The sequence below is a fragment of the Paenibacillus sp. FSL H8-0317 genome (assembly GCF_045040685.1).
Taxonomy (GTDB): Bacteria; Bacillota; Bacilli; order Paenibacillales; family Paenibacillaceae; genus Paenibacillus.
The window spans coordinates 6,342,643-6,573,328 of sequence record NZ_CP150294.1 but is presented as its reverse complement, the minus strand read 5'-3'; the positions used below and the strand labels follow the sequence as shown (position 1 = coordinate 6,573,328).

At 46.9% G+C, this 230,686-nt stretch carries 181 protein-coding genes, 14 tRNA genes, 7 rRNA genes and 1 other annotated feature (2 of these 203 running past the window's edge); of the genes, 179 read left to right on the top strand and 23 right to left on the bottom strand.

Translation table 11 applies throughout. From position 1 onward, the window contains the following. From MHB43_RS29350 to MHB43_RS29270, 17 genes are all read left to right on the top strand, one after another. Window positions 1-1,570 carry the 3' portion of an S-layer homology domain-containing protein gene (locus MHB43_RS29350; RefSeq protein WP_405130913.1) on the top strand. 2,255 nt of this gene lie to the left of the window's left edge, so the window shows 1,570 of its 3,825 coding nt (coding positions 2,256-3,825); its start codon lies off the left edge, out of view; the stop codon is at window positions 1,568-1,570. A 390-nt stretch (window positions 1,571-1,960) separates the two neighbouring features. Beyond that, window positions 1,961-4,567: a hypothetical protein gene (locus MHB43_RS29345; RefSeq protein WP_405130912.1), complete on the top strand. Its 2,607-nt coding sequence runs from the start codon at window positions 1,961-1,963 to the stop codon at window positions 4,565-4,567. A gap of 177 nt (window positions 4,568-4,744) precedes the next feature. Next, window positions 4,745-5,338 (top strand): hypothetical protein, encoded by a 594-nt coding sequence (locus tag MHB43_RS29340; protein WP_036667757.1) that lies wholly within the window; start codon window positions 4,745-4,747, stop codon window positions 5,336-5,338. A 148-nt stretch (window positions 5,339-5,486) separates the two neighbouring features. Continuing rightward, window positions 5,487-5,759 carry an alpha/beta-type small acid-soluble spore protein gene (locus tag MHB43_RS29335; RefSeq protein WP_017691962.1) on the top strand — a complete coding sequence of 91 codons (273 nt, stop codon included), beginning with the start codon at window positions 5,487-5,489 and terminating at the stop codon, window positions 5,757-5,759. Window positions 5,760-6,015: 256 nt separating this feature from the next. After that, window positions 6,016-7,218, top strand: a complete 1,203-nt coding sequence (gene metK, locus MHB43_RS29330) for a methionine adenosyltransferase (protein WP_036612510.1) — start codon at window positions 6,016-6,018, stop codon at window positions 7,216-7,218. 208 nt (window positions 7,219-7,426) lie between these two features. Beyond that, window positions 7,427-11,224, top strand: coding sequence for a SwmB domain-containing protein (locus tag MHB43_RS29325; RefSeq protein ID WP_405130911.1), 3,798 nt, complete (start codon window positions 7,427-7,429; stop codon window positions 11,222-11,224). Window positions 11,225-11,423: 199 nt separating this feature from the next. Further along, window positions 11,424-13,073: an RHS repeat-associated core domain-containing protein gene (locus tag MHB43_RS29320; RefSeq protein ID WP_339179863.1), complete on the top strand. Its 1,650-nt coding sequence runs from the start codon at window positions 11,424-11,426 to the stop codon at window positions 13,071-13,073. Between the two features lies 1 nt (window position 13,074). Continuing rightward, complete coding sequence (locus MHB43_RS29315) at window positions 13,075-13,425, top strand: hypothetical protein (RefSeq protein WP_339179861.1); 351 nt, start codon at window positions 13,075-13,077, stop codon at window positions 13,423-13,425. Window positions 13,426-13,441: 16 nt separating this feature from the next. Then, window positions 13,442-14,023: a hypothetical protein gene (locus MHB43_RS29310; RefSeq protein ID WP_339179860.1), complete on the top strand. Its 582-nt coding sequence runs from the start codon at window positions 13,442-13,444 to the stop codon at window positions 14,021-14,023. Window positions 14,024-14,518: 495 nt separating this feature from the next. Beyond that, on the top strand, window positions 14,519-17,242 hold the full coding sequence (locus MHB43_RS29305) for a stalk domain-containing protein (protein ID WP_339179857.1): 2,724 nt from the start codon (window positions 14,519-14,521) through the stop codon (window positions 17,240-17,242). A 47-nt stretch (window positions 17,243-17,289) separates the two neighbouring features. Next, window positions 17,290-18,450 carry a sensor histidine kinase gene (locus tag MHB43_RS29300; RefSeq protein ID WP_074092506.1) on the top strand — a complete coding sequence of 387 codons (1,161 nt, stop codon included), beginning with the start codon at window positions 17,290-17,292 and terminating at the stop codon, window positions 18,448-18,450. A 7-nt stretch (window positions 18,451-18,457) separates the two neighbouring features. Next, a complete protein-coding gene (locus tag MHB43_RS29295; protein ID WP_026081439.1) occupies window positions 18,458-19,180 on the top strand; it encodes a response regulator transcription factor in 723 nt (240 codons plus the stop codon). Between the two features lie 357 nt (window positions 19,181-19,537). Further along, window positions 19,538-19,915 (top strand): hypothetical protein, encoded by a 378-nt coding sequence (locus MHB43_RS29290; protein ID WP_405130910.1) that lies wholly within the window; start codon window positions 19,538-19,540, stop codon window positions 19,913-19,915. A gap of 422 nt (window positions 19,916-20,337) precedes the next feature. Then, window positions 20,338-21,651, top strand: coding sequence for a helix-turn-helix domain-containing protein (locus tag MHB43_RS29285; RefSeq protein WP_405130909.1), 1,314 nt, complete (start codon window positions 20,338-20,340; stop codon window positions 21,649-21,651). A gap of 135 nt (window positions 21,652-21,786) precedes the next feature. Further along, complete coding sequence (locus MHB43_RS29280; RefSeq protein WP_405130908.1) at window positions 21,787-21,987, top strand: aspartyl-phosphate phosphatase Spo0E family protein; 201 nt, start codon at window positions 21,787-21,789, stop codon at window positions 21,985-21,987. Window positions 21,988-22,108: 121 nt separating this feature from the next. Then, window positions 22,109-22,438: a hypothetical protein gene (locus MHB43_RS29275; protein ID WP_405130907.1), complete on the top strand. Its 330-nt coding sequence runs from the start codon at window positions 22,109-22,111 to the stop codon at window positions 22,436-22,438. Between the two features lie 171 nt (window positions 22,439-22,609). Further along, window positions 22,610-24,499, top strand: coding sequence for a helicase-related protein (locus MHB43_RS29270; RefSeq protein WP_405130906.1), 1,890 nt, complete (start codon window positions 22,610-22,612; stop codon window positions 24,497-24,499). Window positions 24,500-24,528: 29 nt separating this feature from the next. On the opposite strand, the gene MHB43_RS29265 is transcribed toward MHB43_RS29270, so the two are convergent. Beyond that, window positions 24,529-24,840: a hypothetical protein gene (locus MHB43_RS29265; RefSeq protein ID WP_405130905.1), complete on the bottom strand. Its 312-nt coding sequence runs from the start codon at window positions 24,838-24,840 to the stop codon at window positions 24,529-24,531. Between the two features lie 30 nt (window positions 24,841-24,870). On the opposite strand from MHB43_RS29265, the gene MHB43_RS29260 reads away from it, so the two are divergent. Beyond that, the gene (locus tag MHB43_RS29260) at window positions 24,871-25,458 is read left to right on the top strand and encodes a ComF family protein (protein WP_405130904.1); all 588 of its coding nucleotides are present in this window, start codon (window positions 24,871-24,873) and stop codon (window positions 25,456-25,458) included. Between the two features lie 140 nt (window positions 25,459-25,598). On the opposite strand, the gene MHB43_RS29255 is transcribed toward MHB43_RS29260, so the two are convergent. From MHB43_RS29255 to MHB43_RS29215, 9 genes are read right to left on the bottom strand one after another with little or no spacing between them, the layout of a single operon-like run. Further along, window positions 25,599-28,406 carry an ATP-binding protein gene (locus tag MHB43_RS29255; protein WP_405130903.1) on the bottom strand — a complete coding sequence of 936 codons (2,808 nt, stop codon included), beginning with the start codon at window positions 28,404-28,406 and terminating at the stop codon, window positions 25,599-25,601. Then, complete coding sequence (locus tag MHB43_RS29250) at window positions 28,387-28,830, bottom strand: hypothetical protein (protein WP_405130902.1); 444 nt, start codon at window positions 28,828-28,830, stop codon at window positions 28,387-28,389. Before MHB43_RS29250 ends, MHB43_RS29255 begins: the two co-directional genes overlap by 20 nt. 15 nt (window positions 28,831-28,845) lie before the next feature. Continuing rightward, window positions 28,846-29,589, bottom strand: a complete 744-nt coding sequence (locus tag MHB43_RS29245; RefSeq protein WP_405130901.1) for a hypothetical protein — start codon at window positions 29,587-29,589, stop codon at window positions 28,846-28,848. Between the two features lie 19 nt (window positions 29,590-29,608). Continuing rightward, window positions 29,609-30,010 (bottom strand): hypothetical protein, encoded by a 402-nt coding sequence (locus MHB43_RS29240; RefSeq protein ID WP_339284442.1) that lies wholly within the window; start codon window positions 30,008-30,010, stop codon window positions 29,609-29,611. Continuing rightward, window positions 30,000-30,425, bottom strand: coding sequence for a hypothetical protein (locus MHB43_RS29235; RefSeq protein WP_339284440.1), 426 nt, complete (start codon window positions 30,423-30,425; stop codon window positions 30,000-30,002). The genes MHB43_RS29240 and MHB43_RS29235 overlap by 11 nt, the downstream gene beginning before the upstream one ends. Window positions 30,426-30,461: 36 nt before the next feature. Beyond that, window positions 30,462-30,815: a hypothetical protein gene (locus MHB43_RS29230; RefSeq protein WP_405130900.1), complete on the bottom strand. Its 354-nt coding sequence runs from the start codon at window positions 30,813-30,815 to the stop codon at window positions 30,462-30,464. Next, window positions 30,812-31,810 (bottom strand): ATP-binding protein, encoded by a 999-nt coding sequence (locus MHB43_RS29225; RefSeq protein WP_282320097.1) that lies wholly within the window; start codon window positions 31,808-31,810, stop codon window positions 30,812-30,814. Before MHB43_RS29225 ends, MHB43_RS29230 begins: the two co-directional genes overlap by 4 nt. A gap of 37 nt (window positions 31,811-31,847) precedes the next feature. Next, window positions 31,848-32,348 carry a hypothetical protein gene (locus MHB43_RS29220; RefSeq protein ID WP_405130899.1) on the bottom strand — a complete coding sequence of 167 codons (501 nt, stop codon included), beginning with the start codon at window positions 32,346-32,348 and terminating at the stop codon, window positions 31,848-31,850. Window positions 32,349-32,372: 24 nt separating this feature from the next. Next, the gene (locus MHB43_RS29215) at window positions 32,373-32,717 is read right to left on the bottom strand and encodes a hypothetical protein (RefSeq protein WP_405130898.1); all 345 of its coding nucleotides are present in this window, start codon (window positions 32,715-32,717) and stop codon (window positions 32,373-32,375) included. Between the two features lie 354 nt (window positions 32,718-33,071). On the opposite strand from MHB43_RS29215, the gene MHB43_RS29210 reads away from it, so the two are divergent. From MHB43_RS29210 to MHB43_RS29145, 14 genes are all read left to right on the top strand, one after another. After that, window positions 33,072-33,479: a TIGR03826 family flagellar region protein gene (locus MHB43_RS29210; RefSeq protein WP_076328744.1), complete on the top strand. Its 408-nt coding sequence runs from the start codon at window positions 33,072-33,074 to the stop codon at window positions 33,477-33,479. A gap of 172 nt (window positions 33,480-33,651) precedes the next feature. Further along, on the top strand, window positions 33,652-33,936 hold the full coding sequence (gene flgM, locus MHB43_RS29205; RefSeq protein ID WP_036612484.1) for a flagellar biosynthesis anti-sigma factor FlgM: 285 nt from the start codon (window positions 33,652-33,654) through the stop codon (window positions 33,934-33,936). Window positions 33,937-33,947: 11 nt separating this feature from the next. Next, window positions 33,948-34,451, top strand: a complete 504-nt coding sequence (locus MHB43_RS29200; RefSeq protein WP_405130897.1) for a flagellar protein FlgN — start codon at window positions 33,948-33,950, stop codon at window positions 34,449-34,451. Window positions 34,452-34,470: 19 nt separating this feature from the next. Then, entirely contained in the window at window positions 34,471-36,042 is a 1,572-nt protein-coding gene (flgK, locus tag MHB43_RS29195; RefSeq protein ID WP_405130896.1) for a flagellar hook-associated protein FlgK, read from the top strand. A gap of 25 nt (window positions 36,043-36,067) precedes the next feature. Then, entirely contained in the window at window positions 36,068-36,988 is a 921-nt protein-coding gene (gene flgL, locus MHB43_RS29190; RefSeq protein WP_405130895.1) for a flagellar hook-associated protein FlgL, read from the top strand. A gap of 13 nt (window positions 36,989-37,001) precedes the next feature. Continuing rightward, window positions 37,002-37,571, top strand: a complete 570-nt coding sequence (locus MHB43_RS29185; RefSeq protein ID WP_405130894.1) for a DUF6470 family protein — start codon at window positions 37,002-37,004, stop codon at window positions 37,569-37,571. An 88-nt stretch (window positions 37,572-37,659) separates the two neighbouring features. Continuing rightward, window positions 37,660-38,106, top strand: a complete 447-nt coding sequence (locus tag MHB43_RS29180; RefSeq protein WP_405130893.1) for a flagellar assembly protein FliW — start codon at window positions 37,660-37,662, stop codon at window positions 38,104-38,106. 1 nt (window position 38,107) lies between these two features. Next, window positions 38,108-38,353, top strand: a complete 246-nt coding sequence (gene csrA / locus MHB43_RS29175; protein ID WP_339284430.1) for a carbon storage regulator CsrA — start codon at window positions 38,108-38,110, stop codon at window positions 38,351-38,353. Window positions 38,354-38,497: 144 nt separating this feature from the next. Further along, window positions 38,498-40,213, top strand: coding sequence for a flagellin (locus tag MHB43_RS29170; RefSeq protein WP_405130892.1), 1,716 nt, complete (start codon window positions 38,498-38,500; stop codon window positions 40,211-40,213). 131 nt (window positions 40,214-40,344) lie between these two features. Beyond that, on the top strand, window positions 40,345-41,583 hold the full coding sequence (gene fliB, locus MHB43_RS29165; protein WP_339284425.1) for a flagellin lysine-N-methylase: 1,239 nt from the start codon (window positions 40,345-40,347) through the stop codon (window positions 41,581-41,583). Window positions 41,584-41,712: 129 nt separating this feature from the next. Beyond that, complete coding sequence (locus MHB43_RS29160) at window positions 41,713-42,099, top strand: flagellar protein FlaG (RefSeq protein ID WP_405130891.1); 387 nt, start codon at window positions 41,713-41,715, stop codon at window positions 42,097-42,099. Between the two features lie 20 nt (window positions 42,100-42,119). Further along, a complete protein-coding gene (gene fliD, locus MHB43_RS29155) occupies window positions 42,120-44,006 on the top strand; it encodes a flagellar filament capping protein FliD (protein WP_405130890.1) in 1,887 nt (628 codons plus the stop codon). Between the two features lie 23 nt (window positions 44,007-44,029). Continuing rightward, window positions 44,030-44,431 carry a flagellar export chaperone FliS gene (gene fliS, locus MHB43_RS29150; protein ID WP_405130889.1) on the top strand — a complete coding sequence of 134 codons (402 nt, stop codon included), beginning with the start codon at window positions 44,030-44,032 and terminating at the stop codon, window positions 44,429-44,431. 19 nt (window positions 44,432-44,450) lie between these two features. Continuing rightward, entirely contained in the window at window positions 44,451-44,765 is a 315-nt protein-coding gene (locus tag MHB43_RS29145) for a flagellar protein FliT (RefSeq protein ID WP_405130888.1), read from the top strand. Window positions 44,766-44,937: 172 nt separating this feature from the next. Here MHB43_RS29145 and MHB43_RS29140 read toward each other — a convergent pair whose 3' ends face one another. Further along, window positions 44,938-45,291, bottom strand: coding sequence for a hypothetical protein (locus MHB43_RS29140; RefSeq protein ID WP_127549093.1), 354 nt, complete (start codon window positions 45,289-45,291; stop codon window positions 44,938-44,940). A 346-nt stretch (window positions 45,292-45,637) separates the two neighbouring features. Here MHB43_RS29140 and MHB43_RS29135 point away from each other — a divergent pair, with 346 nt between their 5' ends. The 6 genes from MHB43_RS29135 to MHB43_RS29110 all read left to right on the top strand — a co-directional run bounded on the left by MHB43_RS29135 (window position 45,638) and on the right by MHB43_RS29110 (window position 57,585). Further along, the gene (locus MHB43_RS29135; protein WP_024631599.1) at window positions 45,638-45,835 is read left to right on the top strand and encodes a cold shock domain-containing protein; all 198 of its coding nucleotides are present in this window, start codon (window positions 45,638-45,640) and stop codon (window positions 45,833-45,835) included. Window positions 45,836-46,343: 508 nt separating this feature from the next. Beyond that, window positions 46,344-50,669, top strand: a complete 4,326-nt coding sequence (locus MHB43_RS29130) for an S-layer homology domain-containing protein (RefSeq protein ID WP_405130887.1) — start codon at window positions 46,344-46,346, stop codon at window positions 50,667-50,669. Window positions 50,670-51,137: 468 nt separating this feature from the next. Then, window positions 51,138-51,701: a ribosome hibernation-promoting factor, HPF/YfiA family gene (hpf, locus tag MHB43_RS29125; RefSeq protein ID WP_036667734.1), complete on the top strand. Its 564-nt coding sequence runs from the start codon at window positions 51,138-51,140 to the stop codon at window positions 51,699-51,701. 982 nt (window positions 51,702-52,683) lie between these two features. Then, window positions 52,684-55,188 (top strand): preprotein translocase subunit SecA, encoded by a 2,505-nt coding sequence (gene secA, locus MHB43_RS29120; protein ID WP_036667733.1) that lies wholly within the window; start codon window positions 52,684-52,686, stop codon window positions 55,186-55,188. Between the two features lie 242 nt (window positions 55,189-55,430). Beyond that, window positions 55,431-56,544, top strand: a protein-coding gene (gene prfB / locus MHB43_RS29115; RefSeq protein ID WP_101313559.1) for a peptide chain release factor 2 whose coding sequence is annotated in 2 segments (ribosomal slippage) — window positions 55,431-55,502 and window positions 55,504-56,544 — 1,113 coding nt in all. Because the reading frame shifts where the segments join, the coding sequence is not laid out codon by codon here. A gap of 132 nt (window positions 56,545-56,676) precedes the next feature. Next, complete coding sequence (locus MHB43_RS29110) at window positions 56,677-57,585, top strand: YitT family protein (RefSeq protein ID WP_036612451.1); 909 nt, start codon at window positions 56,677-56,679, stop codon at window positions 57,583-57,585. 134 nt (window positions 57,586-57,719) lie between these two features. Here MHB43_RS29110 and cls read toward each other — a convergent pair whose 3' ends face one another. Beyond that, window positions 57,720-59,168, bottom strand: a complete 1,449-nt coding sequence (gene cls, locus MHB43_RS29105) for a cardiolipin synthase (protein ID WP_405130886.1) — start codon at window positions 59,166-59,168, stop codon at window positions 57,720-57,722. Window positions 59,169-59,498: 330 nt separating this feature from the next. Between cls and argC the strand changes: the two genes are divergently transcribed. The 7 genes from argC to argH all read left to right on the top strand — a co-directional run bounded on the left by argC (window position 59,499) and on the right by argH (window position 68,706). Beyond that, window positions 59,499-60,548: an N-acetyl-gamma-glutamyl-phosphate reductase gene (gene argC, locus MHB43_RS29100; protein ID WP_405130885.1), complete on the top strand. Its 1,050-nt coding sequence runs from the start codon at window positions 59,499-59,501 to the stop codon at window positions 60,546-60,548. Window positions 60,549-60,680: 132 nt separating this feature from the next. Further along, entirely contained in the window at window positions 60,681-61,919 is a 1,239-nt protein-coding gene (argJ, locus tag MHB43_RS29095; RefSeq protein ID WP_221824000.1) for a bifunctional glutamate N-acetyltransferase/amino-acid acetyltransferase ArgJ, read from the top strand. A 336-nt stretch (window positions 61,920-62,255) separates the two neighbouring features. Further along, complete coding sequence (gene argB, locus MHB43_RS29090) at window positions 62,256-63,095, top strand: acetylglutamate kinase (protein ID WP_221824002.1); 840 nt, start codon at window positions 62,256-62,258, stop codon at window positions 63,093-63,095. Window positions 63,096-63,449: 354 nt separating this feature from the next. Beyond that, window positions 63,450-64,703 carry an aspartate aminotransferase family protein gene (locus MHB43_RS29085; RefSeq protein WP_405130884.1) on the top strand — a complete coding sequence of 418 codons (1,254 nt, stop codon included), beginning with the start codon at window positions 63,450-63,452 and terminating at the stop codon, window positions 64,701-64,703. Window positions 64,704-64,900: 197 nt separating this feature from the next. Then, on the top strand, window positions 64,901-65,866 hold the full coding sequence (gene argF / locus MHB43_RS29080) for an ornithine carbamoyltransferase (protein ID WP_405130883.1): 966 nt from the start codon (window positions 64,901-64,903) through the stop codon (window positions 65,864-65,866). 93 nt (window positions 65,867-65,959) lie between these two features. Next, window positions 65,960-67,195, top strand: a complete 1,236-nt coding sequence (locus tag MHB43_RS29075) for an argininosuccinate synthase (protein WP_017692004.1) — start codon at window positions 65,960-65,962, stop codon at window positions 67,193-67,195. Window positions 67,196-67,302: 107 nt separating this feature from the next. Further along, on the top strand, window positions 67,303-68,706 hold the full coding sequence (argH, locus tag MHB43_RS29070; protein WP_405132482.1) for an argininosuccinate lyase: 1,404 nt from the start codon (window positions 67,303-67,305) through the stop codon (window positions 68,704-68,706). A 206-nt stretch (window positions 68,707-68,912) separates the two neighbouring features. Here the strand turns inward: argH and MHB43_RS29065 are convergent, their stop codons facing one another. Further along, entirely contained in the window at window positions 68,913-69,701 is a 789-nt protein-coding gene (locus tag MHB43_RS29065; RefSeq protein WP_405130882.1) for an alpha/beta hydrolase, read from the bottom strand. Between the two features lie 274 nt (window positions 69,702-69,975). Between MHB43_RS29065 and MHB43_RS29060 the strand changes: the two genes are divergently transcribed. The 4 genes from MHB43_RS29060 (at window position 69,976) to MHB43_RS29045 (ending at window position 73,686) form a co-directional block, all read left to right on the top strand. Further along, window positions 69,976-70,599 (top strand): YhbD family protein, encoded by a 624-nt coding sequence (locus tag MHB43_RS29060; RefSeq protein WP_405130881.1) that lies wholly within the window; start codon window positions 69,976-69,978, stop codon window positions 70,597-70,599. A 14-nt stretch (window positions 70,600-70,613) separates the two neighbouring features. Continuing rightward, on the top strand, window positions 70,614-71,342 hold the full coding sequence (locus MHB43_RS29055; protein ID WP_221824008.1) for a polymer-forming cytoskeletal protein: 729 nt from the start codon (window positions 70,614-70,616) through the stop codon (window positions 71,340-71,342). A 34-nt stretch (window positions 71,343-71,376) separates the two neighbouring features. After that, a complete protein-coding gene (locus tag MHB43_RS29050) occupies window positions 71,377-72,060 on the top strand; it encodes a hypothetical protein (protein ID WP_405130880.1) in 684 nt (227 codons plus the stop codon). A gap of 72 nt (window positions 72,061-72,132) precedes the next feature. Continuing rightward, the gene (locus tag MHB43_RS29045) at window positions 72,133-73,686 is read left to right on the top strand and encodes an MDR family MFS transporter (RefSeq protein ID WP_313771500.1); all 1,554 of its coding nucleotides are present in this window, start codon (window positions 72,133-72,135) and stop codon (window positions 73,684-73,686) included. Between the two features lie 212 nt (window positions 73,687-73,898). On the opposite strand, the gene MHB43_RS29040 is transcribed toward MHB43_RS29045, so the two are convergent. Next, the gene (locus MHB43_RS29040) at window positions 73,899-75,332 is read right to left on the bottom strand and encodes a VanW family protein (RefSeq protein ID WP_221824015.1); all 1,434 of its coding nucleotides are present in this window, start codon (window positions 75,330-75,332) and stop codon (window positions 73,899-73,901) included. Between the two features lie 254 nt (window positions 75,333-75,586). Between MHB43_RS29040 and ftsE the strand changes: the two genes are divergently transcribed. The 5 genes from ftsE (at window position 75,587) to MHB43_RS29015 (ending at window position 81,648) form a co-directional block, all read left to right on the top strand. Beyond that, a complete protein-coding gene (gene ftsE, locus MHB43_RS29035) occupies window positions 75,587-76,273 on the top strand; it encodes a cell division ATP-binding protein FtsE (protein ID WP_076209894.1) in 687 nt (228 codons plus the stop codon). After that, window positions 76,263-77,180: a permease-like cell division protein FtsX gene (gene ftsX / locus MHB43_RS29030; protein WP_221824017.1), complete on the top strand. Its 918-nt coding sequence runs from the start codon at window positions 76,263-76,265 to the stop codon at window positions 77,178-77,180. Before ftsE ends, ftsX begins: the two co-directional genes overlap by 11 nt. A gap of 186 nt (window positions 77,181-77,366) precedes the next feature. Continuing rightward, on the top strand, window positions 77,367-78,647 hold the full coding sequence (locus MHB43_RS29025) for a murein hydrolase activator EnvC (protein ID WP_221824019.1): 1,281 nt from the start codon (window positions 77,367-77,369) through the stop codon (window positions 78,645-78,647). 135 nt (window positions 78,648-78,782) lie between these two features. Beyond that, entirely contained in the window at window positions 78,783-80,255 is a 1,473-nt protein-coding gene (locus tag MHB43_RS29020; RefSeq protein WP_074096593.1) for a S41 family peptidase, read from the top strand. Between the two features lie 64 nt (window positions 80,256-80,319). Next, window positions 80,320-81,648 (top strand): PDZ domain-containing protein, encoded by a 1,329-nt coding sequence (locus tag MHB43_RS29015; RefSeq protein ID WP_221824021.1) that lies wholly within the window; start codon window positions 80,320-80,322, stop codon window positions 81,646-81,648. Window positions 81,649-81,738: 90 nt separating this feature from the next. Here the strand turns inward: MHB43_RS29015 and MHB43_RS29010 are convergent, their stop codons facing one another. Further along, window positions 81,739-82,428, bottom strand: coding sequence for a response regulator transcription factor (locus MHB43_RS29010; RefSeq protein ID WP_221824023.1), 690 nt, complete (start codon window positions 82,426-82,428; stop codon window positions 81,739-81,741). Window positions 82,429-82,449: 21 nt separating this feature from the next. After that, window positions 82,450-83,661 carry a sensor histidine kinase gene (locus MHB43_RS29005; RefSeq protein ID WP_221824025.1) on the bottom strand — a complete coding sequence of 404 codons (1,212 nt, stop codon included), beginning with the start codon at window positions 83,659-83,661 and terminating at the stop codon, window positions 82,450-82,452. A gap of 211 nt (window positions 83,662-83,872) precedes the next feature. On the opposite strand from MHB43_RS29005, the gene MHB43_RS29000 reads away from it, so the two are divergent. Genes MHB43_RS29000 through MHB43_RS28990 form a run of 3 tightly spaced genes read left to right on the top strand, consistent with a single transcriptional unit; the run spans window position 83,873 to window position 87,188 of the window. Continuing rightward, window positions 83,873-84,808, top strand: a complete 936-nt coding sequence (locus MHB43_RS29000) for an ABC transporter ATP-binding protein (RefSeq protein ID WP_036667718.1) — start codon at window positions 83,873-83,875, stop codon at window positions 84,806-84,808. A gap of 12 nt (window positions 84,809-84,820) precedes the next feature. Beyond that, a complete protein-coding gene (locus MHB43_RS28995; protein ID WP_221824027.1) occupies window positions 84,821-86,017 on the top strand; it encodes an ABC transporter permease in 1,197 nt (398 codons plus the stop codon). Continuing rightward, complete coding sequence (locus tag MHB43_RS28990) at window positions 86,010-87,188, top strand: ABC transporter permease (RefSeq protein WP_221824028.1); 1,179 nt, start codon at window positions 86,010-86,012, stop codon at window positions 87,186-87,188. Before MHB43_RS28995 ends, MHB43_RS28990 begins: the two co-directional genes overlap by 8 nt. Window positions 87,189-87,293: 105 nt before the next feature. Here MHB43_RS28990 and MHB43_RS28985 read toward each other — a convergent pair whose 3' ends face one another. After that, the gene (locus MHB43_RS28985; RefSeq protein WP_221824030.1) at window positions 87,294-88,118 is read right to left on the bottom strand and encodes a flagellar motor protein MotB; all 825 of its coding nucleotides are present in this window, start codon (window positions 88,116-88,118) and stop codon (window positions 87,294-87,296) included. Continuing rightward, window positions 88,102-88,899, bottom strand: a complete 798-nt coding sequence (locus MHB43_RS28980) for a flagellar motor protein (protein ID WP_339179764.1) — start codon at window positions 88,897-88,899, stop codon at window positions 88,102-88,104. Before MHB43_RS28980 ends, MHB43_RS28985 begins: the two co-directional genes overlap by 17 nt. 169 nt (window positions 88,900-89,068) lie before the next feature. Between MHB43_RS28980 and uvrB the strand changes: the two genes are divergently transcribed. The 15 genes from uvrB (at window position 89,069) to ligA (ending at window position 116,072) form a co-directional block, all read left to right on the top strand. Then, window positions 89,069-91,060, top strand: a complete 1,992-nt coding sequence (gene uvrB, locus MHB43_RS28975; protein ID WP_091013102.1) for an excinuclease ABC subunit UvrB — start codon at window positions 89,069-89,071, stop codon at window positions 91,058-91,060. 810 nt (window positions 91,061-91,870) lie between these two features. Then, the gene (gene uvrA, locus MHB43_RS28970) at window positions 91,871-94,729 is read left to right on the top strand and encodes an excinuclease ABC subunit UvrA (protein ID WP_339179760.1); all 2,859 of its coding nucleotides are present in this window, start codon (window positions 91,871-91,873) and stop codon (window positions 94,727-94,729) included. A 338-nt stretch (window positions 94,730-95,067) separates the two neighbouring features. Continuing rightward, window positions 95,068-95,280: a hypothetical protein gene (locus tag MHB43_RS28965; protein WP_405130879.1), complete on the top strand. Its 213-nt coding sequence runs from the start codon at window positions 95,068-95,070 to the stop codon at window positions 95,278-95,280. 277 nt (window positions 95,281-95,557) lie between these two features. After that, complete coding sequence (locus MHB43_RS28960; RefSeq protein ID WP_339179757.1) at window positions 95,558-96,727, top strand: trypsin-like peptidase domain-containing protein; 1,170 nt, start codon at window positions 95,558-95,560, stop codon at window positions 96,725-96,727. A 43-nt stretch (window positions 96,728-96,770) separates the two neighbouring features. Further along, window positions 96,771-98,666, top strand: a complete 1,896-nt coding sequence (locus MHB43_RS28955) for a stalk domain-containing protein (protein WP_405130878.1) — start codon at window positions 96,771-96,773, stop codon at window positions 98,664-98,666. Between the two features lie 327 nt (window positions 98,667-98,993). Further along, a complete protein-coding gene (locus MHB43_RS28950; RefSeq protein WP_017692029.1) occupies window positions 98,994-101,507 on the top strand; it encodes a U32 family peptidase in 2,514 nt (837 codons plus the stop codon). Between the two features lie 104 nt (window positions 101,508-101,611). Then, complete coding sequence (locus MHB43_RS28945; RefSeq protein WP_339179753.1) at window positions 101,612-105,262, top strand: DEAD/DEAH box helicase; 3,651 nt, start codon at window positions 101,612-101,614, stop codon at window positions 105,260-105,262. A gap of 297 nt (window positions 105,263-105,559) precedes the next feature. Next, entirely contained in the window at window positions 105,560-106,438 is an 879-nt protein-coding gene (gene galU / locus MHB43_RS28940; RefSeq protein WP_076328769.1) for a UTP--glucose-1-phosphate uridylyltransferase GalU, read from the top strand. 181 nt (window positions 106,439-106,619) lie between these two features. Further along, a complete protein-coding gene (gene rfbC, locus MHB43_RS28935) occupies window positions 106,620-107,168 on the top strand; it encodes a dTDP-4-dehydrorhamnose 3,5-epimerase (protein WP_339179751.1) in 549 nt (182 codons plus the stop codon). A gap of 54 nt (window positions 107,169-107,222) precedes the next feature. Next, entirely contained in the window at window positions 107,223-108,248 is a 1,026-nt protein-coding gene (rfbB, locus tag MHB43_RS28930) for a dTDP-glucose 4,6-dehydratase (protein WP_339179749.1), read from the top strand. Then, entirely contained in the window at window positions 108,245-109,126 is an 882-nt protein-coding gene (rfbD, locus tag MHB43_RS28925; protein ID WP_339179746.1) for a dTDP-4-dehydrorhamnose reductase, read from the top strand. Before rfbB ends, rfbD begins: the two co-directional genes overlap by 4 nt. A 134-nt stretch (window positions 109,127-109,260) precedes the next feature. Continuing rightward, window positions 109,261-110,136 (top strand): phosphatidylinositol-specific phospholipase C/glycerophosphodiester phosphodiesterase family protein, encoded by an 876-nt coding sequence (locus tag MHB43_RS28920; protein ID WP_339179743.1) that lies wholly within the window; start codon window positions 109,261-109,263, stop codon window positions 110,134-110,136. Window positions 110,137-110,251: 115 nt separating this feature from the next. Beyond that, window positions 110,252-110,947, top strand: a complete 696-nt coding sequence (locus tag MHB43_RS28915; protein WP_339179740.1) for a heptaprenylglyceryl phosphate synthase — start codon at window positions 110,252-110,254, stop codon at window positions 110,945-110,947. A 531-nt stretch (window positions 110,948-111,478) separates the two neighbouring features. Further along, window positions 111,479-113,833, top strand: coding sequence for a DNA helicase PcrA (gene pcrA, locus MHB43_RS28910; RefSeq protein WP_339179738.1), 2,355 nt, complete (start codon window positions 111,479-111,481; stop codon window positions 113,831-113,833). A 217-nt stretch (window positions 113,834-114,050) separates the two neighbouring features. Further along, a complete protein-coding gene (ligA, locus tag MHB43_RS28905; RefSeq protein ID WP_339179736.1) occupies window positions 114,051-116,072 on the top strand; it encodes an NAD-dependent DNA ligase LigA in 2,022 nt (673 codons plus the stop codon). 115 nt (window positions 116,073-116,187) lie between these two features. Here ligA and MHB43_RS28900 read toward each other — a convergent pair whose 3' ends face one another. Continuing rightward, entirely contained in the window at window positions 116,188-117,567 is a 1,380-nt protein-coding gene (locus tag MHB43_RS28900) for a molybdopterin-dependent oxidoreductase (RefSeq protein ID WP_405130877.1), read from the bottom strand. 599 nt (window positions 117,568-118,166) lie between these two features. On the opposite strand from MHB43_RS28900, the gene MHB43_RS28895 reads away from it, so the two are divergent. From MHB43_RS28895 to pssA, 12 genes are all read left to right on the top strand, one after another. Then, window positions 118,167-119,719, top strand: a 16S ribosomal RNA gene (locus MHB43_RS28895). Window positions 119,720-119,827: 108 nt separating this feature from the next. Then, window positions 119,828-119,903: transfer RNA gene (locus MHB43_RS28890), tRNA-Ala, on the top strand. Between the two features lie 209 nt (window positions 119,904-120,112). Next, window positions 120,113-123,040 (top strand): 23S ribosomal RNA (locus tag MHB43_RS28885). Window positions 123,041-123,115: 75 nt separating this feature from the next. Further along, window positions 123,116-123,232: ribosomal RNA gene (gene rrf, locus MHB43_RS28880) — 5S ribosomal RNA — on the top strand. Together the 16S, 23S and 5S rRNA genes with 1 tRNA gene alongside form the textbook arrangement of a ribosomal RNA operon. Before the next feature lie 179 nt (window positions 123,233-123,411). After that, window positions 123,412-124,587 (top strand): GNAT family N-acetyltransferase, encoded by a 1,176-nt coding sequence (gene eis, locus MHB43_RS28875; protein WP_339179731.1) that lies wholly within the window; start codon window positions 123,412-123,414, stop codon window positions 124,585-124,587. Window positions 124,588-125,048: 461 nt separating this feature from the next. Further along, on the top strand, window positions 125,049-125,510 hold the full coding sequence (locus tag MHB43_RS28870; protein ID WP_036607135.1) for a CtsR family transcriptional regulator: 462 nt from the start codon (window positions 125,049-125,051) through the stop codon (window positions 125,508-125,510). Between the two features lie 31 nt (window positions 125,511-125,541). Continuing rightward, complete coding sequence (locus MHB43_RS28865) at window positions 125,542-126,066, top strand: UvrB/UvrC motif-containing protein (RefSeq protein ID WP_237178603.1); 525 nt, start codon at window positions 125,542-125,544, stop codon at window positions 126,064-126,066. Window positions 126,067-126,094: 28 nt separating this feature from the next. Beyond that, a complete protein-coding gene (locus tag MHB43_RS28860; RefSeq protein WP_405130876.1) occupies window positions 126,095-127,165 on the top strand; it encodes a protein arginine kinase in 1,071 nt (356 codons plus the stop codon). A gap of 184 nt (window positions 127,166-127,349) precedes the next feature. Next, window positions 127,350-129,812, top strand: coding sequence for an ATP-dependent Clp protease ATP-binding subunit (locus MHB43_RS28855; RefSeq protein WP_036607223.1), 2,463 nt, complete (start codon window positions 127,350-127,352; stop codon window positions 129,810-129,812). A 272-nt stretch (window positions 129,813-130,084) separates the two neighbouring features. Beyond that, window positions 130,085-131,452, top strand: a complete 1,368-nt coding sequence (gene radA / locus MHB43_RS28850; RefSeq protein WP_036671578.1) for a DNA repair protein RadA — start codon at window positions 130,085-130,087, stop codon at window positions 131,450-131,452. A 13-nt stretch (window positions 131,453-131,465) separates the two neighbouring features. After that, entirely contained in the window at window positions 131,466-132,542 is a 1,077-nt protein-coding gene (gene disA / locus MHB43_RS28845) for a DNA integrity scanning diadenylate cyclase DisA (RefSeq protein ID WP_047841130.1), read from the top strand. Between the two features lie 45 nt (window positions 132,543-132,587). Continuing rightward, window positions 132,588-133,319 carry a CDP-diacylglycerol--serine O-phosphatidyltransferase gene (gene pssA / locus MHB43_RS28840; RefSeq protein WP_017692048.1) on the top strand — a complete coding sequence of 244 codons (732 nt, stop codon included), beginning with the start codon at window positions 132,588-132,590 and terminating at the stop codon, window positions 133,317-133,319. Window positions 133,320-133,445: 126 nt separating this feature from the next. Here pssA and MHB43_RS28835 read toward each other — a convergent pair whose 3' ends face one another. Beyond that, window positions 133,446-133,841 (bottom strand): hypothetical protein, encoded by a 396-nt coding sequence (locus MHB43_RS28835; RefSeq protein ID WP_017692049.1) that lies wholly within the window; start codon window positions 133,839-133,841, stop codon window positions 133,446-133,448. Between the two features lie 172 nt (window positions 133,842-134,013). Between MHB43_RS28835 and MHB43_RS28830 the strand changes: the two genes are divergently transcribed. The 63 genes from MHB43_RS28830 (at window position 134,014) to MHB43_RS28520 (ending at window position 182,595) form a co-directional block, all read left to right on the top strand. Further along, complete coding sequence (locus MHB43_RS28830; RefSeq protein WP_047841132.1) at window positions 134,014-135,099, top strand: PIN/TRAM domain-containing protein; 1,086 nt, start codon at window positions 134,014-134,016, stop codon at window positions 135,097-135,099. An 82-nt stretch (window positions 135,100-135,181) separates the two neighbouring features. Beyond that, window positions 135,182-135,877 carry a 2-C-methyl-D-erythritol 4-phosphate cytidylyltransferase gene (gene ispD / locus MHB43_RS28825; protein ID WP_405130875.1) on the top strand — a complete coding sequence of 232 codons (696 nt, stop codon included), beginning with the start codon at window positions 135,182-135,184 and terminating at the stop codon, window positions 135,875-135,877. Next, window positions 135,874-136,350, top strand: coding sequence for a 2-C-methyl-D-erythritol 2,4-cyclodiphosphate synthase (gene ispF, locus MHB43_RS28820; RefSeq protein WP_405130874.1), 477 nt, complete (start codon window positions 135,874-135,876; stop codon window positions 136,348-136,350). Before ispD ends, ispF begins: the two co-directional genes overlap by 4 nt. 33 nt (window positions 136,351-136,383) lie before the next feature. Beyond that, window positions 136,384-137,841 carry a glutamate--tRNA ligase gene (gltX, locus tag MHB43_RS28815; protein WP_405130873.1) on the top strand — a complete coding sequence of 486 codons (1,458 nt, stop codon included), beginning with the start codon at window positions 136,384-136,386 and terminating at the stop codon, window positions 137,839-137,841. A gap of 539 nt (window positions 137,842-138,380) precedes the next feature. Continuing rightward, a complete protein-coding gene (gene cysE, locus MHB43_RS28810; protein ID WP_221825254.1) occupies window positions 138,381-139,040 on the top strand; it encodes a serine O-acetyltransferase in 660 nt (219 codons plus the stop codon). Between the two features lie 42 nt (window positions 139,041-139,082). Next, window positions 139,083-140,483 carry a cysteine--tRNA ligase gene (gene cysS, locus MHB43_RS28805; RefSeq protein WP_405130872.1) on the top strand — a complete coding sequence of 467 codons (1,401 nt, stop codon included), beginning with the start codon at window positions 139,083-139,085 and terminating at the stop codon, window positions 140,481-140,483. Then, window positions 140,480-140,959 (top strand): Mini-ribonuclease 3, encoded by a 480-nt coding sequence (locus MHB43_RS28800; protein WP_076334124.1) that lies wholly within the window; start codon window positions 140,480-140,482, stop codon window positions 140,957-140,959. The genes cysS and MHB43_RS28800 overlap by 4 nt, the downstream gene beginning before the upstream one ends. A gap of 43 nt (window positions 140,960-141,002) precedes the next feature. Further along, window positions 141,003-141,749, top strand: a complete 747-nt coding sequence (gene rlmB / locus MHB43_RS28795) for a 23S rRNA (guanosine(2251)-2'-O)-methyltransferase RlmB (RefSeq protein WP_017692057.1) — start codon at window positions 141,003-141,005, stop codon at window positions 141,747-141,749. Window positions 141,750-141,754: 5 nt separating this feature from the next. Beyond that, window positions 141,755-142,276 carry an NYN domain-containing protein gene (locus tag MHB43_RS28790; protein WP_036607162.1) on the top strand — a complete coding sequence of 174 codons (522 nt, stop codon included), beginning with the start codon at window positions 141,755-141,757 and terminating at the stop codon, window positions 142,274-142,276. A gap of 171 nt (window positions 142,277-142,447) precedes the next feature. Further along, the gene (gene sigH / locus MHB43_RS28785) at window positions 142,448-143,092 is read left to right on the top strand and encodes an RNA polymerase sporulation sigma factor SigH (RefSeq protein ID WP_017692059.1); all 645 of its coding nucleotides are present in this window, start codon (window positions 142,448-142,450) and stop codon (window positions 143,090-143,092) included. Between the two features lie 305 nt (window positions 143,093-143,397). Continuing rightward, window positions 143,398-143,547, top strand: coding sequence for a 50S ribosomal protein L33 (gene rpmG, locus MHB43_RS28780; protein WP_072735843.1), 150 nt, complete (start codon window positions 143,398-143,400; stop codon window positions 143,545-143,547). Between the two features lie 17 nt (window positions 143,548-143,564). Then, window positions 143,565-143,756 carry a preprotein translocase subunit SecE gene (gene secE, locus MHB43_RS28775; RefSeq protein ID WP_017692060.1) on the top strand — a complete coding sequence of 64 codons (192 nt, stop codon included), beginning with the start codon at window positions 143,565-143,567 and terminating at the stop codon, window positions 143,754-143,756. A 21-nt stretch (window positions 143,757-143,777) separates the two neighbouring features. Further along, entirely contained in the window at window positions 143,778-144,311 is a 534-nt protein-coding gene (nusG, locus tag MHB43_RS28770) for a transcription termination/antitermination protein NusG (RefSeq protein ID WP_145336484.1), read from the top strand. 68 nt (window positions 144,312-144,379) lie between these two features. Next, window positions 144,380-144,805 (top strand): 50S ribosomal protein L11, encoded by a 426-nt coding sequence (gene rplK, locus MHB43_RS28765; RefSeq protein ID WP_017692062.1) that lies wholly within the window; start codon window positions 144,380-144,382, stop codon window positions 144,803-144,805. 94 nt (window positions 144,806-144,899) lie between these two features. Beyond that, the gene (gene rplA, locus MHB43_RS28760; RefSeq protein WP_017692063.1) at window positions 144,900-145,592 is read left to right on the top strand and encodes a 50S ribosomal protein L1; all 693 of its coding nucleotides are present in this window, start codon (window positions 144,900-144,902) and stop codon (window positions 145,590-145,592) included. 68 nt (window positions 145,593-145,660) lie between these two features. Further along, window positions 145,661-145,808: a sequence feature (ribosomal protein L10 leader region), on the top strand. Between the two features lie 23 nt (window positions 145,809-145,831). After that, the gene (rplJ, locus tag MHB43_RS28755) at window positions 145,832-146,335 is read left to right on the top strand and encodes a 50S ribosomal protein L10 (protein WP_405130871.1); all 504 of its coding nucleotides are present in this window, start codon (window positions 145,832-145,834) and stop codon (window positions 146,333-146,335) included. Between the two features lie 72 nt (window positions 146,336-146,407). Beyond that, a complete protein-coding gene (gene rplL / locus MHB43_RS28750; protein ID WP_017692065.1) occupies window positions 146,408-146,767 on the top strand; it encodes a 50S ribosomal protein L7/L12 in 360 nt (119 codons plus the stop codon). 96 nt (window positions 146,768-146,863) lie between these two features. Then, window positions 146,864-147,466 (top strand): class I SAM-dependent methyltransferase, encoded by a 603-nt coding sequence (locus MHB43_RS28745; RefSeq protein WP_405130870.1) that lies wholly within the window; start codon window positions 146,864-146,866, stop codon window positions 147,464-147,466. A gap of 412 nt (window positions 147,467-147,878) precedes the next feature. Further along, window positions 147,879-151,424, top strand: a complete 3,546-nt coding sequence (gene rpoB / locus MHB43_RS28740) for a DNA-directed RNA polymerase subunit beta (protein WP_091020534.1) — start codon at window positions 147,879-147,881, stop codon at window positions 151,422-151,424. 113 nt (window positions 151,425-151,537) lie between these two features. After that, a complete protein-coding gene (gene rpoC / locus MHB43_RS28735) occupies window positions 151,538-155,152 on the top strand; it encodes a DNA-directed RNA polymerase subunit beta' (RefSeq protein ID WP_221825252.1) in 3,615 nt (1,204 codons plus the stop codon). Between the two features lie 206 nt (window positions 155,153-155,358). After that, entirely contained in the window at window positions 155,359-155,607 is a 249-nt protein-coding gene (locus MHB43_RS28730) for a ribosomal L7Ae/L30e/S12e/Gadd45 family protein (protein ID WP_221825251.1), read from the top strand. A gap of 153 nt (window positions 155,608-155,760) precedes the next feature. Further along, window positions 155,761-156,183: a 30S ribosomal protein S12 gene (gene rpsL / locus MHB43_RS28725; RefSeq protein WP_017692070.1), complete on the top strand. Its 423-nt coding sequence runs from the start codon at window positions 155,761-155,763 to the stop codon at window positions 156,181-156,183. An 87-nt stretch (window positions 156,184-156,270) separates the two neighbouring features. After that, window positions 156,271-156,741 carry a 30S ribosomal protein S7 gene (rpsG, locus tag MHB43_RS28720; protein ID WP_017692071.1) on the top strand — a complete coding sequence of 157 codons (471 nt, stop codon included), beginning with the start codon at window positions 156,271-156,273 and terminating at the stop codon, window positions 156,739-156,741. A 49-nt stretch (window positions 156,742-156,790) separates the two neighbouring features. Next, on the top strand, window positions 156,791-158,869 hold the full coding sequence (fusA, locus tag MHB43_RS28715) for an elongation factor G (protein ID WP_076216857.1): 2,079 nt from the start codon (window positions 156,791-156,793) through the stop codon (window positions 158,867-158,869). A gap of 95 nt (window positions 158,870-158,964) precedes the next feature. Further along, window positions 158,965-160,155, top strand: coding sequence for an elongation factor Tu (gene tuf, locus MHB43_RS28710; RefSeq protein WP_017692073.1), 1,191 nt, complete (start codon window positions 158,965-158,967; stop codon window positions 160,153-160,155). Window positions 160,156-160,591: 436 nt separating this feature from the next. Then, on the top strand, window positions 160,592-160,900 hold the full coding sequence (gene rpsJ, locus MHB43_RS28705) for a 30S ribosomal protein S10 (protein ID WP_017692074.1): 309 nt from the start codon (window positions 160,592-160,594) through the stop codon (window positions 160,898-160,900). Between the two features lie 46 nt (window positions 160,901-160,946). Further along, window positions 160,947-161,570 carry a 50S ribosomal protein L3 gene (rplC, locus tag MHB43_RS28700; RefSeq protein ID WP_017692075.1) on the top strand — a complete coding sequence of 208 codons (624 nt, stop codon included), beginning with the start codon at window positions 160,947-160,949 and terminating at the stop codon, window positions 161,568-161,570. 25 nt (window positions 161,571-161,595) lie between these two features. Further along, window positions 161,596-162,219: a 50S ribosomal protein L4 gene (gene rplD / locus MHB43_RS28695; RefSeq protein WP_017692076.1), complete on the top strand. Its 624-nt coding sequence runs from the start codon at window positions 161,596-161,598 to the stop codon at window positions 162,217-162,219. Continuing rightward, window positions 162,219-162,509, top strand: a complete 291-nt coding sequence (gene rplW, locus MHB43_RS28690) for a 50S ribosomal protein L23 (RefSeq protein ID WP_017692077.1) — start codon at window positions 162,219-162,221, stop codon at window positions 162,507-162,509. Before rplD ends, rplW begins: the two co-directional genes overlap by 1 nt. Window positions 162,510-162,539: 30 nt before the next feature. Beyond that, entirely contained in the window at window positions 162,540-163,370 is an 831-nt protein-coding gene (gene rplB / locus MHB43_RS28685) for a 50S ribosomal protein L2 (protein ID WP_017692078.1), read from the top strand. A 71-nt stretch (window positions 163,371-163,441) separates the two neighbouring features. Beyond that, on the top strand, window positions 163,442-163,720 hold the full coding sequence (gene rpsS / locus MHB43_RS28680; protein ID WP_062836183.1) for a 30S ribosomal protein S19: 279 nt from the start codon (window positions 163,442-163,444) through the stop codon (window positions 163,718-163,720). A gap of 35 nt (window positions 163,721-163,755) precedes the next feature. Next, window positions 163,756-164,088: a 50S ribosomal protein L22 gene (rplV, locus tag MHB43_RS28675; RefSeq protein ID WP_024633583.1), complete on the top strand. Its 333-nt coding sequence runs from the start codon at window positions 163,756-163,758 to the stop codon at window positions 164,086-164,088. Between the two features lie 15 nt (window positions 164,089-164,103). Further along, window positions 164,104-164,769 (top strand): 30S ribosomal protein S3, encoded by a 666-nt coding sequence (rpsC, locus tag MHB43_RS28670; RefSeq protein ID WP_076216858.1) that lies wholly within the window; start codon window positions 164,104-164,106, stop codon window positions 164,767-164,769. Window positions 164,770-164,771: 2 nt separating this feature from the next. Then, window positions 164,772-165,206, top strand: coding sequence for a 50S ribosomal protein L16 (gene rplP, locus MHB43_RS28665; RefSeq protein ID WP_017692082.1), 435 nt, complete (start codon window positions 164,772-164,774; stop codon window positions 165,204-165,206). After that, the gene (gene rpmC / locus MHB43_RS28660; protein ID WP_017692083.1) at window positions 165,196-165,393 is read left to right on the top strand and encodes a 50S ribosomal protein L29; all 198 of its coding nucleotides are present in this window, start codon (window positions 165,196-165,198) and stop codon (window positions 165,391-165,393) included. The genes rplP and rpmC overlap by 11 nt, the downstream gene beginning before the upstream one ends. Before the next feature lie 48 nt (window positions 165,394-165,441). After that, on the top strand, window positions 165,442-165,708 hold the full coding sequence (gene rpsQ, locus MHB43_RS28655; RefSeq protein ID WP_017692084.1) for a 30S ribosomal protein S17: 267 nt from the start codon (window positions 165,442-165,444) through the stop codon (window positions 165,706-165,708). Window positions 165,709-165,742: 34 nt separating this feature from the next. Then, window positions 165,743-166,111, top strand: a complete 369-nt coding sequence (rplN, locus tag MHB43_RS28650; RefSeq protein ID WP_017692085.1) for a 50S ribosomal protein L14 — start codon at window positions 165,743-165,745, stop codon at window positions 166,109-166,111. A gap of 39 nt (window positions 166,112-166,150) precedes the next feature. After that, on the top strand, window positions 166,151-166,504 hold the full coding sequence (gene rplX, locus MHB43_RS28645; protein WP_017692086.1) for a 50S ribosomal protein L24: 354 nt from the start codon (window positions 166,151-166,153) through the stop codon (window positions 166,502-166,504). Between the two features lie 32 nt (window positions 166,505-166,536). Then, window positions 166,537-167,079, top strand: coding sequence for a 50S ribosomal protein L5 (gene rplE, locus MHB43_RS28640; RefSeq protein WP_221825249.1), 543 nt, complete (start codon window positions 166,537-166,539; stop codon window positions 167,077-167,079). A 73-nt stretch (window positions 167,080-167,152) separates the two neighbouring features. After that, the gene (locus MHB43_RS28635; RefSeq protein ID WP_013312154.1) at window positions 167,153-167,338 is read left to right on the top strand and encodes a type Z 30S ribosomal protein S14; all 186 of its coding nucleotides are present in this window, start codon (window positions 167,153-167,155) and stop codon (window positions 167,336-167,338) included. A 32-nt stretch (window positions 167,339-167,370) separates the two neighbouring features. Continuing rightward, window positions 167,371-167,769, top strand: a complete 399-nt coding sequence (gene rpsH / locus MHB43_RS28630; protein ID WP_017692088.1) for a 30S ribosomal protein S8 — start codon at window positions 167,371-167,373, stop codon at window positions 167,767-167,769. A gap of 30 nt (window positions 167,770-167,799) precedes the next feature. Then, window positions 167,800-168,342 (top strand): 50S ribosomal protein L6, encoded by a 543-nt coding sequence (gene rplF / locus MHB43_RS28625; protein WP_017692089.1) that lies wholly within the window; start codon window positions 167,800-167,802, stop codon window positions 168,340-168,342. Window positions 168,343-168,459: 117 nt separating this feature from the next. Next, entirely contained in the window at window positions 168,460-168,828 is a 369-nt protein-coding gene (rplR, locus tag MHB43_RS28620) for a 50S ribosomal protein L18 (protein ID WP_017692090.1), read from the top strand. 27 nt (window positions 168,829-168,855) lie between these two features. Beyond that, window positions 168,856-169,353 carry a 30S ribosomal protein S5 gene (gene rpsE / locus MHB43_RS28615; protein ID WP_017692091.1) on the top strand — a complete coding sequence of 166 codons (498 nt, stop codon included), beginning with the start codon at window positions 168,856-168,858 and terminating at the stop codon, window positions 169,351-169,353. A gap of 13 nt (window positions 169,354-169,366) precedes the next feature. Continuing rightward, window positions 169,367-169,552 (top strand): 50S ribosomal protein L30, encoded by a 186-nt coding sequence (gene rpmD / locus MHB43_RS28610; RefSeq protein ID WP_017692092.1) that lies wholly within the window; start codon window positions 169,367-169,369, stop codon window positions 169,550-169,552. 43 nt (window positions 169,553-169,595) lie between these two features. After that, window positions 169,596-170,036 carry a 50S ribosomal protein L15 gene (rplO, locus tag MHB43_RS28605; RefSeq protein ID WP_017692093.1) on the top strand — a complete coding sequence of 147 codons (441 nt, stop codon included), beginning with the start codon at window positions 169,596-169,598 and terminating at the stop codon, window positions 170,034-170,036. Continuing rightward, the gene (gene secY / locus MHB43_RS28600) at window positions 170,036-171,334 is read left to right on the top strand and encodes a preprotein translocase subunit SecY (RefSeq protein ID WP_076216860.1); all 1,299 of its coding nucleotides are present in this window, start codon (window positions 170,036-170,038) and stop codon (window positions 171,332-171,334) included. Before rplO ends, secY begins: the two co-directional genes overlap by 1 nt. Before the next feature lie 90 nt (window positions 171,335-171,424). After that, window positions 171,425-172,069 (top strand): adenylate kinase, encoded by a 645-nt coding sequence (locus MHB43_RS28595; protein WP_036607188.1) that lies wholly within the window; start codon window positions 171,425-171,427, stop codon window positions 172,067-172,069. A 3-nt stretch (window positions 172,070-172,072) separates the two neighbouring features. Continuing rightward, window positions 172,073-172,825 (top strand): type I methionyl aminopeptidase, encoded by a 753-nt coding sequence (gene map, locus MHB43_RS28590; RefSeq protein ID WP_405130869.1) that lies wholly within the window; start codon window positions 172,073-172,075, stop codon window positions 172,823-172,825. 10 nt (window positions 172,826-172,835) lie between these two features. Beyond that, window positions 172,836-173,144 carry a KOW domain-containing RNA-binding protein gene (locus MHB43_RS28585; RefSeq protein WP_036607194.1) on the top strand — a complete coding sequence of 103 codons (309 nt, stop codon included), beginning with the start codon at window positions 172,836-172,838 and terminating at the stop codon, window positions 173,142-173,144. Window positions 173,145-173,147: 3 nt separating this feature from the next. Beyond that, complete coding sequence (gene infA, locus MHB43_RS28580) at window positions 173,148-173,363, top strand: translation initiation factor IF-1 (protein ID WP_017692098.1); 216 nt, start codon at window positions 173,148-173,150, stop codon at window positions 173,361-173,363. Window positions 173,364-173,515: 152 nt separating this feature from the next. Further along, window positions 173,516-173,629 (top strand): 50S ribosomal protein L36, encoded by a 114-nt coding sequence (rpmJ, locus tag MHB43_RS28575; protein WP_003333770.1) that lies wholly within the window; start codon window positions 173,516-173,518, stop codon window positions 173,627-173,629. A gap of 20 nt (window positions 173,630-173,649) precedes the next feature. Continuing rightward, window positions 173,650-174,018: a 30S ribosomal protein S13 gene (rpsM, locus tag MHB43_RS28570; RefSeq protein ID WP_062329455.1), complete on the top strand. Its 369-nt coding sequence runs from the start codon at window positions 173,650-173,652 to the stop codon at window positions 174,016-174,018. A 19-nt stretch (window positions 174,019-174,037) separates the two neighbouring features. Beyond that, entirely contained in the window at window positions 174,038-174,433 is a 396-nt protein-coding gene (gene rpsK / locus MHB43_RS28565) for a 30S ribosomal protein S11 (protein WP_017692100.1), read from the top strand. 136 nt (window positions 174,434-174,569) lie between these two features. Beyond that, a complete protein-coding gene (locus MHB43_RS28560) occupies window positions 174,570-175,514 on the top strand; it encodes a DNA-directed RNA polymerase subunit alpha (RefSeq protein ID WP_017692101.1) in 945 nt (314 codons plus the stop codon). Between the two features lie 34 nt (window positions 175,515-175,548). Then, the gene (gene rplQ / locus MHB43_RS28555; RefSeq protein WP_017692102.1) at window positions 175,549-175,914 is read left to right on the top strand and encodes a 50S ribosomal protein L17; all 366 of its coding nucleotides are present in this window, start codon (window positions 175,549-175,551) and stop codon (window positions 175,912-175,914) included. Window positions 175,915-176,073: 159 nt separating this feature from the next. After that, window positions 176,074-176,847: a tRNA pseudouridine(38-40) synthase TruA gene (gene truA, locus MHB43_RS28550; RefSeq protein ID WP_076216861.1), complete on the top strand. Its 774-nt coding sequence runs from the start codon at window positions 176,074-176,076 to the stop codon at window positions 176,845-176,847. A gap of 205 nt (window positions 176,848-177,052) precedes the next feature. Next, complete coding sequence (gene rplM / locus MHB43_RS28545) at window positions 177,053-177,490, top strand: 50S ribosomal protein L13 (RefSeq protein WP_024633564.1); 438 nt, start codon at window positions 177,053-177,055, stop codon at window positions 177,488-177,490. Between the two features lie 19 nt (window positions 177,491-177,509). Beyond that, entirely contained in the window at window positions 177,510-177,902 is a 393-nt protein-coding gene (gene rpsI, locus MHB43_RS28540) for a 30S ribosomal protein S9 (protein ID WP_017692105.1), read from the top strand. 803 nt (window positions 177,903-178,705) lie between these two features. Further along, a complete protein-coding gene (locus tag MHB43_RS28535) occupies window positions 178,706-179,398 on the top strand; it encodes a phosphoadenylyl-sulfate reductase (RefSeq protein WP_339179703.1) in 693 nt (230 codons plus the stop codon). Between the two features lie 23 nt (window positions 179,399-179,421). Then, window positions 179,422-180,591 carry a sulfate adenylyltransferase gene (gene sat / locus MHB43_RS28530; protein ID WP_339179701.1) on the top strand — a complete coding sequence of 390 codons (1,170 nt, stop codon included), beginning with the start codon at window positions 179,422-179,424 and terminating at the stop codon, window positions 180,589-180,591. Between the two features lie 68 nt (window positions 180,592-180,659). Further along, window positions 180,660-181,415: an N-acetylmuramoyl-L-alanine amidase CwlD gene (cwlD, locus tag MHB43_RS28525; protein ID WP_339179697.1), complete on the top strand. Its 756-nt coding sequence runs from the start codon at window positions 180,660-180,662 to the stop codon at window positions 181,413-181,415. Between the two features lie 79 nt (window positions 181,416-181,494). Beyond that, complete coding sequence (locus MHB43_RS28520; protein WP_339179695.1) at window positions 181,495-182,595, top strand: Mrp/NBP35 family ATP-binding protein; 1,101 nt, start codon at window positions 181,495-181,497, stop codon at window positions 182,593-182,595. A gap of 86 nt (window positions 182,596-182,681) precedes the next feature. On the opposite strand, the gene gerD is transcribed toward MHB43_RS28520, so the two are convergent. Then, a complete protein-coding gene (gerD, locus tag MHB43_RS28515) occupies window positions 182,682-183,437 on the bottom strand; it encodes a spore germination lipoprotein GerD (RefSeq protein WP_221825239.1) in 756 nt (251 codons plus the stop codon). Between the two features lie 125 nt (window positions 183,438-183,562). Here gerD and MHB43_RS28510 point away from each other — a divergent pair, with 125 nt between their 5' ends. Beyond that, window positions 183,563-184,195, top strand: coding sequence for a KinB-signaling pathway activation protein (locus MHB43_RS28510; RefSeq protein WP_405130868.1), 633 nt, complete (start codon window positions 183,563-183,565; stop codon window positions 184,193-184,195). Window positions 184,196-184,294: 99 nt separating this feature from the next. Here the strand turns inward: MHB43_RS28510 and pdaB are convergent, their stop codons facing one another. Then, window positions 184,295-185,071, bottom strand: coding sequence for a polysaccharide deacetylase family sporulation protein PdaB (gene pdaB / locus MHB43_RS28505; protein WP_076216866.1), 777 nt, complete (start codon window positions 185,069-185,071; stop codon window positions 184,295-184,297). 123 nt (window positions 185,072-185,194) lie between these two features. On the opposite strand from pdaB, the gene MHB43_RS28500 reads away from it, so the two are divergent. The 19 genes from MHB43_RS28500 (at window position 185,195) to MHB43_RS28410 (ending at window position 193,103) form a co-directional block, all read left to right on the top strand. Then, window positions 185,195-185,812 carry a stage II sporulation protein M gene (locus MHB43_RS28500; RefSeq protein WP_221825229.1) on the top strand — a complete coding sequence of 206 codons (618 nt, stop codon included), beginning with the start codon at window positions 185,195-185,197 and terminating at the stop codon, window positions 185,810-185,812. 153 nt (window positions 185,813-185,965) lie between these two features. Continuing rightward, window positions 185,966-186,196, top strand: a complete 231-nt coding sequence (locus MHB43_RS28495; protein ID WP_056697767.1) for a hypothetical protein — start codon at window positions 185,966-185,968, stop codon at window positions 186,194-186,196. 478 nt (window positions 186,197-186,674) lie between these two features. Beyond that, window positions 186,675-188,227 (top strand): 16S ribosomal RNA (locus tag MHB43_RS28490). A gap of 156 nt (window positions 188,228-188,383) precedes the next feature. Further along, window positions 188,384-188,500: ribosomal RNA gene (rrf, locus tag MHB43_RS28485) — 5S ribosomal RNA — on the top strand. Between the two features lie 36 nt (window positions 188,501-188,536). Beyond that, window positions 188,537-188,613 (top strand) — tRNA-Ile (locus tag MHB43_RS28480). Between the two features lie 22 nt (window positions 188,614-188,635). Continuing rightward, window positions 188,636-188,711 (top strand) — tRNA-Ala (locus tag MHB43_RS28475). A 206-nt stretch (window positions 188,712-188,917) separates the two neighbouring features. Next, a 23S ribosomal RNA gene (locus MHB43_RS28470) occupies window positions 188,918-191,845 on the top strand. A 143-nt stretch (window positions 191,846-191,988) separates the two neighbouring features. Beyond that, window positions 191,989-192,105, top strand: a 5S ribosomal RNA gene (gene rrf / locus MHB43_RS28465). A gap of 84 nt (window positions 192,106-192,189) precedes the next feature. Beyond that, a tRNA-Asn gene (locus MHB43_RS28460) sits at window positions 192,190-192,265 on the top strand. Window positions 192,266-192,268: 3 nt separating this feature from the next. Next, a tRNA-Thr gene (locus MHB43_RS28455) sits at window positions 192,269-192,341 on the top strand. Window positions 192,342-192,351: 10 nt separating this feature from the next. Then, window positions 192,352-192,423, top strand: a tRNA-Glu gene (locus MHB43_RS28450). Between the two features lie 7 nt (window positions 192,424-192,430). Further along, window positions 192,431-192,506, top strand: a tRNA-Val gene (locus MHB43_RS28445). A gap of 10 nt (window positions 192,507-192,516) precedes the next feature. Next, window positions 192,517-192,591: transfer RNA gene (locus MHB43_RS28440), tRNA-Gln, on the top strand. Between the two features lie 9 nt (window positions 192,592-192,600). Further along, window positions 192,601-192,676 (top strand) — tRNA-Lys (locus tag MHB43_RS28435). A gap of 6 nt (window positions 192,677-192,682) precedes the next feature. Continuing rightward, a tRNA-Leu gene (locus MHB43_RS28430) sits at window positions 192,683-192,763 on the top strand. 10 nt (window positions 192,764-192,773) lie between these two features. Beyond that, window positions 192,774-192,848, top strand: a tRNA-Gly gene (locus MHB43_RS28425). Window positions 192,849-192,855: 7 nt separating this feature from the next. Continuing rightward, a tRNA-Arg gene (locus tag MHB43_RS28420) sits at window positions 192,856-192,932 on the top strand. Between the two features lie 15 nt (window positions 192,933-192,947). Beyond that, a tRNA-Pro gene (locus tag MHB43_RS28415) sits at window positions 192,948-193,021 on the top strand. Between the two features lie 11 nt (window positions 193,022-193,032). Next, window positions 193,033-193,103, top strand: a tRNA-Gly gene (locus MHB43_RS28410). Window positions 193,104-193,323: 220 nt separating this feature from the next. Here the strand turns inward: MHB43_RS28410 and MHB43_RS28405 are convergent. Continuing rightward, a complete protein-coding gene (locus MHB43_RS28405) occupies window positions 193,324-193,680 on the bottom strand; it encodes a WGxxGxxG family protein (protein ID WP_339179687.1) in 357 nt (118 codons plus the stop codon). Window positions 193,681-194,258: 578 nt separating this feature from the next. On the opposite strand from MHB43_RS28405, the gene ppc reads away from it, so the two are divergent. From ppc to MHB43_RS28345, 12 genes are all read left to right on the top strand, one after another. Continuing rightward, entirely contained in the window at window positions 194,259-197,051 is a 2,793-nt protein-coding gene (gene ppc / locus MHB43_RS28400; RefSeq protein ID WP_405130867.1) for a phosphoenolpyruvate carboxylase, read from the top strand. Window positions 197,052-197,311: 260 nt separating this feature from the next. Beyond that, complete coding sequence (gene sigW / locus MHB43_RS28395) at window positions 197,312-197,878, top strand: RNA polymerase sigma factor SigW (protein ID WP_017692117.1); 567 nt, start codon at window positions 197,312-197,314, stop codon at window positions 197,876-197,878. 136 nt (window positions 197,879-198,014) lie between these two features. After that, entirely contained in the window at window positions 198,015-198,629 is a 615-nt protein-coding gene (locus tag MHB43_RS28390) for a zf-HC2 domain-containing protein (RefSeq protein ID WP_036614042.1), read from the top strand. Window positions 198,630-198,942: 313 nt separating this feature from the next. After that, on the top strand, window positions 198,943-199,779 hold the full coding sequence (gene cdaA / locus MHB43_RS28385) for a diadenylate cyclase CdaA (RefSeq protein WP_047841664.1): 837 nt from the start codon (window positions 198,943-198,945) through the stop codon (window positions 199,777-199,779). Further along, complete coding sequence (locus tag MHB43_RS28380; RefSeq protein WP_339305766.1) at window positions 199,772-201,265, top strand: CdaR family protein; 1,494 nt, start codon at window positions 199,772-199,774, stop codon at window positions 201,263-201,265. The genes cdaA and MHB43_RS28380 overlap by 8 nt, the downstream gene beginning before the upstream one ends. Before the next feature lie 72 nt (window positions 201,266-201,337). Beyond that, a complete protein-coding gene (gene glmM / locus MHB43_RS28375) occupies window positions 201,338-202,678 on the top strand; it encodes a phosphoglucosamine mutase (protein ID WP_405130866.1) in 1,341 nt (446 codons plus the stop codon). Window positions 202,679-203,608: 930 nt separating this feature from the next. Further along, a complete protein-coding gene (gene glmS, locus MHB43_RS28370) occupies window positions 203,609-205,441 on the top strand; it encodes a glutamine--fructose-6-phosphate transaminase (isomerizing) (protein ID WP_036668148.1) in 1,833 nt (610 codons plus the stop codon). 1,208 nt (window positions 205,442-206,649) lie between these two features. Beyond that, the gene (gene ectB, locus MHB43_RS28365) at window positions 206,650-207,933 is read left to right on the top strand and encodes a diaminobutyrate--2-oxoglutarate transaminase (RefSeq protein WP_076217242.1); all 1,284 of its coding nucleotides are present in this window, start codon (window positions 206,650-206,652) and stop codon (window positions 207,931-207,933) included. Window positions 207,934-208,609: 676 nt separating this feature from the next. Further along, entirely contained in the window at window positions 208,610-223,669 is a 15,060-nt protein-coding gene (locus tag MHB43_RS28360) for an amino acid adenylation domain-containing protein (RefSeq protein WP_405130865.1), read from the top strand. Window positions 223,670-223,835: 166 nt separating this feature from the next. Continuing rightward, window positions 223,836-227,144, top strand: a complete 3,309-nt coding sequence (locus MHB43_RS28355; RefSeq protein WP_339179665.1) for an amino acid adenylation domain-containing protein — start codon at window positions 223,836-223,838, stop codon at window positions 227,142-227,144. Beyond that, the gene (locus MHB43_RS28350; RefSeq protein ID WP_339179663.1) at window positions 227,134-228,960 is read left to right on the top strand and encodes an ABC transporter ATP-binding protein; all 1,827 of its coding nucleotides are present in this window, start codon (window positions 227,134-227,136) and stop codon (window positions 228,958-228,960) included. Before MHB43_RS28355 ends, MHB43_RS28350 begins: the two co-directional genes overlap by 11 nt. Next, a protein-coding gene (locus MHB43_RS28345; protein ID WP_339179661.1) for an ABC transporter ATP-binding protein crosses the window boundary here: on the top strand, window positions 228,957-230,686 show its 5' portion. The gene runs 4 nt beyond the window's last position; 1,730 of the gene's 1,734 nt are visible here — the first part of the coding sequence; it begins with the start codon at window positions 228,957-228,959; its stop codon lies off the right edge, out of view. Before MHB43_RS28350 ends, MHB43_RS28345 begins: the two co-directional genes overlap by 4 nt.

The window sequence follows — 230,686 nt, the reverse complement described above, 5'->3', positions numbered from 1 at the left end:
CGTTCAGAGTTTGTATGTTCTTGGCGTGAAAGATACAGCTGGCAACTTGTTGAAACAATTTGTTGATAATAGCAATTTGAATATGATCCCAACAACAGCTGATATCACTGTTGGATTGGCAACTTATGATACAGACTATGCTGGTTATAGTGCAGCTCTGACAGCAAAAAACACAATTCAAGTTAAATTGTCTTCTAGCGTAACTTCTGCTCCTAAAAATGCATTTACTGTAATTAATGCTGAAGGTAATGCAGTTGCTATTAAAGAAGTTGTACTTGATGGAACCTCTGTTGTTAAATTGGTTCTTGAGAATGATATTGGTACTTCTGCAAGTGATGTGAGCGTGAAAGTTGATGTTAACAGACTTGGTACGTTGGCTGGCACTTATGCTACAGTTGCAGAACAAACTACTACTGTACTTGACAAAGTAGCTCCAGTTGTTAAAGCTAATGTGTCTGGTGGATACCAAAACCTTAAAGTTACTGGAGAAAGTATCCAAGTAGACTTCTCTGAGAAGCTTAAACTGGATAATGTTGCAAACGTAGATTTGCTTGCTAAAGATTTTGAAGTTATTCGCTACAATGATGGTGAAAAATTAGTTGCGGGTAATGACTTTACAGTAAGTTTCACTAATGGTAATGAATATGTTACAATTAATCTTCTTGATAAAGATACCAGAACTACTACTACTAAATACACAGTGAACTTCACAGGATCTAAGTATCTTACAGATGATACTGATGTGAAAAATGAAGCTGTTGCTTTCAGTGGTAAAGAAACTAGTGGTACTGTAACAGGTACAGCTGCACCAACTTTGACTACAGTTAATTCATCTTATGCTACTAATGATGATGGTGTTATTAAAGGCCTTGATGTTGCTAAACGTTATGAATATAAACTTTCAAGTGCAACATCTTACACTAGTGTAGCAGCAAATGCGACTCAAATTGATGGTCTAGCTGCTGGTACTTACAATGTAAGAATTGCTGCAATTGCAGCTACTGGAACTACTCCAGCAATCCCAGCTGGTGCTGTAACTACAGTAACAGTTTCTAAAGCTACAAATGCTACTGCAGATACTGCTCTGAAAGCTGCTAAAGATGCAGTTGCTGATTATGTTGCATTGCCTGTGACTACTAGCAATGAAGTTACTCTTGCTAAAGCTTCAGGTGTAATCGCTACTGGTAAAATCGCTGAAGCTGTAAGTGCAGGTGCTCCAACAGCGGATACAAACGCTTTGACAACTCAAGTTAATACTAAAAACACTACTGTTGCTACTGCTGAAGCTACACTTGCTACAGCTGCAATCAATGCTGCTGCAACTGCACTTGTTGCACCTACAATTGATGCTAGTGGCGCTAACCTAGGTACACTTCCTGCAACAGCTGCTGATGGAGTTGCTATCACTTGGACTTCAGATGATACATCTGTAATTACTAATGCTGGTGCTTACGTAGGAGCAGGTAACGCAACATTAACTGCTACACTTACTAAAGCTACAGGTACTACTGCTACAGTAACATTCGATGTAACGACTACTACTGTTATTACTACAATTGTTAAGAACTAAATAACGCTTGAGACAATGCTATTCTGATGAGTAAAATTGTCGAATGAGAAAGAGCCCTGTAGAGATTAATCTCTACAGGGCTCTTTTAATAAATATAATTATATTCAAAATTATCTGTTTTTAGGTACTTTGCACTCCTAGAAAAAGCGATTATTGATTTTAAGTCAAGATGATGTGTAAAACTTCGATTGGAAACTTTCGTTTCGTTATTGAGTTGGAAATGAAGGGGCGGTGCAGTGTGCTAGCTTATACACGAGTACTTCGCTATGAAAAGCGATTCCTCAATCTATTTATTTGATTCGTTTTATTAAAACCAACAACATCGTAACTTTCTTCCTCTTTTAAACGTTTATACTATAAAGCAACAAGCAACTTATGGGAGGTTTGGAAGTGGAACAAAGGAAAGTTTTAGTGAGTCTTTTGGCGAGTGCCTTGGTTTTGAGTTCAACTGCTGGAATTACTGCTGCAGCGAACACTGACAATAATACGAATAAAACAACTACCAATAGTTCAAATACCACATCTAGTAAATCATCAACAGAGAATAAGGTAGTACATACTTTAGGGAACTTGTCTCCTGTTAAGGTAACCGCGCGTAGTTCAGTTAGATTAACTGACGTAAACATTCTCTCACAAGATGACGGTAATATTGTTACATACACATTGACCTATAAGAACAATGATAGCAAGCCTTTGATGATGCTCGATTATTGGAGCAAGGTAAAAACAAAAGGTGGTACGTTGTTCTCGCCTAAACTGATTGCCAAGGATCAAGAAAAGAAAACCGTAGCTGCCGGATCAAGCGTAGATCTAACCTACACGATGAAGGTTGGACGTGAAGTAAAGCTGAGTGATCTGAACTTCCTGATCGTTAAGTGGGATTTCAGTAAGCCTAATTATGAAAGTACCTTAGGGGAATTTAATGTTCCTGCATCATATAGTATTACAACAGCTGTAGGGAAGACGAAAACAGTTCGTCTCAGTGACTCGTCTGTGAAGGTTAAGGTGTCAGGTATTAAGGTGTTTCCTGGGGAAAATAAGAATCAATATGTCAAAGTCGGTGTGAACCTCAATAATATCAGCTACAAATTGCTTGAGAACCCGAATATCAAATGGATCTTGCGCACGCCAAGCGGTACCAATTATCCCTTATCTCCAGATAAGGATAGTGCAAGCATCAGTATTCAGGCGCAGGCAAACAAGACACTTAGCTTAATGGTGTCCTTACCAACATCGGTAAAGCTATTAAAATCAGAATTGTTACTGGTAGAGGAACAGGGTGAAGAGAAGACAGCACTACCTGTTGCGGCTTTACAATTACCGCAGGCAAGCACATCAAACGTAGAAACGACAGCAAATGAACCTAATATAATTTCTGTAGACGGACAACGACTGTCCACTTTACTTGAGTCTGCAAAAATACGTGTAAATGAGAATGAATATGATTTGAATATGCAGTTTGTATTGAAGAATGAGGGCAAAAAGGTAATTAAGGTTCCTACTTACACTTTTGAAGTTCGTACTGCAGATGGTACCATTTATCCTGTTGAAACAAAGGCATTAGAAACGTTGAAGTTAAATCCTGGAGATATAAAAACTATTAAACTTAATACCACAATTCAAGGCAACGGTGATGCAAGTCAGATCAAGTTATATGCGATGAGTCCTTTGGATAAGAGCGAGACTACAGAATCCACGAGTTCTTCTAGCACTTTAGTTTTTTCCTATCCTGTAGGAATCTATGCTATACCAGAGTCTGTATCAAGCGGTGATGGTCTAACTACAGAGACTGTAATTAAGAACAATAAAGGTACATTTGGCGTATCTTTGGGTTCATTACAACGCTTGCCGTGGTTAGACAGTGATATTGTGGCAGCTAAAGTCACGATTCGTAATGCGGGAACCAAAACAGTGCAGCTTCCAGAGCTCGAAGCAATGTTCACGATTGATTCAGCTCAGATCGATGGTGACAAGAAACTGATCTACACCCAAAGTGGAAAGCTTCTTGGGGCAGGCATGACTACTGAAGCGTATCTTCTGACCAAAATCCCTTCGGAACTCCTCATGGGGCGTCTTGAAGTGAGTTTGATCGAGAAAGTTAGTGAAGAAGAAACGAATGAGTGGATTACCTTGAACACATCGGGATTAATTCAACCTGTATCTTATGTTGGCTCAGGTAAGACTTATACATCTGGTGCTCTGGATAAAGAGACTGAAATGAGTGTTCGTAGAACGATACGTTATCCTGGAACATCCTCAGATATAGTATATACCGAATTTGAGATGACCAATAAATCACTACGTCAGAATGGACTTGGAAAATTGGTAGGATACTTCAAGACATCGGAAGGTCAATATTACAAAGCAACTGCTAAACAATCTGAACGCTCACCTGGCCCGGGTCAGAAGTCAATTGTGACGTTCTCGGCGAAACTTCCGAAGTCAGTTACATTCTCAGATTTGCGTCTGCTTGTGGGTGAGGGCGTTGCAGATAGCAAGTTTGTTACTGGTGAAGGTGAAGCTACCGCTTATGTGAATGCAATGGCATTCGAGGTACCACCAACCTCCATAAGTGTTCAAGGGAACTTTAACAACATTGATCTTTATCCGTATTCATTAACTGCTAACAGTGTTCGTGCATATTTGGTGGGCAGCAATTCTGTACAAGTTGACATGAATTACACGCTTAATCGTAGTGAAGAGATCGAAATGGCTGAGTATGAACACAAATGGATTCTTGCATTTACAGCTCAGAATGGAAAAGTTTTTGAGAAAGAACTGACTCCAGGTACGGATTTGAAAGTAGGAAGTAATCAGACTTTAAGTTGGAGCTTAGAAGACAGCTTCTTTGAAAAATTGAGAGGTGGGTCTTACCGCTTAGCGATATATGATCAGTTCCAAGGACAACGTTTGCTCCTTGCAGAGCAAGCTTATGGATACGATGTGTCCAAATTGCCAAAAGAAGAACCTGAAATTCCTGTGATTCCTGAGGGCTGAATAACCAGATAACAACAATTCAAGAATACTTACTGAATATACTTGCTATTATTTCTTGCTATTTAAGACATCCAAACCTCGTCTTCTACAACACGGAGACGAGGTTTTGCTTGTCGCTTCCCTATTTTTTCTCTATAGTTAAAGTTAATAGATTACCAGAGGAGGAAAATGATTCACATGAAACCTTATATGAAAGTATCCCTCGCTGCGCTCGCCATTGGTGTTGGCGTCTGGGTTGGGTCGGTATACAGTAATACAGCCATCGGTGCAGGTACAAGCCAGCCAGGAACAGCAGATGATCCGGTTGTAACAAAGAGTTATGTAGATCAGCAGATCCAACAGGCTTTGGGCGGTAAGATCCCGACTGGAGGAGGAAGTACCAATACGGGAACAGACAGCAATGCAGGAAATGGTAACAATACTGGCTCTACAGGAACCGGGAACTCCGGTAGCACAGGTGGAGATACATCACTTCCTCCACTGGTCTCAGGCGCTTCTGAAGCCGTTGAGATCGTAACCGTAAAGCCGGGTCAACAGCTGATCGGAAAGTCCGGCGCGGAGTTCATTGTACGTAGCGGCAAGGCTGTGATCGTCAGTGAAGGTACGAACGGTGTAGCTGATCTGACGGACGGGATTGATCTGACGAATGGACAGGCAGCGCCGACCAATCACCTGCTCTCTTTTCCAAGGGATGGACGGGGGATCACGGTATTGGAAGGAAACAAATACAGCTTAACTGTAATGGTTCGTGGTGGATATACTCTGAAATAGGATTTGTAGCTGTTAAAGGAATTATTCATTAGTTATACATTTCATTTGCTCAGATTACCCAGTTCTAACAAACATTAATACGGCTAGCCAGCCTTGTTCCTGCTCACTCTATAACTGTTGACAATCAATTAATGGAGGTGCAGGAATCATGGCTAGAAGCAATCGCAAAGTGGTACCCGAAAGTCGTCAAATGCTGGATCAGATGAAGTATGAGATTGCTGCAGAGTTTGGTCTCAATGTAGGTTATGGTGGCAGAGGTTTAGCTGGTGCGGATACAGAATTTGGATCTGAACTGGGTGAAGTAAGTGATCACTCTTATGGGCAATACAAAGGGTGGGGACATCTGACTTCCCGTGAGAATGGATCGGTTGGTGGAGAGATCACCAAAAGGCTAATTCGCCAGGCAGAACAGCACTTATAGGGCATTTTCCTTACCCCATTTCGTTTGACACGTCTTGACAAATACGTTAAGATGGCACTTGAGGTATGCAACCTTTTCCACTAGGGAAAGGTTGATTTTCGTTTGAGGCAATTACCTGAAAAATCCTTATCTTCGGTACTGCGGACCCTGCGTCCTTATTCCATTTTTGGAAAGCTTCGAGGGTACAGTGAACGAATCGCTGTCATGTTTTGTTCGGGCAATCGCCATACTACTAGTTATGGGAGGTTGAAACTTCATGTCTGTTAAAGGCCGGCATCTATTTACATCGGAGTCTGTAACCGAAGGACATCCGGATAAAATCTGCGATCAGATCTCAGACGCCGTATTGGACGCGTTCCTTGCGAACGATCCTAATGCTCGCGTAGCTTGCGAAGTTTCCGTAGCCACAGGCTTAGTGCTTGTCATCGGTGAAATCAGTTCAGCTTCTGAATACGTGGACATTCCGTCCATCGTTCGTAATACAATTAAGGATATAGGCTACACACGTGCCAAGTTCGGTTTTGATTATAACACTTGTGCAGTTCTGACTTCTCTGAATGAGCAGTCCGCTGATATTGCCCAAGGCGTTAACGCAGCGCTTGAGAACCGTGACCCGGAACAAGTCGCTCGTGAAACAGAAAACATTGGTGCAGGTGACCAAGGTTTGATGTTCGGTTTTGCAACGAACGAAACACCTGAACTCATGCCTTTGCCAATCGCTCTGTCCCACCGTATCGCGCGTCGTCTGGCGGAAGTGCGTAAGAACGGTACATTGGAATATCTTCGTCCGGATGGTAAAACGCAAGTAACGATTGAATACGACGGTGACAAACCGGTACGTGTGGATACAATCGTTGTGTCTACTCAGCACGCTGAAGAGACTACGCTGGAGCAGATCCAAAAAGATATCAAAGAACATGTAATCTTGCCTGTCGTTCCAGCTGGATTGCTGGATGAGCAGACTAAATATTTCATCAACCCAACAGGACGCTTCGTTATTGGCGGACCTCAGGGAGATGCAGGCCTTACTGGACGTAAAATCATCGTAGATACCTACGGCGGTTATGCACGCCACGGCGGTGGTGCGTTCTCTGGTAAAGATCCAACAAAAGTAGACCGCTCCGCAGCATATGCGGCTCGTTACGTAGCGAAAAACCTTGTAGCTGCAGGTCTTGCAGACAAAGTTGAAATCCAGCTCGCCTACGCGATTGGTGTAGCCAACCCGGTATCGATCAACGTGGATACATACGGAACTGGCAAAGTCAGCGAAGAGAAATTGGTTGAGCTTGTGCGTAACAACTTTGATCTTCGTCCGGCTGGCATCATTCGTATGCTGGATCTGCGTCGCCCAATCTACAAACAAACCGCTGCTTACGGTCACTTCGGCCGTACAGATCTGGATGTACCTTGGGAACAAGTGGACAAAGTAGACCTTTTGAAAACTCAAGCAGGTCTGTAAGTTAGTTACAATAGTAATGAAGCCCTTGATTCCGATAAGGAATTAAGGGCTTTTTTGTGCTTCCATCGATTTCACTGCTTGTCATGGACAAAGGAAAAATTATGGAATAAATCCCCAAATAACTAAATGAAATCCCTTCTCTAACCGAAATACATAATGAGGTCTGTACATCAGACAAGAGAAGAAATTCAGATAAGGGGGAAGATCAGTGAAATTGAAGAGAATTGCCAAAAAAGGCATGCTCGGACTCTTGATCGTCATGCTAATGGCTCAAGGTTGGCTTACGGGTTGGAGTGGAGTCGAGCAGGGAGCATACGCTGCTGGTGAATTGACTACAAAGGGAATTGTAAATACAGTTCCAGGAGTAAACGACAAAAACGTTGATGGGTCAGCGCCATTGGTTATTGAATTTGCTAGACCGGTTCAAAAGGCAACGGACACGCAAGGTGTGATAGCGATTAAACGTTTCAATGATAATACGATTGTTACTTCAGTAGCCGTAGCAAGTAATAAGGTAACCATTGGAACTACTGGACCAATCACAGCCCCAGCAGTACCACCTACAGGAGATGGCTCAACTACATCACCTGCTATGGGACAATATGTAACGATTACACCAGAAAAGTCGCTCCCAGGGGGGAAGTATTACGTTCAGATTGATGCCGATGCGTTTGTTTACGCAGATAATGGTAGTGAGACGAATCCTACTACGTTTGCGGGACTGAACAAAGAGTGGACGTTTGATACCCAGGGAGTAGGCACTAATTTTATTACGAAAAAGACTCCTCAGAATGCAGCCATTCAAATCAAACCTTCAGAAGTTCTGACGTTAACCTTTAATCAGCCAGTCGTTGCTGGCGCAGGGACGCTTCAGATTTTCCAGGGAAACGTTTCAAGTACACCATATGAAGAAATTCCGATAACGACTACTGGATCGCCAAGGATTACAGGGCTCGAAACTAGGACGATTACAATTGATCCTGTGAAAAACTTCAACAGTAATAATACATATTACATCGTGATGCCTGAGGGTTTTCTGCGAGATCAGCAGGGGAATGATATTAATTCCATCAATGGTATGGATTGGGGATTCAATGTGCAGTCTGATCCTACATCCCTAACGGTGTCCACAGTATCTCCAACAAATGGTACTACCAATGCGCCTTTGACGGGTAATTTAACGATTACATTCAACAAGGAACTCGATCCCATCTTCACGGGCAAAGCCATTCTTAAGAAAGCCAATGGGGCGACTGTTGAATCAACGACGACCTTTAGTTCGAACAACAGACAACTGATCATTACGCCAACAAGCACATTGGAGAATAATTCGAGTTATACTGTCGATATTCCTGCCAATACGTTTCGCGATCAAGCAGGCAATACGTTCGCTGGTCTGAATGGATCTACGGCATGGGCATTCAAAACATTAAGCAGAGATACAACAGTACCTGTAATAAAGAGTGCTAAGATGCATAGTAACAACACGATTCGTCTAACGTACGATAAGTGGCTTAATGATATCAGTCCTCTGAGCAGCAGCTATACCGTTACTGTGAATGGAGAAAATCGGAATGTTAGTTCCACTTATATTTCGGGTGATAGTGTATATGTTGTATTGGATACAGGGGTAGCCGTAGGACAAATTGTGCGTATCACTTATGCGCCGGGGACTACAGGTAATCGTCTTACAGATCAGTCTTCCAATGCTGCGGCTGCTTTTGGCGCAAGAGATGTGGAGAACGGTTTAGATTCTGTCATGTCCAAGCCGCGAGAAGGTAACGTGTATTACAGTACAATGACGTTGTACTACCCTGAGACGGTATATATCACTTCAAGTGATGCAGCAAGACAATTCAGTGTAACTGCGGATCAGTCGGCTGTAGGCATCAATAGCATATCAATCAATGGCAGCTCTGTGGTGACATTGAATCTTAGTCGGTCGATTACGGATGGTGAAGTCGTTCGGGTTGCATACACGCCAGGTTCATGGCCTGTAAAAGATACACGTGGACAGGCTCTTGCTGGATTCAGCGGCTTCTATGTCCGTAATTCAATTGATACCAAACCACCTGAGTTTAAGAGTGCTGAGGTGAGTGGTAACAAGTTATGGATGCGTTACAATGAACCACTGAACACGACGAATAAACCGCTCAACAGCCAATATTCTGTTCTGGTCGATGGTAAGCCAGTCTTCGTTAATGATTCTGAGATCGAAAATGATCTGGTCACGTTAACGCTGGCTTCAGCGGTGAAGGATACACAAAATATATCGTTATCATATGTACCTGGAGCATTGCGATTAACGGATCTGAACAATAACCCAGCAGGATATCTCAATCTGACTCCAGTAACGTACACATATGGAAATGGCAAAATCCTGTCGGCTACGCTTCAGGGAGACACGGTTCAGATTAATTTCCGTGATTCAATCCAGTCCCAGGCTGCACTAACGGCATCTCAGTTCAGTGTAGTGATTGGTAATTCAACCACAACTGTATTGTCTGCTTCAGCTTCTGGCTCTGTGGTGACGTTGAAAGTGGATACTTCAGCAATAACATCGATAGCTACTCAGACGGGAACGGTGAGTTATGTACCTGGGGCAGTGCCGTTACGGGATGCGTCGAATGTCACTGTAGCGGCATTTGGACCACTTACGTTGCAACAGACAAACAATAGTTCTACCAGTAGCCAGACGAACAGCCTTCCAGCCTGGTTAACAGAACTAGATGCATCGAGCTATGGTCAGTCTTTACTTGTGATGAACAATAATACGGCTTCTGCCGAGTCTGCGATGTCACGTAATAATCGCTCTACTCGTCAATTCAATGTGGATGCGACCAAGCTAATCAAGACCTTTGAATACGCATCGGCGGTCGGTAAGACCATGGAGCCTATTGTGTTTGAGGTTCCCGATAGTGAATCTTCTGCGTATGTTGGATTCCCGTTGAATGCACTGACACAGATTGCGGCAAGCTATCGCACAGGTAGCATTGGTGTGAAATATGGTGATCGTCTTTGGACTGTTCCTCTTTCCAATCTGGATTTAACCGCTATGAGTCGAAGTGTAGGAACCACTGGAGCATCAACAGGTGTGCGCGAGCCATCCTTCTACGTGCAACTTGAGACGGTACCCGTGCTTGCGTCAGGTACATTGGATGGAATGCTTATTAACTCGGGCGCACAGAAGCTAGGTAATAATACGGATGTATATCTGTTTGCTTTTAATGGAAACAATAATCAGCGTATGGAACTTGATCTCAAAAGCCAGTTGTCTATGAAATTACCTGCAAATACGCCTACTGCCACATCCGTATATACTTATATCGATCCGGTTACGCTTATGTTATCCAACGTACCTAGTTCGTTTAAAAGTACGGCTGGGGGTATGGTTATAAAAGGCCAGATAAATGGCAATCAGACGGTAGCTCCGGTCACCCGTACTGTAAACTATCAGGATACGGCATCACATTGGGCTAGTGCAGTCATTAAAGAGCTCTCTGCGAAATGGATTATTAGTGCACCTAATGGATCCTTCTATAGACCGAATGAGAACATTTCACGTGCGGAATTTGCTGAATTGGTCGCTAGAGGTCTTGGACTGAATGGAGAACCTACCGCAGCAAGTCGTTTCCAGGATGTTCGTAGCGGTAGTGTGACAAGTGCCTATATCGGTGCTGCCGCTGAAGCGGGAATCATTACAGGAAATACCGATGGTACGTTTAAGCCGGATCGCCCCATTACGCGTGAGCAGATGGCACTTATGATGGTACGTGCTATGAACTACGGTGGGAAAACAGTCTCTCTTCAATCTTCCGCTGCTACCACTCTATCCAAGTTCAAGGACAGCAACAAAATCCAGTCCAAGGATTCTGTTGCCAAAGCGGTGCAGGAGGGAATCATTCAAGGCATGACAGCCAGAACATTTGAACCTCAGGGAAATGCAACTCGTGCACAGGCAGCAGTCATGTTGAAACGGGTTTTGGACAAGTTAGGATATCTATAAATTAATAGGGACACTTCAAGGAAGCGCATTTCTTGAGGTGTTCTTTTTTTTGTTAAAGCATGTAAGCTCTTTCTTACGTCGTCTCAAGTTAAAGGCAAAGTTACTGCAACCCTACATATGGTGTACCCTATCGGACATTTGATGTCCAAAAAGCAGGTGGTGATGCGATTACTACGACGAGATCGGCCGCAGAACATCGATGACTGATGATTATGGAAAGACCACGTACAGTTATCGTGCAGCAGATGGGGTGCTGAACGGAATGACGTTCCCGGATGGGACACGACTTGATTACGCACTCGCAGCATCGGGGACGACGCCTGTGGATCGTATGACATTCAGTTATGCGTCCAATAGCTTGCTGGAGAAATTGTCGTTTGGCAAGGGTCTCAGCACAAGCTACCAGTTCAATGGCTATGACCTGTCGGGAATCACGATCTCTCAAGGGACATCTGCGGTGCAACAGTTCGCCTATGAATATGATGGTAATAAAAACATCACGTCTCGTACACAGAACGGGGAAACCGATCAATACACATACGATGAATTGAGCCGGATTCAGACCGAAACGGGCACACAAAAAGAAACGTATACTTATGACCCGAATGGTAACCGGTACAGTATTGGAAGTGGTAAGATATACGGTCTAAAGGATGCACAGTATACGTATGACAGCCAGAATCGTCTGATTAAAGCAACGGGTGAAGGCAAAACGGTAACCTACAGCTATAATGGAGATGGACTGTTGTATGAACGTACGGAAGGCGACCAAACGATTCGTTATTACTACGATGAAGAAGCCAAACTCATGGCTGAGGCCAGTGTAACTTCTGGAAAAGCAGAATTGACTTATGCTTACATCTATGATTTGTATGGACAACTGTGGGCACGTCAGGACAAGCAAACAGGCAAGCTGGAATACTACCAATTCAACGGTCACGGAGACGTGGTTGGACTCGTGGATGATGCCGGTCAAGTATTGAACCAGTATACGTATGATATCTGGGGTGGGCCATCAACGACCGAACAAACCGTACCGAATATACTTCGTTATGCTGGCGAGTATTGGGATGAAACGATAGGGTTACAGTATTTGCGAGCCCGATGGTACGATCCAGGCATGGGTCGATTCATTGGTGAGGATACGTACGAAGGTGAACTGAACGATCCACTGAGTTTGAATTTGTATTCGTATGTAAACAATAACCCGTTGAAGTACGTGGACCCTAGTGGGCACATGCCAAAAAATCTCTTAAACGGCTTCTTGAAGGACTTCTTGAATGGTAGGAATGATGGAACGAAATATACAGATTTACAATTATCCGATGCTGTGTTGAATGCTAATGGAGATAATCGAATATATTTAGCGTTCCATGAAATTGCCCAAATTCATACAGCAAAAGCAATACATTTAAAAACAGGCTTGAGCACAACTTTGGAATATCATATAGAACAAGAAATTGCATGGTGGCCTAATAAGCATTATTGGGTAGATATAGTAACATCAAACGGTCAAATGTGGGAATTAAAGGCCAGACGAGATGTTCCTTACGGTGATACTGACGGGTACTATGAAGATGCAGAAGAACAACTGACAAAATATCAATCTGTAAATGGAAAGCTTGTTAGGGGAGCGCAGTATCGAACAATAAAAGGAATAATTGTAGAAGGTGATTTATATATGGATATTGAATTTTTCGATAAAGGGAAGATATTCTACGAGTTCTATTTGGATTATGGTAATGGTAAAACTGTGTCAATGACAACTAGACAGGCAGAAAATTATGTGGATGCGAATCACTTGTACCCGCCTGAATTCAACTTTAAAACCAAAAAAAGGAGAAGGTAGTTTGACAACTAAACTAATTAGTTCCTTCCTTCTGATTCTGTTACAAATGGGGTGTAATATGGCTAATGAAAGTAATTTTGTATATGAAGCAACTTACGTAGTAGAAGTATTGGAAGCTTCTATAGAAAATAAGGGCTTTCCAAAATCAGAGATAGTCAGGATTGACAATTTTTTTGATATGGATCTTTTTAGAGAAGAGGAGAACAGAATTCAAGAAAAGTTGATGAGTGTCTATATGGCCTTTCTGGGAAAAACTAATTTTAAGAATATTGACTCTGACGAGAATAATAAGTTGTTTAAACAACTAATCATGGAGTTAAATGAAATCTATGTAGAATTAGAATCAATGTAATGGTGAGGTGGAAATATTGTATCCAACTATTGAGGTGCCTTTTGAATTTACTCCTTTTTCGGTGATGTCGAAAACTGAAGCAGAGGAATACTATGAATGGTTTCTTTCGATCATCCCGCGAAGAATTGAATTATTACAGGAATATGTTGAATTATCTGGTTCACATATACAGCTAGATTTTAGTCAAGATTCTTTGATTTCTCTCTGGGAATGGTTTATTCCTCGAATTGAACAGAAAAAAATGACAATAGAAGAAATGAATGAAGAATTGGAACTAGTACCGGATTGGATGAGACCTGAAGCAGAACAAAATGTATTAAAGTTTAGTAGAGATACAGAAACTCAAATAATAGATATTGGAATTTATTTTAGCAGTGTATTGATACATTCATCCAATAAACTGAAATGGGTGGTAATTAATAAACCACGAAATCATGTTGATGTTAATCAACCCTTACTGGCTGGGACAGGGAAGATACGACTGAATCCAATTCGAGTCGTGGATGTTTGTACGGCAAGGGCTTTAAATGATGTTGGAAATATAAATATGTTAAGTGATCTTTATGTTTGGTGGAGAGAAAAATTATTGGATCATTGAATATGTTATGAGTTGTATAAGTAGAAAATTGATTTAAAATGTAAATAATATGAATTAATGTAATAATTATACCCCCCCATAGATGAACTTACTTAAAAAGCTCATCTATGGGGGTATTTTTTTTTGAAATATACATATCTACTGAACTCTTTGTGATTTTCTTACAATTAGATAAGGGGAAATAAAAGTGTCGTTAAAGTAGAAAGGTAACTTTTATAAACATTACCAAGATATTTATTATGAAAGATTTCGAGAGTTATCATTCATTTATCAAGATTTACATTCAATACCTGGAATTTTGTAAGCTTCAGAACGATTATTTGTGAAAAACTCATTAACCAATATATACCTCAATCTTGGCTATGGGCGTAACTTTTTCCACAAAAAGCAGTCTATTAATAGAAGAGTATACTAGAGATCTCGCTATCGGCTGCCTACTTGGCAGTGTTCGTGATGTCTAAGATTGATATACAAGATGGGAGAGACGTTTCAGACATGCTGGGGAAACATGGGAAACAGCTGGAAGACGTTAAGGGCAGTAAGGTGAAGAAATGGGCGATTGTGACGCTGGCGGGTGTGATCTGGATTGCACCGGTGATGAGCGCAGGCGGGCAGATGTGGTCAGGCACTTCGTGGCAATCGGTGGCTGCAGCAGCATCTACGAATACAAGCAAGTTGAGTGAAGAAATTCTGACTTCGGGTGCGAAGCTCATGAAATACAGATATACGACAACACGTTCCGGTTCCAAGGTCAACGTACTGGCGGATGTAATCCAAGTGGATTTGCAGAACCCGTATGTGAAGCTGGATGTGATGACAGGCAAGGGCGGTAATCTGAACAGCAAACAGAGCACAGGTGCCATGGCCAAGGAAAATGGTGCAGTGGCTGCTGTGAATGGCGATTACTTCAATGTATCCGGGGAGCTCGCGCCCATTGGTGGACAGGTCTCGGATGGCGTACTGGTCTCCACACCTTCCGAACTGTCGGGCATGTATGCCCTCACGGTGACCAAGGATGGCAAACCGATGATCGACGAGTATTCTTTTGACGGAACAGTGAAGGCGCAGGATGGTTCAACCTTTGCTTTGCGTGGGATAAATAAAGAGGATTACACGGTAGAGTCGGGTGCGGTGAAATATAGCCATGCCAACTCGATGTATATTTATACACCGGCATGGACGTCGAGCAAACGACCAAATGATCCTTCCACAACGCCAACAGAGGTTCTCGTGCAGAACGGAGTAGTTACCCAAATCTCGGATAAAAAAGCGTTAAACATGACGGTGCCGCAGGATGGGTACATTTTGCGTGCGCATGGAACAGCGGCGACATGGATCATGAGCCATCTATCTGTTGGGCAAACCTTGGATGCGGATTACAAGCTGAAAGCTAAAACAACTGGGCAATCGGTCGATCCCAGTAACCTGGAGATGATGATTGGCGGTCACACCATTTTGGTAAACGGTGGCAAGGCAGCTTCCTTTTCCCGTGATATCGCATCTTCCGGCATTGGTGGCATTCGTGCAAGAACGGCAGTAGGGTACTCCCAGGATGGTCGGTATGTTTACATCATTGCAGCGGAGAAAAATAGTAACAGCAGCGGTATGTCGCTGACGGAACTGCAATCCTTTATGACCAGTGTGGGTGTCTGGAAAGGCATGAACCTAGATGGAGGAGGCTCCACAACAATGGTAACACGTCCGTTGGGTGAGCAAACCGCTGGTCTGACGTTCAACACAGAGTATGGTACCGAGCAACGTCAGGTTGTAAACACACTAGGTGTGTTCTCTACGGCTCCTGTAGGTAAACTGAAGGGCTTTGCCGTGAGTGGCAGTCAAACGTTGCTGGTGGGGCAAGAGGGCAAGTACACAGCCAAAGGATATGACACTTACTACAACCCAATTGCAACAGGCGATATCAGCATGTCCTGGAAATCCAGCAACAACAGTATCGTGAGTGTTAGCAACGGAACGATCAAAGGCGTGAAGCCAGGTACAGCAACGCTGACGGCAACGAGCAATGGAGCCTCATCTTCCATTAAAGTATCAGTATTGGGTGGAAGTGAATTGGCTTCCCTGACAGCAGGATCAGGTCTGGGTTCGCTCAAAGCGGGCACAACGATGTCCATTCCAGTAACGGCAACAACGAAGAGTGGACAAAGTGTTACGGTTCCGGCAGACTCGCTGACATGGGAATTTATCGGATTCAAAGGTAAAGTTACTGCTGACCAATTAACCGTATCTTCCGTCAATTCCGGTGCACAAGTGGGATATGCGATTGGACGTTATGATGGTTACAGCACAGTCGTGGTACTCTCGGCTTCTGCAAGTGAAACGATCTGGGAGAACTTCGAGAACGTGAATTATCCGATTAACTTCACAACGAACGCAGCGGGTGTAACTGGTACGGCAACCGTTACAGCAGGAACGGGTGAAAAAGCCGGCTCCAATGTACTGCAACTTGGTTATGATATGACTGCTGGAACAGGCAAAATGTACGCTTATGCACAACTGAATGGTTCTACCGGCAGAGAGGTATCTGCAGCGGCTACGTCGATGTCGATGGATGTTATGGGAGATAAAAGCCTGAACTGGCTACGTGCCGAATTCACGGATGCCAATGGCAAAACGGTATATGCCGATCTCGCAAAGGCAATTGACTGGAATGGGTGGAAGAAGCTGAGTGTGGACCTGAACGGACTGAACATCGCCTATCCGGCGAAGCTGAAGCGGGTCTATGTGGTGAACGTGGAGGAAGGTCAGGATGAGCGTGCGAAATCAGGTACGGTTGCTTTTGACAATATCGCATTCACGATGCCTTCCAAGTCCAGTGAAGTAGGATTGCCTACGGGTACAGCTTCGCTTGTGCTTGGACAGAAATCGATGACGGTGAACGGAACGAAAAAAGCGATTGATGCAGCACCAGTCCTGAAAAATGGTACAACGTATGTGCCAATCAAACATGTTTTGGACGCTTTTGGTGGTCAGGCAAGCTGGGATAGCAAAAATCAGCGGATCACGGTATTACGTGGTGGCAAGCTGATTGATCTGGTGGTAGGGCAGAAAGAATTCATTCTGAATGGTAAAAGACAGAGCGCAACTGTTGCACCATACGTAACGGGTGGTAGGACTTTAGTCCCACTTAGACTCGTTTCCGAGCAACTTGGTCTGACTGTAAAATGGGAACAGAAAACGAAGACCGTTACCATCTCATCGTGATATGGTATGATATATACCGGAAACGATAGAAATGGAGTCGAACAAACGTGGATTTACAAGCCGATGCCATAGACCGCGTCATTAAAAACGCCATACAAGTCATGGAAAACAGCAAATATCAAATGTTCGAAATTATGGACGCAACTCGCGATGAGCTGAAAACACTCAACGAAGAGTTAAAGTCGGTACTGAAGGAGACGGCGGAAACGATCGAGAAAGTAGATCAATTGGAGCTGAACTACCGCCGTTCCCGGATCCGGCTGACTGAGGTTAGCCGCGACTTTGTCCGTTATTCCGAACATGATATCAAGCAGGCGTACGAGAAAGCAACACAGCTGCAGCTGGATCTGATGATTTATCGTGAGAAGGAAATGTATCTGAAGGCCCGTCGGGATGATCTGCAGAAGCGTGCCAAAAATGTGGAAGCTTCTGTGGAGCGTGCCGAGACCATCGGTTCGCAGATGGGTGTTGTACTCGAATACCTGTCAGGTGAACTGGGTCAAGTGACCCGGATCATCGAATCTGCCAAAAATCGACAAATGATTGGTTTGAAAATAATTTTGGCCCAGGAAGAAGAGCGGAAACGTATTGCTCGTGAGATTCATGACGGGCCTGCGCAGATGCTCGCGAATCTAGTGCTTAGGACGGAAATTGTAGAAAGAATGCTCATTAAGCAGGATTTTAAGATGGTCCAGGCCGAAATAGTAGATTTGAAAGGCCAGGTTCGTTCCAGTCTTGAAGAAATGAGAAAAGTTATTTTCAATCTGCGTCCTATGGCACTGGATGATCTGGGACTGATTCCAACGCTTCGGAAGTACGTGCAGGATTTTGAGGTAAAAACGAAAATCCGGTCGCTTTTTGAAACAAGAGGTAAGGAACATCGTTTATCTTCAGCCATGGAGGCTGCAATCTACCGCCTCGTGCAGGAAGGTCTGTCGAATGCTGCAAAGCATGCTTATCCCACTTATGTTGTAGTGGAAATTACATACCAGGCTCAGCTCGTCAAAATTGTCGTTCAGGACAATGGGCTTGGGTTCAAACCGGAGCTTCTTGCCAAGAAAAGCAAGGATCATACCCACTTCGGTCTGATTGGGATGAGAGAACGGGTTGAACTGTTAGAAGGAAGAATAGAGATTGAATCCGGAGAAAATCAAGGAACCAAAATAGTGATTCATATCCCGACAAACGTGGATAAGGGAAAGGAGTAGCAGGATGATGGAAAACCGTGATACTGGTAAAGCATCGATTAAAGTTCTTTTGGCTGATGATCATCAGCTGTTCCGTGAGGGACTGAAACGCATTTTAAATATGGAGGACGACATTGAGGTCATCGGCGAATGCGGCGATGGTATTCAAGTGCTCGAATTCTGCAATCAGGATAAACCTGATATCGTATTGATGGATATCAACATGCCAATCGAAAATGGGGTTGAAGCAACGGAGAAATTGCGTGAGCTGTTCCCAGATGTCAAAGTAATTATCTTGTCCATTCATGATGATGAAAGTTATGTATTTGAGACCCTTCGTAAAGGGGCTAACGGATACTTGCTGAAGGATATGGAGGCCGAGTCTCTGATCAATGCGATTCGTTCCGTGCATGAAGGCCATGCGTTCATACATCCGAAAGTAACAGGCAAATTGATCATGCAGCTGCGTCGTATGACGTATCTTAATGAAACAGGGGCAATGAGTGAAGGAGCTTCGAAGGAAGCAGGCGTTAAATTTGTCGCTGGCGACAATAACCCGCTCACACGTCGTGAGGCTGAAGTACTTCGCTTGATGGCAGAAGGTAAGAGCAACAAAATGATTGGTGAATTCCTGTTCATCAGTGAAAAAACAGTAAAAAACCATGTCAGCAGTATTCTGCAGAAGATGGAAGTGGACGACCGTACACAAGCCGTTATCAATTCGATCAAATATGGTTGGGTTACGCTCTAATACCTTATGTTTTTCGTAAAGCAGTATTCTTACGGTAAGTCAGTCCATTGGTTGATTCAACCTAGACGAAGTATAGATTGGTGTTCACTCGCGCCCTTTCCAGAATGTTGGATTGGTCTGCGGGTTAATGGACTTTATCACTGCAAATGAGCAAAGTGTAAGGTTGTGCGGAACATATGTTCAAGCTTAGGCGTGAATGAATGACCTGGCCTGTCTTTCTTCGTCCGGTGTCGATCAGCGTGGAATATGAGTGATAGGAAATGCAAGTGTAACCCTTCAGGAAGTACAGCATATACTTGTTGTATACAGGGATGTTCGCCATGGGTGAGCATGACCTTCCGAGGAGGTGCAGTTGCCATGGTTGCTCATCTGACTATGATTCTGCTCATATACTTCCTGGCGGCAATGGCCGTTCATGCCATGCACCAGCGCCATCTTTCTCGTCCGGAATCTGAAGGCTTCGAGCAGATCCTGCTCATCCCTTCCAATCAGGCAGGACGGATCGAAGGCACTGTAAGAGCACTTTGCCGGGAATTGTTATACCGTGGAAAGAGCTTCAGATTAACAGTTGTCGCTGATCGTACAGAAGCAGAAACGATTACGATTATTGAAAAGCTTATGCAAAGGCAAGGAATGGAGACATCTTATCTGCCTGCTGTCCCTGCTGATATTGAACGGGTAGCACAGACCGATCACACGTTTCGCCTGATTGATTTGCGTGAGTCAGAGCAATAAATCATGATGTGAGCGGGAAATGGGATTAACATTTCGCAGATCTACAGTGAAAAGATTACAGCAGAAGCTGTGGTCTTTTTTTGTAATTGTAGCCAAGTCTGCTTTTAAATTAAAAATGGGTTTTTATGCAATCTATGGTTGTTGCTTGGGAATAAGGAGTTCTTGATCACAGAAATAAGATTTTCGAAGTCAGAACTCTTAATTTAAAAGTATAGACGAAGCAGATTGGAAAAAGTTTCGCAATTTAAAGAAAGATTCTGGTTATTAGAAGAATTAGTATGTGTGAACCAGAGATGATAGATCAACTCATAAAATGCACAGCAACTCTTCCATTATATTGACCTATGGTATATTAAACCATATAATGACTTAAAATGGATGTCGGGCGTGGGAAAAGTGTGTTTCTGGAAGGGGGTATCTTCTTGAGTATAATAGATAAGACGATCCGAACAGAATTTTTACATTACATAGAGGAAAACAAAATCCTTCTTTATCATTTTGCAGAGAAATCAGGCATTAACTCTGGAACGCTAAGTAGAGTGATTAATGGTTCACAGCCTATATCGGTAAAAATCCTGGATATCATGACAGAATACATGGGATTGGAAGAGGGATATTTTTATGAACAGTATGTGAGTGAGTTGTTTGATGACCCTACAATGAACTGGCGACGGTTGCGCCCGTTCATCATACGCTGTGCTGAGCTTGGAAAAAACGATTGTATTGAACGAACTGTAGATCTAATGATGGAGAATCCTGCGTATATCCAACAACTGTTTGATTGTGCCGAATCATTAAACGCTGAAGGGAGCGCGGAAGCTGCACTAATTATATATCGTAAAGTGTGTGAAGGGGAGCGGTACCAGCATGCTGAACGATTGGCGATCTGCCAGTATCGAATATTCAAGCTCTCGATTAATGATGATCAGCAGAATAATCTGGAATGTGCTGTGCAATTTGATCCGTATGTCGTGCGCCTTAATGAGTTGGATCAACTGGATGCGCTGAAAGATCTGATGAATCTATACCTCTCATTGCGTCGTTGGGACAAAGCGGAACAACTGGCAACACGAATGGGCAAACTGGCGAGGGTGCAGTACAAAATCAAACATCAACGGATTAGACGGGGGAAGAGTTATCAGGAGCCTTCCAAACCTTTGTTTGGTTATATTTTATACTCGGATTTGATTAAAGGGTCCATTGCAGAAGAGCAGAATGATTATAATCAGGCACTACACTATGTCTCAATTTACGAGAATCAGGATTGGATTATGGAGAATGATCTTGAGGCGGAGCTAACGAAAAAACAGTTTCGGGAGTGGGCAGTAGCCAATAGATATCTCTATCAGATTCTTGCAGGTAAAATAGATGTTTTGGATGAGTATGTGGAATATTTATCAGTAAGAGAAAACGAGATTTTGCGTGGAATGTTCAAGCTCATTAAAGCAGCCAATACGTATAATATGAATATTGACCATGTGTTGGAGCGTTTTAAAATAAATATATCATCTCATATGTTCACTCAGGAGAACGTAGGCTCTTATACTGACCAGATTATTGATGATCGGTTTGCGATATTTCTAATGGATGTAGGTGATTATTATCTAAACTCCAATCGTGTTCAGATTGGAGTTCAATTTGTCTTGGATAGCTTGTCAATTATTGATCGAATTAACAATGATGCTAACGTGATGAGTCGTTTGTTACGAGCCCAGTTGAAACGTCTTCTGTTATAAAAGAAATGATGTTGTCCATATTGATTTTTTCATCAAGCTAATGGCGATTAATATACATGGTGAAGAGATGGTGGTTAATCTCGTATATTTTTTGTTTATTTCATGGAAATCTATGTTTTCACATAAGAGGTTACAATGTTTTATAGAGGTGAAGATGCTATGAAACATGTTGCGAGTGAACAAGAAATCGAACTAGAACGTGAAAGGGAAAGCTTGTACACATTGACAGCGATTTATGGTTTGCAACATCCAATTGTAATTAAGCAATCCGAAATTTTGGATGAGTTGATTAATCGATATAATCGAATGTTTCTCAGGCATCTCCAAACTAAGTAATACATAACCGGTTCATGGATATTTCAGTCCAACATGATTGAAGTAAACGTACATCGTAGAAAACATATAAGAGCCCGGTTAATAGGTTGCTAAGAAAGTGGTACATGAGGAGAATGATCTAATGAGACAGCATTACAAAAAGAAAATGATGTTTTTGATAACAGTGATCTTGGTATTGAGTCTTACCTCAAGCAAAGTAATTGCAGAAGAAGATAAACACTCGGATACTCAGCGTGAAATTTCAAGTTGGATGGAACCCGGTTTCATCTTAGATAATGATAGAGATACGCTAAATGAGTATAAAGAAGATGAAGAAGTCCCTGATATATATGGTACGAAACCTGAAACGACGTTTACTTTTGAAGTGAACGGTCAGATTTTACAACCTGGCGAGTCGATCTATATTGAGACAGCTCCTGATCAGCAACCTGTTATTCGAGTTGGTAAATAAGATGTTTCTGAATGGCAGAGTTTGTAGAGTAGAGATTCAATTGGTATAGTGATAAGTAGATTAATCATACGAAGATGGAATATGGACATGAAGCACATGCTCCGGCGAACAGCCGGGTTGGCATGTGCTTTTTTTGCGTTCGGATTAAATTACGATGGGGGAGGAGAGTAAATGAAGGTTGCTTTGTATGTGTGCCGTGTAGGGGAATGGTGGAGCATGATGTTATCACTCGACATTCGAGTGGATGTGGCTTGGTGGCTGGAGGGAGGAAGTGGGCGACATGTGCTGTGCTGGCTGCTGTTAGATCCGGCGTTGCCGTTGAGTCAGGCATCCTGGTTGGTTGAACATTTTGAGATGGAGCGGGACATGGATCAGTGGGGCGAGCGCGAATGGCAGAGTTATCTTGCACGGAAGCTGGATGTGTATGAACTGGCCTCGGGGGAAGTTGAGGCCAGAAAAGGTATAGCGGGCAAAGCGGAAAATGTCGCTGCGCATCGCATTCAGGTAGGCGGGATGCCAGAGCCGTATCCCGCCGGGCAGTGGGCTCAGCTGGAGCGGGACGCGGCCCTGCTGGCTGAGCGGATCAGCGGCCGCCAACTGCTGGCGGCCGAGGCGGAGGCGTTGCTGGCGGATACCGCCCAGCCGCCAAGGGAGTGGCGCGCGGCTGCGCAGCTCGCGCGCTTGCACGGGCGGCTGAGTATCACAGCCGCCCTCGAAGGGCCTGCCACGGGCCGTCGGCACGCGTGGCTTGGACGCGCGCGGAGCGCGCCCCGCTGCCATCGTTGTGGCAGCGAAGCCAGGCAGCGCGTGCCCTGCGCTGCCTGCGGCCTGGCGGCGTGCGCCTACTGCGAGGCATGCCTCGCGCTCGGGCGCAGCCGTGCTTGTGCGCTGCTGCTACGCAGTGCAGCGCAAGGGGCCGTGCCACAACGCGGCGAAGCACCGCGTGGCACGGCCTTGGCCCCCACCGGCGGCGGGCTCGCCCGGTGGGGGCTTAGCGCAGCGCAGAGCGCGGCAGCAGCCGCGGCGCTTGCGTTTTTGGCCCGGCCGCCCGCAGGGGATGGGCCGGGGCGGTTCCTGCTGTGGGCCGTGACCGGGGCCGGCAAGACCGAGATGATATTCCCCCTGCTCCAACATACATTGGATCGTGGCGGACGAGCTTTGGTCGCTACGCCGCGCAGGGACGTGGTGCTAGAACTAGCTCCGCGTCTGGCCAAAGCTTTTCCGGACACCTCACTCGCTACCCTTTACGGAGGCAGTGACGAACGCTGGAAAGACGCTCAGCTCACGCTCGCGACCACACATCAACTGATGCGTTTTTACCAGGGATTCGATCTCGTCATCATCGACGAACTAGATGCTTTCCCTTATCACAACGATCCCATGCTCGCTCATGCGGCGGCATCCTCCTGTAAACCGGACGGGAATTTTGTCTATCTATCTGCCACACCACCTGCTCGGCTCCAGAGGGAAGCAGCACGGGGGAAACTCACTCATGCCAAAGTTCCAGTACGTTTCCACCGTCATCCTTTGCCCGTGCCAAGATTGATCAAAATGGTTACCGTTGCTGAATGTATTAAGAAACGAAATCTTCCTTCTGCCTTGAGGACTAACATCCAAATTTCATTGAAGCGTGACGCTCAGGTATTTGTCTTTGTAACACGTATTGCCCAGATTGAGGCGTTTGTGAATCTAATGCGTCGTACCTTTCCCGGAATCCATATCGAAGGAACTTCATCTCAGGACCCTGATCGCGCTAGCAAAGTTATAGCCTTTCGTGAACGTAAAATTCGTTTGCTCGTAACGACAACAATTCTGGAGCGTGGCGTGACCATTCCGCGCAGTGATGTTTTTATATTGGATGCAGACAATGGTCTCTTTGATGAAGCGTCACTGGTCCAGATGGCGGGTAGAGCAGGGCGTTCCATGGATGACCCGGCGGGTAGAGTGGTTTTTGCATCATCTCGTCGGACACGTTCACAGGTGAAGGCCGTTGCCCAGATTCGGAAAATGAACGCTATCGCTCGTCGCAAAGGCTACCTGCATCCACCATCCAAGACATAATTGTCATCTGCCCAGTTCGTATCCACATATCACAATACATTCCCGAGACTGGAGGTATGCCCCCTATGTTCAACTGGCTCAGCAACATAACCGATCACGCGCAACACCTGACCCAGCGTCTTCATCACCTGCTCGCCCCGCCGGGAGCGACTTGTCTGACATGTGGGACTCGAGCGATTCTGTCTTCTACCTATCCAGGCATATGCCCACGTTGTGTGAAGCAGATTCCATGGATACGTTCCATCCGTTGCCTGCTTTGTGGTCGGGGTGTCGGATGCCCGGACTGTGCTCGTCCACACATGCAAAGCCGTTCTTTTATCTCCAACCGCAGCGCCGTACAATACAACCCTCTTATGAAAGAATGGATAGGCATGTACAAATTTCGAGGCCACGAAAGATACGCGCCGCTCTTAACCGCGTTGTTGATTCAAGCCTTTCAAGCGATGAGAGAGGAGCAGAATTCTGCTTTGGCAAAAGAACCCCCAGCCCCCGTGGCTCATTTCGCCACACATGCTCAACAAACGAAGCCACAATGGCGGCCTGACGCGGTCACCTATGTCCCGGTGAGCAGCGAGCGGCTTGCCGAACGTGGCTTCAATCAGGCGGAGCGGCTGGCTGCTGGGCTCGCCACCGCCTGCCGCCTACCTATCGTTGATCTGTTGCAGCGCCAGATCAACACCACCAAACAAAGCTTCAAATCACGTGGCGAGCGAATTGAGTCTATGAAGGAGGCATTTTCGATAAGTCCTGGGGCAATTGATATTTTGAGGGAGCTTTATAGGGGGATAATAGCTTCTAATATTGTAAGAGTACACTCATCCCCACTTTGTTTGGTGTTGATCGATGATATATACACAACGGGTAGCACCCTGAACGCGTGTGGGAGAGTTATCTTAGATATAGGATTGTCTAGGGATATTCCCATTGAGATCTATACACTGACCTTGGCGCGATCCTAGGAATTGAAACATAGGCTGAGAATTGTACTTAATAAATAAAAGGAGCCCATGGCGAAATTCAAAAATTAACCATGGGCTTATCTAATATTAATTACAGCAGACCTTAAAATGAGGTTTGCTGTACAGTAACTGTTTATATTTTAGTATGTTTGTCTTTCAATCCATCCTTCGGGACTTAAATTTTTTACTCCGAAGAATAAATCGAGCAGATCAGGTTGATCACCAAATTGCGTAATCATCATTGCATTGCATAACTGTTTGCGATGATCGGGATTCATAAGCTCTGTGTAGATATTTTTTGACATATTGGATTTATTTAATAGTTGATCAACCAGCAGTAGGCTTTCATAGTGCGCCGGCTTACTTAGTGCGGCTATAAAACTCGTAAGCTCCTGAACGCTGACCGGCAGCAGGAATCGAAAACACTGGTATTTATTATAAACCGCAGAGAATTTATGCATCGGGTGCTCCATGCCTTTTCTTCGGATCAGCCCCTGGGTGTTATGAACCATATAGGCAAGTGGATCAACACTTGCTCCTATTTCTTCTAATAATTGAATAAGCTTAATATAAGGGATTTGCTCAGTGAACAGCTTGGATTTGAAATACCGTTCCAAAAGCTTGCTCCACCAATAGCTATGATTGACAGGCAGCAGCAGTCCAAACTGTTCTTCTGCCATCTCGGCCAAACGTTGCTCTGCAGCAGACTGCAATTCAGGGAACAACAGACAGGTATTTATCAACCTGTAGCAATCCTCTCTAAAACCGTCTTGCTGCAGCAGATAATCCTCCGCACTAAACAAGGCGACACTAGGACGCTGTACATCCTTGCGGTTGGAGGCCAGCGTAGCCGCATCTACGTCGATCTTGACCTTCATTGCCCTATCCACATCACCGTGGAAGATAACCGCTTCTCCTTGCTTCAGACGGATCAGCTCCTCCATTTCATTTTCTTGGAGACCGATGGAATCACCAATGACCTGACGGTCGTCTTTGGCGAACAGGCGATGGGCAATTTTAAGGTTGGTATTCTTGATAACATCCTGCGAGAGCTTGTTTGGAATCTGATCGGCAATCAGCATGCCTTGCCCGTAGGTACGGATTTCCGAGAGCATATTATTAAAGGTTTCTACGGCTTTGCCCTTCATGTCAGCCTGCTCCTGATTGCCAGAGACTTGTACATTTGTGAGTAAACGGTGTGCTTCCTCGATTACCAGCAAATGCTGAAGATCCTCGCTGTGAAGACCTTCTGACACATAGTACTCATAGATTGAAATGAGTAGCAGTCCCATAAGGAACACCTTTTCTTGGTCATCTCCGATATGTTCCAGCTCAATGATGGTCGGTGTCTGCAGCAGCTCTTTCATGGATATTCCACTCCGGCAATTCAGTATGTTCCCTTTGGCACCACTCAACAGACTGCCAATCCTAACCTTCAGCGCGCCGCGAAGGTCACTGGATAATTCCACGGAATAACCAGCCGCTTCAATAGCGAAATCAATGGCTCCGTTTAAATCCTCCAGTGTAGGAAACAGTTGATCCCTATGTAAACCGGATTCATGAATGTTTCGTCCGGAAATGAAGTCCCATCCTGTACGGCGGTAAATATCATAAAAAGCTGTCTCCAAGATATACGGCATTGGCCCGTACATTGGAAATGCGGCGATAAACACCGACTTCAAATGGTCCAAATGTGTTTGGATATGAATATGTTCAGGAAAGGCAAAAGGATTGATCTTCAGGCTGAAAGCCCCCTCGATGCCGAGAATGTATCTTTTCAACATGGGAATAGCCGTGTCCAGATATTTGTACTCCGTCTTTGCAGGCTCCATAACCAGAAAAGGTTTCTTCTGCTCATAGACCTGTATCAGCATACTCTTGATCGTACTTGTTTTACCACTTCCCGTAACCCCTGCCACAAATACATGTCTTGTGAGATCGGCCAAAGGAAGGCTCACAGGGACTCGGGTTTCGTGCTCAAGGATGAGGCGGCCCAGGCTGATCCTATTCTTGGCATTATTTTCACTATCTGAGATATCCGCGCCGAAAGTCACTCTGCGGTTTTGTTTGAAGCCCGGGACGGGTCTCATTGGGAATGCTAGTAGTGCTGATAGGTTGTTAACATTGACATAGTTCAAGAACTCTACAGGGGAAGAAGTCTGTGCTCTTCGCAGCCTGTGTAACGACTGCGAACCGGAACGTCTCGTGAATGCCTCCATCTTGGAGGCAATTAACGAAGCTATCCCTTGTCCGGCATAGACCGTAAACTCAGTCGAGCTGAAGACCGCACCTTGGCTGTTCAAGGTATAGAGGTGATTCTCCAGAATGTCCAGTTGCTGCTTCACATTAATATTCACCAGTTCATAGGAACGGTTATCTCCACCCATTAACGTCTTCTTAATTTGATCAAACAGCTTATTCTGTTCCCCGATATGTACTGTTGCCTTCTGTGTCATATCATTGATCGTCTGCTCAAGCAGGTTGATCTGCCCGGCTATTGAATCGTTGTCTGCTACACCTAGCTTAATCTGAAGCAGAAAGGTCTCACGCGGTAGGGCACGAATCAACTCATCCAGCAGATTTTCCTCGCGTTCTTTCAAAACTAACGGAGAAGTGGAACCTCGAAGCGTCATCTTTTCTTTGGCAAAAGAGGTGTCTGGCGCAAAGTCTTCCTGCACCCAATCACAACGTGGGACCCAATGTTGCAGTATCGCCTGCATTCCATCTTCGTCCATTTGAACAAAATAATGTAGCTGTTCTTCGTGATAATAAATTACAATCGAAGCCGTCCGTCCTTCAGTGCCTGCATAATGCAGGTACTCAAGCATATCTCGGACCGCCGAATATCCTTCGTTCAGTTGAACCTCGACCTCTTCTTTTCCCTGGTACACATAATAACTCTCTCGAGTGTCTTGTACAGCGAATTGTCTAATGCGATAGTAGGGCATGTGCCTCCAGCTCCCCCATATTCCAGAACAGGATGTATTCGTCTTGACCAAGTTGATCTAAGAGGCTAATGCAAAGGTCGGTGAATCCTTCAGGAAGCTGATGGGCCTGATGTTGTAGCAGGTCCTTCAATTCAGCTTTATTAAACAGACCGTTCGAAAGCTTTGCACGGACAGACTCTGCGGACAACTGATTGATAACCGAATCCTCAATGAGTTCCACAGCTATGCCTTCTTCGGAGAGTGCTGCAATTTTATGCTGTACTTTTTCGGCCCAGTCGCCCATGCTCTCAAGGATAGCCACTCTTTCTTCAAAAGAGATTTTCCGACTCACAGACAACGCTGCATATTCCTGGAATTTACCATATTGTTCTTTGAGCTCAATATCTTTGCTTTTAATTACGAGGATGGTCATTTGTTCATTCACTGTTTTAGCTCTCCTTTAGCTCATAAATATTGCCAGTTGCACACTCTGGGATGGCAGTCCGGCAATGAGTTTACCGCCTGCTTCCTGGATCTCCGTAATCACCTGGGCCGCCAGATCCGGATTTTGAAACAGCGCTTTTGCTGTATTCTCATTAATTACAACAAAAGAATGGTCAGATATCTGCTTTCCTGCGGCAATCTGCTGCTGGAGTTCTCCGTTTAATAACTCGGACCTGAGATAGGGGAGCCCTCCATTCTTCACTTCGAAGGAGGCAGATTCACCTTTCATGAGGTCATAATTACGGTCGAGTGTGATCTCTCCGCCCTGAACATTCATCTCGACCTGCCTCAGGTTAGAATTGGACTCCATTATTTGCAGATCAATCCGGTTCCCTGAAGTTGCATTCTCAAGCTGGACAGGAATCTGGGAGCGCGTCTCACCGAATTGCGAGAGTTTTGCCTCCATCAGGCTTTCGCCCATCTGCCCCTTAAGATGCACATTGTTATATGCCTCCTGTATGGTATCTGGATTAGTCTGGGACAGCTCCCGAAATTCACTAAGCTTCCGATACTTCTCACTGTCCAGCAGCACGTTTAGCTTCTCCATCGTTACTGGGCTAGGTGCAAGTTCTACTGAATCGTTCCATTCCGCTGCTTTATAGCTGATTTCCAGTGGTTTTTGTATTGTCTCATGCAAGGCAGCTGATTCAGCGACCTTTTCTGTCAAGAATCCTGCAGTTGTCAGTATTGCTGGTTCCATTTAGTATTCTTACCTCCTCTTAATACGCAACGGTTGGGGCTGTCTTCTTGGGGGCCTCAATTTCAAAAACGACCCGCTGGACATCCGCTAGCTCGCTTATTGCTTCTTTGGTTAGTACACGGCTCGACAATACTTCCTCATGCATTTTTTTGATCCATTCACCCTTGATGTTTTGAAAATAAAACTCTGTTTTTACAGCTATTTTTCGGCTAACCAGCACATAATCAAAGATCAGACGGCCTGAAATAAATGTTAATTCTCCACGCTCCATCTCGTCCAGAATAACTTTGTCACTTCCTTCAGAATATCGGTCTGCCAGTTCATGCAGAAGGATAGGACTCACTCGTTTTCTTCTAAACAGTGCATAGGTGACCGTGACAGCAAGCAGCGCACTGCCAATGGCAATCACTTTAGTAAACACGCTTCCCACCCGCTTCCGGTTCTGTGAGTTCAAATTCAATTTGCTTCAACCGCTTAAGCTCACTCCTGCTGTCAAGCAACATGATATCCAGAGGCCTTGGCGCTGCCTGGTTTTTCTTGACGACCCATTCTCCATCAGGTCGCTTGAAGTAAATTTCCACACCGACCACATAACCAAGCTCATCATCTGTAATTGCGATATACAGCTTTCCGCCGACAAAGACGAGGCCTTCTCTGCGTACCGCGTCCAGAATCAGTTCATCCGTTTCTTTGTCATATAATTGCGCAAGTTCATCAATGGTACAATTCTTTTTTGTGTTGGCGAATACTCCCTCTACTAGTTCCCACACATATTTCTCCAACGGTTCTAACTGATCGATAATACTTTTACGAGATTTCTTCACAGGTTCCTGCATTTTTTCGCCTCCATCTACTCAAAATAATCTACCCATTTATATAACCAGCTTTAGTTCTTTCTCCAAATCCTGCGAGATATCGACCTCCTGGTTCATTCTCTTCGCTTTTGCTAGAATTTCCGGTGGCACCGCAGATTCCGGAACGGTTTTGGTTACGGTTGTCTCATGCCATTTTCCTTCCTCATCCAGTTGATAGCTCTTGGCAATTTCCTGAAAGCCCTCGGCTATCTTCTTGGCAAAGACCTTTACACCAATGACCGCGGCCTTGACTGCCTTCATCACTTTTTTGACCAGCGTATTCAACCATTTTCTGATATCATCCCAAAATGCGGAAATAATCCCTACCGTTGCTGCTACCCCAGCTGCGACTAACAATGCTGTAATTATCATGAATTTTGGCCTCCATGGATAAATTGATTGCCAAGCTGTTGCATCACATATGCCTCGCTTACCGGTGTGGTTTCAATCGTTACATTGTTGTTGGCCTGGATACTTTTCTTAATAGAGCTGAGTGCTTCGATTAAGTGATCATGTCTTACAATAAGTTCAGGAGTGCCAGCACCCTTGAATGCGGCCATAAGAACGGCATTGGAAATGTCACTGCCCGAGATGCCGTCAAATTGTCGGGCAGCTTCTTCAATCCGAATATCATTAGGCATTTGCAACGGAATCAGCTTCCGAAGCAATCTGGCACGTCCCTCGGCACCCGGTAATTCAAACTCGATATGAGCCAATATGCGCCGCATGAAGGCAGGATCGAAATTAGATATGTAATTGGTTGCGAATAGAATGATGCTCTTGTAATCATTAAGCAGGGTAAGCATTACAGAACGTGTTTGATTCACACTCGTATCTGTAGCATTGTTCATATTAGTGACTCTACGGCTAAGAATAGCATCTGCTTCGTCAAAAAAAAGCACACTGCCAGTTTGTTCAGCGGTCTGAAAAGCTTTGGTTAGGTTTTTGGGTGTATCGCCTACATATTTGGACTCTATGTCCGCATAATTGATTATCATTAGTGGCATATTCAAACGGTTGGCAATCGCATGCGCTACCATTGTTTTGCCTGTACCTGGGGGGCCGTAAAGGTTGATACCGATTTTTCCGGCATGTTTGTGCGTTTGGGATAGACCCCAAGTTCCAAAGACCAGATCACCTTGTTCTTTAATTGCCAAGGCATTTTGAATTGAATCCAGTGTTTTTTCGGGCAAAATAACATCGTTAAAGCTATACTTAGGAGTTACAGGAATAAAAGAGAAGGGGGTATTCCCCACTTGTCCGTTTTCTTGAACTGCCTTTGAAACATTTGTTACGGGATTTGCCTCAGAACTTGCGTAGCTCTCCGTATGGACTACTTGATGATCTAACCTTTTACCGATTGCCATATGTACAACTCCTTTTATTTTTGCTGAGGTAGGTTCATTAATCTACCATAAGATGTGTAGTGATGACGCCCTGCGGATAATCCCTTTGTTCGGTCCAGCGGAACAATATGCTACCCTCCAAACCGAACTCAATGAACTCCACTTTGCCCTGCTGATGTAATTGCTCCAGTACGTTCACAAGAGCCTGTCTGCTAGGAACACCCTCTACCTTGTTGAGGAGATCTTCCATTGATGCGATCTCATTCTCATGGAAAACTCGGGTTACGCGGTTTTCTAAAGTTTCCGGACCCAGATATCGTATTAGCCAAATCACCAAGACGCAGGCAACAATGACAATAAGTGTCCAAGCACCGATGACAGTAAACAGATATATGAAAAAAGCAAAAATCGCTACAGGAACCGCTATGATCAGGGCCCATTTCACAATGTAATACAGTGCAACAAACAAGAGCTTAACCAGAGAAATGACCAGACTGACTAGAAACACAATGAGTCCGATTCCTAAAATAATGCCTATGATACCAAGTATGATAGCCATTCCGAATTCCTCCTCTCATCATATTTATGTATGGAGCTTCGCTGCCAACTCGTTAGTTATATCCCGATCCACGCCCATTTGCGCCATTTGCCTTATTTCAGGCGGGACTTGATCCGCTGATACTTCCCGCGTAGTCACTGTTTCGTTCCAGCGGTCATTGTGATCTTTCACATAATGCTTTGATGTCTCTTGAAAGCCATTGCCCATCTTACGTAAAAACAGCTTGGTCCCATAAATCGTTCGTTGAATCCATTCTTGAACTTTTTGGATGGATCGCTTTAGCCACGAAATGGTTTCATTCCAGAAGGTTGCGATCAACGTTCCTCCTACCAATAAGGTGGCTGCGACGATCAAGGAAGTTATAATCATCTGACTCTCTATCTCCTCATCTGGGCAATATGGGTGATCTATATTGCCTATATATAGTAATTCTTACCTAGTAATAATAATGAAACATGGACTATATTGGTAGTCTATATTTTTTAAGTTTAATATGATTATGTCCAATTAGTTGTTTGGATACGAAAAGATGATTTCGGCTAAAGAGTTTATTTCGAGATAAAGTCAATTTTTATATAGTTAAAGGACCTTATTATATTGCGCATACATGCATCCTTTCCACATGATGTATTGGTAAATAGACTATGGATTCATCAGAGAAAATAAGGTAATGTATAATTATTATCTATTCGGAAATGGAAGTTTGAGAGGGGCGTTTTAGCGATGAATCTAGGTAATTGTCCTCGCTGTGGTAAATTATATGCGTTGAATTTTCGAGATGTATGCTCGAATTGTATTAAGGAAATGGAACAGGAATATCAGATCTGTGTAGATTATTTGCGCGAAAATAAAGGCACCAATATCCAGGAACTATCTGATGCAACAGAAGTTTCGATCAAAACCATTACCAAGTTCATCCGTGAGGGACGGATTTCCATCGAAAATGCCCCGAATATGATGTATCCTTGTGAAGTATGCGGAACATTGATTCGTGAAGGTCATATGTGTGACTCTTGTCGTCATCGCTTGACGAAAGACTTAGCTAGTGCAGCTCGTGATGTAGGTCAGAAGGATAACGGCAATATAGGCGGACGAACCTACAATGCTGTCGACAAACTACGCGATTCATAGGAACGAGGTCTTAAATACAGATCTTGCTATAACAAATGTTTTGAAACGTACCGATAAACTTATTAAAGATTATCGGTTTTTTTATTTTCCCAATCATTTCGATAACATAAAGATAAGGTAAGAAAAACGTATATCAATGTAAAATTCTAACGTGGAAGGAAGTGTAGTTCATATGAAAATCAATGAACCGAGTAGAATTGGAGCAATCAATTCATATCAAAGGAACGTTGAATCCAATCAGCAGGCTGATGCCAAGAAGAGCCGCCGTAAGGACGAAGTATCCATTTCTCCGGAGGCGATGAAGATGCTTGAGGAACAAAGTCGTACACAGGATGCAGGACGCTTACAGCGGATACAGGAACTGAAGGAACAGGTTAGTTCAGGAACGTATCAGGTAGATAGCAGCAAGCTTGCTGACAAGCTGCTGCCGTATTTTAAGTCTTTTGATAAGGAATAGGTGATCACGTAATGGCAGCACTGGACAGATTAGTTGCAGTTTTGCAGCAAATGGAACAAAGTCACCGCGATATGTTGGCACTCAGCGAGGTCAAGAGACAGGTAATTGTCAAAAACGATGTGGATGAACTCATTGCCCTCCTCAACAAAGAATCTCGTTTCATGAAACAACAGGAGCCATTGGAGATCGAACGGCAGAGTGCAGTTCACGAACTGTTGCAGGAGCGGGGCATAAAGTCCATGCTGAACCTGAATATCACCGAGATCTCAAAGCTGATTTTTGATCCGGCTGACAAACTGCGATTGCTTGAAGTCCAGAAGAAGCTGGCGGGAACACTGCAGGAGTTAAAGGAAATCAATCAACTGAATCAAAAGCTGATCGAGCAATCGTTGATGTTTATTGATCTTTCAATGGATATCTTTGCTTCTCGGCCAGAACAGGATGCCACATATCAGCATCCTGCTGATAAGAACGGCAATCCAGGGCGAATCGGTCTGTTTGACACGCGTGCCTGATTAATTAGGGGGAAACCAGGTGACATCTACATTTCATTCAATCGAAACGGCTAAACGCAGTTTGTTCACACAGACGACAGCTCTTAGCACAACAGGCCATAACATAGCTAATGCCAACACGGAAGGGTACTCACGCCAAAAGGTAAACATGCAGGCATCCATTCCAATGGAGCCATTTGCATTTCTGCATAGCACAACACCAGGACAGCTCGGTACAGGGGTAGAGTTCGACTCTATTACACGTGTGCGCGAGAAATTTCTGGATGACCAATATCGTAATGAAAACACCAACTTCGGGAGTTGGTCCATTCAACGAGATACACTTGAGAAACTTGAAGCCATTGTGAACGAGCCTTCCAACACCGGATTTCGGACCGTTATGGATAACTTCTACAAATCATGGTCAGATCTGAGTAAAAACCCTGAGGACGTTACAGCACGTCGTATTGTCAAGGAAACAACACTGGCTCTTACGGATGCGATGAATCAGATTAGCCGCCAATTGGGTGCGCTTAGCGAAGATCTGAATAGCAATATTGCTGTGAAAAGTAATGAGATTCAGGGCTACCTTGGTAACATTGCAAACCTCAATAGTGCCATTGTAAAAGTCGAGTCTCTTGGCGACAATGCCAACGATTTACGTGACCAACGTGATCTGATGACAGATAAACTGTCCAAAATCATGAATATTTCCGTTACAGATTCTCCACAAGGTTATCAGATTCAGATGAATGGAGAAGCTCTTGTTACAGGTGGAGCTGTAACGACGGAGGTAACTTCGGACTATCTGAACACGGCTTATACTGCAGGAACACTCACCAATGGTGAGGTTCACGGGATGATTAAGTCCAGAGACACCTTGGTGAGTGATTATCAGAAGCAAATGGATGAACTCGCCAACACGCTAGCTAACGGCGATATACAAATTTCAATTCCAGTGGGTTCTGTTTTGCCTGAGAATAATCCCTGGGGTCTTACAGGTGAAGCACGTACAATAGATGCAACTTTTTCAAATCCAGTGACGATTAAAGGCTTTAATGGTCTGCATCAGCTTGGATATAGTCTGGATGGATCGTCTCCAGGTCTTCCGTTTTTTACAGTGGCAGGCTCTGATCCGTCTAATCCAGTATCTACCGGAATTACCGCTGGTAACATTTCGTTGAATGCAGCAATTGTAGCTGATCCAAACAAAATTGCATCATCCTTACGCACAACAACGGATACTACTTCAGGAACAGAAACGGTTGTCAAAGGGAATAACACGCTTGCGATACTAATTGCTAACCTGAAGGACACACCAATGAAATCCATCGATGGTCTGCGCAATGCAACTGTTGGAGCGCAGTTTAGCGCAATTGTTGGACAACTGGGGGTTCAATCTCAGGAAGCTGCTCGTCAGACATCTAATACTGAGTTTCTTGTCCAGCAAGTAGAGACTCGTCGTCAATCTGTGAGCGGCGTATCTTTGGATGAAGAGATGTCCAATATGATCAAGTTCCAACATGCATACAACGCATCTGCTCGATTTATGACCACTTATGATGAATTGCTTGATAAATTAATTAACTCTACGGGTACAGTAGGCAGATAATAGAAGGGAGTGGCATAACTAGACTATGAGAATAACAAATAACATGCTTAGTTCCCAATTGTTATTGAACTTGAATCGTAATGCACAGCAGATGAATAATACGCAGACTCAAATGGCGACCGGCATGAAAGTTAACAAGCCTTCAGACGATCCGGTAGGTATTACCTACTCTTTGCGTTACCGTGCTGAATTGGCGTCGAATGAACAATATCAGAAGAATGTAGATAGTGCGACATCTTGGCTGGATTTTAACGATACAGTCATGGATCAAGCAGGGAGTATCGTTCAACGTTTGCGTGAGTTGGTTGTTCAGGGTTCGACAGGAACCAACCCTCAGTCTGCCCTTGATAGTATCAAAGAAGAGGTTAGTCAGTTAAAAGAACAGCTCATTGATGTAGCCAATAGCAAGCTAAATGGTAAATATGTATTTAATGGTGAAACATATGACGTTAAGCCTTACGATTTTACCAAGGATGCAAATGGATCTTCCGATACGACGGATGCAGCTTCAGTCCTGACAGATACAGGAAAGATCAATTTTATTGTTGGCGAAAGTGTACAGTTGCCGATCAATGTAACGGGTAACGAGGCATTTGGGAATGACCAAGAAGATGACAACCTTTTTGTTGTTTTGAATAACATTATTCAAGCATTATCCGATGGGGATCAGAAGGAATTATCCAATCAACTCGGTACCATTGATAGTAGAATGGATAAAATGCTGGCCATCCGCTCTGAAATTGGCGCTAAAACGAATCGGATTGATCTGATGATGGGACGTTTAGATGATCTGGGTGTGAACTTGACCGATCTTCAGGCGAAGGTTGAGGATGCCGATTATGCCGAACTTGTCATGAAGTCTAAAATACAGGAAAACATATATAACGCCTCACTATCAGCAGGCTCCAAGATTATATCACCGTCTCTTGTGGACTTTCTGAGATAAAAGGAGGGGTGGTATGAATACTCTTCCTGTTGTTCAGATTAGAACGACACCATCTCTACTAAGCATAGATGCTGATCTTGGGCAGTTCTCACTGCGTCAGCCTAAGGCGGATGTGCAGCTCCACACAAGACCTGCTAAGTTAACAGTTCAAAGTCATGCTCCAGAGCTGAATGTTGATCAATCTAAAGCATTCGCAGCTTACAATGGTGGAAATATGATTGATATGAATGCTCGGATTTATTCGGGTATTCAGCAGATTTTCTTACAAAACATTGCTAATCGTGTTCAACAAGGAGATCAATTAGCAGAGATTCATAAACCAGGTAATACGATTGCTAATATTATTGGTGAGGATTGGCAGGGGACTTCTTTTCCAGAGATGCGAGGACCGGCATCTATCGACAACGTAGATGTTCGTGTCAATGTTCGTGCTCCGGAACTTAATTACACACCAGCCGTTTCAGAGCTGAATGTTAGGGTCAATCGACCTGAAATCGAGTATCAGCGAGGTAAACTCGACATCTATGTGAAGCAGTATGCATCAATACAGTATACGCCACCAGCTATTGATGTCGGAATGTAACAACTATAAAGTAGAGCTGTAGACAGTCTTGAAGCAGACATCTACAGCTCTTTTTGCGTAAAATCTTTGTTTGGGAGGCTTCGTTATTATGAAAATTCAGACAAGTATGTGGGGCGAGATCGAAGTGCAAGATGAGGTTATTTATTCCTTTTCCAAGGGGCTACCTGGATTCGATGATGAGCACAAATTTGCATTAATTCCGTGGGAGGATACTCCCTTTGTATATTTACAATCTCTTCAGGAGCAAGAGCTTTCCTTCCTGCTTGTTAATCCATTCCTCTTCTCTCCTGGATATAGCTTTGAATTACCCGAGGCAGATCGAGATGAGCTTGAGATTCGTGACCAGGTTGAAGTGTATTCTATGGTCACGATTCATACACAGGTAAGCCGATCTACGATGAATCTATTGGCTCCGGTTGTGCTTAACCCTGAGAAGCGGACAGGTAAACAGGTTGTGCTACATCAATCCGGGTATGAGACACGTTGCTTGATTTGGCCTGAAGAACATGCGGAATCAGCAAAAGGAGGTGTGTGAGATGCTGGTATTATCACGTAAAAAGGGTGAGTCCATCATTATTCAGGATCAGATTGAGGTTACTGTACTAGCTGTAGAAGGGGATACGGTGAGGATTGGCATTTCCGCTCCAAAACATATTGATATCTATCGTCAGGAGATATATGCGTCCATTCAGGAAGCTAACCGAGAGTCAGCTACGCCTCTTGCCGCCAATGTTGAAGCATTTATGGAACGCCTGCGTAACTCGGAATTGAAAAAAGATTAAAAATATTCCATTTTGCTATAAACACTTGCACACCTCTCGTCGATATATAATTTAGACGCTGCTTCGGCAGGGCGGCCGACCTTAATGTCGCAGCGTTTACCACAAGGATGTGGAACTAACTTATTTTCAGGGAGGAAATTTCTAATGATTATCAACCACAATATCGCGGCGTTGAACACACACCGCCAACTGAGCACTAACACTGCTAACACGAACAAAAACATCGAAAAATTGTCTTCAGGCCTTCGTATCAACCGTGCTGGTGACGATGCTGCAGGTTTGGCAATTTCCGAAAAAATGCGCGGACAAATCCGTGGTTTGGACCAAGCTACTCGTAACGCTCAAGATGGTATCTCTTTGATTCAAACAGCTGAGGGTGCATTGAACGAAACTCACTCCATCCTGCAACGTATGCGTGAGCTTGCAGTTCAATCTTCCAATGATACAAACACAGAGCAAGATCGTGGCGAACTGCAAAAAGAAATGAACCAGTTGACTTCCGAGATCAACCGTATTGGTAACACAACGGAGTTCAATACAAAGAAATTGTTGAACGGTGACTTGTCTGATAAATTCATGACAAAAGCAGCGGTAACTACTCCAGCTACGACAGTTGATGTTAATAAAGCAATTACCCAAACGATTAAAGTCGGCGAAGAACCAATTGCATGGTCTAAAGATTCTTCCCAAGTGGCATTTGACGTCAAGTTTACGGGTAAAGCTGCGAACGGTTTTGATTGGGGAGCAGTAAATGAAGCTTCAGCAGCAGGCAAGAATGAAATTAAAATTGAAAGAGATGCCGATGGCTTTAAGCTTTCATTTGATGGTATTGATAAAACGGGTACTCCTTTAAATCTCGAAATTGATGCACAAGCATTGGCTTACGATAACGCTACGGACACATACTCATTTAATAATGAGGGTATCTCCTTCTCCTTTAAGGGTGCTGATGCCAAAGATTGGGCTGTAGGTGAATCTGTAACAATGGATTTGAAAAAAGCCAATGGCGGTACTGGTAATTTAACTACAGCTGCTGTTAACACAATTCCTACTTCGCAAGAATTTGCGACAGACAATAGTACGGGTGCTACCAAGGCGGCACTGACTGGATTTAAAGTTGATGCAACTAATGCTCAACTGCTAGCTAATGTTTCCGATGTAAAAGTAACACTTGCTGGTACTGACCTGACTGTTGATCTATTGGATAAAGACGGAAACTCCGTATCTTCTACGAAGTTCTCTGGCGTAGGTGCTACATTCAATTATGATGCGAATGGCATTAAGTTTGATCTGGCGAAAGGGAATGCAACAGCGCTGGAAGGTACATTTAAATTAGAGACAGCAACGGCTAAAGTGGAAGTAGTGGGTCCAGAGATCTCACCTGCTGAGTACGAAGATCGTTCTGCATCATTCCAAATTGGTGCGAACCAAAACCAATCCCTGTCTTTGGGCGTTAACGATATGCGTGCTGCGGCACTGGGTATCACAGGTACAGGTAAAGGCTTCTCTGCAGCCGATAACGTAACAGACGGAACAGACAACAAGAATGCTGAGAAGGCTCTTGATTTGACAAGCAACACGAACGCTGCCAGTGCAATCACAACCGTTGACAAAGCGATTGCTTCTGTATCCAGCGAGCGTTCCAAATTGGGTGCTGTTCAAAACCGCTTGGAGCACACAATCAACAACTTGGGAACTTCTTCTGAGAACTTGACTGCAGCGGAATCCCGTATCCGTGACGTAGACATGGCGAAAGAAATGATGTCCCAAACGAAAAACAACATCTTGGCTCAAGCAGCTCAAGCAATGTTGGCACAAGCAAACCAACAGCCACAAGGCGTTCTGCAATTGCTTCGTTAATTTTAAATTATTCCTGGAGGAATTGGTTATCCAATTCCTTCGGAATTTTTTCAAATTTGCAAGTTGAAATAGATATCTTCTACGTGAGGATATCTATTTTTATTTACAAAAGGTGAATGAGAGGTAGACTCATGACAACAAAAAATCGAACCATTCTAGTTCCCGAGTATATGCAGGAATTTGCCTGTATAGGCTCAGCCTGTGAAGATTCTTGCTGTGTCGGATGGAGAGTTGACATTGATCAACAGACTTATAAGAAGTATGCCAAATCTCGTAATATTGAGTTAAGACCTTTATTTGATAAGAACGTCTCTAGACAACGATCAGAGCCTAATGAACATAGATATGGCAAAATTAAAATGGATGAACAAGGAAGATGTGGATTCCTATCTGAGGAAAACTTGTGTAAGGTTCAGCTCACTTTAGGTGAAGACTTCTTATCCAATGTGTGCAGTACTTATCCTAGAAGTATAAACAGCATCAATGGTGTAATAGAGAAGTCTACGACCTTATCTTGTCCAGAAGCAGCGAGAGTTACGTTGTTGAATCCAGCCGGCATTCAGTTTAATGAGATTGAAGAAAGCGAAGACAACAAAGTCTGGATTACCAAGCAGATTGTTACCGATAATCCGAGTGCCAAAAATAAATTAACAAAGTATTTCTGGGACTTAAGGATTTTTACGATTCAAGTGTTGCAAAGTCGTGATTACACAATATCAGAACGATTGATTGTATTAGGGCTGTTCTACCAGAAGATACAATCTCAGATCGACGATGGGAACATGGAAGAAGTTCTTGATACCATCACAACGTATTCAAGGATGATTGAAGATCCTGCTACTAAAGAGTCATTGGCAAATATTCCTGTAAATCAAACAGTACAGATGAAAATATGTAAGGAGCTTATGGATTTCCGTTTTGGACATGGAATGCATAACTCTCGTTATATGGAATGTGTAGTGGAAGCGCTGAACGGGATTATGTATACTGAGGACTCCGCAGAGGAAGAGATTGCAGAGAGATATATGGCGGCAAGTGAAAATTATTATACTCCCTACATGGAAGAGCATGAATATATCCTCGAAAACTACCTTGTAAACCATGTTTTCAAAAATCTATTCCCATTTGGACGAAGCCGGGTATATGATGATTACGTTATGATGGTCGTTCACTTCTCTATGATTAAGCTACATTTGATTGGTATGGCTGGTTTCCATAAGGGCTTGAATGAGGAACTTGTTATAAAACTTATTCAGTCATTCGCTAAAACGATCGAACACAACTCCACTTATCTCAATAATGTTCTTGAGCTATTAGAAGATAATGGATTCACCTCAATGGCATATATGTCGATTTTGATCAAAAATTAAATATTCCGTTCATAAAAGACCTCGGCATTGTCCGAGGTCTTTTTATACATATTTTTTATAAAGCTCTAATGAGAAACGTGATGATAACCGATATAAAAAGTAAATATGTAGCCGGAGGTAGTGGTAAAGATGAATGTACAGTTCTCATTATCCGCTAATACGTCATCATCTGTCAGTCAACAAGGGGATATATCTTCAGCATCTGAAACGCAACGAGGAGACTTGAATTCAAGCTTAAATAAAGGTTTGAGTTTGAGTCAGTTGGAGAAGCAAGGAGCTCCTCTATCTGCTGGTCAGGAACACTTGATTAGAACGATTGAGAATGCCGTGAAATCCCTGCAAGGCCCACAAACGACATTGGATATTAGTATTCACGAGAAAACACATGAAATTATGGTAAAGGTACTTAATAGAGATACAGGGGAGTTGATCCGCGAGATTCCTCCTGAGAAAACATTGGATTTGGTTGCTAAAATGATGGAACTTGCCGGAATTTTAGTTGACGAGAAGGTATAATATGGATCTGGAGGTGCACAATGGTTACACGCGTTAACGGCTTTTCAGGTATGGATATTGATAGTATGGTCAAGAGCATGATGGCTACCAAGAATCTCAGAATGGACAGATTGAATCAGGATAAACAGGTTCTTCAATGGCAACGTGAGAGCTATCGCGAGGTAAGTAGCAAGTTGTATGATTTTCGTATCAATAAACTAACAGATAAATATGGTGCCCCGTCAGCGCTTAATGCTAATAAGTCGATAGTGTCTGGCAATACAACTGCGGTTAAAGCTGAAGCTAGAGCAAGTGCGACGATGGCTGATATGAAAGTCAGTGTTGAGAAATTGGCAGTAGCAAAGACGCTTGAAACGCCAGGTTTAGGCCAAGGAATTGGTGCTGGTACCTCCTTAGCTACTCTCGATGGCGTTGATCTCTCCAGCTTGAGTGCTACAGAGAGGGCAGAGTATATTGAAAAAAAATTCGATATCACCATTAATGGTGTGCCTTTTAAAGATAAATTCAACGGTACCACTTCGATTGCATCCATGATCTCTGTTATTAACGCTGATGCAGCAGCCGATGTTGTTGCGAGTTATGATGAGGCTACTGGTAAACTGTCATTTGCTTCGAAATCGGGTGGAGCGGATGGAAAAGTAGTTATCGAGACTCCGTCAGGTAGTAACTCAATTATTGCTTTGTTTTCCAAAAAAACAAAAATAGAAACAAATGGTGCAGGAACAGGTGTTACACAAGACAAGACGCTTGCTGACTTGAAAACGTTACTTGATGGCAAGGCTCCCGAACCAGGCGCAGCGGCGAAGACTTATAGTTTCAGTATTAATGGTGAGAAGTTTGAATTCAAAGATACAGCATCCATTCAGAGCATAGTAGATGAAATTACCAATAATGCAAAAGCTGGAGTAACCGCTAGTTTTGATGATAAAGGCAAACTTAGTTTTGAAGCTAAAAATGGAATTGAAGAAATTAAGCTAGGTGGTAAGTCTTATGAATTCTTGGCTTTATTTAAGGGAGCAGAGCCTCTTATAGAAGACTCTAAATCTTTGGAATCACTTAAAGATTCGAGTGGGAATGATATACCGGGCAGTAATGCTGTGGTCAAGGTGAATGGCCAATCTATTAACAATATTAGAACGAATACCTTCACTATTAATGGTGTGCAATTGACAATGCTAGAGGAGACAGAGGCTAATAACCCTGTCATTATCAAAAACCAAACTGATCCAGACAAGGCGCTTGAAACGATCAAAGGTTTCATTGATGATTACAATAAACTTATTGAATCACTGAACTCAACGATTAGAGAAACCAGATATAAGGATTTTAGACCACTCACAGACGAAAATAAAAAAGAAATGAAAGAATCTGAGATTCTGGCTTGGACAGAAAAAGCTCAAAGTGGAATGCTGAAAAATAATGATATCATCAAGTCCGTGCTGTCAGATATGCGAAGTGTAATCACAGGAGCACTTGGGCCTCTCAGTGCGATGGGGATCACTACGGGAACGTATTCAGAGAATGGTAAACTCATTATAAAAGATGAGGCAAAGCTCAGAAGTATGATTAGTACCAATCCACAGGCCGTGATTGATGTATTCCAAGGGCCGGTATCTTCGCCAAACGACGGGTTATTCGATAAATTATCAGATAAGGCTACTACGGCAATTCAACGGATATCTGATCGTTCAGGTACGAACCGTTTTACAACAGATCTCACAAGCACATTCAGTGCGGAAAATCCAATGGGCAGGCAACTGAAAGAGTATAATAGCAGAATTGATACGATGCAGCGCAATATTACAGCTACTGAAAATCGTTATTATAAGCAGTTTGCTGCGATGGAAAAAGCAATGACACAGTTGCAGTCACAGTCGTCCAGTCTTCTATCTCAATTGGGTAATTAATTTTAATATAAAGGGTGAGACTTTTGATCACTTCTCCATATGATAAATATCGTCAATCCTCTGTCCAAACCTCTAATCCGGCGCAGTTAGTCATCATGTTATATGACGGAGCTATTCGTTTTGCCAAGACGGCAATTGCTGCAATGCAACAACAGGATATTGAAAAGGTTAATCTCAATCTGGGGAAAGCTCAAACCATTGTTAGTGAATTAATGAGTACATTGAATCAGGATTATGATATTTCGAAAAATTTATATTCTCTGTATGAGTACACGAATTACTTGCTTGTTGAAGCCAACATTCATCGAGATGAAACGAAGGCCGAAGAAGCTGTAGGTTATCTATCCGAACTCCGTGAGACCTGGATTCAAGCTTCCAAGATTGCGATCAGCCAGGAAGGTCAACCTGTGAATTCCAATGTATAGATCAGAATGTATTAGTCAATTGGAGAGTACGACTAATTACATTTTGGTTAATCTATATGATATGAGTTACGAGCAACTTGAATCCTTCACAGAAGTACGACAAGAGATTGTGGATCAATTGATTGAACACTTTTCTCAAGAACAGGCTAGTGAACATGAGAAAACCATCATTAATAGCCTATTGGAAAAAGATCAGGAGATTCTTGCTCGAATGAACACGCTTCGACTGGAAGCACAGGATTGGTTGCATAAGCGTGGACAGGCGAAAGTGCAAAGAAACGCGTATGAAGCGGGATATACACCAGATAGTTTTTTAATGGATAGAAAAAAATAAGAATTCTACAAAAAAACCTTTATGCACGAACTTTGACTAAGGTAAGCATTCCACGAGTCAAAGGTGTGAAATAAGGTTTTTTTGTATTATTTGTCGTTATTCAGGAGAGGAATATTCAACCAAACAAAAAGAACATTTGCCTCCAAGGAAGGAAATGTTCTTTCATGATTTTCTATTGAACTATTCTTACATGTACTCTCTCGATGTGGTTGCCACTGGCATCTACCACATTAACTTCACCATGGTCTTCCCAAGGCATAATTTGAAAATTATGTTTATATGCTGTGAGCATCCCATTACGACTAACACCAAAATAGTCTTGATTATCCGGAGCAATGTAATAAGTATAATTACGGCCATAAGTCGGATTATACCCTAACTGATAAGATTCTCCGACCTTTAATGTGATGGTGTACTCGATGGCTTTAGTAGCCGCTGATGCAACAGTTGATTCAGCAGCACTCGCTACTCCTGCACTTACTGAGAATAGTAGAACCATTGATGTAGCCAATAAAAGTTTTTTCATAGTGTCATCTCCTTTTTATACTACCTATAGTATATCATAATTAAATTAAATTCAATATTTTTCCTTTTATATTAAAATAAAACTAAAAATAAAACATTTACTATATCCAATTATATTTTTAGGCCGCTAATACTGTTAAATTAGACTAAACAGTAAACTGTTAAACCTGATATATTCAAGATATCCCACCTCTCAACACAATCCCCAATTAATCTACAAAAAATTCCAAGAAAACATTTACTTTTCCAATTGACAATGGATAACTTTGGATGGTATTATCTGAATTGTGGGCAGAGGTTAAGGCCGAAAGCTTCACTTCATTTGATGACGAAGGGAATGTTAGTGCATGCAAGGTAAAGTAAAATGGTTCAACGCAGAAAAAGGTTACGGTTTCATTGAGACTGAAGACGGCGGCGACGTATTCGTACATTTCTCCGCAATTCAATCCGAAGGATTCAAAACTTTGGAAGAAGGTCAATCCGTAGAATTCGACATCGTCGAAGGCGCGCGTGGACCGCAAGCAGCTAACGTAATCAAATTATAATCATCCGGACAATCCGACCTACATATATGGTTAGATGGTTACCAGATTGAATTATCGCTAGCATCAGACTCCGGTACTTTCCGGGGTCTTTTTTTGTTTTATTATAAATTTAATTAAGTCTAGCTTCAATTTTACATAAAGCTATCATTGTTCCTATAAATGAGTGTTCTAAAAAATACGATTTTAGAGCTGTTTGATAATTAAAGCGGTAAAATTTTTAATGATGCATAAGAGCGAAAGTATGTGGATAAACGATGATAAGAGATTGATTATTCAACATAGTAATAGTGTAAAAAACGAGTTTTTCTGGAGGGAGATTCCAATCTTCTTCCTGAACTATCATTGAAGAGTAAATAAATAGTAGAATACTTCGTCCAGTATATGGTATATTGTTACTACCTTACTAGATAATTAGACCCATACATCTAAGTTGTTAGAATTATTACAATCGTCTAACAGAGCATTAACAATTATCTGAGATTAATACATAAGACTTTAGGAGGACAACATGAGCAAAAAGAAAAAACTTCGTGGAGCATTTGTTAGCGCATTGAGCTTAAGTATGGCACTGTCATCAATGGGTGCTGTATCTGCACAGTCTGTAAATGATGTTAAAGGACACTGGGCGGAACAACAAATTGATAGCTGGATTGCAAATGGAAGTCTGAAGGGCTACCAGGATGGTTCGGTTAAACCTAATAGCGCAATTACACGTGCCGAGTTCATCGTATTGGTGAATCGGTTGTTTGAATTTTCTGAAACAGCATCTGCTGATTTTAAAGATTTGTCACCATCCAACTGGGCATATAATGACGTAGCTAAAGCGCTCAAAGCTGGTTATGTTAAAGGGTATTCCGACAATACCTTCCAACCTTCTTCCAATGTTAGCCGTCAGGAAGCAGCGAGTATGATATCTAGTGTTCTTGGTTTGGACCCAAGTAACTCTGAAGGAATCAAACAATTCAAAGATGCAGGTAAAATTCCTGCTTGGAGTCAGGGGAGTATTGCAGCAGTAATTGAGAAGGGGATCATGAAAGGATACCCAGATGGCACGTTCCAGGCTCAAAAGCAGCTGACTCGCGCTGAAGCGATTGTCCTGATTGATTCTGCTCTAAACAACCGGACGGTAGCAAAAGAAACTTTAAGCATTGATACACCAGGAACATATGGAAGCGCACAAGAAACCAAAGTTGTGAACGGTGATGTAATTATTAATGTGGCTGGCGTGACTCTTGAAAACTATGAAATTAAAGGTGATTTACTGCTTGCTTCAGGTATTGGCAGCGGAGACGTAACCATTAAAAATGTAAAAGTCCACGGTACTACCAATGTAGAGGGTGGCGGTGAGAACTCTATTCATTTTGTAGATTCAGTACTCGTCAACGTTCTAGTAAATAAAAAGGATGGTACCGTTCGTTTGGTCGCAGAAGGCACAACAACAGCTCAAAAAGTGATTGTACAATCTTCTGCCAAATTGGAAGAGAATGAACTAAAAGGTGAGGGATTTACTGATATTGAATTGGCAAAAGAACTGCCATCTAATGCGAAAGTTCAATTAAATGGTAAATTTGATGATGTTGATGTATTCAGCGCATCCGTGACTGTACAATTGCAGCGTGGATCAATTCAGGACGTGAAAGTGGATGCTACGGCTGCCAATAACACAATCCAAATTAGTGCTGGTGCGCAAGTTGTGAATCTTGTATTAAACGCAATTTCAAAAATATTAGGTGCATCTAATATTACAACGGTAACACTGAATTCCGGTTCCCAGAATTCCGCATTTGATGTAAGACCAAGCAATGTTCAAGGTGACCAAAAAGGTAGCATTGTTGTTAACACGCCATCAACTACGGTTACTGCTCCAAGCGGAGAATCTTCTTCAGGTGGATCTTCTTCAGGTGGATCTTCGAGTGGAGGATCAAGTGGTGGCTCGACAGGTGGGGGAGCAATAAATCAAGAAAAACCAACGGGCCTGTCCCCTAAAGGAGTCACTGAAGCAGGTAATGATGGAAAAATTACTGGAGTTACTGCGGCGATGGAATATCGCTTGAAAGGAACGACTAACTGGGCATCCGTGAGCGGAACAGAAATCACAGGACTGGTAGCAGGAACGTATGAAGTACGTTATGCAGCGAAAGCAGGGTTTAATGCTGGAGCAGTAACGGAAGTGGTGGTAGTAGCAGATCAGGCAGCGCCAACAGGGCTGAGTTTCACAGCGGTAACGGCAACAGGAAATGACGGTACAATTACAGGCGTTACAGACGCGATGGAATATCGCTTGAAAGACTCTAATAATGCCTGGACAGCAGTGACAGGAACTGAAATCACGGAATTGGTTGCAGGAACCTATGAAGTGCGTTATGCGGCTAAAACAGGTCACAATGCAGGAAGCGTGGAGGAAGTAACAGTGGCAGCTTATGTGGCACCTGATACTACAGTAACTAAGATGCAGGAGAACAGTGATCTGAATACCGGAGCGGTAAGCTTCAACTGGAGTTCTATTAACGGCATAGGTAGTAAAGACAAGCTAGAAAACACGAATGGAAGTAGCTACAATTACTATTCAGATGGTGCGTATATAGCGTTGCAACTGACAGATGCTGAAGGGAATGTACTCCCGTTCAATGATGTATTAAGCGAGATTACATTACAAACGAACGATGGCACTGTGGATACGATTCCGGATAGCAACCGCGAAAAGGCTGACTTCGGGATCGAAGGATTTGAGCAATATAAAACTGTACTGGCTCAACCGATGGGCGGAAATAGTTTGTTCTATGGCTTGAGACAATCCAGTGGTGTGGCTCATACGGTAGGATTTGAAGCAGGAGCAAAACGTACAATCAACTTGACGGTAAAGGCTAAAGAAAGCGCAGTGGTAGGGACGTATACAATTACAATCTTTACGGCTCAACAAGGCACTGAATTTAAGTCCCAGGGAGAAGCCTTGAAGTATACAGTAGAAGTGCAGGCACCGAATCAAGATCAAAAAGCTCCAGAAGGATTGAATTCCACAGCGGTAACTGCAGCAGGAAATGACGGTAAAATTACAGGCGTTACAGACGCGATGGAATACCGCTTAAAAGACTCTAATAATGCTTGGACAGCAGTGACAGGAACTGAAATCACGGAATTGGTTGCAGGAACCTATGAAGTACGTTATGCGGCTAAAACAGGTCACAATGCAGGAAGCGTGGAGGAAGTAACAGTGGCAGCTTATGTGGCACCTGATACTACAGTAACTAAGATGCAGGAGAACAGTGATCTGAATACTGGAGCGGTAAGCTTCAACTGGAGTTCTATTAACGGCATAGGTAGTAAAGACAAGCTAGAAAACACGAATGGAAGTAGCTACAATTACTATTCAGATGGTGCGTATATAGCGTTGCAACTGACAGATGCTGAAGGGAATGTACTCCCGTTCAATGATGTATTAAGCGAGATTACATTACAAACGAACGATGGCACTGTGGATACGATTCCGGATAGCAACCGCGAAAAGGCTGACTTCGGGATCGAAGGATTTGAGCAATATAAAACTGTACTGGCTCAACCGATGGGCGGAAATAGTTTGTTCTATGGCTTGAGACAATCCAGTGGTGTGGCTCATACGGTAGGATTTGAAGCAGGAGCAAAACGTACAATCAACTTGACGGTAAAGGCTAAAGAAAGCGCAGTGGTAGGGACGTATACAATTACAATCTTTACGGCTCAACAAGGCACTGAATTTAAGTCCCAGGGAGAAGCCTTGAAGTATACAGTAGAAGTGCAGGCACCGAATCAAGATCAAAAAGCTCCAGAAGGATTGAATTCCACAGCGGTAACTGCAGCAGGAAATGACGGTAAAATTACAGGCGTTACAGATGCGATGGAATACCGCTTAAAAGACTCTAATAATGCTTGGACAGCAGTGACAGGAACTGAAATCACGGAATTGGTTGCAGGAACCTATGAAGTACGTTATGCGGCTAAAACAGGTCACAATGCAGGAAGCGTGGAGGAAGTAACAGTGGCAGCTTATGTGGCACCTGATACTACAGTAACTAAGATGCAGGAGAACAGTGATCTGAATACTGGAGCGGTAAGCTTCAACTGGAGTTCTATTAACGGCATAGGTAGTAAGGACAAGCTAGAAAACACGAATGGAAGTAGCTACAATTACTATTCAGATGGTGCGTATATAGCGTTGCAACTGACAGATGCTGAAGGGAATGTACTCCCGTTCAATGATGTATTAAGCGAGATTACATTACAAACGAACGATGGCACTGTGGATACGATTCCGGATAGCAACCGCGAAAAGGCTGACTTCGGGATCGAAGGATTTGAGCAATATAAAACTGTACTGGCTCAACCGATGGGCGGAAATAGTTTGTTCTATGGCTTGAGACAATCCAGTGGTGTGGCTCATACGGTAGGATTTGAAGCAGGAGCAAAACGTACAATCAACTTGACGGTAAAGGCTAAAGAAAGCGCAGTGGTAGGGACGTATATAATTACAATCTTTACGGCTCAACAAGGCACTGAATTTAAGTCCCAGGGAGAAGCCTTGAAGTATACAGTAGAAGTGAAGAATCAAGATCAAAAAGCTCCAGAAGGATTGAATTCCACAGCGGTAACGGCAACAGGAAATGACGGTACAATCACAGGAGTAACCGATGAAATGGAATACCGCTTGCAAGGTGCGAGTGACTGGACAAAGGTAACAGCAGAGAGTACGACTATCACAGGTTTGGCGTCAGGAACGTATGAAGTGCGTTATGCGGCTAAAACAGGTCACAATGCAGGAAGCGTGGAGGAAGTAACAGTGGCAGCTTACGTGGCTGAATGAATATAGTTTAATTATAGAAGACGGTTAAAATAGTAACTTCAAACCCATGAAAGAGGAATAGGGAAGATCCTTTTTTATGGGTTTTTGAATTATAAGCTTGATTCTAATGGGAATGAGTAAGTAGGGAAGTTTTCAAGTTCTCAGGTATACCTGCAGTATGTCAGGTCCAAGTTAAAATAAGTAGTGATTATTAATAGTGAAGGAAGATTCGGGAATTTATTTTAAATTTCACATCATAGATTGAACCCGCTCAGAAATGGTTAATTACATCATTCAAGCGCCTGAGAAGACAACCAATGTGATTTCTTGATTATGGCTCAAAATGGCGAAATATCACGAAATATGGCGGTAATTCGATATTGGCAGATGTGGCTTGAACAGATGTCATTATTCGGTCACCGGGAGTTTTTACATGGCGCTTACATTCGTGTTATAATGAAGTGGCAAAGGAAAAAGGAGGAGTGCCCTATGAATTTAAGTATTCGAGGTCAACAAATCGAGGTTACTGATGCTTTGAAGGATTATGTCGACAAAAAGTTGAGTAGACTCGAGAAGTATTTCGATGCACCCCTTAACTCTGACGGTGCTGTTACATTGAGCACGACGAGAGGTTTGCATACGGTAGAGGTGACGATTCCTTTGAAAGGCATTGTGCTCCGCGCCGAGGATGAGAGCGACGATATGTACGCATCCATTGACTCCGTGGTGGACAAGCTGGAACGTCAGATCCGCAAACACAAAACAAAAATTAACCGTAAGTTCCGCCAGGAAGGTAGCCTGAAAACACTCTTCGTTGAAGATCCAACAGGTACTGTAGCTACTGCTGAACTGGATACGGATACGGATGACGATGATTTTGAAGTCGTACGGACGAAACGCTTTATGTTGAAACCAATGGACGTGGAAGAGGCCATCCTCCAAATGAACATGGTTGGTCACAATTTCTTCGTATTCTCCAACATTGACAGTGAAGAAGTTAGCGTGGTTTACAAACGGAACGATGGTAAGTACGGATTGATCGAACAAGGTTAATATTAACGTACAGGATCATCGGAACGGACATGCGTATGAATATCTAATAATAATGAAGACAGGGACTGTAGTTTCCTGGATTGGACTTAACAAGAGCTTCCATCCCTTAGGGGATGGGGCTCTTTTGTGCGTAGAGAAGCTGGGAAATCACCTTTGGAAATAAAATGGTGAAACTATTCCCCATGCTGTTGCGTCTAATAGATAGTAAGAATAATTATAATTGGTACAAGTTTATCACCAGATTCCGATGCTTACGAAAATATTCGTATACCTACATTCGAGAACTGGATATTGAGACTTCCATCCAAATTTACCATCAAAATTCGTTGACAGAGCTGTCTATCCTGCAAAACGAAACATGACAATCGGACGCTTCCGCTAACGACTATGATTTTTTGCACTTAAACTCGGTTTGATATGTCTCAGAAGTTCAAAGAAGTGTGCCGTGGCGTGTTGCGGCGGCTCTTACAAACTGTTACAATTTATGCAAAGAGAATCATTGTCCTGATGAGGAATTGTCAACGAATGATCGCTAATCATAATCAATGACAGGCACAGCACCATGAACATGATTCGCAAGGCTCGGGCTTCGGCTACTTTTTAATAACCGAATCCGTTTGAATACCGAATCAGCTTCATGAGGAACCCTTGGCAAGCCTGGAGTTGATTCATCATATTACTTATTAGCATATGATTTGAATTTGATTTTTACACGGATGACGAAGAGGGCGGAAATGATCTGTAGAAGCGAAGCGTTCGCCTTTATCCCCGGATTTCCCCCTCTGAGAAGAGAGTTTAAAAGAAATCAGGGGATAACAGCGATCGAAAGGACATTCTGGCAACTGAGTTGACGAAGTGTAACCTTCATTAAGCTCAAATCATATTGTTTGTCACCCCCGGGCAAGTGGATGCAACATCCATCCGATGGTGTCGCGTGGCGGCAACAGGGGGTCTATTCTGTTTTGCACGAAAGGGGTATACCATGCTAGGACTTGTCAAAAAGATCTTCGGCGACATGAATGAACGTGATGTTAAACGTCTGATGAAGACGGTCGATGTGATCAATAAACTGGAACCACAATTTCAGGCGTTGTCTGATGAACAACTGAAAGGTAAAACGGACGAATACCGTGCTCGTATTGAAAAGGGAGAAACGACAGATGAACTTCTTCCAGAGGCATTTGCAACCGTACGTGAGGCATCACGTCGTGTACTGGGCAAACGTCACTACGATGTACAGATGCTGGGCGGTATCGCTCTGCATGAAGGCCGTATTTCCGAGATGAAAACGGGTGAAGGTAAAACGCTGGTAGGAACACTTCCAGTATATCTGAACGCGTTAATGTCCAAAGGTGTACACGTGGTCACAGTCAATGACTATTTGGCACAACGGGATAGCCAGGAAATGGGACAAATCTATGAGTTCATGGGCATGACGGTTGGGGTTAACCTCAGCGGTATGGACCATGCGTTGAAACAACATGCATATGCATGTGATATTACGTACGGAACGAACAATGAGTTTGGTTTTGACTATCTGCGTGACAACATGGTGCTTTACAAAGAGCAAATGGTACAACGTCCATTGTTCTTCTGTATCATTGATGAAGTAGACTCCATCTTGGTCGATGAGGCGCGTACGCCACTCATTATCTCTGGACAAGCTCAGAAGTCGACGGATATGTACTATGCAGCAGATCGTTTTGTGAAACGTTTGGTGCCGGAAGAAGACTTTACGGTAGACATTAAGGTGAAATCCGTAGCGTTGACTGAGGCGGGCGTGGCAAAAGCAGAGAAAGCATTTGGTATCGAGAACTTGTATGATCATGCCAATGTAACTCTCAACCATCACATTGTACAGGGCTTGAAAGCTAATGCAATCATGCGTCGTGACGTGGATTATGTGGTCAGTGATGAGGAAGTCATGATCGTCGATGAATTCACAGGTCGTCTGATGTCTGGACGTCGTTACAGTGATGGATTGCACCAAGCGATTGAAGCCAAAGAAGGCATTGAAGTACAAAATGAGAGCATGACGCTTGCTACGATTACCTTCCAGAACTATTTCCGGATGTACCGTAAACTTGCGGGTATGACGGGTACAGCGAAAACCGAGGAAGAAGAGTTCAAAAAAATCTACGGTCTCGAAGTACTGCAAATTCCAACCAACCGTCCGAATAAACGCGATGACATGGCAGATGTCGTGTATAAGAGCATCGATGGCAAGTTCAATGCCGTTGTAGAAGAGATCGTGGCACGCCACAGTAAGAATCAACCGATTCTGGTAGGTACAGTGTCCATTGAGAACTCTGAACGCCTGTCTGACATGCTTAAACGCCGTGGTGTCAAACACCAGGTACTGAACGCCAAGTACCACGCGGAAGAAGCAGAGATCATCTCAGGAGCTGGTCAAGCGGGTGCAGTAACGATTGCAACCAACATGGCAGGACGGGGTACTGATATTATCTTGGGTGATGGTGTAGCTGAAGTAGGCGGCCTTCATATCATCGGTACAGAGCGTCACGAATCACGCCGGATTGATAATCAGCTACGTGGCCGTGCGGGACGTCAAGGTGACCCGGGTTCAACACAATTCTACCTGTCACTGGGTGATGAATTGATGAGACGTTTCGGTGCAGACAATGTATTGAACATGATGGAGCGTCTTGGTTTTGAAGAAGACCAACCGATCGAGAGCCGGATGATTACCCGTGCAGTAGAATCAGCGCAGAAGCGTGTTGAAGGTAACAACTTTGACGTGCGTAAAGTCGTTCTCCAATATGATGATGTAATGAACCAACAACGTGAAATTATATATAAACAGCGCCGCGAGGTACTGGAGTCCGAAAATATCAAACAGATCGTTATGGATATGATCAAGCCTTCCATTGAACGTATCGTTGAAGCACATTGTAGTGACGATATCCCGGAAAACTGGGAGCTTCAGGAAGTTGCTGATTACATGAACAGCAAATTGCTGGACGATGGTTCCATAACTAAAGATGATCTGTGGGGTAAGGAAGCAGAAGAGATCATCGAGTTCCTGTTCACGAAAGTTCAGAACAAGTACAATGCACGTGAAGAGCGAATTGGCGAAGAGATGGTTCGTGAGTTCGAGAAAGTGGTTGTGCTCCGTGCAGTAGACAGCAAGTGGATGGATCATATTGATGCAATGGATCAATTGCGTCAAGGTATCCACCTTCGTGCCTACGGCGGTACAGATCCACTGCGTGAGTACCAGTTCGAAGGCTTCGAGATGTTCCATCAAATGATCGCTTCGATTCAAGAAGAAGTAGCGACTTATGTGATGAGAGCACAGATCGAGAGCAATCAGGAGCGTCAAGCGGTTGTTGAGGAAAGTCAGATCTCGACAAGCGGTGAACCTGCTGAGAAACGTCCAGTGAAGGTTTCTGACCAAATCGGACGTAACGATCCATGCCCGTGCGGTAGTGGCAAGAAGTTCAAACACTGCCACGGTCAAGAGTAGTTAGAGGTTTTTTCTATACACGAATGACATGAATGGCTCCTTGCAGCCGGGTATTCCATAGGATGAAGTGAAGGATGCAAAACCGATTAATGGTGCATAGTTATAATAATATGACCATGATCACGGGGAAGAGATATACTGATACAACAGTAGTCTCAACACCAGGGTAACGCATCGGATACTTGATCTGGAGGAATGCCCTGGATGCGGGGAGCTTATCTTAATGAAAAGAGGAATTGCACATGATCGATCCAAACGTGAAGCATGACCTGCGTGAAATAGGCAAAAAACTAACCAACCTTAGGGGGTCTCTTTGACTTAGATCTGAAGCAAGAGATGATCGGCAACTTCGAAGTGAAGATGTCTGCTCCGGATTTCTGGGATGATAGTGACAAGGCGCAATCCGTAATCGCTGAGCTAAATGCGGTGAAGGGATCTGTGGATCAATACACCAAACTCCAACAGGACTATGATGATGCGGTGATGATGGTAGAACTGGCTGACGAGGAAGGCGACGAAGACCTCGCTGCAGAGATCGGTAGAAGCGTCACAGCGATCGTGAGCAAGGTGGCAGAGTTCGAACTTCAGCTGCTCCTGAACCAGCCGTATGATAAGATGGATGCCATTCTAGAGCTTCATCCGGGGGCAGGTGGTACCGAGTCACAGGACTGGGGACAAATGTTACTCCGGATGTACACACGTTGGTCCGAGAAGCGTGGCTTCAAGGTTGAGGTGCTGGATTATCTGCCAGGAGATGAGGCGGGGATCAAGAGTGTCACGCTATCGATCAAGGGGCACAATGCTTATGGTTATCTGAAAGCCGAGAAGGGTGTACACCGACTGGTGCGGATCTCTCCTTTTGACTCATCGGGCCGTAGACATACGTCCTTCGTATCATGTGATGTGGTTCCTGAGATTGATGATACGATTGAATTGGACATTCGAACAGAGGATCTCAAGATTGATACCTACCGTGCGAGTGGCGCGGGTGGACAGCATATCAATACCACCGACTCAGCCGTGCGGATTACCCACCTTCCGACAGGTGTAGTTGTAACGTGTCAGAATGAACGTTCACAGATCAAGAACCGTGAGCGGGCGATGAAGATGCTTCGTTCGAAATTGTATGAGCGTAAAATTGAAGAGCAAAAACAACAGCTGGATGAAATCCGAGGAGATCAGTCGGATATTTCATGGGGTAGCCAGATTCGCTCCTATGTGTTCCATCCCTATAGTATGGTAAAGGATCACCGTACAAGCGTAGAGACTGGAAATACAGGGGCAGTAATGGACGGCGACCTCGATGCATTCATCGATGGTTATTTGCGTAGCCAGATTAAAGTAGAAACCGATTAATATAAGTTCCTGTATGGACCCATACGTGTAGGCGTATGCTGGTGTATACGGGAGCTTTTTTTTTGAATAATTTTATAGGATAGAAAAAATGAGCGAACAACTGATCAGTCACATAAAGGAGAGCACGAGAACATGCAACAACGATCACAACTTCACAATAATCGCAAAAAGAGGATAACTAGCCTCATTCCACTCAATGGTCCATGGAGAAACGTCGTGGATACGGTATCTATCATTGTAGGTTCGTTTTTAATTGCAGTGGCCTTTAATTTATTTTTATTACCAAATCAGATCGCTTCGGGTGGGGTGTCCGGGTTATCAATTCTGGGCAAGGAATGGCTTAATTGGGAGCCGGCATATACCCAATGGGCAATTAATATCCCACTTTTGATTGCGGGTTTCCTGCTCATTGGCAAGCAGTATGGTGTTCGCTCGGTATTGGGCAGTATTGTCCTGCCACTGTTAGTTTATCTCACGAAGGATTGGGCCATTCCAACAACGAATCCGCTACTTGGTTCACTGTATGGTGGGATTGGTGTTGGTTTAGGGATTGGAATTGTATACCGAGGTAGAGGATCAACAGGTGGCATGAGCATTCTTGCCAGAATCGTACAGAAATACAGTGGATTGAGTTACTCGCTGTGTGTCGTAATTATGGATGCTACGGTTATTATTATGGCTGCTTTTGTATTGTCGTTGGAGCAGTCCCTCTATGCGCTGATTGGGTTGTATGTTACTGGTAAAGTGATCGATGCCGTTGAGATGGGCCTAGGCTTTTCCAAGGTGGCTTATATTATCTCCAACCAGACCGAAGCGATTAGCAAAGTGATTCTGGATGACCTGGATCGCGGATTAACAAAGCTGGAGGCCAAAGGCGGTTACACCGATGATCAACGAACAGTACTGATGGTCGTGGTTGGACAGAATGAGGTACCAAGACTCAAAGCGTTGATCCGGTCTGTGGACCCGGGAGCATTTGTCATTATCAGTAACGCGCACGAAGTGCTCGGCGAAGGTTTTAAGCGGGGAGAACATGTGTGAACGGTGTGAAAAATAGCAAGCGAGCCGTGTAGGGCTCATACGTTTGGATGTTCAAGACAAGAAAAAAACAGGCACAACCTTCTCCAAAATGACGGGAGAGGATGTGCCTGTTTTTTTACTATAAATATTGACCGCTACAAAATCGGAGATAGCAGACGGGAAATGGCTTCTTTGAAGCGGATAATGAGACTACGTTTTTGGTATTCATCGAGCGTCATTTCTCGCGATACATGCAGGTCGTGCTCGAAGGTTTGTACAAGTGCTGTCGCAATCGCTTCATCGTACATAAAAGCATTAACCTCAAAGTTCAACCGGAAACTGCGGTAGTCAATATTGGCGGTTCCCACGGATGCAACCAAACTGTCAATGATAAGTGTTTTGGCATGAATGAAGCCATTATCATATATAAATACTTTGGCGCCCACCTTCAACAACTCACCAATATAAGATAACGTAGCCCAATATACAAAGGCGTGGTCGGGTTTATTTGGAATCATAATGCGAACATCAATGCCGGACAGACACGCGAGACGAATAGCTTCGAATACACTGGCATCCGGGATAAAATAAGGCGTTTGAATCAGAATCGAATGTTTGGCCCCATTAATCATCTTAAGATAACTGTTCTTGATATGTTCAGTCTCTGCATCCGGTCCACTGGAGACGATCTGCATGGCAATCTTTCCTGTACCCTCGATATGAGGGAAATGCGCCGGAACATAAGGTGTGTCGTGTTGCTTGGACGCTTCATTCCAATCTAGGAGAAAACGGGTCTGCAGCGCATGAACGGCATTCCCCTGAATACGCAGATGTGTGTCACGCCAGTAACCGAATTTGGAGTTCAAGCCAAGATACTCATCTCCAACGTTAAACCCGCCTGTGTACCCCAGGTTACCATCAATGATGACAATCTTCCGGTGGTTCCGGTAGTTCATACGCAAGTTGATCAGACTGAATTTGGAGGGGAAAAAGACTTCAACCAAACCGCCTGCTTCGCGCAATTCTTTGAAAAAACGTTTTGATACCCGCCGTGATCCGAGCGCGTCATACAGCAAACGAACTTTGATGCCTTCCCGCGCTTTGCGGATGAGTGCATCTCGAATTCTTTTGCCCAGACGGTCGCCTCTATAAATGTAGTATTGTACGTGCACGTGATCCTGAGCCGCTTCGATGTCATCCAAGAGCCGCTGGAATTTATCTGTTCCATCCGTAATGATCTCGACCGCATTATCTTCCGTCACCAGAGCACCGTTCTGCTTCAGGTTCATATAGATCATGTCCTGGCTAGTCTCGGTTGCTTGGTTGCGGAAAGGGGTGCGGTTATCGTGCAACTGCGTGAGCTGGGCTTCAATACGTTCCTCTAGCCCGAGCTTCTTACGTTCTTTCCACTGGAAAAGCCGGTATCGGGTCAGGTTCTGACCGGTTAAAAGATAAAGTACAAACCCAAACACCGGAATAAAGTTCAAGACGAGCAGCCAAGCCCAGGAAGCGCTGGCATCCTTCCGTTCGAAGAAAACGACTGCTGCGGCAAAAATAATATTCAGGCCAAGGAGTACAATAAGTAAAATGGATTCGATATGCACTATAGTCCCCCACGTCTCATTATGACCATCATGAATCTATTCATATGTCCTTGATTAGCAGGTTAGTTATGAATGAGACCCTGATTGTAATGTTTCCTACTAATACGTATTTTAACAGATGTATACCTATTCGTCCCGGATGTTAAAAAAGATATGTTCGGATTGGATGGAAATCCATGTGAAATTGATGATAGAGTGTTGTATTTATATAACCAGAGTCGTATAATAATACACAAATATGCATATAAGCGACGGAATTGCTGTGTTCAAGTATCCTTCAGGCAAGGACATAGCACAAGTAGCGCATACATCGAGATTGGGGGAGCGAGAGTGAATAACAAATTAAAAGTAGCAATCGTCGGTTCCACCGGCTACGGCGGGGTGGAGCTGATTCGTTTTTTCCAGAACCATCCGCAGGTTGAAATCACATCGGTGATCTCATCATCGAGCAGTGGTGAGTCCATCGCAGATGGATTTCCGCATTTGACGGGCGTGATTCACAGGCCACTCGACGGTGTGGATCCGGCTGAAATTGCGAGTCGTGCGGATCTGGTATTCACAGCGACCCCGTCCGGCGTAAGTGCTAAGCTCGTACCAAGCCTGCTGGCAGCAGGACTTAAGGTGATTGACCTGTCTGGCGATTTCAGACTCAAGGATGGAACGGTGTACGAAGAGTGGTACAAACATCCGGCTCCTCCAGCTACTTTGCTGGAACAAGCGGTATACGGCATGGCTGAGGTGTATGGCGAAGAAGTGAAGGGACAGAATTTTATATCCAACCCAGGTTGTTATCCAACGGCTACACTTCTTGGACTGATCCCTGCTGTAGAGGCAGGCTGGATTGATCCTTCTACTATTATTATTGATGCCAAATCAGGCGTATCCGGAGCGGGACGTGGAACAAGTCTGACAAACCATTATGCAGAGATGAATGAGAATTTCAAAGCCTATAAACTGAATAAACATCAACATATTCCCGAGATCGAACAAGTGCTTGGCAGTATAACGGGAACGCCAGTTACGGTTACCTTCACAACACATCTGGTGCCAATGACACGTGGAATCATGAGTACGATGTATGCAAAACTCGTTGGGGAACACAGTGATCGGGAGATCGTAGATTTATACCGCAAATATTATGAGAACAGACCTTTCGTGCGTGTACGTGAACCGGGCATCTGGCCTTCTACCAAAGAAGTGTACGGATCCAACTATTGTGATATCGGATTTGCGGTGGATCCTCGCACAGGTCGTTTAACGATTATTTCGGTCATCGACAACCTGGTGAAGGGTGCTTCCGGGCAAGCGATTCAAAATATGAACCTGATGATGGGATGGGAGGAGAACCTCGGGCTGAACATGACACCGGTATATCCATAAGGGATTGGAATTCAAGAGGAGTACTGGAACACTCGGTGTAAAAGTGCTTTCTCGGAGTCAACTTAGGAAGAACGGATCAGGTTAAGCAGGCGGATCATCAGCATATGGCTGAACGCATACGGGGGATATGATATGGGAACGAATGTGGAGCAACATACTTTTACCGTGGTTGAGAACGGAACAATTGTAACCCCTGGGGGATTCACTGCTGGTGGACTTCACTGCGGATTGAAAAAGACATCTCGTAATGACATCGGAGCGATCCGATGTGATGTACCGGCTACAGCTGCTGCTGTATACACAACGAACGTGTTTCAGGCGGCGCCACTCAAAGTAACACGCGAAAGCTTGAGCAATGGACGCCTTCAGGCTGTTATCGTCAACAGTGGTAATGCGAATGCATGTACAGGGCAACAAGGGGAAGAAGATGCTTATGCGATGCGTTCGGCAGCTGCGCGTGAGTTGGGTGTGGCAGAAGAAGACGTGGCTGTGGCATCCACAGGTGTCATCGGGGAATTGCTCAAAATGGATGCTGTACATTCAGGCATTACCGGACTTCCGGCGCATATGGGCAAGGAGTCGAATGAGGCGGAACAATTTTCACAAGCGATTCTGACAACGGATTTGGTGAAAAAGGAAGCTTGCGTCTCCGTTCTGGTTAACGGTAAGACGGTTACGATTGCGGGAGCCGCCAAAGGCTCGGGTATGATTCATCCGAATATGGCGACGATGCTCGCTTTCATGACCTCTGACGCGGTCATTGGTGCAGAAGCGTTGCAGCGCTTGCTGCGCCAGGCAACCAATCATACATTTAACATGATTACCGTTGATGGGGATACAAGTACAAACGACATGCTGGTAGCTATGTCCAGTGGTTATGCAGGCAATGAAGAGCTGACCACAGAGCATCCAGATTGGGACGCTTTTGCAGCCGGCTTCACCTATGTTTGCCAAGTGCTAGCCAAAGCCATTGCTCGCGATGGTGAAGGAGCAACCAAACTGGTTGAGGTAGAAGTTACAGGTGCGGTAAGTGATGAATCCGCGCAAGCAATCGCGAAAACTGTCATCGGTTCGAGTCTTGTGAAATCAGCCATGTTTGGCGCAGATGCCAACTGGGGACGGATTATTGCAGCCGTAGGGCGTGCAGGACAGCCGGTGAACCCGGATACGGTAGATATCCGTTTGGGAGATATCTCGGTACTTGCGCAGTCCCGCCCAGTCGTATTCGACGAAGAAGTGGCACTGGCGTATTTGCAGACTGATACAGTTCGCATTGTGGTGGATCTGCACCACGGCGAAGGAACAGCAACAGCCTGGGGCTGCGACCTGACGTATGACTACGTCCGAATTAACGCAGCATACCGCACGTAATAAGTCTTTGGGATAAAGGTTTTGCGAAACAGCTGTCTTCTATTGTGAAGCTGTTTCGTGAGATGATTCAAAAATTATCAATAAAATTTAAACTTGTTGTTTGGTATTGAACATATAGCGATAGTAATGGAGAAGACGGAATTGATTCTGCAGAAGCGGAGCGGTCGCCTTAGTCTCCGGGTATTCCCCTATATAGGGATAATTCAAGAAACCTGGAGACAACAGCGATCGAAAGAACAATCCGAATTCGGAATGGACTCCTACCAGCCTTCGTCACCTTATAAAAGTGTTATATTTTTTTGAATGTAATTTTTACTATGGAAGGAGCTTGCCCTCATGAATTCAACAATGCCAAACAAGAGTACCGCAACGGAAGCGAGCACAGAGAAACAGATGTTTGTCATGAAATGTGGAGGCAGCACGCTGGCAGCATTGCCTGAGTCTTTCTTTGCGGATCTGCGTGATTTGCAGTCTCAGGACACGCAGCCGGTAATCGTGCATGGTGGAGGTCCTGCGATCTCAGATAAACTTGCGAAGCTTGGTATCGAAACCGAATTCGTTAATGGCCTGCGCAAAACGACTGAACCTGTGCTGGACGTAGTGGAGATGGTGCTTGCGGGCAGTATCAACAAACAGATCGTGCGTTTGATTCAACGTGTGGGCGGCCGTGCACTAGGCTTGTCTGGCGTGGACGGGGGTCTGATTCAGGCTAAACCTGTTACAAACCACGCAGAGATCGGTTGGGTAGGCGATGTCACTGGTGTGAACGCAGAGATTATCCAAGGCATCGTGAACATGGGTTACATGCCGGTTATTGCACCAGTTGGCGTAGATGCAACTGGACAACGCTACAACATTAACGCAGATACAGCGGCAGGTGCAGTGGCGTCTCATCTCGGCGTAAGTCGGATGATTGTCGTGACTGACGTTCCTGGCATCATGAAGAACGTAGGCGGCGAGAAAAAAGTACTGCCATCCGTATCTGTACAAGAGATTGAGGACATGATCCAGACCGGAGAAATCTATGGCGGCATGATTCCCAAAGTGCGTGCAGCAATTGCATGTATTCATGGCCAAGTACGTGAGGTCGTCATCGTAGACGGCAGCGAACCTCAAATCCTGAGCCGAGTGCTCAGCGGAGAAATCATCGGAACAAGAATCATCCGTATGCAATAAGGTTCATTTGGGTTCTTATACAAGATAAAAAATATGTGCACGGCTTTTTTATATAAGAAATCTAATATTACACTCACAATAACGTAGGGTGCAGAACCAATCTGAAGAATAAAAATGCATAACGGAGAGGACAGAAATAACCTGAAGAAGCGGAGCGTGCGCCTTTATCACAGGATTTTCCCCATTGAAGGGGAATAAAAAAAATCCAGGGATAACAGCGATCGGAAGGTTGTTCTGTCATCGAAGTGGAGTATGCATACGTTCGGAAGATGGTTCCGCAATCGGAGTGGTCTAGTGTAAATCAGGTTTCTTATATAATTGCTCGTGTACCAACCAATAAGGAGTGATATGGTCATGGCAAAAGGCAACGAACAGCCAGGTTCTGGCACAGCGGTAGCGGGCGCAACAGCAACAGGTGCAGCGGCACAGACGGAAAGCTCGCTTTTCCAAACGTATGCGCGTTATCCAATCAGTCTGGTCAAAGGTAAAGGCAGCTGGTTATGGGACGATCAGGGAAACCGCTATCTCGATTTCATGTGCGGACTCGCTGTAACTAGCCTGGGCCATGCACCGGAGAAAGTTGGAGCCAAGCTGAAAGCTCAGATTGATGAGTTGTGGCATGTGTCCAACCTGTTCCAGATTCCAGGCCAGGAGAAAGCAGCAGCATTGTTGACAGCCAATACGTGCGCTGATGCAGTGTTCTTTTGTAACAGTGGTGCCGAAGCGAACGAAGCGGCTATTAAAGTAGCACGTCGTTATCACCAGAAGGTGAAAGGCACAGATCGGTATGAAGTGATCACCTTTGCCCAGTCCTTCCATGGACGGACACTTGCTACACTGACAGCAACCGGACAGGATAAGGTGAAAGAAGGATTTTTGCCATTGCCAGCCGGATTTGTAACCGTACCTTTGCATGATGTTCCTGCCCTTGAAGCGGCAATTGGACCCAACACAGCAGCTATTATGCTGGAAATGGTCCAGGCCGAGGGTGGTGTATATCCGGTCGAACCGGAATTCGTCAAGCATGTACGGGAACTGTGTGACAAGCACGGATTGCTGCTCATTGTTGATGAAGTACAAACGGGAATGGGACGTACAGGAAAACTGTTCGCGCACGAACATTATGGTATTGAGCCAGACGTGTTCACCGTTGCCAAAGGTATTGGTAGTGGTTTCCCAGTAGGCGCGATGTTGGGTAAAGGTTTCCTGCGGGATGCATTCACACCAGGTAGCCATGCGACGACATTTGGCGGAACACCACTTGCTTCATCCGTTGTGATTGCAACAATCGAAACGATGCTGGAAGATCGTTTGCCAGAGCGTGCAGCGGAGATGGGTGAATACCTGATGAGCTCCTTACGGAATCGTTTGGCAGGCAATTCCTTTGTGAAGGAAGTTCGTGGCTTGGGATTGTTAGTCGGTATTGAATGTGCTGAGCCGGTAGGTGATATTGTGCTTGCAGGGCAAAAACGCGGTATCTTGTTCGTCTCTGCAGGTCCGAATGTGATTCGTTTACTTCCGAACCTGTATGTGAGCAAAGAAGAGATCGACGAGGCGGTATCCCTGGTAGCTACATTGATCGAAGAGCACGTAGCGGCGAAAGCCTAACATAAAAATGAGAACCTTTCTGTCTCGGGGCCATTACCGGCCTCGAAGCAGTATGAGATGATGAATCCCTGTAGCCGCGCGGTGAAATTGCAGAAGGCGGGAATGAATAAACTCGAGAAGCATCTAGACAAAGTGTTAACGGTGCTCTCTTCTGCCCATGCGGGTGCAGGGAACCGGAAATAAGGAGGACATTATACATGACAGCACAACAGACGGAAAAGATTCAGAAGATTGATCTGAGAGGCCGGGATTTTATCGAATTCACGGACTACACAGCAGAGGAGATTCGTTATCTGCTTAATCTCGCGATTGAGATTAAAGGCAAGCAAAAAAGCGGTGTACCTTTTCAACCGTTGAAAGGCAAAACGATCGGACTTATTTTTGAAAAATCATCCACACGTACACGTGTATCCTTTGAAGTGGGCATGTTCCAATTGGGTGGACACGCGCTCTTCCTGAGCAAAAATGATATCCAGCTGGGTCGTGGGGAAACAACACATGATACAGCCAAAGTATTGTCCCGCTACCTGGACGGCATCATGATCCGTACCTTTGGACACCATAATGTAACTGAACTGGCAGAGCATGCCGATGTTCCGGTCATTAACGGCCTGAGCGATGCAGCGCATCCTTGCCAGGTGCTGGCAGACTTCCAAACGGTACTGGAGCACAAAGGCAAGCTGGCAGGTCTGAAAATGGCCTACATCGGAGATGGCAACAACATGGCGCACTCCCTGATGCTGGGTGCAGCGAAGATGGGTATGCATGTTGCTGTAGCAACGCCAGAAGGCTATGAGCCGGATAGCGCGGTTGTGGAGCAGGCACGTATTATCGCACAGGAGAGCGGTTCTGAAGTGACTGTAACGTACAGTGCACAGGAAGCAGCCAAAGATGCAGATATCGTGTATACGGATGTATGGGCGAGCATGGGCTTTGAGGAAGAGCAGAAGATTCGTGAGCAGGCATTTGCGGCATATCAAGTGGACGAGGAACTGATGAAAGGCGCGAAGCCGGACTACATGTTCTTGCATTGTCTGCCAGCACACCGCGGCGAAGAAGTGAGTGCCGGTGTAATTGACGGACCGAACTCCCTGATCTTTGATCAGGCGGAGAATCGCTTGCATGCACAGAAAGCATTAATGGCTGCATTAATGAGCGAATAGCTGCTATTTCATTGAATGGGTTGATTTTAGGCGCAGATTTCGCGATGATAGATAAAAGTTTATAGCAACTGATCTTGGGGAGGACCATCGAACATGGCTAAGGAAAAAATTGTACTCGCGTATTCAGGCGGGTTGGACACATCTGTAATTTTGAAATGGTTGAAAGAAACATATGATGCAGAGATTATCGCTTTCACAGCGGATATTGGACAAAAGGATGAATTGGACGGTTTGGAGGAAAAAGCACTGGCAACAGGCGCTTCCAAAGTATACATCGACGATCTGCGTGATGAGTTTGCAAAAGATTTCATCTATCCGATGTTCCAGGCGGGTGCCCTCTATGAAGGACAATACCTGCTTGGTACAAGTATCGCTCGTCCACTGATTGCTAAACGTATGGTGGATATCGCTCGTGCAGAAGGTGCTACGGCCATCGCTCACGGCGCTACAGGTAAAGGAAATGACCAAGTTCGCTTTGAGCTGAACGCGGCTGCACTGACACCAGACATTAACGTAATTGCACCTTGGCGTCTGGAAGAATTCCGTAACCAATTCCCGGGACGTGCCGAGATGATTGCTTACGCTGAAAAACATGGTATTCCGGTAACCGCTTCTGCGGCTAAACCGTACTCGACAGACCGTAACTTGCTGCATATCAGCTATGAGAGCGGTGTGCTCGAAGATCCTTGGTTCGATCCAAGCGCGGACGAGAACAAAGACATGTTCCTGCTGAGCAGTGCACCTGAAGATGCACCGGATCAAGCGGAATATGTTGAACTGGAATTCGAACAAGGTGACTGTGTTGCACTGAACGGTGAGCGCCTGAGCCCACTGCAAGTGATGGAGCAACTGAACGAGCTGGGTGGCAAACATGGTATTGGCCGTGTAGATATGGTCGAGAACCGTTTTGTTGGTATGAAGAGCCGTGGCGTATACGAGACACCAGGTGGAACAATCTTGTTCACCGCACATCGCAAAATGGAATCCATCACGATGGACCGTGAAGTGATGAACCTGCGTGATAGCCTGATCACACGTTACAGCACACTCGTTTACAACGGCTTCTGGTTCGCACCGGAACGTCTGGCGCTGCAAGCGCTGGTGACTGAAAGCCAGAAGAACGTAACAGGTACGGTTCGTGTGAAACTGTACAAAGGCAACATCATCGGCGCAGGTGTGAAAAGTCCTGTCAGCCTCTACAATCCGGACATCGCAACGATGGAAGCTGATCCAACGCAAGCCTACGATCAAGGTGATGCAACAGGTTTTATCCGCCTGAATGCACTGCGTTTGAAAGTAAACTCCGGCGTGGAGCAAAACAAAAACTAATTTCAACCTGCATCTATAGAGCTATATCAATATAAATGACAAGGCAGGCCGTTCTTGCACATCTGGCAGGAGCGGCTTTGTCCATGAGCGAAAGGGGAGTACTCACCGTGAGCAAGCTGTGGGGAGGACGTTTTACAAAACAAACCAATCATTTGGTTGAGGAATATACGGCATCGATCAATTTTGACAAAGCTTTGGCTGAGGAAGATATTCAGGGCAGTCTGGCCCATGTGACAATGCTGGGCAAATGCGGTATTCTGCCGGCGGAAGATGTAGAGACCATCAAAGAAGGATTGATCACCGTTCTGCACAAAATCCGTGCGGGCGAAGTGGAATTCTCCGTATCGGACGAAGACATCCACATGAATATTGAGAAAAACCTGATCGAGACGATTGGTCCTGTAGGCGGTAAATTACATACAGGCCGTAGCCGGAACGATCAAGTTGCAACAGATATGCACTTATACCTGCGTGAGCGCGTGGTTGGATTTGTAGGCATGCTGCATTCCTTGCAGGAAGCACTGATTGGACAAGCGAAAGATAACCTCGATACCATTGTACCGGGTTATACGCATCTTCAACGGGCACAGCCAATTCTGTTCGCACATCACCTGATGGCATATGTCTCCATGTTCCAACGGGATGCGGAGCGTCTGATGGACAGCTACAAACGTATTAACATCCTGCCACTGGGCGCAGGTGCACTCGCGGGCACAACTTTCCCGATTGACCGTCATTTTGTGGCGGAACAACTGGGCTTCGATGGCGTGTACGAGAACAGTCTGGACGCAGTAAGCGACCGTGACTTCATCGTTGAGTTCCTGGCGGCAGCTTCGCTGATCATGACTCACTTGTCCCGTCTGAGTGAAGAGCTGGTACTATGGAGCAGCACGGAGTTTGGATTCGTTGAACTGGACGATGCGTTCTGCACAGGCAGCAGCATCATGCCACAGAAGAAAAATCCGGACGTTCCTGAACTCGTTCGTGGTAAAACAGGACGTGTGTACGGCAACCTGATCGGCTTGCTGACAGTACTGAAATCTCTTCCACTGGCATACAACAAAGACATGCAGGAAGACAAAGAAGGCATGTTTGATACTGTAGCGACGCTGGAAGGTGCGCTTCAACTGTTTGCTCCAATGATCGCGACGATGACAGTGAACAAGGATCGGATGCGTCAAGCGGTCAACCAGGATTTCTCCAATGCTACGGATATTGCCGACTTCCTCGTAGGCGAAGGCTTGCCTTTCCGTCAGGCGCATGAAGTGATTGGTAGAACGGTGCTGTACTGCATCCAGAACAGCAAGTATTTGCTGGATCTGACGATTGATGAATTCCGTCAGTTCTCACCACTGTTTGATGACCGGATCTATGATGTACTGCAACCGGAAGCGGTTGTGAACGCTCGTAATGTTTACGGCGGGACAGCTTCGGGTCAAGTTGCTGAAGCGATTGGACGCAGTGAGAAGGTACTGGAGATCACCGAGCAATGGATTACGAACCGCGGTTAATACCACCGCTACTATAAGGTACCCTTACAGATACAACAGTACAACAAAGAAGCAGGCCAGAGAACTTTGTTCTCAGCGGCCTGCTTCTTTGTGTTTTACAGCAATGTGCTCTAGATACATTCTACTCAACCGCGAACGGATGTTAGGTTGTTCTACTATCGGAGTACCAGTTTAGTTACTCGCGGTAGCTCCATTGCAATTCTCCACTAATCGCGCTTTTGTAAAGGCAACCATTTCAATACATCCTGAATCTTGGCATCCCAGTAGCCCCACTCATGTTCACCAGGCCCTTCCTCGTACGTCAGTTCGAAGTTCGTCTGTTCACAGGCTTGACGGAAGGTTTGATTATCCTCATACAGGAAATCTTCCGTTCCGCAGCACTGATAGAGCAGGGGCTGTGGCTCTTGGCTGGCTTGACTCTCTTTAAGTAGATGGATCAGATCGTTCTCTGTACCTGCCACCTCGGGTCCGAAAATCCGCTGTAACTCCGTCTGTTGTAATGCTGAGGATGCATTTCTATCCATATGTGCAGACATATCGAGTGCTCCAGACAAACTGGCAGCAGCCGCATATTGATCTGGTTTACGAAGGGCCAGCTTGAAAGCCCCATAGCCACCCATGGATAATCCGGCAACGAAGTTGTCCTCTCGTTGATCTGACAGCGGGAAGAAAGAACGAGCAAGTGCCGGCAGTTCTTCACTGATAAAGCTCCAGTAACGTCCGCCTTCTACCATATCTGTATAGAAGCTGCGGTGTACCTGTGGCATAACAACGGCGATCCCGAGGTTGGCCACATAACGTTCGATGGAAGTCCGCCGCAGCCAGATGGAATCATCATCAGACAGACCGTGCAGCAGGTACAGAGTTGGGTGCAGCCCTTTGCCAGTCACATTCTCCATACCGATCTGATTGTGGGTTTGTTGCGGCAGAATGACATGGATGCTGGTGCTCAGTCCAAGCGTATCCGAGTAAAAATCACATTTAATAAGTGCCATGAGTATAAGAAACCCCTTTCATAAGTTCGTTAACCACGTGTTCTGACATGAGACGATGGGATGGAAGTCGGATGCCTAAGCCTCCAAAGTGTTTATATGTAACAGGTTATACGCATTACTCTCCCATTGCAATAACAAGATCTACAGTAGAAAACAAAGAATTTCACACCAGTGGTTAAAGTGGAAATCTGTAATCTGATCATCGATTTTTCAATGTGGTTTACAACGTAACAATGTTATGTTACACTCGTTTCAATAAAAAGGGGGACCATATATGACGGATGATTTGATCTCCAAGAAAGAATTGTTGGACCTGACAGGAATCTCATACGGCCAGTTATACCGCTGGAAGCGGAAAAATCTCATTCCGGAAGAATGGTTTATTCGGAAGTCTTCCTACACCGGACAAGAAACCTTTTTTCCCAAACAACAGATTTTACTGCGCATTGACAAGATTCTCAATATGAAAGACGGATTATCGCTGGATGAGCTGGCAGACGTGTTCTCACCTACGTTGGGTGAAGTGGAGATGTCTGCAGAGCAACTATTAGAGCGAAACATTGTTTCACAAATATCCCTGGATCTATTGAAAGAAGCAGGTCGAGAGCAATCGCTGTATGCTTTGGAGCAGATTATGATGCTCTACGTCCTTGATAAGCTGTTAATGAGCGGAGATATTACTCGGCAAGAGGGTGCGTTGCTGATCGAAGTGATGTCCGAACATTATTACCGTTTTACAGGCAAACCCAGCGAACTCGTGCTTATTCGTAAGATGGGTGTTCCTTCATTCATGCTGGTAGCAGCAGGAACGGAGTTTTATTTTGACAATGGTGTGAAAGTGGTTCTTAGACAGCCGATGGGAACATTTATGGAAGAATTAAAACTCAAATTGGGATAAGGAGAGGATCATCTATGGAAGAGCGGAATAAGCGGAATGATCTGAATGTGGCGGGCATAAGTCAAACGGCAGGCGGGAATTTTCACCGTGTATCTATTGATGGCATGGCTAAGGTGAACGGCAACCTGGACTGTACCTCTATGGAAGTGAATGGAACATTGAAGATGCACGGCGCTTTGACCTCCGAGAGTGCAACGATTAACGGCATGTGCACGTTGAATGGACCTCTGACCAGTTCTCGTGTTCGGGTGGATGGCATGACGACGATTAACGGAGATCTCTATAGCCCTGAACTTGAAGTGAACGGAAAGTGTACCGTACGTGGAAGAGTGGATGGGGAACGAATTGATATTGGCGGTGTGATCGATATTGAAGGGGATGTCCAATGTGAGTCCCTGAATGTACAGGGCAATATTAAGATCAGCGGCTTACTGAATGCGGGAACAGTGGAGATCAGGCTGCATACATCTTCTTCGGCTAAAGAGATTGGCGGAGAGCGTATCGATATTCGTCGCAAGGAACAACAGAATGGCTTTTGGAAAAGTATTGGTCTGGGCGGGACCCCTTCATTTAAGACATCCTTAATTGAGGGTGATGAGATTGTACTGGAAGATACCGAAGCTGACATTGTTCGGGGGAGTAACATTTTTATCGGTCGCGGCTGTAACATCAGACTGGTTGAGTATTCAGGTGAACTTGAGGTAGATCAGGATGCCAAGGTGGGCAGCAGTCAGCGAATTTAAAGTTTGGATATGGAGAGAAAGGGATGGGATCGACATGAATAACAATCCTGGGCGTTCATTGGACAAAAAAATGGATATCAGCATCGTTGGTGATGGCAGTTCTTCTGGGGGCGTGTACGGCAAGATCAAGGTCGTAGGGGATGCGTCCTTTAACGACAATTCATCTTGTGATCGTTTCAAATGCACGGGTACATCGGTCATATACGGATCACTTGAATCCACAGATATTAAAATTACCGGAACCCTTACTCTCGCAGAGCAAGAGGCCAGCAACGATGTTAAGGATGGAATCCAGGCATCTGGCCTGCATGCCAAAGCTGAGCATATAAAAGTGGTAGGTGAACTTCATCTGTCAGGGGATTGTCAGGCGGAAAATATCAAGCTGAACGGACGGTTGACGATAGCGGGGATGCTCAGCGCTGAACACATCACACTCAAAATCATGGGTCCATCCGAGGTCAAGGAAATGGGTGGTTCCATCATCTCTGTGAAGAGTGGACGGTTGAATGACTTGTTTACGGGGAGTAAATCAATTCTCAAAGCACAGATTATCGAAGGTGATGATATTGAATTAGAGAATACGGAAGCCGAGATTGTCCGTGGCGATAAAATAAAAATCGGTCCTGGCTGCCGGATTGGAACAGTGGAATACCGTTCATCTCTGCAAATTCATCCGCAATCGGAAGTTTTGCTGCAAAGCAATCGGTCCTTGGACTGATTAACGAAAACTTCTTTTCGGATATACTAATGCAGTCATATGAATAGAGCGTGAATGGAGAGATTGAGTACAATGGTTGCACGTAAAAACAGTATTGGATTGGTGCTGGCAGGGTTACTGCTCAGCATACTAATGGCTTCGATGGATAACACCATCGTGGCAACAGCTATGGGGGATATTGTCGGGAAGCTGGGTGGCCTCGACAAGTTCGTCTGGGTTACCTCCGCGTACATGGTGGCTGAGATGGCAGGGATGCCGATCTTCGGTAAGTTATCCGATATGTATGGACGGAAGAAGTTTTTTGTATTTGGTATTATTGTGTTTATGCTTGGCTCAGCGCTGTGCGGAACGGCAACGTCTATTGTGGAATTGACGATGTACAGAGCGATTCAAGGTATTGGTGCGGGGGCCCTGGTGCCGATTGCCTTTACGATCATGTTTGATGTCGTTGCACCAGAATCTCGTGGTAAATTGGGTGGATTGTTTGGAGCCGTCTTTGGCCTGTCCAGCGTATTCGGACCTCTGCTCGGTGCTTACATTACCCAATATGCGACATGGGAATGGGTATTCTATATCAACCTGCCGCTAGGCTTGATTGCATTTGTGTTTATTGCCTTCTTCTACAAGGAGTCTCATCAGCATCAATCCCAACAGATCGACTGGCTGGGTGCCGTAACGCTGATCGGTGCTGTTGTGTGCCTGATCTTTGGTCTGGAACTTGGCGGCAAAACATTTGCCTGGGGTTCGTGGCAGATTCTTGGCTTGTTTGCCGGATTTGTAGCATTAGCGCTGCTCTTCCTTTTTGCAGAAACCAAAGCCAAAGAACCAATCATCTCCTTCAGCATGTTCCGCAACCGGGTCTACTGGTCCAGTAACGTTATTGGTATGTTGAGTGGTGCAGCGTTCATTACAGCATCCGTGTACATTCCGATCTTCATACAGGGGGTACTTGGTGGTAAAGCGACCAACTCCGGTCTTGTGCTGCTACCCATGATGCTTGGGTCCGTTGTAACGGCGTCCTTGGGCGGGGTGCTGATGACCAAAATCAAGTATCGTAATATCATGATCCCTACGTTAGCCTTACTTGTCATTGGACTTGGATTGCTGACCACACTGGATGAGAATTCTTCCCTTTGGACGATACGTATCTACATGGTGATGGTTGGTCTGGGTGTCGGTGCATCGTTCTCTGTACTTAGCAATGCAGCCATGAACGCATTTGAACCGCAAAGGCGCGGAGCAGCAAGCTCCACACTTAACTTTTTGCGGTCCCTCGGCATGACGATGGGCATTACGATCTTTGGTATCGTACAGAGCCAGGTATTTACGCGTAAAATGAACGATGCTCTCGCTGGTTCAGGTGCGGAAGCAGGCGGTGCTTCAGCGGGTGGCGTGCCTCAGGGAGTGGATCTGACCGATCCACATGCGTTGCTCTCACCAGAACTCAGACAGGCGATTCCGCCTCAGGTGCTGGATACCATCACACATGCCCTGTCCTCTTCCATCGTGCAGTTATTTGCCTGGGCTGTAATTCCTGCAGCACTCGCGTTGGTCGCTTCCTTCTTCATGGGAAAAGAGAAGATGGTTATAGGCGAAGAGCAAGGCGAATACACCGGCGGTCACTAAACCGTTATGCAGTAAACTAACTATAAGTTAAGGTAGTACACCTGATCGTAGCTTGGTAAAACTCAATAACATATCTTAAACCATGAAAAGACACACTTCTCGCGTATCCTTAAAAGGGACGGGAAGTGTGTCTTTTTGTTTTCGTAGGATCAGTTTATCCTAGAATGCATGAATTACGGATTGAACTCTTTTGGATGCTTCAGAAAAGGAACCTAAGGCTGTTTCGTATCGCTAATCCCGTCCTCGACCACAGATGGCCCTTGTGGGTCAGGCAGGCTGCTATGACCGGAGCGGGCAATCAGGCGATTCTGAGCTTTGTACGTGTCCCGTGTAATCGTTTTGGATTCGACCACTTTGCCGTCCAGCCTCTTGGTTCTTACTGTCTCCACAATATATCCAGGCTGTCCGTCTTGCAGCACCTGCTGTGCACCATCAGGCAGTACAGTACTCGACACATACTTTACCGGAACACTTAATGTTTCAATGGTGCGAGATTCAAGCGCATAGCTGACATTCTCCGGGAAGGTACCGAAAAATTTCACCATCAATTGGTGGTTCTTCACCTCTGCATGAATGAGTAAGGATTTTCCGGTATTATTCTTGAAGCGAAAATTGATGGCTCCCGAGGCAAAGGTGGCATCCAGTCCTTTCGGCAAATATTTGACCGGCAGGGAATGGTTGCGACGCTCAATAATATCAAGACCCGTCAATAGCGCTGCGTTATACACCGTACTGGATACCTGGCAGATTCCCCCGCCAATTCCGGGGGTTAGTCTTCCATTAACAATGACCGGGGCCTCACGAAACCCAAACTCCTTTTCAGCTTTACGGATGACCTTCTCATAATCGAATGTAGCATCCGGTGGCAAAATCATGCCGTTAATCGCTTCCGCCGCTGCGCTGACATTATGTATCCGGCCTTCACTACTATTGCCCAGACCCGTGGAGAACTGGATGATCTTTCGGTCAATGCCTTCCAGGCGCAGCGAATCAAGGGTTACTTCAGGCTTCAGCGTATACAGTGGTACCTGGATCAGCAGTGGGGCGGGTTTCTCATCCGGGTTGAGTACACTGAAATCCCTGTGCAGCTTCGTCTTTATGAGATTTGTGAGTGTTTCCCAATCAATCCGGCGGACGCCCTTTTCCGGGATATACTGGACTTTGTCACTTGTGGTAATGCGGCGAACAGCGTCTGCAGGTGTACCGAAGGTTTCTTTTTCCCAAGCAGGGCTGAGATGTTCTTGGAGTGTTCTTGAGTTGTAGGTCATATCGAGAGAGAACTCTTTCGGAAAATGATAACGTGCATAAGCGCGTTCCCACAGGGTACCCTCCTCCAGCTGCTGTATCGCGGATTCCAAGCTGTTAACGTTGTAGCTCACCCCCACCTGAGCTGCGCTATACGACTTCGTCTGGGGGTTGGGTTCAGTCACTTCAAAGGTGACAGGCCAGTCCTCCAGCTTTTGGATCTTTTCATCCAATTCATGTAATACGTTCTTGCGATTCTTCTCCTCCACCAGTATGCCGCCAACATGAACGTCTTTGGGCAGGGCAGGTTGATTCACGTACATATACAGCAATCCATAAGACGCGGAGCCGATCAAGAGGATAGAGAATAGAACAATGACCGTCAAATGTATTTTTTTCATAACCGTACGCTCCTTTATACTTCGGTTGTTCCCGACTTTGTAACACTTTCTATATATATGATCCAATGCAGGAAAACTTTCGGGTACTCAATAGGTAACAAATTTGTTACAATAAACTTCATATGAATCCATGCTTCACCATTGAAACAGGAACGAAGTGGATTTTTTCCTGATGAAATTCAGGTCTTTTTAAAGGAAATGCCGGGATTGTGTCGAAATGATAATGGCTAACTATGCGAGCAGGAAGTGATGATGTGATAGAAATGCAGGACGTGTGGAAGACCTACGCCAATGGGACCCACGCATTACAAGGGGTGTCGGTGAAGATCGACCGCAATGAATTTGTCTATATCGTCGGTCCGTCCGGCGCAGGTAAATCAACATTTATGAAATTGATGTACAGAGAAGAAGTTCCGACCAAAGGACAAATATCCATTAACGGATTTAATATTGGTAAGTTGAAGCCAAGAAAGATTCCTTATGTGCGTCGTAACATCGGCGTTGTGTTCCAGGATTTTCGTCTGCTGCCACGGATGACAGCATTTGAGAATGTGGCATTTGCGATGGAAGTTATTGAAGCACCGAAGCGTCATATCAAGAAACGAGTGATGGAAGTGCTTGATCTGGTGGGACTGCGCAGCAAAGCGGGTCGTGAACCTTCACAGCTCTCTGGTGGAGAACAGCAACGTATTGCCATTGCACGGGCTATCGTCAATAACCCATCGGTTATTATCGCGGATGAACCTACAGGTAACCTCGATCCGGAGACGTCGTGGGGCATTATGCAACTGCTGGATGAGATTAATTTCCGGGGGACAACCATTGTTATGGCGACCCACAACAAAGATATCGTGAATACGATGCGTAAACGGGTAATCGCGATTGAACGTGGACAGATTGTACGGGATCAGATGAGAGGGGAATACGGTTATGAATTTTAGTACTCTCTTGCGCCATCTGCGGGAGGGATTCAAAAACGTATTCCGCAACGGCTGGATGTCTGTGGCCTCCATCATGTCCATCATTGTGTCACTGCTGATTCTTGGCGTGTTCATGCTGCTGGTGCTCAATGTGAATTCCATGGCGAACCAGGTTGATAGCCAGGTGGAGATCAGCACGTTCCTCGAACTGAATGTGGACGAGAACCTGCGTAATACACTGGAGCAAGAAATCAGCGCGATGCCTGAAGTAAGTGAGATTCGTTTTGTGTCCAAGGAAGAAGGGCTCAAGGAGTTCCGTGAACGTCTTGGAGAGAGTGCAGATAACGTGCTTAGCGGTTTCGATGTGGATAACAACCCACTGCCGGAGACCATTGAAGTTGAGGTCATTGAGCCGGAAACCGTCGCTTTTGTGGCGCAAAAAATCGAAGCTTTGAACGAAAAACACCCGGAGAAGCCGATCATGAAAGTGAACTACGGCAAGGAAACGGTGGAAGTGTTATTCAAATTTACGAAACTTGTTCGTAACATCGGATTTATTTTTGTCGGGGGACTGGGTCTGATGTCCATGTTCCTGATCTCGAATACGATTCGCGTAACGATTCTGGCTCGTCGCCGGGAGATCGGAATTATGAAGCTGGTCGGAGCAACCAATACCTTTATTCGCTGGCCTTTCTTTATTGAAGGTGCCCTCATTGGATTTATTGGCTCGGTCATTACGGTTGGTGTGCTCTTCGTTGGATACAGCCAGTTGATGAACACGATTGGTCAGGATGTTTTCATGCAGATGCTTAACTTGATTCCGCTCGGCGAAATCTGGTTGCTGTTTGGAACCCTGTTGATCGGACTCGGCGTGCTGGTAGGTATTTTGGGAAGTACACTGTCCATTCGGAAATCACTCAACGTTTAATTTTGTTTTCAACGATCGAATTGCAGAATATGTCGAAAAGAATGGCAAAGCAGGTTCATTAATGGACGCTGTTTGACGATATGTAGGAAGACGGAGTCTTTTAAGATTGAAGAAAGCAAAGAACATGCTGTTCACCACCTGTGCAGGTTGCTTTCTTGTGAAATCATAGGATGGGGGATCATCATTTTGAAAAAAACCGCTTCGCTGCTGGCCTTTACGTTATTGGCCAGTTTGACGCTTCAACCTTCTGACGGATATGCCAAGAGTAGCATCAGCGATATTGACCAACAGATTCAGCAACTGGAGAGCAAGGCGGCTTCTGCCAAGCAGGAGCAAAAAAAAGCGGCTTCCAACAAAAAGGAAGCACAGCATTACAAGAACAAAACCAACGCTTATCTGAAGGTTGTCATGGAACAGATCAATGTCGTTAGTGATGAGCTGGCCAGTGTATCCTTGCAAATCGAGAACACGGAGGAAGATCTCCGTACAACGAAAAAAGATCTGCAAGCGGCAGAAGAACGCATCGTTGCAAGGGAAAAATTGTTGGAGTCACGTGTGCGTCTGATGTACACGGACGGTGCTGTGTCCTATCTGGATGTATTGTTGTCCTCTACTAGCTTCACAGACTTTCTGACCCGTGCGGATTCACTCAAAACGATTGTGGATCAGGATCAGCATCTGCTGGATGAGCACAAAGCGGACAAGCAACTTGTCGTGGACAAAAAGGCAGAATTGGATGTGCAATATGCGGAAGCCAAGAGTCTGTATGCACAGAAGAAACAGCGCAAGTCCCAATTGAATGAAAAAGAAGCGGAAAAGCAAGTGCTTCTCGCTTCATATGATGCTAAAATTGAAGAGTCAGAAGAGTTGACACAAGAGCAGGAAGATGTATTAATGCAGATTGCCAGCAAACGTTCGGCACTTCTTCAAGAGAAAAATAAATTGCGTGAACAACAGGCAGCCGCCGCAGCCAAAGCAAAAGCCGCAGCCGCCGCTCGGGCGAAAGCTGCAGCCAAGACACCAACCAGAGTGAGTTCGGATAGCAGCAGTGAGGTAACGTACTCATCCGGTAATGGTATCTTCTCAAGACCGGTATCTGGAGGTCGCATTTCTTCTCCATTCGGTCCCCGTACCCATCCAATTACGGGTGTAGTGGGTAAGATGCATGCCGGTGTTGATTTCGCTGTTCCTGTGGGAACTTCGGTTCACGCTGCTTCTGGCGGAATCGTGATCATGGCTGAATGGTATAGCGGTTATGGTTATACGGTTATTGTGGACCACGGCGGTGGACTATGGACGTTATATGGTCACTTGCGCGAAGGTGGATTCAAAGTCAGCAAGGGTGACACAGTAAGCAAAGGGGATACCATTGCTGAGTCAGGAAATACAGGGAACTCTACTGGACCTCACTTGCACTTTGAAGTGAGAGATAACGGTACCGCTGTAAATCCGATGAACTATTTGTAATTATTGCTCCATCGTTCGAATGGAAAAAACATATTCCGTACAAGCTAGACATATAATAAGCTGGCATGTTCAGGGAATGGATTCTGGCAACAATGGAATCGGACACGCTTCAAAACTAAAGGCGGTGACAAACGGATGATGAAGAAAAGATCGGCGCTACTGCTTGTCATTGTGGGTCTCCTGGGTGGTAGTTTGCTAACCCTGGTACTAATGACTTACCCGGGAATAGCAAACCAAACCACAGCGGGCGAAGGTTTGCTGGCTAGTGTAACCGGCAATACACAGCAGAAGAACGATTTGAAAAAGATTGAAACTGCGATGGATTTGATCTCCAGCAACTATTATAAAGACGTGGATCAGACCAAATTGATTGACGGTGCGATCAACGGCATGATGGAATCGCTTGGTGATCCGTACTCCAACTATATGGGGCAGGAAACGGCTGCTCAGTTTGAAGAGTCGATCGAAGGTTCATTTACCGGTATTGGCGCAGAGGTATCCTCTCAGGATGGAAACGTTGTTGTTGTTTCCCCAATCAAAGGATCTCCTGCCGAGAAAGCGGGTATTCGTGCAAAAGACATGATTATGTCGGTCAACGGCGAATCCCTGCAAGGTTTGGAACTGAACAAGGCTGTTAACAAAATCAGAGGTCCCAAGGGCAGTGAAGCGAAGGTACAGGTCAAACGTGCCGGATCTTCCGAGCTGATTGAATTTGTCATTGTACGCGATGACATTGATCTGGAGACCGTATATGCTCACATGGAGGATGGCGGAATTGGCGTTATTGCCATTACTCAATTCTCTTTGAATACAGGCGATCGCTTCAAGGAAGAATTGGCGAAGCTTGAGAAGCAGAACATGAAAGGTCTGGTCATCGACGTACGGAATGACCCAGGCGGTGTATTGCAAGTTGTTATTGATATTGCTGAACAGTTTGTTCCTAAAGGCAAGGTTATTGTGCAAGTGGAAGACAAGAACGGCAAAAAGGAACAAAGTAAGTCCAATGGATCAGCCAAAGCTTATCCAGTCACAGTCTTGATGAACAAAGGTAGTGCGAGTGCTTCGGAGATTTTGGCCGGTGCATTACAACAGTCAGCAGGTGCCAAGTTGATTGGTGAAAACTCCTTTGGTAAAGGAACCGTACAGACGAGTTATGACAAGCAGATGGGTGACGGCAGCTTGCTGAAGATCACCATTGCCAAGTGGCTCACTCCGAACGGAGACTGGATTCATGAAAAAGGAATCAAACCGGATATTGCGGTAGACCAGCCGGATTATTTCTCGGTGGCACCGATTAACAAAGAGAAGTTACCACTGAAATATGACAGCAATAGCACGGATGTGAAAAGTGCGCAGACGATGCTGAGAGGACTCGATTTCAAACCGGATCGTGTGGATGGATACTATGACCAGAAGACGGAAGAAGCGGTCAAGGCATTCCAGAAGCAAAAAGGCATTCAGGCTACAGGCCAGATTGACGAGAAAACCGCTGAATCACTGGAAGCGGCTCTGATTGAACGTATTGCCAATCCTCAATATGATGCACAGCTGAAACGCGCGATCGAAAATGTCTCGAAGGATATTTCGTCCGCTGTGTCGAAGCCATAAAGAAGGCTGATTTTCAGCCTTCTTTTTTTCTGAACCGGCTGAAAGAGAGGGGTGACCGACCACAATGGAATGGGTATGGCCGTGGTTAACTACATTAGGGGAAGCTATGTTGCAGTTGTTTATTCAGCCGTTTTATTATATTGCGGTGATCCTGATTGCACTGATCTATCATCGTCAGTTACTACAGGAGCGTAAATTGTTTCATGTCCGTTTGCAAAGCTCGATAACACAGACGATTCGTGCGGTGCTCGGAGGCATACTCATTGGTACCATCGTCTCAATTGTGTCCCTATTCCTCGGTGCACATCTTACACTGGGAAGCCTGATATGCATATGGGCTGCAACATTAATTCTATCCTTGTTCCGTATCCGGTATTTGTGCTTTGCTTATGCGGCTGGGTTACTGGGTGTGCTGCAATTTGGTTTGAATCTGGCTTCAGGCTGGCAACCATCGGGTTGGATGGGCACTATCACGGAAACGCTACGTGCCCTGGATATGCCAGCACTGCTTGTCCTGGCGGCGCTTCTACATATGGGTGAAGCCTTGTTGGTACGCATGCAGGGGGTATCGATGGCATCACCGCTTCTCTTCGAGGGAAAACGCGGGAAACTGGTTGGTGGATATCAACTGCAACAGTTCTGGGCCATTCCTCTACTGATTCTTGTTCCAGTCACAGGAGGTGGCGCAGAGCTGGCATGGAATCCACTGATGAATGCGGGACATAGTTACATGCTGGTTGCATTGCCGATTATGCTCGGATTTGGTGAGATAACGCAGAGTATGCTTCCGGGACAAAAGGTGCAGATCTCATCAAAACGGTTGATGATATATGGGGCAACTTTGCTTGTGTTCAGTTTGCTTGCTGCATGGTGGTCTCCACTCATGGTGGTTGCTGCGCTAATCGCATTTATTGGACATGAATTTCTGGTATGGTACAGCGCGTTTGAAGAGCAAAACCGCAGTCCGGTATTTGTCCATCCGCAGCATGGATTGAAGGTATTGGCTGTTATTCCGGAGAGTCCGGCAGCGGATTTGGGGATTGAAGCAGGTGAGACGTTGTACAAGGTGAATGGTAAGTTGGTTCATTCACCGGAAGAGTTGCATCGCGCTCTGCGGATGAACCCGGCTTTTTGCAAACTTGAGGTTCGAAATCACCAGGGAGAAAGCAAGTTCATGCAACGAGCGATCTATGAAGGCGAGCATCATCAGCTTGGGGTCATTATGGCACCGGACAATCACGAGGTTTGGGCGATTCGGTTACGTCCACTGACGTTGTTCCATATCATCAACCTCAAATTATTTGCCCGTCTGAAAAAACCACAAAGGGACGAAGCTCCCTTGGCGTTACCACCAGCCCCTGTGGCCAGTGATAAAGGGTCCGTGGAGATGTAACTAGCATACGTGATGAAGTATGTTGCATAAATCAAGCAATGAAAAAGGTATTTCCGAACGCCGTCGCAGGCAAGGGAAATACCTTTTTTGTTATTGTTTTAACATAAAGATAGCGATTTGAGTCCGATCACGTAAGCTCAGCTTACCCAGAATATCCGTGACATAGTTTTTGACCGTGCCTTCACTGAGGAACAGTTTGGCGGCAATTTCCTTATTGGACAACCCCTCCGATATGGCCTCGGCAACCGCCAGCTCCATACGTGTCAGTCCATAGGTTTCGATTGGATTTTGTGTCAGGGGAATTGCAGCGGGACGAAGAAGGCCTGCCAATTTGCGGGCAATATCCGGATGAATTAACATATCACCGTTATGTACGGTCTTGATGCCTTGAATGATCCGCTCGGGGGGGACGTTTTTGAGCAAATAACCGCTTGCTCCATTCTGTAATGCCTGAATAATATACTCATCGTCGTCAAAAGTAGTTAGCATGAGCACCTGGATTTCAGGAAAACGTGCCTTGATGCGTTTGGTACCTTCAACTCCGTCACATTCCGGCATCCGAATATCCATTAAAACCACGTCCGCAGGCGTTCCTGCTTCAAGCAATTCCAACGCTTCCTGCCCGTTTGAGGCTGTGCCTGTAACACTAATGCCGGAGCCGAGTCCAAGTAGCACTTTCAGGCTTTCGCGAATGAAATAGTCATCGTCAGCGAGAATCAGCCGAATAAGTGGGAGATGGGCTGAATCATTGTTTTGGTTCACATCATTCCGTTCGGACATGAGAACATTCACTTCCTTTTTTCAGAGTATATCCATCTGGTTCGTTAATGGAATGCGTGTAATCACTGTATACGGAAAAGCCGATTGGATCTCCAAGGTTCCTCCCACCATTTGTGTGCGCAGAAGCATGCCTTCCTGTCCTATGCCATTTCGCTTGGAAGAATGCGGATTGATTTTGCCATCATTACTTACGCTCATACAGATTTCCTGATCCCCGAATACCAGCTCTACTGTGATTGAAGAAGCATTTCCGTGTCGCAGGGCATTGGTCAAGGCTTCTTTGGCATTTTTGTATAAAACAATCTGTATGCTGGGATACAGCACATGGGATGGGCCATGAACTTCATAATTTGTCTTCACGCCGGTATCTCTGCCCACTTCCTCTAGGAGACGATCCAGGGCGTAGGCTTTGGATGCATAGGAATTAGGTTGCAGTTTGTGTAATGTGCTGCGCATATCATCCATACTATCAGCCAATTGATCGCGAATCTGTCTCACCATTTCCGTTCCTTGTTCCATATTCAGGGGGAGGGTCAGCAGGGCGGCTTCCGACATCATTTTGGTGCGAATCAGTCGATGCCCGATATCGTCATGAAGCTGTCTGGAGATACGGGTACGTTCCTCTGCCTGAGCCACTCCTTCAAGTTGCTTTGTAAATAACAGCAGCTGCGCACGCGCTTCTTGTAGCTCGTAATGTTTGCTGCGAAGTTCGTCATAGACTTGTTCCAGTTGTCCGCGGCTGTTCGCCGTTCTTGATCCCTGCCAGGACAGAGCCGCTGTGATGAGCAGAAGCAGGTTGCCAAGAACCATCGCAATTGTCTCTGTGGAGAGTAATGTAGTGGCGGTTGTATTTAGTGAGGTTAACCCTGGCTGCGATGCCTGTGGGTCAGAATAATACCAATGCAAAGCCACATTGTTAGCGACAAGCTGAATTGCAAACATCAACCATCTCCGACTTCCCTCCAGTCTGTATATATACACGTAGAGCACGGATAGAGAGAGAAAAAACATAAATGGTCCATATATTGCAATCAGCCAGCAGCCCCAGAGTATTTCGGCCAGAAGCAACAGCCACTGCTGTGTACTTGAACGGTTGAAATCTTTCCACACGGAGAGTCCAAGCGCGATGATGATATACAGGGTGTAGACGGCTTCATTTTCCAAGGGCAGCATCAACAGGTACAGTACTGCTGGAACGATAATTAATCCGTATTGCAGAAGCCGCATCGGCATATGTAAATGACATCCTTTATATAAAAAGTGGAGTAGAAAATCTCTTGGTAATGCGCCCTTGATTATACCATAAGCAGCATTCGAATCAGGAGATGACTTAAGTCACCTTCGATTCATGACTTTCTGTACCTTCGCTACAGATTACGATCCGTTACAATAAAATTATGAAATCCAGCGGCGAAGGCCGAAACGGAAAAGGGGCGTAAAAGGGATGGGCATACTTGAAGTAGATCATGTAGTAAAACGATACGGCAGCAAGCTGTCCGTGGATCATTTGAACCTTAGTGTTGGCAAAGGCGAGATTTTTGGATTGCTTGGTCCCAATGGAGCAGGAAAAAGTACCACCATCAGCATGATTGCAGGGCTCCTGAATATGGATCAGGGTGAAATCAGATTAGATGGTATATCGGTCAAGGAGCGACCGCTAGAAGTAAAGCGCAAGATTGGACTGGTTCCGCAGGATCTGGCGTTATACGAAACCATGTCTGCTGCGGAGAATGTGACCTTTTTTGCCCGACTGTATGGACTGCGTGGAAAATTGCTTAAGGAAAGAGTGCAGGAGTCCCTTGAATTTGTAGGGTTACAAGATAAAGCAAAGGATGCCCCCTCGACATTCTCTGGCGGTATGAAACGCAGGTTAAACATCGCATGTGCGATTACACATCGCCCGGATCTCATTATTATGGATGAACCGACAGTGGGCATTGATCCGCAATCTCGGAATCATATCCTTGAATCGGTACGCACACTTAACAAGATGGGTTCAACGATCATATATACAAGTCATTACATGGAGGAAGTGGCTGCGATTAGTCACCGGGTTGCAATTATGGATCAGGGGCGAATCATTGCCTGTGGCACTGAAGCAGAACTGAGAGAACGGGTAGCATCGGAGGAAAAAGTAGTGCTCTCCACTTCCGGTATCGGTCCCGACGTCGTGGAAGAACTGAAACTTCACCCCCGTGTGCGGATGGTAGACGTTTCAGAGAATACACTGACCATTACGCTGCCTTCGGCACAGCAGGATCTCCAGGATTTGCTCTTCATTTGCAGCAAACATGAAGTATCCATTCAGTCGCTCAAGGTAGAAGAGCCGGATCTGGAAACGTTGTTCCTCAATCTGACCGGGCGTACGCTTCGGGACTAGGGGGAGCAAGAAATGAATATATGGCATATTTGCATCTTTGAATTGAAACGTATTCTTAAGATTCGATCTGTGGTGTTAAACCTGTTTATTTTGCCGTTGTTACTGATTTTTATATTGGGTACGGCACTTTCCAGTACGATGGGTACGGCGGCGGATGTTATTCCGGATACTGTACGTGTGGGAATCATTCATTTGAGTACTGAATCTGGCGGAGGATCAAGTACGCTTAATCAAGCGCTGGATACATTCGTTAAATCCCCGGAAGTGGCTGAGATGATCAAGGTGCAGAACTTTACGACTGAAGAAGAGGCCGTTCATTCGCTGCGTACCGGCAAGCTGGACTTTGCTGTAATGATTCCTTCGGATTTTGAGCAAAACGTGATGATGGGGAAAGAGGCCAGGTTACAGTGGATACGAGGAAAGGACAACACACTTAATACCTTGGGTGAAACTTTGTTCACACGTTTTACGGATGAATGGAATCGACAGATGGCGATTACCAAAGTGCTGGGTCCGGAAGTGACTGCTGCCATGACCTCTGGCTTGGAGTCTAATGGAGCGAACTCGACTTCCATTACTGTCATTAATCCCGGAAAAACAGGTACGTCCTACAGCGCCTCCCAATACTATGCAGCATCCATGCTGGCGATGTTCATGTTGTACTCGGGTATGACAACAAGTACCAGCCTTTTTGGAGAGCGGGATAACCGAACGCTGATCCGCCTTCAGGCTGCGCCGATAGGTAACGGAGTGATCTTTGCCGGGAAAATTGCCGGCAATAGTCTGCTCGCTTTTTTACAGGCAACGACGATCATCCTTATGACATATTGGTTCTACGGCGTAGATTGGGGAACGTATCCTGGGTATATTGTGCTAACTTGTGTTCTCATCACTTTGGCATCTATGACCCTCGGCATTATTGTATCCCTGGTATGCAAAAGCACGGCATCGGCCGGTGCAACCTTACAAGGCATCATTATTGTCATGACATTCATCAGTGGTGGGTTCAGGCCCATTCCGGTTGATTTGGTGCAACGTCTTAGCGAATTTACGGTTAATCACTGGGCGCTCCAAAGTTTTCTGAGAATGATGCTGGATGCACCTGTAGGAGAGATAGTATATAACATACTGATGCTAGGCGTGGTATGCGCTGTTTTACTGGCTATCTCAGGATTGATCTATAGAAAGGCAGGATATCGATATGAATAGTCTGCACATCGCCTGGTTGATGATCAAACGTACACTTGGCCGCAAAATGGGCTTCATTACGTTTCTGCTTCTGCCTTGCCTGGTGGTTACAGGAGCGGTTGCTCTATTTGGAAGCGAGCAGAGTACACGTACTGTTATTCCCTATGTCAATGAGGATGGAGGGGTGGCAGGGACATGGATGATTCATGAACTTGCTGACAAAGAGGAATATCTGCTCAAGCCGATGACAAACGAAGCAGAAGTGAAGGAAGCCATCGCTCAGCAAAAAGGAAGCTCTGGCATCATCATTCCGGCACATTATACGGAGGATCTGTTACAAGGTAAGGCAACCGAAATCCAACTGGTGGAACTGCGTATAAGCGAAGGTTCTTATACACTGCGAGCAGCAGTTGAAGGTTTGACGAGCGGCCTGCAACAATCTGCTTCAGCTGTTACGGTGGCGGCAGGCCGAGTCTCAAGTGAGATGGACGTACTGGAGAGCACACAGAAGCCATTTGAACAGCTTTTACAGGAGATAGGAAAACATCAAGTCGCCGGTGAAGTTACCGATCTGCAGATCTATCCCAAACCAGGCCTGAACAATGTGACTGGATTTACGATTATGTTTATGATGGGGCTGCTGACCAGTGCAGTGGCTGTGATAATGGAAGATCGCAGGAAACGTACGATGGCCAGAGTATATACGGCACCCGTCCGTGCATATGAGATTGCGCTTGGCAATTTCCTGGGTAGCTTTGTCATTGGCATGATTCAGATTGTGATGGTTCTAGGAGTCAGCAGATGGCTGCTGCATTATGATGCCGGTATTCCTTTTGGCATTCATTTCGTTATCTTGGCCGCATTCATGCTGGTCTCCATGGGGATTGCAAGTACCGTGGCAGGATTAATCCGTAATCCCAAAAATGCGAATATGCTGAATTCACTTGTTATTATGCCAACCTGCATGATAGGTGGTTGTTTCTGGCCGATCTCGTTGATGCCGGATTATATGCAGAAGCTCGCTAACTTTGTTCCACAGAAATGGGCGATTCAGGCGGTGGAGACGATCTCTGCTGGCGGTACATTGTCGGATATTACAATGCCGTTATTGATTTTGTTTGGCATGGCTGCCATTTTGCTGACTGTAGGCTCTGCGATTCTACGCCCTAGCCAGCCAGGAGTAGAGGCATAAATAAGGTTTATACGACATAAAAGAAAGCACGCTCTGCTGAATTGAATTCAGTTAGAGCGTGCTTTCTTTGCATGAGTAATGTTGCATTATGTGAGATATGGATGATTAAGGCTGGAGCTGACGCAGGACCGTTATTTCAACCCGACGGTTCTTTTGTCTTCCGGCGGCTGTGGTGTTGTCACCCGTTGGGCGAGTATCCGCATATCCGGCATACTGGAAGCTGTCCGGGTTAAGCTTCTCTGTATCCAGAAAGAATCGCAATACAGACAGTGCACGTTCTCCTGAAAGCTGCCAGTTATCGGTATAGGCGGAGTTTGCTCCCACAGGAATGTTATCGGTGTGACCCTCAATGCTGACAACGGTATTTAGATCACGGAACAGGCTGGCAAGTTTACTGAGCGTTGGTGCTGCACCATCCTTTAGAGCGGCCTGTCCCTGATCAAACAGGAAGCGGTCACTAAGTGTAATGGATAGGCCCTGTGGCTTGTCCGCAACAAAAATCTGATTTTCCAGTTTATTATCCTCAATATATTGGGTAATCACATTGAACAGATTTTGCAATTCCTGCTCCTGTGACCTGAACTGTTCTTCCCGTTCTGTGAGGGGTTTGTTGTCATCATCTGGTGTTGCAGTTTCTTCACCTTCTGAAGGGTCTTCACCCTGCACCTCGGATGGCGGAGTCTCTGTAATCGTCTGTCCGGGCTTCTCACCGAGTCCCTCACCAAGCTCAAGGATAGAGTCGGACGCATTGAATGTATTTTGTAACGATTGAGTAACGACGTCATATTTACCTGAATCCAGATTGCTCATGGCATACATGATGACAAAAAAGATCAAAAGTAGAGTTATGAGATCGGCATAAGTAATCATCCAGCGATCCCGATGATCGATAGTTTCACGTTTTCCGCGCCGTTTACTGCGCCGACTCATCCAATCCCTCCTTTGTTAGGGGGCGTATATGCTGACGATGTGTAAGGGTGAAGGACTCCAGTCTTTTGCGTACAAGCTGGGGATTCTCACCGTTCTGAATGGCAAGTACACCTTCGAGAAGCATTTCCATGGTCTGCACTTCATCGGCACCTCTGGATTTGATCTTGGAGGCAATGGGCAAAAAGATAAGATTGGCACTGGCGACCCCATACAGGGTTGCGGTAAAGGCAACAGCAATGGCAGGTCCGAGTCCTGTGGGATCGGTCAAACTGCCAAGTACCTGAATAAGTCCCATCACGGTTCCGATGATCCCCATGGTTGGAGCGTACCCACCAGCGGATTCAAATATTTTGGCATAGCCCTCATGTTTTTGTTCAATCGAGTCAATCTCCATCTCCAGGATCTGGCGAACCACATCCTGATCGGTACCATCAACAACCATCTGAATTCCATCTTGCAAAAATGGATGCGGATGATCCATAACCTTGCGTTCCAATGCAAGTACACCTGAGCGGCGTGCGATTGAAGACATCTCCACCAGTTCTTCAACCCATAAGCCTGATTCATTATTGTTACGTCCAAAAGCCATACGCAGAGCAGCTGGAATCGTACGAAGGCGATGCGCCGGAAAACTGGCAACCACAGCAGCAATCGTTCCACCGAATACAATTAAAGCAGCCGTTTTTTGCAGGAGACCGGACAATTGGCCACCTTCCCACAAAAAACCGCTAATGACTGCGGCAATTCCGGCAATAATACCGATAAGTGTCGCAATATCCATAAATTAACCCACTCCTATCTTCATTTCACGTTTGCATCACTAAAACGAACGAGGTATAATTAAACGGGAACAAATATTCCTATTACTATAAGTTTTCCCATATGAAAATTCGGGGAACTTCGACAATATATAGTGACTATTATTTTAGACGATAGGGTGAGATACGGCAATGAGCGATATTATAATGAGCGACAAAACGTTCGAAATCGAGTCAGAGTTTTCTCCCCAAGGTGATCAGCCTGCAGCCATTAAAGAATTGGTGAAGGGTGTTCAGGAGGGGAAGAGGTACCAGACACTGCTGGGTGCAACGGGTACGGGTAAGACGTTTACGATAGCCCAGACGATAGCCCAACTGCAACGTCCGACGCTGATTATTGCACACAACAAAACATTGGCAGCGCAGCTTGCAAGTGAGTTCAAAGATTTTTTTCCTAACAACATGGTTGAGTATTTTGTCAGTTATTACGATTATTTCCAGCCAGAAGCGTATATCCCGTCCTCCGATACGTATATCGAGAAGGATTCAAGTATTAATGAAGAGATCGACAAACTGCGTCACGCAGCGACCAGTTCGTTGTTTGAGCGCAGGGATGTCATCATTGTAGCGAGTGTATCCTGTATTTATGGTTTGGGTTCACCGCACTCGTATTCAAGCATGTTGCTATCACTCCGGGTAGGCATGGAGAAACCGCGCAATCAGATTTTGTCCCGTCTGGTAGAGATTCAGTATCAACGGAATGATATTAACTTTGTACGGGGTACATTCCGTGTCCGTGGGGATGTCGTAGAGATCTTCCCTGCCTCCAAGGGCGAACATGCAATTCGGGTTGAATTGTTTGGTGATGAGATCGAGAAAATTACGGAGATTGATGTGTTAACCGGAGAACTGATTGGCGAACGTGAACATATTGCCATCTTCCCGGCGTCTCACTTCGTAACGCAAGAAGAGACGATGAAGGTTGCGCTGGTGAACATTGAGCGTGAACTGGAGGAGCGTCTTGAAGTGTTGCGTGAACAAGGGAAGTTGCTGGAGGCTCAGCGACTGGAGCAGCGCACACGGTATGATATCGAGATGATGAAGGAAGTTGGCTTCTGTTCGGGGATTGAGAACTATTCCGGTCCGCTGACTTTCCGCGAACGCGGCGATACCCCATACACATTGATGGATTACTTCCCGGATGACATGTTGATTGTGGTTGATGAGTCTCACGTGACTCTGCCACAGATCCGTGCGATGTACAATGGTGACCAGGCGCGGAAGACAGTATTGGTTGAACATGGATTCCGTCTGCCGTCAGCGCTGGATAATCGTCCGCTCAAATTCGAAGAGTTCGAAGGCAAGATGGATCAGATTATCTATGTATCGGCCACACCAGGCCCGTATGAGATTGAGCATACCGATACGATGGTGCAACAGATTATTCGTCCAACCGGACTGCTTGATCCAATCATTGAACTGCGTCCAACAAAGGGACAGATCGATGACTTGATTGGTGAGATTAATGACCGGATTGCCAAAGACGAGCGTGTGTTGATTACAACATTAACGAAGAAGATGTCCGAGGACCTGACGGATTATCTGAAGGAAGTTGGAATCAAGGTTCGTTATCTGCACTCCGAGATCAAGACATTGGAACGGATGGCGATTTTACGTGATTTAAGGTTGGGCGTTTTCCATGTGCTAATCGGAATCAACTTGCTCCGGGAAGGTCTCGATCTGCCCGAAGTTTCCCTCGTCGCTATATTGGATGCCGATAAGGAAGGATTCCTGCGTTCCGAACGCTCACTGATCCAAACGATTGGTCGTGCGGCACGGAACAGCGAGGGTCGCGTTATTCTTTATGGTGACAAAGTAACGGATTCGATGGATAAAGCGATAAAGGAAACAGAACGTCGTCGCGCAATCCAGATCGAGTACAACGAGAAACATGGAATTACACCACAGACGATTCGCAAAAAAGTACGTGATGTGATTGAGGCAACCAAAGTTGCCGAATCCAAGAAAGACTATCTCACAGGCGCAGCCGAGAAGATGTCGAAGAAAGATCGCCAGGCGCTTATTCAGCGCTTAGAGGTAGAGATGAAAGATGCAGCCAAAAACCTGCAGTTTGAGCGTGCTGCCGAGCTTCGCGATGCGTTGCTGGAACTTCGCGCCGAATAAGATACTGCTCATTCATATGCTCCAGTAAAGATGGATCTGTAACAAGAGAACGGCCAATTGGCCGTTCTCTTGTTGAGTAAGGAAATCATTGATATCTACCGATAATTAGAGATGTTGAAATCTTGAAATCAGGTCTATACTGATAGAAATGTTGAAATTGGTTAAAAGGTTTATAGGAAAGCAATTGGGAGTCGTGTTCCCCTGAGAGTCGAGAGCGCCCTGGTGTTGACCTCGGAGCCGAGCCAAAGGCAATGGCGACCTGCCGCGATCAAGGCGAAGCTGAGAGCGTCCCGCTCTTGACCTTGGAGCCGAGCCGAAGGCAATGGCGACCCTGTCGCGACAAAGGCGAAGCCGAGAGCGCCCCGGTGTTGACCTTGGAGCCGAGCCAAAGGCAATGGCGACCATGCCGCGACCAAGGCAAAGCTGAGAGCGTCCTGCTCTTGACCTTGGAGCCGAGCCGAAGGCAATGGCGACCATGCCGCGACCAAGGCGAAGCAAAGAGCGTCCCGCTCTTGACCTTGGAGCCGAGCCGAAGGCAATGGCGACTTGTCGCGAACGTGGCGAAGCCGAGAGCACCACCTCGCAGTAGAGCGGCCGTATAAGGTTCCGGCAATGAGCCGGAACCTTATACGGAGCCGCGGGCACACGACCACCCTTCACATAGCAAGACCCGACCCCTCACCGTTGCACCGCTTGTTTCGGGTGTCCAGAGGGTTGCGCCCTCTGGGGCCCTCCCTTGGAAGGGAGGGTTTGGGAGGGATCGAAAAGCCTTTAAAGGTTTGGATTAACACACTGAGAGGATGAATACTATTGGCGAGCGATAACATTGTCATTAAAGGCGCACGAGCGCATAACCTGAAAAATATCGACATTACCATCCCGCGTGACCGCTTTGTTGTATTGACCGGCCTGAGTGGCTCAGGCAAGTCCTCGCTGGCTTTTGACACGATCTATGCCGAAGGACAGCGGCGTTATGTAGAATCATTGTCTGCTTACGCACGGCAGTTTCTGGGACAGATGGAGAAACCGGATGTGGATTCCATCGAAGGATTATCTCCTGCCATTTCAATAGATCAGAAAACAACAAGCCGTAACCCACGTTCCACAGTAGGAACGGTGACCGAAATCTACGATTATCTGCGTCTGTTATTTGCACGTGTGGGCCATCCACATTGTCCGGACCATGGGGTGGAAATTAGCTCCCAAACCGTAGAACAAATGGTTGACCGCATTATGCAATATCCAGAGCGTACCCGGTTGCAGATTTTGGCACCCATTATCTCGGGGCGTAAGGGCGAGCACAAAAGTGTATTTGCTGATGTATCCAAACAGGGTTTTGTCCGTGTACGGGTGAACGGGGAACTGCGTGACCTGTCAGAAGATATTCAATTGGAGAAAAACAAAAAGCATACGATTGAAGTCGTTGTTGACCGGATCGTTGTTAAAGATGATGTACAGGCGCGTCTGGCCGACTCCATTGAAACGGCACTTACTTTGTCCGGTGGACAACTCCTGGTGGACATTATGGGCGAAGAAGAGCTGCGCTTCAGTTCCAACTTTGCCTGCCCGGTGTGTGGATTCAGTATTGAAGAGCTTGCACCACGGATGTTCTCATTTAACAGTCCCTTCGGGGCTTGCCCGGATTGTGATGGGTTAGGTGTCAAAATGATCGTTGACCCTGATCTGCTGGTACCAGATCGGACTAAGACCATCGAAGATGGAGCTTTTGATGCTTGGACAGGTGGTACATCCACCTATTATCCGCAGTTCCTGAAGTCAGTATGTGAGCACTTCAACATTCCGCAAAATGTACCTGTCGAAGATCTGCCAGCTGAGCAGATGAACAAGTTGTTGCAGGGTACAGGTACGGAGAAAATCCGTTTCCGTTATGAGAATGATTTTGGACAACGTAAGGAAGCACTGGTTACCTTTGAAGGTATCGTGAATAACTTAGAGCGTAGATATCGTGATACAGCATCTGAAGGTATCCGTGAATTTATTGAGGGTTACATGAGTGCGAAGCCTTGTGGTACATGTAAAGGTCAGCGTCTGAAACGCGAGAGTCTTGCGGTTACGATCAATGATCACAACATGGCCTATGTGACTAGTTTGTCCATTGGTGAAGCTGGCCGATTCTTCGATTCATTGGAATTGACGGAGAAGGAGCAGACGATTGCCAAACTGATTTTGAAAGAAATCAACAGCCGTCTCGGCTTCCTGGTGAATGTTGGTCTGGATTATCTTACACTGAGTCGTGCTGCCGGAACATTGTCCGGTGGGGAAGCGCAGCGGATCAGACTGGCCACACAGATTGGTTCCAGCCTGATGGGTGTACTGTATATTCTCGATGAGCCAAGTATCGGTCTGCATCAACGGGATAATGACCGTCTGATCTCAACACTTGCGCATATGCGAGACATTGGTAACACGTTGATCGTGGTTGAACATGATGAGGATACGATGATGGCTGCCGATTATATTATTGATATTGGCCCAGGTGCAGGTATCCACGGTGGTACCATCATGTCACAGGGTACACCGGAGGAGATCATGAACGATGAGAACTCCTTAACCGGTCAATATCTGAGTGGACGCAAGTTCATTCCGATTCGTACAGAACGTAGAAGTGTAGGAGACCGTTGGTTGGAAGTACGTGGAGCCAAAGAAAATAACCTGAAGAATCTGAACGTGAAGATTCCAGTGGGCGTATTTACTGCGGTAACGGGTGTGTCTGGCTCAGGTAAATCCACATTGATTAATGAGATTCTCTACAAAACGCTGGCACGTGATCTGAACCGTGCTCGGGTACGCCCGGGTCAACATAAAGAAATTCGTGGTCTGGAGCATATCGATAAAGTTATCGATATTGACCAGTCGCCAATCGGGCGGACACCACGTTCCAACCCGGCTACGTATACAGGTGTCTTTGATGATATCCGGGATCTGTTTGCTCAGACGAACGAAGCCAAGGTACGTGGATACAAGAAAGGCCGGTTCAGCTTTAATATCAAAGGTGGACGGTGTGAAGCCTGCCGTGGAGACGGCATTATCAAGATTGAGATGCACTTCTTGCCAGACGTTTATGTTCCTTGTGAAGTCTGCAAAGGCAAACGATACAATCGGGAAACGCTTGAAGTGAAATATAAAAACAGAAATATTTCCGATGTACTGGAAATGACGGTTGAAGATGCAACCCAATTCTTCGAGAACATTCCGAAGATCCATCGCAAAATGCAGACACTGATGGATGTGGGTCTGGGTTATATCAATCTGGGGCAACCTGCAACCACATTGTCTGGTGGTGAAGCCCAGCGTGTGAAGCTTGCTTCCGAGCTGTATCGTCGCAGTACGGGGAAAACCATCTACATCCTCGATGAGCCGACTACGGGTTTGCATGTCGATGATATCGACCGTTTGCTGAACGTATTACACCGTCTGGTTGATTCCGGGGAATCGGTGCTAGTGATCGAGCATAACCTGGATGTGATCAAAACGGCAGACTATGTTGTTGATTTGGGTCCAGAAGGCGGTAGCGGTGGAGGAACCATTGTTGCAACTGGAACACCTGAGGATATCGTTAAAGTGGAAGCTTCTTATACCGGCAAGTACTTGAAGCCAGTTCTTGAGCGGGATACCGAGCGGAGTAAGGCGCTGCAATTGGTAGACTAAGGTTCTCTACCCAGTAGTTATATCAATATGAAGTAGCAGTAATGGCCCTTCTTTTCGAAAAGGTAAAGACGTTGGATTACGATCTGATGTGCTCTCCTTCCGAGAAAGAAGGGCTTTTCATTTTGAGTAGGAACAGTGTTTCCTTTGGACTAAGGTTATTTCGTGAAAGTGTTTACATATGCATTATGACGAGCATTACAGGAATATTCGGCCAAATTGGCTTTTTTTCATTTTTATGGATGATAGGGCTTGCATTACAAGCAGGGTACAGATAACATAGAGGAAGATATTAGGGTATGCGTTAGCTGTTCAACTATGGTAAGGAGGTCTGTCTATCCATGCTGTTTGCAGAAGCTGCCACGGCGAGTACATCGAATTTTAATGCATTTGATATTTTTGTCATCTTATTTACGATCCTGATTTTCATCGGAGTCGTTCGGCTTCTTCGGGCACCGAAGAAGAATCTGTTTGCAATCGGATTTGCATTAGTCAGCCTACTGGTATTTCTGATGACAGACTATGCGATGATAACAGGTTGGTTTGCTCAGTAGGAATGCCACTGAAGTGAATGGAATTTAAGCTAAAAGAGTATGGAGGAACACTTTCCACGGGAGACATGGAGGGTGTTTTTTTTCGTTTATATTGAGCGATTGAACAAGATTATACCTTCTCTACTAAAATAGGACTTAAAACAATTGTATATCCAGATTCTGTATGATACATTGAGGGATACCGGAATTGCAGATGAGAGAAAAAGAGAATAGATTCAGCGATGAATCCGATGTCGAGTCGCGCAAGAAGGATGTATAGAGAGGGTCAGGTGAGAATATGAGCGTGTTGGGTAAAAAGGGGATAGCCATACTGATGGCTGCTGTACTCTCGATTAGTGTAGCGGCAACGGCCGGTGCAGCTGAATCCAAAGCGGCGATGCAAGCTAAAGTGGTAGACGGTCAAGTCTATGTGAACACCAAGGATCTGCTCAAGGCAGTTGGTGGAAGTGGACAATATGATGCCAAATCCGGAACGTACACGTACAAGGGAAGTGAAGCCATTCCCAAAGTAATCGAAAAGGTATCTCCTTCGGTTGTAGGCATTATTGGGAAATCTACCGAAGTGCAGGACGGTGCAACATCAGACGACCGTTATAATCTTGCACATGGTACAGGTGTCATTATCCGGTCGAACGGATGGATTGTAACGAATGCTCATGTGGTCGACGGATTAACGAACCCCGTGGTCGTAACGACGGATGGCAATACATACAAAATTACGAAAACATACAGTGATGCACTAAGTGATCTGGCTCTAATCAAAATCAATGCCAAATCACTCAAACCGGCGAGCTTTGCCAAAGCTTCACAAACCACTGTTGGAGAAACGGTGATTGCCTTGGGTACGCCGATTTCCTTTTCTTTGCGCAACTCGGCAACGGTAGGGGTAATTAGCGGCTTGAATCGTGGTGTTGAGGCGACCTACCGGTTGATTCAGACCGACACGGCCATTAACCCAGGAAATAGCGGAGGACCGCTGGTCAACCTGAAGGGTGAAGTGGTTGGTATCAATTCCATGAAATTTTCTGCGGTCGGCGTAGAGAGTTTGGGATTTTCGATTCCAGTGGATACCGTTCAATATATCATTGATCAGTTTTTTAAATATGGCAAAATAAAACGTGCAAGTCTGGGACTACAGCTGGAAGAAAGTTGGTCTGCGATTGTGGGCCTGCCTACAGATGATCCCTTAACGATTACGGGCGTACTGTCTACTGAAGCCAAGAAAGCCAAAATCAAAGAGGGCGATGTCCTTTACAGTGTCGCGGGCATACGTGTCTCTTCAGTAGTGGATATCAATGAGTTGCTCAAAAAGTATCTGCCTGGGCAAAAGGTAAAGCTGTTGATGCAAACGGATGGCGATATCGTCACCCGCACGTTGGTGCTTGCTGATCGCGCAGACATCGTAGACGAGGAAGATGAAGCGTTCCTTGCAGATGAAGAACAATAAAGCCCGGCGATCAGCCCGGATGGAGAGAGGACGAAAGAACGGAATGAAAAAGTCATGGATACGTGTGCTAAGCACAGGTGTATTAACCGGGATGCTGACCATTGGCGCGGCATTGCCTGTATGGGCATCTGATCTGACGACAAGTGAACTACGAGTCAAAGCGGGGAGCACGAGCGCCTACATTAACGGCGATAAGCAGGCCATAGCCAAACCTTACAAGTTCAAGGGTGTTACGATGGTGCCTGTTGGTGTGTTCAAGAAAGCATTTGGCAGTGAAATCCGGCTGGAGAAAAATGATGTTGTCAAAATCAAGGAAGGTCCACACACGGTCACCCTAACGATTGGCAGTTCCATTGCCTGGGTGGATGGTGTAAAACATGAGATGGGTGCCGTTCCCAAGATGGTGAATGGCATACTTATGGTTCCACTTCGTCCGGTTGCTGCCGGTATCGGAGCGACGCTAGCTCCAACCAGCTCCGGAGAAATGGTCATTCGTCTGTTGCAAACCGATGATTCGGTGGATGACGAGGATGGCATTCATCCAGATGAAGGCAAAACCAGAATTGGTAACAGTTTTTACGGTTGGTCCATTAACTACCCGGCAGACCTTATAGTTTTCCAGACCGGTGAGCAGGAGCGCATGATGACTTTCGGCGCTGCGGACAACAGTTATTATCTTGAAGTGTATGTCAGCGATCAGGATGTGGCTCTGGATGCGGATGATTTGTTGCAGCAACTTGTCCAAGAGGCCAAACAATCGGGAGATACCGTGCTGGATCGTGAAGCGGTGTCAAAAGGCAAAACGCCATATGCACGGATTATTGTAAAAGATGCAGACGGCATGTTATGGGAGATGCGTCAGTATCTGAGTGAAGGTCGTCAATATGATGTGTACCTCGCGGATTACGAAGCCCTGAATTATAAAGATCTGGGCAAACGTGCAGCGCTGCTCAATTCATTCCAGCCAACCTATGCGGAATCGGATCGAACGATCAAGGATCTGTCCACCGTAGATAATGGCATGCGCACCGCATGGAACGATGACTATGGTATTGAGTTGAAGATTCCTGCTGGCTGGTCGATCGACAACAATCAGATGATCTATGAAGCCAAGGACGGTGCATATCTGCAATGGCGTGTCACTTCGGCGAAGGCAGGTACAACGGTAAAAGACTGGAGCGGCCAACTGGATAAGTGGATGCGCGAGACATTTACACCAGAGAGTTATGAGCCAATTGGCTCGTATACGATGGACATCTCAGGAGAGACTGCCGAGGTGAATGAGTTCCGTTATAACTTTGGCGGGGGCTGGCAGACCGAGTTCGATGTTCTTTTGCAGAAGAATGGGTATCGATATTATGCAGAGTATACGTTCCCTGAGGAGCAGCTTGCAGATCGGGCATGGTTTGAACGGATTATGAAGAGTGTGGAGATTGATTTTGATACGGTTGCCGATAATTTTGGTCAGCTGGATGAAGATCCGTATTTGACAGATAAAACGAAGACACTTACACGTACGTCCAAACGTTATCATTACAGTGTAGATATTCCCCGTTACTGGACACCTTACAGTGATCGATTCGAATATTCACCTGTGGTATACACCTTTACGGGCGGAGAATTCTCCATTGCGGCGAGCGAAGACAAGTCGATCGAGATGACGGTCAGCCAACTGAGAGAAGCTTATGCCGAAGCCACCAAAACGCGGAAAAACTTCCAGCTGCTACGCAGTGAGGAGCTGACGTTTGCGGGTGTGCCTGCATTTTCCTTTACGTATCATGAACTGGACAAAGGCGTGCCATATGCGGGTCGGCAGATCGTCTTTGAAAAGGACGGAACAACCTATACGATCACAAGTGGTCTGAACGATGCGAACAAGACAGAAGTTCAGGCGGCTGCCTTGGAAAAAGCAGTGAACTCATTTACTTTTATTAAATAATTGTAGTGGAGCCGGAGGGTCAAAAGACCTTTCGGTTTTTTTCGTTGTACTGGAAATGAAAATGGTAAACGGTTTTTTCAGGAAACCGTAGAAGAGTCGGTGCAGAAGTGGTACACTATACTAGTTCAGGAGTTATGACTATTGATCTGATGAATAGGAATGACTGTAAGCTTGGAGTTCAGGCAATACAGAGATAATAGATAGATATAGCAATACCGTGACAATGCAGGTGTACCGGATAAGGTGCAGTCTTAGGCTTGGTATGTTCAGGCGTTTAAGGATATAGGGATGAAATCCGGCGGATAGCCGGTTATGGGGAGGATCTACATGAAAACAGCAACAATACGAAGAGAAGACGTTGAACTTCTGGCACCGGCTGGTGACTGGGATTGTATGCGTTCGGCGGTAGCCAATGGCGCAGATGCAATTTTCTTCGGAGTCGAAAAGTTTAATGCACGGGCACGAGCGAACAATTTCCGTATGGACGAGCTGCCGGAGATTATGGCGTTTTTGCACAGTTATGGCGTAAAAGGTTTTTTGACCTTTAATATATTGATTTTTGAAAATGAATTGACGGATGCCAAAGAACTGATCGATGCATGTGTTGATGCAGGTGTGGACGCTGTAATTGTTCAGGATTTGGGTTTGGTGAAGATGATTCGCGAGATCTCACCGGATTTCCCGATTCACGGTTCAACACAGATGACGATTACGTCCCCGGAAGCGGTTGAGTTTACGAAGCCTTTTGATATGGAACGTGTCGTTCTGGGACGGGAGAACAATCTGAAGCAGATCCAAAAGATCGGTGAGCAGGCGAAGCTTCCAATGGAAGTATTCGTTCATGGCGCGCTGTGTGTATCCTACTCGGGGCAGTGTCTGACTTCCGAAATGTGGGGAGGACGTTCGGCGAACCGTGGGGAGTGCGCGCAAGCTTGTCGTCTTCCGTACGACCTGATGGTGGATGGGGTGCACAAACCGATGGGTGATGTAGCCTATCTGTTGTCTCCGAAGGATCTGGCAGCGATTGACCTGATGCCGGAACTGATCGAAGCAGGAGTAACTTCTTTCAAAATTGAAGGACGTCTCAAAACGCCGGAATACGTAGCAAACGTAGTAAGCAAATATCGTAAAGCGATTGACCGTTATTTTGATGGAGATAACACACCGCCAAGCAAGGAAGAAGTTCGCGAATTGCAGCAAAGCTTCTCCCGTGGCTTCACACATGGTTTCCTGAGCGGTACAAATAACAAAGAACTGGTGGATGGAACATTCCCGAAAAGCCGTGGTGTCTACCTTGGTCGTGTGGATCAAGTGTTGCGCGATGGTGTGGTCCTGAAGCTGGATGCACCCGTGAAACGTGGAGATGGAATTGTATTTGACGCCGGAGACCCGACTCAGAAGGAAGAGGGCGGACGCGTATACGATGTACGTCGTAAAGGCGTAAAACTCGAAGGCGAAGCCGAAGAGGGCTGGATCGTTGATGTCGTGCCAGGCCGCAGTGACGTGGATCTGCGCCGCGTGAAAGTTGGCGACAAAGTGTGGAAAACGAATGACCCGGCGCTGGACAAACGACTGCGTCAAAGCTTTGAGACCGAGAAGCCGTACCGTGTATTCCCGGTGAAGGTGAAGGTCATTGGCAGCCCGGGGCAGCCGCTTAGCACATGGTGGACAGACGTGCAGAAAGGCACGACCGTCCGGATTGATTCCGAGATGGAACTGGACATCGCGCAGAAGCGTCCAATGACACATGAATTGCTCGAAGAGCAGTTCGGTCGTCTGGGAGGCACCGTGTTCCAGTTGGAAGGAATGGACGTCAATCTGCACGGTGATGTCATTATCCCGATGCGCGAGTTGAATAACATTCGCCGTCAGGCGGTAGAACAACTCGCGGGCGAGCGTCCTAAACCACCCGTCTACGTGAAACGGGCGGTAGATGTGTACGGCGATTCGGTTAAACCGGCATCACCAGTCGCTCGCGGTCAAGCAGAACTGACCGCACTCTGCCGTAGCCTGCCACAAGTGGAGGCAGCGATTGAAGCAGGAATCGGTATGATCTATGCCGACTTCGAGTTTATCAAACAGTTCCCGGCAGCCGTGGAAGCTGTGCATGCCGCTGGTCGCAAGATCGCGCTGGCAACACCGCGTATTCATATGCCTGGGGAGAACGGATATCATAACAACATCTTGCGTCTGAAGCCGGATGCGGTATTGGTACGTAATACAGGCGCACTGTACTTTTACCTTCGTCACCGGATGGAAAACCCGGATGCGAAGCACCCGGAACTGATCGGCGACTTCTCATTGAACATCGCTAATCACAAAGCAGTAGAATTGTTCCTGGAAGCAGGCTGTGACTGGATTACGCCATCCTATGACCTGAACATTCAACAAATGGTTGATTTGCTGGGCCACTCCCGTACAAGTCAGACCGAAGTGGTTATCCATCAGCATCTGCCGATGTTCCACACCGAGCACTGTGTATACTGTACGTTCATGAGTGAAGGAACAGACTTTACGAACTGTGGACGTCCTTGTGAGGAACAGCGTGCATCATTGCAAGACCGGATCGGTATGTCTCACCCGGTACGTGTGGATGAAGGCTGTCGTAATACGGTATACAATGCAGTGGAGCAGTCAGGTGCCGAATATCTGACCAACTTTATGGATCTGGGTGTATCTCGCTACCGTGTGGAATTCCTGGAAGAGACACCGGAGCAGGTACGCGAAGTAATCGATCTGTACAACCGTGCACTGCGCGGCGAGATCAGTGGTACACAAGTGTGGAAAACCCTAAAAGCAACGAACCAACTGGGCGTTACACGTGGTCAATTGGTGAAATAACGATTGTATGGTACAACAACAGTTACAAGCATGAAGGAACCCCAATCTCTGCTTCAAGGAGCTCTTGGGGTTTTTTTACATCATGACACAGGAGGCGAAGAAGCGTGGCGCCATTCACAATTATGGATATCAAATTGCTGTGCGGGGTCACGGCATTCAAGCGCGGAGAAGATTATAACCAATCTGGCAGGGTGACTAATCTGGTGGTTAGTGAGGATCAGCTTCATTTTGAAGCACAGGTACGTGGATCGGAGCGTTATCAGGTGACGGTGGATATAGATGGATCAGGTGAGATTGTGGCAGGCTGCAGTTGTCCGGGTGACGGCAGGCATTATGACTATTGCAAACATGTCGCTGCTGTCCTGTTGGCTATTCACGAATGGGGTGAGCAGCAGCAGCGTAATGCCACGATTGCCTCTGGGAAGCCTTCTCAACCGGCTACAGGCCAAGGAGCCAATGCCAGTTCTAACTTAGATTCCAAGTCCAAGGTCGGGACGCTAGTCGAAGAGAGCGTGTGGGAGCGCCCACAGTCTGCTTCACAACGAGAGCAACTGAATGATGCTCCAGAGCGTCCTCCGGTTCATTTTGCCCAGGCAGGTCGTCCAAGCTCAGCTTCGGGGTGGGGTCGCTCGGCAGATAAACCTTCTTACCGTACGGCGGATCAGATTCTGTCCATGTTTGCCAAGGATCGGAGACAGCTGCATGGAAATGACCGTAAATACACCGCCCCTGTCAACCGATCCTCCCTGCGGGAAGAGTTGCAGGTTCAGTTTATATGTAAGCTGATACAGGTTCATAAGGGTGGGGGGAAACTTGCTCTTGAATTGAAAGTGGGTAACAAACGGCTGTATGTGGTGCAGAAAGTGAAGCAATTCCTGAACTGCATCGAAAAGGGCGAGCCCATGTCATTTACCAAGCTGTTCCACTATGATCCATTAATGCATGTGTTCACTCCACAGGATCAGGCGATTCTCTCGATGCTTATTCGAATGAGACAGAGTGAGGAGGCCTACCGCCAATCCATCTCCGGTTATCTTGGAGCTTCGGACGGACGGGATATATTGATTGCTCCTCTGGTATGGAAGCCATTGCTGGAATTGCTGCTACAGGCTGACAGCCGGATGGAGGGCACAGGATTTGCCAATGGACCACTCACGCTGGGGGAAGGGGTACTTCCTTTATTTTACCGGATCGCCCAGGGAGCGAATGAAGGATATCAGCTTGAAATTTCGGGACTGCGTGAGCTGATTCTTCTTCCTGCTTATGATGCCGCTGTGGTGGAAGGACAGTTGCATATGTTGGAGCCGATGCAGATGCGAAGTCTGGAGGACTTGAGTGGGGCGCTCACCTCATATGGGATTAAGGAAAGCATTGATATTTCGACCCAGCAGGTGGATGAGTTCGTACAGCATGTCGTGCCAGAACTGCGTACGCTCGGCCATCTGTCTATTGATTCACAGGTACGTGAACAGATCGCGGAACCGGAACTCTCACCGAAGTTGTACATCGACTTCTATCGTGAGCGTATTACAGCGCGTCTGGAATTCGACTATGAGGTCATGGTTATTAATCCGCTTGCAGAGTACTTGATAGATGAAGAAGAGAAAAAGGTTATTTTGGTGCGTGATCGGTACAAGGAGCGGAATCTGATTGAACGGCTCGATCGATCCTTTCTCGAAAGAGATGGTAGTGTCTGGGCGAGTGAACGGGAAGATGCGATCTATGATGTCATGTATCATCTGTTGCCTGAGCTTGAGAAACAGGTAGACATCTACATGCCGAACGCCGTGAAGGCGATGGTGCAATCCTATCCGACACCACCGAAAGTCCGAGCAGACTTGGGGAGAGGACTGGACTGGCTGGAGATCTCATTCGAGATGGAAGGTGTGGACGAGCAGGAACTTCAGGAACTCATGCGTCGCATTGTGGAAAAGAAACCATATTTCCGTCTCAAGAGCGGTGTCTTTCTGTCGCTTGAAAATGAAGGTGCAGACAGTTTCGCTCATATGGCCGATTCACTGGGACTTGGGGCAGATGACATCAAAAGCAGCCATATCCGGCTGCCAGCTGTTCGGGCATTGCAATTGCCAGGCAGAGATGAAGTTTCCGGTCATGTGAAGTGGGGAGGTTCACTGAAACGTTTCCTTGATGATCTCCGAGATCCCGAGCGGATGGATTTTGCATTGCCGGAAGCTCTCACTCTCATCCTGCGGGATTATCAGAACAGTGGATACCAGTGGCTGCGTACCCTCGCTTATTATCGTTTTGGCGGCATTCTGGCGGATGATATGGGACTTGGCAAAACATTGCAAAGCATCGCGTATATCACAGCGGTACTTCAGGAGAAGCCTGAGTATAATTTGGACCATACGGGCGTTGATAAATACCGGGAGAGTGGCTCATTATGGGACGGTGAGATGTTGGCTACCTCCGACATCGATCCCGAAACGGGGCTCCCATTGGATAAGATGGCTTCAGAGAATACGGATGGCTTATTGTCCACGATGCAGCAGGATGGGCTGACGATCCGAACGAAGGTCATTCATCCTCCGGTACTTGTCGTGGCGCCTGCCTCGCTTACCTATAACTGGGCTAATGAGTTTACGCGGTTCGCCCCGCACCTGAAGGTTTTGATCGCAGCCGGTCAGAAAGAAGAGCGAGCCAGCATGCTTTCAGGTATGGATGAGGCAGATGTGATTGTGACGTCGTATCCTTTGTTACGCCGGGATCTAGACACGTACCTTGGCCGAACATTCCATACGCTCATTCTGGATGAGGCTCAGGCGATCAAAAATGCTTCTTCCCAAACCGCGCAGGCGGTCAAACAGATTCAGGCCCCGCGCCGCTTTGCGCTCACAGGTACACCTGTGGAGAACTCGCTGGATGAATTGTGGTCCATTTTTGAAGCCGTATTCCCTGGGTTGTTTCCCAGTTACAGAAGATTCCGCGACCTTCCTCCGGAACGGATCTCGCGGATGGTGCGTCCGTTTATTCTGCGCCGCCTGAAGAAGGATGTGCTGGAAGAATTGCCTGATCGAATTGAAACGGTACAGCGCTCAGAGCTTACGGTTGAACAGAAGAAACTTTACGCCGCATATCTTTCTCAACTTCAGGATGAAGCATCGAAGGACATGGAGGATAACGGATTCCAGAAGAATCGTATCAAAATTTTGGCTGGCATCACGCGTTTGCGTCAGTTGTGTTGTCATCCGGCCCTCTTTGTTGACGGGTACCAAGGTGATTCCGGGAAAATGGAACAGTTGCTTGAAACGGTCGAGGATTGTTTGGCTTCAGGCAAACGTATTCTTATCTTCTCCCAATTTGCGAGCATGTTGAACCTGATTCGCCAGACGCTCACGGCACAGGGAAGAAATCTGTTCTATCTCGATGGTCAGACCCCTGCACAGAGCCGTGTCGAGATGTGCCGCAGATTTAATGAGGGCGAAGCAGAATTGTTTCTGATTTCTCTTAAGGCTGGAGGGACAGGACTAAACTTAACAGGTGCAGATACCGTTATATTATATGATCTATGGTGGAATCCTGCGGTGGAAGAACAGGCTATTGGCCGTGCTCATCGCATGGGACAGAAACAAGTGGTGCAAGTCATCCGCTTAGTTACCGAAGGTACGATCGAAGAGAAGATTTTGGAGCTCCAGCAGCGGAAGAAGGACTTGATTGCCGAAGTGATCGAACCGGGAGACGGAGGATCGACAACCTTATCCGAACAGGATATCCGCGAATTATTGATGGTATAATAGAGTCCAAGCATCGTAGCACTCAGAATCATTAAATATATGAATCTATACAAGTTGGACTAATCATTTACACGAGAAACGTAGAGGACAGAAAAAAGCTGGAGAAGCGGAGGGTTCGCCTAAAAGCTTTCTGAAAGAAAGCTGCATCGGAAGCATAAGCTATCACCAGATTTTAACCTTTGTAAAAGTGAATTAAAAAATCGGGGGATAACAGCGATCGGAAGGTTGTTCTGTCATCGGAGTGGTAAGTGTAAATATGCTTTAGTTTAACTTGTTTAACAAAAGGAGTGGGTTCGTATGCGTATTCGCAAAGCGATTATTCCAGCCGCAGGACTGGGTACCCGGTTTTTGCCTGCCACCAAGGCGATGCCTAAGGAAATGCTGCCCATCGTGGACAAGCCAACGATCCAGTATATTATTGAAGAAGCCGTAGCTTCAGGCATTGAAGATATCATTATTGTGACAGGTAAAGGGAAGCGGGCCATTGAAGATCACTTCGATTATTCTTTTGAGCTGGAGCAGAATCTGGCGGACAAACAGAAGTGGGACTTGCTTAACGAAGTACGCAAACCCTCCGAGATGGCAGATATCCATTATATCCGTCAAAAGGAACCGAAGGGACTTGGTCACGCCATCTGGTGCGCCCGCAAGTTTATCGGCAACGAACCTTTTGCCGTCCTGTTAGGGGACGATATTGTGGAAGCGGAACATCCCTGCCTGAAGCAGATGATCGATGTCTATGATGAACTGCAATCTCCAATTGTTGGTGTACAGCCTGTTGATTGGAGTGAGGTATCCCGCTATGGGATAGTGGACGGAGAGTTGCTGACCCCTACCGATGATCGTGTTTTTCGCGCTAGGCGCTTAATTGAGAAACCAAAGACCGAAGATTCACCCTCGAACTTGGCTATTATGGGACGTTACATTCTTACACCAGATATCTTCGACATCCTGGGTCAACAATCTGCTGGTGTTGGGGGAGAAATCCAGCTCACGGATGCCTTATCCCGACTGAATGAGCAGCGGCAGATTCTCGCATATCACTTTGATGGATTGCGTCATGATGTTGGCGAGAAGTTGGGCTTTATTGAGACATCGATTCACTACGCATTGCAGCGCCCGGATCTACGGAAAGATCTCTTAAAGTATTTAGAACAGGTCGTGAAGGATCAATAAATGGTTTTCCGCAATCCCTTGAAGTCCAGCCGAAGAATGATATCGCGGCTGGGCTTTAATTTATTTTATGGAAGAGTAAATATGAGGGTTATACAGGCCAATGAACAAACACTTACCCGACACTTTACATATACATAGTCAATATGAAGAAATGATGTCAACAGCAAAACGGAGGGATGTCATGAAGGTACTTCCGCTGTTTATGGATGGCGCTGCCATATTGGAACCCAAGGTTTATGGTGATCACCGTGGATATTTTATGGAGAGTTATAATGAGCAGGTTCTGCATGAACAGGGGATACAGCACGTCTTTATTCAGGACAATCAATCCTTGTCGGCTGAAGCAGGTGTTCTGCGTGGGCTTCATTATCAGCTTAAGCCCAAAGCACAGACTAAATTGGTGAGGGTTATATCTGGGGCTATCTATGATGTGATTGTGGATGTCCGCACCTCATCCCCTACTTTTGGCCAATGGAAAAGTGTCATTCTAAGTGAGTACAACCAGCGGCAACTGCTTGTTCCTCAAGGCTTTGCTCATGGATTTTGTACATTGGTGCCTCATTCCCAAGTAACTTATAAGGTAGACGCCTATTATTCGCCTGAACATGACCGTGGAATTCTATGGAATGATCCGTCGCTCGCCATTGATTGGCCTGTGACGAAACCTATATTATCGGAGAAGGATCAGAAGCATCCTTTACTGAAAGATGCTGAACTGAACTTTGACTAATTAATCAGACTTTTCAGATACTTCTGTATCTGGAGGCAGAGGGAGAGAGACCGCATGAAACTACTGGTTACGGGTGGGGCCGGATTTATCGGCAGCAACTTTGTGTTATATATGCTTCGTGAACATCCGAGTTATGAAATTATCAATGTGGATGCATTAACGTATGCAGGGAACTTGGAGAACTTGCATACGGTAGAGTCCAATCCCCGATATACCTTCATCAAGGCAGATATTGCAGATGTACAGCAGATGGAAGCTGTTTTTTCCCAAGGCATCGATGTGGTTGTGAATTTCGCTGCCGAGTCTCATGTGGATCGAAGTATTCTGTCCCCGGATATCTTTGTGCGTACCAATGTGATGGGTACTCAGGTTCTGCTGGATGCGGCAAAGAAGTATCAAGTCACCAAATTTGTTCAGGTATCGACGGATGAGGTGTATGGATCATTGGGTGCAGCAGGTTTATTTACTGAAGATACACCTCTGATGCCAAACAGTCCTTACTCTGCAAGTAAAGCTGGCGGGGATCTACTCGTAAGAGCTTATCATGAAACCTTTGGACTGCCTGTGAATATTACACGTTGCTCTAATAACTACGGGCCTTTTCAATTCCCTGAGAAACTGATTCCGCTGATTATATCCCGTGCATTAAATGATGAAGCCATTCCAGTATATGGTGACGGCCTCAATATTCGTGACTGGCTTTATGTCGAGGATCACTGTAGCGCGATTGATTTGGTGATTCATAATGGACAATCTGGAGAGGTATATAATATTGGCGGTAATAACGAACGTACTAATATGTATATTGTGCAGACTGTTTTGGAGCAACTGGGCAAACCAGCGAGTTTGATTAAACATGTACAGGACCGCTTGGGACATGACCGACGTTACGGTATAGATCCAACCAAAATACGTACAGAGCTCGGTTGGCAACCTGCACATAACTTTGAGACAGGGATCAGGGAGACAATCCAGTGGTATCTGAAACATCAAGACTGGTGGACGAGAATTCAATCAGGCGCGTATCAGGATTATGTCCAGCTTCAGTACGGTAAGCGGATGGGTGATTCTTCCCAATGAACTATAGAGTTATGGTGACTGGCTCCGCGGGACAGCTGGGTTATGATGTGGTGAAGACCTTCCAAGCAGAGGGTCATCAAGTACTGGCCTGTGATAGAAATCAGATGGATATTACCGATCAACAGCAGTGCACAAGTATGATTACAACGTTCCAGCCTCACATCATTATTCACTGTGCTGCCTACACGGCAGTTGATCAGGCTGAAGTGGATGAGGATGCAGCATACGCTGTGAATGTTTCAGGCACTAGAAATATTGCGGTTGCTGCCGAGAGTGTGAATGCGAAGCTCGTGTATATCAGTACCGATTATGTATTTGATGGGAGCGGGAGTACACCTTACCGAGAGTACGATGTAACCAATCCCCATAGTGTGTATGGCAAGTCCAAGCTTGCGGGGGAACGACTGGTTCAAAGTTTGTGTACGCAATGGTTTATCATTCGAACATCATGGGTGTTTGGCATATATGGCAGTAATTTTGTCAAAACCATGCTGGCACTTATGGAGAAGCGTCCACAACTGCAAGTTGTTCATGACCAACAAGGTTCGCCCACCTATACGGTGGATCTTGCCCGTTTCATTCATACTCTTTCTACGAGTGAAAAATATGGTATCTATCATGCTTCCAATTCAGGAACTTGCACATGGTACGATTTTGCACAGGCAATAAGAGAGGAAGCCGGTAAGCAGAGTGGGTTCGAGCCGACAGCCGAACTAACGCCATGCACAACCGATCAGTTTCCGCGTCCAGCCCCTCGTCCTGCATACTCGGTGATGGATCATCTTGCGATTCGAACGAACGGTCTGGAACCTCTGAGACCTTGGCGTGAGGCACTGATTGCGTTTTTGAAAGAGTGGAGTGTACAGCAAAAGGACTGAGCATGTGGAGGGTCTCTGCTTTATACCCATAGTTTACCCACCATTTAACAGCCGCCTCGGGCGGCTATTTTGTTTTGCACCTCATCAATTCGGGTAGTTAGCTAACAAAAAGGTACTGAGGATGTGAATGTGATATGAAACGCATTGCCGCCGTATTAATACTACTGATCGTTACCGTGGGCACACTCTTTTTCGCCTATGAAAGCGAGAGTGAGGAACAACGGGACGGATTTACCGCTTATAGATTAATCGCCCATGCGATGGGCAGCATTCGTGATCAACCCTATACCAATGCCTATGAAGCGATGATTGCCAATTACGAGAAAGGTACACGTGTATTTGAGATCGACTTTATGTTGACTTCGGATCGCAAAGCCGTAGCCAGACATGAATGGACCGCTAATATGAGTAAAATGCTAGGACAAGAAGAAGAGCTTCCAGAGGATAAACAGGCCGGGGCGTTGACACATGATGAATTCATGGATACGCCAATCTTGGGCATGTATCAACCCATGGATGCCGATGGCATTATAGATGTACTGGCTGAGTACCCGGATATGTATATCGTAACCGACACCAAGGAACAGAAGGATGAGGATATTCAGCAGGTGTTAAGATCCCTCGTGGATGCAGCCAAAGAACATGACCCATCCGTGCTGGATCGGGTGGTTGTACAGATTTATAACGAACCGATGCTCGAAACGGTGAAAGAAGTCTATGCATTCCCTTCCATTATCTATACGTTATATGCCACACAGGATACAGAAGCTCAGGTTGTTGATTTTGTGCAAAAGAATGATATTGATGCCGTGACTATGCCGGAATATAAAGTAAACCAGAATTTCGTCGCCAAGCTGAATAGCGCAGGCTCAGTCACCTACGTGCATACCATCAATGACACTGAACAGGTGGCTAACTATGAGAAATGGGGCGTGTACGGGGTCTACTCGGACGTGCTGACGGAGCAGGAACTGGTTGAGATGAATACACGTTTTGCCTGGAAACCGTAAAAATTCATGTTTTTCTGTTCCCCTTTTTATACGAACATTGACACTCACTGTCTGCTGACTTAGACTTAGTTTACAAGCTTTCTAGGATGCAGAAGAACCTCTGGAGGAATGTTCGTTGATAGACATGATTAAGCAGTGGAGACATGTATTTAAGCTTGACCCGGACCGGGAGATTACGGACGAAGAACTCGATCTGGTCTGCATGTCGGGGACCGATGCAATTATCGTCGGTGGATCTTCCGGAATTACCTATGATAACACGGTAGATCTGATGTCCCGTGTGCGTCGTTATGAGTTGCCATGTGTGCTTGAAGTATCTGACCTAGAGGCTGTTGTTCCCGGCTTTGATGGCTATTTGATCCCAATGGTCCTGAATGCAACGGACAGCAAATGGATGATTGGGCACCACCAGCAAGCCATAGAGCGTTACGGTTATCTTATCCCTTGGGATCTGCTGATTGCCGAGGGTTATATTGTGCTTAATGCAAACTCCACGGTAGCGCGGTTAACTGGTGCAGATACGGAACTGACGACAGGAGCTGCGGTGGCATACGCCCAGGCTGCGGAGCGTCTGCTCAATCTTCCAATTGTATACATGGAGTACAGCGGAACGTTCGGAGATATGGAGCTTGTTGGTGAGACACACAGACAATTGGATCGGGCACACCTTATCTACGGCGGCGGAATTGATGATCCGGAGAAAGCCTCGCAAGCTGCCCAGGTGGCAGATACCGTCGTGGTAGGTAACATTGTGTATAGCGATTTGACTAAGGCACTTGAGACGGTGTTGGCCGTAAAAGGAACCATTTAATCGGTTTAGTTTACCATTCCCCCATTTTCCCCTTATGATCTGTTAAAATAGAACTTTGCCCTTACTAATTAAAGAAGTTATATGAGCGTAATGTCGTTTACACGAGAACAAAGAGGAGAGAAGTGAGCTGGAGAAACGAAATGCTCGTTAAAAGCTTTCTGTAAGAAAGCTAAATCCTAAGCATGCTTCTATTACCTGATTTTGTTCTTTTTTTACTAAGAGATTCGTATACAGAACTATGTTTACACAGAAACGGAGAGTGCAGAAGCAATCTGAAGAAACGAAGTGTTCTCTCTTGTGTTTTTACTACCTTTAAATATAAGCTAAACTAATTTTTACACGAGAACGTAGAGGACAGAAATAAGCTGGAGAAGCGGAGCGTTCGCCTTTATTACCGGATTTTCACCTTTGAAAAAGTAGATCGAAAAATCCGGGAATAACAGCGATCGGAAGATTATTCTGTCATCGGAGTGGCGAGTGTAACCTATTAATTTTGCTTTATAGACCAACCAACGAAAGGAGCATGCATGCATGCAACCTGTAAATATACATGATGCCGTTGCACGACTTAACACCCCTCAACGGCAAGCCGTCGAGGCGACGGATGGCCCGCTGCTAATTATGGCCGGAGCGGGCTCTGGCAAGACGCGAGTGCTGACACACCGGATTGCCTACCTCATTGCAACACGGAAGGCACCCCCGTGGGGCATTTTAGCGATTACATTTACGAACAAAGCCGCCCGTGAGATGCAAGACCGTGTATCCCAACTGGTTGGTGGCTCCCAAGGCCGCGACATTTGGGTATCCACGTTCCACTCCATGTGCGTGCGAATTCTGCGCCGTGATATTGAACGTATTGGCTTTACCTCCAACTTCAGTATTTTGGACTCATCGGACCAATTATCTGTTATTCGCAGCTGTATGAAAGATCAGAATATCGATACCAAGAAATTCGAACCGAAAGCAGTTCAATCGATGATGAGCACGGCCAAGAATGAACTGATTAGTCCGGAGCAATATGAGAAGCAGGCAGGAGATTATTTCGAAGGTATTGTAGCGAAGATATATAAGATGTACCAGAAACGGTTAAGAGCCAACAACTCACTTGATTTCGACGATCTCATTATGCAGACTATTCAACTGTTCAAAGAAGTGCCGGAAGTCCTCGACTTTTATCAAAAGAAATTCCAGTACATTCACGTGGACGAGTACCAGGATACGAACCGTGCACAGTACATGCTGTGCCGCATGCTGGCTGACAGTCACCACCACATCTGCGTTGTAGGGGATAGTGACCAGTCGATTTATCGCTGGCGTGGGGCGGATATCAGCAATATCCTGAACTTTGAGAAAGACTACCCTGAAGCAAGTACGATTTTGCTGGAGCAGAACTATCGTTCAACTTCCAATATCCTGAATGCAGCCAATGAAGTGATCGGCCTGAATACAGGGCGTAAACCGAAGAAACTGTGGACGGACAAAGAGGGTGGTTCGAAGATCAAGGTGTACCGTGCGGATTCCGAGCATGATGAGGGGTATTTTGTTACCTCCGAGATTAGTAAAAATGTGAAGAACGGCAAATCCTATCAAAACCATGCTATTTTGTACCGTACCAACGCCCAGTCCCGGGTTATAGAGGAAATTCTGATCAAGTCTGATATTCCGTATCAGATTGTCGGCGGCATTAAGTTCTATGATCGTAAAGAGATCAAGGACATTCTGGCGTATCTGCGCCTGTTATCTAACCCCGACGATGATATCAGTCTTACCCGGATCATTAATGTACCGAAACGTAGCATCGGTGATACAACGGTAGCGAAGCTGGCGGCTGCGGCAGGAGAGCGTGGAATTTCTATTTTCCGTGTACTTCAGGTCGTAGATGATCTTGGTTTTGCTGGCCGTACGCGTAATGCGCTGGTGGAGTTCTATGACATGATCGCTGCGTTGCATCAGATGGTAGAGTATCTGTCTGTAACTGAACTGACTGAGAAGATTCTTGAGATGAGTCAATACCGTCTTGAAATGCAAAATGAAAACACACTCGAATCCCGTGCACGGCTGGAGAACATTGAAGAGTTCCTGTCGGTAACGATGGAATTCGAGAAAAATAATGAAGACAAAACGCTGGTGTCGTTCCTCACCGATCTTGCATTGATTGCTGACATCGACAGCATGAACGATGATGAAGAGGATCAGAGCGACGCGGTTACCCTGATGACCATGCACAGCGCCAAAGGTCTGGAGTTCCCGGTTGTCTTTATCGTGGGTATGGAGGAAGGAGTCTTCCCGCATAGCCGTGCCTTTATGGACAATGAAGAACTGGAAGAAGAACGCCGACTTGCTTATGTAGGGATCACCCGTGCGGAAGAGCAACTGTTCCTGTCCTGTGCACAGATGCGGACGTTGTTTGGACGTACCGCAGCGAACCCACCTTCCCGCTTCTTGGATGAAATTCCGGATGAGCTGAAGGAAGACACCTCCATGGCTCGTGATCGTTACCGTCGTGGAAGTAGCGGAGGCGGCTCATATGGTGGACGTGGGTTAGGCTCTAGTGGAGGAAGTAACTTCGGTGGTGGCACCAAGCTGTTCGATCACCAAAGCAAGAGTGGTTCATCTGCTACCTCATCCACGCCAACTTCTCGTGTGACCACGAGTACCTCCCGCCCAACATACTCTACGCCATCATCTGCTTCCAAGCCAGTAGCTTCTGATGGTGAAGCAGGATTCAAGGCAGGAGATAAAGTGCAGCATGGCAAATGGGGAACAGGCACCATTGTTGCGGTCAAAGGGACAGGTAATGATACCGAACTGCAGATTGCCTTCCCGGCTCCGGTGGGTGTGAAACGTTTGCTTGCCGGCTTTGCCCCAATTACCAAAGTAGAATGATTTTTGAACGAAACTTCCTTTTGCACGATAACAGAGAGACTAAAATAACTTGAAGAAGCATGGCGTTTGCCTTTATCCCCGGATTTCTACCTTCAAATTGGATAAAAAGAAATCCGGGGATAACAGCGATTGGAAAGTTAATCTGTTATCGGAGTTTACGTGCAATAGGAGTGTTCGTTCTACATATATGATCAAATTAACGGAGGGATGGCCCTGTATGGACCCGATGCACCGGATGGAGCAACTCGTTACCGAGCTGAACCAGCATAATTATCAGTACTACACGATGGATCAGCCACAGATCAGCGATAAGGAGTATGATCTTCTGTACGATGAACTGGTTACGCTGGAACAGGAAAGCGGCATGGTTCTGCCTGATTCTCCAACACAGCGTGTGGGTGGCGAACTGCTAAAGGGGTTTACCCCGCATCGCCACTTATCTTCCTTATGGAGTCTGGACAAAGCACAGAATATTGAGCAGCTTCGTAGCTGGAATACCCGTGTACTGAAACTGATTAATGACTATAACAGTAAAAATCCCGATACGCCTTTACCGGAACCAGGTTATGTAATCGAGTTGAAGTTTGACGGATTGACGTTGAACCTGACATACACCAACGGTGAGTTGGTGCAAGCCTCTACACGAGGGAACGGTACCGTAGGTGAAGGTATTTTGGCACAGGTAAGAACGATCCGATCCGTTCCGCTCAAAATTCCTTACACAAGCGGTACGATTGAAGTACAGGGTGAAGGCATCATGAATCTGTCTGTCTTGGACCGATACAATGAGACAGCGGCAGAGCCACTCAAGAATGCGCGTAATGCAGCAGCAGGAGCGCTCCGCAACCTGAATCCGAAGGCGACGGCTGAGCGTCGGTTGAATGCTTATTTTTATAATGTAGGTTATTCGGATGACATTCAGTTTGCCAATCATCAGCAGATGATGGACTTCCTGCGTGAGAACCGCTTCAAAGTGAATCCGTCGATTACTTATTTCCATGAGTTTGATGATGTGATGGAACAATTGGCTGCGATTCAGGAGAACCGGGGTCAGCTGGACTATCTGATCGATGGAGCTGTTATCAAAATTACGGACATGCGCACCCGCGAGGTGTTGGGTTATACCGATAAATTCCCTCGCTGGGCGGTGGCATATAAATTCGAGGCAGAAGAGACCACTACGGTTCTTAATGCTGTGGTATGGAATGTGGGCCGTACTGGCAAAGTAACTCCGCTGGCACGCGTAGAGCCGGTTGAACTTGCCGGAGTAACGGTACAGAACTGTACTTTGAACAATGTCGGCGATATTGAGCGCAAAAACCTGAAGTTTGCTCTGGGCACACGGGTCTTTATCCGTCGCTCCAACGACGTCATTCCTGAGATTCTGGGTAAAGTGACGGAGGAGAGTGATGGTGAGGAGATCGTCTTCCCTGAGCAGTGTCCTGCATGTGGATTCCCACTGGAGCAACGCGGAGCGCATCTGTTCTGTAACAATAGACTTGCGTGTAAACCACAAACGGTGGCACGTATTTCCCATTTTGCCTCCCGTGATGCCATGGACATTGAGACGTTCAGTGAGAAAACAGCGATTCAGTTGTATGATGAATTGAACGTACGTGAGCCTGCCGACCTGTATACGTTACAGTTTGATGATCTGGTGAAGCTGGAGCGGTTTGGGGAAAAGAAAGCGAACAACCTTATCGCTGCGCTTGAGCTTAGTAAAGATAGAGACTTGGCTTCCTTCTTATACTCACTGGGTATTCCGAACACAGGTAAATCGACAACGCGCATGCTCGCAGATCATTATCGAGATCTGCACGCCATTATGAATGCAACCGTGGAAGAACTGGTTGAACTACCCGACGTCGGTGGTATCGTGGCTGAGAGCATCGTAAACTTTTTTGTAGATCCTTTTACACAGGCTGCGATTGAGAAAATGCTCAACTTGGGCGTGAAAGCTCAGGCACCTGAGGCACCAGCCGTTGCTGTTGTGGAAGATTCCTTCTTCAGTGGTAAAACGGTCGTCTTGACCGGAACGCTGCACCAATTGACGCGCGAAGAGGCGACGCAAAGACTGGAAGCGCTCGGAGCGAAGGTGACTGGCAGTGTGTCGAAAAAGACAGATCTGGTTATTGCCGGAGAGAAGGCAGGTAGTAAACTAACCAAAGCTCATGATCTCGGTATTCCTACGATTGAGGATGAGGACGAACTTGTACGTCTTTTGAACCCACAGGGTTAGAGGATAAATGAACAAAAGAGTTCATATAAAAAAAGCCCCCGAAGACACGAATATGTGATCGGGGGCTTTTGCTATTTTACAACGAATGAACGCTCACCAATTTTATCTTATCTGATCATGATCCACTTAAATTGTTAGGAATGCGCTGAGATGCGCCTGTAAGCCATGCATCCTTGTCATATCCTCGTTCTTCCCAGTAACCGATATGTTCACTGTCGATGAGTTCAATGCGATTTAACCATTTTACTGATTTGTAGGCATACATTTGAGGAATGACGAGCCGTACCGGACCGCCAAGATCAGCCGGGATAGGTTTGCCATCATGCATGACAGCGACCATAATATCCTCCATCTGCGCTTGATCCATCGTAATCGCATCTGTATACACACCATCACCGGAATAAAACTTTACACTATGAGCTTCCGGTTTGACCCCGGCTTGTTTCAAAAGCTGTGCAAGAGAAATGCCTTCCCAGGTATTCTTATATACAGACCAGCCCGTTACACAGTGGAAATCACTAACCTGTACGGTACGCGCCATCTTCACGAATTGTTCCCAATTCCAAATCTGTGCCCGCTCAACTAGTCCATCGATTCGGAAAGACCAGTTAGCATTGGAGAAGGATGGTATAGGCGTAACGGTATATACGCGGAAATGACCTTCAGCTCCGCCTCCAATGGGAGGTGAAGAGGCAGACAGCGGTTGTGGCAGAGGAACCATACGGTTAGGATCGTTCTCCAGCATGCTATCAATACTATTATCGATCTTGAGATTTCGTCCTACCCAGGATATAAAAGTAGGACCAAGAGTCACGGCGAGACCAACCCCCACAGTAGAACGGATGAAAGCTCGTCGTGTATACAACGGTTGAGGTCGCTCCTCTGATTTGAGGGGATCTCTCTCGGAACTGCGATCAAACTGGGAAGAAGATATAGCAGCCAGAGTTTCTTTTTCATCCAATATTGAATCAGATGGATCAGCTGAATTTTGAGTTCGTGTTGAAGTTGTAGGTGTAGTGGTTTTAACCGCACGACGTGCAGGGTCCTTTAACCATTTGGTCCGAGTGATGGAGTGATAGATAATATAAGGTAAGCCCACCCAAGTCAGCAGGTCATGGATCAGAAGTGCAGCATTCGACCATCGAGGTCCAGCCAGCTTGAACTGCCATAACACAATACCCGAGAGTAGCCAGCCTACCAGCAGAGCAAGAACAAAGATGGTGTTCACCCTTTGCCAAGGTCTGTTACGAAGCTGTTTCCAGTGCTTTCCGGCCAAAATCAAGTAATATACTACGGGTGCCAGCATAGCTAGCCCAACGATGATATGTAGCCATTTTAACCAGACACGTCCAATTCCGAGTATCTCTCGCCAAAAGCCGCCTACCAGCATAAGACCTGATATAGCAAGGATCACAACAATCCAGGCATTCCAAGAATGGATGGAAACCAACTTTTTGCCGTAACCTTTGCGTCTGTTCTTTAACCATTGCTTCAAGTGCGATCACCCCATATAGGTTAGTAATGAGTTTATTCAGAACTTTGATATGTAATAGCTAGCTGTGAATGGAGTACGTGATCTGTGTAAAGGTGCAATGTGAGATGGTTATACGATTGTTCATAGGCTACTTATGAAAGTAGTACACTTGACTGCTTAACCTTATCTCTATATCTATATACCTTATTATAGAGTTTTTGGATCACTTTCTCCAAACGAACAGAAGGGCAGGGATCGTTATCCCATCTTGGGTTCAGAGCATGTGCTAATCTGTCGAATACAGGTTGGAGGCAAGACACCGTAGATGAAAATATCATGATATCAAAAGGGTGATTAAAAATGCTTGCTAAATAAATCACTACGTGATATATTATTTCTTGTCGCTTCAAACGAATGATTGTCATAATCATTTGAAAGATGACGAAAACAAAGTGTTGACAGTAAGTTAGTTAACATGATATGATAAGATTCCTGTCCGGTTGACAAACATCAAGATAAACGGACATACAAGTTCCTTGAAAACTGAACAAATGGATAGTAACTTTTGATTCAAAATGAATCGTCAGATTCAAAATGAGCTTATCGCTCTTTTCAATACTTTATTGGAGAGTTTGATCCTGGCTCAGGACGAACGCTGGCGGCATGCCTAATACATGCAAGTCGAGCGGAGTATCAAGGAAGCTTGCTTCCTTGATAGTTAGCGGCGGACGGGTGAGTAACACGTAGGCAACCTGCCCTCAAGTTTGGGACAACTACCGGAAACGGTAGCTAATACCGAATAGTTGTTTTCTTCGCCTGAAGGAAACTGGAAAGACGGAGCAATCTGTCACTTGGGGATGGGCCTGCGGCGCATTAGCTAGTTGGTGGGGTAACGGCTCACCAAGGCGACGATGCGTAGCCGACCTGAGAGGGTGATCGGCCACACTGGGACTGAGACACGGCCCAGACTCCTACGGGAGGCAGCAGTAGGGAATCTTCCGCAATGGGCGAAAGCCTGACGGAGCAATGCCGCGTGAGTGATGAAGGTTTTCGGATCGTAAAGCTCTGTTGCCAGGGAAGAACGCTTGGGAGAGTAACTGCTCTCAAGGTGACGGTACCTGAGAAGAAAGCCCCGGCTAACTACGTGCCAGCAGCCGCGGTAATACGTAGGGGGCAAGCGTTGTCCGGAATTATTGGGCGTAAAGCGCGCGCAGGCGGTCATTTAAGTCTGGTGTTTAATCCCGGGGCTCAACCCCGGATCGCACTGGAAACTGGGTGACTTGAGTGCAGAAGAGGAGAGTGGAATTCCACGTGTAGCGGTGAAATGCGTAGATATGTGGAGGAACACCAGTGGCGAAGGCGACTCTCTGGGCTGTAACTGACGCTGAGGCGCGAAAGCGTGGGGAGCAAACAGGATTAGATACCCTGGTAGTCCACGCCGTAAACGATGAGTGCTAGGTGTTAGGGGTTTCGATACCCTTGGTGCCGAAGTTAACACATTAAGCACTCCGCCTGGGGAGTACGGTCGCAAGACTGAAACTCAAAGGAATTGACGGGGACCCGCACAAGCAGTGGAGTATGTGGTTTAATTCGAAGCAACGCGAAGAACCTTACCAGGTCTTGACATCCCTCTGATCGATGCAGAGATGTATCTTTCCTTCGGGACAGAGGAGACAGGTGGTGCATGGTTGTCGTCAGCTCGTGTCGTGAGATGTTGGGTTAAGTCCCGCAACGAGCGCAACCCTTATATTTAGTTGCCAGCACTTCGGGTGGGCACTCTAGATAGACTGCCGGTGACAAACCGGAGGAAGGTGGGGATGACGTCAAATCATCATGCCCCTTATGACCTGGGCTACACACGTACTACAATGGCCGGTACAACGGGCTGCGAAATCGCGAGATGGAGCCAATCCCAACAAAGCCGGTCTCAGTTCGGATTGCAGGCTGCAACTCGCCTGCATGAAGTCGGAATTGCTAGTAATCGCGGATCAGCATGCCGCGGTGAATACGTTCCCGGGTCTTGTACACACCGCCCGTCACACCACGAGAGTTTATAACACCCGAAGTCGGTGGGGTAACCGCAAGGAGCCAGCCGCCGAAGGTGGGATAGATGATTGGGGTGAAGTCGTAACAAGGTAGCCGTATCGGAAGGTGCGGCTGGATCACCTCCTTTCTATGGAGAATCGTTTCCTGCAACGGAAACATTCAAATACGCAGGTTCATAGAACCTGCAACAGCAACACAGTTACTTATCCATTTGTTCAGTTTTGATGGAATTTGAGGGGCCATAGCTCAGCTGGGAGAGCGCCTGCCTTGCAAGCAGGAGGTCAGCGGTTCGATCCCGCTTGGCTCCACCAAACAATTTCATCTATTTGGCTTGTTCTTTGAAAACTAGATATCGAAACGAAACAAACGCGAATTAGAACATTCCTTTAAGCTGATCTTGTGTAAACAAGTCAAGTGTATAAAGGTAGTTAAATTGCTTTTGTGAGGGTATCGAATGGGAGCGACTTTTGGCTTTGCGCAAGCAAAACAAGGGAAGCGAGCAGTTGAAACCGGAGCACGAGGTTAAGCTACTAAGAGCACACGGAGGATGCCTAGGCGCTAGGAGCCGATGAAGGACGTGGCGAACAACGAAACTGCCTCGGGGAGCTGTAAGCAAGCTTTGATCCGGGGGTGTCCGAATGGGGAAACCCAGCTGGGGTAATTTCCAGTTACTCATAACTGAATACATAGGTTATGCAGAGGCATACCAGGGGAACTGAAACATCTAAGTACCCTGAGGAAGAGAAAACAATAGTGATTCCGTCAGTAGCGGCGAGCGAACGCGGAGAAGCCCAAACCAGAGAGCTTGCTCTTTGGGGTTGTGGGACGTCTCACATGGAGTTACAAAGGAACCGGTTAAGCGAAGAGGTCTGGAAAGGCCCGCCAAAGAAGGTAAAAGCCCTGTAGTTGAAAGTCTGTTCCCTCCGAGACGGATCCCGAGTAGTGCGGGGCACGTGAAACCCCGTATGAATCCGGCAGGACCATCTGCCAAGGCTAAATACTTCCTAGCGACCGATAGTGAAGCAGTACCGTGAGGGAAAGGTGAAAAGCACCCCGGAAGGGGAGTGAAATAGAACCTGAAACCGTGTGCTTACAAAAAGTCAGAGCCCGTTTTAGGGGTGATGGCGTGCCTTTTGTAGAATGAACCGGCGAGTTACGTTCCCGTGCAAGGTTAAGGTGAAGAGCCGGAGCCGCAGCGAAAGCGAGTCTGAATAGGGCGACATAGTACGTGGACGTAGACCCGAAACCGGGTGATCTACCCCTGTCCAGGGTGAAGGTGCGGTAACACGCACTGGAGGCCCGAACCCACGCATGTTGAAAAATGCGGGGATGAGGTGGGGGTAGCGGAGAAATTCCAATCGAACTCGGAGATAGCTGGTTCTCCCCGAAATAGCTTTAGGGCTAGCCTCGGAAAACAGAGTCGTGGAGGTAGAGCACTGATTGGGTGCGGGGCCCGCAAGGGTTACCAAGCTCAGTCAAACTCCGAATGCCATAGACTTACTTCCGGGAGTCAGACAGTGAGTGCTAAGATCCATTGTCAAAAGGGAAACAGCCCAGACCATCAGCTAAGGTCCCCAAGTGTGTGTTAAGTGGGAAAGGATGTGGAGTTGCACAGACAACCAGGATGTTGGCTTAGAAGCAGCCATCATTGAAAGAGTGCGTAATAGCTCACTGGTCGAGTGACTCTGCGCCGAAAATGTAACGGGGCTAAACACACCACCGAAGCTATGGCTTGATGCTTTGCATCAGGGGTAGGGGAGCGTTGTATAAGGGTTGAAGGTGTACCGTAAGGAGCGCTGGACATTATACAAGTGAGAATGCCGGTATGAGTAACGAAAAGATCAGTGAGAATCTGATCCGCCGAAAGCCTAAGGGTTCCTGAGGAAGGCTCGTCCGCTCAGGGTAAGTCGGGACCTAAGGCGAGGCCGAAAGGCGTAGTCGAAGGACAACAGGTCGAAATTCCTGTACCACCGTAAGCCGTTATGAGCAATGGGGGGACGCAGTAGGGTAGTGACGCGGACTGATGGATGTCCGTCTAAGCAGTGAGGCTGATGTGTAGGCAAATCCGCACATTGTAAGGCTGAGCTGTGATGGGGAGCGAAAATTGTAGTAGCGAAGGTCATGATCTCACACTGCCAAGAAAAGCCTCTAGCCAGGTGATGGTGCCCGTACCGCAAACCGACACAGGTAGGCGAGAAGAGTATTCTAAGGCGCGCGGAAGAACTCTCGTTAAGGAACTCGGCAAAATGACCCCGTAACTTCGGGAGAAGGGGTGCCCCGGTAGTGTGAATAGCACGAGGGGGCCGCAGTGAAAAGGCCCAAGCGACTGTTTAGCAAAAACACAGGTCTGTGCGAAGCCGTAAGGCGAAGTATACGGGCTGACGCCTGCCCGGTGCTGGAAGGTTAAGGGGAGTGGTTAGGGAGCAATCCCGAAGCTGTGAACCGAAGCCCCAGTAAACGGCGGCCGTAACTATAACGGTCCTAAGGTAGCGAAATTCCTTGTCAGGTAAATTCTGACCCGCACGAATGGCGTAACGACTTGGGCGCTGTCTCAACGAGAGATCCGGTGAAATTTTAATACCTGTGAAGATGCAGGTTACCCGCGACAAGACGGAAAGACCCCATGGAGCTTTACTGCAGCTTGATATTGAATTTGGGTACGATCTGTACAGGATAGGTGGGAGCCTTTGAAGCATGAGCGCCAGCTTGTGTGGAGGCAACGTTGGGATACCACCCTGATCGTATCTAGGTTCTAACCTGGTACCGTAATCCGGTGCGGGGACAGTGTCAGGTGGGCAGTTTGACTGGGGCGGTCGCCTCCTAAAGAGTAACGGAGGCGCCCAAAGGTTCCCTCAGAATGGTTGGAAATCATTCGAAGAGTGCAAAGGCATAAGGGAGCTTGACTGCGAGACCTACAAGTCGAGCAGGGACGAAAGTCGGGCTTAGTGATCCGGTGGTACCGCATGGAAGGGCCATCGCTCAACGGATAAAAGCTACCCTGGGGATAACAGGCTTATCTCCCCCAAGAGTCCACATCGACGGGGAGGTTTGGCACCTCGATGTCGGCTCATCGCATCCTGGGGCTGAAGTAGGTCCCAAGGGTTGGGCTGTTCGCCCATTAAAGCGGTACGCGAGCTGGGTTCAGAACGTCGTGAGACAGTTCGGTCCCTATCTGTCGTGGGCGTAGGAAATTTGAGAGGAGCTGTCCTTAGTACGAGAGGACCGGGATGGACGTACCGCTGGTGTACCAGTTGTTCCGCCAGGAGCACCGCTGGGTAGCTATGTACGGACGGGATAAACGCTGAAAGCATCTAAGCGTGAAGCCCCCCTCAAGATGAGATTTCCCAGTATGTAAGACCCCTTGAAGACGACGAGGTAGATAGGCTGGGGGTGGAAGTGCAGCAATGCATGGAGCTGACCAGTACTAATCGGTCGAGGGCTTATCCAATAGCAAGTGATAATTCGCATGTTTCGTTTCGAATCTAGTTTTCAGAGAACAACACTCTGAAATGTAAGCTACGCGTTTGGTGGCGATGGCGGAGGGGTTCCACACGTACCCATCCCGAACACGACCGTTAAGCCCTCTAGCGCCGATGGTACTTGGACCGCAGGGTCCTGGGAGAGTAGGACGCCGCCAAGCGAAGAACCACTGCCGATGTTATTCGGTGGTGGTTTTTATTTGTTTATTTAAGGGGATGCGAAAGCATCTCTTATTTGACTTTGTAAGAATCCTCTGACACACTCTAAGGGGTACATATATCACATATCAGGCCATGATTTGGATTGATAATAACTCTAGCGAATGGGGTGTAGGACGACATGGAAATTCAGAAATTGACGGTAGATGATTTTGAACCGGCGATGGCACTCTCCGAATATGCTTTTCAAGTAGTAATGGGTGAAGAACAGAAAGAAAAACGGAGGAGTCAATTTTCGTCACAGGATATATGGGGTGTATATGAGGACGGGCAACTAGGAGCCAAACTTCACATCATTCCTTTTCAAACCTATATTCATGGCAGATCGTTCGAGATGGGCGGTATTGCGGGTGTTGCCACCTGGCCAGAGTATAGACGCAAAGGCTGGGTAGCGGGTCTGCTGAAGCATGCGTTGGAAGAAATGAATCGTAACAAACAAAGTATATCATTCTTGCATCCATTCTCCTTTGGTTTCTATCGGAAGTATGGATGGGAGACGTATGTTGAATTTAAACGTTATAAAGTGCCTGCAGCTCATTTGCCTTCGAAGAAAGCGACACCTGGAACGATTCGGCGTGGGGATCCGGCCCTCAGCATACTAAAGGAAGTATACAGTGCTTATGCTGAGCGTTATAACGGAACTCTGGTTCGGGATGATGCAAGGTGGGAGAATTCAGTTCTTGTTAATGGGACCAGCCAGAAGGCTGTATATTACGATGAAGCTGATGCAGCACAAGGTTATCTTTTATATGAGGTTAAGGAAAATAAATTTACCATTAAAGAGATCATCTATCTGAATGAAGAGGCGAGGCAAGGGCTGTGGACCTTCATTGCTAACCATGATTCCATGATCCAGGAAGTTACGTTGCAGGCGCCTGCCAGTGATACGCTTGCCTTCCAACTGGATAACCCACGGATTCAGCAGGAGATTGTACCTTATTTTATGGCGCGTATCGTTAGTGTAGAGCAGTTTATATCTCAGTATCCATTTGCAAGCCAGGACTCACCGGTGCAGATTGTTCTACAGGTAGAGGATACCTACGCTCCGTGGAATGAAGGGGTATGGCAATTAAACGTGGCAATGAACGGAACAGCGTCCATATGGAAAACTTCGGAGGCAATTAATGATGATCAGACCATTAAGGTGGATATTCAATCCCTTACCGCGGTGCTGATGGGATATCGCAGACCAACGGAAATGGCACGAATCGGAAGAATTCACGGACCGAACACAGCAATCATGGCTTTGGAAGAAGCGATTCCTGAACGGGAAACCTATTTGCTTGATTTCTTCTGATAGCTATTCCCACTGCTCCATTTAACTTGATTAGCTTATATAGAAATACGGCGTGATCGAAAGACAAATGGACTTCTCCAGCAATTTTGGGGAGGTTTTTTTGTGTCCGGGGAATATTTCGTGTAAAATCGTAAAAAATGAATAGTGACCCCACTTGGCAAAACCACAAAATATGCTATAATGGTTATAAAGTCAAAGAAAGTCAAAGTCAACTAAAGGTTTAATACTTAAGTAGCTTTCTTTCTACAATCTGATGCATGATCGCCAATATACGGGATTCATTTCGTTGGAGGATCAAGGGAATATTAAAGGACCTTCGTGCTTCCTTCGCTCTCCTGTTGACACCTTTGGAAGCAAGATTCGCTGTTTCCCTGATTGGTTAAATGGGTAGAGAAGGTGTACTCTGTGGGGGCGTGTGGGTCCTTATTGACTTAACGTTTCAGACAGTGGAGGATGATTGGATGCGTAATATCTCTGATATTATCGAACGATATCTGAAGAGTATTTTGCATGAAAGTCCCGAAGGAATGGTTGAAATTCAGCGTAATGATCTGGCAGATCAATTCTCATGTGTACCTTCCCAGATCAATTATGTCATCAGCACACGTTTTACACTCGAGAAGGGATACCTGGTAGAGAGTAAACGCGGCGGTGGTGGTTATGTTCGCATACAGCGCATTGAATTACCGGCCCAATCAGCTCTGCATAATCATTTGCACCATAGTATTGGTGAAGAGATCGGGCAGACAGCTGCCGAAGGATTGATCTATCAATTGGAAGAAGCACGCTTCTTGAGCAAGCGGGAAGCCGGGTTGATGCGAGCTGCTGTATCTAGAGAGGTTATATTAGTCAAACTTCCTTACCGGGATCAAATTCGTGCCAGAATGTTGAAGGCGATGTTAATATCTTTGCTCGGTAAATGAAAACTATCGGGGTCAAAGGAGGTACATCAATATGCTGTGCCAAGAATGCAATAAACGTCCGGCGACACTTCATTTTACGAAGATCGTAAATGGAGAGAAGACGGAATTCCATATTTGTGAGTCATGTGCCCGTGAAAAAGGGGAAATGATCCCTGGAACAGCAGGTGGGTTTTCCATTCACAACTTATTGTCTGGATTGCTTGATTTTGATCCAGCCAGCAAAAGTGGATCGGCAGGAACACCCCCTGCAAAAGCACTTCAATGTGAAGAGTGTGGTATGACGTATTCACAATTTAGCAAGATAGGCCGGTTCGGCTGCAGTTCATGTTATAAATATTTTGACAGCCGCCTGGATCCTTTGTTCAAGCGGGTTCATGGTAATACGTCCCATGTAGGCAAAGTGCCTGCACGAGCTGGTGGTCGCATCAAGGTGAAACGGCAAATCGCTGATCTGAAGCGTGAGCTCCAGGAGAGCATCGCGCAAGAGGAATTTGAAGAGGCGGCTCAGATCCGTGACCAGATCAGAGGACTTGAAAAAGGAATAGCTCAGGAGTAAAGTTTGTCATGAGTAGGAGGGATGTGTAATGCCTAATCTGCGCTTTACAGAGAAGGCGCTCAGCGACTGGATGCGCAGTGATGCGGCTGATTCCGAAATTGTCATTAGCAGCCGTGTCCGGATTGCACGCAACCTTCAGCATATTCCGTTTCCGATGCTGGCTTCCAATGAGCAATCGGAAGAGGTGCTGAATAAGCTGAGCGAAGTACTTCAATACGATGACGTTCATGCCTTTGGGGATTTTCATACGTTGGATCTGATCGATATTGACGAACTCGACAAACGGGTGCTGGTGGAGAAACATCTCATCAGTCCAAGTCTTGCGAATGAATCCAGGAATGGTGCGGTTATTCTCAGTGAGGATGAGTCTGTCAGTATTATGATTAACGAAGAGGATCATCTTCGTATCCAGTGCCTCTATCCGGGGTTCCAGGTGAAAGAAGCCTGGGAGAAAGCTTCCGCAATAGATGATGCTTTTGAAGCGCACGTGGATTATGCTTTTGATGATCGCAGAGGATACTTAACCAGCTGTCCTACTAATGTAGGTACAGGTGTTAGAGCATCGGTTATGATGCACTTGCCTGCCCTGGTGATGACACAACAGATTGGCCGCATTTTAACCGCAGTTTCCCAAGTGGGTTTAACTGTAAGGGGGATATACGGTGAAGGCAGTGAGGCGATGGGTAACCTGTTCCAGATCTCGAACCAGATTACTTTGGGACAGACCGAACAGGAAGTCATCGAGAACCTGCATGGTGTTGTATTACAGATGATAGGTCATGAGCGTACAGCCAGAGAACGGTTAATTACCGACTCCAGAGTTCGGATTACGGATCGTGTCATGCGCTCTTACGGCATATTGTCTCATGCAGCTATTGTGGATTCCAAGGAAGCTGCACAGCGCTTATCTGATGTACGCCTTGGCGTGGATCTCGGTTTGTTGGATGGACTGTCCATTACGGTAATGAATGAGTTGAATGTGATGACACAGCCGGGATTCTTGCAGAAAACGTTCGGGGAAGATATGCGCACAGATGAGCGTGACATCTACCGTGCTCAGTTGATTCGTGATACGATCAATACAGCGAAGCAGTCCTAGCTTAGCCTAATATTGTATTGAATTATGGTTTCATGCCGCATTGCGGCTTTTATATAATAAGGCATGTACAAATGCCAAATGACTTTATTCGCAGCACGGCTGCAAACAAAAATGATATGAAGAATACGACGGTTATTTCATTACATGACCTCGTTTTATCCAAAACCATGGAGGTGCAGGAGATATGATGTTTGGAAGATTTACGGAACGGGCCCAAAAGGTGCTCGCACTCGCGCAGGAAGAAGCTGTCCGTCTCGGTCATAATAACATCGGTACTGAGCATATTTTGCTCGGCCTCATTCGTGAAGGCGAAGGCATCGCAGCCAAAGCACTGATCGGCCTGGGACTCGGATTAGAAAAAATTCAGGATGAAGTAGAAACGCTGATTGGCCGTGGCCAAGAGCAACCTACCAACATTGCATATACGCCACGTGCGAAAAAAGTAATTGAACTGTCTATGGATGAAGCTCGTAAATTGGGCCACACTTATGTAGGCACAGAGCATATCCTGCTCGGATTGATTCGTGAAGGCGAGGGTGTTGCAGCACGTGTGCTCAATAACCTGGGAATTAGCCTGAACAAAGCACGTCAACAAGTGTTGCAATTGCTTGGCAGCAGTGAAGCTGTATCCAGTCATAATGGAACACCTGCCAATGTAAGCACACCAACGCTGGACAGTCTGGCACGTGACCTCACGGCTTATGCGAGAGAGAACAACCTGGACCCCGTCATTGGGCGTAGTAAAGAAATTGAACGTGTCATCCAAGTGCTCAGCCGTCGTACGAAGAACAACCCGGTATTGATCGGTGAGCCAGGTGTAGGTAAAACAGCGATTGCTGAAGGCCTTGCACAAAAAATCATCGCAAATGAGATTCCGGAAACATTACGCGACAAACGTGTAATGACTCTGGATATGGGTTCTGTAGTTGCTGGAACCAAATATCGTGGTGAGTTTGAAGATCGTCTGAAAAAAATCATGGATGAGATCCGCCAAGCAGGTAACATTGTCCTGTTTATCGACGAATTGCATACCTTGATTGGCGCAGGCGGAGCTGAAGGCGCAATCGATGCTTCTAACATTTTGAAACCGGCTCTGGCCCGTGGAGAATTGCAATGTATCGGTGCGACAACACTGGATGAATATCGTAAATACATCGAGAAGGATGCAGCGCTTGAGCGTCGTTTCCAACCGATTACTGTAGATCAGCCTTCTCCGGAAGAAGCGATTCAAATCTTGCACGGCTTGCGTGACCGTTATGAGGCGCATCACCGCGTGAAAATCACGGACGAAGCAATTGTGCAGGCGGTTAAACTGTCTGATCGTTACATTACAGACCGTTTCCTGCCGGATAAAGCGATTGACCTGATTGATGAAGCGGGTTCCAAAGTAAGATTGAACTCTTACACGATCCCACCAAACCTGAAACAACTGGAAAGCCGTCTGGAAGATATCCGTAAGGAAAAAGACGCTGCAGTTCAAAGTCAGGAGTTCGAAAAAGCAGCAGCTCTGCGTGATACGGAACAAAAAATCCGTGAAGAGCTGGATGTAACGAAGAACCAGTGGAAAGAGAAACAAGGTCGCACCGATTCCGAGGTTACTCCTGAGGATATCGCACAAGTGGTAGCCAGCTGGACCGGAATTCCTGTGAACCAACTGAAAGAAGAAGAGACACAGCGTCTGATGAATCTGGAGTCTATTCTACATGAACGTGTCATCGGTCAGGATGAGGCAGTGAAGTCTGTCAGCCGTGCGGTTCGTCGTGCTCGTGCAGGACTTAAAGATCCAAAACGTCCGATGGGTTCATTCATTTTCCTCGGCCCTACAGGGGTAGGTAAAACAGAACTTGCTCGTGCTCTGGCTGAAGCGATGTTCGGCGATGAAAATGCAGTAATCCGGATTGATATGTCCGAGTATGGTGAGAAACACTCGACTTCCCGACTTGTCGGAGCGCCTCCAGGATATGTTGGGTACGAAGAAGGTGGCCAGCTGACAGAGAAAGTTCGTCGCAAACCATATTCCGTAGTCCTGCTCGATGAAATCGAGAAAGCACATCCAGAAGTATTCAATATCTTGTTACAAGTGCTTGAGGATGGTCGACTGACGGATTCCAAAGGTCGCGTCGTTGACTTCCGCAATACGCTGATTATCTTGACATCCAACGTGGGTGCCGAAGCGATCAAACGTAACTCTACACTGGGCTTCACTGCAGTTGTAGATGCAGGAGCAGATTATGACAACATGAAGGGGAAAGTGATGGATGAGTTGAAGAAAAGCTTCCGTCCAGAGTTCCTTAACCGGATTGATGAAATTATCGTGTTCCACTCACTCGAAGAAAAACACATTGCTGAAATTGTTACGCTTATGAGTGAAGAACTTCGTAAACGACTGCTCGAACATGAGGTCGATTTCGAACTCACTGATAATGCCAAGTCTTTCCTTGCGAAGTCAGGCTTTGATCCAGCTTACGGTGCGCGTCCGCTTCGTCGGGCGATCCAGAAGCATATCGAGGACAAATTGTCCGAAGAGTTGCTCACAGGTAACGTAACCAAAGGGGATTCATTGCTCATCGACGAAGAGAATGGTGCACTGTCTGTTACGAAAAAAGACGTGGTCGTTCCGTCCAATGAGGAAATCGAAACCAAATAATATTTAGCAAGCTTTGAAGTTAAACTTCAGCTTGTATTGATCCATAATCCTTAATCAAATCCTTCTCGGCTTCGGCCGGGGAGGATTTTTTGCACTTTGGACAGAAGACGGACATGATTATGTTAGGAACATGTGTAAAGTTTGCGATAATCCTTTACGAAAAATCTCAAACAATGGTAAACTTTTAGTAACCCTGCACGTCAGGAAGTTTGGGTGAAATTCGTCGAATAATGCAAAATGCTGTTATAAAACTAAATTATAGGAGTGCTGAAGTGGCCAAAGTTAAAACCAAGTTTCAATGTACGGAATGCGGCTATGAAGCCCCCAAGTGGTACGGTAAGTGTCCGGGTTGTCAGTCATGGAATTCAATGGTGGAAGAAACAGAGACGGTGGTCAAAACACAAGGGAGAAATTCTCCTCTGTTTGACAGTAAAGATAAACCGCTTCCTATCATAGATATAGATAGCGGTCAGGAACCGCGTGTACAGACTGGAATCGGAGAGTTGAACCGGGTATTGGGTGGCGGAATCGTTCCGGGTTCACTCGTTCTGGTGGGCGGAGATCCGGGTATTGGTAAATCAACGTTGATGTTGCAGACGTCCCATGCTTTGACGCACTCGGGTTTGCGTGTGTTATATGTTTCCGGTGAGGAATCAGTCAAGCAAACCAAATTGCGGGCAGACCGTCTCGGGGCACTCTCTGCCGAGTTGTATGTACTGTGTGAAACCAATATGGAACGTGTAGAGGAAGCGGTGGATCAGATCCAGCCGCATTTTCTGGTCATCGACTCCATTCAGACGGTATATCTTCCCGAAGTTACCAGTGCGCCAGGTAGTGTAGCGCAGGTAAGGGAATGTACGTCAAGGTTCATGCGGATTGCCAAAGGCAGAGGCATTGCAACGGTTCTTGTGGGGCATGTTACCAAAGAAGGTGCCATTGCCGGTCCACGTATGTTAGAACATATGGTGGATTGCGTGCTTTATTTTGAAGGAGAACGGCATCATACGTATCGCCTGCTGCGTGCGGTGAAGAACCGTTTTGGTTCAACCAATGAGATTGGCATTTTTGAAATGGGCGAGGATGGACTTCGTGAGGTGGGCAATCCGTCCGAACTCTTTTTGTCGGAACGTCCACTGGGTGTAGCAGGTTCAACGGTAGTTGCCAGTATGGAGGGTACACGCCCTCTGCTCGTGGAATTGCAGGCGTTGATCTCGACCACACATTTCCCTTCTCCCCGCCGTATGGCAACAGGGGTAGATCTGCATCGACTAAATCTGATCATTGCAGTGCTGGAGAAAAGAATGGGCATGTTTTTACAGACCCAGGATGCGTATCTGAACGTGGCTGGTGGAGTACGGTTGGATGAGCCTGCTGTAGATTTGGCTGTTGCTGTCAGTATTGCATCCAGTTTGAGAGATGTACCGACCAAGCCGGATGACGTCATCTTTGGCGAGATTGGTCTGACAGGTGAGGTTCGAGCCGTATCACGGGCCGAACAACGAGTGAAGGAAGCCGCAAAGCTGGGCTTCAAGCGAGTCATTTTACCAGAAAAAAGCTTAAAGGGCTGGAAACATCCTCGCGGGATACAACTGATCGGTGTGAATACCGTGGCAGATGCACTAGCGGTTGCTTTAGATTAGGGGGCATAACAAGATGAAAGATATGAGCCAACTGGATAATATGAATGAGTTGTTAAGGCTGATCGCACCAGGTACACCTTTCCGCGAAGGTCTGGAAAATGTGCTGCGCGCCAAGACGGGCGCACTGCTTGTTGTAGGATACAGCCCTGAAGTAATGGAAGTGGTGGATGGGGGATTCTCGATTAACTGTGATTTCTCCCCGAACTATCTGTATGAACTCGCCAAGATGGATGGAGCCATTATTCTTAGCGAGGATTTGAAGCGTATTCTTTACGCCAATACCCAGTTAATCCCGGATTCATCTATCTCTTCATCAGAGACGGGGATTCGTCACCGGACGGCAGAGCGTGTAGCGAAGCAAACGGGTAAATTGGTCGTATCCATATCACAGCGACGGAATATCATTACCTTGTATCAGGGAACACTTCGTTATTCCCTCAAGGAAATCGGGGTTATTTTGACCAAAGCGAATCAAGCGATTCAAACCCTGGAGAAATACAAAGCGGTATTAACACAGTCCCTTACGAATCTGAGTGCTTCGGAATTTGAGGAATTAGTAACGATTCCTGAAGTGGTTAATGTGATTCAGCGTACCGAAATGGTGATGCGGATCAAAACGGAAATCAAACGATACATTCATGAACTTGGGAATGAGGGACGACTCATTTCCATGCAAATGGAAGAGCTCGTGGGTACAACGGAAGAAGAAGCCTGGTTATTGTATAAAGACTATGCCCGTGACGACAGTGATGACAAAATCCGTGAAATTATCGTGGGACTGAAAAGATTGTCGGACGATGAGTTGCTGGATGCACATCATATTGTCCGTCTGCTCGGCTATCCATCATCAGCGGCTACTTCTGAGGATTCGGTTGCCCCTCGTGGATTCCGGGTATTAAATAAGATCCCCCGCCTGCCCAATGTCATTATCCATAATTTGGTGGATCAATTCGAACAATTGCCTCATGTGATTATGGCTACAATTGAAGAACTGGACGAAGTGGACGGTATTGGTGAAGTTCGTGCCCGGACCATTAAGGAAGGCCTCAAACGTTTGCAGGAGCAGATGTTTATCGACAGACAGATGTAAGGGTTTGCCTATATAAAGGCTTGAAATGGATGAGGTGAAACAACGATGCTAACCAGATTCATTCCGAATCTCTTTACCCTGGGTAATCTGTTTCTTGGAATGATGGCAATTTTGCTTGCGATTGATGGAAATTACAGTTTGGCTGCCATAATGGTCATTGTAGCGATGCTACTGGATGGTCTGGATGGCCGAGTGGCACGTGCACTTAATGCTCAAAGTGAATTCGGTAAGGAACTGGATTCCTTGTCTGACATGGTTTCCTTTGGTGCAGCACCAGCCCTGATCATATTTATGGTGTCGTTTCAAGATTCGATGCCGATTCTCGCCTGGATCGCAACAGCGGCTTTTCCGATCTGTGGAGCCATTCGTCTTGCTCGGTTTAATGTTCGTCCGGGAATTCCCGGGTATTTCACAGGTCTGCCGATTCCCGCAGCCGGTGGGGTGCTGGCTACACTGTCCTTGTTCAATAAGGATATTGGTCCGGTTAGCATGATGATTGCTACATTGCTGTTATCGTATCTGATGGTGAGTTCGCTTAAATATCCCAATTTCAAAAAGGTCGGTTTGCCACGCAAGGCAATCTGGATTGCACCATGGGTTGTGTTATTTGCCATAGCCGTAGCCGTTATTTTCCCGGAGCAGTTATCCAAATTGATCTTTATTCCGCTGGTATTATACGCCCTGTATGGAATGAAGCATAATGTGCGAACGGCGGCCTCACGTAGTCGGGCGAAAAAGCGCAAGGATGAGAAATCTTCCCGTCCTTCCGATCGTTAAGTCGCCTTGGGGACAGACACTATACTAAAAAAGCACGTACTCTCCTGAACTGGAGAATGCGTGCTTTTTGTTTATTCAGATCTATTTACGGTAAAAGAAACCCTTGCGGACGACATACATATCTTCTTACGACAGATTAAACATCCCTAACGTTGAACACTTCTGTGATTCGTGATTTACGACCTCTTCCATGTTAATGTCCAGCAGGTTGCAGAGAGCCGACATGTAGAACAGGTTCCGCCCTAGTTCAGAGCTGATGACCTCTCTGCAGTTCTCACACAACTCACCTTCCACATGCGTTTCCAGCAGGCCCTTGGTTTGAGCGATATCGCTCTCCGGGGCATATTTCTGCTTGGTGGCGTGCAGCTCGATGCAGCCGCATTCGGTAATGGCTTTGGACACGGCACGGTTAACAGACGCTCCGGCTTGTCCCGTTTTGGAAAGTACATCAATCAGGCTGCGATGACGCAGCAACAGTTCAGAAACTTGATCCTGGAAAGCCTGTAAACTTAGCGTACTCATTTTGCCACTCACCTCGGGATATGAATTGAATTCATTATATGCCAATAATTTACCTACTTTCAACTGACGATTGCAACATTTCCAAAAAGTTCTTCCAGATGGGATTAGCAATTCAGGAATTGGATCATACTGGATATAAAGTCAAGATACATTGAAGGAGGTGCAGGGACTAATGTGGAAAAAAGGCATTTTAACTTTTACAGGATTGTGCGGTGCATGGTTCGGCTACACGGCATATCATCTGGCAGGAAAATCGGTCCCATGGATGGCGGAGTGGATTCAGTCAGCAGGATTACTGGGAGCTGGTATATCGACACTGCTGGGAGCTGTAATGTTTATGGCTGTATGTAATATCGGTGGAACATTGATGGCAGACAGGCTGCATAGTGGAATCGATTCATTGGCAAAAGTACCTATGAACGAACTGGCTGCAGGTGCCGCAGGTACGGTGGCTGGGTTGCTGGTGGCCTTGTTGCTCTACCCTGTTGTGGGATGGATGGGGACGGCAGGAGAAGTGCTGCAAGTGGCGCTGACGGTGATTAGTGCTTATTCCGGTTATACCCTTGCCATGGCGAAGAAAGACGATCTGGGGGCCTTCTGGATGTCTGGGCGATGGGGTCATCCCGAGGTGGACGAGGATAGACGGATGGAAGAACATAAGATTCTGGATACCAGTGTTATTATCGATGGGCGTATCGCTGATATATGCAAAACCGGATTCATTGAAGGCACGATCGTAATTCCGGAATTCGTTCTGGAGGAGTTACAGCATATTGCCGATTCATCGGATCTGCTCAAGCGGAACAGAGGACGGCGTGGACTGGACATTTTGAACAAAATCCAGAAGGAACTTGATGTAAAAGTCCTGATCTATGAGGGGGATTTCGAGGAAATCTCCGAGGTGGACAGCAAACTGGTTAAACTGGCTAAAGTGCTTCAGGGCAAAGTGGTCACCAATGACTTTAACCTGAACAAAGTGTGTGAACTCCAAGGTGTATCTGTGTTGAACATTAATGATCTCGCCAATGCGGTTAAGCCAGTTGTTCTGCCAGGTGAGGAGATCATGGTGCAGATCATCAAGGATGGCAAGGAGCATGGTCAAGGTGTAGCCTATCTGGATGATGGCACTATGATCGTTGTGGAGGGCGGACGCGAGTATATCGGCATGATGATGGAAGTGCTGGTGACCAGTGTGTTGCAGACTTCAGCGGGACGAATGATTTTTGCCAAGCCGAAACTGTTGGAAAAAGCCCAATAAAGCGGTATGATGGGTAGTGTATCGTTGAATGATATTGTATATCTTCGGACGATAAACTGACAGACAAGGCAGGGATTGCGGCATGGATAAAGGGTGGGGCGTTGTCATTGTGGCAGCAGGTCGCGGAACCCGGATGGGGACGACCGAGAGCAAACAGTTTCTGTTGCTGCAGGACAAGCCCGTTTTCATACATACGCTTGAGGTATTTGCTGCGCTGGACGAGATCCGCGAGATGGTGCTTGTCACAGGAGCCGCAGATGTTGAACGCTGCCAGGATTGGGTAAAAGAATACCAACTGGATTCACGTGTCCGTGTTATCCCCGGAGGGAAAGAGAGACAACATTCTGTCCATAAAGGCCTTGAGGCACTTGGGACGGATTGGGTTCTCGTTCACGACGGGGTACGTCCTTTTGTGAACCATGAGCAGATCAAGGGATGCATGGCGGCCGCCATATCCGGTGGTGGAGCAGCTGTGCTGGCGGTTCCCGTGAAGGATACGATCAAACAAGTGAATGCGGAAGGAGTCGTTACGGCGACACCAGACCGCAGCAGTCTGTGGAGCATTCAAACCCCGCAGGCTTTTCGTCTTTCTTCCCTGCTCTCCGCCTACGCATCAGCCGATCAGGATGGATTTCTGGGAACAGATGATGCCATGCTGGCTGAACGTCAGGGAATGTCGGTCAAGGTTGTGGAAGGCAATTATACCAATATCAAATTAACAACGCCGGAAGATTTGCAATATGCTGCGTTTTTGCTGGGGGGAGAGAAGAAGCGATGATACGTGTAGGACAGGGATTTGATGTACATCAGCTGGTAGAGGGACGCCCGTGCATTATTGGCGGAGTAACGATTCCTTATGAAAAAGGACTGCTGGGTCACTCGGACGCAGACGTGCTGTTGCACGCGATTAGTGATGCCATTTTGGGTGCGCTGGCACTTGGGGATATTGGCAAACACTTCCCGGATACCGATCCGGAATTCAAAGATGCCGACAGCCTGAAATTGCTGGAGCATGTATGGCAGATTGTGAAAGATCGCGGGTATAAGCTAGGGAATATTGATTCAACGATTATTGCCCAGAAGCCAAAGATGGCTCCTTACATCCCACAGATGGCTGAGGTTATTGCCAAGGCACTGGAAGCGGATGTAACGCAGGTGAACGTGAAAGCAACAACGACAGAGCAACTGGGATTCCCAGGACGGGGAGAGGGCATTGCCGCTCAATCCGTTGTTTGTCTTATACGTGTGTGATATCATCAATCAATTAGCGACGGAGGGGATCATATGAGCACGGAAATTCGTGTGCGTTACGCGCCGAGCCCAACGGGACACCTGCATATCGGGAATGCCCGTACGGCGTTGTTTAACTATCTATATGCCAAACATAATAACGGTAAATTCATTATTCGTATTGAAGATACGGACGTGAAACGGAATATTGCCGGTGGTGAAGAAAGCCAACTGAAATACCTGAAATGGCTCGGAATTGAGTGGGACGAAAGTATTGACGTGGGCGGAGAATACGGACCATACCGTCAAACGGAACGTCTGGACCTCTATCGTAAATATACGCAGGAATTGCTGGATAAAGGTCTGGCTTACCGTTGCTTCTGCACGGAGGAAGAATTGGAGCAAGAGCGCGAGGAACAGTCAGCACGTGGAGAAACACCGCGTTATTCGGGCAAACACCGTGACCTGACTCCAGAGCAAATTAGTGCGTTTGAAGCGGAAGGCCGCGTAGCGAGTATACGTTTCCGTGTGCCGGAAGAGCGCACATATACGTTTGATGATATGGTTAAAGGCACAATCTCGTTCAACAGCAAGGAATCCGGTGACTTCGTCATTGTGAAAAAAGACGGCATTCCCACGTACAACTATGCTGTTGCTGTGGATGATCACTTGATGAAGATCTCCCACGTCCTGCGTGGGGAAGATCACATCTCGAACACGCCGCGTCAACTGATGATCTATGAAGCGCTCGGCTGGGAGCCGCCGCAATTCGGTCATATGACGCTGATCGTGAATGAAAATCACAAGAAGTTGAGTAAACGGGATGAATCCGTTATTCAGTTTATTGAGCAATATGATCAGCTCGGCTATTTGCCTGAAGCGATGTTTAACTTTATTTCCTTACTCGGCTGGTCGCCGGAAGGTGAAGAAGAAATCTTTTCGCAAGAGCAGCTGATCTCCATTTTTGATACGAAACGTCTGTCCAAGAGCCCGGCGGTATTTGATACACACAAGCTGGCTCACTTGAACAACCACTATATCAAACATGCTGATCCGGAACGTATTGCCGAAATGGCTATTCCGCATCTGCAAAAGGCTGGACGTATTTCTTCCGAGCTGTCTGCTGAACAAAAAGAATGGGCTTATACACTGGTACACCTGTACCAGGAGCAGATGAATTCTGCCTCCGATATTGTCGAATTGTCGGAAGTATTCTTCCGTTCCAATCTGGAGCTTGAAAGTGAAGGAGAAGCAGTGCTTACTGAGGAGCAGGTGCCAACCGTACTGAAGGCATTTGCGGATAAAGTACAGGCGAGCGAAGAGTTTACTCCAAGCAAAATGGCTGCATTGATCAAGGAAGTACAGAAAGAAACCGGCTTTAAGGGCAAACAGCTCTTTATGCCAATTCGTGTAGCCTTGACTGGACAGACGCATGGACGGGATTTGAACCAAACGATCGTACTTCTGGGTCGTGATACGGTGATCGAACGTTTGCTTGCACAAGTAAAATAAGCTTATTCGAGGACATTCCGTTTATTTGGAATCTGAATACAGTCTTATAATGGATGGGTTACGTAGCAGGCTGTTGTCAGTCTGAGGCCTTTTCGCTATAATAACAACACAACGAATAATTGATATGATTTATCTAATAGAACAGCAAAGATCGGGAGGAGTAGACTGACCCGGACAGATTCAGAGAGGATGGTCCCGCAGCAAAGAAAGATTTCTTTGGTTGCGGTGGCTGTGAGCCATCCACTGTCCATCAGTCGAAATGCACCCGTGAGCTGCACAGCCGAATCCAGCCCCGCCCTTGTTGATCATGACAAGGGAAAACGTTAGGATAGGTTGTGACGATTGGTTTCCGTTACCAAACCGCTTGAGGGCTCATTCTATCTAAGAATGGACCGAGCAGAGTGGGACCGCGATAAACGCCTCTGCAGCTAAATGCTGCAGGGGCGTTTTTTTTGTTTAGGCGAGTGTGCAGTACACTACCAAGGAACGCGCCGTCCGGTAAGCCGGAGGACGGGAACCTGAACAAGAGGGGAACGAGCATGTTCAAGAAGATCAGATCAGATATCCAGGCGGTGTTTGAAAACGATCCGGCGGCCCGAGGTTGGTTTGAGGTGGTATTCACCTACTCAGGGCTGCATGCGATATGGGCACACCGAATGGCTCATTTTTTATACAAGAGAAGATGGTTCTCGGTTGCCAGGTTCATTTCGCAGGTTAGCCGGTTTATGACAGGAATCGAGATACATCCTGGAGCTACGATCGGAAATCGGTTGTTTATTGACCATGGAATGGGCGTCGTTATTGGAGAAACATGTGAGATTGGCGATGATGTCGTTATCTATCAGGGGGTTACCTTGGGCGGAACAGGGAAAGAAAAAGGGAAGAGACATCCGACCATTGGTAATAATGTGGTTATCTCATCCGGAGCCAAGGTGCTGGGTTCATTTAGCGTGGGGGATCAATGTAACATTGGTGCGAACTCCGTTGTGCTTAAGGAGGTCCCTTCCAATAGTACCGTGGTAGGTATACCGGGCAGAATTGTCAAACAGGATGGTCGACGGGTAGATCGCCTTAGTCAGCAATTGCCCGATCCGGTCGTTGACTCCCTGCGCAGTATGCAAAAAGAACTCGAACGATTGCAGAAAGAAGTACGTACACTGCAGAATGCCCGTGAAAATGAGACTGTGCGTGATACGTGATACAATAAATAAAGGCAGTATAGGATGAAAGGATAAGTGACCATGACGCTTCAGATTTATAATACGATGAGTCGTACCAAAGAGGAATTTGTTCCCCAAGAGCCAGGGAAAGTAAAAATGTATGTCTGCGGACCAACGGTATATGACTACATTCATATCGGGAATGCACGCCCGGTTATCTTTTTCGACACAGTTCGAGGATACCTGGAACAGACAGGACATGATGTGAACTATGTGGTGAACTTCACGGATGTGGATGATAAGCTGATTCGCAAAGCAGAACAACTTGGAACAGATGTTCCTCATGTAGCTGAGAAATTTATTGCTGCCTATTATAAAGACCTTGAGGGATTGGGTATTCCCAAGGCGAGCAGCAATCCGAGAGTAACGGAAAACATGTCGCTGATCATTGATTTTATCCGTGAGCTGGTTGAAAAAGGATTTGCGTATGAAAATGGCGGTGACGTCTATTATCGTACAGGCAAATTCAGCGAATATGGCAAACTTTCGAAACAAAACCTGCAGGAGCTGCAATTTGGAATCCGTGTGGGTGTGGATGAGCGCAAAGAGCATCCCGAAGATTTTGTGCTCTGGAAGGCTGCCAAACCAGGGGAGATCTATTGGTCCAGTCCTTGGGGGGATGGTCGACCAGGCTGGCATATTGAGTGCTCCGCCATGGCTAGGGAATACCTTGGAGATACACTGGACATTCACGGGGGTGGACAGGATTTGCAGTTCCCGCACCATGAGTGCGAATGCGCCCAATCCGAGGTATTAACAGGTAAACCACTTGCGAACTACTGGATGCATAATGGATTCATCCGGATTGATAACGAGAAGATGTCAAAATCACTCGGTAATGGTGTTCTGGTTAAAGACTTGCGGAATCAATATAAACGCGAAGCGATTCGTTATTTCATGTTGTCTACCCACTATCGCAACCCATTGAACTTCACGGATGATACGATGGAGCAGGCACAGAACAGTGTGGACCGGATTGCGAATGCGGTAGGTAACCTGAACCATCGTCTGAATGCAGTAACGGTTGATCAGGATATCACAGCAGAGTTTGCGGCAAGACTCGACCAAATTCGTCAGCAGTATCACGAGAAGATGCAGGATGATTTCAATACGCCTGATGCAATTACTGCTATGTTTGAGTGGGCAGGGGAAGCCAACCAACTGTTGCAGCAAGAGGTAGTTAATGCGGCAGACATTCGCGCACTCCTCGAGTTGTTCAGTGAATTGAATGCTGTGCTGCGCATTTATACTGACGCAGAGCCAGAACTTCTGGACGAGGAAGTAGAACGTCTGATTGAAGAGCGTGTAGAAGCGCGCAAGTCCAAAAACTGGGCAAGAGCGGATGAAATTCGCGATGAATTGTCTGCACGTGGCATTCTACTTGAAGATACGGCGCAGGGCATGAGATGGCGGCGCAAATGAGCGAAGGACATCCAAATACACCAAAACAACAGGAGCAGGTCACAGAGGGAGGATGGTTCCCGTATCCTCCTTCCAGACCTGCGAGGTTGATTCCACCTATTGCGCTGGCCTATATTGGTGATGCGGTATATGAGGTAGCTGTTCGTCAATATCTGTTGTCGAAGGCCAACATGCGTCCCAATCATTTGCACCGTAGTGCAACCGGGTTGGTATCAGCGAAGGCACAGAGCCGCATACTTACAACGATTGAGGCTGAGCTGACAGAGGAAGAACGGGATATCGTCCGGCAAGGGCGGAATGCCAAGTCGGGCAGTGTACCCAAAAATGCAGATGTGCTGGAGTACAGACATGCCACGGCTTTTGAATGTCTCATTGGTTACCTCTATAGCAGTGGTCATCATGATCGCATGATTGAACTGATCGGGCATGGCATTGAGCACGCGGAACAACAATCGCCATCACCGACAAAAAAATAGAAATTTCAACAAAACAACGCATTACAGAGAGGATCGAACAACGATGGAAGAAGAATGGATCGCCGGTAAACACTCCGTGACGGAGGCGCTGCGTTCAGGCCGGACCATTAATAAAATATGGATTGCCGATACAGCACAGAAACATCTGACTCAACCTATTATCTCGGAAGCTAAAAAACTAGGTATTGTCATTCAACACGTGGACAAGCGTAAGCTGGATCAAACGGTACCAGGCATTCAGCATCAGGGGGTAGTTGCTCAAGCGGCACCTTACGCTTATGTGGAGGTAGAAGACATTCTTGCCGCAGCAAAAGCGAAGAATGAGCATCCTTTCCTGATTCTGCTGGATGAGATTGAAGATCCGCATAACCTGGGGTCCATTTTGCGGACAGCGGACTGCACGGGTGCGCATGGCGTCATTGTACCCAAACGTCGCTCGGCTGCGGTAACCGTGACAGTATCCAAAACATCAGCAGGCGCTGTGGAGTACGTGCCAGTGGCTCGTGTAAGTAATCTTGGACAGACCATCGATCGCCTCAAAGAGGAAGGTGTATGGGTTGTAGGGACAGATGTCACGGCTCATGAAGGTGTCTTTGGTAATGGAGTCTTTACTGGCCCTGTGGCATTGGTAATCGGAAATGAGAACAAGGGAATGGGACGGCTTATTCGTGAGAAATGCGATGTGCTGATCAAATTACCAATGCAAGGTCAGATTAATTCCCTGAATGCTTCCGTGGCAGCCGGGGTTGTCATGTATGAAGTGCTCCGTTCGCGTCAAGCGCAGGAATAGAAGGTATGGCTGATTCCCGTGATGTGCTTCTTGTAGACGGGTACAACATGATTGGCGACTGGCCGGAATTAACCAAACTGGCGGAAAGTGGGCTGGAAGAAGCGCGAAACAGGCTTCTCTTTCGTCTTGCAGATTACCAGGCTTTCTCCGGCCGTCGAGTCATTGTTGTGTTTGACGCCTACCTCGTGCCTGGACTCGGTAAATCCTTTACTCAGAGCAAAGTGCAGATCTATTTTACAAAGGAAAAAGAGACGGCAGACGAATGCATTGAGAGACTCGTTCGGGAACTAAGCATGCGAAGACGCCAAATCTATGTGGCTACGAGCGATATGGTAGAGCAACATGTCATATTTGGACAGGGAGCGTTACGTGTATCTGCGAGGGAGTTGCTAATTGAAGTTGAGCAGAACGAAAAAGAATTAAAAAAACGACTGGAAGAAGATCAGGCGAAGACCACGCGTAACACACTCGGGGGCAAGTTGAGTCCCGATGTATTAAAAGAGTTTGAGCGATGGCGCCGGGAATAACAGCACGTTTTTACAAATTTTAGAATATTGAAAGTCTTGACATTTATGTTATTGATGTTCTTTTTTAGGCAGAGCGTGGTTGACGGTGTGAGGTACCATCATATATACTGATCCTATATTTCATAGAGTAGAGTAACGGGGTACCTTGCGTTGCAGCCGGAGGGATTGTCTGTGAGTGTCGACCTCAAAGATATCATGTTATCCAAGTATGATTACCAAAGTGACGAAGACATTGTCGAAGCTTTCCGTGAAGGCGAAAGCGAAGCGTTAGAGTTTTTGATTAACAAATATCGTAACTTTGTACGCGCCAAGGCAAGATCTTATTTTCTGATTGGGGCAGACCGGGAAGATATTATTCAAGAAGGAATGATTGGCCTCTACAAATCCATTCGAGATTTCAAAGGGGACAAGCTGGCTTCGTTCAAGGCTTTTGCCGAACTGTGTATTACAAGACAGATCATCACGGCGATTAAGACAGCAACACGTCAGAAACATATTCCACTTAATTCTTATGTATCTCTGGACAAGCCTATTTATGACGAAGAGTCTGATCGTACGTTACTCGATGTGATTTGTGGAACTCAGGTCAGTGATCCGGAAGAACTTATCATCAATCAGGAAGAGTTTGTGGGCCTGGAAGATAAAATGTCCGAGATTCTGAGTGATCTGGAACGTAAAGTATTGATGTTGTATCTGGACGGGAGATCTTATCAAGAGATTGCAGTAGATTTGGACAGACATGTGAAGTCCATTGATAATGCACTTCAGCGCGTCAAGCGCAAACTTGAAAAGTACCTGGAAGTTCGAGATAATTAAACACATGTTGTCGTTGACGGAAAAGGCTCGGTGTTTGAGTCTTTTTTTAGTGTCTCAAGTTTATAAAATCTAAGAATGTTTATACTAGTAATCGCTCGGTCCATGCAGGAGAAGAGAAAAACAGAGATGAGAAACGAATGTACGTTGTACGGAAGTAATACCCAATGAATGAAAGGCTATTCTTTCATTGACATGGTTATACCCTTGTGATAAAGTGTTTTAGGTAGGCCTAAATTTATGGCTTTTTTTTCAGGATCAATTTAGAGACTCTGCTTGAATGTGGAAGTCTTCGGGAGGTGTACATCATGCGGGTAATTATTACTTTGGCTTGTACTAACTGCAAACAAAGAAATTACACTACGACAAAAAACAAGCGTAATCACCCCGACCGCATGGAGATGAAGAAATTTTGCAAGTTTTGTAACGAGCAGACTTCTCATCGCGAAACCAGATAGTTTTTGGAGGTGTCGGCGTGAAACGAAGTTTCAAATCTCTGATTTCCTTTTTCTCAGAAAGCTGGGCTGAACTTAAAAAAGTTCGCTGGCCTAATCGTAAAGAGCTGACCAACTACACATTGATCGTACTTGGTACTGTTGTGGTTATGACGCTGTTTTTTTGGGTCATTGACATTGGCATCTCCTTTGTGATCGAAGCGATTATTTAAGAAGGGTTCCGGTGGCTTGATATGGAAAAAAGATGGTACGTCGTTCATACCTATTCAGGGTATGAGAACAAGGTCAAAGCCAATTTGGAAAAACGCGTAGAGTCTATGGGCATGGAAGACAAGATATTCCGCGTTCTTGTTCCTATGGAAGAAGAAGTGGTAAACAAGGACGGTAAGAAAAAGACCGTTATGCGTAAAGTTTATCCCGGTTATGTCTTGGTGGAAATGGTACAGACGGATGATTCTTGGTATGTTGTTCGCAACACACCAGGTGTTACAGGATTTGTCGGTTCGACAGGTTCTGGGTCCAAACCAACTGCATTGTTGCCTGAAGAAGTGGAACAAATTCTGAAGCACATGGGTATGGTTGAGCCTAAGCCGAAAATTGAGTTCGAAATTAAGGAATCCGTACGTATTAAAGTCGGTCCTTTTGCGAATTTCGTAGGCTCCGTGGAAGAAATTTTGGTAGATAAAAGCAAGTTGAAAGTGCACGTGAACATGTTTGGACGGGAAACACCGCTTGAGTTGGAATATACGCAAGTGGAGAAGATATAATTTCTTCAAGTTTCTTGTGGGAGGGTTGAAAAACCCGTTAACCACTATTTTGCAAGGAGGTGTCAATCATGGCGAAAAAAGTTATTAAAATGGTAAAACTGCAGATTCCAGCAGGTAAAGCAAACCCAGCACCACCAGTAGGTCCGGCTTTGGGTCAAGCAGGTGTCAACATCATGGCATTCTGTAAAGAATTCAACGCTCGTACAGCTGATCAAGCGGGATTGATTATTCCAGTTGAAATTTCTGTATTCGAGGACCGTTCCTTTACTTTCATCACTAAAACTCCACCAGCAGCAGTTCTGTTGAAAGTGGCAGCTAAAGTTGAAAAAGGATCCGGCGAACCGAACAAGAAAAAAGTTGCTACTGTTAAACGTGATGCGGTACGTCAAATCGCAGAAACAAAAATGCCTGACCTGAATGCAGCAGACGTTGAGTCCGCTATGCGTATGGTCGAAGGTACTGCCCGCAGCATGGGTATCACCATCGAAGACTAATTTTCATAAGAAACATGGCTTCGTAAAACCGGTCGATTCGCGACCGGTTGATGTGGGAGGTATATCCGCTAACACCACAAAGGAGGAATAAAACATGGCTAAACACGGTAAAAAATACCTGGAAGCTGCTAAGCTGATTGACAGCGAAGCAACTTACGAGCCTTCAGAAGCTGTAGAGCTTGTGAAAAAGGCAGCTACTGCAAAATTCGATGAAACAATCGAAGCAGCAGTTCGTTTGGGTGTAGACCCTCGTAAGCAAGACCAGGCTGTACGTGGTGTTGTTGTCTTGCCACACGGCACAGGTAAAACACAACGCGTATTGGTATTTGCAAAAGGTGACAAAGCGAAAGAAGCGGAAGCGGCTGGCGCGGATTATGTTGGTGATGCAGACATGATCAACAAAATCCAACAAGGCTGGTTCGAATTCGACGTCTGCGTAGCGACACCAGATATGATGAGTGAAGTAGGTAAATTGGGCCGACTGCTCGGCGGTAAAGGTCTGATGCCTAACCCTAAAGCCGGAACGGTAACTTTCGATGTAACTAAGGCTGTTCAAGAAATTAAAGCCGGTAAAATCGAATATCGTCTGGATCGTGCAGGTCAAATTCATGCACCGATTGGTAAAGCTTCTTTCTCTTCTGAGCAACTTAATGAGAACTTCAAAGCTCTCATGGAAGCTCTGAATCGTGCTAAACCAGCGGCAGCAAAAGGTGTTTATCTGAAGAATGTTAGTCTTTCTTCCACGATGGGCCCTGGCGCACGCGTGAACGCAGCAGCTTTTAGATAATATCTCTTGACAGGCTTGTCCTGTTTTTGATAAGATATAAAAGTTGTGAGTCCGAGTGACTGACCGTTGACATTTGAATATGCTTGCCGTAGACAGTAGGTGCCATTTGGCTTAATTTCCTGCCGAGGTGTGATTATAGAACTTAGAACGATGCAAATCGATGATGAGTATATATCAAGCCTTCGTGATTCTACGGAGGCTTTTCTTAATGGGATAAATTTGATCAGGAGGTGTACAGATTGGCAAACGCAAAAGTGATTCAAGCAAAACAAGAATCCGTTGATGCAGTAACAGCAAAATTGCGCGAGAGCGTTACAACTGTTGTTGTTGACTATCGCGGATTGAACGTTGCCCAAGTAACTGAGTTGCGTAAGCAACTTCGTGAAGCAGGGATCGAATTCCAAGTGCTGAAAAACTCGTTGCTTCGCCGTGCAGCTGTAGCAGCAGAACTGACAGAACTCGATAGTGTTCTTACAGGTCCTACTGCAATTGCATTCAGCGTAGATGACGTTGTGGCTCCAGCTAAAATTCTGAACGACTTCGCGAAAAAGAACGATGCACTGGAATTGAAAGGTGCAGTCGTAGAAGGTCGCGTAATCGGAGTAGAAGAAGTTAAGGCATTGGCAGAACTGCCATCCCGCGATGGACTCCTCTCCATGCTCCTCAGCGTGCTTCAAGCGCCAGTGCGCAACTTCGCGCTTGCGGTTAAAGCAGTTGCAGAAAAAGAAGAGCAAGGCGCGTAAGCAACTTGATCTGAATGCTGCTTAGGCGGCAAATGAATTAAAAAAAATAATATTATATATGGAGGTTCACTCATGAGTAAAGAGCAAATCTTGGAAGCAATCAAAGGCATGACTGTACTGGAATTGAACGATCTTGTTAAAGCAATCGAAGAAGAATTCGGCGTAACTGCTGCAGCTCCAGTAGCTGCTGCAGGTGCGGTAGCTTCTGCTGAAGCTGAGCAATCCGAGTTCGACGTAATCTTGACTAGCGCTGGTGCTTCCAAAATCAACGTTATCAAAGCAGTTCGCGAAATCACAGGTCTTGGCCTGAAAGAAGCAAAAGAATTGGTTGACAACGCTCCAAAAGCATTGAAAGAAAAAGTTGCTAAAGAAGAAGCAGAAGCGGTTAAAGCTAAGCTTGAAGAAGCAGGCGCTTCAGTTGAAGTTAAATAATTTAGCTATTACAAGCTAAATGAACAAAACAACAAACCCCTTGACTTATATCAAGGGGTTTGTTGCTGTAATTGTAAATGGAAAGTGAGTGAGGGCATGTCCAATCATTATTATTCGGACAAACCGCAAGTGGCGCATGAACGCAGAGTAACTGAAGCGGTTCTTCGCGGATTCAGTCTGCGATTCGTGACGGATGCCGGTGTGTTTTCCAAAAACGGAATCGATTATGGCAGCAGAGTATTGATTGATGCGATAGAGTTGCCATCAGGGGCTCATGTTCTCGATGTGGGCTGTGGATACGGGCCAATGGGTCTTACAGCAGCCAAACTTGTACCGGATGGGCATGTCACCATGATCGATATCAACGAGAGAGCCGTTGAACTTTCCAGGGAAAATGCAAAAGCGAACGGAATTAACAATGTTACGGTATTGCAAAGTAATCTACTGGCTGAAGTGAAAAAGCAAGATTTTGACGTTATCCTAACCAACCCGCCTATACGGGCTGGGAAAGATACGGTTCATACTATTTTCGAACAGGCACATCGCCATCTGAAGGTAGGCGGTTCGTTGTGGATTGTCATTCAAAAGAAACAAGGTGCCCCGTCAGCGAAAGCGAAATTGGAATCTTTGTTTGGCAGAGTGGAAGAAGTGACGAAGGATAAAGGCTATCGGATTTTCAAAGCGGTGAAATCGGAATAGGTATCTACTAAAAGCTGAATCCGAGTTTGTAAAGTAAGCAGGGGATCATTTTTTTTGCAATAGGACTATTGACTTGAAATTCAGGTCGTGGTATAGTTGTAAAATGTCAGTATTAAGATGCCCTACTTGGCTTTAGCTAACTAAAAATGTCAACCTTTTTTTACGCCGAACGGGCTTATTATGCCTACGTTTGGCGTATAATATGTACATTTTGGGCAAACTGGGGATAAGAATGATTTGGAAAGACATCCGCCGATCAAAGTTGCTCTTTTTTCGAACGACATTTCGAGTAAGGGCTTTTCTTTATTTGTGGATGCATTGCTTTGCTCTGTATGTGTACCATTATAAGGTTACAAACAGAGGTTCGCAACGAAATTTTTAAAGTGAGTAGACATTGAGGGGTGAGTTTAAGTTGGCAGGACATCTTGTTCAATATGGTCGACGCACTCGGCGCAGTTATGCACGAATTAACGAGATACTCGAAGTTCCGAACCTGATTGAAATCCAACAAAAATCCTATGATTGGTTTTTGGAGGAAGGGTTGCGCGAAATGTTCCAGGATATCTCGCCGATCCAGGATTTTACAGGTAACTTGATTTTGGAATTTATCGATTACAGTCTCGGTGAACCGAAGTATACAGTAGACGACGCGAAAGAGCGTGACGTTACGTATGCAGCACCGCTTCGGGTCAAAGTCCGGCTCATTAATAAGGAAACCGGCGAAGTCAAAGAGCAGGAAGTATTCATGGGAGATTTCCCGCTGATGACCAACACGGGCACATTTATTATTAATGGTGCGGAACGGGTTATTGTCAGCCAGTTGGTTCGCTCTCCTAGCGTTTACTTCAGTACCAAAGTAGATAAAAACGCCAAAAAAACGTATACCGCTACAGTTATTCCTAACCGCGGCGCTTGGTTGGAACTGGAGATGGACGCGAAGGATGTTGTTTACGTCCGGATCGACCGTACACGTAAAATACCGGTTACGGTTCTCCTGCGTTCACTTGGTTTTGGCACAGATGCTGAGATTCTGGATCTGCTCGGTAATGACGAATATATCCGCAACACACTGGACAAAGACAACACGGATTCCACGGAGAAAGCACTCATTGAGATCTATGAGCGTCTTCGTCCGGGCGAGCCTCCAACGCTGGATAATGCGAAAAGCTTGCTCGTAGCACGTTTCTTTGATCCAAAACGTTATGACCTGGCTAATGTAGGTCGTTACAAAATGAATAAAAAACTTCACATCAAAAACCGTTTGTTTAACCAGCGCTTGGCTGAGTCACTTGTTGACGCTGAGACAGGTGAGATCATTGCTGAAGCAGGTCAAATGGTTGATCGTCGTTTGTTGGATGAAATCATGCCGTATCTGGAGAAGAGCGTTGGATTCCGCACGTATCACGTGGGTAACGGCGTTTTGGATGCCAATGATATCCCTATGCAAACGATTGATGTGTTCTCACCAACTGAAGATGGTAAAGTGGTCAAACTGATTGCCAATGCAAACATTGACAAGTCCGTTAAAAACGTGACACCGGCGGATATTATTTCGTCCATCAGTTATTTCCTTAACCTTCTACAGGGAATTGGTAGCACGGATGATATCGATCATCTGGGTAACCGTCGTTTGCGTTCGGTGGGTGAACTCCTGCAGAACCAGTTCCGTATCGGTTTGTCCCGTATGGAGCGTGTGGTTCGTGAGAGAATGTCCATTCAGGATGCTAACGTAATTACACCACAGGCTTTGATTAACATACGTCCTGTTATTGCATCCATTAAAGAGTTCTTTGGTAGCTCTCAGTTGTCACAGTTTATGGATCAAACGAACCCGCTGGGTGAGTTGACACATAAACGTCGTTTGTCCGCACTCGGACCCGGTGGTTTGACGCGTGAGCGCGCAGGTATGGAAGTGCGTGACGTCCATCCATCCCACTATGGCCGTATGTGTCCAATCGAGACGCCAGAGGGGCCAAACATCGGTTTGATCAACTCCTTGTCTACGTTCGCTCGTGTGAATGAATATGGCTTCATTGAAGCTCCATATCGTTGGGTTGATCCGAAGACAGGTATTGTAACCGAGCAAATTGATTACCTGACAGCGGATGAAGAGGACAACTATGTTATCGCGCAAGCGAATGCGAAGTTGAACGAAGACGGTACATTTGAAGAAGAAGCGATCATTGTACGTTACAACAAACAGTCGGATAACATCCTTACGATGCCGAGTGAGCGAGTTGACTACATGGACGTATCGCCTAAACAGGTTGTATCCGTCGCTACAGCGCTGATCCCGTTCCTTGAGAACGATGACTCCAACCGTGCACTCATGGGATCTAACATGCAGCGGCAGGCGGTTCCACTCTTGATTCCTAAAGCACCACTTGTAGGAACAGGCATGGAGCACAAAGCTGCAAAAGATTCTGGTGTATGTATTGTCTCCGATTATGACGGAATTATTGAACGTTCTTCTGCGAACGAGATTTGGGTCCGTCGTGTTGAAGAAGTGGACGGTCAGGAAGTTAAAGGCGATATCGTTAAATATAAATTACACAAATTTATGCGTTCGAACCAAGGAACATGCATTAACCAGCGTCCGATTGTCAAAAGAGGTGCTGCTGTCAAAGCTGGCGATATCCTCGCTGATGGTCCTTCAACGGAAATGGGTGAATTGGCTCTGGGACGTAACGTTGTTGTTGCCTTCATGACTTGGGAAGGTTACAACTACGAGGATGCGATCTTGCTCAGTGAAAAACTCGTTAAGGAAGATGTATACACATCCATCCATATCGAGGAGTATGAGTCAGAAGCACGTGATACCAAGCTCGGACCTGAAGAGATCACACGTGACATCCCTAACGTTGGGGAAGAAGCGTTGCGTAACTTGGATGAGCGCGGTATTATCCGCATCGGTGCTGAGATCAGTGCTGGCGACATTCTGGTTGGTAAAGTAACACCTAAGGGTGTAACAGAGCTGACAGCAGAAGAACGTCTCTTGCATGCGATCTTTGGTGAGAAAGCACGTGAAGTACGTGATACTTCCTTGCGTGTACCACATGGTACTGACGGTATCGTAGTAGACGTTAAAGTATTTACCCGTGAAAACGGTGATGAGCTGCCTCCAGGTGTTAACCAACTCGTTCGTGTATATATCGCTCAAAAACGGAAAATTTCCGAGGGTGATAAAATGGCCGGACGTCACGGTAACAAAGGGGTCGTGGCCCGCATCTTGCCGGAAGAAGATATGCCTTTCCTGCCAGATGGTACACCGGTTCAGATCGTTCTTAACCCACTGGGCGTACCTTCCCGGATGAATATCGGTCAAGTACTCGAAGTTCACTTGGGTATGGCCGCGATGCAACTGGGTATTCACGTAGCAACTCCTGTATTCGACGGAGCGAAGGAGTATGACGTCTTCGATACGATGGAAGAAGCAGGTATGCAACGTAATGGTAAAACTGTCCTGTATGATGGTCGTACAGGAGAAGAATTTGAACGTGAAGTTACCGTAGGTGTCATGCACATGATCAAATTGGCACACATGGTTGATGATAAAATCCATGCCCGTTCCACAGGTCCTTACTCACTTGTTACGCAACAGCCATTGGGTGGTAAAGCCCAATTTGGTGGACAGCGTTTCGGGGAGATGGAAGTATGGGCGCTTGAGGCATACGGTGCAGCTTATACACTGCAAGAAATCTTGACTGTTAAATCCGATGACGTTGTTGGTCGGGTTAAAACGTATGAATCCATTGTCAAAGGTGAGAATGTTCCGGAACCAGGCGTTCCTGAATCATTCAAAGTATTGATTAAAGAGCTGCAAAGCTTGGGTATGGACGTTAAGATTTTGAGCGAAGATGAGCAAGAGATTGAAATGAGAGAAATGGACGATGAAGATGACGCTGCGAGCGATAAGCTCAGCCTCAACCTTGAGGGTACAGAGGTCGGAGCGGAATAAACCGCTTCGAGCGCATGATGACCGGCGTTTTTCATCAGGCTCGCGTCTTTCTCCGGCTTCGGCCGGAGTGGGCGTAACCTAGAATACAGGAATTGGTTAAGGAGGGTTGCTCCTTGTTGGACGTCAACAATTTCGAATACATGAAGATCGGGCTTGCTTCCCCAGAGAAAATTCGTTCTTGGTCCCGCGGAGAAGTGAAAAAACCGGAAACGATCAACTATCGTACGTTGAAACCGGAAAAAGAAGGGCTATTCTGCGAAAAGATTTTTGGCCCTACAAAAGACTGGGAATGTCATTGCGGTAAATACAAACGCGTCCGTTATAAAGGCGTTGTCTGTGATCGTTGTGGCGTTGAAGTAACACGTGCGAAAGTACGCCGCGAACGGATGGGCCATATTGAGCTCGCTGCTCCGGTATCGCATATCTGGTACTTCAAAGGTATTCCGAGCCGTATGGGTCTTGCCCTGGATATGTCTCCAAGATCTCTTGAAGAGATTATTTATTTTGCATCATATGTTGTAACTGATCCAGGAGAAACTCCACTGGAGAAAAAACAGCTGTTGTCCGAGAAAGAATACCGCAGCTACCGTGAAAAATACGGCTATGGTTTCCAGGCTGGCATGGGCGCAGAAGCGGTTAAAAAATTGCTTCAAGACCTTGACATAGACAAAGAGCTCGAGTTCCTGAAAGAAGAGCTCCGGACTGCGCAAGGACAACGTCGTAATCGTGCAATCAAACGTCTGGAAGTTATCGAAGCATTCCGCAACTCCGGCAACAAGCCAGAGTGGATGATCATGGATGTACTTCCTGTTATCCCGCCAGAACTTCGTCCAATGGTACAGTTGGATGGTGGACGTTTTGCAACGTCTGACCTGAATGACTTGTATCGCCGTGTAATCAACCGGAACAACCGTCTGAAACGTCTGCTTGATCTGGGCGCGCCAGATATTATCGTGCAAAATGAAAAACGGATGTTGCAGGAAGCTGTTGACGCATTGATCGATAATGGTCGTCGCGGACGCCCGGTAACGGGTCCTGGTAACCGTCCATTGAAATCTCTCAGCCACATGCTGAAAGGTAAACAAGGACGTTTCCGTCAGAACTTGCTCGGTAAACGGGTTGACTATTCTGGTCGTTCCGTTATCGTTGTTGGACCTTACCTGAAAATGTATCAGTGTGGTCTGCCAAAAGATATGGCACTTGAATTGTTCAAGCCTTTCGTTATGAAAGAGCTTGTAAATAAAGGGCTTGCCCACAATATCAAGAGCGCAAAACGTAAAGTTGAGCGTGTAAGTCCTGAGGTATGGGATGTTCTTGAAGAAGTAATCAAGGAGCATCCGGTTCTGTTGAACCGTGCCCCTACGCTTCACAGACTCGGTATTCAAGCGTTTGAACCGATTCTCGTTGAAGGTAAAGCAATTCGTCTTCACCCGCTCGTATGTACAGCATACAATGCCGACTTTGACGGTGACCAAATGGCCGTGCACGTTCCGTTGTCCGCTGAAGCTCAAGCGGAAGCACGTATCCTGATGCTTGCATCTGGTAACATTTTGAACCCGAAAGACGGTAAACCGGTTGTTACTCCTTCCCAGGATATGGTGCTTGGTTCTTACTACCTCACTATGGACAACAAGGAAGAAAAGGGCACAGGTATGATCTTGCGTACAGTTAACGAAGCTGTATCGGCATACCAACGTGGTACTGCTGGTCTGCATGCGCGTGTAGCTATTCCGGTTAAGGCGCTTGGTAAAACAAGCTTCACGGAAGAACAGCAAGAAGGAATGTTGCTGACAACTATCGGTAAAATTATCTTCAATGAAATTTTCCCGGCAAGCTTCCCGTATATCAATGATGCGACTCGTGCTAACCTGTACCAAGGTACTGCAGATCACTCATTTGTATATGAAAAAGGTGCTGATCTCAGAGAAGCTATTATGAATGCTCCTCTGGCTGGCGGTGTCGGTAAAGAATACCTCGGCTCCATCATTGCACGTTGTTTTGAAATTTATCACACAACGGAAACAGCCGTTATTTTGGATAAAATCAAACAACTTGGATTCACATACTCTACACGTGCCGGTATTACGGTTGCGGTATCTGATGTTATCGTTCCGCCTGAGAAGTTTGAAATTCTTAGACAATCTGAGGAAAAAGCACAAATCGTTACGAATCAGTACCGTCGTGGTCTGATTACGAATGAAGAGCGCTATGACCGTATCATTGATATCTGGTCAAAATCCAAAGATGACATCACTGAGATTCTGATGAAGTCCATGGATCGTTACAACTCGATCATGATGATGGTTGACTCCAAAGCACGGGGTAACAAATCGCAAATCACCCAATTGGGCGGTATGCGTGGTCTGATGGCCAACCCATCCGGTCGAATTATCGAACTCCCAATCAAATCGAACTTCCGTGAAGGTTTGACGGTACTCGAGTACTTTATCTCCACTCACGGAGCGCGTAAAGGTTTGGCGGATACAGCCCTGCGTACAGCCGATTCAGGTTACCTGACTCGTCGTCTCGTAGACGTAGCCCAAGATGTAATCGTGCGTGATGATGATTGTGGTACAGATAAAGGCTTTACGGTAAGTCGTATCCAGGATGGTAAAGAGGTTATCGAAGATCTCTATGACCGTATTGAAGGCAGATACTGCTTCGAGACAGTTCGTCATCCGGAAACGAAAGAAATCATTGTAGGTCGCAATGAATTGATTGACTCCGATAAAGCAGAAGCGATCATCAAGGCAGGTATTACTAAATTGCAAATCCGCTCCGTCCTCAGCTGCCGTGCAAGTCATGGTGTCTGCAAGAAGTGTTATGGTCGCAACCTCGCGACTGGTAAACACGTGGAGATTGGTGAAGCAGTTGGTATTATTGCAGCACAGTCCATTGGTGAGCCGGGAACACAGCTTACAATGCGTACATTCCACACCGGTGGTGTAGCCGGAGACGATATTACGCAAGGTTTACCGCGTATCCAGGAGTTGTTTGAAGCTCGTAATCCTAAGGGTCAAGCAACGATCAGTGAGATTGATGGTGTAGTTAAAGAGATTCGCGAAGCGAAAGATCGTCGTGAAATCGAAATTCAAGGTGAGGCGGAATCCAAAGTTTACTCCGTTACCTACGGTTCCCGTGTGCGCGTAAGCGAAGGCGCGGAAGTTGAAGCAGGTGACGAGTTGACAGACGGTTCCATTGATCCAAAAGAGATGTTACGGATTAAAGGCATACGTGGTGTACAAAACTACATTCTGCAGGAAGTACAGCGCGTATATCGTAACCAAGGCGTAGAAATTAACGATAAGCACGTTGAAGTCATGATCCGTCAAATGCTGCGTAAAATCCGCATCGTAGATGCAGGAGATACAACGTTGTTGCCGGGATCGTTCGTGGATATGCATGAGTACGAAAGAGCTAACAAAATTGCGATTCTTAGTGATAAAGAGCCAGCGGTTGCTAAACCAATCCTGCTCGGTATTACGAAAGCATCCCTGGAAACAGACTCCTTCCTCTCGGCGGCTTCGTTCCAAGAAACTACACGTGTACTGACAGATGCAGCGATCAAAGGTAAAGTCGATCAGTTGCTCGGTCTGAAGGAAAATGTAATCATCGGTAAATTGATCCCTGCTGGTACAGGTATGCACCGTTACCGCAGCATCAAATTTGCTGAGCCAGAAGATGGCCAATCTTCAGTAGAAGAACTTGAGCCAGTTTCGGTTGATTAAATAGATTCCTCCTCATTTAGAGGGGAATGAAAGTTTTGTGCGTCAGGAGGCGGACGCTTGTATAATGCAGGCGGACGAATCCTGATGTACGTAAACTTTTAAAAAAATGTTTTAGGATTAGCATTGACAATGCTTGCGCTAGATGCTAATATATCAAAGGTGCGTGGGCAGCTGATTGTACATGGTTCTATTCGGAGGAATACACAATGTCTAATGAAAAAGCCTTGCAAGATGCTCATGTCAAAATAGGTACCAAACAGACCATGCGGATGGTGCAGACAGGTATGGCTTCTGAAGTCTATGTCGCAGAAGATAGTGATCCGCAGCTCACTTCCAAAATCATTGCTTTGTGTGAACAACACGATGTGAAGTACACGAAAGTGGATACAATGAAAAATCTCGGCAAAGCTTGCGGGATTGGAGTGGGAGCAGCTATGGCTGCTGTCGTAAAATGATAGTGTAAGGAACGTTTTTGTCCGAGAACTTTTAGGGATTCTCTAAGGCAAAAACTTTTCATTTGTCTTTTTATGAACCGCCTGGGTCTGTGGACTTAGCGAAAAGAGGTTTATAAAGAAACATGAATATTTGAGGAAGGGGGTGGCAATCACATGCCAACTATTAATCAACTGGTTCGTAAAGGACGTCAAGCAAAAGTTGAGAAGTCAAAATCTCCAGCTTTGCAAAAAGGATTCAACGCTTTGAAACGTGAATCTACTAACATCAGTGCCCCACAAAAACGTGGTGTCTGCACTCGTGTAGGTACAATGACTCCACGTAAACCAAACTCTGCACTTCGTAAGTATGCCCGTGTTCGTTTGACGAACCGTCTCGAGGTTACTGCTTATATCCCGGGAATCGGACATAACCTTCAAGAGCACAGTGTGGTATTGATCCGCGGAGGTAAAGTTAAAGACCTTGCGGGAGTTCGTTATCACATCGTTCGTGGAGCTCTCGATACTGCAGGCGTAAACAACCGTATGCAAGCTCGTTCGAAATACGGTGCAAAACGTCCAAAAGCTAAAAAAGCCTAAACCATTATAAGCAGAAAACCTGAAAGCCTTCTGGCTTAGGTCTGGAAGGTACAGAGTCTGCTGAACAAGAAAGAAAGGGGGATATCCATGCCACGCAAAGGTCCAGTTACGAAAAGAGACGTGTTGCCTGATCCGTTATACAACAGCAAGTTGGTTACTCGTTTAATCAACCGCATCATGATCGGCGGAAAACGCGGTGTTGCTCAAAGCATTCTGTATAATGCGTTCAAGTTGATTCAAGAACGTACGGGTAATGACCCTATGGAAGTATTTGAAGCAGCAATCAAGAACATCATGCCAGTCCTAGAAGTTAAAGCTCGCCGTGTCGGCGGTGCCAACTACCAAGTACCAATCGAGGTGAAACCAGAGAGACGTACTGCTCTGGGATTACGTTGGCTCGTGAACTACTCCCGCAACCGCGGTGAGAAAACAATGGAAGAGCGTTTGGCGGCTGAGATCATCGACGCTTCCAACAACACAGGCGCTTCCGTTAAAAAACGTGAAGATACGCACAAAATGGCTGAAGCGAACAAAGCGTTTGCTCACTACCGTTGGTAGGATTCAGTTCACAATAAAAAAACTTCAATTTTGAAGGGAGACCCATTTCATGGCTAGAGAGTTCTCCTTAAAAAATACACGTAATATCGGGATCATGGCTCATATTGATGCGGGTAAAACCACGACAACTGAGCGGATCCTGTTTTACACAGGACGTACGCACAAAATCGGTGAAGTACACGAAGGCGCTGCGACAATGGACTGGATGGAACAGGAACAGGAGCGCGGAATTACGATTACTTCCGCTGCAACTACCGCTGCTTGGAAAGGCCACCGCGTTAATATTATTGATACCCCGGGACACGTTGACTTCACTGTTGAAGTTGAACGTTCCCTTCGTGTATTGGACGGAGCAGTTGGTGTATTCAGTGCGAAAGAAGGCGTTGAGCCTCAGTCGGAAACCGTATGGAGACAGGCTGACAAGTACGGCGTACCTCGTATCGCATATGTAAATAAAATGGATATCATCGGTGCTGACTTCCTGAACGTTGTATCTGACATGCGTGATCGCCTTCAAGCGAACGCTGTTGCGATTCAACTTCCAATCGGCGCTGAAAATGATTTCACTGGTATCATCGATATCGTTGCACAAAGAGCTCATATGTACAAAGATGATCTTGGTCAAGATATCGAAGAAACCGACATTCCTGCAGAATTTGCAGATCAAGTTGAAGAACTTCGCAACGAGTTGATTGAGCGCGTTGCTGAACTGGATGAAGATTTGACAATGAAATACCTGGAAGGCGAAGAGATCACAATTGATGAGATCAAAGCCGTACTCCGTAAAGGTGTTGTAGATGTTAAGATCTTCCCGGTTATCTGTGGATCCTCGTATCGTAACAAAGGTGTTCAACTGATGTTGGATGCTGTTATCGATTACTTGCCAGCTCCAACGGATGTTCCATCGATCACTGGACATCTTGAAGATGGAACTGAAGCAGTCCGTCAGTCATCCGATGAAGAGCCTTTCTCCGCATTGGCATTCAAAATCATGACGGACCCTTACGTTGGTAAATTGACATTCTTCCGCGTATACTCTGGTGTTCTTCAATCCGGATCATATGTATTGAATGCCACTAAAAACAAACGTGAGCGTATCGGTCGTATCCTTCAAATGCATGCGAACAGCCGTCAAGAAATCACTGTAGTTTACTCCGGTGATATTGCAGCTGCCGTAGGTTTGAAAGATACGGGTACAGGTGATACACTATGTGATGAGAAAAATCCGGTTATCCTGGAGTCAATGAACTTCCCTGATCCGGTTATCGAAATCGCCGTTGAACCTAAAACCAAAGCTGACCAAGATAAAATGGGTGTTGCTCTCGGTAAGTTGACTGAAGAGGATCCAACTCTTCGTGCTCATACTGACGAAGAAACAGGCCAAACAATCTTGGCAGGTATGGGTGAGCTTCACCTTGATATCATCATCGACCGTATGCGTCGTGAGTTCAAGGTTGAAACTACTGTGGGTAAACCACAAGTAGCTTACCGTGAAACATTCCGTGCTCCAGCGCGCGTTGAAGGTAAATTCGTACGTCAATCCGGTGGTCGTGGTCAATACGGTCACGTATGGGTTGAATTCGAACCTCTCGAGCCGGGTACAGGCAGCCAGTTCGAAAGTAAGGTTGTCGGTGGTTCCGTGCCAAGAGAATACATTCAACCTGCACTGTCAGGGATTGAAGAGCAAATGAAAAACGGCGTTATTGCAGGCTTCCCGCTTGTTGACGTTAAGGCTACAATCGTAGACGGATCTTACCATGATGTCGATTCCAATGAGATGGCATTTAAAATTGCCGGATCTATGGCGCTTAAAGCGGCTAAAGACAAGTGTAAACCAGTTCTGCTTGAGCCTATCATGAAAGTAGAAGTAACTGTTCCAGAAGAGTACATGGGTGACGTAATGGGTATGTTGAACTCCCGTCGTGGCCGCATTGAAGGTATGGATTCCCGTAGCGGAGCTCAAATCATTCGTGCTAAGGTGCCTCTGTCTGAAATGTTTGGTTACTCTACAACTCTTCGTTCCGGTACTCAAGGACGCGGCGTATTCTCCATGGAACTCTCTCACTATGAAGAAGTTCCTAAGAGCATCGCTGAAGAAATCGTTGCCAAAACAAAAGGCACCGAGTAATCTTCTCACACTGGATGCAAGTGCATAAGAATTTAATTCGGAGCACTTCATTCAGTGAAAACATAAAATTATAATTTTAAGGAGGCCACGTTCAAATGGCAAAGGCTAAATACGAACGTAATAAACCCCACGTTAACATCGGTACTATTGGTCACGTCGATCACGGTAAAACAACTCTGACTGCTGCAATCACAACTGTATTGTCCAAAACTTACGGTGGTGCTGCAATTGCATTCGACCAAATCGACAAAGCTCCAGAAGAGCGCGAACGCGGTATCACAATCTCCACATCACACGTTGAGTACGAAACTGACACTCGTCACTACGCTCACGTTGACTGCCCAGGTCACGCCGACTATGTTAAAAACATGATCACTGGCGCGGCTCAAATGGATGGAGCTATCTTGGTAGTATCCGCAGCAGACGGCCCAATGCCACAAACTCGTGAGCACATCTTGCTCTCCCGTCAAGTAGGCGTACCTTACATTGTTGTATTCTTGAACAAATGTGACATGGTTGAAGACGAAGAGTTGTTGGAATTGGTTGAGATGGAAGTTCGCGACCTTCTTAACGAATATGAGTTCCCAGGTGACGATACTCCAATCACTCGTGGATCCGCTCGTGAAGCTCTGGCAAACCCAGATGGCGAATGGGCTCAAAAAATCGTTGAGATGTTCAAAGAGATCGACACTTACATCCCACTGCCTGAGCGTCAAACTGACAAGCCTTTCTTGATGCCTGTCGAGGACGTATTCTCCATCACTGGTCGTGGTACTGTTGCTACTGGCCGTGTAGAGCGTGGTACTGTTAAAGTCGGCGAAGAGATCGAAATCGTTGGTATCACTGAAGAAACTAAAAAATCCGTTGTAACAGGCGTTGAGATGTTCCGTAAATTGTTGGATTCCGCTCAAGCGGGAGACAACATCGGCGCATTGTTGCGTGGTGTTGACCGTACTCAAATCGAGCGTGGTCAAGTACTTGCAAAACCAGGTTCTGTTAAGCCACACACAGAATTCACAGCTCAAATCTACGTTCTGACTAAAGAAGAGGGTGGACGTCACAAACCATTCTTCACTGGTTACCGTCCACAGTTCTACTTCCGTACAACTGACGTAACAGGCATCATCAACTTGCCTGAAGGTACTGAAATGGTAATGCCTGGTGATAACATCACTGTTACTGTTTCCCTGATCTCCCCAATCGCGATTGAAGAAGGAACTAAATTCTCCATTCGTGAAGGCGGACGTACAGTAGGTGCCGGTTCCGTAGCATCTATCCAAAAATAATTTGGCTTAACGCTGAATAAAGCATATGTAACAGTGTACTGGAACGAGTAACATTGTATTGTAACGAAGCTTCGGAAGAGTTCTTTATCCGACATCGGATAGAGAACTCTTTTATTATGTTTAAAGTTCGGAACCTGCGTCATACGAAATGAACATCATTTACGAGTTTAGAAGGATTGGCAAGGCAGCCTGGATATTGAAGATTAACACTGCAATAAACGAAGTCATTTCATCAGAAAAGATAAGTTTAAATGTTTTTCTTAAATATGCTTGCAATACGCCTATCTTTTCTATATAATAATGAATGTTGTTCTGTGACGTTGCGATGATGTGAGAGGTTACTGGCACACCCGGCCCCTTTGCCATGGGAGAGTGGCTAGAAAATTTTCACGGAGTATGTCCGATAAAAAATTGGGCGTTAGAAGGAGGGACTAAAATGGCAAAGCAAAAAATTCGTATTCGTTTGAAAGCTTACGACCACAGAATTCTTGATCAATCCGCGGAGAAAATTGTTGAAACAGCAAAACGTTCGGGTGCTGGTGTATCCGGTCCGATTCCGCTTCCTACTGAAAAACAAATCATTACTATTCTTCGTGCGGTGCACAAGTACAAGGATTCTCGGGAACAATTCGAACAACGTACACATAAACGTTTGATCGACATCGTTAACCCGACTCCACAAACTGTGGATGCCTTGATGCGCTTGGACCTGCCGTCCGGTGTAGATATCGAAATTAAATTGTAATATAAGCTACAACAAAGACCATGTATAAAGGAAAAGAGGTGTCAACATGAAAGCAATCTTAGGAAAAAAACTCGGAATGACTCAAGTATTTACTCCTGAAGGTAACGTCGTTCCAGTAACGGTTATCGAAGCAGGCCCTTGTGTTGTTTTGCAAAAGAAAGACATTGAGAACGATGGCTACGAAGCAATTCAAATCGGTTACTCCGATAAGAAAGAGAAAAATGCTAACAAGCCAGAAGCAGGTCACGCTAAAAAAGCGAACACTGCCCCTAAGCGCTACGTTCGTGAAGTTCGCGGTATCAACATCGCAGAATATGAAGTTGGCCAAGAACTGAAAGCTGACATTTTCGCTGAAGGCGAATTCGTTGACGTAACGGGTATTTCTAAAGGTAAAGGTTTTGCCGGCGTTATCAAACGTTGGGGACAAAGCACTGGACCTATGTCACACGGTTCGCGTTACCACCGTGGCCCTGGTTCAATGGGTTCGATCCAAGCTAACCGCGTTCCTAAAGGCAAACGCCTGCCAGGACACATGGGACATGATACTATTACAATCCAACGTCTTGAAGTAGTTAAAGTAGACGCTGAACGTAACGTGTTGCTCGTGAAAGGTTCCATTCCTGGACCGAAAAACAGTCTCATCAGAGTTAAAGAAACGGTGAAAAAATAACCACTGAAGAAAGGAGGAACACAAAATGCCAAAAGTATCAGTTTACAATGTAGATGGTAGCCAAGTAGGTGAAGTTGAATTGAACGATGCGGTTTTCGGAATTGAGCCGAATCAACACGTTCTGTACGATGCAGTTCTTATGCAACGCGCTTCCCTTCGTCAAGGTACCCACAAAGTAAAAGGACGTTCTGAAGTACGTGGCGGTGGACGTAAGCCTTGGAAACAAAAAGGTACAGGTCGCGCTCGTCAAGGTTCAATTCGTTCACCACAATGGAAAGGCGGCGGTATCGTATTTGGTCCAACACCACGGAGCTATGCGTATAAACTGCCTAAGAAAGTTCGCCGCTTGGCGATCAAATCAGCCCTTTCATCTAAAGTGCTTGACAATGACATTATCGTTTTGGACGCTCTCACGTTGAGCACGCCTAAAACTAAAGAATTCGCAGCCATCTTGAGTAACCTCAAAGTGGGACGTAAAGCTTTGATCGTAGCTCCTAGCTATGATGATAATGTAGCTCTTTCCGCACGGAATATTCCAGGCGTGAAATTCGTAGCTGCTGACGGCATTAATGTTCTTGACGTGCTTTCGCACGACAAATTGATCATTACGAAAGAAGCAGTTCAGAAGGTAGAGGAGGTGCTCGCGTAATGAAGGATCCTCGTGATATTGTAAAACGTCCGATTATTACGGAACGTACTGCTGACATGATGAACGACTTGAAATATGTATTTGAAGTCGATATCCGTGCAAACAAAACCGAGATCAAAAAGGCAGTAGAAGCTATTTTCAATGTAAAAGTGAAAAACGTGAACACGCTTCGTGTTCCAGCTAAGCCGAAACGGTACGGACGTTATTCCGGATATACTAGCGAATGGAAAAAAGCGTTTGTAACACTGACAAAAGACAGCAAAACGCTTGAGTTCTTTGAAACTGTATAATTGAATTTTTGAAGTAAGGAGGGAAACCTAGTGCCAATCAAAAAGTATAAACCAACATCCCCGGCAAGACGGAACATGTCCGTTTCTACATTTGAGGAAATCACCACAAATCAGCCGGAGAAATCGTTGTTGGCCCCGTTGAGCAAACAAGCAGGCCGCAACAACCAAGGTAAAATTACAGTTCGTCACCATGGTGGTGGACACAAACGTAAATACCGTATCATTGACTTCAAACGTACTAAAGATGGAATACCGGGCCGCGTTGCTACGATTGAGTATGACCCGAACCGTACATCCAACATCGCTTTGATTCACTATGCTGATGGTGAGAAACGTTACATCATCGCTCCTAAAGGTTTGAAAGTTGGAGATCAAGTATTCTCCGGACCTGAATCAGACATCAAAATCGGTAACGCACTGCCACTCGAAAACATTCCAGTAGGTACCGTTATCCACAACATCGAGTTGAAACCAGGTAAAGGCGGACAATTGGTTCGTGCTGCTGGTACAGAAGCTCAATTGCTTGGTAAAGAAGAAAAATACGTTTCCGTTCGTCTCTCTTCCGGAGAAGTTCGTCGTATTTTGAAAGTTTGCCGCGCGACAATCGGATCTGTTGGTAACCAAGACCACGAGCTCATCAAAATCGGTAAAGCCGGTCGTAGCCGTTGGTTGGGTAAACGTCCTGAGGTTCGTGGTGTAGTAATGAACCCTAACGATCACCCACACGGTGGTGGTGAAGGTCGTGCTCCAATCGGACGTAAATCGCCAATGTCACCATGGGGTAAACCTACTCTTGGTTACAAAACGCGTAAGAAAAATAAAGCTTCTGATAAATACATCATTCGCCGCCGCACGAAGTAATACACACTGTGCATAACTTCGTGAGGCATCTGCGGATGCATAATAGCTACGTTTGAAGGGAGGATCTCCACATGGGTCGCAGTTTGAAAAAAGGGCCATTCATTGATGGCTACATGCTCAAAAAGGTAGAAGAGATGGAAGCTTCAGGTAAGAAGAACGTAATCAAAACCTGGTCCCGTCGTTCTACAATTTTCCCACAATTCATCGGTCACACATTTGGCGTTTACGATGGTCGTAAACACGTGCCAGTGTATGTAACTGAGGACATGGTCGGACACAAACTGGGTGAGTTCGCTCCAACCCGTACGTACAAAGGCCATACTGATGATGATAAGAAAACAAGAAGATAAATGAACATCTTTAATGTTTGAGAGGAGGTTACACAATGGAAGCAAAAGCACATGCTAAGTTTATCCGGATTGCTCCTCGTAAAGTTCAACTCGTTGTTGACTTGATTCGCGGCAAGCAAGTAGGTGAGGCGGTTGCCATTCTCCGTCACACTCCGAAATCCGCTTCTCCAATCGTTGAGAAGTTGCTTAACTCCGCTATTGCGAATGCGGAACATAACTATTCTTTGGATGTTAACAACTTGGTTATCTCGCAAGCTTACGTGAACCAAGGACCGACAATGAAACGTTTCCGCCCTCGTGCAATGGGACGTGCAAGTCGTATTAACAAACGTACTAGCCACATTACTTTGGTGGTATCTGAGAAGTAGAAGGAGGGGAAATGTGTGGGCCAAAAGGTAAATCCAGTCGGACTCCGTGTCGGAATTATCCGTGACTGGGAATCTAAGTGGTATGCAGGCAAAGACTTCGGTGATCTTTTGATGGAAGACGTGAGAATTCGTGAATTCCTGAAAAATAAATTGAAAGACTCCGCTTTATCTCGTGTAGAAATTGAGAGAGCGGCTAACCGCGTAAACGTAACGATTCACACTGCTAAACCAGGTATGGTTATTGGTAAGGGTGGTTCGGAAGTTGAAAATCTTCGTAACCAAATTACGAAAATTGCTGGCGGTAAAAAAGTACACATCAACATTTCTGAAATTAAGAACCAAGACTTGGACGCTGTTCTTGTAGCTGAAAGCATTGCACAACAATTGGAACGTCGTGTTTCTTTCCGTCGTGCTCTGAAACAAGCAATTCAAAGAACTATGCGCTCTGGTGCTAAAGGTATCAAAACTCAAGTAGGCGGACGTCTTGGCGGTGCTGAGATCGCACGTTCTGAAGGCTACAGCGAAGGAACTGTTCCACTGCACACACTGCGTGCTGACATTGACTATGGTACTGCAGAGGCTCATACTACTTACGGACGTATCGGCGTAAAAGTATGGATCTATCGTGGAGAGGTTCTTCCTACGGCTAAGAAACAAGCTGCTAAGGAAGGAGGCAACTAATCATGTTGGTACCAAAACGTGTAAAACACCGTAAGCAACAACGTGGACATATGAAAGGCCAAGCTAAAGGCGGAACGACTCTGAACTTTGGCGAATACGGTCTGCAAGCTACGGAACCGGCTTGGATTACGAACCGTCAGATCGAAGCGGCTCGTATTGCGATGACTCGTTACATCAAACGTGGTGGTAAAGTTTGGATCAAAATTTTCCCAGACAAACCAATCACTCAAAAGCCTCTCGAGGTTCGGATGGGTAGCGGTAAAGGTAACGTAGAAAAATGGGTTGCAGTAGTGAAACCAGGTAAGATCATGTTTGAACTTGCTGGTGTACCGGAGGAAATTGCACGCGAAGCAATGCGTCTTGCCGCTCACAAACTGCCAATCAAAACGAAGTTCGTGAAACGTGAAGAATTGGGTGGTGAAGCAAATGAAAGCTAGTGAATTTCGCAACCTAACCTCTGCTGAAATCGAGCAAAAGATTGCCGGATTTAAAGAAGAACTCTTTAACCTCCGCTTTCAATTAGCTACCGGTCAGCTGGATAACCCGACTCGCATCCGTGATGTGCGGAAAGAAATAGCTCGTGCTAAAACCATTATCCGTGAGAGAGAATTGGGAATCGGTTAATTAGGGATAGGATGGACAATCCGTCCGTAATCAGGAAGGAGGCCAACAATGAGCGAAGAACGTAACGCACGTAAAGTGCAAACTGGTAAAGTGGTCAGCGATAAAATGGACAAAACAATTGTTGTTGCTGTAGAAACTTACAAAAAACACAACTTGTACCATAAACGCATTAAGGTTACTAAAAAATTCAAAGCACATGACGAAGAAAACACTGCGAAAATCGGTGACACGGTGAAAATCATGGAGACTCGTCCGCTTTCGAAAGATAAACGCTGGAGACTTACTGAAATCGTAGAAAAAGCGGTTATCATCTAATGCTCAGCAGCACTGCTGAAAGGAGGAATACTAAATGATTCAACCATTTACACGTTTGACTGTGGCTGACAACTCCGGTGCGAAGGAACTGATGTGTATCCGCGTACTCGGCGGTACGGGACGTCGTACAGCTCAAATCGGTGATCTGATCGTTTGTTCTGTTAAACAAGCAACACCAGGCGGCGTTGTCAAAAAAGGTGATGTAGTTAGAGCGGTTGTCGTTCGTACGAAACGTTCTGTACGTCGTAAAGACGGTTCCTACATCGGTTTTGATGAAAATGCAGCGGTTGTGGTAAAAGACGACAGAAGCCCACGTGGAACACGTATTTTCGGACCAGTTGCTCGCGAACTTCGCGATAAAGACTTCATGAAAATCGTTTCCTTGGCTCCAGAAGTTATCTAAAGCTTAATCTCGTGATGTTAGAAACAGGAGGTGTACGAAATGCCAAGAGTGAAAAAAGTTCTGGAATCCCATAACAACAAACTTCACGTTAAAAAGGAAGATACGGTTATGGTGATCAGCGGTAAAGACAAAGGTAAAAAAGGCCGTGTCATCGCTGCTTATCCTCGTGAGAACCGCGTCCTTGTGGAAGGTGTTAACATGGTGAAAAAACACCAGAAGCCTAACCAGCAAAATCCGCAAGGCGGCATTATCGAGAAGGAAGCTCCGATTCACGTTTCCAACGTAATGCACATCGATCCGAAGAGCGGAAAAGTAACCCGTGTAGGTTACAAAGTTTTGGATAACGGTAAGAAAGTGCGCGTTGCTAAACGTTCCGGAGAAATTATCGACTAATTGAACCGAATGAGAAAGGAGGGCTATGATTCATGGCATCAAGAATGAAAGAACGTTACCTGCAAGAAATCGCTCCTGCTTTGATGCAGAAGTTTAACTATACAACGGTAATGCAAGTGCCGAAAATCGAGAAAATCGTTATCAACATGGGTGTGGGCGACGCTGTCCAAAACTCTAAAGTGTTGGATTCCGCAGTAAGCGATTTGCAACTGATCGCAGGTCAAAAACCTGTAATCACTCGTGCTAAAAAATCTATCGCAGGATTCAAACTGCGTGAGAATATGCCTATCGGTGTGAAAGTAACATTACGCGGTGAGCGTATGTACTTCTTCCTAGATAAATTGCTCAACGTAACGCTTCCTCGTGTCCGCGACTTCCGCGGTGTATCGAGTAAAGCTTTCGATGGACGTGGTAACTACACACTGGGTCTGAAAGAGCAACTGATCTTCCCAGAGATCGAGTATGATAAAGTTGATAAAGTCCGCGGTATGGATATTGTCATCGTAACAACGGCGAAAACAGACGAAGAGTCCCGCGAATTGCTCACGCAAATGGGAATGCCTTTCGTTAAGTAATGTTGGCATAACGTTTCCGGGTGTCTGGAAAGACTCCCTTTTCTCCGAAATTATTTAGGAGGTGTCAGGCTAAGTGGCAAAAACTTCGATGAAAGTTAAACAACAACGTACACCTAAGTTTAAAGTACGTGCATATACACGCTGTGAGCGTTGCGGACGTCCACATTCGGTCCTGCAAAAGTTCAAAATTTGCAGAATTTGTTTCCGTGAATTAGCTTATAAAGGCCAGATCCCTGGCGTGAAAAAAGCAAGCTGGTAAAAAGTCCTGAACGGGAAGGAGGTTAACTCACAATGACTATGTCTGATCCAATTGCAGATATGCTTACTCGTATTCGTAACGCGAACACTGTTCGTCACGAAACGGTAGAAATGCCTGCTTCGACAATGAAAAAACAAATCGCCGATATCCTGAAGCGTGAAGGTTTCATCCGTGACGCTGAAGTTATCGATGATAACAAACAAGGGATTATCCGTGTTTTCCTGAAATACGGTCAAAATAACGAGCGCGTTATCACTGGTCTGAAAAGAATCAGTAAACCTGGTCTTCGTGTTTACACGAAAAGCAACGAAGTACCTCGTGTACTTGGTGGCCTGGGAATCGCGATCATCTCGACATCTAAAGGTATCATGACGGACAAAGAAGCTCGTCAATCGAAATCCGGCGGAGAAGTCGTTTGCTACGTTTGGTAATATAACGTCACAAGATAGGAGGTGCAACATATGTCTCGTATTGGTCGCAAACCAATCACAGTACCAAGTGGTGTAGACATCACCCTGGACAACACCGTTATTACGGTAAAAGGACCTAAAGGAACTTTGACTCGTGAGCTTCATAAAGACATGAAGGTTACGGTTGAAAATAACGAAATCACAGTTGTGCGTCCTTCCGATAACAAAACTCACCGTTCTTTGCACGGCACAACGCGTAGCGTTGTAAACAATATGGTGAGCGGCGTTACTGAAGGATTCGCGAAATCTCTGGAATTGGTTGGGGTCGGATATCGTGCAAGCAAATCCGGAGATAAAATCGTTCTGAACGTTGGTTACTCTCACCCGGTTGAAATTACACCGGAAGCGGGAATTGAATTCGAAGTACCTTCGAATACAAAAATCATCGTTCGCGGAATTGACAAAGAGCGTGTAGGTGCTTACGCTGCTAAAATCCGTTCCGTACGTGAACCTGAGCCATACAAAGGTAAAGGTATTAAATATGAAGGCGAGCGTATCATCCGTAAGGAAGGTAAAGCCGGTAAGAAGAAATAAGATTTCTCTTACCGCCTTTGCGCGGCTTTCGGCTTGCTTGCTTCGTGTGTTTCTAATATACCCCGTGGCTTCTGCTTTGAAGCCAGCGAGGTAACCTGAAAGGAGTGAATCTTTGAGATGATTACGAAACCAGATAAAAATAAGGCTCGTCTGAAAAGACACCTTCGTGTTCGTAAGAAAATCCAAGGAACGGCAGCACGTCCTCGTTTGAACGTATTCCGTTCTGGTAAACATATGTATGCTCAAATCATCGATGATGTTGCTGGTGTAACAATCGCTTCCGCGTCTACCGTAGACAAAGAATTGAGCACTGACATCAAAAATGGTGCATCTGTTGAATCAGCTCGTAAAGTTGGCGAACTCGTTGCTAAACGTGCTAAAGACAAAGGTGTTTCCAACATCGTATTTGACCGTAGCGGATATCTGTACCATGGTCGTATCGCAGCATTGGCTGAAGCGGCTCGTGAAGCAGGACTTGAGTTTTAAGATATTTTTCAAAAGGAGGTTAACGACTTGCGTGTAGATCCGAATACTTTGGAACTGACTGAAAGAGTTGTAAATATTAATCGCGTAGCTAAAGTAGTAAAAGGCGGACGCCGTTTCAGCTTTAGCGCACTGGTTGTAGTCGGCGACGGCAACGGCTGGGTTGGAGCTGGTATCGGTAAAGCGGGCGAAGTACCTGATGCAATTCGCAAAGGTATTGAAGACGCTAAGAAAAACCTTGTACACGTTCCACTCGTAGGAACATCGATTCCTCACTTGGTAACAGGTAAGTTCGGCGCAGGACGCGTGCTGTTGAAACCAGCATCTGAAGGTACTGGTGTTATCGCTGGTGGTCCTGTACGTGCGGTTCTCGAACTTGCTGGTGTAGGTGACATTTTGACAAAATCTCTGGGTTCTTCGAATTCCATGAACATGGTCAATGCGACTTTGGAAGGTTTGTCCCGTTTGAAGCGTGCTGAAGACGTGGCTAAACTGCGCGGAAAATCCGTCGAAGAGCTTCTGGGTTAAGGAGGGAATTCTCATGGCTAAATTAGAAATTACCCTCGTCCGCAGCTTGATCGGACGTCCGGAGACGCAAAGAACAACTGTGAAAACATTGGGTTTGCGCAAAATCAATAGCAAAGTGGTACAAAACGATAATCCTGCCATCCGTGGTATGATTAACAAAGTAAGCCACTTGGTTGCTGTTAAAGAAGTAGAAGCTTAATAACGGGTTAATCCCACAAATCTTTAAGGAGGTGCAACGAACGATGAAGTTACATGAGCTTTCACCATCTCCTGGATCCCGCAAAGAACGTAAACGTCTTGGTCGCGGTCCAAGTAGTGGTACAGGTAAAACATCAGGTCGCGGTCACAAAGGACAAAATTCTCGTTCTGGCGGTGGAGTTCGTCCAGGCTTCGAAGGTGGACAAAATCCATTGTATCGTCGCTTGCCAAAACGTGGTTTTGTAAACCCAACTCGCAAAGAATATGCAGTTGTGAATACTGAAGACCTGAACAGTTTTGCTGCGGGTACTGAAGTAACTCCAGAATTCTTGATGACGAACGGCGTAGTTAAAAACGCTAAATCCGGAATCAAAATCCTGGGTAACGGTGATGTCACTGTGAAGCTGACTGTTAAAGCTAACAAGTTTTCTCAATCTGCTATTGAGAAAATTGAAGCTGCTGGCGGTACAACTGAGGTGATTTAATGTTCAAGACCCTAAAGAATATCTGGCGGGTTGAAGATCTGCGCAAAAGGGTATTATTTACCCTTTTTGTACTGATCATTTACCGCATCGGCTCCTTTGTCCCCGTGCCGGGAGTTAACAAAGATGTGTTCGAAGCGACAAATTCTGCGGGTAAAGAAGTTTTTGGACTTCTCAATACGTTCTCGGGTGGAGCGCTCTTCCAGTTCTCGATATTTGCGCTCGGGATCGTGCCTTACATCACTGCGTCTATCATAGTACAGTTGCTTTCCATGGACGTTATTCCTAAATTAGCGGAGTGGGCAAAGCAAGGTGAACAAGGTAAGAAGAAATCTGCACAGTTGACCCGTTATTTAACCATCGGGCTGGCATTGATTCAAGCGTTTGGTACGTCGATCGGATTCAACCGCTTGTACAATACAGAGATGGTGCCTAACGCTACATTTGCAGATTATATCTTGATCGCGATTGTACTTACGGCCGGTACTTCATTCCTGATGTGGCTTGGTGAGCAGATCACCGAGAAGGGCATAGGAAACGGGATTTCGATCTTGATCTTTGCGGGTATCCTATCTACGGTGCCTAACATTATCAAACAAACGGTCGAATCTGACTTCATTCAACCTGACCAACTGTTTATGAATATTCTTAAAGGTGTTATCATCGCAATTGTTATTGTGTTGATCATCATAGGGGTCATTTATATTCAGCAGGCGATTCGGAAGATTCCGGTACAGTACGCTAAACGTGTCGTAGGTAACAAAATGTACGGTGGACAGAATACACATATCCCGCTGAAAATTAATGCAGCAGGTGTTATCCCTGTCATCTTTGCTTCATCGCTGTTGATGTTCCCAACGATCATTGCCAACTTCTGGGCAGATCGCCTTTGGGCACAGTGGATCGGACAGAACCTGACTACACACAAACCTCTGGGTATGTTGCTGTATGTCGTGATGATCTTCGGTTTCACATTCTTCTATACTTTCGTACAGATGAATCCACAGCAGATGGCTGATAATATGAAAAAGAACGGCGGTTACATCCCAGGCATTCGCCCGGGTAAAGCAACCGAGAAATATCTGACCCGTGTCATGACTCGTTTGACAATGGCCGGAGCCATCTTCTTGGCAGTCATTTCCGTTCTGCCTGTATTCTTAGGGGCACTTTCTGGTTTGCCTCAATCTGCGCAAATTGGAGGAACATCCCTCCTGATCGTTATCGGTGTTGCGCTGGATACGATGAAGCAAATCGAAAGCCAATTGATCAAACGCCACTACAAAGGTTTTATCAATAAATAGGCAATAGGTACCGGTCGAGTGAAGATTTACTTGCCGGCACCTATTGTGCTGTTTGTTGATGTAGGGTAGTCTTGGAGGGAGTGACATAACGTGAACATCCTATTCATGGGCCCTCCGGGGGCAGGAAAAGGAACGCAAGCAGACGTCATCGTGAAAGAGTTCGGTATTCCCCATATTTCAACAGGCGATGCATTTCGTCTCGCGATCAAACAGGGAACTCCCATTGGCATGAAAGCCAAGGAATATATGGATCAAGGATTGCTTGTACCAGATGATGTAACCATTGGCATCGTTGAAGAACGTTTGCAGCAGCCTGACTGCAGAGAAGGTTTCCTCTTGGACGGATTTCCAAGAACCCTTTCACAAGCAGAAGCGCTCGATGGCATTCTGGATAGATTGAACTCAGGTCTCGATCATGTAATCAACCTGAAAGTGGATCGCAACAAATTGCTGGCTCGTTTGACGGGTCGTCGAATTTGTAAAAACTGTGGTTCCACTTATCATGTGGTATTCAATCCGCCTAAGCAGGAAGGTATTTGTGATAAATGCGCTGGTGAGTTGTATCAACGCTCTGATGATAATGAAGAGAGTGTAGGTACACGACTGGACGAGTATATCAACAAAACAGCACCACTCCTCACGTTCTATGAGACTAAAGGTCTTCTTCGTCAAATGAACGGAGAACAGGATATCGATCAAGTTTCTCAAGAAATCGTGTCCTTACTGAGAGGTTAATTGATGATCATTGGTAAGTCCGAAACGGAACTGGGCTTGATGAGGGAAGCAGGGAGAATTGTTGCGGAAACGCATCGTCTCTTGGCAGAGCATATCGCTCCCGGTATTACGACTGGAGAACTTGACCATATGGCTGATCAATATATCCGCAGTCAAGGAGCTGTGCCGTCTTTCAAAGGTTATAACGGTTTCCCTGCCAGTGTGTGCGCTTCAGTAAATGAAGAGTTGGTACATGGATTTCCCGGCAAACGCAAGTTGAACGAGGGCGATATCGTTACGTTTGACATTGGCGCGCAGTACCAGGGGTATCATGGAGATTCCGCCTGGACTTATCCGGTCGGCCGTATTTCCGAAGAAGCCCGTCGTCTTCTGGACGTTACCGAGGCTTCGTTATACGCAGGTCTGGCGCTGGTAAAACCGGACGTTCGCTTGTTTACAATATCTCATGCAATTCAGAAATATATTGAAGATGAAGGGTTCTCCGTAGTTCGTGAATATGTCGGTCACGGCATAGGCGCAGATCTGCACGAAGAACCACAGATTCCGAACTATGGTCTTCCCGATCGGGGACCACGGCTTAAAGCGGGCATGGTGCTGGCCATAGAGCCGATGGTTAACGTAGGTAGACGGTATGTGAAAATGTTGGAAGATAACTGGACTGTCGTCACGGTTGATGGCAAGTTATGTGCCCACTTTGAACACACTGTAGCAGTTACACCAGATGGTATGGAAATTTTCACGAAACTGAATGCGTAGGTGATGAGGCATGAACAGTCAGTCTAATCCGCAGCTCGGTCAACTTGTGAAGATCCGTAAAGGCCGCAATGCGGACCAAGCCGCAGTAATTGTTGCTATAGCGGACGGTAAGTTCGTATATATTGCGGATGGAGACAAACGTAAGTTTGATCAACCAAAGAAGAAGAATCTTCTTCATCTTGAACTCCAGCCCATGATTAGCAGCGAGGTTGTGAACAGTTTAAACGAGAGTGGTCGGGTGACAAATGGAAAGCTCCGTTACGCGGTTCATTCATTTCTGGAATCCACCAACATTCAAGCTGAAGAGAAAGGAGACTGACTAATGGCTAAGGAAGATGTCATTGAAGTGGAAGGTACGGTTCTCGAACCGCTACCGAATGCAACATTCAAGGTTGAGCTTGAGAACGGTCATCAAATTCTCGCTCACGTTTCCGGAAAACTGCGGATGCACTTTATCCGTATCCTGACTGGAGACAAAGTAGTTGTTCAGTTGTCGCCTTATGATTTAACAAAAGGTCGCATAACTTACCGTAAATAGTAGTAGACAGTTGCAATGAACTGTGAAGCTTATGTAGCGGGTTTTGCCCGGCAAAACTTGCGAAAGCTTCGAAGCCGGTTTTACAATAGTAGAACAAGGTCAATGCTTACGAAGAGGGTTTTGCTTAGCAAAACTTTGAGGAGGTAATTCACATGAAGGTAAGACCTTCGGTCAAGCCGATTTGCGAAAAATGCAAAGTCATTCGCCGCAAAGGGAATGTTATGGTTATCTGTGAAAATCCGAAACACAAACAAAAACAAGGTTAAAGAAGGGGGTGTAGCGTAAAATGGCACGTATAGCTGGTGTGGATTTGCCACGTGATAAGCGCGTTGAGATCGCCTTGACTTATATTTTCGGAATCGGTAAAACGACTTCCCAGAAAATTCTGAGCACAACAGGCATCAATCCGGACACTCGTGTTCGTGATTTGACGGAAGATGAAGTCAGCAAATTGCGTGAAAGTATCGATAAAGAGGTCAAAGTAGAAGGTGACCTGCGTCGAGAAATCTCTTTGAATATTAAACGTTTGACGGAGATCGGTTGTTACCGTGGAGTTCGTCATCGTCGTGGTCTGCCTGTTCGTGGACAACGTACGAAAACGAATGCTCGTACTCGTAAAGGTCCTCGTCGTACAGTAGCGAACAAGAAGAAATAATAAGGGGGGATAAGAGAAAATGGCTAAACCGAAAAAAGTCGTACGTACTAAACGTCGTGACCGTAAGAATATTGAATCTGGCGTGGCGCATATCCGTTCCACTTTCAATAACACTATCGTTACTATTACGGATCCTCACGGAAATGCAATTTCGTGGGCAAGCTCCGGCGGCCTCGGATTCAGAGGTTCCCGTAAATCGACTCCGTTTGCTGCACAAATGGCTGCTGAGACTGCTGCCAAAGCTGCAATGGAACATGGGATGAAAGCCGTTGAGGTTATGGTTAAAGGACCAGGCGCAGGCCGTGAAGCAGCGATTCGCTCTTTGCAAGCTGCTGGTCTTGAAGTTAACCTGATCAAAGACGTAACTCCAGTCCCGCATAACGGATGCCGTCCTCCAAAACGTCGTCGTGTCTAATGAGATTTGCCCCTGCGTGTGGTATATTTCCGGCACAATCTGCTAATAATGGTTGTTTAGGCATACTACTACATGTTTTCGCAAGAGAAGGTAAATGTTTCATAGAGGACCGACGTTTTGAAGGAGGGGTATTGCAGTGATTGAAATCGAAAAGCCGAAAATTGAGACGGTAGACGTCAACGATGATGGCACCTATGGGAAATTCGTAGTAGAACCGCTTGAGCGCGGATACGGTACGACGCTTGGAAACTCGCTTCGCCGAATCTTGCTCTCGTCACTGCCGGGTGCGGCAGTGTCTTCGGTTCAAATCGATGGCGTTCTGCATGAATTTGCTACAGTTCCTGGCGTAATGGAAGATGTAACGGAGGTTATTCTTAACCTGAAAGCTTTGTCGCTTAAGATTCATTCGGACGAGGAGAAAGTGCTCGAGATTGATGCTGAAGGCGAAGGAGCAATTACGGCTGGAGATATCCGTGCTGACTCCGATGTGGAAATCCTTAACCCGGATTTGCACATTGCTACGCTCGGACCAGGTTCGAGACTTCACATGCGTATTTTTGCCAATCGCGGTCGCGGCTACGTCCAGGCAGATCGGAATAAACGCGATGACCAGCCGATCGGCGTCATCCCAGTCGATTCCATCTTCACCCCGATCAGTCGCGTTAACTACGCTGTGGAAAATACGCGTGTCGGTCAAGTGACCAACTATGACAAGCTCACGTTGGAAGTTTGGACTGATGGAAGTATTCGTCCTGAAGAGGCTGTAAGCCTCGGCGCTAAAATTTTGACTGAGCATTTGATGCTCTTCGTGGGTCTTACAGACGAAGCGAAAGATGCAGAGATCATGGTCGAAAAAGAAGAAGACAAAAAAGAAAAAGTACTCGAAATGACGATCGAAGAGCTGGATCTCTCTGTTCGTTCCTACAACTGCCTCAAACGTGCCGGTATTAATACCGTGCAAGAGCTGACTACGAAAACGGAAGAAGACATGATGAAAGTCCGTAACCTCGGACGCAAGTCTTTGGAAGAAGTTCAAGAGAAGCTTGAGGAACTTGGTTTGGGACTACGTACAGAAGAATAGACAGCCGAGTGCTTGAAGTGAAGGAGGGAAAACAATGGCATACCAAAAGTTGGGCCGTAATTCCAGCGCACGTAAAGCTTTGTTCCGTGACCTGGTAACCGACCTGTTCTTATACGAACGCATTCAGACAACTGAAGCGAAAGCAAAAGAGGTTCGCTCTATTGCTGAAAAACTGATCACTAAAGCGAAAAAGGGAGATCTTCATGCCCGTCGCCAAGTGGCAGCTTATGTTCGCCGCGAAACTATCGATGGTGAGCAAGATGCAATCCAAAAACTGTTTAGCGAATTGTCCGGTCGTTACGCTGAGCGTCCAGGTGGATACACTCGTATCTTGAAACTGGGACCTCGTCGTGGTGACGCAGCGCCAATGGTTTACTTGGAACTGGTAGACCGCGCGTAAAACAGATGAGATGAGGAAAGGGGACAGAATCAACGATTCTGGATTAACCCTTTTTTTCTCTTCATTTCGGAATTCGTGCTGTAATAGAAGCTCCGTAAGGGGCTTCTTTTGCTGTTCGGGATAGGGATATGTATAGTATGGAACAAAGGTGTGGTAATAATGCGGAACTTATGTATGACGTTAACTTATGATGGCACTGCCTATTACGGCTTCCAAGTACAGCCGGGTGGGAATACCATTCAGGATCATCTTGAAGATGCGATTCGTGCTTTAACCGGTGAGAAAGTTAAAATTACAGGTTCAGGCCGAACAGATGCAGGTGTTCACGCCCGCAGACAAATCTTTAATTTTCCTACGGAGTCCCAGATCCCGATTGAACGCTGGTGTATTGCACTCAACTCCAGATTACCCTCCGATATTGTCGTCATTGATGCGATTGAAGTTTCGGCTGATTTTCATTCTCGCTATGCAGCGAAAAAGAAAACGTATCGTTATACAGTCAATGCGAATCAATTTCCGGATGTATTCAACAGAAGACTGCAGTATCATCATCATGCGAAGCTTGATATTATGGCAATGCAGGAGGGCCTACGACATTTCATAGGGACGTATGATTTTACCTCTTTTGCTTCACGCAAGTCTCAGAAAGAGAATCATGTCCGTTCGGTATACGAAGCATGGATGGAAGTGGACCGATCAATGTGCAGAGACCATCCGCGCGATCAGGGTGTCATTCACATTTATGTGAGTGGTAACGGCTTTTTGCAGCATATGGTTCGTATCATTGTAGGGACACTGCTGGAGATCGGAGAGGGCAAACGGAAAGCCTCTGATGTACCGAATATGATTGCTGCATGTAATCGATCTGCTGCAGGACCTACTGCAGTTAGCTGCGGTTTAATGCTCTGGGATCTTGAATACAAAAAAGATTAAATTTGGTGAGTGAAAAGCTTAATTAACACTTGCGATTTAATCGCCTATCATGTAATATAAAAGTTGTGTTTTCTTAATGGCTTTCCCACAGCCCCAATTAAGAGGTTCACATCAAATTTACAATCCATCAACACCTAAAGTTATAACTTAACGAACGAAGATAAATGAAAATGATGATTTTGAACATTTTAAGGAGGAACTTTTCATGCGTACTACGTACATGGCGAAGCCTAACGAAGTTGAGCGCCAATGGCACATCATTGATGCTGAAGGCAAAACCCTCGGACGTTTGGCGAGCGAAGCAGCAGCTTTGATTCGCGGCAAACACAAGCCACAATTCACTCCACATGTGGACACTGGCGATTTCGTTGTTATCATCAATGCTGAGAAAATCGTATTGACTGGTAAGAAAATGCAAGGTAAAAAATACTACCGTCACTCAATGCACCCAGGTGGTTTGAAAGTAACTACAGCTGAAGAGATGGTTAAAAACAAACCTGAGCGTATGTTGGAACTGGCTGTTCGCGGTATGCTTCCTAAAACTCGCATGGGCGAGAAAATGAAGTTGAGACTTAAAGCGTACAGAGGCACTGAGCATCCACATGCAGCACAAAAACCAGAAGTTTACGAACTTCGCGGTTAATTAAAAGGAGGACAGTTTCATGGCACAAGTACAATACTATGGGACAGGTCGTCGTAAACATTCGGTAGCACGTGTTCGCCTTGTACCGGGTGAAGGACGCATTGTCATCAATAAACGTGATATTAATGAATACTTCGGTTTGGAAACACTCAAACTGATCGTAAAACAACCACTGAACTTGACAGAAACGCTCAACAACTATGACGTTCTTGTTATTGCTCATGGTGGCGGAATCTCCGGTCAAGCCGGCGCAATCCGTCATGGTATCTCCCGCGCTCTGCTCAAAGCAGATCCGGAATACCGTGCTTCCCTGAAAAAAGCAGGATTCCTGACTCGTGACCCACGTATGAAAGAACGTAAAAAATACGGTCTTAAAGCGGCTCGTCGCGCACCTCAGTTCTCCAAACGTTAATATTAAAAGCCTTTGGCCTCGGTCAAAGGCTTTTTTATATATTCATGACTATTCCGCCATATAGTATATTAGTTTGTGCGATAGCTCTCATACCTCTGATGTCTTCCCCCATGCTTGTGCATTTTTCCATCATTGCCTTTTCAATGTTCTCTTAATGTCCCTCAATACAGTCCTATAATATGTACGTTAATACATCTACAGCTTACTGAACCTCTCTAATCGTTTTAGATCCTTGGATTTGCTCTTGCGCTTTTACCCATCGCTCACCACACATTCTATAACAGATCTTTATAAAATCATCAATTAGAGCTCACGCCGGATTTCTTGAATGCACTGGGTTTACTGTTTTTTGTGCTTAAATTTTTATTGCAACCTTATCAGTATTTCTTATGGAAACGATAAAAGTCCCTTACATATCAACCGTTAAATGTCACAAAGCTGATCCCCTTAAAACCTCTGCTTTTCGTCCTTCATCTTCAATCGCCCAGTGAATTTTTGATGTTGCTCTTTGCGACATGAACTATCTAAACCCAGCAGCAGCAAAGGTTTCACAGGCCATGAGATGTTTTTATACCTGCCTAATGATCTGAGCCAACAGCTTTGTTTTTATCTCGTTAACAGAGAAATGAATAAATTGAACCAAAATATTGTGTGAGAGCAACGATCAAAAATGGTCAAAAACTGATTTATTTTACCATATGGCAGGCATTGACATCCCCAATGAAAGATTTATACTAAACATAATTCATATTAGATTAGTCGGCTTTAAGTGTATTGAAATGCAGAATGGGGGAAATTCACAGATGAACTTGTTGGAGAAAGAAGAATTGGCACGGGCAAAGGCAGAGGAACTGGAACATGCCAGTCCAGAGGATATTATTCGGTATGCTATTGAAACATTCCCAAATATCACTTTTGCATGTAGCTTTGGTGCAGAAGATGTTGTTCTTGTAGATATGTTGCAGAAGATCAGCCCATCCACAGACATTTTTTATCTGGATACAGATTTCCACTTTAAAGAAACATACGAAACACGTGATAAGATGCAGGAGAACTACAACCTTGAATTTGTACGCGTGTCACCTAAGATTACTCCGGAAGAGCAGGCAGCTCAACACGGTGAAGAGATGTGGAAGTCTGATCCCAATGGGTGCTGTAACATTCGCAAAGTCGAACCGTTAACACGTATTCTTTCTCAGTATGATGCATGGATTACAGGTATTCGTAGAGATCAAGCACCAACTCGTGCAAACTCGAAGAAGGTTGAATATGATTCCAAATTTGGCCTGATGAAGTTTAACCCGATTGCGCACTGGACGACTGAGGATGTATGGCAATATATTCGTGACAATAACGTTGTATATAACCCTCTTCATGATCAGAACTACCCAAGTATTGGTTGTGAGCATTGTACACGTCAGGTTATGCCTGGTGAGGACCCTCGTGCTGGACGCTGGTCTGGCAATGATAAGACGGAATGTGGCCTTCATAAATAATAGATATACAAGGAGCTGACAAGATGACATCGATTCTGCCTCATGGAGGTACGCTGGTTCAGCGTATCGTACAAGGAGAAGAACGGGAGCAGTTGTTGCAAGACAGTAAAAACTTATCCTCTTTGCTTATTAATACCTGGACGATATCAGATTTGGATCTGATTGGTGTGGGTGCGTTCTCACCACTAGAAGGTTTCTTGAATGAGGAAGATTACCTCTCGGTGGTGTCTCGCATGCGTCTCACCGATGGAACAGTCTGGAGTATACCAATCACACTTGCTGTTGACGATCAACAAGCCGCAACCCTCCAGATTGGTGAACGTGTGAAACTTGTTGGTGATCAAGATGGAGTCACATATGGATTGCTTGAAGTCCAAAGTATATACCAGGTGGATCAGGGTGAAGAAGCCCGGCGTGTATTCAAAACAGATGATCCCGAGCACCCGGGTGTTAAAAAACTGTTGGAGCGTCCTGCAACATACGTAGGAGGTCCAATCCAAGTGTTGAATCGTCCCAAACCTTCGAAATTCGAAGAATTCTATTATGATCCTGCAGATACCCGGAAGATTTTTCAGGAGAAGGGTTGGAAGACGGTAGTTGGTTTTCAGACACGTAATCCGGTCCATCGGGCTCATGAGTACATCCAGAAGAGCGCTATGGAGATTGTCGACGCACTCTTCCTGAATCCGCTTGTTGGAGAGACGAAGTCGGACGACGTTCCCGCAGATGTTCGGATGAAGAGTTATCTGGTATTACTGGAGAACTATTACCCGGCTGATCGTGCGTTCCTTGGTGTGTTCCCCGCAGCGATGCGGTATGCCGGACCACGTGAAGCTATTTTCCATGCGATGGTTCGCAAAAATTACGGGTGTACCCACTTTATTGTTGGTCGTGACCATGCGGGTGTGGGTGATTATTATGGAACATATGAAGCACAGGAGATCTTTACGAACTTTACAGCAGAGGAACTGGGGATCACTCCGTTGTTCTTCGAACATAGTTTCTTCTGTACCAAATGTGGAAACATGGCATCCAGCAAAACTTGCCCACATGATAAAGAACACCATATGGCGCTTTCCGGCACCAAAGTACGCGGGCTGCTCCGTGACGGTCAGTGCCCTCCACCTGAATTTACACGTCCTGAGGTAGCTGAGGTACTGATTGAAGGAATGGCGGAGCAAGTCCGGTCCTAGCGGTATATTTGTCCATCTTGTCCCATATAGATGATTAGAGTCATTTATAGGGACGAGGTGGTTTTTTTATGCGTAAAAATATGGGGAAACACTTTGTAGTCTGGATTAGGTTAAAAACAATCAAAAGGGTCATGCTGAGTCTCTGTCTGCTGGCCATGTTAGTGGCGGTAATGTCCTATGAACTGCCTTCCGCAAAGACTTCAGGTTATTGGAGTTTGCCGATGGCGGGTAAAGTTATTGCCATTGATGCAGGACACGGAGGTCCCGATGGAGGAGCGGTAAGTAAACAGGGAGTTATTGAAAAAGATATTAACCTGTCTATCGCCTTGTATGTGAGAGATTATTTGCAACAGGCAGGGGCCTTAGTGGTGATGACAAGAGAAATAGACACGGATTTGGCGGACTCGGACACCAAGGGGTACTCTAAGCGTAAGACGGAAGATCTGAAACAAAGAGTACGGCGGATAGAGGATAAGCAAGCAGATCTCTTTATTAGCATTCACATGAACAGTGTCCCATCCAACCGCTGGAGTGGAGCGCAGGTTTTCTATACAACTAACCATCCGGATAACGAAGGTTTGGCTAATCTGCTTCAACAAGAGATGGTTCGTAATCTGGAGAATACAGATCGAATCGCCAAAACGGTGAATACAGTTTATCTGTTACAGGCGCTGAAGATCCCTTCCGCGCTGGTAGAAGTGGGTTTCCTTTCTCATCCGGAAGAGGCACGTATGCTTGCCGACGAAGCTTATCAACGTAAGGTGGCTGCCTCGATCTATAATGGAATTCTCAGATATTCCTCAGGAGAACGGCCTAAAAGTTAGTCAGAACAAGAAAGGTAATGATATAATTGGATCAGCATACCTAATTACATGCCAATAGATAAAGCTGAGGTGCTGTCTGATGTTATCAAAAGAACAGATACTTGAACTATTACAGCCATTACAAGAACCACAATTGGGAGTAAGTCTGACCGAACTGGAATGGGTTCGAGATATTATGGTGAAAGAAAATCATGTGGCTCTGACCTTAGTGACACTGGAAAATCGACCTGAGGATACAACAGCCTTGAGTGATGCAGCGCGTAATCTGTTGTCCCAGCACGGACTGAAGGATGTGCATATTCGTGTGCGTGCAGCTTCTGAGCATGATCGTGAGAGCCTGAATATGGGACAACCCGATGATGAGCCAGATCGGGACGAAGTGCTCGTAAAAGGTCACGCAGCGGGTCTGGATGGACATGAACTGTTAAGTCCTGAATCAGGTGTTCGTTTTATTGCTGTGGCCAGTGGTAAAGGTGGCGTCGGTAAATCAACGGTAACCGTTAATCTCGCTGCAGCTTTGGCACGTCAAGGCAAAAAAGTGGGCTTAATTGATGCGGATATCTATGGCTTCAGTGTACCCGACATGATGGGGATTGAAGAATATCCGGTCGTTGAAGATGGCGTTATTCAACCGGTTGAACGTTTTGGCGTCAAAGTCATGTCGATGGGCTTCTTTATTCGGGAGAACAATCCGGTAATCTGGCGTGGACCCATGCTAGGTCGGATGCTGCGTCAATTCTTTACGGATGTCCAGTGGGGCGAATTGGATTATATATTACTGGATTTGCCACCAGGTACGGGAGATGTTGCTTTGGATGTGCATCAGATGTTGCCACAGAGCAAGGAAATCATCGTTACCACGCCGCATGCAACAGCAGCTTTTGTCGCAGCACGTGCGGGTGCGATGGCCATTCAGACCGATCATGAGTTACTTGGTGTCGTGGAGAATATGGCTTATTATGAGTGCAGCAGTTGCGGAGAGAAGGATTATGTCTTTGGACGTGGAGGTGGGGGAAGACTTGCAGAAAGTCTGCATACAAGCTTGCTTGCCCAGATTCCATTAGGCACACCGGATAATCATCCATCCGAGCCTGATTTCTCACCTTCTGTGTACAAAGCAGATTCCCGTATAGGGGCTATCTACGATGAAGTGGCCAAGTCCATTGAATCCAAATTCTAATGGTATGAGTGTTATAAATACAAATAAAGCCTGCGTCCATTCGGATGCAGGCTTTTCAGTTTCTGTAATATACCAACATCTACTGTTTATGAACCTCCACCGCTGCCAGAATCTCCACTTCCACCATCTCCGCCATCACTACCCTCTTGCCCTTGCCCTTCTTGTCCTCCTTGCTCTTGCCCCTGTTTTCCGCCACTTTCCACTTTGGGTTGCAATTCGTCCTGCACTACCTTCTTGAGTAAAGTGAGTACTTCCATGCGGAACAACGGGTTTTGCATCACTTCCTGCATGACAGTCATCGTCTGTTTACGATAATCCGGAGTCTTGGTCATATCCATGAACATCTTGGATACTTCTGGTGACTTCATGATGTCTCCAACAGATTTTTGATATGTGGGATCTTTAATCAACTGCATATGAAGTTGTTTGCTTTGGGCGTTAATCACTTTGGCGAATTCCCCGGCAAACTGTGGATCTGTCATGATCTTCTCGAATTCCTTCTGGTATTCGGGAGCTGTGATGGTGTCTTTTACTGCAATACGTATTTGTTCCGAAGATTGCACAGGCATTAACATTTTCATACCAATGGTTCCCGAGCCACCACCCGACCCGCCGCCACCTTCTTCTGACCCGCCGCCTTCACCACTGGATGAGCTTTGACCTGTAAGAGCTTCCTCCACCGCTTTCTTGCCTTCGTCACTTTTCAAAATATCTACAACCATTGTTTTCATCTCTTTATAACTGCCCTGAGGAGGCGAAGAACTCTGATCTGAACCGCAGCCGGCAAGCATGACGGATAGCCCCAGTACGACACAGCATAGCTGCCACAAAGGCCGTTTCATGTGTACAATCCCTCCTTGATTAGATACTGGATGTAGTATGTGATGGGAAAGGGGGAAATATGTTGAGCAATGATGGTTTTTTGCTGAGAAGGTTGGTAAAATAAACACTCGGGGGTGGAAAACTTTTGAATTTACGTAGATGGTTTTTCCTGTTTTGGACAGCCTTGCTTATTGGGTCCGCGGGAGCATTGGGTACAGGATTGATTATGATGCTGGTGAACGGGGAGAAAACAAATGGATTGAATGATTTTCTTCTGTATCTTTTGATCCTATTTGGATCAGGGGTTATGATCAGCGTTTATTCACAAATGGGTTTCTTTGCATATCTGATATTGAATTATATGGGTAAAGGTGTATTTCCAAAGCGCGGTTGGCAGATCGTGCAGATTGTACTAACGGTGTTGGCCCTGCTTGACGTGATGTTTTTACGCCTGTTTGTTGGGGGAGACCGGGAGCGCATATCGGATATTGTGTTAGGTATCATTATTTTGGCAGCCGCAATTGTTACCGCTTACGTTAAAGTAAAGCTCACTCATATCTCCGCGCTTGTACCAACACTCTTTTTCATGATTGCCGTCACCATAGTGGAGACGATCGGCGTATTACGTATTGATGTCAATGCTGCAACCATATTTATTGTGGTACCTTTGCTCTTATGTAATGCATACCAAATGCTGATATTGCACAGGCTGGTGGATGTATCTACGAACCGGAGTGTAAGTGGAAAGGCAGAACAGTTGAAAGAAAGCCGAGCATAAAATTCGTTTTGCATAAAAACATACCAAAAAGAGCTAACCTGGTTAGCTCTTTTCAACTTTTACACTCTTATTTGAGCTGTAGCCCAAGCAATATACCAATTATTGACCGCTGGCTTGATCACGAACTTCCTTACCTTCCACACTGGAATGGTTAAGCAACTCAGACACGGTTACGAATTCATAGCCCTGGTTTTTTAATTTGTCGATAATGACAGGGAGTGCCTCATGAGTTTGTTTAGAGGAATCACTTGCATGCAGCAGTACGATGTCCCCTGGATGTGCTTTGCTTACTACACGATCAACAATGGTCTGTACACCAGGGTTTTTCCAATCCAAGGAGTCGGTATCCCACTGTACAACCTGATAATTCAAACTATTGGCTACCTGAAGCACTCGCTTGTCAAAGTCCCCGTTGGGCAGACGTATTAATTTCGGTTCTTTTCCCGTTAAATCGGTTAAAATGCTATGAGCTGTCGAAATTTCTTTGCGAATTTCTTCCTCGGTCAGGCTGCTGTAGTTCTCATGTCTGTGACCATGGCTGCCAATTTCATATCCTGCCTCTTTGATGGCAGTAACAATTTCGGGGTGTGTCTTGCTCCAGGGGGACGAAAGGAAAAAGGTTGCCTTCTGCACTTTATTCTCCTGAAGAACTTTCAGAATCGGCTCTGTCCGTTTATCTCCCCAGCTGATGTCAAAGGTAAGTGCAATTACCTTCTTCTCGGTTGGAACGCTGTAGACGGCTGATGGTGCTTCCTCCGAGAATACGGAGACATTGCCACGCTCCAGATAAATAATACCGATCGCAAAGATGGCAGCAACGAAGACAATCAGGTACCGTTTAATCTTTTTGCCGCTAAATACATAGAACGAGTTCATTTCAATAAGCGCCCCTCTCCCATAAGAAATGCTTGTTTACTCTCCAATGTATGCTCGTACTCCCCAGTTATTCGTAACACGAACCTTGTTTGTCCATCATTTTAGATTCTACAGGAGGTTATTATGTTAAAATTCAGTACATTTCTTAGAGATCTTGGTTCCATCCGCAGTGCATTAATCTGGTCCGTAGTTTTGTTTGCTGTTGGAATAGGGGCAGGATGGGTGAGTACAGGGCCTCTAGAAGAACTGTTGTTGAACCAAATCGGAGGTTTACGTGAAGTCAGTGAACGGCTGGAGCAGGGGGGCAATGTGCAATGGAACTTCTTCCTGTTTATCTTTTTCAATAATGCCATCAAAAGTGTACTTGTCATCTATGCCGGTATATTCTTCGGAATTCTGCCTGTCATCTTCCTGCTGATCAATGGGATGGTCCTTGGATTTGTGGTGCACACCACGATGAATTATGGAGCAAGCTTCTATGATATTGTGGTTAAAGGTTTACTTCCGCATGGCATTATTGAGATTCCGGTCATTATTATTGCTTGCGCCTTCGGACTGAAGTTTGGTGGTCTGGTTATCCAAAGCCTTGCACAACTTGGAAGTGACAAGCGAAATATGATGGGAAACCGGTGGAGAGCATTCATGAATAGGACGTTAACGGCATCCTTCTGGGTTGTCATCTTGCTTCTTGTTGCAGCAATCATCGAAAGCACACTTACTTATACTCTGGTGAGAGGATAAAATTTTGTGATGGTTGGCATTCATAAATTTTCAGAAAGTTGACCATAACAATAAAACGGGTTCCAGCAGCACCCACAAAAAGCGAATGCACGGGTGTTGCATGAAACTTCTGTAAGTGTGATAAAGAGGCTATGCACAAAAAGGAGAACTCTAATGCTGGGTATGTTGTTTAACGATAAGGAATGCAAGGAATTAGACTATGTGCTACGTAAAGAATTAGATGAAATGCTGTTCGATCTGAGTGATAATCGTCTTGACCAAGAGATCAAATATGCTATCGCGAGCCGATATAAGACTGTGTTCCGCATGTATGCACGCTTTGCCCCACCAAAAGAGTTGTCCAAGTATGCAAGAGGTGGAAAACTGAAAAAGTCGAAGCCGTAATGCTGAAGCTGGTCATATATTCGATTTACAGTAGTGGAAGTGAGGTGCGGCTCTCAATAGCGGGTGCTGTACCTCTGAACCATGAAAATGCGAAATTGTTGGGGGGTTCATACTTTTTGTCGAAAAAGGGTTGACCTTTCTAATTTCATATGGTAAATTAATTTTCGTTCCTTTTTTAGGAGCGGTTCACCGAAAAAAGCATGAAAATAAAGCGATTGAAAAGAATTGAAAAAATAATGCTTGCAAAGAGAACTTCAACATGATATATTATAAAAGTCGCCGCTGAAACGACGACAACATAAAAAACAGAACTAAATTGAATGTTTGATCTTTGAAAACTGAACAACGAGTGAGTAAACATTCTGCTTGCAGAATGACGCGAAAGTTGAAGACAAGCCTTGGCTTGAATCGACTGGAGCACAAATGAGATTTTTAATCTCGTCAGATTCAAAATGAGCTTATCGCTCTTTTCAATACTTTATTGGAGAGTTTGATCCTGGCTCAGGACGAACGCTGGCGGCATGCCTAATACATGCAAGTCGAGCGGAGTTGATAGGAAGCTTGCTTCCTTGATACTTAGCGGCGGACGGGTGAGTAACACGTAGGCAACCTGCCCTCAAGTTTGGGACAACTACCGGAAACGGTAGCTAATACCGAATAGTTGTTTTCTTCGCCTGAAGGAAACTGGAAAGACGGAGCAATCTGTCACTTGGGGATGGGCCTGCGGCGCATTAGCTAGTTGGTGGGGTAACGGCTCACCAAGGCGACGATGCGTAGCCGACCTGAGAGGGTGATCGGCCACACTGGGACTGAGACACGGCCCAGACTCCTACGGGAGGCAGCAGTAGGGAATCTTCCGCAATGGGCGAAAGCCTGACGGAGCAATGCCGCGTGAGTGATGAAGGTTTTCGGATCGTAAAGCTCTGTTGCCAGGGAAGAACGCTTGGGAGAGTAACTGCTCTCAAGGTGACGGTACCTGAGAAGAAAGCCCCGGCTAACTACGTGCCAGCAGCCGCGGTAATACGTAGGGGGCAAGCGTTGTCCGGAATTATTGGGCGTAAAGCGCGCGCAGGCGGTCATTTAAGTCTGGTGTTTAATCCCGGGGCTCAACCCCGGATCGCACTGGAAACTGGGTGACTTGAGTGCAGAAGAGGAGAGTGGAATTCCACGTGTAGCGGTGAAATGCGTAGATATGTGGAGGAACACCAGTGGCGAAGGCGACTCTCTGGGCTGTAACTGACGCTGAGGCGCGAAAGCGTGGGGAGCAAACAGGATTAGATACCCTGGTAGTCCACGCCGTAAACGATGAGTGCTAGGTGTTAGGGGTTTCGATACCCTTGGTGCCGAAGTTAACACATTAAGCACTCCGCCTGGGGAGTACGGTCGCAAGACTGAAACTCAAAGGAATTGACGGGGACCCGCACAAGCAGTGGAGTATGTGGTTTAATTCGAAGCAACGCGAAGAACCTTACCAGGTCTTGACATCTGAATGACCGGTGCAGAGATGTACCTTTTCTTCGGAACATTCAAGACAGGTGGTGCATGGTTGTCGTCAGCTCGTGTCGTGAGATGTTGGGTTAAGTCCCGCAACGAGCGCAACCCTTATATTTAGTTGCCAGCACTTCGGGTGGGCACTCTAGATAGACTGCCGGTGACAAACCGGAGGAAGGTGGGGATGACGTCAAATCATCATGCCCCTTATGACCTGGGCTACACACGTACTACAATGGCCGGTACAACGGGCTGCGAAATCGCGAGATGGAGCCAATCCCAACAAAGCCGGTCTCAGTTCGGATTGCAGGCTGCAACTCGCCTGCATGAAGTCGGAATTGCTAGTAATCGCGGATCAGCATGCCGCGGTGAATACGTTCCCGGGTCTTGTACACACCGCCCGTCACACCACGAGAGTTTATAACACCCGAAGTCGGTGGGGTAACCGCAAGGAGCCAGCCGCCGAAGGTGGGATAGATGATTGGGGTGAAGTCGTAACAAGGTAGCCGTATCGGAAGGTGCGGCTGGATCACCTCCTTTCTATGGAGAATCGTTTCCCGAGTGGAAACATTCAAATAAGTAGGTTCTTAGAACCTACAACAGCGATTCATTTTGGTCTATCACTTCGGTGTGGATGAAATGAAGAGCAAAGCAACTCACTCGTTGCTCAGTTTTGAGAGCTTAAACTCTCAAACGTTTGGTGGCGATAGCGAAGGGGTTCCACACGTTCCCATCCCGAACACGACCGTTAAGCCCTTCAGCGTCAATGGTACTTGGACCGCAGGGTCCTGGGAGAGTAGAACGCCGCCAAGCGTAACCCATTTTGGGTTCAAATAGTATATGTAATGTGGGCCCTTAGCTCAGTTGGTTAGAGCGCACCTCTGATAAGGGTGAGGCCGGTGGTTCGAGTCCACCAGGGCCCACCATCTATACCTTTAAACTTTATATGGGGCCATAGCTCAGCTGGGAGAGCGCCTGCCTTGCAAGCAGGAGGTCAGCGGTTCGATCCCGCTTGGCTCCACCAAAAATGTTTTACAAGTTTGTTCTTTGAAAACTAGATATCGAAACGAAACAAACGCGAATTAGAACATTCCTTTAAGCTGAACTTGTGCAAACAAGTCAAGTGTATAAAGGTAGTTAAATTGCTTTTGTGATGGTATCGGGTGAGAGCGACTTTTGGCTTTGCGCAAGCAAAACAAGGGAAGCGAGCGACCGAAACCGGAACAAAATGGTTAAGCTACTAAGAGCACACGGAGGATGCCTAGGCGCTAGGAGCCGATGAAGGACGTGGCGAACAACGAAACTGCCTCGGGGAGCTGTAAGCAAGCTTTGATCCGGGGGTGTCCGAATGGGGAAACCCAGCTGGGGTAATTTCCAGTTACTCACAACTGAATACATAGGTTGTGTAGAGGCATACCAGGGGAACTGAAACATCTAAGTACCCTGAGGAAGAGAAAACAATAGTGATTCCGTCAGTAGCGGCGAGCGAACGCGGAGAAGCCCAAACCAGAGAGCTTGCTCTTTGGGGTTGTGGGACGTCTCACATGGAGTTACAAAGGAACCGGTTAAGCGAAGAGGTCTGGAAAGGCCCGCCAAAGAAGGTAAAAGCCCTGTAATTGAAAGTTGGTTCCCTCCGAGACGGATCCCGAGTAGTGCGGGGCACGTGAAACCCCGTATGAATCCGGCAGGACCATCTGCCAAGGCTAAATACTTCCTAGCGACCGATAGTGAAGCAGTACCGTGAGGGAAAGGTGAAAAGCACCCCGGAAGGGGAGTGAAATAGAACCTGAAACCGTGTGCTTACAAAAAGTCAGAGCCCGTTTTAGGGGTGATGGCGTGCCTTTTGTAGAATGAACCGGCGAGTTACGTTCCCGTGCAAGGTTAAGGTGAAGAGCCGGAGCCGCAGCGAAAGCGAGTCTGAATAGGGCGACTTAGTACGTGGACGTAGACCCGAAACCGGGTGATCTACCCCTGTCCAGGGTGAAGGTGCGGTAACACGCACTGGAGGCCCGAACCCACGCATGTTGAAAAATGCGGGGATGAGGTGGGGGTAGCGGAGAAATTCCAATCGAACTCGGAGATAGCTGGTTCTCCCCGAAATAGCTTTAGGGCTAGCCTCGGAAAACAGAGTCGTGGAGGTAGAGCACTGATTGGGTGCGGGGCCCGCAAGGGTTACCAAGCTCAGTCAAACTCCGAATGCCATAGACTTACTTCCGGGAGTCAGACAGTGAGTGCTAAGATCCATTGTCAAAAGGGAAACAGCCCAGACCATCAGCTAAGGTCCCCAAGTGTGTGTTAAGTGGGAAAGGATGTGGAGTTGCACAGACAACCAGGATGTTGGCTTAGAAGCAGCCATCATTGAAAGAGTGCGTAATAGCTCACTGGTCGAGTGACTCTGCGCCGAAAATGTAACGGGGCTAAACACACCACCGAAGCTATGGCTTGATGCTTTGCATCAGGGGTAGGGGAGCGTTGTATAAGGGTTGAAGGTGTACCGTAAGGAGCGCTGGACATTATACAAGTGAGAATGCCGGTATGAGTAACGAAAAGATCAGTGAGAATCTGATCCGCCGAAAGCCTAAGGGTTCCTGAGGAAGGCTCGTCCGCTCAGGGTAAGTCGGGACCTAAGGCGAGGCCGAAAGGCGTAGTCGAAGGACAACAGGTCGAAATTCCTGTACCACCGTAAGCCGTTATGAGCAATGGGGGGACGCAGTAGGGTAGTGACGCGGACTGATGGATGTCCGTCTAAGCAGTGAGGCTGATGTGTAGGCAAATCCGCACATTGTAAGGCTGAGCTGTGATGGGGAGCGAAAATTGTAGTAGCGAAGGTCATGATCTCACACTGCCAAGAAAAGCCTCTAGCCAGGTGATGGTGCCCGTACCGCAAACCGACACAGGTAGGCGAGAAGAGTATTCTAAGGCGCGCGGAAGAACTCTCGTTAAGGAACTCGGCAAAATGACCCCGTAACTTCGGGAGAAGGGGTGCCCCGGTAGTGTGAATAGCACGAGGGGGCCGCAGTGAAAAGGCCCAAGCGACTGTTTAGCAAAAACACAGGTCTGTGCGAAGCCGTAAGGCGAAGTATACGGGCTGACGCCTGCCCGGTGCTGGAAGGTTAAGGGGAGTGGTTAGGGAGTAATCCCGAAGCTGTGAACCGAAGCCCCAGTAAACGGCGGCCGTAACTATAACGGTCCTAAGGTAGCGAAATTCCTTGTCAGGTAAATTCTGACCCGCACGAATGGCGTAACGACTTGGGCGCTGTCTCAACGAGAGATCCGGTGAAATTTTAATACCTGTGAAGATGCAGGTTACCCGCGACAAGACGGAAAGACCCCATGGAGCTTTACTGCAGCTTGATATTGAATTTGGGTACGATCTGTACAGGATAGGTGGGAGCCTTTGAAGTGTGAGCGCCAGCTTGCATGGAGGCAACGTTGGGATACCACCCTGATCGTATCTAGGTTCTAACCTGGTACCGTAATCCGGTGCGGGGACAGTGTCAGGTGGGCAGTTTGACTGGGGCGGTCGCCTCCTAAAGAGTAACGGAGGCGCCCAAAGGTTCCCTCAGAATGGTTGGAAATCATTCGAAGAGTGCAAAGGCATAAGGGAGCTTGACTGCGAGACCTACAAGTCGAGCAGGGACGAAAGTCGGGCTTAGTGATCCGGTGGTACCGCATGGAAGGGCCATCGCTCAACGGATAAAAGCTACCCTGGGGATAACAGGCTTATCTCCCCCAAGAGTCCACATCGACGGGGAGGTTTGGCACCTCGATGTCGGCTCATCGCATCCTGGGGCTGAAGTAGGTCCCAAGGGTTGGGCTGTTCGCCCATTAAAGCGGTACGCGAGCTGGGTTCAGAACGTCGTGAGACAGTTCGGTCCCTATCTGTCGTGGGCGTAGGAAATTTGAGAGGAGCTGTCCTTAGTACGAGAGGACCGGGATGGACGTACCGCTGGTGTACCAGTTGTTCCGCCAGGAGCACCGCTGGGTAGCTATGTACGGACGGGATAAACGCTGAAAGCATCTAAGCGTGAAGCCCCCCTCAAGATGAGATTTCCCAGTATGTAAGACCCCTTGAAGACGACGAGGTAGATAGGCTGGGGGTGGAAGTGCAGCAATGCATGGAGCTGACCAGTACTAATCGGTCGAGGGCTTATCCAATAGCAAGTGATAATTCGCATGTTTCGTTTCGAATCTAGTTTTCAGAGAACAATCTCTGAAATGAAAATTGGTACATCACAGAATGTGTGTATGATTTTCAGTTCCATATCTGATTTTAAGAAGCTATGCTTCGACAAATCGCGTTTGGTGGCGATGGCGGAGGGGTTCCACACGTACCCATCCCGAACACGACCGTTAAGCCCTCTAGCGCCGATGGTACTTGGACCGCAGGGTCCTGGGAGAGTAGGACGCCGCCAAGCGAACTCTTTCATCATACATAGAAAACAGGCTCTGCATGTGGACGTTGTACGATGAATTGCATTTGCCTTGCAAATGCATATTATTCCCTGATAGCTCAGTTGGTAGAGCACTCGACTGTTAATCGAGTTGTCACAGGTTCGAGCCCTGTTCGGGGAGCCATTTGCTCTCATAGCTCAGTAGGTAGAGTGCATCCATGGTAAGGATGAGGTCACCGGTTCGATCCCGGTTGAGAGCTTTGGAAATGGGGCCCGTTGGTCAAGGGGTTAAGACACCTCCCTTTCACGGAGGTAACAGGGGTTCGAATCCCCTACGGGTCATATAGTTGGAGGCTTAGCTCAGCTGGGAGAGCATCTGCCTTACAAGCAGAGGGTCGGGGGTTCGATCCCCTCAGCCTCCACCATATTTTTTATTGGGGATTAGCCAAGCGGTAAGGCAACGGACTTTGACTCCGTCATGCATAGGTTCAAATCCTATATCCCCAGCCATTTTAGTATGAGTCATTAGCTCAGTTGGTAGAGCACCTGACTTTTAATCAGGGTGTCGAAGGTTCGAGCCCTTCATGACTCACCATCATATGCGCGTGTGGCGGAATTGGCAGACGCACTAGACTTAGGATCTAGCGTCTTTGACGTGGGGGTTCAAGTCCCTCCACGCGCATCCTTTATTTGCGGAAGTGGCTCAGCGGTAGAGCATCGCCTTGCCAAGGCGAGGGTCGCGGGTTCGATTCCCGTCTTCCGCTCCAATATTTTGCGCCCTTAGCTCAGCTGGATAGAGCGTTTGACTACGAATCAAAAGGCCGGGAGTTCGAATCTCTCAGGGCGCGCCATTATTTTTTTAGTATCGGGATGTAGCTCAGCTTGGTAGAGCACCTGGTTTGGGACCAGGGGGTCGCATGTTCAAATCGTGTCATCCCGATTTTTGTTTATGCGGGTGTAGTTCAATGGTAGAACTTTAGCCTTCCAAGCTAATAGCGTGGGTTCGATTCCCATCACCCGCTTACAGGATATAACGAAAGAGCCTTTGCAGATGCAGAGGCTTTTTTACTTTTGTTAACGTAAGAATTAGCAGTTATTTTATGTAAGGTACAAGTACAGGTTTATTAAAAAAGAGCCAAGACCCTTTACTATCCAAATAGGGGGTCTTGGCTCTTCTGTTTATCTCTGTGGATGAGCTGCCTCTAAAACGTAGCAGCTATTGTATAGTGAAGAGCGCACAATTTAACGTTCGTTACGATCCGTCACTCTTTTACGCATGCCAGCTAGCCCCAGTAGTCCCAACAAACCAAGCCAGCCCCAATCCATACCATTATCACGGTCGTTCGTAGTGGCGTTCGCCCGAACATTGTTGGTACGATAGTCACCATTGTTGCGGTAGTTTCCATCCATATTCATATTCATGTTGGAATTAGTGTTTGTGCGGTCCATGTAGTTGGTGTCCTGATAAGAGCGAACACGTGAACCGTTGGTGTTGGTATCCACACCTTTGGACATTTGACCATCAGCAGCAGCAGCAGGGCCTGCCATCGCGGCGACCAGAAGCACGGAAGCAATAATTGTTGTACCCTTCTTCATCATTTAAGTTCCTCCTTTTTAGTAAGAGCTATAGATTAATCTGCCCAAAAAGCTAAGAACATTATGTAGAAATGGTCTGTTAAGATATCCCTACAATTACAGTAGGTTAGGAACATACATAAGAAAGTCCCCTGGTAAGCAGACTTGTATTGGGAAGGAATTTTTAATTTTATCTTTAATTTATTACATCACTGTGGTAAAGTATACAAAAGCTTGCTTTGCCGGTCATGTTTCTTTGTATATCATCTGTTCTCAAATAATGAAATTATACGGTTTAACCTTACGATCAGGTACGATGGATCATATCTAAAGTAACTGTATATTTATAAATTTTTAAGCATAGGTATGAGACATTTGATTTATCTAAAGTACGTGAAAAAGGTATCATGCGACAGCATATGACCATTAATTGAAGCAGAACAAGAAAATGAATAAAAAAGCGTGTTTTTTTGCTGTAAATCGGGGATAATCCCCATTTTTTCTAGTAGAAAAATAAAGATTTTCGTACCATTTTATTGTATGATGTTATGAAGGTGTCAAATTTACGCGTACGAATGGAACGATCAGATGGGAGGATAAGCATGACTGAAACTATGGTAACCGCCAGCAAAAGCCAATCCAACAACCTGCTTCGGCGAGACGTGCGGTTCCTGGGCAATATACTCGGAGAAGTTCTTGTCCATCAAGGCGGCACGGAGCTTCTAGATATCGTTGAGAAGATTCGGGAAACGAGCAAATCGTTGCGTGCAGAATTTCTGCCAGAACTCTATGCAGAGTTCAAAACGATGATCCAGGAATTAGACTCGGACAATCGTCACCAGGTTATTCGGGCTTTCGCTATTTATTTTCAATTAGTTAATATTGCTGAACAAAACCATCGGATCCGGCGTAAACGGGATTATGAACGTTCTGCAGGGGACGCTGTGCAGCCAGGATCGATTGAAAAAGCAGTACAGGATCTTAAGGAACGTGGACTGTCTCATACAGAGGTGGAAGAGATTCTTGATGATTTGTCATTGGAACTCGTTATGACAGCTCACCCAACCGAAGCCATGCGCCGGGTTATTCTGGACATCCACAAGCGGATATCCGAAGACGTCATGTCACTTGATAATCCTACGCTGACGTTGCGTGAACGTGAACAGTTGCGGGAGAAGTTGCTGAACGAAGTCATTACACTATGGCAGACTGATGAGCTTCGTGACCGTAAACCGACTGTGCTTGATGAAGTGCGGAACGGGATGTATTACTTTCATGAAACGTTGTTCCACGTACTTCCGGATGTATATCAGGAGCTGGAACGCTGCCTGAACAAATTTTATCCTGACCATGACTGGCATGTGCCGACGTATTTGCGGTTCGGTTCCTGGATCGGTGGAGACCGGGATGGAAATCCTTCGGTAACTTCAGATGTAACATGGCAGACACTGTTGATGCAACGCAAGCTCGCTTTGCGTGAATACCAACGGATTATGATTGAACTTATGGGCCATCTCAGCTTCAGCACGAACATCATTCACGTATCGGATGAGCTGGTGCAGTCGATTGAGCAGGACCGTAATTCTGTTACATTGAAAAGAGTGGATATCTGGCGGAATGAAAAAGAGCCATACCGCATCAAATTGGCTTATATGATTGCCAAGCTGAACAATGTACTGGACGAGAACAAATTAGGTCAGCCTGACCGTTATCATAGCGCACAGGATTTGATTGATGAACTGATGATTATTGATCGAAGTCTGCGCCATCATTTTGCCGATTACGTAGCAGATACAACCATTCGCAAAATGATTCGTCAAGTCGAGTTGTTTGGTTTCCATACCGCAGCATTGGATGTGCGTCAGCACAGTAAGGAACATGAAAATGCGATGTCGGAGATTTTGGCGAAAATGAACATTGTAGAGGATTATGCGCGTCTGACTGAAGACGGTAAAATCGATCTGCTTGCTCGTTTGCTGGATGATCCACGTCCGCTTACTTCTCCTTATCACCAATACACGGAGGGAACCAAAGAATGTCTGGATGTCTTCCGTACCATTAAGCGTGCCCAAAACGAATTTGGGAACGGCTGTATCACAAGTTACCTGATCAGTATGACGCAGGGCGCAAGTGATTTGCTGGAGGTTATGGTATTTGCCAAGGAAGTGGGCTTATTCACCAAAGGACACAATGGTGAGGTTGTATCTACTCTTCAAGCGGTACCACTGTTTGAAACGATTGATGATCTACATGCGGCTTCGGACATTATGCAGAAGCTGTTCAACCTTCCTGTATACCGCGCAAGCGTAAAAGGACGGAATGAACTGCATGAAATCATGCTTGGTTATTCTGACAGTAACAAGGATGGCGGAGTGGTTACAGCCAACTGGGAACTGCGTGTAGCAATGAATGCCATCACGGCTGTAGGTAATGAACATGGCGTTAAGCTGAAGTTCTTCCATGGACGTGGCGGGGCTCTGGGACGTGGCGGCATGCCACTCAACCGCAGTATTCTTGCTCAACCACCACATACGATTGGTGGGGGCATCAAGATTACGGAGCAGGGAGAGGTTATTTCTTCCCGTTATTCCCTTCAGGGGATTGCATACCGCAGTCTGGAGCAGGCAACTTCGGCTCTAATCACAGCAGCACTTAATGGGCTTGAGCCGCAAGAGTCAGCATCCGAGCGTCATTGGGACAGCATCATCAAAGAGATTTCGGAAGTATCTCTGACGAAATATCAGGATCTGATTTTCCGTGATCCAGACTTCTTCACATTCTTCAAAGAATCAACGCCGCTTCCGGAGGTTGGTGAGCTGAACATTGGCTCCCGTCCATCCAAGCGTAAAAATAGCGATAAGTTTGAAGATCTGAGAGCGATCCCTTGGGTATTCGCATGGACTCAAAGTCGTTATCTGCTTCCGGCATGGTATGCGGCAGGAACAGGATTGCAAAGTTACTATCAGGGTAAAGAGGAAAATCTGGTTGTCCTGAAAGAAATGTATGCAAGCTTCCCATTCTTCCGTACATTAATTGATACGGTACAGATGGCCGTAGCCAAGGCAGATCTGGTGATTGCCAAAGAATATTCAGCAATGACTTCGAACAAGGAAGCCCGTGATCGCATATACGGTCAGATTGAAGCCGAATTCAAACTCACAAAAGAGTTGATCCTGAAAATTACCGGAGAAGCTGAAATTCTGGATGATGTACCGGTTATTCAAGAATCCATTCGTCTTCGTAACCCTTATGTAGATCCGTTGTCCTACATGCAAGTTCAACTTCTGAGCGAGCTCAGAGATATGCGTGAACGTGGTGAGGATGATACGGAACTGCTCAGAGAAGTGTTGCTGACAATTAACGGCATCGCTGCAGGACTGCGTAACACAGGTTGATGATTGAACTGCTTCATTTGAATAATCATATGTAACAAAGTACCCATTACTTTGTTGAATAAAAGCTCCATTCTCTGCTCTACGGAGTGAGAGATGAAACGGGACTCCTGCGGGAGTTCCCGTTTTTACTGTTTTTGGCGGATATTTGTCATACAGTCTTGATTTTTGACCAAAGTTGATTTACGATTTGATTGGTGAATTACAAGTGTGGACGGGTATCAGAAGACGGAAGACCCATCAGCATGTCTGGGGGAATAAGGGTGGACAATTTGGAGAACAGGCTTGTGAAATTGGTGCTCAAGGGAGACCAGAGAGCCTTCGCAGAAATCGTTGAACTATATAAGGACAAGCTATTTCATTTGGCATACCGGATGCTGAACAATCGTCATGAAGCTGAAGACGTTGTGCAGGAGACGTTTTTGCGTGTGTTTCGTAATATGGAGAAGTACGATCCGAACCAGAAGTTCTCAACCTGGATATACCGGATCGCAACGAATCTGTGTATTGACCGACTGCGCAGAAAGAAACCTTCATACTCTTTGGATGCTGAACTGAATGACCAGGAAGGATCTGATGGTTATGCGATGCTCCCGAGTGATGATCGTACACCGGAGAGTGAAGCGCTCCTGTCAGAAACGCAGACACTCATTCGTGAGGCTATTGACAGTTTGCCAGCCAAGTATAAGTCCGTTATGATTTTGAGATATTTACAGGACTTGTCGCTACAGGAAATCAGTGACGTGACAGGTATGCCCGTAACAACGATTAAGACACGCGTTCATCGGGGCCGTGATTTTCTACGTAAAAAATTGGAGTACAAGTTATAAATGTTAAACGCTTTTAAATATGGGCGAAATTATTTGAAACATATCCGAAACGGATGCGTATGTAATGTATGCAAGTCTTATGCGTGCTTTTTAATGGCACATGGACTAAGTGATTTAAGAAAGGATTGGCTCTCATATGGATTGCAACTCGGCCGTCTCTTTAATGCATGAATGTTTGGATGAGTCGTTGTCCCCGGCCCAGAAGGTTGAACTGAAAAGTCACCTTGTGATCTGTCCGGATTGTCGCATGCGCTTTAAAGAGTTGGAACAGACGGAAATGCTACTCTTTGCCATGAAACACTATTCACCGTCTGCCTCTGATGAGCTGACCAATCGAATTATGAATGCTCTGCCCCAGCCCAAGAGACAGCAAGCATGGCTCAAATGGGTCAAAGGACATCCCGCGCTGACGGCGGCAGCCTTCTTTTTGGTCGTGATGCTCTTTAGCGCCTTGAATTTCTGGAATCAGAATAACGAGATGGTTGTTAAGGGAAATAATCTGGACCAGATCGTGATTCAGGGTAACACGGTTATTGTTCCTGAAGGTAAGTCAATTGCTGGCGATCTTACGATAGAAAATGGAACCGCACAAGTATATGGTGATGTGAACGGCAATCTGACGGTTATCGATGGACAACTGTTTCAGGCTTCAACCGCGCATATTTCAGGTCAGGTGAAAAGTATTGATCAGGCGCTGGACTGGTTCTGGTACAAAATAACCAATATGGTAAATGAAGTGGCTTATCGCTAGAACAGGGTAAAATCTTCAATGGTATATACCAAGCAGGGTACCTCCAGATTGCATGGGGTACTCTTTTTTTATACGCAAACTTTGTAATTCATGGGAAATGTGATGTTTATGTGCAGTTTGAGACTGCCGTAACTTGCAACCTGAACGTTAACGTTATAACCTAGATACTAAAGAGAACATACTACTACATATAGATACGCATTTTGCACAAATCGAATGATGCAAAACGCGGAGACAAAGGATTATATAAAATCCTAATGGGTTAATATGAGATCAGGGTTTACTCATCAATGGGGATAGCGGGGGCTGGCTTATGAATTATTTTGCTGACTTAACGTGGACAGAGTCCATTAAGGACGTTATCGATATATTGATCGTTACCTATATTATGTACAAACTGATTTTGCTTGTGCGGGGGACACGTGCGGTTCAGCTCCTGAAAGGGATTCTGTTCCTTGTGCTGATCTGGGCATTAAGTACGTGGCTAAACCTGTATACGCTCAAGTGGTTAATGAACCAGATGTTTACGTTTGGTGTCGTTGCGGTGTTCATTATCTTTCAGCCGGAACTGCGTCGTGGTCTGGAGCAATTGGGACGCGGTAAGCTGTTTGGACGTTCAGCGGCAGCGAGTGATGAAGAATTAACCGTGTTAATTGGTGAGATTATTAAGTCTGTTAATTATTTGTCACGACGTAAAATTGGCGCTTTGGTCGTGTTTGAACGTGAAACGGGTCTGAACGATTACACGGAATCGGGCATTAAGATGCAATCTCTGGTCAGCTCAGAGCTGATGATTAACATCTTTATTCCAAATACACCGCTCCATGATGGAGCCGTTATTATACAGGGAAAACAGATTTCGGCGGCAGCTTGTTATTTGCCATTATCAGAGAATCCTTTTATCAGTAAGGAATTGGGAACACGTCATCGTGCAGCAATCGGGATTACCGAAGTTGCAGATGCGATCTGTTTGGTTGTCTCCGAGGAGACAGGACAAGTGTCACTTGCAATGAATGGACAGGTCGTTCGTGATATTAAGGAAGAATCGCTGATTGCCAAACTGTATGAGGAGTTGCGCCCTACATCCAATCTGAAAAAGAATGGCTGGACAACCTTCTGGAAACGGAAGGGAGGACGTAACAATGGATAAGTGGTTTAACAATAATAACTTTGCCAAAATACTTGCACTTGCGGTGAGCCTGCTGCTCTGGTTCATGATTCATCTGGATGAGGTACCAACCACCCCTACGATTACAACAGGGACAACCAACAAGGTTGTGGAACGTACGGTGCCTGTTCAACCTTATGGATTAGACAGCAACAGCTATGTGCTTACTTCATTAAGTACGGATGAGGTCCGGCTGGAGATCAAAGGACAGCGCTCGATGTTGACATCGATTTTTACGAATGATGATTACAAGGTACTGGTCGATCTGAGTCAGGTGAAAGATGGGTCCAATACACTGCCACTCGTACCTGATCTGCCTTCCGGTGTAGAAGTGGTCAGCATGGAACCTTCCATGGTTACGGTGAATGTAGAAAAATTGGGCACCAAATCCTTCAATGTGAATATTGTACCCGAAGGGGAACCATCCGCCGGATACAGCGCTGGAACGCCCGTAATTGAACCTTCGACGCCAGTTAAGGTAACTCTGCCCGAAGGGCAACTCGAGGCTGTAGCGAAGATCCAGGGCAGTGTGAGCGTGAAAGATGCGAAGGAAGATGTCATACAGAAAAAAGTGAAACTTCAAGCATACGATGCTGAAGGCAAAGTCCTTGAAAATGCGATTATAACGCCTCAAACGGTTGAAGTCCGTGTTCCGGTCAATCAGCCCTATACATCTGTACCCTTAAGAATCAAATATTCGGGACAGCTTCCGGAAGGCCTGGTACTCTCCACAGTAGAGCCAAGCGTGAAAGAAGTCTCGGTTTATGGATCAGAGAATGCGCTTGCGGGTATACAGGCCTACGACCAAGTAACCCTTGATCTAACGCAGTTTGAGCAGTCAGGTACGTCGACAGTTAACGTGGACTTGACGCCGCCTTCCGGTTTTGAGAAAATCGAGCCTAGTTCGATTCAGATCAAGGTAACCATATCCCCATTTGACGAGGCGGAGGAGACAACCAAAGTCTTTCCGAACGTCCCCATCACACTTACCGGTGCGGGGAATGGGCTTGAAGGTACACTCGTTACGCCTAAAAGTGGCGGTCTGAACCTTACGCTTACAGGCTCGGCAAGTATGCTTGAGGGTCTGAGTAGTGATGATCTCACGTTGACGGGGGATCTTGCTGAACTTGCGGTCGGAACGCATGAGATTAAGCTTGAAGCCGACCTGCCCCGTTATGCCAAACTGGATGAATCATCTAATGCTCTGAGTGCAACGGTCAAAATTAGCGAAAAGGCTGAGGACACCACAACTACGCCTAGCGAAGATCCGACTGACGAGGGAACGGTAGCACCTGACCCTTCACCAGCCGAGGTCGAAAACGGGGAAACGGAGCCTGTTCCTGATGAAGAAGAAACGGAATCGAATACGGATACTCAGGATCAGAGTCAACAGGGGAGCACAACCAATCGAGGTAATTTAAATAATAATAACAGTGGTAGTAGCAGTAAAAGTGGCTCAAATCCGTAAACGTTCTAATTTTAAAATTCTCAAAAAATAATAATAGTGCTCGTATATGATGCGAATAGAAGGAGTTAAATCATGGGGAAATATTTTGGTACAGACGGTGTAAGAGGGGTTGCCAATAAAGAGTTAACGGCAGAGCTGGCTTACAGCATTGGACGTTGTGGTGGTTACGTGCTTGCAGGTGGTGTGGAAAGACCAAAAGTGGTTATCGGCATGGATACTCGAATCTCGGGATTGATGTTGGAATCCGCACTGGTTGCAGGTCTGTTGTCCATTGGCGCTGATGTGATCCGTCTGGGCGTTGTATCCACTCCGGGAGTGGCGTATATTGCACGTTTGTTGAAAGCTGACGCGGGCGTGATGATCTCAGCTTCCCACAATCCGGTTGAGGATAACGGAATCAAGTTCTTTGGCGGAGATGGCTTCAAGCTGTCTGATGAAACAGAGAACCGGATTGAAGAACTGATGGATGCGGAGACAGATCAATTGCCACGGCCAGTTGGTGGCGGTCTGGGTACTGTAACGACAGATGAAGAATCCCGTTATCGTTACCTTGATTTCCTGAAAACGACTGTAAATGAATCGTTCTCTGGACTTAAAATTGTTCTGGACTGTGCAAACGGAGCAGCTTATGAGCTGGCACCGAAATTGTTCAGTGAACTTGGTGCAGAAGTCATTGCCATTGGCGCTGAGCCTAACGGCCTGAATATTAATGAGCAATGTGGATCAACTCATCCAGAGAACCTGAAACAAGAAGTGCTTAAACATAAAGTGGATCTGGGTCTTGCTTTTGACGGGGATGCGGATCGTCTGATTGCTATTGATGAGACAGGCGCTGAGGTGGATGGAGACTTCATTCTGTGTATCTGCGGTGATGCGATGAATCGTGCAGGCAAGTTGAAGGACAGTACTGTTGTATCGACCGTTATGAGTAACATCGGATTCTACAAAGCAACGGAGAAACTTGCACTGAAAACAGCTAAAACGGCAGTAGGTGACCGTTATGTGATGGAGGAAATGCGTCGCGGCGGTTACAACTTGGGCGGAGAGCAGTCTGGTCATGTTATTTTCCTGGATTACAATACAACCGGAGACGGTATGCTGACTGCGATTCAACTCGTGGATACACTCAAGGCTTCCGGTAAAAAACTGAGTGAACTAAAAGCGCTAATGATCCAGTACCCACAAGTATTGGTGAATGTGCGTGTTGAAGATAAGAGCAAATACGAGGGCAATGCTGCAATCGAGCAGGCTATTGCTACAGTAGAACAACAACTCGGCGATAATGGACGTGTACTCGTTCGTGCTTCAGGTACTGAGTCTCTGATCCGTGTTATGGCGGAAGGACCAGATAAAGACGAACTTGAACAATTTGTGTCTCAAATCGCAGATGTAGTGCAAAAAGAACTGGTATAGTACTGGAAGATGTAAGAGATACCTTCGGCATACGGTTTTCTTAAGGGAATTGTTGGCAGAACTAGGCTTAATATAACATGATTTAGGACTTATAGTGCGTGTTCAAAAAGTCTGGTTTTCAGTACCAAGAAGATGGAATGAAGATAGAAATGGAGTAGCGGAGCATAGGGAAACTACGTGAGCAACGGACATTTCGGCTGAATTTCATATTCGATGCTGATGATGCCGTTAGGCATGATTCGTAATCAAAAGCGGAATTTTTGAATTACCTCTAATGATGGATATTCCTGCGTCCCGGCCTGATGAGACCATAGGTCCGTTTATCCGGTCGGGATTGTAGGTAAATATGCTAAAATTGTCACAGGTACTTTGCTCCATTGCAAAATGGACCTGACGTGCATATAATGAGTGGAGTCGTCATTCAGACACAGAAAGTGAGGAACGTAAGGTTACAGTTACACAAGCGCCAGAGCTTGGAGTTGCGCGGGATGATGTTGATCAGGATTTCTTCTAGGTTGAAGAACGGCTGATTAAGATCAACGGCAATCAAGCTGACGAGGTGGAGGTGTTCGGATTGTTCGGCGGGGACCTCCCGGTGAAGCACCAGAGCCGTAAACCGGATTGCGGAAAATGGATAGGTGACTGTCCACACAACGCGCCGGTGCAGGTGCAGGAGTTAAACTAAAATTCAAATGAATGTGCGTGAAGAGCGTAAACAGTACGCGGACGGGAAAATGATGTACATTCATGATTGCATTCATAACAGCTTATGATGACAGCGGGGCGACACGAGGTCGCTCTGATCATTGATAATTGAATAAGTACCAAGTATTCATGAAACGCTAGGCAATCACTCATTTTTCCGATGTGCCGCCTCTGCCTGTTTCTCTTCGTGACACAGTATTCATATACAAACGGAGGAAATAAATTATGTGCGGTATTGTTGGATATATTGGTAATAAGAACACTCAATCGGTATTGGTCGAAGGATTAAAGAAACTCGAGTATCGTGGTTATGATTCTGCAGGTATCGCGGTATTTACACCGGAAGGTCTGCAAATCACGAAAGCTCTTGGTCGTCTTGCGAACCTTGAAGCCAAGCTGGATGGTGCACCACTGGTAGGTAATGCCGGAATCGGACACACACGTTGGGCAACTCATGGTAAACCATCGGATGAGAACTCTCATCCACACACGGATGGAAGCCAGAAGTTCTCTGTTGTGCATAACGGTATTATTGAGAACTACCTGGATCTGAAGGATGAATTGATGGCTCAAGGTCACACGTTCACTTCCGAGACAGATACTGAGGTTATCTCTCACCTGATCGCACGTGAATACAATGGTGATATCGTCAAAACAGTACAAAAAGTGATCACGTTGTTGCGTGGCGCATTTGCACTTGGTGTATTGACAGAGCATGAGCCTGAGAAACTCGTAGCTGTGCGTCAAGCAAGCCCATTGATTATTGGTATTGGTGAAGGCGAGAACTTCATTGGTTCCGACATCCCGGCAATTCTGGAACATACACGTAACGTGTACATTCTGAATGATGGTGAAATGGCTGTATTGACACATGATGCTGTCGAATTGATGACGATTGAAGGCAACTTTATTTCTCGGGAAATGATTCGTGTCGATTGGGATGCTGTAACCGCAGAAAAAGGCGGATTCGAGCACTTCATGCTGAAAGAAATTCATGAGCAACCAAAAGCATATCGTGATACTATGCTGGGTCGCATCGATAATGAAGGCAAAAAAGTTCAACTTCCTGAGTTGAAAATGACTGAAGAACAAATTAAAAATATTCGTAACGTTCAAATCATTGCATGTGGTACAGCGTACCATGCAGGTCTGGTTGGACGTACAGTGATTGAGCAATTGGTACGTATTCCGGTTGAAACAGATGTGGCTTCCGAGTACCGTTACCGTTCCCCAATCGTGCACAAAGATACACTTGTAATCGTAGTGAGCCAATCTGGTGAAACTGCCGATACGCTTGCTGCATTGCGTGAAGCACAATCCAATGGTGCGCATGTACTGGCAATCACAAACGTAGTGGGCAGCTCCATTGCACGTGATGCAGATGATGTTATCGCAACATTGGCAGGTCCGGAGATTGCAGTAGCTTCTACCAAAGCGTATACTTCGCAGTTGATCGCGTTCAACTTGCTTGGTCTGTACCTTGCACAAGTTCGTGGTACTCAATCTGCAGAAGAGATTGAACACACGCTGGCAGCAATGCAAGCATTGCCTGAGCAAGTGGAATCCATGTTGGAGCAAGCGGAGGCAATCAAAGGATATGCAGAGCAAATCTCTAAACATGAACATCTCTTCTTCATTGGTCGTGGTCTTGACTACGCAGTAGCTCAAGAAGGATCTTTGAAGCTGAAAGAGATCTCTTACATTCACTCCGAAGCGTATGCTGCGGGTGAGCTGAAACACGGTACGCTCGCATTGATCGAAGACGGCATCCCTGTTATTGCCTTGGCAACGCAAGAGAACGTACTTGAGAAAACAGTGAGCAACATTAAGGAAGTAAAAGCACGTGGCGCAGATGTATTGGCAATTACGTATGAAGAGCACGTAGCACCATTGCTGAAATCCGTAGACCAAGCGTTTGCAATTCCTAAGACGTTGCCACTGCTTAGCCCTGCTTTGTCTGTAGTTGCGCTGCAATTGCTGGCATACTATGCTTCCCTGGCACTGGGTCATGATGTGGATAAACCACGTAACCTGGCGAAAAGTGTAACGGTTGAGTAAGGTATTCTGTACAAATTACTTTATTTTCCAATGATAAATAAGTGTAGAACCATTTACAAAAGTATGGAACTACACGAACTGTTGTCCAATGACATGGATAATGGGTTGATCAATAGATTCAGTAAATTAATAAAGTATAAACAAAATATGGTCCTGATGACTCTAAGTCATCAGGACTTTTTTGATGTTTCAGGAGGGTGGTTCTGAATATTAGAACCACCTTTTTTATGTTTGTGCATTGTAAATTTATGTCATCAACTTCTTAAAGAGAGTCATTAACATTCGCAACTCGTAAGTGCAAATATATCCCCAAGAAGGATGTGGATCGGGCATACGGGATCGTTTGAACAATAAAGGAAGATGGCCAAATGGGACTGGAACATCTTTCAGTGACTCACAAAATGGTATGCCAAGAAGCAACAATTTGCTGGATGAAGAAGCTTATTACGCGAAGTGAAATCATTGTCTGTTCAACTTGGATTCAGAACGCCATTGTAATCTATATGTAAATGAGTGAAGGACATAGAAAAGCGTATGAGGGAAAATCTCACGTATGGTTTGATGAGGAGGAGCAGAATATATTTACCCTTTATTCTAACGGAGGTGTAGAGAAGAAGGCAAGATACAAAACGATGTCGGCTGCCATCCGTTTGAATGCTGCGGGCAGCTTCAGCCAGACTTTCAGAAATTGGTCAGGTAATCATGTTAAGTTAATGCAAAGTGCAAGGATGCGGAACACTGGCAAAGAATATTAAAAGGTAATATATACCAAATTATCCTGTTTCATGGCTGAATGTCAACACGCGTCGAATTCCTCGATTGATGTAAAACCATTCCCAACGTTTCCTTGCTATTCACTCTTTTTAATGAAAAATGTTAACACATTATGTTTCGTGAACCAAATTTAACATTATAATGACTATATTTAACAAAAATTTCACTATACATTCTTGTAAATTTTGATATAATTCAACCTAGGTCTTATTCCCTATTATTCTAATAAATGGAATTGTGGGGTTTTTTATACCCATCCAAGCTGTGTGCGAGAGACCAGTCTACTGGCTAACCAACAAGCCGGCATGCGGGGACCAACAATTGTGGAAAATGACAGCCTAGAATATGTTGCTCCATGACGTCAGAAGGTTCAGAAAGGAAGGTTCAGAAAGATGGAGCCAACCTTATCCCAATTCCGATGGAGGATGAAGTGAGTGAGCATTTTTGAAAAGCTGGAATCCAACGTAAGATCTTACTGCAGAAGTTTTCCGGTGGTATTCGACCGGGCCAAGGGAGACCTTTTATATTCTGAGGACGGAAGAGCATATATTGATTTCTTTGCAGGTGCCGGGGCACTCAATTACGGTCATAACAACGATTATATTAAAGACCGGGTTCTTGATTACTTGACCTCCGACCGGATTATGCACGGTCTGGATATGTATACAATGGCCAAACGTGAATTCATCCAGAGCTTCTCAGAGCGGATCCTGGAGCCGAAGAAGCTGAATTACAAGCTTCAATTCTGCGGTCCAACAGGGACGAATGCGGTGGAAGCGGCCCTGAAGCTCGCACGCAAGGCGAAGAAGAGAAGTGGAATATTCGCATTCATGGGTGGCTTCCACGGTATGTCGCTCGGCAGTCTGTCGGCGACAAGCTCCAAGTCCATGAGAGAAGGGGCGGGGCTCCCTCTGGACGGAGTTACGTTCATGCCGCACCCGAGCGGGGCTTTCGCAGAAATGGATACGCTCGGCTATATCGAGAATATCCTGACTGATTCGCACTCCGGAATCGATAAGCCGGCCGCGATCCTGCTTGAAACGGTACAAGCCGAAGGAGGAATTCACGTTGTCGACGCGCAGTGGCTACGCGAGCTGCAGCAGCTTTGCCGCAGGCACGATATTTTGCTCATTACAGACGAGATTCAAGTAGGATGCGGTCGGACAGGCGAATTCTTCTCCTTCGAACGTGCAGGGATCGAGCCGGATCTCATTACCCTGTCGAAGTCGATCAGCGGGTACGGCCTGCCAATGTCCCTCCTGCTGCTGAAGCCCGAACTGGATATCTGGACGCCGGGCGAGCACAACGGCACCTTCCGCGGCAACCAGCTGGCTTTTGTGGCCGCGAAGGCTGCTCTCGAGTTCCGGGACAGAACCGAACTGGAAGCTCAGGTGAAGCAGAAGGAAGAGTATGTGCGCTCGTTCCTTGATCAAGAAATCAAGCCTCTGCATCCGTCCATCGCCATCCGCGGACTCGGCCTGATCTGGGGCATTGACGTCTCGGGGTTCATGGATGAAGCCGGGGCGAAGCGGGTGACGGATATCAGCTTCGAGAACGGGCTCATCATTGAAAGAGCCGGCAGAGGAGATTGTGTGCTGAAGATCATGCCTCCGCTTACCGTCTCGATGGAGCATCTGACCGCCGGCTGCGCCATTATCAAGTCCAGTATGCAGCAGGTGATCTCTCAGGAGACCAAGGATTTGTTAGTAACGACCTAAGCTTGGCCAAGCCGATGGCCGCCCCCGGCAAGAGGCATGAAAGTGCCTTCCGGAGGGCGTGCGGACTTGATGTTAAGGTAGCGCTTTCTCCTCATGCTACCTGCGGTAACGTCAATCAGCATGGAATTCTCCGGCAATCCAAGGGCAGTACCGTTCGTGCCATACGGAGCATTCCTTGAGTCTCATGCAATACCCTCGTTAAATTTAATCGTCAGGAAAAGCTCACTACCCCGCAGCCGAATCTTTACTTATCCACAACCAGGGCTGTGGGGGAATAAGCAAATCGTACATAGAGTGTATCAATACCCCTTAAACATAGGCTTCGTCAAAGGCAGCTCGGGTGCCAAATCAGGAGGTACGGTCGACTTCCTGCTGGACGGCTGGAACCCTGCGGCAAGCCTTACATCGACAGGAGGAACATATCTTGTCGTCTATCCCCAAATCCAATTCTGAATCCCATGTTAAACCAAATCCCGTCTTCGGGTGACTCGTCGGCAGCAATCTTATTGAAGCAGAGGAGTCCGAAGTAACCGCATCTCTTGCGTAGAACGATGCTTGTTGTTGTCCTTTACGCATGGGAGCCGAGCGGGACAGCTGCCAGGCAGAGGATTGCCGCATGCGATCAACCGGGCAAATGAAGCGGTGACATTGCGCAAGCCATTGATGTTGTTGTCAGATGTTTGAAAAGGAGAGGAGCGAGGTTGGAGCGTTGCTTCGGCATATGCTCCGCCGGATTGCTTTTACCGATGAAGAGAGGGGAACGATCCAGATGGCTTTTGAACAAGAAACGTTGTTTTGGAACGAAAAATTCGGTAGTGACGATTATACTTTGACGCGGCTGCCTTACAGCAAAGCTCCAAGCTCCCTGGTGCCCAATGTGAAAACCGTCGGCGGTTCGCTTTCGGAGGAAGCGGCGCAACGCGTTCTTCAAATGAGCAAGGGTGCTCCGCTGGCCGCTTTTATGATATTGCTCGCCGGTGTTCAGGCACTCTTGCATAAATATACAGGTGCTTCAGACATTCTGGTCGGCATGCCGGTTGTGCGGAAAAAGGCGGAGACTCGTCGATCCGTTAATCATACGGTCATTTTGAAAAACTCGCTTTCGGTGGGGGCAACTTTTAAGACGCTTCTGAGCGAACTGAGGACTTCCTTGCCGGAAGCCATTCAGCATCAACATATTCCGTTCTTGAAAATGACGGAGAAGCTGGATCTGCAATATGCTGAAGGGATACCCTTCGTCCATACGCTAGTATCCCTTAAGGAGTTGCATCTGGACGAAATTGGGCAAAACGTGGTCACGGACTGTTCCTTTGAATTCAGTTTAACCGGCGGGACGATACAGCTAGCGCTGTCATATAACGAGCACTTATATGACTCCGAGTTCATGAGTCGGGTCGTCGGCCACCTGAATCGCCTGCTGTCCGTGGGGCTTTATGAGCTGGAGCTGGACATCGTGCGAGCGGACATGCTGTCGGAGGACGAAAAATTTCAATTACTGCAAAGCTTCAACGATACAGAGAAGGACTATCCTCTTGATCGGACGATTCATCAGCTTGTGGAGGAGCAAGCGAAGCGTGTGCCCGAGGCGACTGCGGTTGTCTTTGAGGGGCAGCGGCTTTCATACGCAGAGTTGAACGAACGGGCAAACCAGCTGGCGCATACGCTACGATCGGTCGGTGTGCTGCCCAATCAGTTAGTAGGCTTGATGGTCAGGAGATCACTGGAGACGGTCATTGGCATTCTGGCGGTTCTGAAAGCTGGCGGTGCTTACGTGCCGATCGACCCGGAGTACCCGGAAGAACGTATCCGCTACATTCTGGAGAACTCGAACGCGCAGCTGCTGCTGACTCAAAGAGAGCTGTTACAGCAAGTCCCGTTTCAAGGGACCGTATTGGCGCTTGATGACGAGCAAGCCTATAGCGACGATTGCTCGAACCTGGAGGCAGTCAGCGGTCCAAACGATCTTGCTTATGTCATTTATACGTCAGGTACAACGGGCAAACCCAAAGGGGTCATGCTGGAGCATCGTGGTTTGGTCAGCTTGAAGCTGATGTTCGCAGACAGGCTGGGCATCACGGAGCATGACCGGATCGTACAATTTGCGAGCTTGTCCTTCGACGCATCCTGCTGGGAAGTATTCAATGCACTCTATTTTGGCGCGGCTTTGTACATCCCGACAGCCGAAACAATTCTCGACACTCGTCTGTTCGAGAGTTATATGAACGAGCATGCGATTACAGCGGCGATTTTGCCTCCGACGTACAGCGCTCATTTGAACCCGGATCGTCTTCCCAGCTTAACAAAGCTTGTAACGGGAGGTTCGGCGGTATCGGCCGAATTCGTGCAGCAGTGGAAAGCGAAGGTTCACTATTTCAATGCTTACGGCCCTACCGAAGCTTCGATTGTTACGACGCTTTGGGATGCGGATGAGCAGCAGCCGGAGCGCAGAGTCATTCCGATTGGGCGCCCGCTGGCTAATCATCAGATTTTTATTTTGGATGCCCACCTGCAACTTGTGCCTCCGGGAGTGGACGGCGAGCTGTGCGTGGCAGGCGTGGGGCTTGCGAGAGGTTACCTGAACCAACCGGAGCTGACGGCAGAGAAGTTCGTGGAACATCCGTTTGCGCCGGGAGAACGCCTTTACCGGACAGGAGATCTCGCCCGCTGGCTGCCTGACGGTAATATGGAGTACTTGGGCCGAATCGACCATCAGGTGAAAATCCGTGGATTCCGAATCGAGGTCGGTGAGATTGAAGAGCAGCTTTTGAAGATCGACTCGGTGCAGGAGACGATTGTAATCGCGCGGGAAGGCAAAAGTGGGCAAGAATTGTGCGCTTACCTGGTCGCGAGCCTCCCTCTTACGCTCGGCGAGCTGAGAAGCGCGCTGGCGCAAAAATTGCCGAATTATATGATTCCGGCGTATTTTGTTCAGCTTCCACGGATGCCGCTCACGCCGAACGACAAAATCGATCGTAAGGCTTTGCCTGCCCCGGAAGGCAACGCACTGACCGGTGGCGCGTACGTAGCTCCCCGCAATGAAGCTGAGCAAAAGCTTGCTGATGTGTGGCAGGCGGTATTGAACGCCGATCGTGTTGGGGTAACGGATCATTTCTTTGAGCTGGGCGGAGACTCGATCAAGTCCATTCAAGTATCTTCGCGGCTTCATCAAGCCGGGTACAAGCTGGAAATCCGGGATTTATTCAAATATCCGACGATTTCACAGCTCAGCCTGCATGTGAAACCGATCAGAAGTACCATCGATCAAGGCGAAATAACGGGTGAAACGGCGTTGACGCCGATTCAGCATTGGTTTTTCGAGAGTTCCTTTGCGGACCCACATCATTTCAACCAGTCGGTGATGCTGTACCGGAAGGAACGCTTCAACGAAGAGATCGTGTATCAGGTGCTGCAAAAGCTGGCAGAGCATCATGACGCCTTACGCATGGTGTTCTGCAAGACGGAACAAGGGTTTGGTGCGTTAACACGAGCGATTCAGGATGGTGGGCTGTTCACGCTGGACGTGTTCGACTTTAAGGATGCGGAGAATCCCACGCAGGCTGTGGAAGCGAAGGCAACGGACATTCAAGCAGGCATTGATTTGGAGAACGGGCCCCTCATGAAGGCGGCACTGCTCCAGTGCGAGGACGGAGATCATTTGCTGCTCGCGGTTCATCATGCCGTGGTAGACGGCGTGTCTTGGCGCATTTTGATGGAGGATTTCGCTCTAGGTTACGAGCAGATTGGAAAAAGTGAGGGAATTCGTTTCCCGGCGAAAACAGATGCGTACCGCACTTGGTCCGAGCAGCTGACTGCTTACGCGCAAAGTCCGGAGATGGCAAAGGAACGGGCCTATTGGCAGGCCGTGGAACAAATGGAGGTTCTGGCCGTGCCGAAGGATATGGAGGCGGACGTTACGACGCAGCATGACAGCGAATCGCTGTTTGTCCGTTTGACTCCCGAAGAAACGGAGCTGCTACTGAAGCGGGTTCACCGTGCCTACAACACTGAAATGAATGATATTTTGGTAACGGCGCTCGGCATAGCCTTACGCAAATGGACGGGGCATGAACGGGTGCGGATCAATCTCGAAGGACACGGACGTGAATCGATCGGAACGGATATCGACATCACGCGTACAGTTGGCTGGTTTACGACCAAGTTTCCGGTCGTCCTGGAACCGGAAACCGACCGAGATTTGGCATATCAGATTAAACAGGTCAAGGAAAACTTGCGCCGTATTCCGAACAAGGGGCTAGGGTACGGCATATGCCGCTATCTCTCTAAATCGGAGGATGGCTTGGTTTGGGGCGCAGAGCCGGAAATTAATTTTAACTACCTCGGCCAGTTCGACGATGATGTCGACCAGGACGAGATCGGCATATCTTCTTATTCCAGCGGCAACCCGGCTAGCGACCGGCAGGCCCGCAGCTTTGTGCTGGATATCAACGGTATGGTGCTGGACGGCGCTTTATCGCTCGATCTCAGCTACAGCCGGAAGCAGTATCGCAAGGAAACGATGGAAGCCCTCGCTCAGCGGCTTGAGCAAAGTCTCCGAGACCTCATTATCCACTGTGCAGGCAAAGAAAACACAGAATTGACGCCGAGTGACGTGCAATTTAAAGGCTTGACCATTGCAGAATTGGAGCAAATCGCCCAGCGCTCGTGCCATCTCGGGGAAATCGAAAATATTTACTCACTTACGCCGATGCAGAAAGGTATGTGGTTCCACAGCGCGCTTGACCGGCAAACGGCGGCTTATTTTGAGCAGACGCGGTTTACGATGCGGGGAGCGCTCGACGTCCAGCTTTTTGAGAGGAGTTGGATGGAACTTGCGAAACGTCATCTGGTGCTGCGGGCGAATTTTGTGAAAGGACCCGCGGGCGAGCCGCTGCAAATCATATACCGCGACAAACCGGTCGGTTTTGAATATGAAGAGCTGCTTCATTTGCAGATGGACGAGAAACAAGCTTACTTGGATAAAAAGGCCGAGGAGGACAAGCTTCGCGGCTTCGACATGGAACATGACGCGCTCGTTCGGTTCACGATCCTGCGCACCGAAGAGCAAAGTTATCATGTACTGTGGAGTTTCCAACATATTTTGATGGACGGCTGGTGCCTGGCTCAGCTGACGCAGGAGCTGTTTGAGGCATACTCAGCCTTGGCATCCGGCGAGCAATCAGCGGGAGATAAGGGATCGGATTATGGCGCCTATATCGAATGGTTGGAGAAACAGGACGATCAGGCGGCATCAAACTATTGGATGGCATTCCTGGCAGGTTATGAAGGGCAAACCGTACTCCCGGGACAAAAGGAAGTGGCGCCCAACGGCAGATTTACGGCTGATCACGTCACCGCCGAGCTGGGCAAGGACTTGAGTGAGCGGATGGACCGGGTGGCGAAACAGCGCCTGGTTACGGTCAATACACTGCTGCAAGCTATTTGGGGCGTGATGCTGCAAAAATATAACGGAACAAACGATGCCGTATTCGGTAGCGTCGTGGCCGGAAGACCGGCGGAAATCCCGGGCATTGAGTCCATGATCGGGCTGTTCATCAATACGGTGCCTGTCCGGGTCACGAGTGAAGCGGACACCGTGTTCGCCGACCTAATGGCGAAGCTTCAAGAGCGGGCATTGGAGTCCGGGCGTTATGATTACTATCCGCTGTATGAAATTCAGGCCCGTAGCGTGCAAAAGCAGAACCTGATCAACCATATCATCGCTTTTGAGAACTATCCGGTGGACGAGCAGATGGAGCAGGCGGGGGACCAGCAACATGGCGATCTGACGATTGCTGATGTTCAGATGGAGGAGCAGACAAACTATAACTTCAACGTCACCGTGGTGCCGGGAGACGAGATTGAAATTCGGTTCGACTTTAACGCCGAAGTGTTTGATAAAGCTAGCATTGAGCGGCTCAAGGGGCATCTCGTTCATTTGCTGGAGCAGGTGGCGGATAACCCGGAGATTACCGTGGGCGAGCTGGAACTTGTGACAGAGGCGGAAAAGGCTGACCTTCTCGGACGTTTTAACGACACCACAACGGAATTTCCGTGCGGGAAAACGCTCATTCAATTGTTCGAAGAGCAGGCGGAGCGCATCCCGGATGCAGCTGCCATCTCCTTGAATGGGCAAGAGCTGACCTACCGCGAGCTGAACGAACGCGTTAATTGCCTTGCTCGTACCTTGCGTAGCCACGGGATATCCAAAGGCCGCCTGGTCGCCATTATGGCTGAGCGTTCCATCGAAATGGTGGTGGGTATGCTGGCGGCACACAAAGCCGGTTCGGCTTACGTACCGATTGACCCGGAATATCCCGAGGAGCGTATCCGTTTCTTGATCGAGGATTCGGGTGCGCAGGTCATGCTGACGCAAAGCCGATTACGCGAGCGCCTGGCGGGTTCGGACTCCGTGATTTTACTGGATGACGAGTCCTTCTATCACGAGGACCGCACAAATCTTAATTCGGGCAACGAAGCGACAGACCTGGCTTGCATCATCTATACGTCAGGCACGACGGGCAAGCCAAAAGGAAACCTTGTTTCGCACCGCAATATCGTGCGGATCGTGCGAAATACGAATTATATCGACATCACTGAGCGGGATCATGTCCTCCAGCTTTCGAGCTATTCGTTTGACGGAGCGATTTTTGATATTTTCGGTGCTTTGACCAACGGGGCACGGCTGGTGCTGGTTCCCCACGAGACTTTGCTGGAAATCGGCCAGCTGGCGGATCTTATCCAGCGCGAGCGAATCTCGGTCATGCTAATTACGACGGCTTTCTTCAACGTCCTTGTAGATGTGAACGTCGACTGCCTGCGGGATGTCCGGGCGATTTTGTTCGGAGGAGAGCGCGTGTCGGTCGGCCATGTGCGTAAAGCGCTCGCCCATATCGGACCGGGCAGGCTCAACCACCTGTACGGTCCATCAGAAAGCACGGTTTATACCACGTATCTTCCAGTCGACTTTGTCGATGAGTCCGCGCTTACCGTACCCATCGGACGGCCGATCAGCAATACGACGGTGTATATCGTCGACAGCCAGAATAAACTTCTGCCGATCGGCGTGGCCGGGGAACTTTGCGTCGGCGGAGAAGGCTTGGTACAGGGCTACAATAACCGGCCGGAGCTAACGGCGGAGAAATTTGTGGACCATCCGTTTGTGCCGGGAGAGCGCATGTACCGTACAGGAGATTTGGCAAAATGGCTACCGGACGGCACGATTGAATACGTGGGGCGGACGGATGATCAAGTGAAAGTCCGCGGCTTCCGTATTGAGCTGGGCGAGATCGAAGCTCAGCTTCAGAAAGTGGAGGGAATTCGGAAAACGACGGTATTTGCGCGGGAAAACGCCTCCGGCGAGAAGCAACTTTGTGCCTATTATGAAGCGGACCGTGAGCTTCCGGCGGCCGAGCTGAAGAGCGTTCTTTCCCAGGAACTTCCTGCCTATATGATCCCGGCGTACCTGATCCAGTTGGAACGGCTTCCGCTGACGACGAACGGCAAGGTCGACCGCCGCTCCCTCCCGGCACCTGAGGAGAGCTTGCAGCCGGGCGAAGGACATACTCCGCCTCGGACTCCGTTGGAAGCCAGCTTGGCTGAAATATGGAAAAGCGTGCTCGGATTGGAACACATCGGGGTTCATGACAACTTCTTTGACTTGGGCGGCCATTCCCTGCGGGCAACGACACTGGTGAGCAAGGTGCATCAGGAGTTGAACGTCGAGCTGCCTCTACGCGACGTATTCCGCTACTCAACGATCGAAGAGATGGCTCTCGCCCTCTCCCGGATTGAAGAGCAGTTGTTCTCGTCGATTCCGCTGGCAGATGAAAGAGCGTATTATCCACTTTCCTCAGCTCAGAAGCGGCTGTTTATCCTGAATCAGCTGGAAGGAGCCGATCAGAGCTATAACATGCCGGGTGTGCTGTTGCTCGAAGGATCGATTGACCACAGCCTGCTGGAGAAAGCTTTCCGCGGACTGATCGAACGTCATGAAACGTTGCGAACCGGATTTGAGATCGTGCAAGGCGAAGCGGTACAGCGTATTTACGAGAGCGTTGATTTTGCCGTTGTGTGTCGACATGCGAACGAGGAAGAAGCGGCTGCAGTCGTGCAGGCTTTTATCCGACCTTTCGACTTGGCGAAGCCACCGTTGCTGCGTGCCGAGCTCGTAGAGCTGGCAGCCGATCGTTATTTACTGATGTTTGACATGCACCATATCATCTCCGACGGGGTTTCGATGGACGTGTTCGTTGAGGAACTCGTTCGTTTGTATGGCGGTGAGTCATTAGAGCCTTTGCATATTCAGTACAAGGACTATGCGGTATGGCAGCAATCGGACGAGCAAAAAGTGCAATTGAAACGCGAGGAAGCTTACTGGCTGGACCGTTACCGGGGCGAGCTGCCGGTTCTGGAAATGCCAACGGACTACCCGCGTCCTGCTGTACAGAGCTATGAAGGACATACGCTGACGTCTTTTGTGGACGAGGCAACGAACGAAGGCTTGAAGCAGCTAGCCGCTCAAAGAGGAACGACGCTATATATGGTGTTGCTTGCCGCGTATACCGTGCTTTTGCATAAATACACAGGTCAGGATGATTTGATCGTTGGCACGTCGATTGCGGGTAGAACGCACGGCGATATGCAGCCCTTGATCGGAATGTTTGTCAACACGCTGGCGATCCGCAATTATCCGGCTTCGGAGAAGACCTTCCTGTCGTATTTGGAAGAAGTGAAAGAAACGACCTTAGGCGCTTACGAGCATCAGAATTATCCGTTCGAAGAACTCGTCGATAAAGTGCAGGTTAGCCGGGATTTGAGCCGCAACCCGCTGTTTGACACGATGTTCTCCCTGCAAAACCTGGAGGAGTCAGAGTTTGAGCTGGAAGGGCTGAAATTGTCCCCGTACCCTAGCGAATATGGTATGGCCAAGTTCGACCTGAGTGTGGATGTTACGGAAGAAAATGGCGGACTGGAGTGCAACTTTGAATTCGCAACGGCTCTTTATAAAGAAAGCACGATCCGGCGGCTATCGATTCATTTTGGACATTTGCTTGCGGCGATTGTAAGCCGTCCAGATGCGAAGATTGCCGAGCTGGACTTGCTGACGGCAGAGGAAAAAGAGCAAATTATCGCCGCGTTCCACCCGGCGCAGTCGGAAGTGGCTCCTGTGGCCGCGTTCCACCGACTGTTCGAGGAACAGACGGAGAGCACTCCGGAAGCGGAGGCGGTCGTGTACGAAAACGATCGGCTGACGTATGCGGAGCTGAATGAGCGGGCGAACCGCCTTTCGGCAACGCTGCGCGCAAGTGGAATCGGCCGGGAGTCAATCGTCGGCATTCTCGCCGAGCGTTCGGTCGATTTGCTGGTGGCCGTGCTGGCCGTCTGGAAAGCGGGAGGGGCGTATGTACCGCTCGACCCGGACTATCCGGCGGACCGCGTGCGGTTCATGCTGGAAGACAGCGGAGCTAAGGTGTTGTTGACACAAACGCCGCTGCGAGAGCGTGCCGAAGCCTGGCTCGGCGAAGAGGAACTGTCACTGGCGAAGGTGTTGTACCTCGACGACGAAACGTCATACAGCGAAGACTGGGAGAATGCACCGCTTGGCTCCAGCAATGCTCCTAATCCAGTCTCCAGCAAGCTGACGGGTGCTGTGAACGGTGGCGGCGAGAGTCATCCAAATGATGTTGATGCTGTCGGTATGGACAGCTTCCATGAAGCTCGTCCAGAGGATTTGGCCTATGTAATCTATACGTCGGGTACAACGGGTAAGCCGAAGGGTGTAATGATTGAGCACCGCAGCCTGGTGAACACGGCAGCGGGTTACCGACGGGAATACCGGTTAGATCAGTTCCCGGTGAGGCTACTGCAACTCGCCAGCTTCTCGTTTGACGTGTTCGTGGGTGATATTGCACGCACGTTGTATAACGGAGGCAGCATGGTCATTGTACCGAAGGACGACCGGATCGATCCGTCTCGTCTGCACTACTGGATAGAGCGGGAGCAAGTGACGATCTTTGAATCAACGCCGGCGCTGATCGTACCGTTTATGGAATACGTGCATGAGCAGGGGTTGGAGTTAAGCGGGATGGAGCTGCTGATCACAAGCTCGGACAGCTGCAGCGTGGCAGATTACCGTACCTTGCAGGAACGGTTCGGCCCGTCATTCCGCATTATTAACGCCTACGGTGTGACGGAAGCGGCAATTGACTCCAGTTTCTATGACGAGCAGTTGGAGAAACTGCCGCAGACAGGCCATGTGCCGATTGGCAAAGCGTGGTTGAATGCGAAATTTTACATCGTGGATGCACATCTGAATCCCGTACCAGTCGGGGTGCTGGGCGAGCTGGTTATCGGCGGAGTCGGCGTGGCACGAGGGTACTTGAACCGTCCAGAGCTGACGGAAGAGAAGTTTGTAGGCAGCCCCTTCATCACGGGCGAGCGGTTGTACTGCACGGGAGACTTGGCGCGGTGGATGGAAGACGGGAACGTGGACTTCATCGGCCGGATCGATAACCAGGCGAAAATCCGGGGTTACCGGATCGAGACGGGTGAGATCGAGTCGCAGCTGTTGCGGGTGAAAGGTGTGCGCGAAGCGGTGGTGCTGGTTCGAAGTGATGATGCGAACGGGCAGAAGATGCTGTGTGCGTATTACACACCGGATACTGGTGCGAAGCTGTTAGTGAACGATCTGCGCAGTGCGTTGGCACAGGAGTTGCCAGGTTACATGATCCCGTCGTACTTCGTGGAGCTGGAGCATCTGCCTCTGACACCGAACGGGAAGCTTGACCGAAAGGCGCTACCAGCGCCGGAAGGAGAAGCGGGAAGCGGAACACAGTACGTCGCACCACGCAATGAGCTGGAAATGAAGCTGGTAGTTATTTGGCAGGAAGTGCTGGGGCTTACGAAGGAGATTGGTATTCACGACAACTTCTTCGACATCGGTGGCCACTCCCTGCGCGCGACAACGTTGGTCAGCAAGATTCATAAAGACTTGAACGTGGATCTGCCACTGCGCGACGTGTTCCGCCATTCCACGATCGAGAGCATGGCTGCCGTCATTTACCGGCTGGATGAGCAGACATTTGTTGCCATTCCGGTGGCGGATGACCGAGAGGTGTACCCTCAATCTTTTGCTCAAAAACGTCTCTTTATCCTAAATCAGCTGGAAGGTGCGGAGCTTAGCTACAACATGCCGGAAGCGATGCTGCTGGAAGGTGCTTTGGACCGGACAAGGTTCGAAGAAACATGCCGTAAGCTCGTGACGCGGCATGAAATGCTGCGCACCGGGTTCGAAATGGTGGACGGCGAAGCATCACAGCGGATTTACCAGGATGTGAATTTTGCGGTGGAGTTCTATCAAGCGGATGAGCAAGAGGTCGAAACGGTGGTTCACGGTTTCGTCCGTCCGTTTGACTTGGCTAAGCCACCGCTGTTGAGGGTAGGCCTTGTTGAGCTGGCTCCGGAACGCCATATTCTGATGTACGACATGCATCATATTATTTCTGACGGCGTTTCGATGGAAATCTTTGTTGAAGAATTCGTGCGCTTGTATGGTGGAGAGCAATTGGAGCCACTGCGCATTCAGTACAAAGACTACACCGTTTGGCAGCATTCGCAGGAGCAGCAGGAAAGGCTTCGGCATCAGGGGACGTATTGGCTGGATATGTTCCAGGGCGAGCTTCCGGTGCTGGAAATGCCGACTGACTATCCACGTCCGGCTGTACAGAGCTATGAGGGTCAAACGCTGGAGTTTTTCTTCGACGCTTCAAAAACCGACGGTTTGAAACAGCTGGCTTCGGAAACGGGCACGACACTGTTTATGGTGCTGCTTGCGGCATATAACGTGCTTTTGCACAAATATTCAGGTCAGGAAGACGTGATCGTTGGTACGCCGATTGCCGGAAGAAATCATGGAGATGTGCAGCCGTTGATTGGGATTTTCCTAAACACGCTGGCGATTCGCAGTTATCCGGTTTCGGAGAAAACATTCCTGTCCTATCTAAATGAAGTCAAAGAAACAACTTTACACGCCTTTGAGCATCAAAACTATCCGTTTGAACAATTGGTGGACAAGGTGCAAGTCACCCGTGATTTAAGCCGTAATCCACTCTTCGACACGATGTTTACGATGCAAAATACGGAGAACGAGCAATTTGAACTGGAAGGGCTTCGCCTGATTCCTTATCCGAGCGTACTGGATACTGCGAAGTTTGATATCAGCTTGGATGTGGGCGAGGAGAACGGCGGATTGGATTACAGCTTCGAATATGCGACGGCTCTTTATAAAAGGGAGACGATTGAACGGCTGGCAAAACATTACGAGCAGTTGCTCGTGACAATTGTGAACCGTCCAGATGCGAAGATTGCCGAGCTGAATTTGCTGACGGCAGCGGAAAAAGAAGAAATTGTCTGCGCGTTTAACCCGGCACAGCCGGAAGAGGCTCCTGTGGCGGCGTTCCACCGACTGTTCGAGGAACAGGCGGAACGCACGCCGAAAGCGGAAGCCGTCGTGTATGAAAATAACCGACTAACGTATGTGGAGCTGAACGAACGAGCGAACCGCCTGTCGGCAACGCTGCGTGCAAGCGGCATCGGTCGGGAGACCATCGTTGGCATTCTCGCCGAGCGTTCGGTGGACCTTCTGGTGGCTGTGATGGCCGTCTGGAAAGCGGGAGGGGCATATGTACCGCTTGACCCGGATTATCCGGCGGACCGTGTGCGGTTCATGCTGGAAGACAGCGGAGCGAAGGTACTGCTGACGCAAACGCCGCTGCGAGAGCGTGCCGAAGCCTGGCTCAGCGAAGAGGAGCTGGCACTGGCGACGGTGCTATATCTCGATGACGAAACGTCATACAGCGAAGACCGAGCGAATGCTCCAATGGACTTCGGCCATGGCTCCAGCATGGTTTCAGGTCTGGTCTCCGGCGAGCTGACGGGTGCTGTGAACGACCGTAATGAGAGTCATCCAAATGATGTTGATGTTGTCGGTATAGGCAGCTTCCATGAAGCCCGTCCGGAGGACTTGGCGTACGTCATCTACACGTCCGGAACGACGGGCAAGCCCAAGGGTGTGATGATTGAGCACCGCAGCCTGGTGAACACGGCAGCGGGTTACCGACGGGAATATCGGTTGGATCAGTTCCCGGTAAGGCTGTTGCAGCTCGCAAGCTTCTCGTTTGACGTGTTTGTGGGTGATATCGCGCGGACGTTGTACAACGGAGGCAGCATGGTCATTGTACCGAAGGACGACCGGATTGATCCGTCTCGTCTGTACTACTGGATAGAGCGGGAGCAAGTGACGATCTTTGAATCAACGCCGGCGCTGATCGTACCGTTTATGGAGTACGTGCATGAGCAGGGGTTGGAGTTAAGTGGTATGGAGCTGTTGATCACTAGCTCGGACAGCTGCAGTGTGGCAGATTACCGGACCTTACAGGAACGGTTTGGCTCGTCGTTCCGCATTATTAACGCCTACGGTGTGACGGAAGCGGCAATTGACTCCAGTTTCTATGACGAGCAGTTGGAGAAACTGCCGCAGACAGGCCATGTGCCGATTGGCAAAGCTTGGCTTAATGCGAAATTTTACATCGTAGATGCACATCTGAATCCCGTACCGGTCGGGGTGCTGGGCGAGTTGGTTATCGGCGGCGTTGGGGTAGCACGTGGGTACTTGAACCGTCCAGAGCTGACGGAAGAGAAGTTTGTAGACAGTCCTTTCACTGCGGGTGAGCGATTGTATCGCACGGGAGATTTGGCGCGATGGATGGAGGACGGAAACGTGGATTTCATCGGCCGGATCGACAATCAAGCGAAAATCCGTGGTTACCGGATCGAGACGGGTGAGATTGAGTCACAGCTGCTGCGGGTGGAAGGTGTGCGCGAAGTGGTGGTGCTGGTTCGAAGTGATGCGAACGGGCAGAAGGCGCTGTGTGCGTATTACACGCCGGATACTGGTGCGAAGCTGTTAGTGAACGATCTGCGCAGTGTGTTGGCACAGGAGCTGCCAGGTTACATGATCCCGTCGTACTTCGTGGAGCTGGAGCGCCTGCCTCTGACGCCGAACGGAAAGCTTGACCGGAAGGCGCTGCCGGCGCCGGAAGGGGAAGCTGGAAGTGGAACGGAGTACGTCGCACCACGCAATGAACTGGAAACAAAGCTGGCGGTAATTTGGCAGGAGGTGCTGGGGCTTACGAAGGAGATTGGCGTTTACGATAACTTCTTCGACATCGGCGGGCACTCCCTGCGAGCGACGACATTAGCGGGCAAGGTATTTAAGGAATTAAACGTCAATCTGCCGCTGCGAGACGTATTCCGTCACTCCACGATTGCGGCGATGGCCGATGCGATTGCCCGGATGGAACGGCGGGAGCATGAGGCCATTCCTCAAGCGGAAGAGAGAGAGTACTACCCTCTGTCTTCTGCGCAGAAACGGCTGTTTATTCAACACACACTGGATGGAGCGGATCAACTTTACAACATGCCGGAACTGGTGCAAGTGGAAGGTAAGTTTGATTTAGACCGGTTGGAAGCCGCATTGCGGAAACTGATAACACGGCATGAATCGCTGCGCACCGGTTTTGAAATGGTGAAGGGCGAAGCGGTCCAGCGGATTTATACGCAGGTCGATTTTGCTATCGAGCATCATCAAGCGGACACAGAGGATACGGCTCAAGTTGAGCAGATCGTCCGCAACTTCGTACGTCCGTTTGATCTCGACAAGCCACCGCTGCTGCGCGCCGGAGTCGTCGAACTGGAGCCGAACCGGTATATTCTCCTTTTCGATATGCACCATATTGTGTCGGACGGCATATCGATGGCGATTGTGATGGATGAGTTTTCGAGTTTATACGCCGGGGAAGAACTGCTGCCACTACGCATTCAATATAAGGATTATGCCGTTTGGCAGCAGTCAGAGGTTCACCGAGAGCGGATCGGGCGACAGGAAGCGTACTGGCTGCAAACCTTTGAAGGCGATCTGCCGACGGGGGATCTGCCGATGGACTACGAACGTTCTACAGTTCGCAACTACGAAGGTGCGCATCTGGAGTTCGATGTCGATGCTTCTCTCTCTGCGCGGCTGCGTGAATTGGCGGCCGAGCGTGAAAGCACGCTGTACATGGTACTGCTTGCCGCATATACCGTGCTGCTGTCCAAGTACAGCGGGCAGGAAGACGTAATCGTAGGCACCCCGGTGGCGGGAAGAACTAACGCCGATTTGGAGTCGGTCATCGGCATGTTTGTTAATACACTGGCGCTCCGCAATCGTCCGTCAGGCGAAAAAACGTTCCTGTCCTTCCTTGATGAAGTGAAGGAAACGGCTTTGGGAGCTTTTGAGAATCAGGATTACCCATTCGAGGAGCTCGTGGAGCGTTTGAATGTGAAGCGCGAGCCGGGCCGCTTCCCACTGTTTGATGCCGTTTTCGACTTGCAAAATATCGAAGAACGAGACGCCGAACTGGAAGGGGTCAGCCTGAAGAATTACGAGCTTGACCATTTGGAAGAAGCGAAGTTTGATCTGACGCTGTTTATGTATGAAAACGAAGGGGCACTGAGCGGGGGCTTTTTCTACGCCACCAAACTGTTCAAAGAAACGATGATCCACACCTTAACCGAGGATTACCTGCGGGTACTTTCTCAAATTGCGGAAAATCCACAACTTGAGCTATGTCGGATTGAATGTCATAAACCGGCGGCAGGCGCAAAGAGTGCCGTGGATACGATCGAATTCGCGTTCTAATATTACAAGCGTGCTCCGCCGTCAAGCAAAAGTGGTGCGCATCCCAAGGAAGACGGCGAACAACTTGCAACTCCGTAAATCAAGCCCGTAAACGCGCAGGCCGAAAGCAGGTTTTTTCGGATCTGCGCCGGGGCATGCGGTCACTTCATTTTTAGGGGAGGTACGAATGAAATCATTATTTGAAAAGGAAGAACGGTACTGGAGCAGCAAGTTTGACGACGATGACAGTCTGAGCTTCCTTCCCTACAGTCAATCCTCCAAATTATCTGCGGGCGGCGAAGCTGCGGCAGAGCCGGTTTTGCTTCACCGTACCCTGCCGAGTGAGCTCTCGGAGAGAATTATTCGCCTCGCTAATGGTTCGGATCTGGCTTTGTACATGATTGTTTTGGCAGGAGTAAAAAGTTTGCTGTTCAAATATACCGGGCAGGATCAAGTACTGGTCGGCATGCCTTCTTATAGCGGGGACCCAGACGTGACTCAGCCGCCGCATGACATCCTGGTGATCAAAACGTCCGTAAGCAGCCAGACTACACTGATAACGCTGCTCGGGGGCATCAAAACCTCCATCGGCGAGGCGCTGGAGCATCAGCATCTGCCTTTTCGGAAAATGGTGGAGCCGCTCCATCTGGACTATACAGGGGAGGGTTTTCCGGTCGTCAACACCGTTGCATCCTTCGTCCCGATTCATCCTGAACCGCTGGGTAACCGAGTGGCGGCAGATACGGTTTTTCGATTCGACCACCAAAACGACTCTATTCAGCTGGAAATAAGCTTTGACCGGAATCGATACGAACGCGCATTTGTGGAACAGGCGGCCGACCACCTTGTTGGGCTCCTGTCTGTGCTTGTATTTCAGCCGGATCTGGAGCTTGGACAAGCCGATGTGCTTTCCCCGGACGAGAGGGAGACATTGCTGAAACGATTTAATGACACCGAAACCGGGTTCGAGCGGGGGAAAACGATTCACGGTTTGTTTGAAGAACAGGCGGAGTTATACCCGGACAACGTGGCCGTTGTCATGAACGAACGGCAGCTGACCTACCGCGAGCTGAACGAGCGATCCAACCGGCTTGCGCGCAAGCTGAGGAACACGGGAGTTGAAGCGGACCAGCTGGTAGCGATTCTGGCCGAACGCTCGCTCGATATGGTTGTCGGCATACTGGCGATTCTCAAAGCGGGTGGAGCCTACGTGCCTGTCGATCCCGACTATCCAGAGGAGCGCATCCGCTTCATGATCGAGGATTCGGGTGCACCGTTATTGCTGATTCAAAAGCATCTGCATGAGAAGACCGACTTCGCAGGAATACGCCTTGAAATAGATGATTTCGTTTGGAGCGACAGCGGGGCGGACTTGGAGGGTGCGCTGGATGCTTCGAATCTGGAGCCAATTTCCGGGCCGGGGAACCTGGCATATGTCATCTACACGTCGGGAACGACCGGCAGACCCAAAGGCACGTTGATTGAGCATAAAAACGTTGTGCGCCTCCTGTTCAACGACAAGAACTTGTTCGATTTCGGGCGGTTCGACACGTGGACGCTGTTCCACTCGTTCTGCTTCGATTTCTCCGTCTGGGAAATGTACGGAGCGCTGCTGTATGGAGGCAAGCTGGTCATCGTACCGCCGCTCACGGCGAAAAATCCGGCCGATTTCCTGGCGCTGCTGGGCCGCGAACAGGTCACGATTTTGAACCAGACGCCAACGTACTTCTATCAGCTGCTGCGTAAGCTCTTGGCGGATCATCCGTACGATTTGCGGATTCGCAACGTCATTTTCGGCGGCGAAGCGCTCAGTCCGCTTTTGCTCAAGGGCTTCAAGACGAAGTACCCGGAGACAAAGCTGATCAATATGTACGGCATTACCGAAACGACGGTTCACGTGACGTATAAGGAAATTACGTGGGTCGAAATGGAGGCGGCGAAGAGCAATATTGGCAAGCCAATCCCAACACTGAGGGTGTATGTCCTGGATGAAAACCGCCGCCCAGTGCCGATCGGCGTTGCGGGCGAAATGTATGTGGCCGGGGAAGGGCTCGCGAGAGGATACCTGAACCGTCCGGATCTGACGGCGGAGAAGTTCGTTGATTCCCCGTTTGCGGAGGGGGAGAAACTGTACCGTTCGGGTGACTTGGCGACCTGGCTACCGGACGGCAACATTGAATACCTCGGCCGAATCGACCACCAGGTCAAAGTCCGCGGGTACCGGATCGAGCTGGACGAAATTGAGACGCAGCTTCTGAACGTCCGGGGCGTGGAAGAAGCGGTGGTACTCGCCCGGGACGACGCGAACGGCCATAAGCAACTTGTTGCTTATTACGTCGCGGAAACAAAGCTGGCGGCGAATGAACTCAAGGAGCAGCTCGCCAAGCAACTTCCGGGGTATATGATTCCTGCGAATCTTGTGCAGCTTTCGCAGATGCCGCTGACCGCGAACGGAAAAATCGACCGCAAAGCGCTGCCAGTGCCGGAGGAAGCTGCGGCCAGAGGAGCGGAATATGTTGCGCCGAGAACGCTGCTCGAGATGAAGATCGCCCGTGTCTGGCAGGATACACTTGGCATTCCTCAGGTCGGCGTAAAGGATAACTTTTTTGAGCTGGGCGGCAATTCGTTAAGTCTGATGAGGCTCGTTCAAGCCGTTTACGATGAAACGGGCATCGAGATACCGCTTAATCGCCAATTCCATAGTGTAACCGTTGAAGCCATGGCTTTTGGAGAGGAGGATCTGGGTCTGGATAAAGGGGGAGACTCCTTCATTAAGCTGAATAAAACAGGGGATCTGAACGTGTTCTGCTTCCCTCCAGGCAGCGGCTTCGGCATCGGTTACCGAGAGCTGGCAAGTAGGCTAGATGGCCGGTTCGTGCTTTACGGCATTGATTTTATCGACGATGTCATCGATTACGAGGCCATGCTGAACCGTTATGTGGATGAGATTATTCGCATCCAGCCGGAAGGACCTTACGTGCTGCTCGGTTACTGCTTCGGAGGCAACCTGACGTTCGAGGTAGCCAAAACGATGGAAAGAAGAGGGTATGTCGTAACGGACGTGCTCATGGTGGACTCGTGGATTAAGGACACACTCACGCCTTATGAAACGTCTGAGAAAGAGCTTGAAGAAATGCTTGCGGATTTCGACGAAGAAGAGAAGGAATTAATGAGCAATCCGCTCGTGCGGGAGCGTGTTCATCGGAAGATCAAAGCCACCTTGACGTACGAAGCGCAGCTTATTAATTCAGGCACGATAACTGCCCGGATTTACGAACTGATTGCGAAGGACAGCGAAGCATTCCGCCTGAAGCACCAGTTGCCGTCCTGGCAGAGGGCAACGATGCAAGCTTACGCCGATTACCGGCTGGAGGGTGCACACGAGGAATTACTGGAACTCGCGCGCGTGGACGAAACGGCCGTTGTCATCTGTGACATCTTAGTGCAGATCCAGCGGCAGATCGAAACAGAGGTCGGGGTTCTGCATGGGAGCTGATCGGCAGACGTCTGTTCAAGAACAACGCATAGCGGAGCCTTCCAAGCGCCGAACCGCTTATGATACCTGGAAAGCGTTCCGCTGGCTGATGTCCTATGTGAGCCCTCACAAAGGCTGGATGATCGTCGGTATCTTGTCTGCAATAGCCGCCGCGGTTATTGAGATATGGACGGGAAGTTTGGTCGAGCAGCTGACCACACAGGCCGAGAATGGGGGGGGACCCATCGTTCTGCAGATCGTGTACACGGTCTTTGCGGTCATCTTGATCGGTGTGCCGGCGAAGTTTTTCATGAGCTTCGGTGTGGAGCGAAGCAGTGCCTCTGCGGTGCAAGATATCCGCAACCATGTCATGCGTCATATCGGCAAACTCCCGGTCCCCTATTTGGAAAAACAGCACTCCGGCGACGTGTTGTCGCGGATCAACAACGATCTGCAGCTCATCCAGCAATTTATGATTCGGGACCTCGCCCAGTGGTTTTATCATCCGCTATTATTTATCGGCTGTTTCGCTTATTTGATGTATCTCCAATGGGAGCTGATGCTGTACAGCCTGCTGTTATTTCCCGTAGCACTGCTGGTTTCCCAATGGATCGGCAAGCAGTTGGAACAGTTGACGGAGGAAGCCCAAGCGAACATGGGCCGAATGAACGTCAACCTCCAGGATACGCTTGGAGGGATACCTATTGTAAAAAGCTATCTGCTATCGGGTATGTTATCTCGATCCTACCAAGTGCTGCTGCAATTGACGGCTCAAAAAAAGCTGGCCGTGAAAAAGCGGGAAGCCTGGGTCAACCCGCTGCTTTCTACGCTGATGATCAGCCCGATCATTTTCGCCGTCAGTTACGGAAGCTATTTGATCTACAACGGGCAGCTAGGCGCGGGAGAACTGATCGCCTTCCTGTACTTGCTTAATCTGTGTCTGGAGCCGCTGGAGCATATTCCTGAGCTCATCACGCGCACGTTCGAAATGAGCGGTGCTCTGAGAAGGGTCTCCGAAATCGTCGAGCAACCGACTGAAACGGAAAATGGCCGTTTGCTTCCAAAAGCGAGCGCCGCCCCCATCCAGTTTCAGAACGTAACCTTCGGGTATGAAGAGAATTCCCTGATTCTGCGGAATATTAACTTCTCGGTGCCGGAAGGCAAGACGATTGCACTTGTTGGAGCGAGCGGCGGAGGGAAGAGTACGGTGTTTAAGCTGGTATGCGGCTTTTATCCGCTTCCGGAGGATCAGGGCGAGATCCGTGTGTTCGGAAGCCTGATCCGCGGCGCTGATCCAGAGCAGCTTCGGTCTCATTTTTCCGTGGTAACCCAAGATTCATATTTGTTTAGCGGTACGATCGCCGAAAATATCGGCTATGGGCGGGAAGAAGCGTCGATGGACGACATTATCGAAGCTGCCAAAGCCGCTCAGGCTCATTCTTTCATTATGGAGCTTGAGGGCGGCTACCAGACGTATATCGGAGAGCGCGGCGGCTTTTTGTCCGGTGGGCAACGCCAGCGCATTGCAATGGCCCGGGCTTTTCTGAAAGATGCTCCCGTTCTGCTGCTGGATGAGCCCACATCGGCTCTTGATCCGGAGTCGGAAAGCGCGGTTCAGGAAGCGCTGGACGTATTAATGAAGCAGAGAACGACCATGGTTATTGCCCACCGGCTTTCTACGGTGCAAAACGCCGATGAAATCTGGGTTATGGAAGAAGGAAATATTGTCGAAAAAGGCACTCATGAACAATTGCTCGAGAGGAAGGGACTGTACGCCCAGTCGTACTACCAGGAATTTACCGAGTCTGCCGAACGCAGGGAGGTGTCGTACACATGAAAAAGGGCGGAAGGCTCTCGCAAGTAAAAGAACTCGGCTACTTGCTGACGTTTATGAACCGCAAGCGCAAAATCCAGTACGCGATTGGCCTTGCTGTAACGGCGCTCACCCAGACATTGTTTCTAATCGCCTTCAGCTTGGTCGTACATAACTTGGTTGATTTCGCCGTGTCCCGAGATACGTCCCTGATGGTGGAAGCTTTTATTATTTTGGGCGCGGCCCTGTTCCTGGAAAATATAATTTCTCCCTGGTTCATTTACTTATACCAGCGCAGTGTAGAGCTGACCGTGCTGAATATCCGCAAACGTCTTTATGACAAGCTGTGCCGGGTGCGGCCGAAATTCCTGGAGCAGACGCACCATGGGGACTTGCTGTCGAGGGTGAACAACGACGTAACGACCGTTGAATTTACATTCTCGCAGGTTTACTTCGTTCTGCTGCTTCAAGTTGTCTTCTGCATCGGCTCCATTGTCTCCATGGTGGTGATCGATTGGCGGTTTGCTGGCGTATCCTTCGTCATTCTGCTGCTGTCCTCTCTGGTCAGCCTGAAATTTGCACGGGATATCCGCGTTTTGTCCGAACAAGGCTTGCAAACGCTCGGTAAAATGACCGAAAAATTCAAAGATTTTATGGGCGGCATTCAAATTGTGAAGCTGTTCCGCATCCGCACGATTTACGGCCAGTACGAGGCGTTGAACGAACAAATGACGCAAACGCTTCGGCAAACGGCGAAGAAGAACGGTATGCAGGCTGCGGTAAACCATTTTATCAGTTACGTCACGTTTTGCGGCATCATCGTCATCGGCAGTCTTCTTTATGCCTACGGATTGATGGGAATGGGAAGTGTCGCCGCTCTGGCTGTTTTGCAAGTGAATCTGACGCACGCCTTGTTGAACTTGGGGATGGTTCTGTCGATGACCCAGAATTCGCTCGCGGGCGCTCACCGGATTCAAGAGGTACTAAGTGAGGAAGAGGAACCGGAGCGTCTGGGATCTTCTCACAGCGAGCTTGTATCGGAGGCTGCGGTGGAGTTTCGCGATGTGGAATTTTCCTATCAGGCGGATAAAAAGGTACTTGTCGACATGTCCATGCAGGTGTTTCCTGGTCAGGTCGCTGCGATCGTGGGAGCCAGCGGCAGCGGCAAAAGTACGTTGATCAAGCTGTTGCTCGGCTTTTATCCTGTGGACAGCGGAGATATCCTGCTCCAAGGCAAACCGTTTGGCCATTACACACTGGACGAAATCCGCAGGCAGATTGCATACGTTCCGCAGGAGCCGTTTTTGTTTACCGGCACGATTGAGGAAAACATCCGCTATGGAAACCCGGATGCAACGGATGAAGAAGTGGTTGAAGCGGCCAAAGCGGCATACGCTCACCATTTCATTCAGGAACTTCCTGAACAGTATAAAACGTCGGTGGGGGAGAGAGGAGCATCGTTGTCAGGCGGACAAAGACAGCGAATTGCGATCGCCCGGGCGATTCTCAAAAACGCCCCGATTCTGCTGCTGGACGAAGCGACTTCTGCATTGGATAACGAATCCCAGCATTGGGTACAGCAAGCTCTGAACGTATTGATGAAGGGGCGCACCACCATTCTGATTGCGCATCGTCTCAGCACGGTGGAACATGCGGATTTGATTACGGTCATGAACCAAGGAACGGTCGTCGAACGGGGCCGCCATCAGGACCTGCTGGCGCTCGGAGGGTATTACGCGCGGCTGTACGG

Excerpts from the sequence above, each read along its gene's own strand:
- argJ (WP_221824000.1), top strand. The coding sequence starts at position 60,681 with ATGGGAACGAATGTGGAGCAACATACTTTTACCGTGGTTGAGAACGGA.
- MHB43_RS29235 (WP_339284440.1), bottom strand. The coding sequence starts at position 30,425 with ATGCAGGAACCTGTGAAGAAATCTCGTAAAAGTATTATCGATCAGTTA.
- MHB43_RS28585 (WP_036607194.1), top strand. The coding sequence starts at position 172,836 with ATGAACAGTCAGTCTAATCCGCAGCTCGGTCAACTTGTGAAGATCCGT.
- rpsI (WP_017692105.1), top strand. The coding sequence starts at position 177,510 with ATGGCACAAGTACAATACTATGGGACAGGTCGTCGTAAACATTCGGTA.
- nusG (WP_145336484.1), top strand. The coding sequence starts at position 143,778 with ATGGAAAAAAGATGGTACGTCGTTCATACCTATTCAGGGTATGAGAAC.
- pssA (WP_017692048.1), top strand. The coding sequence starts at position 132,588 with ATGCTAACCAGATTCATTCCGAATCTCTTTACCCTGGGTAATCTGTTT.
- MHB43_RS28520 (WP_339179695.1), top strand. The coding sequence starts at position 181,495 with ATGTTATCAAAAGAACAGATACTTGAACTATTACAGCCATTACAAGAA.
- argB (WP_221824002.1), top strand. The coding sequence starts at position 62,256 with ATGAATTCAACAATGCCAAACAAGAGTACCGCAACGGAAGCGAGCACA.
- metK (WP_036612510.1), top strand. The coding sequence starts at position 6,016 with ATGTCTGTTAAAGGCCGGCATCTATTTACATCGGAGTCTGTAACCGAA.
- MHB43_RS29130 (WP_405130887.1), top strand. The coding sequence starts at position 46,344 with ATGAGCAAAAAGAAAAAACTTCGTGGAGCATTTGTTAGCGCATTGAGC.
- MHB43_RS28405 (WP_339179687.1), bottom strand. The coding sequence starts at position 193,680 with ATGATGAAGAAGGGTACAACAATTATTGCTTCCGTGCTTCTGGTCGCC.
- MHB43_RS29185 (WP_405130894.1), top strand. The coding sequence starts at position 37,002 with ATGAATACTCTTCCTGTTGTTCAGATTAGAACGACACCATCTCTACTA.
- MHB43_RS28360 (WP_405130865.1), top strand. The coding sequence starts at position 208,610 with ATGTTTGAAAAGGAGAGGAGCGAGGTTGGAGCGTTGCTTCGGCATATG.
- MHB43_RS28950 (WP_017692029.1), top strand. The coding sequence starts at position 98,994 with ATGAAAACAGCAACAATACGAAGAGAAGACGTTGAACTTCTGGCACCG.
- MHB43_RS28980 (WP_339179764.1), bottom strand. The coding sequence starts at position 88,899 with ATGGATATTGCGACACTTATCGGTATTATTGCCGGAATTGCCGCAGTC.
- rfbB (WP_339179749.1), top strand. The coding sequence starts at position 107,223 with ATGAAACTACTGGTTACGGGTGGGGCCGGATTTATCGGCAGCAACTTT.
- csrA (WP_339284430.1), top strand. The coding sequence starts at position 38,108 with ATGCTGGTATTATCACGTAAAAAGGGTGAGTCCATCATTATTCAGGAT.
- glmS (WP_036668148.1), top strand. The coding sequence starts at position 203,609 with ATGTGCGGTATTGTTGGATATATTGGTAATAAGAACACTCAATCGGTA.
- MHB43_RS29215 (WP_405130898.1), bottom strand. The coding sequence starts at position 32,717 with ATGATTATAACTTCCTTGATCGTCGCAGCCACCTTATTGGTAGGAGGA.
- MHB43_RS28985 (WP_221824030.1), bottom strand. The coding sequence starts at position 88,118 with ATGAGTCGGCGCAGTAAACGGCGCGGAAAACGTGAAACTATCGATCAT.
- fliD (WP_405130890.1), top strand. The coding sequence starts at position 42,120 with ATGGTTACACGCGTTAACGGCTTTTCAGGTATGGATATTGATAGTATG.
- gerD (WP_221825239.1), bottom strand. The coding sequence starts at position 183,437 with ATGAAACGGCCTTTGTGGCAGCTATGCTGTGTCGTACTGGGGCTATCC.
- rplE (WP_221825249.1), top strand. The coding sequence starts at position 166,537 with ATGGCATCAAGAATGAAAGAACGTTACCTGCAAGAAATCGCTCCTGCT.
- rpsG (WP_017692071.1), top strand. The coding sequence starts at position 156,271 with ATGCCACGCAAAGGTCCAGTTACGAAAAGAGACGTGTTGCCTGATCCG.
- MHB43_RS28800 (WP_076334124.1), top strand. The coding sequence starts at position 140,480 with ATGAGCGAAGGACATCCAAATACACCAAAACAACAGGAGCAGGTCACA.
- fliB (WP_339284425.1), top strand. The coding sequence starts at position 40,345 with ATGACAACAAAAAATCGAACCATTCTAGTTCCCGAGTATATGCAGGAA.
- MHB43_RS29210 (WP_076328744.1), top strand. The coding sequence starts at position 33,072 with ATGAATCTAGGTAATTGTCCTCGCTGTGGTAAATTATATGCGTTGAAT.
- rpsH (WP_017692088.1), top strand. The coding sequence starts at position 167,371 with ATGACTATGTCTGATCCAATTGCAGATATGCTTACTCGTATTCGTAAC.
- rplA (WP_017692063.1), top strand. The coding sequence starts at position 144,900 with ATGGCTAAACACGGTAAAAAATACCTGGAAGCTGCTAAGCTGATTGAC.
- MHB43_RS28995 (WP_221824027.1), top strand. The coding sequence starts at position 84,821 with ATGAATATATGGCATATTTGCATCTTTGAATTGAAACGTATTCTTAAG.
- MHB43_RS29010 (WP_221824023.1), bottom strand. The coding sequence starts at position 82,428 with ATGTCCGAACGGAATGATGTGAACCAAAACAATGATTCAGCCCATCTC.
- rpsQ (WP_017692084.1), top strand. The coding sequence starts at position 165,442 with ATGAGCGAAGAACGTAACGCACGTAAAGTGCAAACTGGTAAAGTGGTC.
- MHB43_RS28830 (WP_047841132.1), top strand. The coding sequence starts at position 134,014 with ATGTGGAAAAAAGGCATTTTAACTTTTACAGGATTGTGCGGTGCATGG.
- secA (WP_036667733.1), top strand. The coding sequence starts at position 52,684 with ATGCTAGGACTTGTCAAAAAGATCTTCGGCGACATGAATGAACGTGAT.
- MHB43_RS29200 (WP_405130897.1), top strand. The coding sequence starts at position 33,948 with ATGGCAGCACTGGACAGATTAGTTGCAGTTTTGCAGCAAATGGAACAA.
- truA (WP_076216861.1), top strand. The coding sequence starts at position 176,074 with ATGCGGAACTTATGTATGACGTTAACTTATGATGGCACTGCCTATTAC.
- MHB43_RS29065 (WP_405130882.1), bottom strand. The coding sequence starts at position 69,701 with ATGGCACTTATTAAATGTGATTTTTACTCGGATACGCTTGGACTGAGC.
- rplO (WP_017692093.1), top strand. The coding sequence starts at position 169,596 with ATGAAGTTACATGAGCTTTCACCATCTCCTGGATCCCGCAAAGAACGT.
- MHB43_RS29135 (WP_024631599.1), top strand. The coding sequence starts at position 45,638 with ATGCAAGGTAAAGTAAAATGGTTCAACGCAGAAAAAGGTTACGGTTTC.
- rplM (WP_024633564.1), top strand. The coding sequence starts at position 177,053 with ATGCGTACTACGTACATGGCGAAGCCTAACGAAGTTGAGCGCCAATGG.
- MHB43_RS29140 (WP_127549093.1), bottom strand. The coding sequence starts at position 45,291 with ATGAAAAAACTTTTATTGGCTACATCAATGGTTCTACTATTCTCAGTA.
- rplN (WP_017692085.1), top strand. The coding sequence starts at position 165,743 with ATGATTCAACCATTTACACGTTTGACTGTGGCTGACAACTCCGGTGCG.
- MHB43_RS28865 (WP_237178603.1), top strand. The coding sequence starts at position 125,542 with ATGCTGTGCCAAGAATGCAATAAACGTCCGGCGACACTTCATTTTACG.
- rlmB (WP_017692057.1), top strand. The coding sequence starts at position 141,003 with ATGGAAGAAGAATGGATCGCCGGTAAACACTCCGTGACGGAGGCGCTG.
- MHB43_RS29045 (WP_313771500.1), top strand. The coding sequence starts at position 72,133 with ATGGTTGCACGTAAAAACAGTATTGGATTGGTGCTGGCAGGGTTACTG.
- hpf (WP_036667734.1), top strand. The coding sequence starts at position 51,138 with ATGAATTTAAGTATTCGAGGTCAACAAATCGAGGTTACTGATGCTTTG.
- MHB43_RS28730 (WP_221825251.1), top strand. The coding sequence starts at position 155,359 with ATGTCTAATGAAAAAGCCTTGCAAGATGCTCATGTCAAAATAGGTACC.
- MHB43_RS29320 (WP_339179863.1), top strand. The coding sequence starts at position 11,424 with ATGACTGATGATTATGGAAAGACCACGTACAGTTATCGTGCAGCAGAT.
- fusA (WP_076216857.1), top strand. The coding sequence starts at position 156,791 with ATGGCTAGAGAGTTCTCCTTAAAAAATACACGTAATATCGGGATCATG.
- sat (WP_339179701.1), top strand. The coding sequence starts at position 179,422 with ATGACATCGATTCTGCCTCATGGAGGTACGCTGGTTCAGCGTATCGTA.
- rplC (WP_017692075.1), top strand. The coding sequence starts at position 160,947 with ATGAAAGCAATCTTAGGAAAAAAACTCGGAATGACTCAAGTATTTACT.
- MHB43_RS28790 (WP_036607162.1), top strand. The coding sequence starts at position 141,755 with ATGGCTGATTCCCGTGATGTGCTTCTTGTAGACGGGTACAACATGATT.
- MHB43_RS28965 (WP_405130879.1), top strand. The coding sequence starts at position 95,068 with ATGCTGTTTGCAGAAGCTGCCACGGCGAGTACATCGAATTTTAATGCA.
- ppc (WP_405130867.1), top strand. The coding sequence starts at position 194,259 with ATGACTGAAACTATGGTAACCGCCAGCAAAAGCCAATCCAACAACCTG.
- MHB43_RS29110 (WP_036612451.1), top strand. The coding sequence starts at position 56,677 with ATGCAACAACGATCACAACTTCACAATAATCGCAAAAAGAGGATAACT.
- MHB43_RS29015 (WP_221824021.1), top strand. The coding sequence starts at position 80,320 with ATGGAATGGGTATGGCCGTGGTTAACTACATTAGGGGAAGCTATGTTG.
- rplQ (WP_017692102.1), top strand. The coding sequence starts at position 175,549 with ATGGCATACCAAAAGTTGGGCCGTAATTCCAGCGCACGTAAAGCTTTG.
- flgL (WP_405130895.1), top strand. The coding sequence starts at position 36,068 with ATGAGAATAACAAATAACATGCTTAGTTCCCAATTGTTATTGAACTTG.
- MHB43_RS29050 (WP_405130880.1), top strand. The coding sequence starts at position 71,377 with ATGAATAACAATCCTGGGCGTTCATTGGACAAAAAAATGGATATCAGC.
- MHB43_RS29295 (WP_026081439.1), top strand. The coding sequence starts at position 18,458 with ATGGAAAACCGTGATACTGGTAAAGCATCGATTAAAGTTCTTTTGGCT.
- MHB43_RS29275 (WP_405130907.1), top strand. The coding sequence starts at position 22,109 with ATGAGACAGCATTACAAAAAGAAAATGATGTTTTTGATAACAGTGATC.
- cysE (WP_221825254.1), top strand. The coding sequence starts at position 138,381 with ATGTTCAAGAAGATCAGATCAGATATCCAGGCGGTGTTTGAAAACGAT.
- rpsS (WP_062836183.1), top strand. The coding sequence starts at position 163,442 with ATGGGTCGCAGTTTGAAAAAAGGGCCATTCATTGATGGCTACATGCTC.
- rpmC (WP_017692083.1), top strand. The coding sequence starts at position 165,196 with ATGAAAGCTAGTGAATTTCGCAACCTAACCTCTGCTGAAATCGAGCAA.
- MHB43_RS29040 (WP_221824015.1), bottom strand. The coding sequence starts at position 75,332 with ATGAAAAAAATACATTTGACGGTCATTGTTCTATTCTCTATCCTCTTG.
- rplD (WP_017692076.1), top strand. The coding sequence starts at position 161,596 with ATGCCAAAAGTATCAGTTTACAATGTAGATGGTAGCCAAGTAGGTGAA.
- MHB43_RS28350 (WP_339179663.1), top strand. The coding sequence starts at position 227,134 with ATGGGAGCTGATCGGCAGACGTCTGTTCAAGAACAACGCATAGCGGAG.
- MHB43_RS29230 (WP_405130900.1), bottom strand. The coding sequence starts at position 30,815 with ATGATAATTACAGCATTGTTAGTCGCAGCTGGGGTAGCAGCAACGGTA.
- rpsL (WP_017692070.1), top strand. The coding sequence starts at position 155,761 with ATGCCAACTATTAATCAACTGGTTCGTAAAGGACGTCAAGCAAAAGTT.
- MHB43_RS28500 (WP_221825229.1), top strand. The coding sequence starts at position 185,195 with ATGTTAAAATTCAGTACATTTCTTAGAGATCTTGGTTCCATCCGCAGT.
- MHB43_RS29020 (WP_074096593.1), top strand. The coding sequence starts at position 78,783 with ATGATGAAGAAAAGATCGGCGCTACTGCTTGTCATTGTGGGTCTCCTG.
- rpsJ (WP_017692074.1), top strand. The coding sequence starts at position 160,592 with ATGGCAAAGCAAAAAATTCGTATTCGTTTGAAAGCTTACGACCACAGA.
- rpsM (WP_062329455.1), top strand. The coding sequence starts at position 173,650 with ATGGCACGTATAGCTGGTGTGGATTTGCCACGTGATAAGCGCGTTGAG.
- MHB43_RS29335 (WP_017691962.1), top strand. The coding sequence starts at position 5,487 with ATGGCTAGAAGCAATCGCAAAGTGGTACCCGAAAGTCGTCAAATGCTG.
- MHB43_RS28380 (WP_339305766.1), top strand. The coding sequence starts at position 199,772 with ATGGATAAGTGGTTTAACAATAATAACTTTGCCAAAATACTTGCACTT.
- MHB43_RS28990 (WP_221824028.1), top strand. The coding sequence starts at position 86,010 with ATGAATAGTCTGCACATCGCCTGGTTGATGATCAAACGTACACTTGGC.
- MHB43_RS28870 (WP_036607135.1), top strand. The coding sequence starts at position 125,049 with ATGCGTAATATCTCTGATATTATCGAACGATATCTGAAGAGTATTTTG.
- rplL (WP_017692065.1), top strand. The coding sequence starts at position 146,408 with ATGAGTAAAGAGCAAATCTTGGAAGCAATCAAAGGCATGACTGTACTG.
- MHB43_RS28920 (WP_339179743.1), top strand. The coding sequence starts at position 109,261 with ATGAAACGCATTGCCGCCGTATTAATACTACTGATCGTTACCGTGGGC.
- rplV (WP_024633583.1), top strand. The coding sequence starts at position 163,756 with ATGGAAGCAAAAGCACATGCTAAGTTTATCCGGATTGCTCCTCGTAAA.
- MHB43_RS29270 (WP_405130906.1), top strand. The coding sequence starts at position 22,610 with ATGAAGGTTGCTTTGTATGTGTGCCGTGTAGGGGAATGGTGGAGCATG.
- MHB43_RS29220 (WP_405130899.1), bottom strand. The coding sequence starts at position 32,348 with ATGGCTATCATACTTGGTATCATAGGCATTATTTTAGGAATCGGACTC.
- MHB43_RS28495 (WP_056697767.1), top strand. The coding sequence starts at position 185,966 with ATGCTGGGTATGTTGTTTAACGATAAGGAATGCAAGGAATTAGACTAT.
- MHB43_RS28855 (WP_036607223.1), top strand. The coding sequence starts at position 127,350 with ATGATGTTTGGAAGATTTACGGAACGGGCCCAAAAGGTGCTCGCACTC.
- glmM (WP_405130866.1), top strand. The coding sequence starts at position 201,338 with ATGGGGAAATATTTTGGTACAGACGGTGTAAGAGGGGTTGCCAATAAA.
- rplW (WP_017692077.1), top strand. The coding sequence starts at position 162,219 with ATGAAGGATCCTCGTGATATTGTAAAACGTCCGATTATTACGGAACGT.
- MHB43_RS28835 (WP_017692049.1), bottom strand. The coding sequence starts at position 133,841 with ATGAGTACGCTAAGTTTACAGGCTTTCCAGGATCAAGTTTCTGAACTG.
- uvrB (WP_091013102.1), top strand. The coding sequence starts at position 89,069 with ATGAGCGATATTATAATGAGCGACAAAACGTTCGAAATCGAGTCAGAG.
- MHB43_RS29170 (WP_405130892.1), top strand. The coding sequence starts at position 38,498 with ATGATTATCAACCACAATATCGCGGCGTTGAACACACACCGCCAACTG.
- galU (WP_076328769.1), top strand. The coding sequence starts at position 105,560 with ATGCGTATTCGCAAAGCGATTATTCCAGCCGCAGGACTGGGTACCCGG.
- rpmJ (WP_003333770.1), top strand. The coding sequence starts at position 173,516 with ATGAAGGTAAGACCTTCGGTCAAGCCGATTTGCGAAAAATGCAAAGTC.
- MHB43_RS28960 (WP_339179757.1), top strand. The coding sequence starts at position 95,558 with ATGAGCGTGTTGGGTAAAAAGGGGATAGCCATACTGATGGCTGCTGTA.
- ispF (WP_405130874.1), top strand. The coding sequence starts at position 135,874 with ATGATACGTGTAGGACAGGGATTTGATGTACATCAGCTGGTAGAGGGA.
- rplF (WP_017692089.1), top strand. The coding sequence starts at position 167,800 with ATGTCTCGTATTGGTCGCAAACCAATCACAGTACCAAGTGGTGTAGAC.
- MHB43_RS28535 (WP_339179703.1), top strand. The coding sequence starts at position 178,706 with ATGAACTTGTTGGAGAAAGAAGAATTGGCACGGGCAAAGGCAGAGGAA.
- tuf (WP_017692073.1), top strand. The coding sequence starts at position 158,965 with ATGGCAAAGGCTAAATACGAACGTAATAAACCCCACGTTAACATCGGT.
- ispD (WP_405130875.1), top strand. The coding sequence starts at position 135,182 with ATGGATAAAGGGTGGGGCGTTGTCATTGTGGCAGCAGGTCGCGGAACC.
- ftsX (WP_221824017.1), top strand. The coding sequence starts at position 76,263 with ATGAATTTTAGTACTCTCTTGCGCCATCTGCGGGAGGGATTCAAAAAC.
- eis (WP_339179731.1), top strand. The coding sequence starts at position 123,412 with ATGGAAATTCAGAAATTGACGGTAGATGATTTTGAACCGGCGATGGCA.
- secY (WP_076216860.1), top strand. The coding sequence starts at position 170,036 with ATGTTCAAGACCCTAAAGAATATCTGGCGGGTTGAAGATCTGCGCAAA.
- MHB43_RS29005 (WP_221824025.1), bottom strand. The coding sequence starts at position 83,661 with ATGCCGATGCGGCTTCTGCAATACGGATTAATTATCGTTCCAGCAGTA.
- MHB43_RS29180 (WP_405130893.1), top strand. The coding sequence starts at position 37,660 with ATGAAAATTCAGACAAGTATGTGGGGCGAGATCGAAGTGCAAGATGAG.
- MHB43_RS29160 (WP_405130891.1), top strand. The coding sequence starts at position 41,713 with ATGAATGTACAGTTCTCATTATCCGCTAATACGTCATCATCTGTCAGT.
- MHB43_RS29000 (WP_036667718.1), top strand. The coding sequence starts at position 83,873 with ATGGGCATACTTGAAGTAGATCATGTAGTAAAACGATACGGCAGCAAG.
- MHB43_RS29060 (WP_405130881.1), top strand. The coding sequence starts at position 69,976 with ATGACGGATGATTTGATCTCCAAGAAAGAATTGTTGGACCTGACAGGA.
- MHB43_RS29280 (WP_405130908.1), top strand. The coding sequence starts at position 21,787 with ATGTTTTATAGAGGTGAAGATGCTATGAAACATGTTGCGAGTGAACAA.
- MHB43_RS28355 (WP_339179665.1), top strand. The coding sequence starts at position 223,836 with ATGAAATCATTATTTGAAAAGGAAGAACGGTACTGGAGCAGCAAGTTT.
- MHB43_RS28745 (WP_405130870.1), top strand. The coding sequence starts at position 146,864 with ATGTCCAATCATTATTATTCGGACAAACCGCAAGTGGCGCATGAACGC.
- pcrA (WP_339179738.1), top strand. The coding sequence starts at position 111,479 with ATGCAACCTGTAAATATACATGATGCCGTTGCACGACTTAACACCCCT.
- rplX (WP_017692086.1), top strand. The coding sequence starts at position 166,151 with ATGCCAAGAGTGAAAAAAGTTCTGGAATCCCATAACAACAAACTTCAC.
- rfbD (WP_339179746.1), top strand. The coding sequence starts at position 108,245 with ATGAACTATAGAGTTATGGTGACTGGCTCCGCGGGACAGCTGGGTTAT.
- flgM (WP_036612484.1), top strand. The coding sequence starts at position 33,652 with ATGAAAATCAATGAACCGAGTAGAATTGGAGCAATCAATTCATATCAA.
- MHB43_RS29245 (WP_405130901.1), bottom strand. The coding sequence starts at position 29,589 with ATGGAACCAGCAATACTGACAACTGCAGGATTCTTGACAGAAAAGGTC.
- MHB43_RS29340 (WP_036667757.1), top strand. The coding sequence starts at position 4,745 with ATGAAACCTTATATGAAAGTATCCCTCGCTGCGCTCGCCATTGGTGTT.
- rpmD (WP_017692092.1), top strand. The coding sequence starts at position 169,367 with ATGGCTAAATTAGAAATTACCCTCGTCCGCAGCTTGATCGGACGTCCG.
- argF (WP_405130883.1), top strand. The coding sequence starts at position 64,901 with ATGACAGCACAACAGACGGAAAAGATTCAGAAGATTGATCTGAGAGGC.
- gltX (WP_405130873.1), top strand. The coding sequence starts at position 136,384 with ATGAGCACGGAAATTCGTGTGCGTTACGCGCCGAGCCCAACGGGACAC.
- MHB43_RS29075 (WP_017692004.1), top strand. The coding sequence starts at position 65,960 with ATGGCTAAGGAAAAAATTGTACTCGCGTATTCAGGCGGGTTGGACACA.
- infA (WP_017692098.1), top strand. The coding sequence starts at position 173,148 with ATGGCTAAGGAAGATGTCATTGAAGTGGAAGGTACGGTTCTCGAACCG.
- pdaB (WP_076216866.1), bottom strand. The coding sequence starts at position 185,071 with ATGAACTCGTTCTATGTATTTAGCGGCAAAAAGATTAAACGGTACCTG.
- MHB43_RS29305 (WP_339179857.1), top strand. The coding sequence starts at position 14,519 with ATGCTGGGGAAACATGGGAAACAGCTGGAAGACGTTAAGGGCAGTAAG.
- cdaA (WP_047841664.1), top strand. The coding sequence starts at position 198,943 with ATGAATTATTTTGCTGACTTAACGTGGACAGAGTCCATTAAGGACGTT.
- MHB43_RS28860 (WP_405130876.1), top strand. The coding sequence starts at position 126,095 with ATGCCTAATCTGCGCTTTACAGAGAAGGCGCTCAGCGACTGGATGCGC.
- disA (WP_047841130.1), top strand. The coding sequence starts at position 131,466 with ATGAAAGATATGAGCCAACTGGATAATATGAATGAGTTGTTAAGGCTG.
- rpsK (WP_017692100.1), top strand. The coding sequence starts at position 174,038 with ATGGCTAAACCGAAAAAAGTCGTACGTACTAAACGTCGTGACCGTAAG.
- map (WP_405130869.1), top strand. The coding sequence starts at position 172,073 with ATGATCATTGGTAAGTCCGAAACGGAACTGGGCTTGATGAGGGAAGCA.
- rplP (WP_017692082.1), top strand. The coding sequence starts at position 164,772 with ATGTTGGTACCAAAACGTGTAAAACACCGTAAGCAACAACGTGGACAT.
- MHB43_RS29085 (WP_405130884.1), top strand. The coding sequence starts at position 63,450 with ATGGCAAAAGGCAACGAACAGCCAGGTTCTGGCACAGCGGTAGCGGGC.
- cwlD (WP_339179697.1), top strand. The coding sequence starts at position 180,660 with ATGCGTAAAAATATGGGGAAACACTTTGTAGTCTGGATTAGGTTAAAA.
- MHB43_RS29260 (WP_405130904.1), top strand. The coding sequence starts at position 24,871 with ATGTACAAATTTCGAGGCCACGAAAGATACGCGCCGCTCTTAACCGCG.
- cysS (WP_405130872.1), top strand. The coding sequence starts at position 139,083 with ATGACGCTTCAGATTTATAATACGATGAGTCGTACCAAAGAGGAATTT.
- ligA (WP_339179736.1), top strand. The coding sequence starts at position 114,051 with ATGGACCCGATGCACCGGATGGAGCAACTCGTTACCGAGCTGAACCAG.
- rpmG (WP_072735843.1), top strand. The coding sequence starts at position 143,398 with ATGCGGGTAATTATTACTTTGGCTTGTACTAACTGCAAACAAAGAAAT.
- rplR (WP_017692090.1), top strand. The coding sequence starts at position 168,460 with ATGATTACGAAACCAGATAAAAATAAGGCTCGTCTGAAAAGACACCTT.
- MHB43_RS29290 (WP_405130910.1), top strand. The coding sequence starts at position 19,538 with ATGGTTGCTCATCTGACTATGATTCTGCTCATATACTTCCTGGCGGCA.
- rfbC (WP_339179751.1), top strand. The coding sequence starts at position 106,620 with ATGAAGGTACTTCCGCTGTTTATGGATGGCGCTGCCATATTGGAACCC.
- MHB43_RS29225 (WP_282320097.1), bottom strand. The coding sequence starts at position 31,810 with ATGGCAATCGGTAAAAGGTTAGATCATCAAGTAGTCCATACGGAGAGC.
- MHB43_RS29255 (WP_405130903.1), bottom strand. The coding sequence starts at position 28,406 with ATGCCCTACTATCGCATTAGACAATTCGCTGTACAAGACACTCGAGAG.
- MHB43_RS28955 (WP_405130878.1), top strand. The coding sequence starts at position 96,771 with ATGAAAAAGTCATGGATACGTGTGCTAAGCACAGGTGTATTAACCGGG.
- MHB43_RS28390 (WP_036614042.1), top strand. The coding sequence starts at position 198,015 with ATGGATTGCAACTCGGCCGTCTCTTTAATGCATGAATGTTTGGATGAG.
- MHB43_RS29055 (WP_221824008.1), top strand. The coding sequence starts at position 70,614 with ATGGAAGAGCGGAATAAGCGGAATGATCTGAATGTGGCGGGCATAAGT.
- rplK (WP_017692062.1), top strand. The coding sequence starts at position 144,380 with ATGGCGAAAAAAGTTATTAAAATGGTAAAACTGCAGATTCCAGCAGGT.